We start from the raw sequence: 188,141 nt of genomic DNA on the forward strand, positions 1-188,141 counted from the left end.
CAAAAGATCGAAACCCGCATGGATAGTGGCCTGCCCAGCAGGAATCGAACCTGCGACCCTCAGCTTAGAAGGCTGATGCTCTATCCAACTGAGCTATGGGCAGTGTGCAAGGAGAACGAACTGCAACTGAACAAAACGATAACATGATCGTTGGCAGCTTGCATTCCGTCTGTGATGAAGCTTGCGGATATTACATCTAATAACGCGGGCTTTCAACGCCTCTCAGGCTAGTCGCGAGAATCTAAGTACCTGCTCATAAAAAACTGTGAGATGGATGTGGTCCATGTCGGATGCGATGCAAGGCGCCTGACCCGACGCAGTGCGAGCACTGCCAGGGGCGGGCAACGCAGTAGCGCGCCGACTTGGGCCACAAACAATCACAGTTTTTTATGAGCAGGTACTTAGTCCTTCAGCAGTAATTTGTTCTCAGCCATCAGTTTCTCAAGGTGAGAAACCGCTACCGGCCTGCTCAAGTAATATCCCTGCATCTGATCGCATCGCTGCTTGCGCAGGAAGTCGAGTTGTTCCAGGGTTTCGACACCTTCCGCGATCACCTTCATCTTCAGGCTGTGCGCCAGCGCAATCACGGCCTTTGCAATTGCCGCATCATCAGAATCGGTTGTGATATCTCTGACAAAAGACTTGTCGATCTTGAGCGAATCGATCGGGAAGCGCTTCAGGTAACTCAAACTGGAATAACCCGTTCCGAAGTCATCGATCGACAGGTGCACGCCCATCTTGCTCAGCTTGAGCAAGACGTCCGCGGCGGCTTCCGGGTTTTCCATGATGACGCTTTCGGTGATTTCGAGCTCCAGCCATTCGGGGCTGCAACCGGTTTCCTCGAGAACGCGCGACACGGTCTTGACAATATCCTGCTGCTTGAACTGTCGCGCCGACAGGTTGACCGCGACCTTGACGTGCGCCAGCGCACTGTTTTCACGCCAGGCACGCCCCTGCGCACAGGCAGTGCGCAGCACCCACTCGCCCATCGGCACGATCAGCCCCGTATCTTCCGCGACCGGAATGAAATCACCCGGAAAAACCATGGGCTGGCCGGGCGGCTCCCAACGCAGCAAAGCTTCGACGCCAATGATCCGGCCGCTGGAGAGATCCATCTGCGGCTGGTAATGCAGGACGAACTCGTCGCGTTCCAGTGCGCGGCGCAATCCGCTCTCCAGCTTGAGCCGATCCAGCGCCCTGGAATTCATCTCATGCGCATAGAACTGGAAATTATTGCGGCCGGCATCCTTCGCGCGGTACATCGCGGTGTCGGCATTTTTCAGCAAGGTCTGGGCGTCATGACCATCCCGGGGAAATACGCTGACGCCGATACTTCCAGTGGGGTAGAACTCATGGTCTTGCATGGCCATCGGCCGTGACATCGCTTCAAGGATCTGCTGCGCCATGATCGCCGCAGCGTTTTCGTGCGCAATGTCGGGTCGGATCACGACGAACTCGTCGCCGCCAAGCCGCGCAATGGTATCGCCGGCGCGCACGGTGAAGGACAGTCGGCGCGCGATCTCGATAATGATCTTGTCGCCCACGTCATGGCCCAGGCTGTCGTTGATATTCTTGAAGCGATCGAGATCGATCATCATGACCGCGACCTGGCCACCGGAGCGATTGGCGAAAGCCAGTGCCTGCGTCAGACGGTCCAGCAACAGCGAGCGGTTCGGCAAACTGGTCAGTGCGTCGTAGTTGGCAAGATGCAGCAACTCTTCTTCAATCTGCTTGCGCCGCGAAATATCCTCGACCACCGTGCTGAAATACTTCGGCTTGCCCTCCTCATCGCGCACCGTCGAACTCGTGAGATTGACCCAGATGTAATACCCGTTCTTGTGACGATAGCGCTTCTCCCAGGTCTTCTCGTCCACTTCGCCGGCAATCATGCGGCGTGCGACCGACCAGTCGGCGATCAGGTCCTCCGGATGGGTAATATCCTGGAAACGCATTTCCAGCAGCTCTTTTCTCGAATACCCGACGATTTCGCAGAGCTTCTTGTTGACCATCAGCCAGCGTCCGTCCGGCGCGACATGAGCAAGACCAACCGCGGCCTGATTGAACGCCACGCGGAAGCGCTCTTCGCTCTCGCGCAATACCGCCTCGGCCTGCAGGCGCGCGGTAATGTCGCGCACCACGGCAACCAGCAGTTGCCGGCCTTCCGACTGCACTGCCCGCAGATATACTTCGACCGGAAATCGCTTCCCGTCCTTGCGCTGGTGAACCGTGTGCAGGATCCCCGTCTTGCTGTCGCTGCCGATGACTTCATCGAAGCGATGATTGATTCGTTCCAGCTCGCCGTCGTCCGGCTTGAGATCCTGCGGCCCGAGGTGCAGCAGTTCCTGATGCGTGTATCCGAGCGTGGACAGCGCCGTCTCATTGGCGTCGATAAAGCGCATCCGTTCGCGATCGATCAGGTAGACCGCATCGATCGAGCTGTCCAGTGCCATCCGGAAGCGACGCAATTCCTCCTGCGAGCGAACGCGGTCGGTAATGTCCTGCGCCATCACCAGCAATGCGTCTTCCTGTGCAAGCAATGCACCGGACACATTGAATTCGAAGTGGCGTACCACCGGACCGTCGGCAACGGTGACCATCAGGTCATGCTGATCCACGCCGCTGGCCAGCACCTGCCTCAAGCCGTCGAACAAGGCGGCATTGCTGATCAAGGTGGTCAGCGGCATACCGTCGACATTCGCCTCGGCATCAAGGCCAAACATCCTGCACATCGCGCGATTGATGGTGCGAATATTCAAATCCGCATCAATCGTCATCAGACCCGAAGGCATGGAGGCAATGACTTGCTCGGTATAGTTCTTGACGCGCAAGATCTCTTTGCGGTCGGCCTGGAAATAGGTATCCAGGGTCAGCACCACGTCCATGCAGACAATCTTCAGCAATGCTTTATACGCGGCAAAGAACTGCTGCGGCTCGTCGCGCATCGATTCGGCCAGGATCGGGATCACCTCAGTAACGTACTTTCGGTAAGCGCCGACATACCATTTGGGTTCCAAACCGATGCGTTGATGCACGACGCCGACGCGCAGGCGATCCTTGATATAGCGTGCATCGTAATCGCCCTCCGTCAGGCGATTGAAATAAACAACCTGGGCGCACTTCAGGCGCTCGCGGACGCCGGCATCACCCAGCAAGGGCTGAAGCTCGGGAAATTTGGACAGATAACTGTGGAAGGAATTGACCAGTGCCGGCTGATGCGGCGCCAGCACATCATGAACTTTTCGCAATAACGCGATATCTGCGTCGGTCAGTTCGAGGACGGCCTTGCGCTGATCGATTCCGCTCGGATCCAGGCCGATCTCCCCGGCGATGATCTCAACGAGTTCATCCAGGTTCTTCATGCAATGGCTCCGCCGGAATACGGGAATACAGCTGTTGTATTACATGCAGACGCCAAGTGCCCCTCGCTCGCGACATGATAGGAAGCCTGATTATCTCAGCGACATCAAGTCTACGCAAACTGTAAATCGGGGATGTAGCATTATTGCTGGCCGTCGCAGGCATGCCCGCTCTCAGTACGAGGCGGACATGCATGTTCGCACCAGGCTAGCGCTTCATGATCGCTAGCCCGCTCACGGCATTGAGAGGTGTGAAGGTCGATCCGCTCGTTGTGCTGGTCGTCGATCCGGTTGCCATGCCGTACATGACCGCCGCTCCCTGCGCGCCGCCGAAGAACACACCATCGATATGACCTATCGTTTGCGCACCGCACGACGGCCCGCTGCAGCTTGCCGTATGCGTGATGCCGTTCACGCCGTTGAGCATGGTGCTGGAACCGAATCCATCCTTTCCGCTCAGCGGGATATTGCTGGCGCTCATGCTCCAGTTGCTGGTATTGGTCGCCGAGTTGAAGCTGACATTGACTCCGGCGTTGACCTTGGCGTTGGTGAAGTCAGCACTCAGAGTCGCCGAATTCAAGGTGCCGATGTTTCCCTTGAAGTCGGTCGGGCTGGTGTTGCCGGCCAAGGTATATGTCGCAGTCCCGGTCAGCGGCAGGCTCGTAAACGTGCCCATGTCGGTCAGCACCGGGGACGCAATCCAGTGAACGCTGCGGCCGGAGTTGTCGATCGTGCCCAGCTTGATCGCACCGTCACGGCTGTAGATATCGATGCTTCCGCCTTCCCAGCGGCCCCAGGACACGGTGGTCGTGCCGATGGTGGCCGAACCGACATCACGGTTCACAGCTGAGCCGATCTTGATCGTGGCGGGAGTATCTACCGAGGATGTAGAAGTGCCTGCTGCCATGGGCGTGAAGCCGCTTGCGGTGCCGAGGAATTCATTCAGGCCGTCTGTCCCGAAAACAACCCGCGCTGCCGGCGCTTCGCCGGCGTCAATGCTGCTGCGGTAGAAGCTTGTATCGGTGGAGGAAAAGGATCCTTCCCAATCCTTCCAGCCATTCGTCACGCCGACCGCCCGGAACGGCGTGTTGACGTCCTGCGTCGGGCCGGTAAAGCCGGCAACACCCTGGATAAGATTGTTGTTAAACGTCGTGATGGTCTGGCCGGTAGTGCTGTCCACCTGTGTCGTCGGCACCGCTTCCTGTATCGCGTACTGCAAGGCAGCGGCGTTCAGTCCCGTTCCCAATAGTGAGCCATCCATCGAGCCGTAGGCAAAACCGGTAGTGGCCGTCCCCGTCGAACTCATTGCGGCGCCATTCTTGGTTACGCTGATGCTGGAGGTGCATGTGCCGGAGCAAGTACTGTATCCGTAAAAGTGCGGACCATACATCTGCATATCACCGCTCTGCATGCCCCAGTTATTGCCGCCGATCGAGAAATTGAGGCTGGCATTGGCGATTTGGGTTGTAAAGTTCACACCCAGGCTCGCATTGGTCAGCGTTCCGACATTGCCCGCCTGATCGGTCGGCCGGGTGCCTCCCGCCAGCGCATAGCTCGCCGTGCCGGTCAGCACTAGTGACAACTGCTTCGGTGTCGCGATGTCGCCAGCAATCCAGTGCAAACTGCCACCGCCAAGCGTCGATGTGTTCGTATTGGTGGTGCCAATGACAAACGCGCCTGACGTCGTGTCGTAGGCTCCAAGCCCCCAGTTGCCGCTGGCATCCATGCCAATATACTGGCTCGTCTGCGTCACTTGGCCGCCCTGCCAGCGTCCCCAGTAGAGGCCACTCGCGGCATTCGAGCCGAGATCGGTCATGGTACTGCCGCTTTGGGACAAGCTCGACCGATAGCCAAAATAATCCGTGCCGTCGTCTGTCACCTTGATGACGTTGCCTGCCGAGTCACGCTGAACGGACGAACTGGGACCGCCGAAGTAAAAGACGCCCGGATAGTAAAAGGTCTGCGTCTGATCCGTAGAACCGCTGGTTGTCACCTGGGCCGGAAAGGTTGCGATCAGCTGCGTATACGGCGTCGAAGGCGTTGGGGTTGGGGTCGGTGTCGGTGTCGGGGTGGGCACCGTGTCGCCCGTCAAAGTCAGTTGTTCGCCACTCGTTGTCGTGATGGTCTGACTCGAGAGATTCAGCGTGTTGCCACTGGTGTCGGTTGCCGTCAGGTTGGTAGTCGGGGTCGTACTCGTAACAGTCGTCGTCGTCGTTGCCGTCGCCACTACAGGCGTTGCAGTGGAATCGGTTTTCGCAGCGCCGGTGCTCTCGCTGCTGCTGGCGGTTGCCGCCTCCTGCTGAGTGGAACCTTGCGCCTCTTGCTTTGCCTCTTGCTTCTGCTCTTTCTCCTGCTTTTGTTCCTGCTTTGGCGCCGGTGTTGCCCGATAAAAATCAGGCACCTTCGGCAGCAACACGGGCGCCTGCGTCGGCGATGCCGCAAAGCCAACCTGATTTGCCGCCACTAAGGTCGTGCCTGCCTGGTTTGTCAGCGAGGTCGCGCCGACGTTGACCTTGTCGTACGTGCCCGGGGGCGCTCCCACGCCCATGCCTGCGGATGTCGGCAATACCACCACCGGCTCGTGATCGGTGCCTCGAATGCCGATGACGGCCGTCGGCGTTTCTATCTTGTATCGGTCCTTGTTCACGCGGCCAATCAGGCCAGTAACTGCGCGCAGCCCGCCCTTGACAAGGGAAAAGGATGCTTTTTCCTTGCCGTCGCCTTCATCGCTGAAAACATAATCATTGACCTTCAGCTCGGTCGCGGGACGCACGGCAACCATTGCCCCATCAATCATCTTCAGCTGTGCCGAACCGCCTGCGCCACTGATGACAGTGTCGCCTTCGTTCACTTCTTCGCCTTTGCGCAGCGGGCGCTCCTTGCCCTTGGCGTCGACAATACGCACGTCGCCGGCGACAAATTGCGCGCGACCGGCAACACCGGCTTCCGCCAGAGCCGGATAAACCGCGATCAGCGCAACACAAAGTACTTTCAATCGAATCGAATCAAATCGGGTGGTCTTCATGGTGCTTCCCGTCGGTTAATGCAAGTCGTAGCGAACCGTCACCAGCGTCTCGGTGCGGCGGTATTCGCTCAGTGCGATGTTTGAGCGATTCTCGGTGTACATAACCTGGGGCCGTACCGTCCAGTCCGGCGCTGGCCGCCAGTTCCAGCCAAGCGTGACGTCGGCAACATGGTCGCTGCCATAGGCCACATTGGTCGAACGCGCGAATGCGGAACGGTCGCCGCGATAAAGCAGCCCGATGCTCGCAAACAGGTCGGAGGTATCGTTCAACGACAGCTGGCCATAGAGACGGCCATTAAAAAAACGCTTGTCGTAATTGGCGCCGTTCGCCAAGGAATTCTGCGCATTGTCCTGCCCGCCGAGGACGCTCGCATACAACAAGGGCTTGCGCCTTCCCTCGCATTGATGAAGCCAGCCGACGCCGAGGCCCAGGGTATTGACGTCGTTGACCGCAATATCCGGAAAGCGCTGTCGCGTCGCCAAACCAAACAGACTGGCCTGATCGGACGAGCCGTAGGTACGGCGCCACTCCACATTCAGACCAATCGAATTGCGATCGGCGCTCGGCACGTCGGTACGCTGGTGGTAATCCTGCAGAGTCAGCCCCGCTCGGTACAAATTCACGCCTTGCGCGTAACTGATACCTGCGCGCAGGTCGATCTGGTCGCTTGCATAGTTATGCGCCCTCAGCACTTCGCGATGTCGCACGTCGGCACCGGCAGACAGCGATATCGCTTCAGTCGCCTGGTGCGTCACCTCCACCCCGGCGCCCGCGCCAAGAATGCCGGAACTGCGCTTCACCGCATTACCCGTGGGAAGAAAGCCCGGCAAACTGTAAGTTGCCAGCACCGCATTGGTGAAGTCGCCGACCACCGAAGTGATGTTGTTGTCATAGCCGCCGAATCCCTCGACGTATCCGTTCACCACGGTACGCTTCGCCTGCTCGCGCTCCTCGATGGCGCGGTAGTACTTGTCGATGATCAGACGCGCGCTCGGCGGCGGATTCACCCCCGCGACGGCATCGAGTTCCTGCCGTGCGCGCGGATAGTCACCCAGCGCAAAGTAGGCACGCGCCATGTCAAGCCGAACGCCGGCGGCATTCGGGTCCACGGCCAGCACGCGTTCGAAAGCGAGGGTCGCCTTGTCCGGCTTGCCCGCATCGAGCGCGGCAACGCCGATCAGCGTGTCGAACTCCACGTCGCCTGCGCGCGCGAACTCCTGTTTTTCGAGCAGCGCATACGCGTCGGTGGGTTTGCCGTCGCGCAGCATCGCGCGTGCCTTATCCATCTCCGCATCGGCTGCCCACACGCTGCCACCGGCAAGCATGGACGCAACCAATGCCGACATGATCCTTGTCTTCATCCGGCAATTCATTTAGGGGGCTCTCCTGTCGACAAATCTTGTTGCGCTCGCTCGGGGCTTGGCCAAGAGATCCTCTGCGGGAAAACAAGACTTTCTTCTCGTTAAAATTTCCTTAAAGTAAGTTGGAAATTTACCGCTGTCAAGAAGCGAAGAGTACTTTTGATCGAATGAAACCCCGCAGGGATTTGATCCCTTGGGGAAAAAAGGACAGCCCAAAAATACAGCGTTCGGGAGTTGATATGCGCGGGGAGCCGCTCGGTTGCAATGGAACTATCTTGGGAGCACGGGCTATGCCGGATTTGCGTAGTGAAAGCCAGCCCTCCACCATCAAGGGAGAACAGCCACGACGGCCTTGCTTGGAGAAGCGGGTTTCGCGGCTACTAGGTCCTTGAAACCCGCATAAAGAGAGAAAATCCTGGTCGGGGCGACACGATTCGAACGTGCGACCACCTGATCCCAAATCAGGTGCGCTACCAGGCTGCGCTACGCCCCGAGAGACACGCATCATACCGGGCTTGGACGATGCGGTCAATTTTATTCCGGCGGCATGCCAGCCGCCTGTACTGGCGCTCTATTTCAAGCGGCAAGCTTGTCGGCAATCCGACGTGCCATCGCATTTGCGGTATCCGCACTTCTCGCTTCGACCATCACGCGGATCAAGGGCTCTGTGCCCGATGCACGAATCAGGACGCGACCGTTATCGCCCAACTCCGATTCGACGATTTCCTTCTCGGCCACCGCCGCGCCGTTCTTCTGCCATTCAAAACCAGGCGTCACTTTCACGTTGACCAGGCTTTGCGGGAAAAGAACGAGATCGGCTGTCGCCTGCGCCAAGGTTTGACCGCTACGTTTCAATGCTGAGAGTACCTGCAAGGCGGAGACGATGCCGTCGCCGGTGGTGTGCTTGTCGAGGAATAGCAAGTGCCCCGATCCTTCGCCGCCGATCAGCCAGCCGCGCTCCTGCAGCACCTCGAGCACATAGCGGTCACCAACTTTCGCGCGCGCGAAGCCGACACCCAACTGCTTGCAGGCGACCTCAAGCGCCATGTTGGTCATCAGCGTGCCCACGACGCCTTGCACGGGGCCGGTCGACAGGCGGTCCTTGATCATCACATACAGCAGCTCATCGCCGTTATAGGCGCGCCCGGTTGAATCCACCATCAGCAACCGGTCTGCGTCGCCATCGAGGGCAATGCCGAGATCGGCTTTGTGTTCCAGGACCGCGGCCGAGATTGCCGCCGGCGCGGTCGCCCCAACGCCGTCGTTGATATTCAAGCCGTTTGGCTGGTTTCCGATCGAGATGACTTCCGCGCCGAGTTCATGGAACACATCGGGCGCGATGTGATAGGCCGCGCCGTGTGCGCAGTCCACCACAATCTTCAATCCGCGCAGGTCAAGCTCGTTTGGAAATGTACTCTTGCAAAACTCGATATAGCGGCCTTGCGCATCGAACAGTCGCTTGGCCTTGCCGAGCTTTTCCGACGGAACGCATTCGATTGGGGCTTCAAGCGCCGCTTCAATCGCGGACTCGACGGCATCCGGCAGCTTGTTGCCCGATGCGGAGAAGAACTTGATACCGTTGTCGTCGTACGGATTATGAGATGCCGAAATAACGACACCTGCCGACAGGCGCAGCGCGCGAGTCAGGTAGGCGATCGCCGGCGTCGGCATCGGCCCGGCCAGGGTCACATCGACACCGGCGGCGGCAAAGCCTGCCTCAAGCGCGGCTTCCAGCATGTAGCCGGAAATGCGCGTGTCCTTCCCGATGAGCACAACCGGTTTCCCACTGCTCGATTCTGCCTGCGCCAGCACCTTGCCGGCGGCATAACCCAGCTTCATCACCAGGTCGGGAGTGATCGGCAATGTCCCCACTCGCCCGCGCACGCCATCCGTGCCAAAGTATTTGCGTGTCATGTTTTCTTCCTTAGCTGTTCGTGGCGACTGCCTGCCAGACCTTGAGCGCATCCATCGTTTCCGCGACATCATGGACGCGAACAATCCGCGCGCCGCGCGCAACGGCCGCAATCGCGGCTGCTACACTTCCCGCCATGCGCTGCTCGACCGGCCTGCCGGTAATCGCGCCTATCATGGATTTGCGCGACAGTCCGGCCAAAATGGGAACGCCGACTTCGTCCGCCATCCTTCCGAGATCCCGCAGCAGGGCGAGATTATGTTCCAGCGTCTTGCCGAAACCGAATCCGGGATCAATACACAAGCGGCGGCGATCGATCCCTGTTTGTTCCATGGCCGCGACACGCTCTCGCAGAAACGCAGTAACTTCCTCGGTAACATTGTCATAGTGCGGCGTGACCTGCATCGTCGTCGGATCACGCAGCATGTGCATGATACACAGTGCACAATCACTTTCCTTGACGACACTCAACGCCCCGTCCGCTCGAAAACCATTGATGTCATTGATCATGTCGACACCAGCAGCGATTGCTTCACGCATCACCTCGGGCTTGTAGGTATCCAGCGACAAGGGTTTGCCGCAATCCCGCAATGCATAGAGGACTGGCATGACGCGTCGCAATTCTTCGTCGAGCGGCAAAGGTTCTGCACCTGGCCGACTGGATTCGCCGCCGATATCGATGATATCGACACCGTCCGCAATCATTTGCTCGGCACGCGACAAGGCGAGATCCAGCGAGTGAAATTGGCCTCCGTCGGAAAACGAATCCGGGGTGATGTTGAGAATTCCCATCACGAGCGGACGCGCCTGCTCCTCCATGGGGAAGCTATAGCGTCCGAATTGCAGGTATTGTGTTGTCATTGGGGCGATACAAACATGTGATGCAAACAAAAAGGGCGAGGATCACTCCTCACCCTTGATTTGACCGTTAAGTCGGCTGCTGCTGCTTAGGCCGGCGCAGTTGCGTTGGGAGAAACACCACCGGATGTATTATCCGATGCGGACCGTTTGGTCGGGATCCCTGCCTTCGGCGGACGCGGCTCACGGCCCTCCATGATGTCATTGACTTGGTCTGCGTCGAGTGTTTCCCACTCGAGCAAGGCATTGGCCATGATTTCGACCTTCTCCTTGTTTTCTTCAAGCAGCCTGCGCGACAACGCATATTGTGCATCCAGGATCGAACGAATCTCGGTGTCAACCTTTTGCTGGGTGGCCTCCGATACCGTCTTGGACGTCATGCGCCCGAAGTATGCATCCTGCTCACTGTCCTCGTACACCATGGTGCCCAAGGTTTCGGACATGCCGTAGCGAGTGACCATTGCACGGGCAAGCTTGGTTGCACGTTCGAAGTCGTTCGAGGCGCCGGTCGACATCTGATGCATGAAGATCTCTTCGGCGATGCGTCCGCCGAACAGGATTGCGATCTCTTCCAGCATCTTGTCCTTGTACATGTTCACACGGTCATGTTCCGGCAGTTGCCATGTCAGGCCGAGCGCATAACCGCGCGGCATGATGGTGACCTTGTGCACCGGGTCTGCTTTTGGCAACAGCTTGGCGACGACGGCGTGACCGGATTCATGGAATGCCGTGTTGCGGCGTTCTTCCTCGCGCATGACTGCCGATTTGCGCTCCGGACCCATCACGATCTTGTCCTTGGCGTCTTCGAAATCCTGCATTTCGACCAGGCGCTTGTTTCGGCGCGCGGCGAACAGTGCAGCTTCGTTGACCAGATTGGCCAGATCGGCTCCGGAGAAACCGGGTGTGCCACGTGCCAGAATGTCAGCCTTCACGTCGGGGGCAATCGGCACCTTGCGCATATGCACGTACAGGATCTGTTCGCGACCGCGGATATCCGGCAAGCCGACCATCACCTGGCGGTCGAAACGGCCCGGACGAAGCAGTGCCTTGTCGAGCACGTCAGCGCGGTTGGTTGCTGCAATCACGATCACGCCCGAATTGGCCTCGAAGCCATCCATTTCGACCAGCAATTGGTTCAAGGTCTGTTCGCGCTCGTCGTTACCGCCACCCATGCCGGCGCCACGGTGGCGACCGACGGCATCGATTTCATCGATGAAGATGATGCAAGGCGAGTGTTTCTTCGCGTTCTCGAACATGTCGCGTACGCGGGAGGCGCCAACACCAACAAACATTTCAACGAAGTCGGAACCGGAAATCGTAAAGAACGGCACCTTGGCTTCGCCCGCAATGGCGCGAGCCAGCAAGGTCTTGCCGGTACCCGGAGGGCCGACCATCAGCACGCCACGCGGAATGCGGCCGCCGAGCTTCTGGAATTTGGTTGGGTCACGCAGGAAGTCAACCAGCTCCTGGACTTCTTCTTTCGCCTCGTCGCAGCCGGCAACATCGGCAAAGGTCACGGTATTGCTCGCTTCATCGAGCATGCGAGCCTTGGAACGGCCGAACGAGAACGCCCCGCCCTTGCCGCCTCCTTGCATCTGACGCATGAAAAACACCCAGACGCCGATCAGCAGCAGCATCGGGAACCAGGAAATGAAAACTTGCGACAGGAACGATTGTTCTTCCGGCTGCTTGACGTCGAATTTGACGCCATTGTTGATCAGATCGCCGATCAGGCCGCGATCAAGATAGGTCACCGCTGTCTTGATGCGCTTGCCATCATTGGTCGTCGCGACAATGGTACGGTCTTCAATGACTGCTTCGCGAATCTGCTTGGCCTTGACCTCGTCCAGGAAGTCCGAGTAGGGGATCGGCGTTGCGCCGCCGGCCAGAGTGCGTCCGTCGAACTGCTTGAAGACAGTGAAGAGCACCAAGGCGATGACCACCCAGATGGCGGCCTTCGAAAACATATTGTTCACTAGAACTCCTTAGACGCAGGCGCGCCTATTTACAAAGCTTGTAATTGATTCTACCCGCAATAATCTGTGGTTGCCAGCCCGAATATTGCTTCAAATCGCGGGGAAAATGACCGCAAGTTGCGCCGTAGCGACCGAATCTCGATGGGTTTGCCCAGCATGTGCGGCTCGTTTTGCGGAAATCAAGGGTTATCAAGTAATCAACTTGCAACTAGTGAGGGTTTTTGAGGACTTTACCAAGCAAAAATATTTCCGAGGATTTGTCCCTGCTGGCCTTGGGCTTCTTGGACGTTACGGTCTTGAATTCCTGGCGGAACTTCTCGACAAGTTGGGTATAACCCGGCCCGTTGAAACATTTGACGAGCAGGGTGCCGGAAGGTTTCATATGGGCTTGTGCAAATTCGATCGCCAAGTCGATGATATGCTCAACCCGTGCCGCGTCCGTGACTGCGACGCCCGACAGGTTGGGCGCCATGTCGGACAAGACCAGATCGACCTTGCGGCCGGCGACCACTTCCTCCAGTTGGTCCAGCACTTCCTGTTCGCGGAAATCGCCTTGTATGAAATGCACATCCGCGATCGGCTCCATGGGCAGCATGTCCAGCCCGATGATGGTGCCGTTGATGCCGCCCCCCTCCTTCCCGGCCAGCTTGTTGCGTGCGTACTGCGACCAGCTCCCCGGCGCGCAGCCCAGATCGACGATGATTTGCCCCGGCCTGATCAGTTTTTCGCTCTCGTCGATTTCCTTCAGTTTGTAGACAGCGCGCGCGCGATAGCCCTCCTTCTGTGCCTGCTTCACATAAGGATCGTTGATATGGTCATGCACCCAGTTTTTGTTGAATTTGTTCTTTGCCATTCGCGTAGAATACCGCTTTTAAGGAATATTAATCATGTTGAAACTGACACCCGCCGAGCGCAGCGCGCTCCGCTCCGAGGCGCATGCACTGGACCCCGTCGTCATTATCGGCGATGCCGGCTTGACACCCGCCGTGCTGAAGGAAATCGACTCCAGCCTGAACGCCCATGGACTGATCAAGGTTCGCGTCTTCGGCGACGACCGCGATGCACGCATTGAAATCTATGAAAAAATCTGCGAAGAACTGGGTGCCGCCCCGATTCAGCATATCGGCAAACTGCTGGTGCTCTACCGTCCGAAAAAAGATGCTCCCAAGGAGCGCAGCGAAAAGCGCGGCAAAGGCCTGCGCGAAGTAACGATCGTCAAACCAAGCCCGAGCGGGACCAAGCGCCCGACGGTGACCAAGGTTGTCCTGAAAGGTAATGAGCGCGTCACGGCCGGCGGGAATATCAAGCGCGCCAAAAAGCGTCAAACCAGTTCAAAGAAATCCGCTTTGGGCAGGACTTGAGAAGAAGACCGCGACAACTCGACAGGCATGGCGATCATGGTCGCCACTTCAATCATCGCAGTTTCCAGATAAGTAGCGCGCCAAGCAGGCTCTGGATCAGGTAGAACGCGCTCGACACGCCATGCAAGATGCCGAATTGGCTCTTCGTCGCAGCGTCCATCACACCGCCGGGACCTGCCGCCTCGCGCAACGTCGACATAAACGGCTGCAGTCCGAAGTAGCCGACCAGCGCACAAACGAGCATCGCCAACGCAAGCCAACGAACCTGTTTTCCCGCTTTGGCATTACTTTCCTCTGGAGCGGACTTGACTGATGCGATCAGTGCGAGCGCGCAGACAATCGAGATCCAGGCTTCAATCCGGAACAATTTTCCCGCGATCGTTCCGGCCAGCATTCTGTCAGTCAAGCTTGCAAAGAGCGTCGGCGCGACCACGTAGCCAATGGTCCACAGACTCCCGATCCAGAGCGTAGCAATCAGCAGCCGAATGCGTGCGGCACGCATCGCAACTCAGATGTAGCGGACTTCGAGGACTTCGTATTCGCGGATGCCGGACGGCGCATTCACTTCAACCACGTCGCCCGCATATTTGCCGATCAGCGCACGCGCGATCGGAGATGTGATCGACACCTTCTTTTCTTTCAGGTCGGCTTCATCCTCTCCGACAATCTGGTAGGTCACTTTTTGGCCAGACTCAAGATCTTCGAGATCGACCGTTGAGGCAAAAACGATACGACCTTCGGCATCCAGCACGGTCGGGTCGATGATCTGCGCAGCGCCCAGCTTGCCTTCCAACTCCGCGATACGCCCTTCGATAAATGCCTGGCGCTCCTTGGCGGCGTCGTATTCAGCGTTTTCGGACAGGTCGCCCTGGGCGCGCGCTTCCGCAATGGCGCTGATGACGGACGGACGATCCTTGGTTTTCAGGCGGTGCAATTCAGCCTTCAAAAGCTCTGCGCCGCGCTTGGTAATGGGTACTGTACTCATGATTTTTTTGAGGCGAAATGAAAACCACAGAGGTCACAAATAACTCCGGGAAACCCGGAATCGTCTGTGACCTCTGTGGCTAAGTCTTATCTGTAAAAGCTTAGTGTAAGGTTTTATGCAAGCCTTGTAAATCGTAGACATGCAGCACGTCAAGATGACGCATGCCTTCGACCGCAGCTTCCGCACCGGCAATGGTGGTATAGGTCGTCGCCCGGGCCTGCAGTGCCGACGTCCGGATGGTGCGCGAATCGGTAATGGCAGTCCGTTTTTCCTCGACCGTGTTGATCACCATGACGATCTCGTTGTTCTTGATCATATCGACAACGTGCGGGCGACCTTCCACGACTTTGTTGACGGCCGTCACGGGGATGCCGGCCGCGCTGATTGCCGCTGCCGTGCCCTTGGTTGCCACCAGCGTAAATCCGAGTTCGGCCAGATCCTTCGCGACTTGCACTGCACGCGGCTTGTCGCTGTTCTTCACGCTGAGGAACACCTTGCCGGACTTCGGCAATTTCACGCCGGCGCCCAACTGCGACTTCACGAAGGCTTCACCGAAGGTCTTGCCTACGCCCATCACCTCGCCGGTCGACTTCATTTCCGGTCCGAGAATCGTATCGACGCCCGGGAACTTGTTGAACGGGAATACCGCTTCCTTGACGCTGAAATACTTCGGCACCACCTCATTCCTGATCCCTTGGCTCTCAAGCGACTGGCCAACCATGCAGCGTGCGGCGATCTTCGCCAGTTGCAGGCCGGTCGCCTTCGAAACAAACGGTACGGTGCGCGAAGCGCGCGGATTGACTTCCAGCACGAAGACGATGTCCTGCAGCTTGCCATCGACTTCCTTTTGCTGGATGGCGAACTGCACGTTCATCAGGCCAACCACGTTCAAACCCTTGGCCATCAATGCAGTCTGGCGCTTGAGTTCTTCGATGGTGTCCTTCGACAACGAATACGGCGGCAGCGAGCATGCCGAGTCGCCGGAGTGAACGCCTGCCTGTTCGATATGCTCCATCACGCCGCCGATGAAGGTGCGCTGACCATCCGACAGACAGTCGACGTCGACTTCGATCGCATCGTTCAGGAAGCGATCCAGCAATACCGGCGAATCGTTGGATACCTTGACCGCTTCGCGCATATAGCGTTCGAGATCGCGCTGCTCATGCACGATTTCCATCGCGCGGCCGCCCAGCACGTAGGAGGGACGGACCACCAGCGGATACCCGATTTCCTGCGCAAGACGCAGTGCATCTTCTTCGGTGCGCGCAGTGCGGTTCGGCGGTTGACGCAGGTCGAGATCCTGCAGCAGCTTCTGGAAACGCTCACGGTCTTCGGCGGCATCGATCATGTCCGGCGAAGTGCCAACGATCGGCACGCCGTTGGCTTCGAGGTCGAGCGCCAGCTTGAGCGGCGTCTGGCCACCGTACTGCACGATCACGCCGTAGGGTTTTTCCTTGTCGACGATCTCCAGCACGTCTTCCAGCGTCAGCGGCTCGAAGTACAGACGGTCGGAGGTATCGTAGTCGGTCGAAACCGTTTCCGGGTTGCAGTTGACCATGATGGTTTCGTAGCCGTCTTCACGCATTGCCAATGCAGCATGCACGCAGCAATAATCGAATTCAATGCCCTGTCCGATGCGGTTCGGACCACCGCCCAACACCATGATCTTCTTCTTGTTCGTCGGCTGCGCTTCGCACTCTTCCTCATAGGTCGAATACATGTACGCGGTCTTCGTCGCGAATTCCGCGGCACAGGTATCGACACGCTTGTAGACAGGACGAATGCCCAGTTCCCGGCGCTTGTCGCGCACGGCCTTGTCGGTGGTCTTCAACAGCTTCGCGAGTCGACGGTCGGCAAAGCCTTTTTGCTTGAGCTTGAACAACGTAGCCTTGTCGAGTGCGCCGAGCTTCTGCGTTTCCAGCCATAGTTCGATGTCGACGATTTCCTTGATCTGCACCAGGAACCACGGGTCGATATGCGTCAGCTGATGCACTTCTTCCAGCGAGAATCCTTGGGCAAAAGCATCGCCGACGTACCAGATGCGCTCCGGGCCTGGCTCGCCGAGTTCTTCCTCAATTGTCTCGCGGTCGGTGGTCTTTTCGTTCATGCCGTCAACGCCAACCTCGAGGCCGCGCAAGGCTTTCTGGAACGATTCCTGGAAGGTGCGGCCGATGGCCATCACCTCGCCCACCGATTTCATCTGCGTGGTCAGGTGGCTGTCGGCAGCCGGGAATTTTTCGAAGGCGAAACGCGGCACCTTGGTCACTACGTAGTCGATGGTCGGCTCGAAGGACGCCGGGGTCGCACCGCCGGTGATCTCATTGCGCAATTCGTCGAGCGTAAAGCCGACCGCCAGCTTGGCCGCGACCTTGGCGATCGGGAAGCCGGTTGCCTTGGACGCCAGCGCGGATGAACGCGATACACGCGGATTCATTTCGATGACAATCATGCGGCCGTCTTTCGGATTGACCGAGAACTGCACGTTGGAGCCGCCGGTATCCACGCCGATCTCGCGCAACACCGCGAGCGAGGCGTTACGCATGATCTGGTATTCCTTGTCGGTCAGCGTCTGCGCCGGCGCCACCGTGATCGAGTCACCGGTGTGCACGCCCATCGGATCGAGGTTTTCGATCGAGCAGACGATGATGCAGTTGTCCTTCTTGTCGCGCACCACTTCCATCTCAAACTCTTTCCAGCCGATCAGCGATTCTTCGATCAGCAGTTCGGAGGTCGGCGAGGCTTCCAGGCCGCGCTTGCAGATGGTTTCGAATTCTTCCGGGTTGTAGGCAATGCCGCCACCGGTGCCGCCCATGGTGAAGGACGGGCGGATGATGACCGGGAAGCCGATGTCGCGCTGCACGGACCATGCTTCATCCATGGTATGGGCGATGCCGGAACGCGCGGAGCCGAGGCCGATCTTGGTCATCGCGTCCTTGAACTTCAGGCGGTCCTCCGCCTTGTCGATCGCTTCCGGCGTCGCGCCGATGAGTTCGCAGCCGTACTTGGTCAGCACCCCGTTGCGGTGCAGGTCGAGCGCGCAGTTGAGTGCTGTCTGGCCGCCCATGGTCGGCAGGATCGCGTCGGGACGCTCCTTGTCGATGATGCGTTCGACGACTTGCCAGGTGATCGGTTCGATGTAAGTGACGTCGGCCATCTCCGGATCGGTCATGATGGTCGCCGGATTGCTGTTGACGAGGATGACGCGATAGCCTTCCTCGCGCAGCGCCTTGCAGGCCTGCGCGCCGGAGTAGTCGAATTCGCACGCCTGGCCGATGATGATCGGGCCGGCGCCAATAATCAGGATGCTTTTAATGTCTGTGCGCTTAGGCATTTTTGTGTTTCTCCATCATCGCCACGAAGCGATCAAACAGGGGGGCGATGTCATGCGGGCCGGGCGATGCTTCCGGGTGGCCCTGGAAGCAGAACGCCGGTTTGTCGGTGCGCGCGAAGCCTTGCAGCGAACCGTCGAACAGCGACACATGGGTGATGCGGCAGTTGGACGGCAATGTATCCACATCGACGGCAAAACCATGGTTCTGCGAGGTGATCATCACCTGCTTGGTGTCGAGGTCTTGCACCGGATGGTTTGCACCATGATGGCCGAATTTCATCTTCAATGTTTTTGCGCCGGATGCGAGCGCCATGATCTGGTGACCGAGGCAGATGCCGAAGGTCGGGATGCCGCGTTCGATCAGTTCGCGGGTTGCCGCGATTGCATAGTCACATGGTTCCGGGTCACCGGGTCCGTTCGACAGGAAGATGCCGTCAGGGTTCAGAGCGAGCGCTTCCGCGGCGGACGCCTGTGCGGGCAGCACCGTGACCTTGCAACCACGCTCGGCCAGCATGCGCAGGATGTTGTACTTGACGCCATAGTCATAGGCAACGACATGGAATTTCGGCTTGGTCTGCTTGCCGTAGCCTTCGCCGAGCTTCCATTCCGATTCCGTCCACACGTAGGACTTGGCGGTGGAAACCACCTTGGCCAGATCCATGCCGGCCAGGCCGGGGAAGGATTTTGCCAGCGCCAGTGCCTCTTCGACGTTGGCCGCCTCGCCCGCCATGATCGCGCCGTTTTGCGCGCCCTTCTCGCGCAAGATGCGCGTGAGCTTGCGGGTGTCGATGCCGGCGATGCCGACCACATTTTCCGCCTTCAGATAGTCGGACAGGGTTTGCTTCGAGCGGAAGTTCGATGCCAGCAGCGGCAGATCCTTGATGATCAGGCCGGCAGCATGGATTTTGCTCGCCTCGACGTCTTCTTCATTCACGCCGACGTTGCCGATATGCGGATAGGTCAGGGTGACAATTTGGCGGCTGTAACTGGGGTCGGTCAGGATTTCCTGGTAGCCTGTAATGGCCGTGTTGAACACGACTTCACCGATCGTATGACCGGAAGCACCAATTGAAAAACCCTGGAAAATCGACCCGTCTGCAAGCGCTAGGATGGCCGGAACTGATTGGCCAGAAAAAAATGGCAGCAAGGGTAACTCCTGAGATTGTTACCGCCGCTGCGCCGCGCCAGAACGACCGCCAACCGAACGGCTTGCGCTGGGTGTCGAGGGTCTTTTTGGGACGAGATGGAAGGGGTATGCGCTACGGCGGACTGAATTAGTTAAACCCCGAAATTATAGCCGAGAACACCCTATCCTGCAAACTTGTAAGTTTGCGGTAAGGCAGTCAGCGCCCGGCGCAGAAGTCTCGAAATCATGCCGCCGCGGCGTTTTGTCAGAGCGCCAGCGCCGCGATGCCCGTCTTGGCAATTTGCACGTCTTCAGAGGATTTGACGCCCGAAACCCCCACAGCGCCGATGCATTGACCGTTCGCCATGATCGGAACGCCGCCTTCCAGCATGCCTTCGACGGCCGGCACCGTGACGAACGACACGCGGCCGTTGTTGATCATGTCTTCGTACACCTTGGTTTCCCGGCGCCCCAAGGCTGCGGTCCTGGCCTTGGCGGGCGCGATGTGCGAGGAAAGCGGCGCAGCGCCGTCCAGGCGTTGCAGCCAGAGCAGATGGCCTCCATCATCCACGATCGAAATCGTGACTGCCCAGTTGTTTGCGTTTGCTTCGGTTTCGGCGGCTGCGGCGATCTTCTTGACGTCGTCGAGCGTGAGGACTTGTTTGGATTGCATTGTGCCTCCATGGTGGATATCCAGAGATTGTACGTCCGCAGCACCACGCGCGCCGTCCGCATAAGTACGTAGGCGCATCAACGCTTGTTTTGCTTCAAGAGCAGATCAACCAAAGGTTGCAGTTCGGCCGACAGCTTGCCGATATGTGGCAACACCTCATCTTGCCGCCCCTCCTTGATCCATTGCAACAGGGTTGCCAGATCGGGGCTGCCGGATTTTTCACTCGCACCAAGCGGGTCCACGGCGCCCTCGCGCGCGTCCGACACGGGAATGTCGCCGCGCAAAAACGCCATTTCCTCTTCCTTGCCCACGATGCCTGTAATCGCACGGGTCAGGCCGAACATCGCGCGCCGACGTGCCAGCCCTTGAATTGCCTGCAAGCTGACGGTGGCGGGCTCCGGGCAATCATCGCTGAGTGACGCGAGGCCGCAACTTGCGATAAATGCCATTCGGTCACTTTTGACCAATTGTGCGCCGGCAATTGCCCGGCATATACGTTGCGCAAAACAGCGGGCGGAATCGAAATTGATGCTGCCCGTCGCAAGAATGAATTCTGCTTCGCCGCTCCGCGCAACATGGTCGCTTTGCCGCACCGTCCGGCGCAGCAGATCACCGATCGCCCTCACCACGTTTTGTGGCGGTGCAGCCGCGACATCGTCCACGCCGATATGCTTCAAACCGATGCAGACATGGAGGACGACAAAGTTTTTCCTGGATTTGACAGAGTTCGCCAGCAGCGTTTCGACGCCGGCGCGCGCGACGTCGGCAGACGGCAGACTTTCCGGAGAAATGTCTTCTGCGTTCTCGACCAGCGCTTCGAGGCTGCGCTCGAACTCATGTTGCGTTGTCACCAGCTTGGACAAAATATCGAGCCGGGACAGGAGCTGCGCGGTGCCGATTCCCTTGGTAATCAAATCGGTGGCACCTGCGGCTTTGGCGCGGTCACGCTCTTCGTGCTCGTCGCTGCCGGATACGACCACGACCGGGATGTCGCGTATACGGCTGATGCGGGAGCTGCGGATGCGGTGCAACAACCCGTAGCCATCCAGCTTCGGCATCGTCAGGTCGGTGATGACCACGCGTATGCTCGGATCCAGCAGCAAGGTTTCCCATGCCTCTTCGCCGTCGAGCGCCTCGCGAAAATCGAACATGCCTTCGATATGCTTGATCAGCGTTGCGCGCACGATGCGCGAATCGTCAGCGATCAGGACGCGCGGCTTGGCAGGCAGTTCAATCGAGGTTTGTGTGGTCATGCGAGACAGTTAAGTATGCTTTCCTGCAAGCATAACCCTGCATCATGGATTTTGACAGCACCACCCATTTCCCTTACATTGTCCGTGTCTTTACCACGCAACTTATCCGAATGGCAACTTTTCTGTCAGGGCAGCGATCCCACATCCGAGTGCGCATTTGCGCGCTGGGGATCAGCTTGTGCCTGGCCGGATTAGCGTATGCGGATGATCAGAACCCAGCGACAGAGCAGACAACAACATTGACCAGATTGCAGGAGTTCACCTCGCGTGCCAAGGCGAACGCATCGGAACTCGTGGTCCGCGCGATGGGATTGATCGGCATCCGCTACAAGTATGGCGGCACCGCACCGGAAAGCGGCCTGGATTGCAGCGGTCTGGTGCGTTATCTGTTCAAGGACGTATGGGGAACCGACTTGCCGCGCACTTCCGAAGAAATGAGCCGGGTCGGCGAGAAAGTCGACACGCAGAATCTGCAACCCGGCGATCTCGTCTTCTACAACACCCTGCGGCACGCTTTTTCACACGTCGGGATTTACCTCGGCAACAACAAGTTCATCCACTCGCCCTCGCCCGGCGGCGAAGTCCGCATTGAAAGCATGGACCTGAGCTACTGGAAAAAACGCTTCAACGGCGCGCGCCGCATCAACGAGCCGGAATAGACCTCCGGAACGGATAGCGTATCCGGTCTATTGTTCGCGTTTTGCATTCAGGCGGCGCTTTATTTCCGGCAGCAATGCGGCTGTTGCCTGCTCGCCCGCCAGAATCGCGGTGTTTCTAGCCGGAAAATCACTTCCCTTCATCGTACCCAGCCGGGGCTGAATCACAATGTCGGCATCCTTCAACTCGTAATGATTGATGCTTTGTCCCATGATCGCGAAGGTTTGCAATAACACGTCGAGGTTACTGGACGAAGGTTGCGCATCCGGCTGGGATGAAATATTCACCGCAATGACGAAGTCCGCGCCCATTTCGCGCGCAAACCGTACCGGAACCGGGGAGACGAGTCCGCCGTCAACATACGAGTGCTCACCGATCTTCACCGGCTGGAATACGCTTGGAACTGCGGACGATGCACGAACAGCCAGGCCGGTATTGCCGCGCTGGAACAGGATCGGTTGGCCGTTATGCAAATCGGTAGCGACGGCGCCGAACGGGATTTTGAGCTTTTCGAGCGGAACGTTGTTCACCGTGCGGTTGACATAGTTTTGGAGGGCCTCGCCCTTGAGTACGCCGGTCGCTTTGCTGAAAAACGGAACCGACCAGTCCGAGATGGTTGCCTCATCCATCTCCAATGCCAGCTTATGCAGCGCGAAGCCGTTGTTACCGGCGGCATACAAGGCGCCGACCAGGCTTCCGGCACTGGTGCCCACCACCAAGTCCGGCACGATCCCTTGCGCTTCCAGTGCCTTGATCACCCCGATGTGCGCAAATCCGCGCGCCGCTCCACCACCAAGCGCGAGCCCGATCTTGACCTGCCGAGCGGCTTTGGGCTGACTGGCTGCTTGCTCTACCGGCTGAGAAGCCGGAGGAGGAGTCACGGTCGAGCAGCCGACAAACAACAACAAAGTGGAAAAAAGGACAGCCAGGGATGAACGTTTCATGGATAAGCGTGGGCGCGCGGCGGCGCGTGAGAAAACATTGAGCGATGGAGATGACGGACAAAGCCCGCCACAAAAACCGGCATTGCCTGAAGACATCGCATTTTAACGGATGTTTTCGCGGTGCATCCCGGGTGCGGAGGATAAAGTGGCGAAAGGCTGGCGAGTTCGCATGAAAGGTCAGCGCGTCAACAAGGTCGGTCCGAAGCCTTGGAACGGACCCAATGGGCTTCTTTCTTCTTCCCGCTGATGGACGCTTGGCTTACCGTTCCAAAGCTTGTACACCACGGTATCGCCCTTGATGACAAACACCGCATTGAACCGCCAGCCGGATATATCTATCTGACGCTTGAAATTGAAGAAATCGAGCCAGAAGTTCCCGTAACGCTTCCGGTCCAGAGAAACTTGGTCAACTTCATAGGCGAAGCAGTTGTCCTTCACCGAAACACATTCCCGCAATCCCGGCTCGAGCGCACTGAGGTCGTAGGAAAAAAGCGGAAACAATCGCCGGAGCAGATCGGTGTGGCTGAGGTAAGCAACATTCGGCGTCAGATCCGGATCAATCGCGAGCATCTTGAGCTCGGCTACACTGGTCTTGCCGGGAATAATCTTGTCGAATGCTGCCTGGGCATCGGCGTAAGTTCGCCACGGTATCTGCGTTTCCTGTTTTGCGGTGGGAAGCAGGCTTGAACAGCCAGCCACAAACGCGGCAAATACAATACTGGCCATGAGACTTCTCAGGACAGTACTGCAAGACACTGCAGAATTTTGGGTCATGGCGGAGAAACGTTGAGGCGGTCAGGCCCGAAAGCGAATTACCATACCCCTAGTTTATCCCAAGAAATCCGTTCTGCCAGGTCATTCGGCATAAACCGACTTGCTCGGAAATTTCACGGTGAAAGTGCTCCCTTTGTCCGGCTCGGAATCAATCGACAGGGTGGCATCGTGGCGCAGCAGCACATGTTTGACGATGGCCAGGCCGAGCCCGGTGCCCTGGGTTTCGCGCGACCGGCTCTTGTCAACGCGATAAAAGCGTTCGGTCAGCCGCGAAATGTGCTCGGGACGGATGCCGATACCGGTGTCCTTCACCACGAACTCCGGCCCATCTTCTTTCATTCGCCACGCGAGCGCGATGCTGCCCTGCTCAGGGGTGTAGCGCACTGCATTGGATGCGAGATTGCCGAACGCACTGCGCAACTCGTCGGTGCTGCCCTTGATGTCCGGGCCATCGACTTCCAGCGAGACGTGATGCCTGCCGGCGGACAGCGCCATCGCTTCGCGCTGAATCTGTTCCATCAAGGTCCGGATATCGACGCGCTCGGGGCGCAATGGATACTCGACTGATTCAAGCCGGGTCAGGGTCAGCATGTCCTCGACGAGATTCTGCATGCGCTGTCCCTGTTCGATCATCAGCTTCAAATGCGACATGCGAGTCTGAAGCTCGAGATTCGGCTGATTGAATGCGATCTCCAGAAAACCGTTGATGACGGTGAGCGGCGTGCGCAACTCATGCGACGCATTGGCGATGAAGTCACGGCGCATCATTTCGACCCGTTCCGCCTCGGTTGCATCATGCGTGACGAGGATTTGGCGCCGGCTTTCGAAGGGAATGATCTGCACGATCAGCTTGCGCTCGCGCAGGCTCAGGGTCAGCGGCTGCTCGTAACGCCCGAGAACGATATAGTCGATGAAGGCCGGTGTGCGTACCAGGTTGGTCACGCGCATCCCCTTGTCGCGTTCCAGATCAAGTCCGAGATGCCTTTCCGCCGCGGGATTGCACCATTCCAGAAACAAGACGTCGTCCATGATCGCGACACCGTCGGGCAACAGGCTCATCGCCTGCCGGAAGCGGGCCAGCCACTCCGTCAATTCCGCCTGGTTTTTCTCGTCGTCGCGACGCAGCTTGTACAAGCGTGAAAAGATATCGGTCCAGGCGCCCCAGCCATCCGGCAGCTTGGCACTGCTCGGATTATCCAGCCAGTCCGAGAGCTGGAAGAGGTAATGCAATTGCGTGGCCAGCATGACCAGCATCGCGCCCACGATTGCCGCAAGCGCGACGATCGGGCCAAAGAAATACCAGACAATTCCGGCACCGACCAAAAGGAGCAACAGGCGCAAGGCCACCGGGATCCAGAATACCAGGCGTCGATTCATGAAAAGGCGTGTTTATTTTTCGGACAGCATATAGCCTACACTACGCACTGTCTTGATGAGCGATTCCGCATCCTTGAGCGCCTTGCGCAGCCGCAGCACATGCACGTCGACCGTGCGTTCTTCGATCACCACGTGATCGCCCCATACCTTGTCCAGAAGCTGGCTGCGCGAAAACACACGGTCCGGATGCGCGAGGAAAAATTTCAACAGCTTGAACTCGGCATGTCCGATATCGATCCTTTCCCCATGCAGCTGAACAGTGCAACTGACCGGATCAAGGGTGACCGCGCCGGCCGTCATCAGGCTCTGCGCATGCTCCGGACTCTTGCGCCGTAACAGCGCCTTGATGCGCGAAGTCAGCTCGCGCGGCGAGAACGGTTTCGTAATGTAATCGTCCGCGCCCTGGTCCAGACCCGCGATCTTGTCCTCTTCCATGCTCTTCGCGGTGAGCATGATCACCGGCAGTTGTTGCTGCTGGCGGTCGGCGCGAATGCGCGACAACAATCTCAATCCGCTCTGGTCCGGCAGCATCCAGTCGAGCAGCACCAGATGCGGCGTGCGGCGCTGCATGAACTCCCAGGCTTCCGCTGCGGTGTGCGCCGCGAACGTGTTCCAGCCGGCCTCTCTGAGCGTAAACGTCACCAGCTCAATGATGGCTGGTTCGTCCTCGACAATCAGTATTGTGGTTTTATCGACGGCCATGTTCAGATAGAGTCGTCCTTCTTGACGTGTGCGAAATCGGTATGTCGAATGTCCTTGCCTTCGACCACGTATACCACATATTCCGCGATGTTTTTCGCGTGGTCGCCGATCCGTTCGATGGCCTTGGCCACCCACAAGGTATCGAGCGCCGCCGAGATCGTGCGCGGGTCTTCCATCATGAAGGTGATCATGGTGCGAATGATGGAACGGAATTCATGATCGATCGCCTGATCCTGTCCGATGATGCGGGCCGCCTGCTTGTCATCCAGACGGGCGAAGGTATCGAGTGCGCCATGCAGCAGATCCGCCGTGTTGAGCGCCATCACGCGAATTGCTTCGTAATGATTGAGCACGCCCACCGTGCCTCGCTCATGCAGGTTCTTCGCGCTGCGCGCGATCTTGGTCGCCTCGTCGCCGATGCGTTCCAGATCGGTAATCACCTTGAGCGTGGCCATGACGGTACGCAGATCGTTTGCTGCCGGCTGGCGCTTGACGATCAGGTGACTGCAGGTGTCGTCCAGCGTGACTTCGAGCCGGTTGACGTTTTCGTCGGCCTTGATCACCTGCTCCGCCTGCTCAAGATTGCCTGTTCGGAAGCTGGCGATGGCATCGCTGAACTGGTTTTCCACCAGTCCGCCCATGAGCAGCACTTTCGACCGGATCGCTTCGAGGTCCTGGTCGTACTGTTTTGAAGAATGGTCACCTGGCATCAGGTTCTCCTTAATGATTCGATATTCGTTTGCTACGGGTCAGCCGAAGCGGCCCGTGATGTAATCCTGCGTCGCCTTCTTCGCCGGGTTCATGAAAACCTGATCGGTCTCGCCGAATTCCACCAGCTCGCCCAGATACATATACGCGGTATAGTCGGAACAACGCGCCGCTTGCTGCATGTTGTGCGTGACGATGGCGATCGTGTAGTCGTTCTTCAGTTCATGGATCAGCTCTTCGATCTTGACCGTCGAAATCGGATCGAGCGCCGATGTCGGCTCGTCCAGCAAAAGCACGTCGGGCTTGACGGCGATTCCGCGGGCAATGCAGAGGCGCTGCTGCTGGCCGCCGGAGAGGCTGAGACCGCTCTTGTTCAGCTTGTCCTTCACCTCTTCCCAAATGGCCGCCTTGCGCAGCGCTGCTTCGACGCGCTCATCCATCTCGCCCTTGGAGAGGTTCTCGTAAAGACGCACACCGAAGGCGATATTTTCATAGACGGACATGGGAAACGGAGTCGGCTTCTGGAATACCATGCCGATCTTGGCGCGCAGCATGTTGACATCTTGTTCCGTGTCGAGGATGTTGCGACCGTCGTACATGATCTTGCCTTCCGCGCGCTGTCCCGGATACAGGTCGAACATGCGATTGAACGTCCGCAGCAGCGTCGATTTGCCGCAACCGGACGGTCCGATGAAGGCCGTGACTTTCCGGTCGTAGATGTGCATGTTGATGTTCTTCAGTCCCTGGAAACCACCATAGAAAAAATTCAGGTTGGAGATTTCAAGGGTGATGTTTTCGGCCGCCGTCAGGGTTGGAGTCATCATCATGTCACTTCGGTACTTTCTGGCTGAACAAGGTGCGCGACAGGATATTCAAGCCCAGCACGCTGAAGGTAATCAATAATGCGCCGCCCCATGCAAGGGCGCGCCAGTTGTCGTAAGGGCTCATCGCGAACTGGTAGATCACGACAGGCAGGTTGGCCATGGGCGCGTTCATGTTGGCACTGTAGAACTGATTGTTCAGTGCGGTGAACAGCAGCGGCGCCGTTTCGCCCGAGATGCGCGCGACCGCGAGCAGGACGCCGGTCACCACGCCGGCCTTGACCGCGCGCAGGCGAACCATCATCGCCACTTTCCAGCGCGGCGCTCCGAGCGAAAATGCCGCTTCTCGCAAACTGCTCGGCACCAGCTTGAGCATGTTGTCGGTGGTGCGAACGATGACCGGGATCGCAATCAGCGAAATCGCGAACGTGCCCGCCCAGCCCGAGAAATGCTTTACGTTCGCGACGTAGATCGCATACACGAACAGACCGATCACGATCGACGGTGCCGACAGCATGATGTCGGTGACGAAGCGCGTGACTTGCGCCAGCCAGCTTTCCTCACCGTATTCCGCGAGATAGATGCCGGCCAGGATGCCGATTGGCGTGCTGACAGCAGTCGCCGCACCAACCATCAGCAGGCTGCCAACGATGGCATTCATCAGTCCGCCTCCCTCGCCGCCCGGCGCCGGGGTCGTCTCGGTGAGCATGCCGATGCTCAGCGCATCGAAGCCCTTGAGCAGCAGCGTCACGAGGATCCACATCAGGAAGAACAGGCCGACCGCCATGGCCGCCACGGAGAGCGCGATGCCGATGCGGTGCGCCCACAGGCGCCTGCGGTAAACAGGATTCATGACTTGGTTCCCTCTTTGCGGGACATGCCCATCAGCATCAATTTCGCTGCGGACAAGACGATGAAGGTAATGACAAACAGGATCAGGCCGAGTGCGAACAAGGACGAGACATGCAGCTTCGATTCGGCTTCGGCAAATTCATTGGCGAGTGTCGAGGCGATGCTGTTGCCCGGCGCGAACAGCGACCAGGACAGCGCGTTCGCATTACCGATCACGAAGGTCACAGCCATCGTTTCGCCCAACGCGCGGCCGAGGCCGAGCATCACGCCGCCGACCACGCCGTTCCTGGTGTAGGGCAGCACGATCTTGCGCACGACTTCCCACTTGGTGCAGCCGAGGCCGTAGGCCGATTCCTTGAGAACGGCGGGCACGACTTCGAATACGTCGCGCATCACGGAAGCGATGAACGGAATGATCATCACCGCCAGGATCAGGCCGGCGGTGAGTATGCCGATACCCATCATCGGTCCTTTGAACAATTGGCCGATGACCGGCAACTGGCCGAGCGTGTTGTTCAGCGCCGGCTGCACGTAGTCGCCGAACAAAGGCGCGAAAACGAACAAGCCCCACATGCCGTAAATAATGCTGGGCACGCCGGCGAGCAATTCCACTGCTGTTCCCAGAGGACGCCGCAATGACGACGGGCAGATTTCAGTGAGAAACAGGGCGATGCCGAAACTGATGGGAAAAGCAATCAACAGCGCGACCAGAGATGTCGCAAGCGTGCCAACAATGGCGATCAGCGCACCGTACTGGTCATTGACCGGATCCCATTCGACCTTCGTGATGAAGCCCGGGCCGAACTCCTTGAATGCCGGCCAGGCACCGATCATCAAGGAGATGATGATCCCGACCAGCACCAGCAAGACGCTCACTGCAAACAGCAGCGTCATTTTATGGAACAAGAAGTCCTGAAGCCGCTGCCTGCGCATGGTCGATACCATGGCTTTGGCAGCGGCCTCGTGTTCGCCGCTCTTCCTGTCGGGTTTTGCGCCGGGCGTTGCTATCGATGAAAAATGTGCGTGCATATACTCGGACGCCCTTTCGGGCATTTGCATCCGCGTGCGCTTGCCATCCTGGGATGGTAATCGCACGCGGATGCGCGATAGATGTCGATGCTTACCAGACAGCCTTGCCGGAGCCGTCCTTCAACTGGGCTTTCCATGCGTCCTCGACCAGCTTGACGACTGCAGCGGGCATTGCCACGTAGTCGAGATCGGCCGCCATCGAACCACCATTCTTGTAGGCCCAGTCAAAAAACTTCAGCACTTCCTTGCCCTTGGCCGCATCGGTCTGGGCCTTGTGCATCAGGATGAAGGATGCCCCGGTGATCGGCCAGCTGCTCTTGCCAGGCTGGTCGGTCAGGATCACGGCAAAACCAGGCGTCTTGACCCAATCGGCATTGGCGGCAGCGGCCTTGAACGTGTCATCGTCCGGCTGAACGAACTGGCCATCATGATTCTTCAATTGCGTGTAGCCCATCTTGTTCTTTTTTGCGTATGCATACTCAACATAGCCGATCGAATTCTTGATGCGCTGCACGTTGGCGGCGACGCCTTCATTGCCCTTGCCGCCCACGCCCACCGGCCACTTGACCGCGGTGCTTGAGCCTACCTTCGCCTTGAAGTCGGGGTTGGCTTTGGACAGGTAGTCGGTGAACAGGAAGGAGGTGCCGGAACCGTCGGCGCGGTGCACCACGGTGATGTCCTGTGCCGGCAACTTCACGCCTGCGTTGAGCGAGGCAATTTCCGGGGCATTCCATTTGGTGATCTTGCCCAGATAGATGTCAGCCAGTACCTGGCCGGTCAGTTTCAGCTGGCCAGGAGCGACTCCTTCGAGATTCACGACCGGCACCACGCCGCCCATGATCGCCGGGAATTGCATCAGACCTTCGGTTTGCAGTTCTTCCGCCTTGAGCGGCATGTCGGAAGCGCCGAAATCAACAGTCTTGGCCTTGATTTGCTTGATGCCGCCGCCCGAACCGATGGACTGGTAGTTCAGACCATTGCCGCTGACCTTCTTGTATTCCTCCGCCCATTTTGCGTAGATGGGATATGGAAACGTGGCGCCGGCGCCAGTGATATCGGCAGCAATGGCGGTAGAAAACGAGATTGCCAGACCGGCAGCCGCAGCTGCCGATGTGAAGAATTTGTTCAGTCGCATATCTGCTCCATGAATTGTTGTCAAAGGAAGACGTCGCGAACTTTATCTCCGAAATATGACGGCTTTATGACACATGGCGAACAGCATGTCATAAATGCCGCGATGCTCGAAATTCATGTCATATTATTGACATAATGGAAATAGTCTAGGCGATGACTTGGCTAAAGTACAAGGGAAATCGCGTGAAGTATCAAGCCGACCAAGCCACCGACCAGCGTACCGTTGATACGGATGTATTGGAGGTCTTTGCCGACATGCAGCTCGAGCTTGCGTGACATGGTGTCGGCGTCCCATTTCCTGATCACACGCGCCACGAGATCGGCGATCATTTCACGGCGACCGACGATTGTTTCCGTTGCGAAGATCCGGATCCACTGATTCAGCTTCTTCTGTACTTTGGCATCGAGCAGGAGTTCATTCCCGAATGCATGAAATCCGCGGTCGAGCTTGGCAATCAGTTGCGAGTCGGGTGACGCGATATCGGCCTCGACACGCGACTTGATGTCATGCCACACCTCGACTATGTAATTGCGCACGAGAGGATGTCCGAGCACTTCGCTCAGCATTGCATCCAGCTTCGCCTCATATTCCGGCGAGGTTCGCAACTGTTCGATGAACTCATCGGTCAGCCGCTGAAAGCGCAGGCGCCACTCGCTGTCCTCGTCGCGCATTTCATCCAGCGTGCTTTGCAGCGCCTCGATCAGGCGGTGATAAAACTTGTCGTCGATCACCTTGGGCAGCCAGCGTGGACTGTTTTCGTGAATTTTCCAGCGGATGTAATCCTTGTTCTGTTCAAGTGCGCGCGCGGCCATGCCGATCAATCGGTCAAACACGACCTGATGATGCTGACCCGCGACCAATACGGACAATACTTCGGCGACCACCGGCGCGAATTTGGTGTTTTCCAGTGCGGCGCTGAGGCGGTTCTGCATGAACTGGCGCACATCGTCATCTTCGATCACCTTCAGCAGCGAGGGAATGCCGCGGGCGATCTGGCGCGAAACGGCACGGCTGTTTTCCGGTTGTGCCAGCCAGGAGGCGGCAGCGCCCGCGAAGTCAATCCTGCGCAATTCTTCGCGGATGATTTCCTGTGTGATGAAATTGTGTTCAAGAAAATCGGACAGGCTGTCGCCAATGCGATCCTTGTTGCGAGGAATAATTGCGGTATGCGGAATGGGCAGGCCGAGCGGCGAGCGGAACAGTGCCGTGACGGCGAACCAGTCCGCCAGGCCGCCGACCATGGCGGCCTCGGCAAAAGCGGAAACTAACGAAAGGTATGGGTATCTGGGTTGCAACAACCTGGCAACGACAAACAGACCCGCCATCGCCACGAGCAAGCCGGTGGCCAATCCACGGGTTTTCTTTAGTTGAGCAGCCTGCTCTTTTTCGTGCATTGATTGGCTGTTTCCGTTGAAGATCTGATATCCAATTCAGAGCATAGTGCACTGAAATTAGTTCACGTATGACAACAGGCATTTGTGGCAGCGTTGCAATTTCATCTTGCCGTCATATTCAAAAGGCAATATTGCTGCGCCTCAACCCTGTTCCTGTTTTGTCAACCTATGCGCATGCCAACTTTACGCCTTTCACGCCTCCTCGGCGCTATCTTGCTGTACCTGCTGTCCTCGATCGCAATCGCTGAACACAACACCATCGTCATCGGTCAGGCCATCGACCTGTCAGGCCCCAATGCCAGTATCGGACGCGATTATGTCGCCGGCATAAAAACCTGTTTTGACATGGTGAACTCGAGCGGCGGAATCAATGGCAAGCGAATTCAGTACATCGTTCGCGACGACGGCGGACAAGCCGGCCTGTCCGCCACCGCTGTAGCGGATCTGATCGAACGCGATCAAGCCGATTACCTGCTCGGGGGCGTGGGAGATGCGACAACACGTGCAGTGCTGGAGCTTCCCGCCTTCAAGCGCAGCGGGCTGGTGCTGTATGCGCCCCTGACGACAGCCGACTTTGCAGACACCCCCCGCATCCTGTTCTGGCGTCCCGGTTATCAGCAGGAGATCCGACATATTTTTTCGCACTTCAGCAAGCTGGGGATCAGCAATGTCGGTATCGTGTATCAGGATACTGCAGTGAATCACGAGGCCTATCGCAGTCTGCACGCCGAGATCGCGGAGCGCCGCATGAAGCTGGGCGGCGTGGCACATATCGGGGCACACGGCGAGCCAATGACGCAGGAAGTCGCGCAGCTCGCCGCCTCGAAGCCGGGTTTCATACTCGTTATCGCCGATACGATCAGCACGGCGCTGTTTCTCAAGGAGTACCGCACGCATGATGCGCGCAGCTTTGTCGCCGGGACGTCCCTGATCAATCTCGATACACTGCGGGAACTGGCGGGAAGCGCGGCGGTGGAATGGACGGTGTTCTCGCAGGTTGTGCCCAATCCGGGTGCCGGCACGTCCCTGATTCAGGTCGAGCACATGCGGATGATGAAGAAATACCGCGATGAAGCTGTGTCATCGATGACGCTCGAAGGCTTCGCCGCTGCGAAAGTACTGATCAAGGCAATTCAGCAATCGAAGCGCAACGACCGGCACGCGCTGCAGGAATTCGTCGCACGCAAGGGCGATATTGATCTGGGCGGCCTTTCCGCAGTCGTGAGGAACAATGGCAATCGCCTGTCGAATTATCTGGACATTGCATTGTTCAACAGAAACGGGTTGGCATTCTGAACGCGTTCATCGAGCGCGCTTCATTCGTCGGCTGTCGGGCAGCGCACAAGCACATTCTCGCAGCCGGGCTAAACAATTTCATGGGTTTTCCTTTCGGGATTCACCGACCGAGACATGATTTGCGGCGAACTTAACATCTCGCCAAGACTCAAATCTGCTCGGCGAGCGATGGAAGTCAAGCACAGCACCCGGCCATGAATCGGCCTCCGGAATGGGAGACGACTCGCCATTCCACGCCTGTCAGTTGACACCATTCGTATTCGCCCCTCTTCTTCAGAACGCAAGGATTTCCCATGAAACGACGAACAACACGCCGGACCTCCGCCAACCCGTTTGTTGTCTGGACCCAGCTCGCGCTGAAAACCAGCGAGATGATGGTAGCTTCGGCACAAGTCATTCATCATCGCACCGGCCGCATTGCCAGGGCAGGCGTCATTCCCAATGAGCGAGACCAGCGCGAATTCACATTGATGGGACAGGAGAAGGTCGAAGCCCTTGCCGAATCGGCACAGGCGATGGCGGCACGGATGATCGTCATCTATACGCAAATCGGTACACTGGCATTCAAGCAGCTCCTGAATGGTGCGAGCGGTTTCATGACCTACATCGCAAGCCCTGCCACCATCCTGTCAGCGAAAAGCCAGGCCGATCTGCTTGGCAGCACGCTCGGCGGTTCTGCCGCATTGGCGTCACAGTTATCCAGCTCGCTGGCACGCCTCGCCCATCATGGACTCAAGCCAATCCATACGCGGGCCACGGGCAATGCCAAGCGCCTGCTGAGAAGCTGAACGGCGTCGAAAATATTTTGATTGGAATTGCGCTGGCGATACGGCGTGCGATCCGCCGCTCGCGATGGAAAAGCGAGCGCCAAAACTAGCGATACTTGGCAGCGATCGCGCTCAGCCTTCCTTTCGCCTTCACCTGGTCGAGCGCGGCCTGGAGCATGGCGACCAGCCGGTCGTCCGTCTCCTTGTTGAGGGCAAAATAGTAATGGAGCGACTCGTTGAGGGTATACACCTCCTCATAATCGCTGGTCGGGTAACCCAGTTCCTTCAGATTCCAGAGAATGACCTGGTCGCCATAGGCCCACATGTCGATTCGATCCGCCTGCAGCATCTTGGCCAGGCTCACGCCGGAATTGGCCTGGTATGTCTTGTCCTTGGCCACACCCAGCTTGTCGAGCAGCTTTTCACCGATGTCCTCCCGCACCACGCCGATCCGGTAGTTCGAGGCTTTCAGATCGTCAATCGAGGAGATCCTGATGCCCTTCCTCTTCTTGGCAACCAGCACGATGCGCGAAGGCATGATAGGGCCGACCCACTTGAACAGTTTCTCGCGCGCCTCGGTTCGCGTGGTTGAAAACAGCACTGTGTTTTTTTCCTTCAGCGCCGTTTCATAGCCGCGCGCCCATGGCCACACCCTGATGTCGGCACGCGTCTTCTTCGCTCCCGCCTGCGCGAGCATTTCAGCCAGCACGTCAACTGCAATGCCTTGGCGCTTGCCGTCGCGTTCGAAATTGAACGGTGGGTAATCTTCCGTAATGTAGGTGAGATCGTCGAGAGTCTGCGCGGAAGCCGGCACGACAGCCGCAGCAAGCATGACGACAGCGACCAGGCTTTGCATGCATGCCATTACCGAGAAGAGAAGTCGTCGGCAGGACGAAAAATCGCGATAGTCCATGCTGTTCTGCGCCTCCCAAATTCCAGTTATCGGCAACCATTCTACTATCGGGCTCGGGGCAGCTACGTCTGCGAAGCAGTCGCCATCATTTCAAGGCCCGCCACCTCCAGCCTCTTGCGGTCGTGGAGCATCTGCAGGAAACAGTTCGGCTCAACCGGCGGACTGAAATAATAACCCTGCATCTGGTCGCAGCCGAATCCCGCCAATTGCGTGAGTTGGCCCGCCTCTTCCACGCCTTCCGCCACGATGTTCAGCCCAAGGCTGTGCGCCATCGCAACGATGGCACTTGCGAGGTGAGAGTCGTCCGCATTGCTGGTAATGTCGGCGACGAAGGAGCGGTCGAGCTTGAGCCGGTCCACCGGAAAGCGCTTCAGGTAAGACAGGTTTGAGTAACCGGTGCCAAAGTCGTCGATCGCGATACTGATTCCCATGGCTTTCAGTCTGCGCAGCAATGCTACTGTCCTCTCGGGATTGCGCATCGATGTCGTCTCTGTGATCTCGAGTTCCAGATATTGCGGCGCAAGATCCACGTCCTCCAGCGCCATGGCGACTTCGGTTTCGAATTGCGGACGAACGAGCTGCTGAACCGACAGGTTGACCGAAACCTGCAGATTGTCAAAACCCGCATTGTGCCAGGCTTTGACCTGCTGACACGCACTGCGCATCACCCATTCGCCGATGCCGACGATCAGGCCGGTTTCCTCTGCAAGCGGGATGAAGCGCGCCGGTGGCACCAATCCCAGTTCCGGATGCTGCCAGCGCACCAGCGCTTCAGCGCCGATGATGCGGCCGCTGCGAATGTCCAGCAATGGCTGGTAATGCAAGAGAAATTCCTTGCGCTCCAGTGCGCGACGCAGGTGCGACTCCATCACCAGATGCTCGTTGACGCGGCTATGCATCTCTTCCCTGTAGCGCGCAACCTCATTGCGGCCTTTTTCCTTGGCGTGGTACATCGCCGTGTCCGCATACTTGAGCAGTGCGAAGGGATCGGACGCGTCCTGCGGATACACGCTGATGCCGACACTGCAGGTAACCGCGACCTCCTGATCGCCGAGCAATACCGGCTCGCAAACCTTGTCCATGATCCGCCGCACCAATGGTGCCACCGCCTGATCATCGACGCCTTCGAGCATCAGCACGAATTCGTCGCCGCCCAGCCGTGCCAGCGTGTCGCGCTTGCGCGCACACTCCGCCATGCGGGCGGTGATGGTCTTCAGCAGAACGTCGCCGGCATCATGCCCGAGTGTATCGTTCACATATTTGAAGCGGTCCAGATCGAAGAACAGCACATAAATCGCTTGCTTGTCGCGCTCCGCCGCCGCGATCGCCTGCTCCAGCCGGTCCATCAGCAGCAAGCGGTTCGGCAATCCCGTGAGGGCGTCGTGCAAAGCCTGCCTGCGCAACTCCTCTTCATAGTTTTTATGATGTGTGATGTCGTGGATCACGGTTTGAATCGCGCGCGCACCGCCAAACTGAAAGCTTGCACGTCGGATCTCCACGTCGATCACGGTACCGTCGAAGCGCATCATCTTGCCCTCGAACGAGCGCTGCTCGTGGTGGGGATCGATCAGTAGCTGCATCTGCTCCTGCATGCGCTCGCGCCACCCGAGCGGCACCAGCTGCAGGAAGGGCATCGCCTTGACCTGCTCCGCGTTCGGCGCGCCAAGCAAGGCGAGCGTTCCCTGATTGACGAAAATGATTCTATCGTCGCGCTCGATCATGATCGCATCGGGAGACATGTCGACCACTTGCCGATAGCGCTCCTCGTTTTCACGAGCGGCCTGCTCCGCGCGCTGACGCTCCGCCATCTCCTCGTTCAAGCGCTGGATTGCCTCTTCTTTCTCTGCGACCTTCTGGGCCAGCTCCTCGGTGCGGCGTACCACCAGCTTTTCCAGCCCCTCGCGATAACTCGCCAGTTCATCGATATCGCGCCGGATCGAACCGGTCATGTCATTGAACGCGGCGACTACCACATCGAACTCGTCGGTGCACTGCCGCTTCCTGCGCCGCAGCTTCAATGGCTCACCGAGATTGGACAGGTCGAGCTGACGCGCATACGCGGCAATGGCCGACAAATGTCGACTTACCAGCCGCCGGAATATGAACAAGGTGAAGATGACGACGATGGCCGTCTTGGTGCTTTGCGTGACAAGAATGAGCAAGACCTTGTCCTGCAGATCGCTGTAGATGCCGTCCAGGCCGGCGATCACTTCCAGCGTACCGAGTGGAATCTTGTCCGTTCCATCCTTGGCGTCGGAAAATGCGATGGGTATCTTGCGCGTGATTGTCTGATGGGTGTTCCTCGCAGCGCGGCCTGCGTGCATCAGAAATTTCCCGTTGGGGTCGCGCAGTTCAACCGCCAGGATATCCGGCAGCCTGGCAATGCCTTCCATCTGCTTGCGTGTCTGCGTCTCATCCATCGTCCACATTGCTGCGCCGATGCTGTCGATGTACGCCCGCTCGATTTCATTCAAGCGCAATTCAATGCCGGAAACGCCCTGTCGAAAATCCAGCAGCAACTGCATGCCCGTTGCAACGAAAGCCAGGCATGTACTGCACAGCAGGATCGCGGTCAGTACCCTCCGTCCGAGTGGATTGGCTTGCAACGACTCGTGTAACAACTTTCTCATGTCGTTTCGACCCACTAGTCAGAATAAATCGCTTGATGGCATCGTCGGAGTTTTTGTCGCTAGCCAAAGGTGGAAGCGGTAGATTTCGTTTCCGCTAGGAAAGGATAGCACTTTCGCCACTGTGGCGACGAATGCATGGAGACAAATTATTTTTAGAAGAAAGTTAGCAGAATGACACCCCAATTACCTATGGAGTGCTGCCGGGGGAGATCTGTGCAACAGAAAAAAATAAAGCCGCACGAGGCGGCTTCAGATTCCAGAATTACTGGCGGAAAGGGTCGGATTCGAACCGACGGTACGGTATAACCGTACACTGGATTTCGAGTCCAGCGCATTCGACCACTCTGCCACCTTTCCGTTCTTGGTCGTTCTGCGGCGGGTCAACGCCGCAAAGCATGTGAGTATAGCAGACTCTGTTCGCAGACGGAATAGGTCATCGTTGCCATTCCGCGAAGCAAAGGCATCGCTCAGACGGCGCGAGCGAGCCGCTTTGCACCGCCCATATAGGGTTGCAGCACTGCCGGAATGTCGACGCTGCCATCTGCCTGCTGATAATTTTCCAGGATCGCGACCAGGGTGCGGCCGACTGCAAGGCCGGAGCCGTTGAGCGTGTGCACCAGTTCCGGCTTGCCTTGGGCATTGCGGAAGCGCGCCTGCATGCGGCGAGCTTGGAAGCTTTCACAGTTGGATACCGAAGAAATCTCGCGATAGGTGTTTTGCGCCGGCAACCACACTTCCAGGTCATAGGTCTTGGCGGCACCGAAACCCATGTCGCCGGTGCACAGCGTGATGACGCGATACGGCAGTCCGAGCTTTTTCAGGATGTTTTCGGCATGGCCGACCATCTCTTCCAGCGCCTCATAGGATTTCTCGGGATGCACGATCTGCACCATCTCGACCTTGTCGAACTGGTGCTGGCGAATCATGCCACGCGTATCGCGTCCGTAACTGCCCGCTTCCGAACGGAAGCACGGCGTGTGTGCCGTGAGCTTCATCGGCAATGCATCACCGGCGAGGATTTCATCGCGCACCATGTTTGTGAGTGGCACTTCCGAAGTCGGAATCAGGTACAAGGCCTCACCCTCGCCTTCCTGTCCGCCCTTCTTTGCCGCGAACAGGTCAGCTTCAAATTTCGGCAACTGGCCTGTCCCGCGCAGCGAGTCTGCATTCACCATATACGGCGTATAGCATTCGGTGTAACCATGCTCGCCGGTATGCGTGTCCAGCATGAACTGGGCAAGCGCGCGATGCAGGCGAGCGATGCCTCCCTTCATGACGGCAAAACGCGAACCCGTCAGCTTGGCAGCGACATCGAAATCCAGTCCGAGCCCGGCGCCGACATCGACATGATCCTTGACCTCGAAATCGAATGCGCGCGGTGTGCCGACCTTGCGCACCTCGACGTTGGCTGTTTCATCCTGGCCTACCGGCACCGATTCGTGCGGCAGATTGGGCACGGCCAGCATGAATTCACTCATCTTCGCCTGCACTGCGTCGAGCCGCTCGGCAGATGCCTTCAACTCATCGCCGATGCCCGCAACTTCCGCCATCACGGCAGATGTGTCCTCGCCCTTGCCTTTGAGCATGCCGATCTGCTTGGACAGGGTATTGCGCTTGCCTTGCAGTTCTTCAGTACGCGTCTGGATCTGCTTGCGTTCTGCCTCAAGCGCGTTGAAGGTGGCGACATCCAGTTGAAATTTGCGCGCGGCCAGGCGGGTGGCGACACTGTCGATGTCTTTGCGGAGAAGTTGAATATCGATCATGGAAATTGCGGGGATGTTGAATGCGAAACCGCCATTGTACCAAGCAGAAGCGCTTTCCCATCCATGGATGAGCGGGCCGAAGCTTGACGATAGCCAAGTTTGTTGACTTGAGCCGTCCGGGTTTTACCGGGTAAAACGCTACTTCTTCTCGCTCTTCCTTGCCTCGCGGTCCAGCGACCGCAGGTGCGCGAGTTTGTCACCGATCTTTCCCTCCAGGCCGCGCGGCGTCGGCTGATACCAGCCCGGTTCCCGCACGCCCTCGGGCAGATAGGTTTCCCCCGCCGCATAGGCGTCCGGCTCATCATGCGCATAGCGATACAGCTTTCCATAGCCAAGCTCCTTCATCAGCTTGGTAGGTGCATTGCGCAAATGCTCCGGCACCGGGCGCGACTTGTCCTTGGCCACGAAGGCGCGTGCGGCATTGTAGGCGTTGTAGACGGCGTTCGACTTGGCCGCGCAGGCAAGAAACACGATCGCCTCCGCCAGTGCCAGCTCTCCTTCTGGCGATCCGAGTCGTTCGTAGACCTCGGCCGCATCGAGCGCCAGCCGCAGCGCCCGGGGATCGGCCAGGCCGATGTCTTCGGTCGCCATGCGAATGATGCGACGCGCGAGGTAGCGCGGGTCGGCACCGCCGTCGAGCATGCGCACGAACCAGTACAAAGCGGCATCCGGATTGGAACCGCGTACCGATTTGTGGAGAGCGGAGATCTGGTCGTAAAACGCGTCGCCACCCTTGTCGAACCGGCGCAGATTTTCCGCAAGCGCCGTCGCCAGCAAGGCTTCATCGACTTCATGCTTGCCGCTCGCAGCTGCGGCGCGCGCGACGATCTCGAGGTTGTTCAGCAGCTTGCGTCCGTCGCCATCGGCGCTCGCAATCAGTGTCGCCTTGGCTTCCGGCGTGAAATCCAGTCCGTCCAGCTCCTGGATGCAAGCACGGTCCACCAGTTCGTCCAGATCCTCATCCGACAGCGATTTCAGCACGTACACGGCCGCCCGCGACAACAAGGCGCTGTTCACTTCGAACGACGGATTCTCCGTAGTTGCTCCGATGAAGGTGAACAGCCCGCTTTCGACATGCGGAAGAAATGCGTCCTGCTGGCTCTTGTTGAATCGATGCACTTCGTCGACGAACAAAATCGTACGGCGGCCCGAGTTGGCGCGGATGATCTGCGCGTGCTCGACCGCTTCACGAATATCCTTGACGCCGGAAAGCACCGCCGACAAGGCGATGAATTCTGCATTGAAGCTGTCGGCCATCAGTCGCGCCAGCGTCGTCTTGCCGACGCCCGGCGGCCCCCACAGGATCATCGAATGCGGCTCGCCGGACTCGAAGGCAACGCGCAACGGCTTGCCCGGACCGAGCAGATGCTGCTGGCCGATGACGTCGTCCAGCGACTGCGGGCGTAGCCTTTCGGCTAAAGGAATCGAAGTCATGAGTAGCGCGGATCAGGCCCGCGAATTATTTGCCAGAGCGGGTCTCTGCCCGCCTCGCGTCATTGCCGAAAAACATCGGCGCCCTTGGGCACCACGAATTTGAACTGTTCCGCACCCAACGGTGGATTCTTTTCGAACTTCTGGAAGGACAGCAGCGACACCTGGCCGAAGGAATCGCGCAACTCCATTGCCTGCGGCAGGCCGTCCTTCAAGCCGATGCCGATGCGTTCAAAGGTGGTGTCCTTGGTCTTGGGGGTTGCTTCCAGCCATTCGAGCCCGTCCTTGGCGCCGCCTTCCTTAAGCGTGAAATTCTTTTCCAGATCGTTACTGCCGAACAGGATCGCCGCCGGTGACGAGCCTAGCGCGTCACCAAGCGGCTTGACCGTCACCTGATTCAGATCCTTGTCGTAAATGTAGAGTTTGTCGCCATCGGCCTGCAACAGCTGCTCATACGGTTTCTGGTATTTCCAGATGAACTTGCCGGGGCGCGCGAACACAAAGCTGCCGGACGCCTGGTTGGACATTTTGGTCGCGCCATCCACCACCTTCACCTGGCGCTGCGTGAACTCGCCCTTGGCTGATTTCGTGCTGCTGACAAAGGTCTTGAACTGGTCGAGTGCCGAGGCACTGGCAAGTGCCGGGATCGCCAGCACGAGTGCGGCGAGCAGGTTTGCTGTACGTTGGAAACGAAATATGGATCGCGATCTTTCTTGTATCAAGGTTTTTTCCTATTCAGTGGTATTGCCTGCGGGCACGAGGATTTCGCGGTTGCCATTGGATTGCATGGTCGAAACCAGGCCGCTTTGCTCCATTTGCTCCAGCAAGCGTGCCGCGCGATTGTAGCCGATGCGCAAGTGCCGCTGCACCAGCGAGATCGATGCGCGGCGGTTTTTCAGTACCACGGCCACCGCCTGATCGTACAGTGCATCGGATTCACCGCTGCCGCCGGCGCCTTCGCCACCGAACGCAGCATCTCCCCCTTCTTCCGCGACACCACCTTCTAGGATTCCCTCAATGTAATTCGGTTCCCCCTGTGCCTTCAGGTGTTGCACCACGCGATGCACCTCCTCATCGGACACAAAGGCGCCGTGCACCCGGTTCGGCAAACCGCTGCCCGGCGGCATATAGAGCATGTCGCCCATGCCGAGCAAGGCCTCCGCGCCCATCTGGTCGAGGATGGTACGCGAGTCGATCTTGCTGCTGACCTGGAAAGCAATCCGCGTCGGAATATTTGCCTTGATCAGGCCGGTGATCACATCGACGGATGGCCGCTGCGTCGCCAGGATCAGGTGAATGCCCGCCGCGCGCGCCTTCTGCGCGATACGCGCAATCAGTTCTTCCACCTTCTTGCCGACGACCATCATGAGGTCGGCCAATTCGTCAATGATGATGACGATGGTCGGCAGTTTTTCCAGCGGCTCGGGCGCGTCCGGTGTCAGGCTGAACGGGTTCGGAATCTTCTCTTCGTTCTTCTCCGCGTCGGCGATCTTGTGGTTGTAGCCGGCGAGGTTCCGCACACCCAGTTTGGACATCAGCTTGTAGCGGCGCTCCATTTCCGCCACCGCCCAGTTCAGCGCATGTCCGGCCTGACGCATGTCGGTCACCACCGGCGCCAGCAAATGCGGAATGCCTTCGTAGACCGACATTTCCAGCATTTTCGGATCGATCAAAATCATGCGCACATTGTTCGGGTCGGACTTGTACAGCAGCGACAGGATAGTCGCATTGATCCCGACCGATTTGCCGGATCCGGTGGTGCCCGCGATCAGCAAGTGCGGCATCTTTGCAAGGTCCGCCACCACCGGATTGCCGGCAATATCCTTGCCGAGCGCGACGGTCAGGCTGGAATTACTGTCGTGATAGACCTTCGAGCCAAGGATCTCGGTGAGGCGCACGATCTGCCGCTTCGGATTCGGCAACTCCAGACCCATGTAATTCTTGCCGGGGATGGTTTCGACCACGCGAATCGAAGTCAGCGACAGCGAACGTGCCAGGTCGCGCGCGAGATTGACAATCTGGCTGCCCTTCACGCCGGTGGCCGGCTCGATTTCATAACGGGTAATCACCGGCCCCGGATAGGCGGCGACCACCTTGGCCTCGACGCCGAAATCGGACAACTTCTTCTCGATCAGGCGACTGGTGAATTCCAGCGTTTCGACACTGACCGTCTCCTGCGCCGGAGGCGGCTCATCCAGCAAGGACAAGGGCGGCAGATTCGTGTCCGGCAGGTCGGCAAACAGCGAAACCTGTTTTTCCTTTTCCACGCGTTCGGACTTCGGCACCGCAATAACCTGCGGCTCGATGCGAATCGGACTGGCTTCGACAATCTTCGCGCGCTCCTGCACCACCGTTACCTCCCGCTTGACGGCAGCCACCTGCCCGACCTTGCGGTCCTCGCGCGCCGCGTATAGGTTGCGAATGCCCTGGACGCCGTTTTCAATCGTGCCGCCAATGCGTTCGGCCACCGCCAGCCAGGACACATGAAAGAACAGGCTGAAGCCGACACCAAACAGCAGCAACAGAAACAGCGTTGCACCGGTGAAGCCAAGCGCACTCTGCGCCGCGCGACCGATCAACTCACCCAGCACGCCGCCCGGCGCGCGCGGCAATTGCGCCTTGAGGGAATACATGCGCAGATACTCGATCGCCACGCTCCCGATCAGCATCAGCACAAAGCCGGTCGAACGGATCCATACCTCGTGATGATGCTCGGGCTCCGGCTCCTTTTGCAGGAGGAAGCGCTGCGAAAGACGCCGATAGCCGACCCACACCGAGCGCAGCATGAACACGCAGCACCACCAGGCCGAAAAACCGAAAATGAACAGCATCAGGTCCGCCACCCAGGCGCCAATGCGTCCGCCCCAATTATTCAGATGCGGCACGACGCTGGCGTGGGACCAGCCGGGATCGGCCTTGGAATATGTCAGAAAGATAATGATCAGATAGACGGTCGCCACCGTCAGCGCGAACCAGCGCGCCTCGGACAGCAGCCGCACGAGCCGGTTAGGCAGCGGCTGCGCTTCCGGCGGATTGGTGTTGCGGGTATATGCTTGATTTGTTCGGGTCATAACTGGTTGAAAACTCGGTGAAGCACCCCAGCGCGGAGCTCATCGGGCGAGAATTTGGCGCACCGTGCGGCCTTGCGTGGCTTGTTCGTCTATAATCTTAACCAGTTTTTCAGGCGCAATACCGAATATCTCGGGATGCGGTTGAAATTTTGCCTTTTGGCGACATATGCAAGCCGTCGAGAGCGGATTTTGTCAGTTTTGCGCTTCCTCGCCGACCAATTCCATCAATCCCCCAACATACTGCTATGGCAACCACCAAACACGCCAACGTACTGATTATCGGTTCCGGCCCGGCCGGTTATAGCGCGGCCGTCTATGCTGCGCGCGCCAACCTGAAACCTGTCCTGATTACCGGCGTCGAGCAAGGCGGCCAACTGATGACGACGACCGATGTCGAAAACTGGCCCGGCGATCCGATGGGCGTGCAAGGACCGGAGTTGATGCAGCGCCTGCTGCAGCATGCCGAGCGCTTCAATACCGAGATCGTGTTCGACTATGTCCACACCGTCCGCCTGAATGAAAAACCGATGCGCCTGATCGGCGACAACGGCGAATACACTTGCAACGCACTGATCATCGCCACCGGCGCCTCGGCGCAATACCTCGGCCTGCCGTCCGAGGAAGCCTTCATGGGCAAAGGCGTTTCGGCCTGCGCGACCTGCGACGGCTTTTTCTACAAGGGCCAGGACGTCGCCGTCATCGGCGGCGGCAATACCGCTGTCGAAGAAGCGCTGTACCTCGCGAACATCGCCAACAAGGTGACGGTGGTCCATCGCCGCAACAAGTTCCGCGCCGAGCCGATCCTGATCGATCGCCTGATGGCCAAGGTCGCGGAAGGCAAGATCGAGCTCAAACTCGACCATACCCTCGACGAAGTCACCGGCGACGACAGCGGCGTCACCGGCATCAACATCAAGTCGACGGTCGACGGCGCGATCAGCAAGGTGACCGTGCATGGCGTCTTCATCGCGATCGGTCACAAGCCGAACACCGGCATTTTCGAAGGCCAGATCGAGATGCACAATGGTTACATCAAGACCAGGGGAGGCTCCGACGGCATGGCAACCGCCACCAACATCCCCGGCGTATTCGCTGCCGGCGACGTGCAGGACCACGTGTACCGTCAGGCTGTCACCAGCGCGGGCACTGGCTGCATGGCGGCGCTCGACGCACAGAAGTACCTGGAAAGCCTCGAAGGCTGATCCGGCGATTGACAACAGCAGTACCCGTTCGCGCCTGCGGCCCGAGCCCGGCGCGGACGGTTTTGGAATGATCCATCATGTCTGGCACCATCAAGGACTTCGCCTCGCTGAAGGCGCTGCGCGCGAAGATCAAGGCGCAGGAAGAAACACGCAAGGCAGCAGAGGCGGAACGAGTACGCCGTGAAAAGGAAAGCAGACACGACAGCGAACTGTTCCGCCGCTCCATCGGCGAAGTGGCACCACTGCCGCCGTCGAACAAGGCCGAATCCAGCATTCCCCGCCCCCTGCCCATACCGCTCAAGCATCTGGCCGACGAGCAAGCCGCTCTCGAGGAATCGCTGTCCGACGAATTCAACGTCGACACGCTGCTCGATACCGACCATGAACTGAGTTACGCACGGACCGGCATCAGCTCCGATATTCTGCGCAAGCTCCGCCGCGGCCATTGGGTGATTCAGGGGCAGCTCGACCTGCACGGAATGCGACGGGAAGAGGCGCGCGAAGCTCTCGCCGAATTCCTCCGCAATGCCGTCAAGCGCGGCCAGCGATGCGTACGCATCATTCATGGCAAGGGCCTGGGTTCGATCAACAAGGAGCCTGTGCTCAAGAGCAAAGTTCGCAGCTGGCTGGTGCAAAAGGAAGAAGTGATTGCGTTTTGCCAGGCGCGTGCTGCCGATGGTGGGTCCGGTGCTCTTGTTGTCTTGCTGAAGGCATAATCGAGCAAGAAGTCCATGCGTCCCTGCTGAGCGCGGAACGCTCAACTTGCATTCCCCTCCCATGCAAGTATCATGCAGGACAAATCACCTCCCATCCGCCCGCATGTCCCTGATCAAAATCATCGAAGTCCTCGCCATTCTGATCAGCGCGTTCTCGGGGTTCATCGAAGCGCGCAGCAAGAAAATGGATGTGGTCGGCGTGTTCACGGTGGCGTTTATTACCGCGTTTGGCGGCGGTACGCTACGCGATATCCTGCTCGACAAGCGGCCGCTGTTCTGGGTAACCCATCAGGAATATGCAATCCTGATTTTCCTGCTGGCCCTGGTTGCCGCACCGATAATCCGTACACTGCGCAAGATTGTGTCGGAGCGGCTCATCGTGGTCGCCGATGCACTCGGACTGGGGCTGTTTTCGATTGCCGGCGTTTCGGAGGCCCTGATCGCAGGAATGCCGCTCTTCATCGCGTCGATGATGGGCGTGATCACCGGCATATTCGGCGGCATACTGCGCGACGTGATCTGCAATGAAATCCCGATGGTGCTGCGCGACGGCAGACCTTACGCGATCTGTTCCTTTGCGGGATGCTGGATGTATCTGCTGATGCAAAAAGCCGGCGTGCCGCCGGATTTTGCCTTGTGGTCAAGCGCGCTGGCGATCTGCGGCTTGCGTCTTGCGACCTGGGTGAAAGGTGTCAGGCTGGATTGATCAATGGGAGACAGGCCCGGCAGAGACATCGGCTGCCGACTCCAACACGGGCCGTGATCTGGTTCAGACTGCGTCTGCGCCAGTCTCGCCGGTGCGAATCCGGATCACCTGCTCCACATTCCGCACGAAGATCTTGCCGTCGCCGATCTTGCCGGTCCGTGCGGCCTTGATAATCGCATCCACCGCCTGATCAACCACCTTGTCGTCGATGACCGCTTCGATTTTGACTTTCGGCAGAAAATCAACCACGTATTCGGCACCGCGATACAGCTCGGTATGCCCTTTCTGGCGGCCGAAACCCTTCACCTCCGTCACCGTCAAGCCGGTAACGCCGATTTCGCCAAGCGCTTCACGCACTTCGTCCAGCTTGAAAGGTTTAATGATTGCAGTAACCAGCTTCATAACAACTCCTTAGATTGAATGTCACTCACGAAATCTTGATGTAATCGGGTAGCGCCAGTCGCGGCCGAATGCACGGTGCGTGATGCGGATGCCGATCGGCGCCTGGCGGCGCTTGTACTCGTTGATCTTGATCAAACGCGTGACACGCTCGACGTCCTCGCTACGATACCCCGCCGCGATGATCTCGGCAATGCTGCGGTTCTCTTCCATGTACATCTGCATGATCGCATCCAGAACCTCGTAGGGCGGCAGCGAATCCTGGTCGGTCTGGTTCGGCCGCAGTTCCGCCGAAGGCGCGCGGGTCAGGATGCGTTCCGGGATCACCTCGGAAACGGAATTGCGGTACTCGCACAAACGGTACACCAGGGTCTTGGCAATGTCCTTGATCACCGCGAAGCCGCCCGCCATGTCGCCGTAGAGCGTGCAGTAGCCGACTGCCATCTCGCTCTTGTTCCCGGTTGTGAGAACGATGGAACCGTACTTGTTCGACAGCGCCATCAATATGGTGCCGCGGATGCGCGCCTGGATGTTCTCTTCCGTGGTGTCTTCCGGCAGCCCCTTGAACTCTTGCGCCAACGTGCTGCGGAATGCATTGAAGCAGTCGACGATCGGGATTTCATCGTAGCGCACGCCGATGCGCTTGACCATCTCGCGTGAATCGAGCCAGGAAATCTCCGCAGTGTATGGCGAAGGCATCATCACTGCGCGCACCTTGTCGGCACCCAGTGCGTCCACCGCCACCGCCAGCGTCAATGCGGAGTCGACGCCGCCGGATAGCCCGATGAGCACGCTGGGAAAACCGTTCTTGCCGATATAGTCGCGCACGCCGAGCACCAGCGCCTTGTACACCTGCTCCTCGATCGATTGTTCCGGCGCAATCGGCCCGGAAACCGGACGCGCCCCGTCGAACTCGATGATTTGAAGATCTTCTTCGCAGTGCTTCAACTGCGCGCAGACGGCACCCGTTGCATCCAGTGCGAAGGAATTGCCGTCGAAGATCAGCTCGTCTTGCCCGCCGACCAGGTTGGCGTACACCATCGGCAAACCGAGCGAGGACACGTTCTTGCGCATCACGTCATAGCGCAGATATTGCTTCTTCATGTGGTACGGCGAGCCGTTCGGCACCAGGAGCACCTGCGCGCCCTCTTCCTTTGCCCGTATCGGCGTGTGGCTGGCCCAGGTATCCTCGCAAATGTTGATGCCGAATCGAACCCCCTTCACGTCGAATACCAGCGGTTCATCCGAGGACGAAAAGTAGCGTTTCTCGTCGAACACCGTATCGTTCGGCAGATCATGTTTCCGGTAGGCGCCAAGCACTTTTCCGTTCAGGATGACCGATGCGGCATTGAAGCGTCGTCCGTGGTGCAAGATGGGTTGGCCGACAATGACATGCACATCCTTGAGGTCGGCCAGCTCGGCCATCAATGCCTCAAACTGTTCCGCCGTTTTTGCGTAGAATGACTGACGCAGCAACAAGTCTTCCGGCGGATAGCCGGATAGCGACATTTCCGGCGTCAGGACGATGTCTGCGCCCAGCACTGCTGCGCGGCGGGCAAAATCCGCGATTTTTGTGCGGTTTCCGGCGAGATCGCCAACCGTACTGTTGATTTGAGCAATGGCAACTTTGACTGTCATGGTGAAAATTACAACGACCGAATCCGCTAAATGCATTAACAATCGTGAATTATCGCACGCGAATCGTCTCTTCTCTTTCCGATATCGGTCAAGCGGCCTGGGATGAACTCGTCGCCGCGCAGGCGAACACCAATCCTTTCCTTTCCTTCGCGTTTCTCGATGCCTTGCATGAGGCGGGTTGCGCGTCGCCGGAAACCGGCTGGCAGCCGCAATATCTGACGCTATGGCATGGCGGCCGGCTGGAAGCTGCGCTTCCCCTTTACGTGAAATCCCATTCGTATGGCGAATATGTATTCGACTGGGCCTGGGCCGACGCTTATCGCCGCAACGGCCTGGAGTATTACCCGAAGCTGTTGTCTGCGATTCCGTTCACTCCCGTGACAGGAAGCCGGCTGCTGGCGCGCAATCCGGACGCAGAGGGCGCGCTGATCGATGCATTGTGCGAACTGCAGGCGCAAAACGGCCTGTCATCGACGCACATATTGTTCCCCCCCGAACGGCAGGCGCGTGCACTGCAGGAAGCGGGTTTCATGCTGCGCACTGGCGTGCAGTTTCACTGGATCAATCAGGGGTACCGGGATTTCGATGACTTCCTGGCCACACTCGACCGAAAGAAGCGCAAGAACATCCGCGCCGAGCGGCGCAAGGTGCAGGAAGCCGGCATCAGCTTTCGCCATCTGCGCGGCGCGCAGGTCAGCAAGGCGGACTGGCATTTCTTCAAGCGTTGTTACGACCGAACCTATGCGGCCCACTACTCGACGCCCTATCTGAACCTCGACTTCTTTCTTCGCATCGGCGCCAGCATGCCGCAGAATATCCTGCTGATCATGGCCGAACGCGAGAACAAGCCGATTGCCTGCTCACTCGTCATCCATGATCAGAACAGCTTGTATGGACGCTACTGGGGAGCGGTCGAAGAAGTGCCATGTCTGCATTTTGAAACGGCCTATTACCAGCCGCTGGAGTTCTGCATCACAAAGAAGATTCAGTGCTTCGAAGGTGGCGCGCAAGGTGAACACAAGATGGCGCGCGGGTTTCTGCCGCAAAAAACCTGGTCCGCGCACTGGCTTGCCCACCCTGCCTTTGCGGAGGCCATTGAACATTTCCTGGAACATGAAAGCGGCGGTATCGATGCCTACATTGACGAACTGGAAGAACGCAATCCGTTCAAATCCGGCGCCGATACCTCCGGTTAATAACCTATAAAAACCGAATGTTTCGCGCAGATGCCTGAATTGCCGAGTTTTCCGGCGCACCTGATATAACGCCTTGCCAAAATCAAAACTTCCCGGCATGCTCTCGGCATCATGTCAGTTCCCGCCATTGCACCGGTCACTCCCGCCATCAGCCGACTTGGGCGTTTTTACGTCACGCGAGAACTTGGCCGCGGGACGGTGGGCTGCGTTTACCTCGGCCACGACCCGGTCATCGGTCGCGAAGTCGCGATCAAGACGTTCAATCCACGCCTGACGCCATCCGAGAGAAACAAGTACGAACAACAGTTCATCAACGAGGCGCGCGCCGCCGGCCGCCTTGCGCATCCTCACATCGTCACGATCTATGACGCCTCGGTCGAAAACGGAGCGACCTACATCGCGATGGAATATCTGCAGGGACGCGGTTTGAATCGGGTGCTGGATAGCGGACATCGCTTCAAGCCGGATGAAGTCGCATCGATCGTCTGGAGGCTGGCCGACGCGCTCAACCATGCTCATCAGCACCAGGTCATTCACCGCGACATCAAACCGGCGAATATTTTCATGACCGAAGGCGACCTGCCGAAGCTGATCGATTTCGGGATTGCGCGCTCGCCCAATCGTCTCGCAGACAAATTCGCGCATGCGGATGATCCCGTCACGCTATTTCACGGCAACAACGTGGTTGGCACGCCGAACTATATGTCGCCCGAGCAGGCATCCGGAAAACCGATCGACGAGCGCACGGACATCTATTCGCTCGGAGCGGTCATGTATGAAATGCTGGTCGGCCGCCCTCCTTTTCATGCCGAAAACGCGGACAAGTTGCTGCAACAAGTCATCACCAAGGCGCCGCCCGCGCCTGTCGAACTGGATCAGCGCATACCGGTCGTGTTGTCCCAGATCGTGATGAAGGCAATGAGCAAGCGCCCGGAAAAACGCTACCAGAGTGCCGAGCAGATGGCGCTCGAAATCAAGCGTTATTTGCTGAAGGAGCAGCGTGCGCGGCGCCGCATGCGACTTGCGCTGCCACCGGAAGCGCAGAGCAAACGCGAAGGATTCCTTGCAAGTCACAGCATGATGGCCTGGCTCGGGTACTTTTCGCTGACCGCCGCAACGGTACTAACGGGCTTTGTGTTGCTGCGCTAACGCGAATTGAGCGCAGTCAGAATCTGCCCCTTGAGCGTCTTGATCAGCGCCGTTTCATCCGTCGGCACGCCTTCCGGCGCTGCCTGCGTCCGGTCGGCATAAAACAATCCGAGCTGCTTCTTCTGCACCACAAGCGGCAGAACGATGAAGCTGCGCGCGTCCGAGAACAGAGTGCGATACCAGGCAGGAAGCAGGTCGCGGATCTTTTGCGCAGTGGCGTCGGAGATCATGAGATCGGCATCGTTTTCCATTGAGAGGTGAAACAAGTCACGCGCCGTCGCTACTGGAAAAACAAAACCCGCCTGACGGTCGACATTGTTCTCGCCTATCGATATCCGCGCCTTGAATTGATGGCTCTGCATGTCCTTCAGGACGACAGTAGCGAAGCGGAATCCCATGCTGTTATACAGCGTTTCAAGCACCAGCAGCATCAGGTCATTGACCTTGCAGCGTCCGGACGCCATCATCTGCGTTACGTCTTGCACGCCGGCCAGCAAGAGATCGCGCGCGTTCATCGGTTTGCCGCTGGCATGACGCTCGGTAACCTGAAGCGGCAGAGCCTCCTCGGCCGTTTGCATCATCAGATCGTCAAGCAGGTCGGGCGCGGCGCTCTGTCCTTGCTTCGCCGCAGAGCCTGATCCCATGCTCTCGGCTGCGGCGGCATTTTCGGAGCCGGCCTCTGTCGCGGGATGGTCGAAATGCTCGTCCGTGTGCAGCGCCAGCTCGATATTGGCTGCAAGTGTTCGCGCTTCCTGTGCCACACTGGTAAACAGCAGGTTGAGCTTCGTCTGGTCGAGGCCGAGCGCGGTGCCGAAGCGAGCCAGAACCGCCTTCACCGCGGCATCCTGTCCGGCACTGTTGACGCCCGGAATCAATCGAGCAGCGGCGGAACTGAAGGCGGCCACCTGCTGAACCCATTCCTGTCTTGACCTGGCTGTTTTCAGCACACCACCTGGCAAGGGCGCAAGCGATTGCACGATGGTGTCAGGCATTCTCCATTCGCGCAGAACCGCGTCCCCCAGCATGTCGAAACTGCAGCTCAGCACCTGCATCGATGCCTGGGATGGCGAGTGACTGCCGCTTTCCACCAGCTTGTTGATTCGGGCATACAGGTCGTGATCGTGCGCAGCGACCAGCAAGCGGCCAATGTTCTTGAAAAGTGCGGCGATCGCCGCCTCCTCGCCGTCCTTGAAGTGCCCGCGGCGCGCCATCTCGCGGCCAATGATGCTGGCGCACAGCGCGTGAGCAAGCTCATTGCGTACACTTTTCGCATGCTTGCCCGACATGCGGTCGACCAGCAGCATCGCCAAAGCCGTGGTTTTTACCGCATCGAATCCGAGCATGAAAATCGCCTTCGATACCGTCGTGACCGGCGTACCGGATGCGGTTCGGTAGTTCACGGTGTTGGCGATGCGCAGTATCTTCTGGGTCAGCGCCACGTCGGATAGAATGAAGTGCGCGAGATCGCGAATCGCCTCGTCGTCCGATGAGGTCATCTGCACGACGCGGGAAACCGAACTGCCAAGGGCGGGCAAGTCCGCTTCACTGCTGATTTTCTGCAGCAGGCGGTCGCGCGCCGAAGTGGCGGATTCGTCGCCGGCAACCGAGAATCCGCTATCGGCCCTGGACGGCCCGGTGTTTTCAAAGACCACTTCTAAAGACTCCCGCGTGTACGCAAGCTGACGAAACCAATGATGACCCATCCAACGCGAATTGTCGATGCGTCGACAATTCCGCAACAACAGTTTTATATCGGCCGATGCCCGGTTTAATTGAGCCTCGCGATCGATGTTCGTTCAATCGACGACATCGCCGCCCAAGCCCTGCTTAAGGCACAAAAAAAGCGCACTGAAAAGTGCGCTTTCTTCTGTCGCAGGGCAGCTTATTTGCTGTGCTCCCTGTTGTAGGCCGCGACGCCGTTGACGATTTCTTTCTTCGCTTCGTCCGGGCCGTACCATCCCTCGATCTTCACCCATTTGCCCTTTTCGAGGTCCTTGTAGTGTTCGAAGAAGTGCTGGATCTGCTGCAGGCGAAGTTCGTTCATGTCCTCCGGTTTTTGCCAATGCGTGTAGATCGGCAGGACCTTGTCCACCGGAACTGCCAGCAATTTTGCGTCGCCGCCGGCTTCATCCTTCATCTTCAGTACGCCGATCGGGCGGCACCGCACGACAACGCCCGGGATCAGCGGGAACGGGGTAACCACCAGCACATCCACCGGGTCACCATCATCCGAGATGGTTTGCGGGATGTAGCCATAGTTGCACGGATAATGCATCGCGGTGCCCATGAAACGGTCCACGAAGATCGCGCCGGTTTCCTTGTCCACTTCGTACTTGATCGGATCGGCGTTCATCGGAATTTCGATGATGACATTGAAATCGTCCGGCAGATTCCGGCCGGCGGGCACATTACTCAAACTCATGTTGCTCTCTCAAAATGAAAAAATTCTGGAATTCCGGAATTATAACGGCTTTCATTCCCGCCTTGTGCGTCGCAGCAGACGGTTCGCCGCGCGATGCAACCCTCACCGACTATGTCAGGAGCACGTCAGCAAGAAGTGTTAGATGACAGGAATGCGTCACAGAACGGTGGCCAATGCGCACTGCCGGTAATGCGCAGCTGCCTGGTCGGGCTGGTTCAATGCCTCGTGGAGTTGCGCCAGCTTCAAATGCGCCTGACGAACGGTCTCCGGCTCGGTCGTGTCGGATAGTGCGTGTTCCAGGTGGCGCTGCGCCTTCCCCCATAGTTTCTGGCGCAAGCAAAGCGTACCCAGCGTCAACGCCAGCTCGGGATCATTCGGTCGGGTCTGAGCCCACTCTTCGCAAAGTTCAATCTGCGCGAGCAAGGCCGAAGAACCCTCGGTCGCCGCGGAGTTGCCGTAGGCACGCACCAAACGCTCGTCCCAGCCGGCCGCCAGTGCCTTTTCGACGATGCTGCGTGCTTCGTCCTGCAATCCCCGCGCATTGAATGCTTTTGCCGCGCGAATGGCGACGTAGGGCTGTACCCGGTCCTCGCCGGGAATGTCGGCCCACACATTACGAAGCGATTCCGCGTCATGCGCATTGTTCGACAGCAAGGCTTCATAGGCCAATTCCCGGAGGCGGCGCGACAATGCCGGGTGCAAGGCATTGCGCTTGTCCAGCAGACGCACCAGGCGCAATACTTCCGGCCAGTTCTTCGCACGCTGGTTGGCCTTCAAGGCCAGCCGCAATGCATGAATGTGCCGGGTGCCGCTGGAATTGAGTTCCTTGATTGCCTCCAATGCGGGTTCGGACTCATAGCCATCGATCGACAGCTCCATCGCCGTCATGAGGCGCGCCGTCTTCAGTGACGAATCATCCTGCGCCTTGGCAAGCCACACGTCACGACGATCGGGTTGCCCGATGCGATGTGCCGCACGCGCCGCGATCAATGCCGACAATCCGGCGTTGTCCGCGCATTCGGCGGCACGTGCGGCAGCTTTCTCCGCGTGTCCGAAGCGGCCTTCGAACAAGGCCTTGAGCGCGTCACGCAATGCGCGATTGCCTTCGCGCTCCCGCTTTTCCCTGCGATACGCGGCCACGCGTTGCGGCATTTGCTGTGTGCTGCGGATCGCATTGAAAATCGCAAACAGCACGACAAACAGCACCGCCATCAACACAATGAAAAAATTGAGCGACAGGTCGATGCGGTATGGCGGATAAAAGAACACCACATTGCCCAGGTTGAAGCGGGCACCGACGGCCAGGCCGATAGCGGCGGCGAACAGGATAACGAGCGAAAGGAAGATGCGCATTGTCCCGGACCTTTACGGCTTCGCCTTGTAATTCCGCACCGCGTTCAAGCTGTCTGCCAAGGTCGGCATTTCGATCGAAATGTTGCTAGCCTGGACTTGACGCAACAGGGCCTGCGTCGTTTGCGTCTGCTTGGCGCGCGTGTCGAAATAGCGGCTGATCGCATCTTGTGCCGACACCAGATCGCTGCGGAATGCCGCTTCATTGCGCGTCAGGAGAGCGACCCGCGCATTCAGCAGGCGCAGCTTCAAGTTCTCTCGTGCGTAGTAGGATTGTGTCGGCGAAAGCAGCAGCGCATCGGGAATATCGACATTGCGCACGCGGATCAGTTGGCGAACCTCGGTCCACATCTCGTTGGTCCAGCTGTCCCACTTGTCACCCAGGTCCGCGATCCAGTCGGATGCGCTGCTCCTCGCCTTGTCGGTTGTCGGCTTGGCCTCCGCCTTTTTAGGTGCTCGACGGGAAGCCTTCGGCTGAGTCGGTGCAAGCACGGGCTTTTCATCGGACAGCAAGGGCATGTTGTCGATCTGCCCGATGACACTGTCCAGGCGCAAGGCAATTCCTGTCAGATCAACGGTCGGCAACGCCTTGAGCCGCTCCAGGTCTTTCGCGATCGCGCGGCGGATCATGATGAACTGGGGCTTGTCCGAACGCGACAGGCGGCTGTCTGCGTTTTGCAGGGCGATGATTGCTCCCTGCACGTTGCCGGCCAGTTGCAATTGCTGGCTGGCGGTGGACAGCACCTGTTCGATTTCGGCCAGCGCCCAATCGTCGCGATTCTTCGACAATTCCTGGTAAAGCTGCTCCAGCGCCAATTGCTGACTTTGCGCTTCCGTCTGTTTACTTTCCAGCACGTTGACCTTGGCCTGCAGCTCCCGCATGCCGTCTTGAACCGTCTTCACCAGCACTTTGGTTTCGGTCGTGAGCGATTCGCCGCTTTTCAGGCGCTGCGCCACTTCGTCGCGCAAGCTGCTGATTTCGTGTTGCGCAGACCACCACTGCGCAATCAACAGCAACGCAAGAATGCTCAATCCGCCATACACCGGCTTGAGCGTTTTCTGCAGGCGTGGCGCATTATCATTTTGCAAAGGCGCGCGGGATGTCGTCGACTCCGCCTGTTGCGATGGCGGAGTCGACTGGAAGGATTGACCGGGGTCGGAAGAAGGAGGCAATTCGTTCATGCTCGAAATTGTAACGCGGCTAACAGCTGTTCGTCGCCTGATCCGGTCTGCGTCAGCTTGACGAATCCGAGCATTCGCGCATTTTCCGCGATGCGCGCATGGGGCACGATGAGTCTTTGCTGTTGCAATTTAACCACGCCCTGGTCACCAGCCAGCCCTCGCACCATGTCCGCGAGGATGCGCAGGGCCTCGGAGCTGGTGATGATCCAGTCTCCTTCGCAATCCAGCAAGCGCAGCAATTGTTCGCGTGCCGGCTGGTCGAGAACCGGCGCAGCGCGCCGGTAAGCGGCAATTTGCTCGACCTGCACGCCTTGGTCGCGCAAGGCGTCGGCGAGCAGCTCGCGACCTGTCTCACCGCGCACGATCAACACGCGCTTGCCGCGCAATGCTTCAAGGTCCAGCACTTCAAGCAGGGTCTGCGAATCGGTTCGATGCGGATCGATCGGACTGATGATGTTGGCATTCGTCGACGTCAAACCGTGGTTTGCCAGCGCAAGCTTGCTGCCCTCGCCCATCACGGCGATGGCAACCTCTTTCGGCCACTCTTTGAGAATACTGAACGCGGCGTCGATGGCGTTCGGACTGACGAAGGCGACCATTGCGTAGCTCGCCAGGTCATCAAGTACCGCCTTCAATTTCGACTGATCGGGCAAGGGCTGTATGTCCAGCAAGGGAAACACGACTGCCTCTCGTCCCTGCTCCACAATGCGCCGGGCAAGCTGCCTGGCCTGCGCTAGCGGACGCGTGACGACAACGGGATGGGAAGATTGGTCTGTCATTGGCTGTAGAAGCTGGGGCGTCATGCCTTGTCAGGCGCAAGAGATCGACTTCCGCCCCGTGTATGCAGGATGCGATCGACTTTCATCAACCGCATCCGCTGTCGGTATCAGGCTGCGTCCATTGCCCGACATGCTGCCAGGATGTCGTCCGCGCCTTGCGATTGCAAGGCCAATGCAATCTGCTGGCCGAGCAATTCAGGCGCATTCGCCGGACCGGATGCGTCAGCGGTCGCGATGCGCTTGCCGTCCGGCGTCGCGACCATCGCGCGCAGGTGCATCGTCGCCTGGCCGTCGACGGTTCCGAATGCGGCAAGCGGAATCTGGCAGCTGCCGCCGAATGTGCGCGACACGGTGCGTTCCGCGCTCACTGCCTGGGCAGTCGACTCGTGGTTGAGCGGAGCAAGCAGTTGCAGCAAGTCGTCGCGGCCATCCAGGATTTCGATCGCCATCGCGCCCTGCCCCGGTGCAGGCAGGCTCTGTTCAGGTTCGATCAATGAGCGGATGCGTTGAGCCAGTCCGAGGCGCTTCAGGCCCGCCGCCGCGAGAATGATCGCTGCATATTCACCGCGATCCAGCTTGCCGAGGCGCGTATCGAGGTTGCCACGCAGCGGGCGGATCACCAGTTTCGGAAAACGCGCGGCGATCAATGCTTGACGCCGCAGACTGCTGGTGCCGACCACGGCGCCATCGGGCAAGTCATCAAGCGATGCATATTCATTGGAGACGAAGGCATCGCGCGGATCTTCACGTTCCAGGACGGCGGCCAGCGCAAACCCCTCCGGCAACTCCATCGGCACATCCTTGAGCGAATGCACGGCGAGGTCCGCACGGCGCTCCGCCATCGCGACTTCCAGCTCCTTGACGAACAAACCTTTGCCGCCGACCTTGGACAGTGCGCGGTCGAGGATCTGGTCGCCTTGCGTGGTCATGCCGAGAATTTCGATGCTGCACTGCGGATATAATGCCGACAACCTGGCGCGGACATGCTCCGCTTGCCACATGGCCAGACGACTTTCGCGAGACGCAATCACTAACTTGGAGGGAGGGGAAACTTTCACGGAGGGCTCTTTCGAATTTCAATGATGCTGACCGCATCGATTTTATCATGCACATACGTGCCTCCCGGTGGCCGCGAGCCACTTTCTAGTGTAAAGCTGATTGCAATCAATCAACATGTCAAGACAACAGAACCTCCCGGCGCCGGTCAACAAGGCCGCGAACGATAAAGACGCCCCACTGAAAGAAGATATCCGCCTGCTGGGCCGACTGCTCGGCAATGTCCTGCGCGAACAGGAAGGCGAAACCGTTTTCCACGTCGTCGAGACCATCCGCCAGACGGCGGTGCGTTTTCGCCGTGAGTCCGACGCCCAGTCCGGCGCAGAGCTCAACAAGATGCTGAAGAAACTCACCCGTGATCAGACAATCACCGTGGTGCGCGCATTTTCGTATTTCTCCCACCTCGCCAACATCGCCGAAGACCAGCATCACAATCGCCGCCGCCGTGCCCATCTCCTCGCGGGATCGGCGCCGCAGCAAGGCAGCATCGCATATGCCTTGTCGAAGCTGGACGACGCCGGCGTATCGGGCGCGACCGTGCGCCGCTTCTTCAAGGAAGCGTTGATCTCGCCGGTCCTGACAGCGCATCCGACCGAAGTGCAGCGCAAAAGCACGCTCGACGCGGAGCGCGAAATCGCCCGCCTGCTGGCCGAACGCGATCCCCCGCTCACGCCCAAGGAACTGGCGCACAATACACAATTGCTGCACGCCTGCGTCGCAACGCTGTGGCAGACCCGCATGCTGCGCTACACCAAGCTGACCGTGGCCGATGAAATCGAGAATGCGCTGTCCTATTACCGCATCACCTTCCTGCGCGAACTGCCGGGACTCTACGACGACATCGAAAACGAGATCGCCGCGCAGTTTCCGCAACGGCATGCCGAGGAAAAAGACTTTCCTCCCTTCGTGCAAATGGGGAGCTGGATCGGCGGCGACCGCGACGGCAATCCCAATGTAAATGCCGGCACGATGCAACACGCGCTGATGAGCCAATCGACAGCGATTTTCGATTTCTACCTGGAGGAAGTACACGCATTGGGCGCGGAATTGTCGATTTCCACCCTGCTGGTCAGCGTCAGCCCCGAGTTGCAGGCACTGGCCGACAGTTCGCCCGACCAGTCCGAGCATCGGATGGACGAGCCATACCGCCGCGCGCTGATCGGACTGTATGCACGTCTGGCCGCAACGGCCCGCAAGCTCGGCGCGGCTCACGTCCTGCGGCAGGAGGTCGGCTCGGCCGCTCCCTACGAAACCGCCGCCGAATTCACGCGCGACCTGCAGGTGCTGGCCGATTCGCTCAAGGCACATCACGGCGCAGCTCTCATCAAGCCGCGCCTGGCAACGGTTAAGCGCGCCTCGGAAATCTTCGGCTTCCACCTCGCCACGCTCGACATGCGTCAGAGTTCCGACGTGCACGAACGGGTTCTTGGCGAATTGTTCTCCCGTGCCAAGGCGCATCCGAACTACAGTGGATTATCCGAAGACGAAAAGGTCGAATTGTTGCTCGATGAGCTGGGCAAGCCTCGCCTGTTGTATTCGCCTTATCTCGACTATTCCGCCGAGACCGGCTCGGAGCTGGCGATCCTGCGCGCTGCGCGCGAAATCCGCCAGCGCTACGGCGATCGGGCGATCCGCAACTACATCATCTCGCACACGGAAACGGTTTCCGACCTGCTGGAAGTCTTGCTGTTGCAGAAGGAAACCGGTCTGCTGCACGTCGAATGGGACCACGCGTCGGGGCAAGTGCACGATGCGCGCATGGAATTGATGGTCATCCCCTTGTTCGAGACCATCCCCGACTTGCGCTGCGCGGCCGGCATCATGGAAGCCTTCATGTCGCTGCCGCAGGTCCGTCACCTGCTTGCGAAACAGGGCGATCTGCAGGAAGTGATGCTCGGCTATTCCGACTCCAACAAGGATGGCGGCTTCCTCACGTCGAACTGGGAACTGTACAAGGCGGAAACGCAGCTCGTGGAATTGTTCGACGGCGCGAACGTCAAGCTGCGCCTGTTCCATGGGCGCGGTGGCACGGTAGGCCGCGGCGGCGGCCCCAGCTACGAGGCGATCCTCGCGCAACCGGCCGGCACCGTCAACGGGCAGATCCGCTTGACCGAGCAGGGCGAGATCATCGCGTCGAAATTCTCCAATCCGGAGATCGGCCGACGCAACCTGGAACTGCTGGTAGCCGCGACACTGGAGGCCAGCCTGATGCCGCATGCGCCGCAAGGACGCCGGGCAAAGAAACTGGCCGGGTTCGAGAGCGTGATGGAAGAGTTGTCCGCTCGTGCCTATCGCGCCTACCGCGATCTTGTGTATGAAACGCCGGGTTTCACTGATTACTTCTTCTCGGCGACGCCAATTGCGGAAATCGCCGAGCTCAACATCGGATCGCGGCCGGCCTCGCGCAAGTCGACGCGCCGCATCGAGGACCTGCGAGCGATTCCCTGGGGTTTCTCGTGGGGTCAATGCCGACTCCTTCTACCCGGCTGGTACGGCTTTGGCAGCGCGGTGTCGTCCTGGCTGCATGAAGATGCGGACGTGAAGGAGCAAAAGAAACGGCTCGCGGTGCTGCGCGCGATGTTCAAGGAATGGCCGTTCTTCGCCACCTTGTTGTCGAACATGGACATGGTGTTGTCCAAGACCGACCTCGCGGTCGCGTCTCGCTATGCCGAGCTGGTTGCCGACAAGCGATTGCGCAACAGCATCTTCAAGCGCATCGTGGAAGAGCACGAGCGCACGACGACATGCCTGACGACCATCACCGGCGCCAAGGAACGGCTGGCCAGCAATCCGCTGCTGGCACGCTCGATCAAGAACCGGTTTGCCTATCTCGACCCGCTCAATCACTTGCAGGTAGAGCTGATCAAGAGGCATCGCGCTGCGACTGCCGAGGGACGCAAGCTGGATGAGCGTGTGCGGCGCGGCATCCATCTGTCGATCAACGGCATTGCCGCAGGCTTGCGCAACACCGGCTGATCTTCGCGTTCGGAGAACAAGGAGAAAGTTCTCTCGCGCCGGCCAGATAGGAAAGCGTGCCCCGATGATTCGGGGCACTTTTTTTGCAAAAGCTTACCGAACCAGCGCCTTCACCACTGGCCATTGCCGTCGCGAAATCGGCAGCCGCTCATCGACATCGCGCAGAATCACCTGCCATGATTCATGCACCTTGTCCTGCTCGCTGTCGCTATCGATAGCCTGCACGCCCCGTTCGACGCCGACGATCGCGTTGCGGGCGACCAGCGCGTTACGGTGTACGCGCACAAAGATGTTTTTGAATTCTTCTTCTATCGAGGTGAGCGATTCTTCGATCAGATAATCCTGCGCTCTGGTGCGCAAGGTCACGTATTTCAATTCCGCCTTGAGGTAGAGGACGTCATTGACCGGCACCAGGAGCAGGCGTCCGCGCTCCTGCACTGAAAAGTGCTGGCGTGCCGATTGCAGGGCCTTCCCGGCGCCTGTAATCGCCTCGGCCTGCGTTGAGGATTGCGCGCGCATTGCACCGGCGCGCCGGATGGCGTCCGCCAGACGCGAAGCGCGTACCGGCTTCAAGAGATAGTCCAGCGCGTGCACCTCGAATGCTTTCACGGCGAATTCATCGAAGGCGGTCACGAAGATCACGGCCGGCGATGCCGCTGCATTCCTGATGAGGTGCGATGCCAGTTCGATTCCGGTCATGCCGGGCATTTGCACGTCGAGCAGAACGATATCCGGCCGGACGTCGGCGATACCATCCAGCGCCGCTTGCGCACTGCTTGCCTCGCCAGAAAGTTCGTGCGGACACTCTTCCGCAATATCCGACAGCAAGGTCTTGAGCCGCGAACGCGCCGGAGCCTCGTCATCCACAATGAAGAGGCGCGGTTTCATGCGGCTCCCTTTACATAAGGAAAGCGCAAGCGCACCTCGAAGAAACCACGCACGATTGTCGTCGTCAGTTGCGCCTCGACGTCGTACAACAATGCCAGTCGTTCGCGAATATTTTCCAGCGCCATGTGATTGCCCACTCCCGCGGGTGCCTGTTCATGAAATGCATTCACAACAACAATTTCGATGCGATCAATGGAACGGCTGACCTGAATCCTGACCGGAGAGGCTTCCATCGCCGGCTCCACCCCGTAGTGCACTGCGTTTTCAAGCAAGGGCTGCAGCAACAGGACGGGAATTTGCGCCTTGCGCAGCACTTCCTCACCGATGTTGTCGGTTTCCCATGTCACTTGCAAGCGCTCGCCCAAGCGGATTTTTTCGATCGACAAGTATTGCTTGCACAGGCGAATTTCGTTCTCCAGCGTAGTCATGTTGCGCGGGTCGCTCATCAATACCCGAAACAAATCCGCCAGGTCTTCCAGTGTCGTTTCCGCGCGACGCGGTTCGGAGCGGATCAGCGACAACACCGCGTTCAGGCTGTTGAACAGGAAATGCGGCCGAATGCGTGCCTGCAGCGCCTGCAAGCGTGCCTCCACCAGTGCCGGTGAATGCGCCCGCGTGCGCAGCTCGAAATAATGCTGGAACAGGCCGCCAAGGAGTGCGGCGGCGATGGCGCCCTTCAGGATGGTCAAGTTGGCAAAACCGCTCATCAACCAGTCCACCATCGAGAACATGTACACAACGGTTGCCGTAACCGCGGCCGGCACTACCCAACAGGCGGCGCGCTGAGTCCAGCGCCACAGCGCTTCCGTCGCGCCGGAACGGGGAACCATGCGACGCAAACCACATAGAGCGAACAAGGACCAAAGGCATGCCAATTCGACCATCATTGACGCTTCGACAAACTCCAGCATGCCCCGCTCCCAGTTGCTGGCCTGGATGAGTATGCCTGCGAGCACTGCGGCATTGACGCCAAGCAGCGTGCGGAACACCACGCCAATGTTGCAGCAGTCCGGAATGAGAATCTCGGTCGGACGGTCGGCCTTGGCGGAAGCGATAGATAACGGCATAGGCAAGGCTTGTTTTATAATCACATATTCACCGGAACCCGATTATGACAGCACAACTCTCCAAAAAAAGCGAGGCCTGGTCGGCCCGTTTTTCCGAACCCGTCTCCGACCTTGTCAAACGTTACACCGCATCGGTGTTCTTCGACAAGCGCATGGCCGACGCCGATATCCAGGGCTCCCTTGCCCATGCCGAAATGCTGGCGCACCAGGGCATCATCAGCGCGCAGGACCATGCGGACATCCAGCGCGGCATGGCGCAAATCCAGTCCGAAATCGCGTCGGGAAAATTCGAATGGCTGCTTGACCTGGAAGACGTTCATCTGAATATCGAAAAGCGTCTGACCGAGCTGGTCGGCGACGCCGGCAAGCGACTGCACACCGGGCGTTCGCGCAACGATCAGGTGGCGACCGACATTCGCCTGTACATGCGTTCGGCGATCGACGATATCGGCAGCCTCCTGCGCGACCTGCGTCTGTCGTTGCTGGATCTCGCCGAACAGCATGCCGGCACCATCCTTCCCGGCTTCACGCACATGCAAGTGGCGCAGCCAATCACCTTCGGCCACCATATGCTGGCCTATGTTGAAATGTTCAGCCGCGATGCCGAGCGCATGATCGATTGCCGCAAGCGCGTCAACCGGCTGCCGCTGGGTGCAGCCGCCCTGGCCGGAACGACCTTCCCGATCGACCGCGAACGTGTCGCAAAAACACTCGGCTTCGACGAAGTGTGCCGCAATTCGCTGGATGCAGTGTCTGATCGCGATTTCGCCATTGAATTCTGCGCCGCGGCCGCATTGGTCATGACACACGTGTCGCGCATGTCGGAAGAGCTGGTGATCTGGATGAGTCCGCGCGTCGGCTTCATCGACATCGCCGACCGTTTCTGCACCGGCTCATCGATCATGCCGCAAAAGAAGAACCCGGATGTCCCCGAGCTTGCACGCGGCAAGACCGGCCGTGTGAACGGCCACCTGATCGGTCTGCTGACGCTGATGAAGGGCCAACCGCTCGCCTACAACAAGGACAACCAGGAAGACAAGGAACCCTTGTTCGATACGGTCGACACCGTGACCGATACGCTTCGCATTTTCGCCGACATGGCGCGCGGCATTACCGTCAAGCCGGAGGCCATGCGTGCGGCAGCACTGCAGGGCTACGCGACGGCAACCGACCTGGCCGATTATCTGGTCAAGAAGGGCTTGCCGTTCCGCGATGCCCATGAAGCAGTGGCGCGTGCCGTGCGTACCTGCGAACAGCGCGGTTGCGATCTCACCGACCTGTCGCTGGACGAGATGCGCGCGTTCTCGCAACTGATTGAAGCCGATGTCTTCGACGTGCTCACGCTGGAAGGATCGGTCGCCGCTCGCAATCACATCGGCGGCACCGCGCCGGATCAGGTCCGTGCAGCGATTGCACGCTGGCGTGCGCAACTGGGCTGATATAAGGTTGAAGACGTGCCGCCGGCGATCGCGTATTGCGTCGGCGGCACGGTTGAAGTGAGTTTTTAACGCGTCGCCAGCAAGATTCAAAAGAAGCGCGTACACTGCTCGGCATGCATCAATCCGCATCGGATCAATGACACGATGGATGATGCAGGCAACTCCTCTCGCTCCCTCGCGACTGTCACAGTCGCCCTCTTCAAAAAACGAATGCAGTACGTGTTAGTACGTAAGCATTGACACCTAAACATCGCTGTTTAGATGAAAAAAACACGCACCTATTGCGTCGCAACATGAAAAGAATATGCCCCCTCTCGGGGAAGTGTTCGCTTGCAAGTTGAAATGTCATATACTCCCCCCGAACCATGAACAGCCCCACTTCGCGGGGGAAGCGGCCGCAAATAAAAATCAAGCGCGCCGGACCACTGATTTTTTTCATAATTGGAGACACAACCATGTCTTTCTTACTCTCGTTATCGAGGCTCATTGACACAATCAATGAGAAAATCGGACTCGGCGTCAGCTGGGCTCTCCTTCTCTCCGTTCTGATCTGCACGGGCAACGCAATCATCCGGTATTCACTCAATACCAGTTCGAATGCATGGCTTGAAATTCAGTGGTATCTGTTTGCAGCGATTTTCCTTCTCGCGACCTCGTATACGCTGCGCCGCAACGAACACGTCCGCATCGACGTGATCGCCGGCCATCTCTCCAAGCGCACGCAAGTATGGATCGACCTGCTCGGCTTTCTGGTTTTCCTGTTGCCGATGTCGATCATCATTCTCTACTACGCTGTTCCGTATGCATTGCTCTCCATCGAAAACCAGGAAGTCTCCAGCAACGCCGGCGGCCTGATCGTCTGGCCCGCCAAGCTCCTGATCCCGGTCGGCTTCCTCCAGTTGACCATGCAAGGTATCTCCGAGCTCATCAAGCGCATCGGCTACCTGCAGGGCAAGGTAGATGCCAGCGCATTTGAAAAGCACGCCGCAACGCCGGAAGAAGAAATCGAGGCGATCAAGGCAGCAAACAAACTTAACTGATCGGCGGAGAGAAAATAATGGAGCAGTTTCTGATTGCGAATATGGCGCCGGTGATGTTTGCCGCGCTTGTGGTGTTCCTGCTATCCGGTTTTCCGGTAGCGTTTTCCCTGGCCGCGAACGGTTTGTTCTTCGGCTTCATGGGAATCGAGTTCGGCTTGCTAAAGCCCGAGCTGCTGCAGGCCTTGCCGAATCGTATTTTCGGCATCATGGCCAACGATACGCTGCTGGCAATTCCGTTCTTTACCTTCATGGGTCTGATTCTCGAACGTTCGGGCATGGCGGAAGACTTGCTTGATACGATCGGCCAGTTGTTCGGACCTATCCGTGGCGGCGTGGCCTACGCGGTGGTCTTTGTCGGCGCATTGCTGGCGGCAACTACGGGCGTGGTCGCGGCCTCGGTGATCTCGATGGGTCTGATTTCCCTGCCGGTCATGCTGCGCTATGGCTACGACAAGAAGCTGGCTTCGGGCGTTATTGCCGCATCCGGCACGCTGGCGCAGATCATTCCGCCGTCGCTGGTGCTGATCGTGATGGCCGACCAGTTGGGCCGCTCCGTCGGCGACATGTACAAGGCGGCCTTCGTACCCGGTCTGTTGCTGACGGCAATGTATGCCGGCTACGTTCTCGCCGTGTCGATCTTCAAGCCGCACGCTGTGCCGGCGCTTCCGCCGGAAGCGCGCAATCTGCGCGAACCCAACGGTCGCAGCGGCGTGGTTTCGCTGTTGGCCTTGATTATCCTGGCGGTCGCCGGATCCTACGCCTTCGGCTCGTACTACGGCGCAGGCCATCCGAATGCACCGAGCGATGAAGTCGGCATCTTTGCCGCCTCCGTGGGTATTGCCGGCGCATTCATTCTGGCGCTGCTCAATCGCAAGCTCAAGCTGGGCCTGCTGTCGCGCATGGCAGAACAAGTCGTGTTCGTCCTGATTCCTCCGCTGGCGCTGATCTTCCTGGTGCTCGGTACGATTTTTGTCGGTATCGCAACCCCGACCGAAGGCGGCGGCATGGGCGCATTCGGCGCGCTGGTACTGGCAATGATGAATCGTCGCCTGTCCTGGTCCTTGATGAAACAGGCAATGGATTCGACGACCCGCCTGTCCTGCTTCGTGGTGTTCATCCTGATCGGCTCCAGCGTATTCAGCCTGGTGTTCCGCGCAGTGAATGGCGATCTGTGGGTCGAGCATCTGCTGACATCGCTGCCCGGCGGCACGACCGGCTTCCTCATCGTGGTCAACCTGCTGTTCTTCGGACTGGCCTTCTTCCTGGACTTCTTTGAACTCGCGTTCATCCTGGTTCCGCTGGTCGGACCTGTGGCCGACAAGCTGGGCATCGATCTGATCTGGTTCGGTGTGTTGCTTGGCGTGAACATGCAGACTTCGTTCATGCACCCGCCGTTCGGTTTCGCACTGTTCTATCTGCGTTCGGTGGCGCCGAAAGAGGTCAAGACTTCCGACATTTATTGGGGTGCGATCCCGTTCGTGCTGATCCAGGTCATCATGGTTGCACTGATCATCATGTTCCCGCAGGTAGTATCGATCGGCAAGAAGACCGACATGAAGGAACAGATCGAACTGAAGATCGATATCCCGACCGGCGGACAAAGCAGCGATGCGCCGCAGTTGAATTTCTCGACGGACAGCGACACGAAGGCAGACGAGGCACCGCAGTTGAACTTCTCGTCGGACGCAGACAAGAAGTAATCCGCTCTTCCCGCTCGAAGCCCCGCACGGATATCCCTGCGGGGTTTTTTTATGGCTTGTCGGTCCGAAGGCTCTTGTCCGGTGCTGCCTTCCGAATGGGGCAATAAAAAACCCGCAGGGCTTGCGCGCTGCGGGTTGATGCTTACGTCGAGAGTTCTGCCTCAGCCGCCCGACCTTACACGGTTGATCATGTAATTTTGCATGCTCGCTTCGGCCACCGAGAACCATTGCGTCTGATCTTGGCGGAAGCGCTTCCAAGGCTCATAGATCTTCTTGAACTTCGCATTCTTGGAAGCTTCTTCTTCCATCACATCATGCGCGGCCTTGTAGCAGGCATCCATGACGTCCTTGGAGAAAGTTTGAAGTTTGACGCCGTTCTTCAGCAGGCGCGCCAGCGCGGCCGGATTGCGTGCGTCGTATTCCGCCTGCATCACGACATGTGCCTCGAAAGTCGCTGCCTCAAGCGCTGCCTGATAATCCTTCGGCAGTTTTTCCCATTCCTTGATGCCGACATAGAAGGACAGTTGCGGACCGGCTTCCCACCAGCCCGGTGAATAATAGTATGGCGCAACCTTGAAGAAGCCGAGCTTTTCATCATCGTATGGTCCGACCCATTCGGCCGCGTCGATCGTTCCCTTTTCCAGGGCCGGATAAATGTCGCCGCCGGCGATTTGTTGCGGGACCAGACCAAGACGCTGCATGACTTTACCGGCGAAGCCGCCGATGCGCATTTTGAGGCCGTTCAGGTCTTGCACGGTCTTGACCTCCTTGCGGAACCAGCCGCCCATCTGCGTACCGGTGTTGCCGCCCAAGAAGTTCACAATACCGTAATCCTTGAAGTAGGAACGCAACAGTTCGCGGCCGCCACCCTGATCGAACCAGGCGGTCTGCTGGCGCGAGTTCAGGCCGAACGGAACGGCGCAATCGAATGCGAAGGTCGGGTCCTTGCCAAAATAGTAATACGACGCTGTATGCCCCATTTCCACCGTTCCTGCCTGCACCGCATCCATCACCTGCAGCGCCGGCACGATTTCGCCGCCGGCAAAAACACGAATATTGAATTTTCCATTGGTCATTGCCGAGACGCGACGGCTGAAGGTCTCCGCAGCGCCAAAGATCGTGTCGAGGGATTTCGGGAAGCTCGACGCCAATCGCCAATTAATGGTGGGTTGGGATTGTGCGAGTGCCGGTGCCGCAATGGCAGTAGCCGATGCGCCGACTGCAGCCTTCTTGAGAAAGGAACGACGTTGCATGTATATGTCTCCTGGATATAGGTTTGAAAAGTCTTTAAGACTTCGCGCAAACACGCCTTATTGTTGTGTAACAAGGCGGCCTACGCTCGGCAAATTGTATTTCTTGAATACATTTACTGCAACGTGAAAATTTGCTGGCTGAAAAACTGTTTTTGAAGAAGACATTTGCCCGTTTTGGCAGATCTCGAGCGACGCGATCGGTATCCGGAATACAGGCGAAAAAAATCCGCAATGCTTGCGCACTGCGGATCAAGGGACACTACTGAGTTTGCTTGAAACTGCTGCTACCTGATTACTTGTGAGTGATCATGAAGTTCTGCATGGTTGCTTCAGCGACCGAGAACCATTGATTCTGGTCTTGGCGGAAGCGCTTCCACGGTTCGTAGATCTTCTTGAACTTCGCATTCTTGCTTGCTTCTTCTTCGTTCACTTCATTCGCGGCCTTGAAGCACGCTTCCATGATTTCCTTAGAGAAGCTGTGCAGTTTCACGCCGTTGCGCAGCAAGCGTGCGAGCGCTGCCGGATTCTTCGCATCGTATTCGGCCTGCATATAAACATGCGCTTCATAGGACGCTGCCTCGATGGCGGCCTGGTATTCCTTCGGCAGCTTCTCCCATTCCTTGATGCCGACATAGAAGGAGAACTGCGTGCTCGGCTCCCACCAGCCCGGCGCGTAGTAGTGCGGCGCGACCTTGTACAGGCCGAGACGTTCGTCGTCATAAGGACCGATCCACTCTGCTGCATCGATGGTGCCTTTTTCCAGCGACGGGTAAATATCGCCGGCGGCGATCTGCTGCGGCACCAGGCCAAGCTTCTGCATCACGCGGCCGCCGTAGCCCCCGATACGCATCTTGAGGCCCTTGATGTCGTTCAGGCTCTTGATCTCCTTGCGGAACCATCCGCCCATCTGCGCGCCGCTGTTGCCGCCGATGAAGTTCATGATACCGTAATCCTTGTAGAAGTCGCGCAGCAATTGTTTGCCGCCGCCTTGCTCGTACCATGCGGTCTGTTGGCGCGAATTCATTCCGAACGGAACCGCGCAATCGAATGCGAAGGTCGGATCCTTGCCGAAGAAGTAGTACGGCGCGGTGTGGCCCATTTCAATGGTGCCGGCTTGCACCGCATCCATCACCTGGAGTGCCGGAACAATCTCGCCGCCCGCGAAGACCCGAATATTGAATTTGCCGCCAGTCAGTTGCGACACGCGCTTGCTGAAAACTTCAGCAGCGCCGAAAACCGTGTCCAGCGTTTTCGGGAAGCTCGACGCCAGGCGCCAGTTGATTGTTGGCTGGGTCTGAGCCAGTGCAGGCGCTGCCATCGCGCCGACCGACGCGCCAACCGCTGCCTTCTTCAGAAACGAACGACGTTCCATTTTGTCTCCTCCGGAGTAAACAACATCAAAAAATTGTTGCGGGGCCCTTGCGCAATGGATTTTGCACAAGGTGTGTTGCGAGCCAAATTGTATGAGTCAGGCAATGCCCATGCAACGCAAATAACTGCCGCTATACAGCAGAAACCGAGTGATAAAAGCCCACAGGTGAAAATTATTGATGTCTCCTGCAAGCCTTGCGAAGGCAACATGCCGGTTTCAGGCGAGGCACCATGCTTTTACTGATCAAGCCTGGTGTTCGGTGGACGCCTTTTGCTGAAAAGAATTCAAGCGTTCAGCTGCAACAAATGGTGTCCCGCCCGGTCGTCAAAATGCCTTTGCGTCAGCGAAGCACGCAGCGCGTCGGCGCTTCGTGCCTCTCCGAAATACTTCCTGTCTTACTTGTGACTGCTCATGAAGTTCTGCATCGGCGCTTCGGCGACGGAGAACCATTGGTTCTGGTCGCGCTGGAACCGCTTGTAGGGCTCATAGATCTTCTTGAACTTGGCGTTCTTCGAAGCTTCTTCCTCCATGGTTGTCACTGCGGCCTTGTAGGAAGCTTCCATGATCTCTTTCGAGAAGAAGCGGAGCTTGGCGCCGTTCTTGATCAGACGCGCCAGTGCCGCCGGATTCTTCGCATCATATTCGGCCTGCATGTAGACATGCGCCTCATAGGATGCTGCTTCGATCGCGTACTGATAATCCTTCGGCAGCTTTTCCCACTCCTTGATGCCTACGTACAAGGCAAGCTGCGCGCCCGCTTCCCACCAGCCCGGCGCGTAGTAGTACGGAGCGACCTTGTAAAAGCCAAGCTTCTCGTCGTCGTAGGGCGTCGTCCATTCGACTGCGTCGAGCGAACCCTTTTCCAGTGCGGGATAAATATCGGCGCCTGCCAGTTGCTGGGGAACGAGTCCGAGCGGCTGCAGCACCTTGCCGGCAAATGCGCTGATGCGCATCTTCAGGCCCTTGATGTCGTTAACCGTCTTGATCTCCTTGCGGAACCAGCCGCCCATTTGCGCGCCGGTATTCCCGCCCAGGAAATTCATGATCCCGTAGTCCTTGTAGAACTCGCGCAGCAATTGCTTGCCGCCGCCCTGCTCGTACCACGCCGTCTGCTGACGCGAGCTCATGCCGAAGGGAACTGCGCAGTCGAACGCAAAGGTCGGATCCTTGCCGAAGTAGTAGTACGGCGCGGTGTGGCCCATTTCAACAGTGCCGTTCTGGACGGCGTCCACCACTTGCAGCGGGGGCACGATCTCGCCGCCGGCAAAGACGCGGATATTCAACTTGCCGCCGGTCAGCTGCGATACGCGTTTGCTGAATACTTCGGCCGAGCCGAACAGCGTGTCGAGAGACTTGGGAAAGCTCGACGCCAGGCGCCAGTTGATCGTAGGTTGCGATTGCGCCAGTGCGGGTGCGGCAATTGCTCCAACCGATGCGCCTACAGCCGCTTTTTTTAGAAAGGAACGACGTTCCATTTTTTCTCCTGTTGAAATAAAGCACCGAAAACTTCTGCACAAACCAGCGCGCTGCTGATTCAACACGCTGCAACATGCAGCATTAACTCAACTTGGTCTCCTGATCCGACACCTTGGCAGGTCAACGGTCGCCGGAACTTGGACAACACCGCGGCCCATGCCGTTTCCCATTGCGATCCCGGTTCCTTCCGGCACCAAAAAAGAAAAGCCCGCAGCACTTGCGCGCTGCGGGCAATTTCAATCACTTTGGCAAACTGCGATCCACCGCCCCATCAACTGCATGGCATTGTGAATCGATGCTACGTCTCTTGCGTCATTGAGACGTTCAACAGGATATCGGGATTGCTTCATCGATGGCGCGGCCGAAACAGCGATCGCTCTGCCGGTCGCCCGATTATTGATGAACACACGACATCCCACTCTGTCTCCTCTTGTATCAAGCATGGTTTTGTTTAATCGCAGCCCGAATACAACAAGCTTTTAATATTGCACAATTCTAGAAGCGTGTCGTTGCTTAGAGCAATCTTAATCACAAATCCCGGTATGAGCGCTTAGGTAATAATACGTAGGAACAATGCCGACGCCATCAGAGAGCACTTCGCTCCCCCGCCATCAGAAGTCGTCCGGCTTCGAAGTTCGCCTAACTCTATCGGCAACAGCGTTTGCGCACACGCCGTAGTCCCTACCCGGGCAGCGTCTGTGCCGAGATCCATTTTTCCGAACGCAAGTCCATATCAGAAATCAAATGTAGCAAAGACACTTTCTCTTGTTGCATGCGGGTGTCCACAATTGAGTGCCGTGACCAGTGCAAGCACAATGCCGTTCCATTGTCTGCGGACTGCCCCTCGCCTGACGCTCCGCACCCACGCTCACAGCGCACGCCGTCTCAATGGCCTCGCCCCTTTCCCATGCGAGGAGCGAGGCGCATCTCTTGGAGAAGTTACATGCGAAACAAGCCGATCTACAAATCACTCTACGCGCAGGTCTTGACCGCGATCATCATCGGTGTACTGCTCGGATACTTTTATCCCTCGCTCGGCGCCGAGATGAAGCCTCTTGGGGATGGCTTCATCAAACTGATCAAGATGATCATCGCCCCGATCATCTTCTGTACCGTCGTGATCGGCATCGCCGGCATGGAGGATATGAAAAAGGTCGGCAAGACCGGCGGACTCGCCCTGCTCTACTTCGAAGTCGTCAGCTCCGTCGCGCTGATCGTCGGCATGCTGATCGTCAATGTAGTGCAGCCGGGGGCCGGCATGCATGTCGACCCGCATTCACTCGACACCAAAGGCATCGCTGCCTACACCGCCCCTGGCAAGATGCAATCGACCACGGAATTCCTGCTCGCCATCATTCCAAACAGCATGGTGGATGCATTCGCGAAAGGTGACATCCTCCAGGTGCTGTTGATCTCCGTCCTGTTCGGTTTTGCCCTTCACAAGTTCGGCGGACGCGGCACGCTGGTGTTCGATTTCGTCGAAAAGATTTCCCATGTGCTGTTCGGCATCGTCGGCATCATCATGAAGGTCGCACCGCTCGGCGCCTTTGGCGCAATGGCATTCACCATCGGGAAGTATGGCGTCGGCAGCCTTCTCTCTCTGGGCAAGCTGATGGCGACCTTCTACTTGACCTGCCTGGTCTTCATCTTCATCGTGCTCGGCACCATTGCACTGATCCACGGATTCAGCATCTGGAAATTCATCAAGTACATCAAGGAAGAATTGTTCATAGTACTTGGCACATCCTCTTCCGAATCGGTTTTGCCGCGCATGATGGCGAAGATGGAAAACCTGGGCGTGAAGAAATCCGTGGTCGGCCTCGTGATTCCGACCGGATATTCGTTCAACCTGGATGGCACCTCGATTTACCTGACGATGGCTGCCGTCTTCATTGCGCAGGCAACCGATACGCCAATGACGCTGCTTCAGCAGATCACTTTGCTGGCAATACTGCTGCTCACCTCGAAGGGTGCCGCCGGCGTGACGGGCAGCGGATTCATCGTTCTTGCAGCCACCCTGTCCGCGGTAGGCGGAGTACCGGTGGCGGGCCTCGCACTGATTCTCGGCATCGACCGCTTCATGTCGGAAGCACGCGCATTGACCAACCTGATCGGCAATGGTGTGGCGACACTGGTCGTCGGCAAGTGGACCGGCGACCTGGACTCGGCAAAGATGCTGCTGCACTTGAACAGTGAAAATGTGGAAGAAGCCGAGTCGCCGGAAGAAGTTCTCGACCAGCTTGAAGTCCCCTCGCTGCCCGGCAACAAGACCGCCTGAACCACGGCATCGCTGTGCCGGCATCCGGCGGTCTCACGCAAGGGGCCTTGGATCGGAAACCGAGTCGGAGCTTAAACGATCAATTGCCGGCAACCGTCATGTTCTCGATCAGAATCGAGCCCGTCTCCTTGGTGCCTCGTGTCAGGGTATCAGCGCCAATGGCAGCAATCTGCAGGAACATCTCCTTCAGGTTGCCGGCGATCGTGATTTCCTCGACCGGGTACTGGATCACGCCTTTTTCCACCCAATAACCTGATGCGCCGCGGGAGTAATCACCAGTCACATAGTTGACGCCCTGCCCCATCAACTCTGTCACCAGCAGGCCGGTATCGAGCTTCTTCAGCATTTCCTTGAAGCTGTCGGCCGGCCGGGTAAGGCTGGAAACCAGCGAAAGATTATGCGACCCGCCGGCATTGCCCGTGGTCTTCATTCCGAGCTTGCGCGCGGAATAGGTGGACAGGAAATAACCTTGCACCACGCCGTCCTTCACCACATCGCGCCGTGCAGTCTTGACGCCCTCTTCATCGAATGGCGACGAGCCGACCGCGCCGATGACGTGCGGATCTTCCACGATCTGGATGTGCGGCGAGAAAACCTGCTTGCCGAGCGAATCGAGAAGAAAGCTCGACTTCCGGTACAAGGCACCGCCGGAGATCGCCTGCACGAACGAGCCGAGCAATCCCGCCGCCAGCGGCGCTTCGAACAGGACCGCGCATTTGCGCGTGTCGAGCTTGCGGCCATTCAGTCGTGCCAGTGCGCGTTCAGCCGCATATCGACCGATGTCCTCCGGTTTCGACAGCTTTTTCGGATCGCGCGTCGACGAGTACCAGTCGTCGCGCTGCATATTGCCGCCCTTGCCCGCGATCGGTGCGACCGAAATCGTGTGCCGCGAATACGGATATCCACCCATGAAGCCGCGCGTGTTGGCAGCAACGAAATGCGATTGCTGCGCGTACACGCTGGCGCCTTCGCTATTCGTGATGCGCTTGTCGACGGCAAAGGCCGCTGCTTCGCAACGCTGTGCAATCTCGACGGCCTCTTCCGTGGAAATCAGCCACGGATAGCAAAGCTGCAAATCGCGCGGATTCATTTCGAGCATCTCTGCGTCCGGCAGGCCGGCACAATCGTCTTCCGCCGTGAAGCGGGCGATGTTATATGCAGCCTCGACCGTGTCCTGCAGGGATCGTTGCGAAAAGTCGGAGGTGCTGGCATCACCGCGCCGGATATGGCGATCCTGCCCCATATAGACGGTGACGCCGATACCCTTGTCCTTGTTCTGCTCAATGGTCTCGATCTTGCCTTTGCGCACAGTCACAGCCAGACCATTGCCTTCGCTGATTTCGACAGCGGCGTGGGTTGCGCCTTTTTCCTTCGCGAAACGCAGCACATCCTGTGCAAGTTGCCTCAACTGGTCCTGGCTATGGGTAAATACGGGGTTGCTCATGAGCTTGTTTTTTTGGGAAGTCGATTAAAACAGTTATCATAACAGTCGTTTACAGAATGGCTTTGATTCATCATGGTTAATCCCAACAGAGGTGCGGTCGGCTTCAAGTCGAGCGAGTTTGAACAGCAGTACGATCGTCCGTCGAAATCCCAGCTCAAGCGCGAAATGACCGCGCTGCAGGAGCTGGGCGAAGAACTGGTGTCGCAACCAAAGGATCGCGTCATGCGCGTGCCGATGCCGGAAGACGTGCGCGATGCCATCCTTGAATGTCAAAAGATCAAGGACCACGAAGGACGCCGCCGCCAGATGCAGTATGTCGGCAAGAAGATGCGCTTGCTCGAGGAAGACGAAGTCGCAGCCATCCAGAGAGTCCTCGATAGCTGGAAAGGCGCGTCCAAGGCAGAAACGGCGGCAATGCATGCACTCGAACGCCGGCGCGAAAAACTGCTGGCCGACGACAAGGCACTGACCGAACTGAAAGAACAGTACCCGGAAGTCGACGTGCAGCAACTGCGCGCCCTGATCCGCAACGCGCGCAAGGAGCAGGCCGAGAACAAGCCGCCCAAGGCCTACCGCGAAATCTTCCAGATCCTGAAGCAACTGAAATCGTCACCATCCACGCCAGCGGCAGAACAACATGACGAAGCAGAAGAAGACTAATCCGGACGAACTCCTCGTCGGTCTCGTCTCGATCTCGGACCGCGCCTCCAGCGGCACCTATGAGGATCAGGGCATACCCGCCTTGCGCGACTGGCTCACTGCCGCGGTTACGAGCGACTGGAAGATGGAGGCGCGCCTGATTCCTGACGATTGCGCGCTGATCGAAAAGACCTTGATCGAACTGGTGGACGATATCGGCTGCGACCTGGTCCTCACCACGGGCGGCACCGGCCCGGCACGCCGCGACGTCACGCCCGAGGCGACGCTTGCGGTCGGTACCAGGGAAATGCCTGGCTTTGGCGAACAGATGCGCCAGATCAGCCTGAAATTCGTACCGACAGCCATCCTGTCGCGGCAGGTCGCCGTGATCCGCGAAACGCCGGATCACGCGGCACTCATCATGAACCTGCCGGGTCAGCCGAAATCGATCAAGGAAACGCTGGAAGGATTGAAGGATGCCGATGGCAAGCAGGTGGTGTCCGGCATTTTCGCCGCCGTGCCCTACTGCATCGACCTCATCGGCGGACCGTATATCGAAACGAACGAAGCAGTTTGCAAGGCGTTCCGCCCGAAGTCAGCCATACGCCCGAAGCAAGACGCGCATCGCCAAGACTAACCATGACGCACAAGCCGCTCGACACCATCGAACTCGAAACCGCACCCGACCCGCGCGTTTCCATCATCTGGCTGCATGGTCTGGGCGCCGATGGCAATGATTTTGTACCGATCGTGCATGAACTCGACCTGACAGGCTGTCCGCCGATCCGGTTCGTGTTTCCGCACGCGCCGGTCATGCCGGTAACCATCAACAATGGCTACATGATGCGTGCCTGGTACGACATCCTGGGCATGGATCTGGTGCAGCGCGAGGACGAAGCCGGTTTGCGCAAATCGCAGACGATGGTGGAGCATCTGATCGCACAGGAAAAGTCGCGCGGCATCCCGGCCAGCCGCATCATCCTGGCCGGTTTTTCACAGGGAAGTGCGATGACCTTGCAGACAGGTTTGCGGCATCCGGAGAAGCTCGCCGGCCTGCTGTGCCTGTCCGGCTATCTGCCGCTCCATGCCACCCTGCCCGCCGAGCGGCATGGCGCCAATCACGAGACCCCGATCTTCATGGCGCATGGCCGTCACGACCCCATTGTTCCGATCGACCGTGCAGAGAAGTCGCGCGACATATTGCTTGCGCTGGGCTACAAGCTGGAATGGCACGAGTATCCGATCGAGCATTCGGTGTGCGGCGAAGAGATCGACGACATCAGCGCATGGCTCAAGCGCGTGCTGGTCTGAGCTGCGGTGCAATGCCGGCAGCGGTGGATACCGCTGCGCATGAAAGAAAAACCGTCAGCCGATTTACTTGAACACGACCGTCTTGTGCCCGTTCAACAGGATACGGTGCTCGACAAACCACTTCACCGCACGCGCCAGCACCACACACTCCACGTCACGGCCGATTGCTGTGAGCGTGTCCGGCTCCATCGCATGATCCACGCGCTCGACGTCTTGCTCGATGATCGGCCCTTCGTCCAGATCGCCGGTCACGAAGTGCGCCGTCGCACCAATCAGCTTCACGCCGCGATCATGCGCCTGATAATAGGGCTTCGCGCCCTTGAAACTCGGCAGGAAGGAGTGATGGATGTTGATTGCCTTGCCCCTCAATGCTTCGCACATTTCGGGAGACAGTATTTGCATGTAGCGCGCCAGCACCACCAGGTCGATATCGTTGGCCTTTACGATTTCAAGGATGCGTTCTTCCTGCGCGCGCTTGGCTTCCGGTGACGCCCCGGCCGCCAGCGGCAAATGGTGGAACGGAATGTTGTAACTCGCCGAGAGCTGATAAAAATCGGTATGGTTCGACACAATCGCGGGAATCTCGACCGGGAGCAAGCCACTCTTGTAACGGAACAGCAAGTCGTTCAGGCAGTGGCCGATCTTCGACACCATTAACATCATGCGCGGCTTCTTGCGTGCGTCGTTCAGCTGCGCATTCATCCCGAGTTCGCGCGCGACCGCAGCGAAATCCGCCCGCAGTTGCACGTCGCCCACCGCCGGGTCTTCGGCGGCGAAATGCACCCGCATGAAGAACAAGCGCGACTGCGCGTCGCCGAACTGGGCGGAATCGATGATGTTGCAGCCGTGCTCGGCAAGAAAGCCCGACACCCGATGGACGATGCCGCGGTGGTCGGGGCAGGACAAGGTAAGAATGTATTCCGGATACGTCATAATGGATTATGAAGAGTGCGAGGAGCTATTGTCGCACGCCTCATCGCAGTAAAACAAAAACCCGGATACGCAATGCGTGATCCGGGTTAGCTGAAACGCCACAGAGGCGCTTCCTGATTGCCGCCAGCGGCCGCTGGCGGTGGGTAGTTATGTGTGCGAGGTTGGCAGCGCGGTTACTCCAAGCAGTGGCAATTCGCAGCTTTCTTGCTATTTCATTCCCGAGGCGTGCGTTGGACGCTTAGCCTACTTTGGCGACGGACAGGCTGCTCTTGGCGCTGCTCGCCGTACCGACCTGAATGTCGCCCGACAGTTGACCGCCTTCTTCGATGACGACCTTGCCATAACGGACCTTGCCCGAGACCTTGCCGGTCGAATAGATCACCAGCTTCTGGCGCACGGTCAGTTCACCGTCGAATTCACCGTGGATTTCGGCGATGTCGATTTCGGCGGAGCCCTTGAACGCGCCGCGCTCGGCGATCTGGATCACGCGGGAATCGATCGTGGCTTCGACACGACCTTCGACAACCAAGGTGTCGCAATCGGTGATTTCAACGCCCTTGAGCTTGATATTCGGTCCGACGATCAGCTTGCTGCCGCCCTCATTCGTGCTGGACGTGGTGTCTGCATTGTTCGAGGTGCCGCCAACGGGCGGGACGGATTTGTTGAAACCCGACGTACCGGTCGGAACAATGCCGCTGGAGGTATGGAGGGGGGAATTTGGCGTGTTGGTTTCGCGCTTGCCAAAAAGCGTTTCGGAACGAAGCATGTGATCTCCTGAAAATGATGTGCGTAGTTAGAACGTGACTTTTGCGATGTCATGGAAACGCGTCGAGCATTCCCATCGCATCGAAAACGAGGCAACACTTAACTTGCGTTTGCGCTGCAGGAAGCAATCTCCCCACCTCTTGAGCCGCGGCAATGTCGCGGCTCCCCACTTGGTCCGCATGCCAGATGGAAAGTTCCGGCTTTGTTTTGATCTGTTACACTTTTTCAGAAAAAGCACGACCGTTCAATTTCATGTATAGTTAGCCGACCTAACCTCAGATGGAGACAAGAAATGACGATGACGAACCAACAGGTCCGACTGGCTGCTCGCCCGGTCGGCATGCCGAAGCAAAGTGACTGGAAATTCGCCTCTGAGCCGGTGCGCGAAATCGCGGACGGCGAAATAATCGTGAAGACGCTTTACCTCTCGCTGGACCCGGCGATGCGCGGATGGATGAATGAAGGCAAATCGTATATCCGTCCCGTGGGCATCGACGAAGTGATGCGCGCCGGCGGCATCGGCAAGGTGGTCGCCTCCAAGTCGCCGAAATTCGCAGTCGGCGACTATGTTTCCGGCGCTATCGGCGTTCAGCAGTTCTGGGCGGGCCCGTCCGATGACAAGACCGCGGCGTTTTACAAGGTGGATCCGAAAGCCGCCCCCCTGCCGAAATATCTGAATGCGCTCGGCATGCCGGGCATGACCGCCTATTTCGGACTGCTCGACGTGGGTCAGCCGAAGGCGGGTGAGACCGTCGTAGTTTCCGGCGCAGCCGGAGCAGTCGGCCAGACGGTTGGCCAGGTCGCGAAGCAAAAAGGCTGCCGCGTGGTCGGCATCGCCGGTGGCAAGGACAAATGCGATTTCGTAGTCAATGAACTAGGCTTCGATGCTTGCATCGACTACAAGAACGAATCGGTGCGCGACGGTTTGAAGAAGCATTGCCCGAAAGGCGTCGACGTCTATTTCGACAATGTCGGCGGCGAGATCCTCGATGATGTGCTCACCCGCATCAACATGAAGGCACGCATCATCATTTGCGGAGCAATCTCGCAGTACAACAACACGGCCCCGGTCAAGGGCCCGGCCAACTACCTGTCGCTGCTGGTGAACCGTGCGCGCATGGAAGGTATCGTGGTTTTCGACTACGCCGATCGCTATCACCTTGCTGCAGCGGAAATGGCGAAGTGGATGAAGGAAGGCAGCTTCAAGACGCGCGAAGACATCGTCGAAGGCGGAATCGAAAAGTTTCCGGAAGCGCTGCTGATGCTGTTCGAAGGGAAGAACTTCGGCAAACTGGTACTGCAGGTCGCCAAGGACGAATAAGCACCCGTCTGAATTTACATCCTCGGCAAGCCCCTTTCCATTCCGGGAAGGGGCTTTTGTTTTTCAGTTCATGCGGCGGCACTGACGCAGTTCGCATTGCGCCAGAAAACTTGCTCCAGTGTCGCATTGAAGCCGATACACTTCCACCGGACCTTTGGCGGTAATCAGCGCCGCACCTGCGCGGCCGGTACAGCCATAGCTTTTCGCCAGGCGTTCGACGGTTGCAGATGACACGCCCGAGCGGAATGCGACTTTCTGCACCACCGCATTGCCCTCGGCATCCTGGATACTGATCTGGTCTTCCGGCAGGTCGGGGTTACGCGCGACCTTCGTGCGCGGCACGGGCTGCGTCTCAGGCTCAAAGTAAGTCGCTGTCCCGCCGAGGCTTTTCGGCACAATCGAGCACGCGGTTGTCAGGACCGATACGGTCAGCGCGGCAATCAATGGCAGTCGCTTCATTTCCCCTTCCTTCTCTCGTCGACGAATGCGGATGAATTCTCCGCGGCAACCCGGCAAACAGCCGCCAGTGTATACCGACGAGGTACGAATGCATAGATGTGGGCGCAGCGCCGGAATCAGACCCGATCGATCATGGCTCCTGGCACATAAAAAAAGCGCTGCCGGACATACTGACAGCGCTCTTGTGCGGCGGGTCAAAAAAAACGCTGCCCGACGTGGCAGCGTTTTTATGAGCTCAGCCGATTTAGTTGCGAACTACTCGCTTGTACTCGTTGGTGCGTGTATCAATTTCGATCACGTCGCCCTGGCTGACAAACAAGGGAACTTGAACCGTGTGGCGATGTGCCTCGATGGCATTTTCAATCCTGGCTTCTTTCAGCACGTTGCCGGAAGTATTGCCCTTGACGGCCGGCTCGGAGTACACCACCTCGCGTGCGATCGTGATCGGCAATTCGACGGAAATCGCCTTGCCGTCATAAAACACCGCTTCGCATTCCATGCCGTCTTTCAGGTAATGCAGCGCATCACCCAGGTTTTCTTCCTCGATTTCGTACTGGTTGTATTCTTCGTCCATGAATACATACAGCGGGTCGGCGAAATACGAGAAGGTCACCGGCTTTTTGTCGAGAACAACGACGTCAAACTTGTCGTCACCGCGGAACACGTTTTCCAGAGGCGCGTTCGTCAGAAGATTTTTCATCTTCCATTTGTAGGTGAAGCCCGTGCGGCTCGAACCGTTGACGTCGGAACGCAGAACGATAAAAGGCTTGCCGTCAACCATAATGATGTTGCCAACACGAATTTCTTTTGCAGGTTTCATAGGGAATATACGTAAAAAATAAGTTGCATGAAAATCATCAGTCGCCTCTTGGCAGACGGCGCCGGAAGCTCACGCTTGATCGAAATCAAGCGCTATAGATTAACCGCGCATTATACCTCGTTTTCCGCAGTTTCTGACCGGATTGATGCGGCAAATTTCAGCAAATTGGATGTCAAATCGCCATTTGCGAGCATTTTCTGTCGCCATTCGGCCGACCGCGACGCCATTCTTGGCATATCGGCCTGAAATTTTGTCCAGAGCCCGCGCCAACCGGCCTGATCGTTTTCATTCTCCACAATTGCACCGTTCCAGCGTAGCGAGAATGAATTCAGACTTTCAATGTCGGCTGAATAACGCTGCAAGAATGCACGCAATTTCTTGTGATGCAAATTTTCATCTTGCGGATAGATATGCCAGACGAAAGGCTTGCCCGCCCATTGCGCTCGAACGAAGGAATCCTCGCCGCGCACGAAATTGAGGTCACATGTCCACAACAGCTTGTCGTAATCCGGTTGCGGAACAAAAGGCAAGACGCGCACCGTAAGCGCGCCGCGCGTTTGCGCGGCTCCCGATCTCGCCTCCGCGCCAAGAAATGCTTGAACCGCTTCGACCGCAACCCCTTCGGGCACCAGACAAGTGATTGCCGTATCACTGAACTGCCAGGCATCGAACAGAGCTGAAACCGGCGCATGCGGATAACAGAACAAGGACAGCTTCAAGGAAGACATTTCTCCCGGCGTCACTCCAAACTGCGCGAGAAAAGCTGTCATGACCGCTTGATCTGATTGAAACCGCTCACGCTGCTCTTCCAGTGAAGACTCATGAAGCAAGCCGCCCGTTTTGCCGGTGAAACCGGGAAAGAAAAAATATTTCGTCAACGGCATGCGCGGATGTGGCGAAGGCAAGGCATGACAACCCTCGACCCATTCCTCGGCGCTCAGGCCTTCCAGATTCAGCCATACCGGACGCGGGTGGCACTCCGCCATGGCGGCGATGTATCCCGGCGGGATGTCGCAACCGAAAAACTCAATGACGATATCGGCGATATCAGCAGTCGAAAATACGCCCTCCTGATTGCTCCAGTGGCGCACCGTCACGCCGCCAAGCTGCTGGATGCCAGCATCGATCACAGCATCCGGACAGATCCGCTGCAAGGTCTGCAAATCGTCGATCCACAAGGTGACGGCGATTCCATGCTCGTGATGCAGTTGCCTTGCCAGGCGCCAGCAGATACCGGCGTCGCCAAAGTTGTCAACGACCTTGCAGAATATGGCCAGGGACCTTGCCTGGTTATTGTTGAGGAACATTTGGGATGATTTGATTCGATCGCTGCACAGCCGCATTCTTGCATGAACTGGCGCGCAGGTCGCCGGCGAAATGATGCCGAAGCATGCTCATTACGGAAAAGTATGCCGAAAAAGAAAAACGCCACGCGAGTGCGTGGCGTTTTAATTTGGCGTCCCCACGGGGATTCGAACCCCGGTTATCGCCGTGAAAGGGCGGTGTCCTAGGCCTCTAGACGATGGGGACAGTAACCTGTCGATACTACAGCCTATTCTTCTTATCGCACAACTTGTCGCTGGTGGAGGTAAGCGGGATCGAACCGCTGACCTCTTGCATGCCATGCAAGCGCTCTCCCAGCTGAGCTATACCCCCGTGTGCGAAGAAACGAGAGTATAGCAAAGTTTTTTCTCAGGTGTAAATCCTCTTTCGAAAAAAATTAAGCAACAGCGTTTTCGAGGCGCGCCAGGACCGTGCCCCGGCCGAACAATTCCAATACCGCATCGATCGATGGCGTCTGCAACTGGCCAGTGATGAGCAGGCGCAATGGCATCGCCAGCTGCGGCATCTTCAGCTTGTGCGCGGCAATCACTTCCTTGATCGTGGCGGAAATGGCGGCCTTGTTCCATTCAATGGTTTTACATTGCTGAACGAATTGCGCAAGCGCCGGCTTGACGGCATCGCTTACATGCTGCGCAACCAGTTCCGGATCCGGTTTGGGCTGGCGGTAAAACAGCATGGCCGCGTCCGCCAGTTCATTAATGGTGTTGGCACGGTCCTTCATCAGCGCGATGACCGGCTGTACGGCAGGCGCGCCCTCGAACACCGCGCCGTCGTCCTTCAGATGAGGCAAGACCAAGGCTTCCAATCGGGCGTTGTCGGCCAGCTTGATGTAATGGTTGTTCAACCAGGCAAGCTTTTCTGGATTGAATTGCGCCGGCGATTTCGAGAGGTGGTTCACATCGAACCACTGGCAGAACTGTTCCATGGAAAAGATTTCATCATCGCCGTGACTCCAACCTAGCCGCGCGAGGTAATTCAGCATTGCTTCCGGAAGATAGCCTTGTGCCGGATATTCCATCACACTGACCGCGCCGTGGCGCTTCGACAGTTTTTCGCCGTCCGCGCCAAGAATCATCGGGACATGGCCGTATTCCGGCAGCGGCGCGCCGAGCGCGCGCAGGATGTTGATCTGGCGCGGGGTGTTGTTGACATGGTCGTCGCCACGGATGACGTGCGTCATCTTCATGTCCCAGTCGTCGATGGCGACGCAGAAGTTGTAAGTCGGCGTTCCGTCCGGGCGAGCGATCACGAGATCGTCCAGCTCCTTGTTGGAAATGGTGATCGTGCCTTTCACCATGTCGTTCCAGCTCACGTCGCCGTCGAGCGGGTTCTTGAAGCGCACCACGGGCTTGCGGCCTTCAGGGATCGGGGGCAGAGTCTTGCCCGGCTCCGGGCGCCATGTGCCATCGTAGCGCGGCTTGTCGCCAGCGGCGCGTTGACGCTCGCGCATTGCCTCGACTTCTTCAGGCGTGCAATAGCAGTGATATGCCGTGCCGGCTTCGATCATCTGCGCTACCACCTCACGATAGCGATCCATGCGCTGCATCTGGTAGAACGGGCCTTCGTCATGATGCAGGCCGAGCCATTCCATGCCGTCGAGGATGGCCTGCACGGCTTCCGGCGTGGATCGTTCGAGATCGGTGTCTTCGATACGCAGAATGAAGGTTCCGCCGAAATGGCGAGCATAGGCCCAGGAAAAAAGCGCGGTGCGGGCGCCGCCGAGATGAAGGTAGCCGGTAGGACTGGGAGCAAAGCGGGTACGGACTGTCATGGCAATTGAAATAAAAACGGCCTTGGATCGCCAAAGCCGTGTGAATGAAGATGCGCTATTTTACCCTTTCGGCAACAGGGATGAAATGTGCGCTAGTCGTTCTTGATGACAATATTCGGGAACCTGCTCGTCATGTCCTTGGCCTTTTCGGCGACCTTGACCGCGACCTTGCGCGCGATGTCCTTGTAGATTTTTGCCACAGGGCCATCCGGGTCGGCGATGACGGTCGGCTTGCCGGAGTCAGTCTGTTCGCGGATCGACATGGTGAGCGGCAATGCGCCGAGGAATTCCACGCCGTATTCCTTGCACATCTTCTCGCCGCCGCCGGAACCGAAAATCGGTTCTTCGTGGCCGCAATTGGAGCAGATGTGGGTGCTCATGTTTTCGACAATGCCGAGGATGGGAATGTCGACTTTCTCGAACATCTTCAAGCCCTTGCGCGCATCCAGCAATGCGATGTCCTGCGGCGTCGTGACGATCACCGCGCCGGTGACCGGGACTTTCTGAGACAGCGTCAGCTGGATGTCGCCAGTCCCCGGAGGCATGTCGACGATCAGATAATCCAGTTCGCGCCAGTTAGTTTGTTCCAGCAGTTGCTGCAAGGCCTGCGTCACCATCGGGCCACGCCAGACCATGGGCTGGTCGGGATCGATCATGAAACCGATGCTCGACACCTGCAGTCCGTAGTTTTCCAGCGGCTCCATGGTCTTGCCGTCCAGCGATTCCGGCTGGCCGGAGATGCCCATCATCATCGGTTGCGACGGACCGTAGATATCGGCATCCAGAATGCCGACCTGCGCGCCTTCCGCAGCCAGGGCCAGCGCCAGGTTGACCGCGGTGGTCGACTTGCCCACGCCGCCCTTGCCGGAGGCGACGGCAATGATGTTCTTGACGTTCGACATCAGTTTGATGCCGCGCTGGACCGAATGGGCGATGATTTTCGAATAGACATTCACTCCGACGTTGCCGGCGCTGGGAATCGCGCGTACCGCATTAATTGCAGCGCTGCGGATGGCATCAATCTGACTCTTGGCGGGATAGCCGAGCTCGACGTCAAGGCTGACATCGGCGCCACTGACTTGAATATTTCTCGCAGATTTGCTGGAAACGAGGTCTTTGCCTGTATTCGGGTCGACAACCTGGGACAAGGCCGCCTTGACGGCTTCAACGTTGATAGTCATTGCTTCTCCTGAATTTTGATGCACTAAGTCTAAACCAAACGCGGTCCGTTCAGCCGATTAACCCTATGAAATGCTCGCCAAACCGCCTGGCAGCGGCCTATTGCCCCTATCTTTGACGCCGCATACCTGCGACATGCGCCCCGCCACTGATAAAATGAGAGTTTTATTTCAATAAGCATTGCCAAATGAGCACCACACCGCATCGCAAGCTGTTCGTCACCACCGCCCTTCCCTATGCCAATGGCGCGTTTCACATCGGCCATATCATGGAATATATCCAGGCCGACATCTGGGTACGGTTTCAGCGGATGCAGGGGCATGAGGTGTTTTTCGTCGGTGCCGACGATGCGCATGGCGCGCCGATCATGATCGCAGCCGAAAAGGCCGGCATCACGCCGCAGGAATTCGTCGCGCGTATCGCGGCAGGTCGCCAGCAGTATCTTGATGGTTTCCATATCGGCTTCGACAACTGGCATTCGACCGATGCTCCCGAAAACCATCAGCTGTCGCAGGACATCTATCGCCGCCTGCGCGACCATGCCAAGCTGATCACCACCAAGACCATCGAGCAGTTCTTCGACCCGGTCAAGAACATGTTTCTGCCGGACCGCTATATCAAGGGCGAGTGCCCGAAGTGCGGCGCGAAGGACCAATACGGCGATTCCTGCGAGGTCTGCAGCGCGGTGTATGCGCCGACCGACCTGAAAAATCCGTATTCGACGCTGTCGGGCGCAACGCCGGTGATGCGGTCGTCGGAACACTATTTCTTCCAGTTGTCGAATCCGAAATGCGTGGAATTCCTGCGTGAATGGACACAGGAGCCGAACCGCCTGCAGCCGGAAGTTATCAACAAGGCGAAGGAATGGCTGGAAGGCGACGAAGGGCTGGGCGACTGGGACATCAGCCGCGACGCACCCTACTTCGGCATTGAAATTCCGGACGCGCCGGGCAAGTATTTCTATGTCTGGCTGGATGCGCCGGTCGGTTATCTGGCATCGCTGAAGAATTATTTCGACAAGACCGGGCGCGACTATCAGGCATTCATGGACGATCAGTCCACCGAGCAATATCACTTCATCGGCAAGGACATCATCTATTTCCACACACTGTTCTGGCCGGCCATGCTGAAGTTCTCCGGTCTGAAAGTGCCGAACAATGTGTTCGTGCACGGCTTCATCACCGTCAGCGGCGAGAAGATGTCCAAGTCGCGCGGCACCGGCATTTCGCCGCTGCGCTACCTCGACATCGGCATGAACCCGGAATGGCTGCGCTACTACATCGCCGCCAAGCTGAATGCGAAGGTGGAAGACGTGGATTTCAATCCGGATGACTTCGTCTCGCGCGTCAATTCCGACCTGATCGGCAAGTACGTCAATATCGCCAGCCGCGCCGCAGGCTTCATCACCAAGCGCTTCGGCGGCAAGCTGAGCGATCCGGTGACGGGCGGCGAGGCAATGAGCTGGCGCTTGCGCTTCGGCGAGCATGAAGACTCCATCAGGGATGCTTTCGAGGCACGCGAGTTCGGCAAGGCGATCCGGCAGATCATGGCGCTGGCCGACGAGGTCAATCAGTACGTCGACACCAAGAAACCCTGGGAACTGGCCAAGAATCCGGCGAACAACCAGGAGTTGCAGGATGTGTGCAGCAACCTGCTGCGTTCCTTCTATTGCCTGACGATCTATCTCGCTCCGATCCTGCCTGCGCTGGCGCGCAAGGTGTCGACGCTGTTCGGCATCGAACGGGACCTGACCTGGGCGGATTTGCAGACCAGCCCGAGGTCGATCGGCACATTCGAGCATTTGATGCAGCGGGTGGATCCAAAGATGCTGGATGCCTTGTTTGAGGCACCGGAACAAAGTCAGGCGGCCGCTCCTGCGGGCGAGGCCGAGAACGCAGGCGCGATCGAGGAGATCGCACCGGAAATCAAGATCGACGATTTTGCCAAGATCGACCTGCGTATTGCGAAAATCGTCAATTGCGAACACGTCGAAGGTTCCGACAAACTGCTGCGCCTGACGCTCGATGTAGGCGAAGGCCGCCACCGCAACGTCTTCTCCGGCATCAAGTCCTCCTACAAGCCGGAAGACCTGATCGGCAAACTGACGGTAATGGTGGCCAATCTGGCGCCGCGCAAGATGAAGTTCGGCATCTCCGAAGGCATGGTGCTCGCCGCATCCTCCGCTGACGAAAAAGCGAATCCGGGCATCTATGTATTGAATCCCTGGCCGGGAGCCGAGCCGGGAATGCGCGTTCGTTAAGCATGTCGAACACGGACTCTCCCAGTAGCAAGGCGTCGCCATGCGCGACGCCCTGGAAGCTTCTCATTCGTGAGGCCGGCCTCGACGACGCGCAACTGATCGCCGATCTGACGCGCGCCGCATGGGCTGGCAAGGTGGCCGTCACCTCGAGCGGCCACCGCGAGACTGCAGCACGCGTGCTGCAGCACTTGCAGCACGGCGGCGGTTTCATTCTCATGAAGGATGAGGACGCGATCGGATCGGTGCGCTGGTTGCCGCTCGAGAGCGAACCTCAAGTGTGGGAAATCATGCGCATGGGCGTGTTGCCCGCCTATCGTGGCGAACATCTCTCGCAGCACCTGCTTGAAGCCGTCATCCACCGCGCGCTGGGCGCCGATGTCACCGAACTGCGACTCGGCGTGCGCGCCGATCAGCCACGGCTGCTCGATCTTTACGCCGCACTCGGCTTCGACCTGGCTCCCGAGCTGGAATACACGCACGCCAATCCGGCCGAGCCGGCTCCGACGGTGATGCGCCGCCTGCTGCGCAACTGATCCGATCCTGCGCATTCTCGCTGGCGGGCATTTTCCGGACAGATCTGTTCATGCCACTGAAAACCTGAGCAAGGTCATGGGATTTCTTTGCCCGTCAGAATTCCATGTCAAAACTATACCCTTGTCATAACCCTGACCTTATAATGGATCCAGAGCGAAAAAAATTCGCGGATCGAGACAAGGAACATCGGTGACAGACCTGGGCCAGCTTGATTACATACTATTCGTGATTGCAGGGTGGTTTTTGATAGGCACCTGCGGATTGTTTGTCATCAAGCACACCACGTTCGTCGCACGCGTACTCTTCCCCCTGGGCGCTCTGCTCGGCATCTTTCTCGGTGCCACAGGCCTGGCCGGCATCTGGATCGAGACACCCCAAACCATGATCCTGCCGCTGGGGCTGCCCGACTTGCCCTTCCACCTGCGCCTCGACAGTCTTTCCTCCTATTTCCTGTTCGTCTTCGGCATTGTCAGCACGGGCGTATCCGTGTTCTCGGCCGGTTATTTCCGCAAGGGCGAGGGAACGCCGCCCGGCCTGCTCTGCCTCGAGTACCACGTCTGCCTGGCGAGCATGGCCCTGTTGCTGGTGGCAGACGACGCCTATGTGTTCATGGTGGCCTGGGAAACCATGACCTTGTCGGCCACGCTGCTGGTCATGGCCAACCACCGCATACCTGAAGTTCGCCGCGCCGGCTTTCTGTACATCCTGATCTCCCATGTCGGCGCACTGGCGCTGTTGTTGTGCTTCGGCCTGCTACAGGCCAATACAGGCGACTACACCTTCGCCAACATGCGACAGCAGCACCTGAGCATGTTCTGGGCATCAATCGCGTTTTTCCTGGCGCTGTTCGGATTCGGCGCCAAGGCGGGCATCCTGCCCCTGCACGTGTGGCTGCCGGAAGCGCATCCCGCCGCGCCGTCCCCGATATCGGCGCTGATGAGCGCATTCGTGCTGAAGACCGGCGTCTACGGCGTGCTGCGGGTGACCTTCGACCTGCTGAATGAACAGGTCTGGTGGTGGGGAGGCACGACGATGGCGATCGGGCTGGCAACCGCCTTGTTCGGGGTCGTGCTGTGCACCGTCCAGACCGACATGAAACGGCTGCTGGCGTATTCGTCGATTGAGAATATCGGCCTGATTTTTGTCGGCATCGGCCTGACAATCCTGTTTCGCGCGTACGGCATGTCCGGCCTGGCGGCGCTGTCGCTGACGGCCAGCCTGTATCACATCGCCACCCATGGTGCTTTCAAAAGCCTGCTCTTCCTCGGCACCGGCACCGTGCTGCATGCGACCGGCGAACGCAACCTGGGCCGTCTTGGCGGACTCCTGCGCTTCATGCCGTGGACCGGCTGGGCGGCCCTGATCGGCGCGCTGGCTGCCGCCGGATTGCCGCCTCTTGGCGGCTTCGTCTCTGAATGGCTGTTGCTGCAAAGTTTCCTGTTCACGCCCGGCTTGCCGAATTCTTTCCTCAACATGCTCATCCCCATCGTGGCGGCAGTGATTGCACTGGTTGGAGCCCTGGCGGGATATGTGATGGTCAAGTTCTTTGGCGTCATCTTCCTCGGCCAGCCGCGTGAGCCGAAGCTGAACGAGGCCCATGATGCCGATACATGGGAACGTCTTGGTTTCGGATGGCTGGTCGCGGCCTGCATTTTCCTCGGCCTGTTCCCGGTGCAACTGGTGCAGGCCCTGGATCGCGTCACCCACTTTCTCGTCGGCGACGGCATCGCAGAGGCTGTCACGCAAAACGGCTGGCTGATGCTCGCGCCGGTTGCGCCGGATCGTGCCAGCTATGCGCCCGCGGTATTCGTCATGATGCTGCTGGCGTGCTGCATGCTCGCCTTTATGCTGGTGCGTCGCCTGTACCACGGACGCTTCCGCCGGTCGCCGCCGTGGGCATGCGGATTCCCGATCATGACCGCTCGCATGCAGGACACGGCGGAAGGCTTCGGTCAGCCGATTCGTGAAATTTTCTCGCCGTTCTTCCGGATGACGCGCGAACTGCCGACTGCATTCGACAAGGCGCCGCGTTATCGGGTTACTGTCGAAGATCCGTTCTGGCAAATGATCTATCGCCCGATCGCACGGCTCACCGAACGCGTCGCGCGCCTGGTCGGGCTGCTGCAGCAGGGGCGGATCGCGGTCTACCTGCTCTACAGCTTTTTGACGCTGCTGCTGATGTTGCTGCTGGTGACGCGATGATCAATTTCTCCGGTCTGCTTCTTCAATTCCTCGAAATCGTGCTGGCGCTGGCCGCCGCACCGCTGCTGACAGGCTGGGTCAACCAGTGCCGCGCCTGGTTGCAGAACAAGTCTGCGCCTCCCCTTTTCCAACCCTATCGCATGCTGCACAAGCTGTTCTACAAGGAATCGGTGCTGGCCGACCATGCCACGCCTTTGTTTCGGATGGTTCCGTATATCGTGTTCGGCTGCATGACGCTGGCCTGCGGCATCATTCCCACCTTGTCGACCGATCTGCCGCTCTCGCCGGCGGCCGATGCGATCGCGCTGGTCGGCCTGCTGGCACTGGCGCGGGTGTTCATTTCGCTGGCGGCAATGGATATCGGAACGGCCTTCGGCACCCTGGGCGCCCGACGCGAGATGCTGGTGGGTTTTCTGGCCGAACCGGCATTGCTGATGGTGTTGTTTTCCGCTTCGCTGATCACGCAATCGACCTTGCTGCCGACCATCGTGGACAAGCTGGTGCACCGCGAGCTGGCGATCTATCCCAGCCTCGCTTTCGCCGGCGTGGCCTTTACGATGGTGTCGCTGGCCGAGAATGCCCGTGTGCCGGTCGACAATCCCGCGACGCATCTTGAGCTGACCATGATCCACGAGGCGCTGATCCTCGAATATTCCGGACGCCATTTGGCACTGGTGGAATGGGCCGCAAGCCTCAAGCTGTTTGCCTACTCCTGCATCGGTATCGCGCTGTTCTTCCCCTGGGGTATCGCTACGGTCGAGACGCCTGTCGAGCTCGTCATGGCACTTCCCATCCTGGCCGGCAAGCTGGCGATCGGCGGCGCCTTGCTCGCGCTGATTGAAATGAGCAGCGCCAAGATGCGTATTTTCCGTGTTCCGGAATTTCTGACCTCCGCGTTTCTGCTGGCGGTGATCGGCATGCTCATCCACTTCCTGCTGGGGGCATAGGATGACCAATTACCCTGCGCAATTCCTGAACCTGTTCGCGGCCACGCTGCTGTTGCTGACCTTTGCCATGCTCAGCCAGCGCAGGATTCTGTCCTTGATTCATCTGTTTACGCTGCATGGAGCGACGCTGGTGGCGGCCACGCTGGTCGTCGCATTTGTGACGCACGAAACCCATCTTTATTTTTCCGCCGCCCTGACCTTCGCGCTGAAAGTCGTCCTGATCCCGTGGATATTGCACAAGCTGATCCGGCGTCTGAACGTCAAATGGGATGTGGAGCCGCTCATCAATGTCCCGACCACGATGCTGATCGGCATCGTCCTGGTGATCATTGCCTTCAACCTGGCGCTGCCGATCGCGCAGCTTTCCTATTCGATCGCACGCGGCACACTCGGGATCGCACTGGCCTGCATTCTGCTCTCCTTCATGATGATGATCACGCGCTCCAAGGCGGTGCCGCAGGTGATCGGATTCCTGGCGATGGAGAACGGACTGTTTTTCGCCGCGACCGCCGCGACCTATGGAATGCCGATGATCGTTGAACTCGGTATCGCGCTCGACATCCTGGTCGGCATCCTGATCCTCGGGGTGTTCATGTTCCAGATTCGCGAACGGTTCGACAATCTGGATATACACAACCTGGAAAGCCTGAAAGAAGACTGACATGGACGCCTTGGTTCTGGTTCTGCTGACACCGCTGCTCGGCGGCCTGATACTGGGCCTGATCGGCGATCGCGACAGCGCGGCGGAACTCAACGTCGGTTTCAGCCTCGTCACCTTCATCGCTGCCGCCATGCTGACCGCACAGATCATCGCCGGCGGCCCGACGTTCGGCTTCGGCAAGCTGCTGTTTATCGATCCGCTGAATGTTTTCCTCGTCACGCTGACGGCCTTCGTCGGCCTGACGACGTCACTTTTCTCGCGGCCGTACATGCGCGTGGAGCGTGACCACGGCAAGATGACGCCGCGCCGCATGCGCCTGTATCACAGCATGTACCAGCTGTTCATGTTCACCATGTTCCTTGCACTGATGACCAACAACATGGGCATGCTGTGGGTGGCGATGGAAGGCGCGACGCTGGCGACCGTACTGCTGGTCAGCGTGTATCGCACCGCAACCAGCCTGGAAGCCGCCTGGAAATATTTCATCCTGTGCGGCGTCGGCATTGCGCTGGCGCTATTCGGAACCATTCTGCTTTACCTTGCCGCATATCGTGAACTGGGCAGCGGCAGCGATGCCCTGCTGTGGACCAACCTGAACGCCGTCAAAACCCGTCTCGAGCCGACGGTCATGTCGCTCGCGTTTGTTTTCCTGCTGGTCGGCTACGGCACCAAGATGGGCCTGGTCCCCTTGCATAACTGGCTGCCCGATGCGCATGCGGAGGGGCCGACTCCCATCTCGGCGGTGCTGTCCGGACTGCTGCTCAATGTGGCCTTGTACGCGGTGCTGCGTTTCAAGGTGCTGGCCGACGGGGCGCTGCTCAACGGCCTGCCGGGCAAGCTTCTGGTCGGTTTCGGCTTGCTGTCCGTGCTGGTAGCGACGTATTCCCTGTCGCGGCAGAAGGATGTGAAGCGGATGTTTTCGTATTCCTCCATCGAGCATATCGGGCTGATGACTTTTGCGTTCGGCATCGGCGGACCGATTGCGACTTACGCCGGACTGCTGCACATGACCGTGCACTCGCTGGTGAAGTCGGCAATCTTTTTCGCGGTCGGCCATGCGGCGCAGAAGGCCGGTACGCAGGTCATGGACGACATCCGCGGCCTGGTGAAGGTCAGCCCCACCGTGGGCTGGGGCATGCTGCTGGGATCGCTGGCGATTCTCGGCATGCCGCCCTTCGGCGTGTTCTCCAGCGAATTCCTGATCGTGACGACCGCCATGCGTGAATTGCCATGGACAACGCCGGTGCTGCTGCTCGCGCTCGGCGTCGCGTTCGCGTCGATCCTGAGCCGTGTGCTGTCGATGGTGTTTGGTGAAACCACCGCCAAGCCGCTGGCCCATCCCCCGGCGCTGCTGCCGGTCTTCATCCACCTGGGATTGGGACTGATGCTCGGTTTGTATATTCCCGCTTATCTGAACATGTGGTTCAGGCAAGCAGTCAAGATGATCGTAGGGTGAACGATGAACACCGATACGTTTACCAAGAGATACGCGCTCCCGTTCAAATCGCTGGCGGGCAGCGTGCCGATGTGCGTGGCGGATGTCACGCCGCAGGACTGGTCACGCGTGGCGCAGATGATCAATACCGAAGGCGGCCGGCTGATTTCCGTTTGGGGAACGGATCGACGTCCGCTCGCGGACCGCTATGTCATGTCGGCTGTCTATTGCGCCGACGAAGGCCTGCTGTGGCTGCGTCTGGCGGTGAACGAGCGGGAAGGCTACCCGGACCTGTCCGTGATATTCCCCTCGGCGGCAAGGATGCAAAGGACGGTGTTCGATCTTCTCGGCATCCCGGCAAATGGCGCGGAAGACACTCGCCCCTGGATCAATCACGGCAGATGGCCCGCATCGTACTTCCCGCTGCGGCATGAGTTCTCGGGGCGGGAACAGTTCGACAGTGGATTGGAAGAATATCCGTTCATGCAGGTGGAAGGCGACGGCGTCCATGAGATCGCGGTCGGCCCGATCCACGCCGGCACCATCGAGCCCGGACATTTTCGATTTTCCGTCGTGGGCGAAAAGGTGCTGCGACTGGAGCAGCGCCTCGGTTATACGCACAAGGGGACGGACAAGCTTTTCGTTGGACGCGAGCTCGCCGACGGCGCCCGCATTGCGGGGCGAGTATCGGGCGATTCGACCGTCGCGTTCGCGTGGGCCTACTGCATGGCCGCCGAGGGAGCCAGCAAGTGCGTAGTGCCGCCGCGCGCGCTGTGGCTGCGCGCATTGCTGCTGGAGCGCGAGCGCATTGCCAGTCACCTGGGCGATCTGGGCGCACTCGGCAATGACGCCGGCCTGGCATTCGGCCTGGCGCAGTTTTCGCGACTGAAAGAAGATTGGGTGCGGCTCAACCTTCAGCTGTTCGGCCATCGCTTCATGATGGATCGGATCATTCCGGGCGGCGTCTCGGTCGACCTGGATGCGGTGGGCATCGGCCTGCTGATGACGCAGTGCGATCACATCGAGGACGAAGTGCGCACGCTGCACGGTATCTACGACGAACATGCGGGCCTGCAGGACCGATTTATTTCGGCTGGCCGCGTGTTGCCGAAGCTGGCGTCGGAACTCGGCTTGTGCGGAATGGCGGGCCGCGCCAGCGGGCAGGCATGGGACGCGCGCGCGGATCAGGCGATGGCACCTTATTCGCAGCTCGATGTGCGCATGGCCACGCATCGCAACGGCGACGTCGCGGCGCGCGTGCTCGTGCGCTTCGATGAAATCGCCGAGTCGCTGCGCCTGCTGCGGGAAATCTTACGGCGCTTGCCGTCCGGCTCGATCGCTGTGCCCTTGCCGGCATCCGGGGGCGAAAGCCTGGGCACGGGCTGGGTGGAAGGCTGGCGCGGCGCAGTCCTGGTCGGCCTGGAAACCGATGCGCAAGGCAAGATCCTGCGCTGTCATTGCCATGATCCATCATGGCAGAACTGGCCGGTCCTGCAACATGCGATCATGGGCAATATCGTTCCTGATTTCCCCTTGATCAACAAATCCTTCAATCTCAGCTATTCGGGACACGATCTCTGATGTGGTTCCTCCTCAAGCAAATCGCCCATGCGGGACTGCCGGCGGAAAAGGCGCCCGAGCCGAATGAAGCCTGGCGCACGGAGCGCGAACAGATTCAATCGAATATCCTGTCCATTCTCGGACGGGCACTCTGCATCCGCCAGGTTGATGCGGGTTCCTGCAATGCTTGCGAGCTGGAGATACAGGCCTTGAGCAATCCCTATTACAACCTTGAAGGGCTGGGGATCAAATTCGTCGCCAGTCCGCGCCATGCCGATATGCTGCTGGTGACGGGGCCGGTGACCAAGAACATGGAAGCCGCGCTCAAGGATGCCTATGACGCGACGCCCCACCCGAAACTGGTGGTAGGAATCGGCGAATGCGCAGGCAACGGCGGAATCTTCGGCGAGAGTTATGCCAGTTGCGGACGCGTGTCGAACGTGATTCCGGTCGACGTCGTCGTGCCGGGCTGTCCGCCGCCGCCGATCGATATCCTTCGAGGGATTCTGTCAGCAGTAACGGCGAAGGCAGGCGAATCCGGGACCTAGCCTTAATGGAGCCCGGCAGCGCGTACGCTGCCTTCGTAGCGCGCAAATGCATCGGCCAGCATATCCACCATAGCGCGCTCGCTCCAGGGCTGGTGCAGGAATTTGTAAATGCCGCCGCGATTGATCGCATCGGCGCTGACCGTCGCATCGAACTCCCCGCCGAGAAGAATGCGCACGGTGTTCGGATACATCTGTTTGACGCGGCTCAAAAACTCAACGCCGCCGATGCCGGACATGCCCTGATCGCACAGGACGATGCCCACTTCCTCGGCTGCCAACAGGTCGAACGCCTCGCGCGCATCCGACGCCTCCAGCAGACGATAGCGCGCAAACTGCGACGCAGCGGACAAGGCACGACGGCTGTTCTCGTTTCGGGACAGCAGCAACATGGCGGGGGCGTGACGGGACCTGCTGATTTTTTCGATCTCCAGCACGCGCTTTTCCAATAGCACGGCCAGGCACAGGTCGGCGGGAAGCGCCGGACTGAAGTAATCGCCTTGCATTTCATCGCAGCCGTGCGCCGCAAGCAACGCGAGCTGACTGCCGTTTTCCATGCCCTCTGCCGCCACTTTCAATCGCAGGCTGTGCGCCATCGCAATGACAGCGTCGGCAATGGCAAGATCGTCCGGATGGCTTTGAATCTCGCTGATGAAGCTCGGATCCAGCTTGATCCTGTCGACTGGGAAGCGCTTGAGGTAACCGAGATTGGAAAATCCTGTGCCGAAATCATCGATCGACAGTCCGATGCCAAGCACCTTGAGTTCCTGCAAAACTCGCATCGCCACAGCCGGATCCTGCATCAGCAAGGACTCCTTGAAGTCGAACTCGAGATGGCAGGCCGCGACGTCCATATCGCGCAGTGTCGAAGCAATCGATTGCGCAAAACCGGGGTTCAGGAACTGCGACGGCGAAATATTGATGGCAATCGGCACCTGCAACAGCGCCTGTTGCTGCCACTGCTTGTGCTGGGCGCAGGCAGTGCGAATCACCCAATCGCCGATCTGGCCGATCAGGCCCGCTTCTTCGGCGAGCGGAATGAAGTGCAGGGGCGGCAGCAGTCCGAGCTCGGGATGCTGCCAGCGAATCAATGCCTCCAGGCCGATGACCTGGCCGCCACGCAAATCGATGCGCGGCTGGTAATGCAGCACAAACTCCTCGCGTTCAATGGCAAGGCGCAGACTCCTCTCCAGTGCCATGCGCTCATTCATGCGCTGATTCAGCTCGCCCGTAAAGAACTGGGAGTTGTTGCGCCCAAGCTCTTTTGCACGATACATCGCGATGTCCGCATTCTTGAGAAGCGTTTCGACATCGCCGCCATCTTGCGGATAAAAGGCGAATCCGATGCTGCAGCTCGGCACGATGGAATAACCCTCGTACACGATCGGTTCGGCCATGCAATCCAGTATGCGCTGCATGGCATGGGCGGCGACGTTCTCGCAGATCTGGTCGTAAAACACGATGACAAATTCGTCGCCGCCGATGCGGGCGATGGTGTCGGACTCGCGCACGCACGATTGAAGCCGGCATGCCGCTTCGACCAGCAAATGATCGCCTGCTTCGTGGCCGAGCCGGTCATTCACGGTCTTGAACTTGTCGAGGTCGATATAAGCAACCCCGAGCTGACCGCCGTAACGGTCGGCGAAGCTGATCGCCTGCTGCAGGCGGTCGGTGAGCAGATTCCGGTTCGGCAGCCCGGTCAGGGTGTCATGTCCTGCCTGGAACCCAAGCTGGTCGCGGGCGTATTTCATCTGCAGGTGCGCATGGATGCGCGCCTGGATCTCCGCCGACCTGAATGGCTTGGTGACATAGTCGATGCCGCCGCAATTGAACGCGGCGACCTTGCTGTCGGTATCGTCGGAAACGCTGACGAAAATGACGGGGATGCCGTTGAACTGCTTGGACTGTTTGAGATGGCGGCACACCTCGAATCCATTCATCTCGGGCATGTGAATGTCGAGCAGAATCAGGTCCGGTTGCGCGCGCTCGATCTGCTCCAGTGCGGTGACGCCGCTGGCGGCGGAACGGACGCGATAACCATGGCCGCTCAGAATGGCGGCCAGAAGCTCCCGGTCCGTCGGCGTGTCGTCGACTACCAGGACATCGGCCAGATCCTTGTCAGCAGCCAAATGCATCGTGCGCCTCTTTCTCCCTGAGTTCGCTCTGCGTCCGGCGAAATCGCACTCGGGGATAAACGTCACTTCCAGGGTGATTGTCCTGTCCGTGTACCGGAACGGAATATTGCTTGATAGAAATAATACCAACATCAAGATCAGTTCGCTACAACAAATTGAGGCATTGATTGCAAAACGGACAAGCTCGACAGCTGCCCGACGCAGAACAGCAATTGCATTGGCGGAATAGTGTCAAAGACAGGGTAAAATAGCGGGTGCATTTTCACCGGGCCCACAACCATCATGGCATTCAGCAAACACAACAAGCTCTACGTATCCGACTACACCCGATTCCTCTCCGAGATGAAGCAGAAGGATCCTTCGCTTGACGAAAAACAGCGCAACGGCCGCCTGATTCACTGGGACAAGGCGCCGATCGATCTCGACGCCCGCCGCCGTGCGGAAGAATCCCGCATCAAGCAGCAAGCCTACGTCTATCAGACCAAGCACTGATGACGACACAGCAGGACGCACTGCTAGCGCACTTGCCGGCTGATGCGCCCGAACTGGCGCTTGCGAATCAACCGGACTCGACTCCCAACGTGATCGACGGCGTGGCATTCGCGAAACTGTACGGCGAGCCGCTGTTCAAGCTCCCGTCGGACCTCTACATCCCACCGGATGCGCTGGAAGTCTTTCTCGAAGCATTTCAGGGTCCGCTCGATCTGCTGCTGTACCTGATCCGCAAGCAGAACTTCAACATCCTCGACATTCCGATGGCGCAGGTCACCCTGCAATACCTCGAATATGTCGAGCAGATCCGCGAACGCAATCTCGAACTGGCGGCCGAGTACCTGCTGATGGCCGCCATGCTCATCGAGATCAAGTCGCGCATGCTGCTGCCGGTGAAGAAGAGCGACAGCGGCGCGGAAGCGGAAGATCCGCGCGCCGAACTGGTGCGCCGCCTGCTGGAGTACGAGCAAATGAAGCTGGCCGCGCAGCAGATCGACACGCTGCCGCAGCTAGGCCGCGACTATGTTCGTGCGCAGATCTTCATTGAGCAGAGCATGGTCACGCGCTGGCCGGAAGTCAGCATGTCTGAATTGCAGGCCGTCTGGAGCGACATCCTCAAACGCGCCAAGCTGACCGCGCACCACACCATCAGCCGCGAAGAACTGTCCGTGCGCGAGCACATGACCGGCATCCTGCGCCGCTTGCAATCGGCAAAGTTTGTCGAATTCGCCGACCTGTTCGACCCCTCGCGCGGCGTGCCGGTGTTGGTCGTCAACTTCATCGCGCTGCTCGAACTGGCGAAAGAAACTCTGATCGAAATCACGCAGGCCGAAGCTTTTGCGCCGATCTATGTCCGATTGGCTTATTCTCCGACCTGAACTTCACCATCCCCGGCCGCATCAGGCTCATTACCGTAGCAAGGCTGTTCCATGAAAATCATTTCCTCTATTGACGAATTGCGCGACCAGTTGCGCGGACAATTGCGCACCGCCTTCGTGCCCACCATGGGCAACCTGCACGAGGGCCATCTTTCGCTGATGCGTCTGGCGCGCAGGCATGGCGATCCGGTGGTGGCTTCGATCTTCGTGAACCGCCTGCAATTCGGCCCGAACGAAGATTTCGACAAATATCCGCGCACCTTCCAGGCCGACGTGGAAAAGCTGGAAAAGGAAGGTGTGTATGTGCTGTTCGCGCCGACCGAACGGGATATGTATCCGGAGCCGCAGGAGTACCGCGTGCGTCCGCCGGACGACCTGGGCAATATCCTGGAAGGCGAGTTTCGTCCCGGCTTCTTCACCGGCGTGACGACTGTCGTGCTGAAGCTGTTCTCCTGCGTGCAACCGCGCGTTGCCGTTTTCGGCAAGAAGGATTACCAGCAGTTGATGATCGTGCGGAACATGTCGAAGCAATTCGCGCTGCCGACCGAAATCATCGCAGCGGAAACCTACCGTGCGGACGACGGACTGGCGCTCTCCTCGCGCAACAGCTATCTCTCGCCGGAAGAGCGCGCGGAAGCCCCGGCGTTGTACAAGCTTCTCAATGAAGTCGCCGATGAGGTCCGCTCCGGACATCTCGACATGTTCGAACTGGAGCGCCAGGCGATGGCCAGGCTCGCGAAGCGCGGCTGGAAACCGGACTACATTTCGATTCGCAAGCGTGCCGATCTGCAACCGCCCTCCGCCGGCGATCTGGCGCAAGGCGAGCCGCTGGTGGTACTTGCCGCGGCCAAGCTCGGCATCACGCGTCTGATCGACAATCTCGAAATCTGAGCACCCGCTCCGCTCGCAATAGCCTGTAACCAATGCGGCGCAAACACCTAACACGGCTTATCGCCTGCAGCATGCTCGCGCTGCTTCCCCTGGGATCAGCGCGGGCTGCGATTTCGGTCGTCGACGACACCAAACGAACCGTCACCCTTCCCGCGCCCGCGCACCGCATCGTCAGTCTCGCGCCGCATGTGACCGAACTGCTTTTCGCGGCGGGCGCCGGTCGCTATGTCGTCGGCGTTTCCGAATTCAGCGATTACCCGGCGGAAGCGAGGCGGATTCCTTCAGTCGGCAGCGGCTTGTCGCTCGACATGGAACGCATCATTCAGCTCAAACCCGATCTGATCGTCGGCTGGAACAACGGCAACGCAGCGCCGCAATTGGCAAGGCTTGAGCAGCTTGGCATTCCGGTATTCAAGAGCGAACCCTACGACTTCGCTGCGATTGCGCGTTCCATGGAAAGCCTGGCGCACCTGGCGGGGACCGACGCAGCCGGCGAAGCGGCGGCGAACGCTTTCCGCACGCGCCTCAAGCATCTGCGCGATACCTACCAGCAGCGACGCAGCATCACCGTCTTCTACCAGATCTGGCGATCGCCGCTGATGACGCTGAACGGCATGCACATGGTGTCTTCCGCCATTCGTCAGTGCGGCGGCATCAATATCTTCGCCAGCCTGCCGCAACTCGCGCCCACAGTCAGCGTGGAGGCCGTGCTCAAGGCCGATCCTGAAGCGATCGTTGCCAGCAGCGGCGAGCAGGACGATGTGTTTTCGCCCTGGCGCCGCTTTCCAAAACTGAAGGCGGTTGCGCGCGGCAACCTCATCCTGGTCGATGGCACACTGATGAATCGTTCCGGACCGCGCATCCTGGATGGCATGGAAATGTTGTGCAAGGAACTCGACGCGGCACGCTCGAGAAGACCCTGAGCGATTGCTGCAAGGCGAGTTCCGCTTTGTCGTTCAACAGATCGTCAAAGCGGCATCAACATCAGGTCTGTATCGCCTGGGTCGATGCCCTGCTGCGACAACAGCGTCGTCACCTGTGCGCGATGATGCGTCTGATGGTTAAAGAGATGGGTCACCAGCAGCCATGCCGGTCGGGTGCGAGTCGATTTGGTCAGGCCGCTGTACCAGCTGAAATCGCTTGCCAGCCATTCAGCGTCGAGCGTCGCAGCCCAGGCCAGGATATCCTCGTCCATCGCTGATCGCGCAGCCTTGAGCGCATGCCAATCCTCGTACAGGTCAGTGCCAATCGAAGCCTTCGGATACGCCTTCGCCAGCGGCGTCTCATGCGTAAAACGGCCCAGCCACATGTAGTCCCCCCAGATGATGTGATTCAAGGTCGAATGGATCGACTTGAAGAACGCGCCTCGATCCAACTTGCGCTCTTCATCCGTCAGGCGCTCGCACGCCTGGTAAAGCTTTTCATTCATCCAGTGGTTGTAAGCTGCCATGGTCTGCGCGTATCCGGGTGCGATCATATCCAATCCATGCTGAAAATGATGAAATCAACAAGGGCATGATAACGAACTGCGCGCCGGAATGTGTTGACGCAAGGGCAAGCCCATATATAATCGTCCGATTTCGCGGGGCAGGCTGCACGCCTTGCAATGGTTTGTTCGATTCCGGGCACTGATCGCGTGGCCGGTTGTTTCGCATCGTAGATTCAGTGGAATTTTATGGGCTTCTCGAACGAAAAACCTGTTTTCCGTCAGCGTCGCATGCCGCAATGGAAAAGAACCGCTCTGATGACGGGCGGCTGCGTGCTGGGCACGCTTGTTGCGCTGTCCTTTTACCCACCAACCCTGGAAGCCGCGCGCAGCCTTCTCCCCCAGCCGATTTCCAACGCAATCGCTTCCCAGAACGGCAAATATCTGTCGCCCGCCGAAGCACGAAAACAGCATCTCTCGGAAGCCGGGACTGCGGTGCACGGCATGTACATCAAGGATCCCTACGGCTGCGTCTACATGTTTCAGTACGTCTCGGCGAGCTTATCACTCATTCCGGTCGTGTCCGAACACGGCAAGCAGGTCTGCGAATAAATTACTGCTGCACCCACTTCACGACTTCCTGCCACTGCTCGAGATCCTTATCCACCCGCGACGGTGCGACATCCCATACCGTGGCGCCGTGGGCGGCGAGCTGGACGTAGTTCTGCGTGTCGCGCAGATAGCCAAGCACAGGCAAACCAAGATTACTGACGTAATGCGCGAGCTGGTCCGCGGCGCGGGTGCGAACGTTGATGCGCATGCCAAGCACACCGACGCCGGCGTGACCATGCCTGCCGGCGAGGCGCTGCAGGAATTCCTGGGTTGCCAGAATATCGAACATCGATGCCTGGAGCGGCACAAGGACCTTGTCGGCAATGCGCAATACCTCTTCAAGTCGCGCACCGGAGAGTCCGGCCGGCGTATCGAGCACGATATGCGTGGTGCCCTTGGGCGGCCTGGCAACATGGCCATTGACGATGTCCCATGAGGCGATCGGCGGAAGGCTGCCGGGGCGCAGCGCCAGCCATGCGCGAGAAGATTGCTGGACATCCGAATCGCCGAGCATGACTTTGTGGCCCTGCTTGGCGAAATATCCGGCGAGATTGGTGGCGATGGTGCTTTTGCCGACGCCTCCCTTTGGATTCGCAATGACAATGACTGGCATGTTCCCCCCGATGAGTTGACATGTTTGCAATACTTTTGTCGTTTCGTGCCACTGACGCAACGTTTCCAAAGAGCATAACACGGCATCTTTTCAGCAAGGAAACTGTGGACGCGCTTTTCTGCTCCCCGGCAAGTTATCGTGCCTTAAAATACCGCGATGCAAAACAATTCGACGACTCTCCCCGCCGTCACGGACGACGGCGCCCCAGCCTCGCTGCAAGCCTATTTCAAGCCTGACATCTCTCCGGACGATATTGAGCAGGTCTTCCGCCTGAAGCGGGCGCAACCGCTGCTGCAGGCATTTACCGCCCTGTTCCATGGCGGATTCGATGGCGTGCTGGTGCGATTGCTGGTGCTCAAGGAACTGGCGGCCGACACGCAGTCGTCTGCGCTGTCGCGCGCCGACATCAACACCCGGCTCGCCTATCTCGATCCGGACAGCCTGGAAACCGTGCTGGCACGCCTGCGCTCGCATCAGTTGCTCGCCTGGGATGCCGCACAGGGCGTCTATCGCATGACGCCGACCGCGCGCAATGTGCTGGCGGCCATCGACGGCCTGCTCGGCCTGATTCAAGGCGACGACGAGGCGGAGATGGGCTTCCTGCTGTCACAGGTCGCCGGATCGCAGGCGGTCGGCGGCGTGAATGTCGAGCAGTTGCAACACCTGCTCGGACGCCTGGTCGACCTGACCGAGGAGTTCCGCGACGCGATTGCCTCCGGTTCGGAATTCCGGCTGCGCGCGGCGCAGGAAAAATGGCATACCGCCTGCGACTGGGTGGAGAAAGGATCGCAGATCATCCATGCGATCACGACCGATCCCCAGGCCGATGCGGCCACGCATCGCGCGGCGCAAGCCATCGGCCGCGCACAGAGCGCCCTCCTGAACATGCAGGGCATGTTTTCGCGCGCCCTCAACCAGATCGAGCGCCAGCGCGTCCATCTCGGGCAATCCGGCCTCTCGACCACCGATATCAAGACCTGGCTGATGCAGCAGGACGACCTGGCGGCCCTGGCGGACGGCGCCGTGTCGACGCCGGTCACGCCACTGTTCATCACTCCTTCGGAAATGATCGATGTCGCCGAAGCCGAACTGTTCGCCGATCGGGTCGCGACCGCGGCTTCCGCACTGCCCGCGGGTGAGGACGCGCCCGTCACGCGCAGCCAGGAAGCGAGCATGCCGGTCGAGCTGGACGCGTGGCTGAATCGCCTCTCGTCATTTGCGTCGCCATCGCCGGCCGCCACGCCGGTGCAGGACACGCTGCTGCCGGCCAGCTTCGCGATCGCCTCCTACCGGGCTTCGCTGCTGCCGCTGCTGGGCGATGAAAGCGAATCGGCGCTGCAAGGCGGCACTGCGCACATGGCTCGCCTGCCGCTGGTCTTCACGCCACAAGACGGCATGATCGCGCTGAAGGACCCGCATGTGGTCGCCATCTCGAACGCATCCCTCTCACACAAACCAGAATCTCGAACGGATATACAGCATGAACCACGAAGCGCAAATCCTGATCGCACAGTTGCTCACGCATCAGACGCTACCGCGCGACAACAAGCTGGTGAAGCGAGCGCTGTCGGATGAATTGTTCCGCGCCGAGCTCGATAATCGTCTTTCGGCCTGCGGACTGAAGCTGCTCGACAACGTCTACGCCGACCACGTCACGCTCGCGCTGACGCGCGAAGTCGAACCGAAGATCTTCGGTGCGCGCGACACATGGCAGAACAATAATGCCGGCCTGGCACGCGACGGCGTGGCGCTGCTGGTGGTGCTGTGGGCGCTCATCATTCTGCCCAAACGCGAGCGGCAGGAGTCGCACCGCAACGCCGCCGAGGATCAGAACGACATGTTCGGCAAGGACAAGCCCATGCCGCGCGCGGAAGAGGCGTCGACCGGTATTTCCCTCAAGGCGCTGCTGGCGGACTTCGGCGACAAGCTCGGCAAGAAGACGCGCATCGGCATGAACCTCGGCCAGCTTGCAAGGCTCGGCTTCATCGAAATGAAAGGCGACATGATCCTGGAAGGACCGCTGCTGGATCTGATGATGGATACCGACACGCTCAAGGAGCGCATCGTCAACGGAGCTCTGGCCGACATTTTCAAGCGCGCGCCGCAGGAAGTCACGGAATAGGAATCGCATGTTTCATATCAAATCGCTTGAACTGGTGCACTGGGATTACTGGCAGCGCATCAAGAACATCCCGCTGGACGCAAAGATCATCACCATCGCCGGGCAGAACGGCTCCGGCAAGACGACCCTGCTCGATGCCTTGCGCACGCTGTTCGGCCTCGACTGCTCGATGGGTCGCTCATACAAGCACTACGCGCGCCACTCCGGCGAGCAGACCGCCTGGCTGCGCGCCGTGGTCGACAATCGCCCCAGCGGACGCCAGCTTTCCAACCGGCCGTTCCGCGCTTCGGGCTTTTTCAGCGAGGATGAAGTCACGCTGTTCTGCCAGATCCAGAAGAACGGAGGAGACTGGCGGCGTCAGTACCTGATGCGCGGTGGCGTGGTCGAGATCGAGGCGGTGCAGGAGGCCAGCGACTGGCTCGGTCTGGACGCGTATCGCAAGCGGCTGGCCAATGCCGGCTTGTCGCAGGCGATGGCGAAGGTGCTGGCGCTGGAACAAGGCGAGACCGACAAGCTGTGCGAATACGCGCCGCGACAGTTGCTCGACCTTGTGTTCCAGGTATTCGGCGACAAGGAAGTGCTGGACGCTTACGACGAAGCGAAGCGCCACCAGCGCGACACCGAGACCGAGTTGCAGCGCTTCGAAGCGGATCTCGCCGCCTCGCAGACCAACCTCGAACGCTTGCGCCTGCGGGTGGCGAACTACCATCAGTGGGAAGGGCTGAACAAGGAGCGGCGCGACCTGCAGGAAGAAATCCTGCCGACGCTGCAATATCACGAAACACGGGAAAAAGCGGCAACCGTCAGCCAGGCACTGCGCGATGCAAAAAGATCGGTGGTCACGCAGGATGCGCAGTTGTCCGAAAAGCGCGTCCTTGTTGCCGAGCGCGCAAAAGCCCTGAGCGCAGCGCACGATCACGAGACGGCGCTGGAGCAGGAAAAGACCACACTGGAAAGGCGGCTGGGCGAGATCAACACCAGACTCAAGCCGCTGGAAAACCTGCTGGAACAAAAAATGCGTCTGCAGAAACTGGCCTCCGATGCCGGCGCCGATATCGCCGATGTCGCCGCGCAAGCGGAGCAGAAGGAAGCCGAGTACATAGGTCTGCGCCAGGCGCGCGCGGACCTCGCCAGCCGGCTTGCCGCCGATCGTGCCGCCATTGCGGCGCTTGAGGGCAAGGCGGCGTTGCCGGAACCGGACAATGTGCGTTCCATGCGACGCGCGCTGAACGATGCCGGCATTGCGCATGAGATGCTGACCGACATCATCGAGGTGACCGACCCGCGCTGGCAAGGCGCTGTCGAGGGCGTGCTGCGCGGCTCTACTTTCGTCGTCTTGCTGAAGAACGCGAAAGATGCGGCAGCGGCCTATCGTCTCGGCGAGAAGGAGCGCTATGGACACTTCATCGTCCCCGAACGCGTCGCCGCGCCGGTAGCGAAGGATCAAAGCCTGTTGTCGGTGCTGCGCTTTTCCGCACCCGCGCCGGCATGGCTGATCGATCAGCTGGCCCGCATCACCCGCGTCGATTCGGTCGATGAAGGGGCCAAGCTGCCGGGATCACCGGAGTGGATCACGCCGGACGCATATCACCGTGAACGGCGAGGCGGCCGCTCGCTGTTCGTTGAACCATCGCGCTACCGTTTCGGCCAGGCCGGGCGTGCGCAACGCCTGGCGGCATTGCAACAAGCCTTGCCAAAACTGGAAGCGGAAGAAGACACGTTGACCTTGAAGATCAACAAGCTTGCCGGTGAAATCAGCGCACTCAAGGCGCGCCTTGCCGGCGTCGATGCCGCCAAGGAATTGATCGCACGACAAATGGAATTCGAGGAAGCGGAACGCGGCGCCACGCCGCTCAAGGCCACGCGCACCGAGGTCGGCACCCGTCTCGGCGAGCTGTATCCGCTCCTGAAGACCGCGACGGAAGCGCGCGTGCTTGCCGACCGCGAATGGAACGGGACAAAGAACGCACTGACCGAGGGCGAAGCGCACTTGCGGCAGGCAAACAAGCGCAATGAAGAAGAGCGCAGCGCGCACGCCCGTACGCTTGCCGGTATTCGCCAGACATGGCGTCACCTGCCGTTCAACTGGCGCCGCCCTGCCCGCCGCCACGCACTGGTCGAGGAACATCAGAATGCGCACCAGGTCGAACTGCGACTCAAGCATCTGACAAGCGATCTCGAACGCGAGGACTGGGAAACCGATGTGACCGTGGTCGATCAACATGCGCGCCTGTCGGCACTGCTGCAGGGGCGGCAAGCGGAAACCGAGGAGCGCCGCTACCAGAACAACCGGGCGATTGAAGCGACCACCAATGCACGCGGGGCCTACATCGAGCGGCTGCGCTACACCATCAAGACTTACAGCCGCAACATCAAGGAACTGGGCGAACTGGCAGGGATTGAAGTCCACACCGACCCCGTTCGACTGGAAAACGACGACATTCAACTGTCTCAAGCGGGCTTGCATGTCCGCTTCAAGTTCGACGGCAAGGGGCCAATCGGCATGAACGACGGCGAAGCCTCGGGCGGTCAGCAGGTGATGAAATCCCTGATCCTGCTGATCGGCCTGCTGAAGTCCGACGAAGGCTCCGGCGGTTTCGTGTTCATCGACGAACCATTCGCGCATCTGGACATACGCAACATTCAACTGGTCGGCGAATTCCTCAAGAACACCGACGCGCAGTACCTGATGACGACGCCGCTGACGCACAACACCGACGTCTACGATCCGTCGGAACTCACGCTGATCACCAGCAAGAAGAAGAAGGAAACCCACTGGGCGCAACCGATCTTCGTGCTGCAGCGGCGCCCCGCGCCGTCGGCGAAAGCGGCCTGACCGCCAAGCGGTCCTGCGAGCCATGCGTGACAGCAGTTGCGCATGGCGGTGAGCTCGGCTGAACTATTTGAGCTTGGACTTGCCATCCGCCAGCTTTTCAAGCGCAGCAAGTATCGGTGCCGCAGCATCAGCGATGCGGTCGATGCTTTGCTCGCGCAGCAGTCCGGGATCGACCGGCGTGAGCTCGGAGAGTCCTGCCCAGCGCAGCAGTGCCGCCATCGTCTGAGGCAAATCGAACAGACCGTGCAAGTAGGTTCCCATAATGCGGTCATCCGCGGAACGCGCCCCCTCCGCACGCTCGCCGAGATAAAACGCCGGCCTGGCACTTGCGCTGCCGTGCGAGACACCCACGTGGATTTCATATCCGACGACCGGCGCGTCGGCGAATGCGCATCGGCCGTTGATGTGGGCCAGCGTCTTGTCCGCGGTCAGTACCGTGTCGACATCCAGCAATCCCAATGCCTCGGATTCGCCGGGCGCGCCTTCGACACCGTGCGGATCCGATACGGTGTGCCCCAGCATTTGATAGCCGCCGCAGATCCCAAGCACCTTGCCGCCATAGCGCAAATGCCTTAGCAATGCTTCGCGCCAGCCGTTTGCAATCAGCCACTCGAGATCGGCCCTTGTATTCTTGCTGCCGGGCAGGATGACCAAATCCGCCGGCGGAATCCCTTGCGCGGGGCCGACAAAATGAAGATCTACATCGGGCTGCGCGCGCAGGGCGTCGAAGTCGGTGTGGTTGCTGATGCGAGGCAGAACCGGGACCACGATCCTGAAGCGGCCTTTTTCATGCTGCATGGGCTGAATCGCATCTTCCGCATCCAGGAACAAGCCGTGCAGATAAGGCAGCACCGCGAGCACCGGTTTTCCGGTCTGCGCTTCCAGCCATTCCAGCCCGGGTTGCAGCAAGCTGATATCGCCGCGAAAACGATTGATCACGAAACCTATGATGCGCTTGCGCTCGCTCTCCGACAGGCACGCGAGCGTGCCGACGATGTGCGCGAAGACGCCGCCGCGATCGATGTCCGCGACCAGGATCACCGGGCAATCGACCTCTTCTGCGAAACCCATGTTGGCGATGTCGCGCTCGCGCAGGTTGATTTCCGCCGGGCTGCCCGCGCCTTCGACAATGATGGCCTCATAGGACTCGGACAAGCGACGGTAGGATTGCAACACAGCCTGCATCGCAACGGTCTTGTATTGATGGTAATCGCGTGCATTCATGTCGGCGCGGACCTTGCCATGCACGATGATCTGCGCCTCGGTGTCACTTGAGGGTTTCAGCAGCACAGGATTCATGTCGCTATGCGGAGCCAGGCCGGCGGCTTGCGCCTGCAGGGCCTGTGCACGCCCGATCTCGCCGCCGTCTTCGGTCACCGCGCTGTTGAGCGCCATGTTCTGCGGCTTGAAGGGCACGACTTTCACGCCTTCGCGCGCCAGAAGTCGGCACAAGGCGGCGACCACCGTGCTCTTGCCGGCGTCCGAGGTGGTGCCCTGCACCATCAGCGTCTGAAAGGGAATGCTCATTTTCGCCTGGTCATCGGCGTGCTTCCGCGGGAATGTAGAGCGTTCGATTGCCGTGTCGTACCGTCTCGATCGGGTAACCCAGGCAGTCGCTCAGGATCTGCGCCTGCATCACCTCCTCCACCGGACCAGCCATCCAGCGTCCGTCGCCCATCAGCAACAAGGCGTGGCTGGAAATACTGTGGGCGAGATTGAGGTCATGACTCACCATGACCACCGCCTTTTCCTGTTTGCGGCACAACCGGGCCAGCAGTTCCATCACGCTGACCTGGTGCGCAAGATCAAGCGCGCTGGCCGGCTCATCCAGCAGCAGCCAAGGGGTGTCCTGAGCCAGCGCCGCCGCGATCGCGACACGCTGGCGCTCGCCGCCGGAAAGCGTGCGTACATCACGCTCCGCCAAATGGGCAACGTCGAGTGCAAGCAAGGCCACGCGCGCCTTCTGGATATCCGCAGCCGCATCCCAGTACTGGTCGCCCTGGTAAGGATGACGTGCCGCCAGCACTGTTTCGATGGCGCGATATCCAAATGCGTCCTTGCGTCCCTGCGGCAGGTAGGCGCGTTGCCGCGCGAGCTCCGGCGCGTGCCAATCGTGCAGCATGCGTTCGCCAACGCGAATGGCACCACCGTCGGGGTCGCGCAGGCCGGCGAGCGTTCGCAGCAAGGTACTTTTTCCCGCGCCATTGCGCCCGATCACGCACCAGCACTGGCCCGCTTCGACGCGCCAGTTCAACTCCCGGACCAGGAGCCGGTCGCCAATGCGCAGGGTCAGGTCGAGCGTGCGCATCGTCTATTTCCTGTGAATATGATGTAACTGCAACAGAAAGATGGGCACGCCGATCAGGGCCGTGATCACGCCCACCGGCAGTTGTTGGGGTGCCAGCACACTGCGTGCCAGCGTATCGGCAAGGACCAGGAAACTTCCGCCCGCCAGCGTGGCTGCGGGGAACAGCAGTCGATGGTCGGGTCCCCACGCAAAGCGGCAGGCGTGCGGCACGATCAGACCGATGAATCCGATGCTGCCGGCGCTGCTGACCGCACTCGCAGTCAAGAGCGCGGAACACAGGAACAAACCCTGCCGCAGGCGTCCGACGCGTATGCCCAGCGTGGCCGCTGCCTCCGCATGCAAGGCAAGCACGTTGACCGCGCGTGCAACGCGAATTGCGAACACAAGCGCGCCCAGCCATATCGTCCAGGGCAACCAGCGTATCTGCGTCGACGAAAGGTCACCGATCAGCCAGAACACCATGCCGCGCAAGCGATTGTCGGGCGCCAGCGACAGCATCAGCGCGACCAGCGCTCCGCAGCCCGATGCGACGATCACGCCGGTAAGCAGCAGCATCGGTGCGCCGCCGTCGGCTCCGGTGTTGCCTCGCAGGTCGCGATAGGCGAGCAGCAACAGCAGAAACGCGACCGCGACTGCGCCGGCAAACGCCGCGATATCGATCAACCAGGCTGCTGTGAAAAAAAGCATTGCGAACAATGCGCCGACCGCTGCGCCTCCCGACACGCCGAGCACATAGGGATCGGCGAGCGGATTGCGCAACAAGGCCTGCATCATGACACCTGCCAGCGCGAGAGTGGCGCCGGTGACGAAGGCCGAGAGCGCGCGTCCAAGGCGCAATTCCAGCAATGTCCCGGCCAGGCTCGCCGGCTCGCCACGCAGCATGTCGCCCAGTGCCGAGAACAGCTCGGGAACCGACAGCGAGACGGAGCCGACGACGCAGGAGAACAAGATACTGGCGCAGGCAAGCACCAGCATCACCGCGAGAACGGTGAACGCACGGCGGCGTTCGTTGAACAAAGGCAGACTGATGACAGTGCTATGCATGGTTCATCCGGACTCGCATGATGACGCCCGGTCTCTAAAAGTCGAGACGGGCAGAGACCTTCAGTTGACGGCCGGTATCGGAATAGATTCCGGTTCCGCACGCCCCGAAGGCATTCGAGAAATAGCTTCGATCCGTCAAGTTGTTGCCGGCAATTGCCAACTCCCATGCGCCGACACGTCTCGCATAACGTGCATCCACGGTCGTATACGATGGAATGCGGATGGCGCAGCTATTGGAAAAGTCACCGCCGTAGCGCTGCGAGTCGGCCCATTGCACACCTACGCTTGCGCTCTGGCTGCTGCCCGGCAGCCAGTTCAGGCGAAGCGTCGCGGTGTTGCTTGGCACCAGTACCATTTCCTTGCCATTGTTCGGACCATCGGTGAACTTGGCGGAAACATGCTGCAGCACGGCCGACAGGGTATATGCCGGCATCAAGCGCACATTCGCTTCCACCTCGACGCCTTGACGACGCGTGGGGTCCAGGTTCACGTTGGAGAACTGAAGCGGATTGAAGAAGATTTCATTTTTCAGCTGATGACGAAATACCCTTGCAGTCAGCTTTCGCGCGGCATTCCCGGCAGTCAGGCCGACTTCCAGGTCGCGTGAAGTCTGCGGCTCCAATGCTTGATTGGGAACGGGAGTGAATCCGTTTTCATCGGCATTGGCGACACGATAGCTGCGCCCGGCCTTGGCGAACACATCGAGCTCGCGCGAAAACGCATACTTTCCTTGCAACTCCCACGCGTTCAAAGAATGCGAGGTGTTATACGCTGTCGTTCCAAAAGCGAGCGGATCGGCGAAATCCTTGTCGAACGTTTCATGACGCGCGCCGACGGCGATACGTGCGTTGCCTGCCTGGATTTCGTCGCGCGCGTAGATCGCGCGCGAGGTTTGCGTCGCATCGGCAGTGGAGCTTGGGAAACCGCCGAAGCTGCTATTTACCTTTCGCTCCCATTGCGCGAAATCGATACCGCCGACCAGCTCATTCTTCATGCCGTTCATCTCTGCCCGGTGACGAATGCGCGGCGAAAACTGGGTCATGCGGCTGTCCGCGCGATAGTCGAAGGAGCCGAATGCCGAGACGTAAACGGCTTTGACCGTCTTCTCGCGATGCGCCAGCTCTGCCGCGAGGTCGATTGCGCCCAGGCGGCGCTCGGCCAGAAGCGTAAACCGATCCGTGTCGGACGAACCGAAATCGTTCGGCGTCGTTGCCTGACGCGGATTCGCCTCGAACTGCGCCAGCGTCAGCGAGCCAGGCAGGCGCGCATCCTGACGCGCGAGGTCGATACGCATTCCTACTCTTCCCTCGCTGGATGCCCACTGCGCACCGCCGCTGAAGTTCTTTTGCCGGACCGCATTGTTGTCGCGATAGTTGTCCGCTTGCTGCGCACTCACATTCGCGTCGAGCGAAAAACCGTCCGCGCCTTTCGCCACCGATCCGCGCAATTCCCTGTGACCGTAGGAACCGACTTCCCCGACGAGCGTCCCGCGCAATCCTGGTGCCGCGCTGCGTTTGGTAATGATCTGGATCGTGCCGCCGGTCGCGCCTTCGCCATACAGCACACTGCTGCCGCCGCGCACGATTTCAACACGTTCGACGGTTTCAATCGGAACACTCGACAAGAGCGCCGTGCTTAATTCGCTTTCCGACAGACGGACGCCGTCGACCATCACGACGAGATTCTGATCGCTGTTGGCACCAAACCCGCGCAAATCAATGGCAAAGTCCTGCGAGCCGTTGAAGCTCTGGCGGCCGTGGACGCCACCCAGCTTGCGGATTGCTTCATTGACGTTATTGATGCCTGCTTCGCGGATCTCTTCCGCCGTGATGACGGAAGCACCGATCGGGCTTTGTCCCGGGTCGGTGGCGAAACGGGAAGCACTCACCACAACGGGTGCCAGTGCTTTTTCTTGAGTGGATTGAGCAAATGCGGGGGCCGCAGATACGGCGCAAAGCGCAGACGCTAAGGCCAGCGGCTTCCAGGCCGCATCGCCATTGCGCGAGATAGAACGAATCATGATGTTGTTTTCGGAAAAATGCACTCGTCCTGCCTCCCCGCAGGACGGATTCAACAGAAGGCGTGACGAGCGCACCGAAAACGAATCAGCGGAGCCAGGCTCCGATCCGTGTCCGCGAAGGTCCCCGTCCGCACACTTCCACCTGTTCTGGCCGGTATCCGGGCTGGCAAAGTGAAACGGCCGACCTTCCCATGCGGACTGCACAGTGGTATCGAAAGACCGTCTGACATCTTGAATGCTGACTGCATTCGCAATGACGTTTGCTTACCGTTGCGGGGGCAGCACACGTTAGCTGGATGACGCCTCGTGTTTCCCGTTTAACTGCCTGCATGAACATGCGGGCGGGCACCAAAACCCTGCTATTGTAAGCCTTGCAGTATCCAGCGACAACAAAGCGAGGCCGCATGCGCAACATGTTAGCGGTCCGACAACTCGTCCGGCTTGCGTTTGCCGAACACGCCTTTCTGTCGCACACTCGCATCTTTACCCGCAGCAGCAACTCATGAAAATTCAAACCGAATACTTTAACCAGCAATACAACGCCCGCGCGATGATTCCTGACCATCCCTATGTCTTCACGCGCTGGCTGAAGGATTCCGCGCAGGTGCGGCGCACGCAGGCGGCACTGTTTGATCTTGCCTATGGCGAAGCCAGCGGAGAGCGGCTCGATTTCTTCCCGACCTATCGGGGCGATGCACCGCTCCTGGTGTTCATTCATGGCGGCTGGTGGCGTTCGCTCGACAAGTCGGATTTTTCATTCGTTGCGCCGGCCTACACGCATGCCGGTGTCAACGTCGCGCTGACCAATTACACGCTCGCGCCGCAAGCCTCGATCGCGGAGATCGTGCTGCAGCAAGTACGCGCACTTGCATGGCTTTACCGTCACGCGGAAGCCTATGATTTCGATCCTCAACGCATAGTCGTTGCCGGCCATTCCGCCGGTGCGCATCTGGCGGCGATGATGATGGCCGCCGTCTGGCCGGTGTTTGGCGAGGACCTGCCGCCGGACCTGGTCAAAGCCGCGATCCTGATGTCCGGCATCTATGACCTGGAACCGGTACGGCATGCGGATTTCGTGAACGTCGATTTGAAGCTGGGCGAGCGGGAAGTTGATTTTTTGTCACCAGCCAGAATGCCGCAGGCAAGCGCCGCGCCATTCCTCACCGCAGTCGGTGCGCTGGAATCCGAAGAATTCAGACGGCAGACCGGATTGCTTGAACAATCCTGGCAAGCCGGTCACCGAATGCAGGTTCCGCTGCCGGAAGCCAATCACCTGACAATCTGCGATGCGTTCGCGCAGCCTGACCACCCGCTTTGTGAAGCGAGCATCGAACTGATTTCCTCACTCAAATAGCAGAAGCGCTTTACACAACAGATTCGGCAGCAAGGCTTTGCCGGGAAAACAGGCAGGCATTATGATGTCTCTGTTGCGAATAAGAAAGACGTGACTGATAATCGTACAAAACCTGTGCTTCTGGCATGCAAGCGCAAGCAGTAACCTGGGCCGGATCACTTGTAAGAAGAATGCCGACAACGAAGATAGGGAAGCACCGACATGACCGACGCAGCAGATGACCTCGAAGCATTGTTTGATGAAGTGGCGGCCCAGCGCGCCGCTGACACAGTCGAACCTTCTGAGCCCGTTGCAGAAGCAGTTGTCGAGAGTGAGCCGACATCCTGCGCATCGGAGATGATGAATGATACGTCGGCTGCGGCATCCGGCGATCTGTCCGAAAAGCCGATGTACGAACGCCTTGGCGGCATCGTCCGCATGCTGCACGACTCTCTGCGCCAGCTCGGCTACGACCGCTCGCTCTCCGATGTGGCCAGCCAGATCACCGACGCACAGGGCCGTCTCGAGCACATCGCCGCCTTGACCGAACAAGCCGCCAACAAGGTCTTGAACGCCGTCGACACCAGCCTCCCGGAGCAGGAAACGCTGACGAAAAAGGCGAAGGACATGGAAAATCGCTGGGCCATGCTGTTCGATGGCAAGCTCAGCATAGAAGAATTCAAGGCGCTGGCTGGCGACTCGAAGCAGTTCGCCGCCACCGTCATGGAAGCAAGCGAATCCGAAAAGGCGCGCCTGCTTGAGATCATGATGGCACAGGACTTCCAGGACATCACCGGCCAGTTGATCAAGAAGATCGTCACCATCACCAGCACCGCCGAGCACGAGCTCGCGCAACTGCTGAGGGACAACGCGCCAGCCGAAGTCAAGGCCGCGATGGCCGCCGAGCACAAGCCCGCGGACAAGCCTGTGGATCTGATGCAAGGCCCGTCCGCTCCGAGTGCGGCGATGGCGCAGGATGACGTCGACAGCTTGCTTGCGGATCTGGGGTTCTAATGGACGATATGCTCAAGGAATTCGTTGTCGAGGCACTGGACCTCGCGACGAACGTGGAAGAGCACCTGCTCTCGCTGGAGCGGCATCCGAACGACAGCGACACGCTCAATGCGCTGTTCCGCTCGTTCCATACCATCAAGGGCGGCGCCGGCTTCATGAATCTGCCGGCCATCGTGTCCGCCTGCCATCTGACGGAAAACCTGTTCGACGCCCTGCGCACGGGCAAGGTACCGGTCACGCCGACCGCGATCGAAGCGGGCCTGCAGGCAAGCGGCTTCGTCGGCGACCAGTTGCGTCAATTGGCAAACGGGGCGGCGCCCGAAGCCCTGCCCGCCATGCCGGCAGCGCTGGAAGACATCGTGGCGCAAGCCATCGAGGGTAATGCCGCCGAACCGGCGCCCGTGGCGAAACCGGAAGCGGTTGCCGCCAACGAAGATGGAGCGGAAACGGCGAACTCCGTGATGTCCGACGACGGCCTCGATTGGGAAGCCTTGTACCGGGCGGTGGTTCCCGCCGGCACGCTTCCCGACGCACCGGCTGCGCCGGTTGCGCTCGCCGCTGTGCCGGCGTCGGCGGTCAAGGCCATCGAAGAAGGCGCACGACCGATCACCGCGCAGGTCAAGGAAGATTCCATTCGTATCGACGCCGTCAAGCTCGACGCCCTGCTCGAAGTCGCGGGCGAGTCCGTGCAAGCGGCGAACCAGGCCGCGGTCCTGCTGGAAAAACTCTTGCAGTTCAAGTTCGACGGACAGGCTGCAGTATTGATGTCGACCTTGCAGGAAACCCTGAATCGCGCCTCGCGCTATTCGACGGAGTTGCAGCGTGCGACCCTGTCGACGCGCATGCAGCCGGTGGGCCGCCTGTTCCAGAAATTTCCACGCCTGGTACGCGAACTTGCAAGAGACCTCGGCAAGAATGTGGAACTGGTGATCGAAGGCGCGGAAACCGAAGTCGACCGCGTGGTGGTCGACAGTCTGTACGATCCGCTGGTGCACATGCTGCGCAATGCGCTGGATCACGGCATCGAAACCGCCGAGGAACGCGCCGCAACCCCTAAATCGCCCAAGGCGACCATTCTGCTGAAGGCTTGGCAGGAAGGCAGCAGCGTCATGATTGAAGTGTCCGACGACGGCAAGGGCATGGATCCGAACCGGTTGCGCGACAAGGCAATCGCGAAAGGACTGATCAGCGACAATGCGGCGCAAACGCCGGAAGAAGCGTTCCAGCTGGTCTTCCTGCCGGGCTTTTCGACCAAGGAAGTGGCATCCAGCGTTTCCGGTCGCGGCGTCGGCATGGACGTGGTGAAAACCGCGGTCGAAAAACATCGCGGCGCCATCCGCATCGATTCCGCATTGGGTGAAGGCACGCGCTTCACCATCCGCCTGCCGATCGAACTGTCGATCGTGCCGACCATGCTGGTGCGTACGGCCGGCGCGGCTCTGGCGATGCCGATGGCGGTGGTGCAACGCGTAGTGGAACTGCCGGAATCCTTCTCCGAAGTCGGCGGCGCACCGGTATTGCGCGACCAGGGACGTCCGCTCGCCGTGCGCTCACTGGCCGAAATTCTCGGCTACGAAGCATGCAGGGAAAAAGTCGGCATCGTCATCGCTGCGCCACAGCCTTACATCCTGGCAGTGGAAGCGGTGGATGGCACGGCCGACCTCGTCATCAAGCCGCTTACCGCGATTGCGGTGCCCGGCGTGAATGGCACCGCGCGCTCCGCGGAAGGCGAACTGGTGCTGGTGATCAGCCTCGCGTTCCTGCTCGACGGTTGCAAGACGACTGCCGCACGTCTGGCCGCTTGACCCTTCGAAACGACCCGGACGGCCTTGCTGTCCGGGTCTTTGTTACTTCCGCCCGCCCGCAGCCGCAGTAAATACCCCCAAGCCGATGAAGGTGCCCGCCGTGATATAGCGGCCATAGGAGCGCGCCCGTCTGGCCCGGCCGAACACCGGAGCAACCACGCTGGCCGCCAGCACGTAGGAGCAATCCGTCACTGTCGCAATCATCACGAATACCGCGCCGAGCAAAATGCTTTGCTGCATGGCCGAGCCCGTCGCATCCATGAATTGCGGCAGGAACGCGGCGAAGAAGATGGTGGTTTTCGGATTGAGCAGCGCGACGACGAAACCATCGCGAAAGATGCGGTTGAGCCGCGCAATACCGGCATCCGACGGTGCAGCGTCCGACGCGGGCGTGCGCCACGCCTTGATGCCAAGATAAACGAGGTAGGCTGCGCCGGCATATTTGACCACCGAAAACGCCAGCGACGAAATCGCAAACAAGGCAGCCAATCCAATCGACGCGCCGACGGCATTACCCAGGTTGCCGAGCGCCACACCGGCGACCGATGCGAGGCCGGCCCGTTTGCCTTGCGCCAGCGTTCGGGTCACGACATAAATCACGGCCGGGCCGGGCGTCAGCGCGAGCACGAGGCTGGCGAGAAAAAAGGCAAACAGTAATGGTCCTGCCGGAAAATAGCCGTTCATTTTATCCTCCTGAATCTTCATGCTCCCGAATCGGTATCGGAATCATTGCTTCGACGCGCGCTCCGCCTTCAGTTTTGTCCATGAGGCGAGTTTTTCGTGGATGCCTTGCTGTTCGCTGAACATTTGCGCATCGGATGCGAGTTGCGCGCACAACTCCAACCGGATGCCATTCGGATCGAAGAAGTAAATCGATTTGAAGACGCGGTGATCGGTGATGCCAAGCACCTCGACACCGTTCGCCTCAAGACGTGCCTTCATTGCTTCCAGCTGCTCTATTGTAGCGACGCGCAACGCGATATGGTTGACCCATGCCGGCGTATTCGGAGAGGGTTCGCAGGCGGCGTTGTCTCCGAGATCGAAGAACGCGAGACAGGATCCATCCGTCATGCGAAAGAAAATATGTACATAGGGGCAGAATTCGCCAGTGGACGGCACCACGTCCTTCTGGATGTAGTGAAACAGCGGCAACCCGAGAATGTCCTCGTAAAAGTGGCGCGTTTCTTCCGCGTCGCGGCAGCGATAGGCGAAATGGTGCAAGCCGTTGATCGGCACAGCGGCGGGAATGGCCGCGGCCTGGCCGACAGGTGTGGCTGCGAGTGTGCTCATGGCATCCTCCGTGATTCAATGGCGCGCTTTTGGCGCTCCGCCTTGCGCAATCTTCTGCTCGATTGCGCCGAAAATCGATTTACCCTTGGCATCCAGCATTTCGATGCGGATCGTGTCACCGAATTGCATGAATGGTGTTTTGGCTTCGCCGTCGGCAATCATTTCCAGGCAACGTTTTTCCGCGATGCAGGTGTAGCCCTTGCGCGCATCCTTGTTGGACACCGTGCCGGAGCCGATGATGGAGCCGGCGCGCGCATTGCGCGTCATCGCCAGGTGCGCGATCAGTTGCGGGAAGCTGAATACCATATCCACCCCGGCATTCGGCTGACCGACTAGGGCGCCGTTCCACGTGGCCCGCAAGGGCAGATGCACCTTGCCGTCCTGCCATGCATCGCCAAGCTCGTCCGGCGTGACCGCAACCGGCGAAAAACTCGAGGCGGGTTTCGACTGGAAAAAGCCGAAGCCCTTTGCCAATTCGGCTGGAATGAGATTGCGCAATGAGACGTCGTTGACCAGCATCAGCAACCTGATATGGGATGCCGCCTGCGCCGCATTGGTTCCCATCGGTACATCGTCGGTAATGACGGCGACTTCGCCCTCGAAATCGATGCCCCACTCTTCCGAGGCCAGCAGGATATCGTCGGTCGGCCCGAGAAAGTCATCGGATCCGCCCTGGAACATCAAGGGTTCATGCCAGAACGAGGCCGGCATTTCCGCGTTGCGCGCCTTGCGCACGAGTTCGACATGATTGACGTAAGCCGAACCGTCCGCCCACTGGAAAGCGCGCGGCAGCGGCGCCATGCAACGCGTCGGATCAAAGTCGAAGTGACGATGCGTCCTGCCTTCGTTCAAGCGCTCGTAAAGCTGTTCCAGTTGCGGCGCGATGAAATGCCAGTCATCCAGCGCGCGCTGCAAGGTGAGCGCAATGCCGTCGGCAATATGGGCGGTTTTCAGGTCGCGCGACACGACTGCCAGCTGGCCGTCGCGCGTGCCGTCTTTCAGAGTAGCGAGTTTCATCCGGGCCTCCAGTCGAAAGGTCTGGTTTGACTTGCCGGCAGAATCATTCCCGGATGGCGAGCCACCGCCTGCTGACGAACTACAGCAGGCTGCCGACGTTCAGCAAGGTCAGTACGCCAAGGACCGCAAATATCACCGCCGCAATCGCGTGCACCAGTTTCAGCGATATCATTTTTGTGATTTTGTCCCCCAGCAGCACTGCCGGCACATTCGCGATCATCATGCCGAGCGTGGTGCCGGCGACTACCGCAAACAGGGATGAATACTTGGCCGCGAGCGCAATCGTCGCCACCTGCGTCTTGTCTCCCATTTCAGCCAGGAAAAACGCCAGCACCGTCGCGCCGAACACGCCGAAGCGCGAGTGCTTGGCCTCGACTTCATCCAGTTCGTCGGGAATCAGGGTCCATACCGCCATGGCAATGAACGACACGCCAAGAATCCAGCGCAGCACATCCTGGCCGACCAATTCGGTAATCCAGCTGCCGACGGCACCCGCGCCGGCATGATTCAAGGCGGTGGCGACGAGAATGCCGAGGATGATGGGAACGGGACGGCGGAATTTGGCGGCAAGCAAAAGCGACAACAATTGCGTCTTGTCGCCCATTTCAGCGAGCGCGACGATGCCAGTGGAGACGAGAAAAGCTTCCATGAAGAATAGTGAGAATGTTCTTGGTATTGCCGCGCGTCACAGCTCGTAGCTGTCCTTCGCGCCGCTCATGAGTTGTTCGATCAGCCTGCGGTTGAGCGTCGGGTTGAGCAATTCGATGAAACTATATACATAACTGCGCAAGTACGCTCCCTGCTTGAGTGCCACGCGCGACGCATTGGACCCGAACAGGTGGCCCACCGAGATAGCCTCCAGTCCCTTGTCGCGCTCGGGGTCGAATGCCATTCCCGCGATGATGCCCACGCCCATGCCGAGTTCGACATAGGTCTTGATCACGTCCGCGTCGATCGCTTCCAGCAGAATGTCCGGTTTCAGCTCGCGAATGGCAAACGCGTGGTCGATCTTGGCCCTGCCGGTGAACGCTGCGTCGTAAGTGATGAGTGGGTAGGTCGCAATCTCCTCCAGCGTAATCGTTTTGGATTTCAGCAAGGGATGGTCATGCGGCACCACCACCACGTGCTCCCATTGATAGCAAGGCACGCTGATCAATCCATCCATGTTGGCGATGGCCTCCGTTGCGATGGCCAGGTCGGCCTGATCCTTCAAGACCATTTCGGCCACCTGCTTCGGATTTCCTTGCAATAAAGACAAGCGCACCTTCGGAAATTTCTGTGTAAACGCCTGCACCACTTTGGGGAGCGCATAACGCGCCTGCGTGTGGGTGGTCGCAATGGTGAAGCTTCCACTGTCTTGCGCCGCGAATTCCTTGCCGATCTGCTTCAGGCCGTCGATTTCCTGCATGATCAGCTCGACCGAACGCAACACGGCCCGCCCGGGCTCGGTCAGGCCGCGGATACGCTTGCCGTGGCGCGTAAAAATGTCCACGCCCAGTTCTTCCTCCAGCTCGATGATGGCCTTGGAAACGCCGGGTTGCGAGGTATATAGCGCTTTTGCAGCCTCGGTCAGATTGAAGTTCTGGCGGACGGCTTCCCGCACAAAACGAAGTTGATGAAGGTTCATCTTTTCCCCTTGGCTTTTTGCCAATGCATTTTTTCTTCTTGTTTATGCCTGATAGGCATATAAGCAAATAAATACTAAGTAGTTTGGAATAAGGGTCAAGTTTATTACGATTCCCACTCGTTTGCGTGAGGTGACATGACTCTTTCTTATGTGCTTTCAGGTTTTGGCGTCGGGCTGCTGGTCGGCTTGACGGGCGTGGGCGGCGGATCCCTGATGACACCGCTGTTGACGCTTCTTTTCGGCGTCTCGCCCACCGTGGCGGTCGGCACCGATCTGGCCTTTGCCTCGGCAACCAAAACCGCAGGCACCCTTGCCCACCGTCTCGGCGGCACCGTGCACTGGAGCATCGTTCGCCGCCTCTGCCTCGGCGCCTTGCCGGCAGCCTTGCTCGCTACCGTAGCCTTGAAATATTTCGGTGCGCTGGACAAGGAAATCGGCCAGATCATTCGCTATTCGATTGCCGGCTCGGTGCTGCTCACCGTCGTGTCCCTGCTGTTTCGCGGCCGCATGCTGACCTGGATCCTGGCCCACCCCGAACGGCAATTGCAGGGCACCAGGCTGACCGCGGCCACCATCATTGCCGGTGCCATTCTCGGTACCTTGGTGACCATTTCCTCGATCGGCGCCGGCGCAGTCGGTGCCACGATCCTCGTATTGTTGTATCCTCGCCTGTCCCCGGCGGAGATCGCCGGAACCGATATCGCTTATGCGGTCCCCCTGACTGCCATCGCCGCCTTCGGCCACTGGTATCTTGGCTCGATCGACTGGCAATTGCTCGCCACCCTCTTGCTGGGTTCCGTGCCCGGCATCACCCTCGGTTCACTCGCCGCGAAAGCCGTGCCGGAAAAAGTGTTGCGTGGCCTGTTGGCGACAACCCTGACGGGCGTCGCCGCGAAACTGGTTTTTTAAGATTGGATAAGAGAGATGTATCGTTACGACCAATATGACCATCTGATCGTCAAGGAACGCGTCGCGCAGTTTCGCGACCAGGTCCGTCGACGCCTGGCCGACGAACTGACCGAAGAAGAATTCCTTCCCCTGCGCTTGCAGAACGGACTGTACATGCAGCGCCACGCCTACATGTACCGCATCGCCATTCCGTATGGCCTGCTGTCGTCCACGCAAGTGCGCAAGCTAGCCTATATCGCGCGCAAATACGACCGCGGCTACGGCCACTTCACGACGCGCCAGAACATCCAGTTCAACTGGATCAGCCTGGAAGATGTGCCGGACATTTTCGAGCACCTGGCTTCGGTCGAAATGCACTCGATCCAAACCTCGGGCAACGACGTCCGCAACACGACCACCGATCAATATGCCGGCGTCGCAGCCGACGAGCTGGTCGATCCGCGTCCGTATGCCGAAATCGTCCGCCAGTGGAGCACCTTCCATCCGGAATTCGCCTACCTGCCGCGCAAATTCAAGATCGCCTTCAACGCTGCCAAGGAAGACCGCGCCGCGCTCGCCATGCATGATATCGGCATCGAAATCGTCAAGAATGCCGAAGGCGAAATCGGTTTCCGCGTGCTGGTCGGCGGCGGCCTGGGCCGTACCCCGATCCTCGGCAGCTTCATTCGCGAATTCCTGCCCTGGCCGCATCTGCTGACGTATATCGAAGCCATTCTGCGTGTGTACAACCAGTACGGCCGCCGTGACAACAAGTTCAAGGCACGTATCAAGATCCTGCTGAAAGCGACCGGCGTCGAGGAATTCGCGCGCATGGTTGAAGAAGAATGGGCCGACCTGAAAGACGGCCCCGGCACGCTGACCACCGAGGAATTCGACCGCATCGCGGCCTACTTCACGCCGCCGGCATATGAGACGCTGGCCAACGAAGACGCCACACTCAAGCAGCAGCGCGCGCAAAGCAAGGGCTTCGACAACTGGATGAAGCGCAACGTCAAGCCGCACAAGGTCCCGGGCTATGCGATCGTCGTGCTGTCATTGAAGAAACCGGGCGTGCCGCCGGGCGACGCCACTGCAGAGCAAATGGATTTCGTTGCCGATCTGGCCGACCGCTACAGCTTCGGCGAAGTGCGCGTCACGCATGAGCAGAACCTGGTGCTGGCCGACGTCAAGCAATCCGAGCTGTTCACGCTGTGGGGTGAAGCCAAGGCGCATCATCTGGCCACGCCGAATATCGGCTTGCTGACCGACGTAATCTGCTGCCCCGGCGGCGATTTCTGCTCGCTGGCCAATGCCAAGTCGATCCCGATCGCCGCAGCCATTACCGAGCGTTTCGAGGACATCGACTTTCAGCACGACATAGGCGAGATCGATCTCAACATGTCGGGATGCATCAACGCCTGCGGTCATCACCATATCGGCAATATCGGCATTCTCGGCGTCGACAAGGATGGCTCCGAGTGGTATCAGATCTCGATTGGTGGCGCGCAGGGCAACGACAGCTCGGTCGGCAAGATCATCGGCCCGTCCTTCTCCGCGCAACAAGTGCCGGGCGTGGTCGATCGGCTGCTGCAGGTCTATGTCAAGAATCGCATCCAGGGCGAGCGTTTCATCGAAACGGTGCGCCGCATCGGTATCGAGCCGTTCAAGGAATATGTATATGCCACGCCGATCGCGGGCGGAGCACTGGTAGGGGAAGACGAATATGCGTGAAATCATCAAGGACAAAGCCGTCGTCAATGATGACTGGACTCTGATGCACCTGGCCGAGGGCGAGACGCCGGAAACGGTTGCCGTCCCCACCGGCAAGCTCATCGTGCCGTTGGCGGTCTGGGAAGCGCAACGCAGCAAGCTGCGGGAACGCGCCGAGATCGGGGTCTGGATCGCCAGCCACGAGCGGCCGGAAGTGTTGAAGGAAGACGTTAAAAAGCTGTCCGTGATCGCCGTCGATTTCCCGAAATTCTCCGACGGTCGCGGCTTTTCGATTGCCTACAATCTGCGCCACCGTCTCGGCTACACGGGCGAACTGCGTGCGATTGGCGACGTGCTGCGCGACCAGATGTTCTACATGCAGCGCGTCGGCTTCAACGCATTTGCGACGCGCCCGGATCGCAGCATTCATGAGGCGCTGAAAGGCTTGTTCGATTTTTCGGAAGCCTACCAGGCGGCCTGGGACCGGAAATTGCCGCTGTTCCGCCGCGTCGAGCGCGGACAAAAAGCGACCCAAGGTTGAAGCCATGAGCACCAAGGATTTCAACAATCTCATTGCAGCAACACAGGCGACACTGACGAGGATCGCGAACGACTTTGCGCCTGCCGTGTTTGCCTCCAGCCTCGCGGCCGAAGACATGGTGTTGACCGACATGATCCTGCGCGCCAGGCTGTCCATCGGGATATTCACCCTGGAAACCGGCCGCCTGCACAAGGAAACCCTCGGCATGCTGGACCGCATCAGGGAAACCTATGACTCCGAGGTGAAGCTCTTCAAGCCGGAGCAGGCCGCGGTCGACGCCTACGTGCAGCAGCACGGCTTGAACGCGTTCTACGACAGCGTCGAACTGCGCAAGGAATGCTGCCGCATCCGCAAGGTGGAACCGCTGAATCGAGCCCTCGCCGGCAATAAGGCATGGGTCACCGGCCAGCGCCGCGCGCAGTCGACGACACGCGCCGATCTCGCCGTGCAGGAAAACGACGAAGCGCATGGCATGACCAAGTTCAATCCGCTGGTCGACTGGTCCGAAGACGATGTGTGGAACTACATCCGCTGCAACAAGGTGCCGTACAACCCCTTGCACGACAAGGGCTACCCGTCCATCGGCTGCGAACCCTGCACCCGCGCCATCCAGCCGGGCGAAGATATTCGCGCAGGACGCTGGTGGTGGGAGAATCCCGAGTCAAAGGAATGCGGCCTGCACGTCGTCGATGGCAAGCTTGTCCGAATCAAATCTGTAGCACAGTAAAACTATGAATACTGCAGTCGAAAAACTCTTTTTGGATGCTGCCAGCAACCGTCACCTGGACTGGCTCGAATCGGAAGCAATCCACATCATGCGCGAGGTTGCGGCCGAGTGCACCAACCCGGCATTGCTGTTCTCCGGCGGCAAGGACTCGGTGGTCCTGCTGCGCATCGCGGAGAAGGCATTCCGCCCCGGCAAATTCCCGTTCCCGCTGGTGCATATCGATACCGGCCACAACTTCCCGGAAGTCATCGAATTCCGTGACCGTCGCGCCAAGGAACTGGGCGAACGCCTGATCGTGCGCTCGGTCGAGGATTCGATCAAGCGCGGAACCGTCCGCTTGCGCAATCCGCAAACCGATTCACGCAATGCCGCGCAAGCCGTGACGCTGCTCGAAACCATCGCCGAATTCAAGTTCGATGCCTGCATCGGCGGCGCCCGTCGCGATGAAGAAAAGGCCCGCGCCAAGGAACGCATCTTCTCCTTCCGCGACGAGTTCGGCCAATGGAATCCGAAGGCGCAGCGCCCGGAATTGTGGGACTTGTATAACACGCGCGTCCATCCCGGCGAGAACATGCGTGTTTTCCCGATCTCGAACTGGACAGAGCTCGACGTCTGGCAATATATCGCCCGCGAAAACCTGGCGCTGCCATCGATCTACTTCGCCCATGAGCGCCAGGTGATTCCGCGCAACGGCTTGCTGGTGCCGCTCACCGACTTGACGCCGCCACGCGAAGGCGAAACGATCGAGACCCGCGTCGTGCGCTTCCGCACCGTGGGCGATATTTCCTGCACCTGCCCGGTGGCGTCCGATGCGAACACGGTCGATGCCATCATCGCCGAAACGGCAGTGACCCAGATTACCGAGCGCGGCGCAACGCGCATGGATGACCAGACATCCGAAGCCTCGATGGAAAAACGCAAGAAAGAAGGGTATTTCTGATGGGTGCACAATTGAATGCGGCAGTAGTTGCAGAACCAGTGGCATTGACCAGCGCAGGCATGGAACGCGGGCTGCTGCGCTTCATCACGGCCGGCTCGGTCGATGATGGCAAGAGTACGTTGATCGGCCGTCTGCTGTTCGACAGCAAGGGCATTTTCGCCGACCAGCTCGATGCGATCTCGCGCGCCAAGCACAAGCGCACCGTAGGCGACACGGTTGATCTGTCGCTGCTGACCGATGGACTGGAAGCCGAACGCGAACAGGGCATCACCATCGACGTCGCCTATCGCTACTTTGCGACACCCAAGCGCAAGTTCATCATCGCCGACACCCCCGGCCATGAGCAATACACGCGCAACATGGTGACCGGTGCATCGACCGCCGACGCAGTCATCATTCTGGTTGACGTGTCGAAGGTCAAGCTGGGCGACGACGGCAGCGTCGAACTGCTGACGCAAACCAAGCGCCATTCGACTATCGCGCATCTGTTGCGCATCGAGCATGTGATCGTCGCGGTCAACAAGATGGACCTGGTCAATTACGACCAATCCGTATATGACCGTATCGTCGCGGCCTACCGCAAGTTTGCGCAGCAACTCGGCCTGCAGGACGTACATGCCATTCCCTTGTCGGCACTGGCCGGCGATAACGTCGTCGAAGCCGGCGACAAGATGCCGTGGTATCAGGGTCCGACCCTGATCAAGCTGCTCGAATCGCTTTCCGTCTATGACGAATCGCATGACGAACCCTTCCGCTTCCCGGTCCAACTTGTGGCGCGCCACAACGGCCATGAAGCGAATGATTTCCGTGGTTACATGGGCCGCATCGAAGCCGGCAAGGTCCGCAAGGGTGACAAGCTGGTGGTGCAACCGAGCGGTCAGGCCGCAACCGTAAAGGACATCCTGACGCTGGAAGGATCGATTGATTCGGCCGCGGTCGGCCAGTCCGTCACACTGCTGCTGGAAGAGTATCTCGACATTTCGCGCGGCGACATGCTGGTCGCGGAAGACAGGCCGGCCACACAGTTGCGCACAGTGACTGCCGACGTCTGCTGGCTGTCGGAAGAACCGCTCGACATGCGCCGCAAGTACTGGCTCAAGCACACCACCAAGCAAGTGGCTGCGCGCGTGGCGAAGATCGACACCCTGCTCGACATCAACACCCAGGAGCGCCGCCCTGCCGAAGGACTGAAGCTCAACGACATCGCGACCGTGTCGATCAATGTGCAGCAACCGCTGGCGGCCGATGCCTATGACGCGATTCGCTCGACCGGCGCGTTCATCCTGATCGATGAGGTGACGCACCAGACGGTTGCCGCCGGCATGATCCGGATCGATTGAGTCCAGGATTTCATGTCGTCCTCATCCGCCGCGCAGAAGAAAACCGGCAAGGTTTATCTGATCGGCGCAGGTCCCGGCGCCGCTGACCTGATCACGGTCCGCGGCGCCCGCATTCTTGCCCAGGCCGAGGTCGTGCTCTACGACGCATTGGTGACGGAAGAGATGCTCTCGCTTTGTCCGCAGGCGGAGAAGATTTCCGTCGGCAAGCGTTCCGGACAACGTTCGACCGCCCAAACTGTCATCAATCAGCAATTGGTCGATTGCGCCAGGCGATACAGGTTGGTAGTGCGCCTGAAGGGCGGCGATCCGATGATGTTCGGCCGCGCCGACGAAGAACTGCGCGCATTGGAAGCCGAGGATATCAAGGTCGAGATCATTCCGGGCATTACGGCCGCCCTTGCCGCAGCCGCCTCCACCAAACAGCCACTGACCAAGCGAGGCATCGCCCGCAGCGTCGCATTCTTTACTTCAAGCACTGCGCCCGGTCATCCCGAACAATCCACCCTGCCTGATTGCGACACGCTGATCCAGTACATGGGCGGAAAGGAAGCTGTCGCGACCGCGCGCAAGTTGCTTGCGCAAGGAAAATCGCCTGCACTTCCTGTCCTTGTCGTGGAAAATTGCAGCCGAGATAATGAGTGCGTCCTGCGCTTGACACTTGGTGAACTGGAACAAGGACTGGCCGCCTGCCACGGCCCGGTTTTGGTCATGATCGGCGAAGCGCTGGCTTCGCGCAGCTAAGTTGCGAGCGTAGTGACGCAGTAACGAGCGATCGCGTTCAAGACGTCTGCATCCTCGCCCACTGCAGCAGCGGATTTGAGCTGCAGGCCGGGGAACTCTTTCTTCAGTTGCTCGATCATCACGGGCAAATCGCGCAATACATGCCCGCCCTGCCCGAAAAACACCGGCACGACGGTCATGTTTGTGCAGCCATCCTGCATGAGTTGCCTGACGAGTTCAGGTAATTTCGGCGTCATCAATTCCAGAAACGCCAGCACAACCCTTACCTCGGGTGACTGCGCCTGCGTAATCTGCTGCAGCCGCTGGAAGGGTTCTGCCCATCGCGGATCACGTGCGCCATGGGCGAACAGGATAAGTGCGCGTTGTTCCATAAGCGAGTCTCCTAGTGCTTTTGAACCCACAGCAATGCGCCGATCGCCACCAGCAGGAAGGTCGCGCTGGGCAACACGGCGGTGGCAAATGCCGGCCAGGTATTGAGCAGGCCGAGATGCGAGAACAGGCTATTCAGCAACTGGAAGCTGACGCCAATCATGATGCCGATGAAAATCTTCAAGCTCACGCCACCGGCGCGGAAATGCAGATAGGCAAAGGGCAACGCCAGCGCCATCATCACCAGCACCGCGAGCGGATAAATCAGCTTCTTCCAGAATGCGATTTCATAGCGATCGGTGTTCTGGTTGTTTTCCGCAAGATGCTTGGTATAGGTTGCCAGCCCATAAGCCGACATCCGATCCGGATCGGCAAAGAGCACCGACAGAATATCGGGCGTGATCTCGGATACCAGATCCTTGGAAGCAGCGTTCGTGGTCGCAACCCTTGCCGAGAGGTCCGGAATATTCGTGGAAAAGGTCGTTTCCGTCACATCCGCCAGCCGCCATACGTTATCGCCCTTGTAATCGGCGTGCTTTGCCGAAACCACGGCCGTCAAATGGAAATCGCGGTCGAACTCGTAAAGCTTCACGCCTTGCAATTGGCCATCTGCGCTGACTGTTTTCACGTTCAGGAAACGCGATCCGATCGGATTGCCATGCAGTCCGTTTTCCCGGATCAGATCCTTGGTCCAGAGGCCGGAGCGGAATTGCTGCGAAAGATTGGAGCCTTGCGCCTGCAGCTTCCAGCGTTCGGCCATTTCGCTGCTCGCTGGCGCGATGAATTCGCCAAAGAGAAAAGTGACCAGGACGAACACAATACCGACCTTCGCCAGCATCCAGCCGGCCATGACGGTCGAAAGGCCGGAGGCGCGCATGATGGTGAATTCGGAGCGCGCCCCGAGCTGGGCGAGTGCATAAATAGTGCCGATCAGGGCCGCGATCGGCATCAAATCGTACACGTACCCGGGCAAGCCCATGGCGACGTACAAGAATGCATGCTGCAGCTGGTAATTGCCGCGTCCGATCTGCGGCAATTCGTTGATCAGGTCGAAGAATGCAAACAGCGCAAGAAATGCAATCAGCGCAAACAGCACCGCCCCGACGATCTCCGCTGCTACGTAACGGTCCAGCACCTTCATTTTGCGCCCGCCTTTCTGAACAGGTAAGCGCGCTTGACCGTACCCCAGAGCGTTGCCGGGTGATAAGTACTGTTAATCAGGAGACGCCAGGAGAACAGTCCGAGCACGAGCAGCACGGCAACAAGATGCATCGGCCACCACGCTACCGATAGATGCATGCGCTGCTGCTGCACGGCGTATTGCAGCACGCTAACCATATTGCTGTAGACAACATACAGCAACAGGGCGATCAGCAGATTGGCCGAACGACCGCCGCGCGGGTTCACGAAGCTCAACGGGATGGCCAGCAGCATCAGCAGCAAACCCATGATGGGCAGCGAGACGCGCCACAACAGTTCGCCGCGATTGAAGTGGTTTTGCAAACCTGCCAGCAGCTCGGTGGTCGAGAGCGCTCGTGCCGATGTGTCGCCAACCAGCGCAGCCGACTGGCGCGACACCAGCACGCCATAGCGCTCGAATTCCATGACGCGGAAGTCCGGCTGGTTCGGCAGACCGTCATAACGGCGCCCCTGATTCATGACCAGAAATTTGTCGCCGCGCTCGTCGAGGGCAATGGTGCCCTCCTTTGCGACCACCACGCTCGCACGTCCATCCTTTACCGTATTGACGAACACGTTCCTGACCTTGGTCGCATCGCCGCTGACCGCCTCCACGAAAAAAATGCGGTCGGCCGACGACGATTCCTGGAATTTGCCGGGCGCAACCTTGGAGATATCGTTCTGCTTTTCAAAACGCTCCTTCAGTTCCGCGCTCTTTCTGTTGGCCCATGGCGTGACCACAAAGCTCAACGCGGTAATCAGGACGATGATCGGCGCGCCGAAGGACAAGACCGGCGCAATCCAGCGCGTCAGGCTCATCCCGGAGGAGAACCAGACCACCATTTCCGAATCCTGGTAGCTGCGCGTGACGACCGCCAGCACCGAGATGAAGCCGGTCAGGATCAGAATGATCGACAGATACTTGAGTGCCGCGAACCCGATCAGTGCGACCACGTCCTGCGAGCTGATCTTTCCGCCGGCGGCCTGGCCGAGGATCTTGATCAGCATGACAGTAATCGTGATGGTAAATAGCGTGGTAAAGACGGCGCCAGCAGTGCTGACCAATTCGCGTCGAAGTGCGCGCTGAAAGATCATTGAATTGAAGACTATAATTGCGTCTGGAGAAGGAGAGACCCATGGACTTTAGCATAAAACCGATCGACCCCAAAACCGGCCTCGCCGGCGTCAAGACTGGCTGTATTGCTGTTGGCGTATTTGAAGACAAGAAACTTTCGCAAGCCGCGAAAGAACTGGACCGCAAGGGCGACATCAGCGCGGCGCTGAAGTCCGGCGACATCACCGGCAAGGCCGGAACCACCCTGCTGCTGCGCGCCACGGCCGGTGTGGCCGCAGAACGCATTCTGCTGGTCGGTCTCGGCAAGGATGAGCCGATCACCGAGAAGAATTTTGTATCTGCGGTGCAGGCGACGGCACGGGTCTTTGCATCTCTTGGCGCAACCGACGGCGCCATCGCGCTGCCGCTTGAAGACGTCAAGGCGCGCGACGCTGCCTGGTCCGCCCGCGCGGCGGTGCTTGCCATGCGCGACGCCTCCTATCGTTTCGATTCCACCAAGAGCAAGAAAGAACCCGCTCAGGGCGGTGTCAGAAAAGTGACATTCCTTGCCTCCGGCGCAGCGGCAGCGGTAGCGAAGGCCTCTGCTGCGCAAGGCACTGCCATCGCCAATGGCATGGATCTGACCAGGGACCTGGGCAACCTGCCCAGCAATATCTGCACGCCGACCTATCTTGCCAATACCGCGAAGAAGCTAGCGAAGGATTTTGGTTTCGGCATTGAAGTTTTGGAACGCAAGCAGATCGAAGCACTCAAAATGGGCAGCTTCCTCTCCGTGACCAAGGGCAGCGAGGAACCACCGAAGTTCATCGTGTTGAAACACATGGGCGGCAAAAGCAAGGATGCGCCAACCGTATTGGTAGGCAAAGGCATCACCTTCGACACTGGCGGTATCTCGCTCAAGCCGGGCGCCAACATGGACGAAATGAAATACGACATGTGCGGCGCCGCATCGGTGCTCGGCACCTTCCGCGCGATCGGCGAAATGGGCCTGAAGCTGAATGTGATCGGCGTGATTCCTACTTGCGAAAACATGCCGTCGGGCCGTGCGTCCAAACCGGGCGACATCGTGACGTCCATGTCCGGCCAGACCATCGAAATCCTGAACACGGATGCCGAAGGCCGCCTGATCCTGTGCGACGCGCTGACCTATGTGGAACGTTTCAAGCCGGCAGCGGTGGTCGACATCGCAACGCTGACCGGCGCCTGCGTGACCGCCCTCGGCCACCACAACACCGGCTTGTTCACGCGGCATGACGATGCGCATGATGAACTGGCGGACGAATTGCTCGCGGCCGGCAAGGCCACCGGCGACACCGCGTGGCGCCTGCCGATCGAGGATTCCTATCAGGAGCAGCTGAAATCCAACTTTGCGGACATGGCCAACATCGGCGGACCGCCGGGTGGCAGCATCACGGCCGCCTGTTTCCTGGAGCGTTACACGAAAAAGTACACATGGGCGCACCTCGACATCGCCGGCACGGCCTGGAAGAGCGGCGCGGCGAAAGGCGCGACCGGTCGCCCGGTCCCGCTGCTGACGACCTTCCTTCTGAACCGCGCGAACGGCAAGAAAGCGGCATGAAGCTGGCAACCTGGAACGTCAATTCCCTGAAGGTCCGCTTGCCGCAGGTCGTGCAGTGGCTGGCGGACAATCCGGTCGATGTGCTGTGCCTGCAAGAGACCAAGCTGACCGACGACAAGTTTCCGTTGGCGGACATCGAGAAGATTGGTTATCAAGCTGTTTTCGCCGGCCAGAAAACCTACAACGGTGTCGCGATCCTGTCGAAGCATGCGATGAGCGAGGTGGTGAAGAACAATCCGCGTTTCGAGGATGAGCAGCAGCGCATCATCAGCGCCACCATCGAAGGCATGCGCGTGGTGTGCGCCTACATCCCGAACGGTCAGGCGGTCGGCTCGGACAAGTATCAGTACAAGCTGGGCTGGCTGAACGCCTTGCACGACTGGCTGGCGGACGAGTGCAAGAACCATGAAAACCTCGCGCTGCTGGGTGATTACAACATCGCACCGGAAGACCGCGACGTGCACGATCCTGTTGCATGGCAAGGCCAGGTACTGGTATCCGAACAGGAGCGCGCCGAATTCCGCCGCTTGCTGGATCTCGGCTTCAAGGATGCGTTCCGTCTGTTCGATCAGCCGGAAAAAGCCTTCAGCTGGTGGGATTACCGGATGATGGCATTCCGCCGCAACATGGGCCTGCGTATCGATCACATCCTTCTCTCGCCCCCGCTCGCCGGGCGCTGCAGCGCATGCGTCATCGACAAGCTGCCGCGCAAATGGGAACAGCCTTCCGATCACACACCGGTGGTGGCGACGATCGACTAGCTGCTTGGTCCACCGAAAGCGCGTTGGACACGGAAAGATATCCGGCAAAAGACATTTCCGTGCTTTCCGTGTCTTCCGTGGACACCCCCTACTTGAACAACCATAATTTCAACTGTGACAGGAGCTGCTCCGAGTCGATCGGCTTGGAGGCATAATCCGAAGCGCCGGCGGCGATACATTTTTCCCTGTCGCCTTTCATTGCCTTGGCGGTTAGCGCAATGATAGGCAGGTCCTGATATTTCGCATCCTTGCGAATCTCACCGATGGTTTCATAACCATCCATTTCCGGCATCATGATGTCCATCAGGACAAGGTTGATATCCTCCGTCTCATGCAGGTGCGCCAGCGCCTCCTTGCCGTTCTCGGCGGTCACGACCGTCATGCCGTGGTTTTCCAGCATTCCGGTCAGCGCGAACAGGTTGCGCACATCATCGTCGACAAGCAATACTTTCTTGCCTTCCAGCAGATGGCTGGTCGGCGCGACTTGTTCCAGCATCGTCCGCTTGCGCTCCGACAGCGAACCTTTGATCCGCTTCAGGAATTGCTCGGTTTCCACCACCAAACGGTCGAGCGAGCGCGCGCCTTCAGCGACCACAGCCGCACCCATCCGCTTGAGCTGGTCCTCCGTCGTGCGATCCAGCGGACGTCCGGTATAGATCACGACCGGTATCTGGGCGAGTTCGCGCTCGGCGCGGATCTCGTGCAGAAACGCCTGTCCATCCATGTCCGGCAAGTCGAGGTCGAGCACGATGCCCTGGTAGGAGCGGCTGCGCAAGGCTGCGCGCGCATCGCTTGCGCTAGACACCGCGTCCAATTCGACATCCGCGCCTTTGAGTTCGGCCAGGATGGCTTCCCGCTTTATCGGATCGTTCTCGATGACCAGCAAGGCGCGGATCGGGCGATGCGCTTCCTTCATGATCTGGCTGAACACTTGCCCCAGGGTGGCGACATCGACGGGCTTGGCGAGATAGCTTGCGATGCCGAACCGATCCGCGGAGGCCGGGCGATCCCGCACCGAAATGATATGGACCGGAATGTCGCGCGTCTCCGGTGCGGCCTTGAGCTGCTCCACGATGTCCCAGCCCTCCAGGTCGGGCAGGTTCAGGTCGAGGGTTATGGCATCGGGCCGGTGCTTGCGCGCCAGCGCCAACCCTTCCTCGCCGCTTGGCGTGACCAGTGTCTTGAATCCGCGCTCATGCGCCATTTCCTGCAATGCGCGCGCGAACACGGGATCGTCCTCGACAATCAGCAGGACATTATCCTGCGGCGATAGCCCGACGCGGTCATCGGTGAAGCCTGGTTGCGGCGCCGGCGAAGCAGACGGGGGCCGTGATGCAAGGCGCGGCGGCGACTGACGGACGCGCACTGCCGGTTCATTTCCCGGGTCCGGCCTCGGCCCCACGGCTCCCGGCCATTGTTGCGGCAGATAGAAGATGAAGGTGCTGCCCTCACCTTCCTTGCTCTCCACCCGCAGCTCGCCGCCGAGGAGATAGGCAATTTCACGGCTGATCGCCAGCCCGAGGCCGGTGCCGCCATAACGGCGCGAGGTGCTGGCGTCGGCCTGCTGGAATGCCTCGAATATGAGCCTCTGCTTGGCTTCGGGAATGCCGATGCCCGTGTCGGTGACCGCAAATGCAATCACCTGCGGCGCATGATTCAGCACCTTATGCTCGGGGGTCCAGCCGGAGCGCGCGATATAGGCGGTGAGCGAGACGCTGCCTCTCGACGTGAATTTGATGGCGTTCGACAGCAGGTTCTTGAGCACCTGCTTCAGCCGCTGGCCGTCGGTATGCAGCGTCGGCGGCAGATGCTGATCGAATTCGATATTGAATGCCAGCCCCTTCACTTCCGCCAGATGACGGAAGGTGCGATCGACATGATCGGCAATTTCGGTGACCGGCACATCTTCGATATTGAGCGTGGCGCTGCCGGATTCGATCTTCGACAGGTCGAGGATATCGTTGATCAGGTGCAGCAGCTCGCTGCCTGCGCCGTGGATCACCTTGACCATCTCCAGTTGTTTCGGCGACAGGTTGTTGTCCGTGTTCTGGCGCAATTGCTCCGCCAGCAGCAGCAGGCTGTTGAGCGGCGTGCGCAGTTCATGCGACATGTTGGCGAGGAACTCGGATTTGTATTTGGAGGTGAGCGCGAGTTGTTCCGCTTTTTCCTGGAGATTGCCGCGCGCAACTTCGATCTCGCGGTTCTTGCGCTCGACCTCCGCATTCTGGTCGGAAAGCTGGCGCGCCTTCTGCTCTAGTTCCGCATTGGTGTTTTGCAGCTCGTCCTGCTGCGCCTTCAATTCGCTTGCCAGCGATTGCGACTGCTGCAACAGGGCCTCGGTGCGGGACGCGGTTTCAATCGAGTTGAAGACGATGCCAAGGCCTTCCGCGAGCTGATCGAGAAAATTCAGGTGAATCGCCTGGAAACGCTCGAATGCAGCCAACTCGATGACAGCCTTGACCTGTCCTTCGAACAGGATCGGCAGCACCACGATATTGCGCGGACTCGACTGCCCCAGCCCGGACACGATCTGGATGTAATCGTCCGGCAGGTTGGTGATGAGAATACGCTGCTTCTCGAACGCGGCCTGACCAACCACGCCCTCGCCCATGTCCCATTCCTTCGACAGGTTCTTGCGCTCCTGGTAGCCGTAGCTGGCCATGAGCTTGAGGCGCAAGGTGTTGTATGGGCCGGATTGCATGACGTAAAGCACGGCGTGCTGCGAAGCGACCAGCGGCGCAAGTTCCGACAGCAGGGTGCGCGACATGGTGATGATGTCGCGCTGCCCTTGCAGCATGCGCGTCAGGCGCGCAAGGTTGGTCTTGAGCCAGTCCTGTTCGGTATTGCGCTGCGTGGTTTCCCGCAGGTTGCGGATCATCTGGTTGATGTTGTCCTTGAGGTCGGCCACTTCACCGCGTGCGATGACCTGGATCGAACGCGTCAGGTCGCCCTTGGTCACGGCGGTGGCCACCTCGCCGATGGCACGCACCTGCGTGGTCAGGTTCGCCGCCAGTTCGTTCACGTTGTCCACCAGGTCTTTCCAGCTGCCGGCCGCGCCGGGCACCACTGCCTGACCGCCCAGCCGCCCTTCCACGCCCACTTCGCGCGCCACCCGCGTGACCTGGTCGCTGAAGGTGGCGAGCGTGTCGACCATGTTGTTGATGGTTTCGGCCAGCGACGCCACTTCACCCTTGGCGGGCACCATCATCTTCTGTTTCAGGTTGCCCAATGCGACGGCGGTCACCACCTTGGCGATGCCGCGCACCTGATCGGTTAGGTTGTCGGCCATCAGGTTCACGCTGTCGGTGAGGTCTTTCCAGATGCCGGATATGCCCTTCACGTTGGCCTGTCCGCCGAGCTTGCCTTCCGTGCCCACTTCGCGCGCCACCCGCGTCACTTCGCTGCCGAAGGCGTTGAGCTGGTCCACCATGATGTTGATGGTGTTCTTGAGCTCAAGGATTTCTCCCTTCACGTCGACCGTGATCTTGCGTGACAGGTCGCCGTTGGCGACAGCGGTCGTCACCGTCGCGATGTTGCGCACCTGCGCGGTCAGGTTGGTGGCCATCAGGTTCACGTTGTCGGTCAGGTCTTTCCAAACACCGGCGACGGCAGGCACATAGGCCTGGCCGCCAAGCCGACCTTCGGTGCCGACCTCGCGTGCCACGCGCGTCACCTCACCCGCGAAGCCATTGAGCTGATCAACCATAGTGTTGATGGTTTCCTTCAACTGCAGCACTTCGCCGCGCACGTCGACCGTAATCTTCTTGGAGAGATCACCGTTGGCCACCGCTGTCGTGACGGTGGCAATACTGCGCACCTGGTCGGTCAGATTGCTGGCCATCAGATTCACGTTATCGGTGAGGCCCCGCCACACGCCGGACACGCCTTTGACTTGTGCCTGGCCGCCGAGCCGGCCTTCGATACCGACTTCGCGCGCCACGCGCGTCACCTCGCCGGCAAAACTGTTGAGCTGGTCCACCATGATGTTGATGGTGTCTTTCAGCCGCAGGATTTCGCCTTTGACATCTACCGTGATTTTCTGTGACAGGTCGCCGTTCGCCACTGCGGTGGTCACCGTCGCGATGTTGCGAACCTGGGCAGTGAGGTTGCTTGCCATGAGGTTGACGCTGTCGGTCAGATCTTTCCAGGTACCGGCGATGCCCGATACCTGGGCCTGTCCGCCGAGCTTGCCTTCGGTCCCGACCTCGCGCGCCACCCGCGTCACCTCGCCGGCGAAGCTATTGAGCTGGTCCACCATGGTGTTGATGACATCCTTGATCTGCAGGATCTCGCCCTTGACGTCGACCGTGATCTTTTGCCCGAGGTCGCCATTGGCGATAGCCGTCGCCACCTTCGACACGTCACGCAACTGCACAGTCAGGTTGCCCGCCATTGCATTCACGTTGTCGGTCAGGTCCTTCCACACGCCGGCGACCCCAGGCACCTCTGCCTGTCCGCCGAGCTTGCCTTCGGTCCCGACCTCGCGCGCCACCCGCGTCACCTCGCCGGCAAAACTGTTGAGCTGGTCCACCATGATGTTGATGGTGTCCTTGAGCTGCAGGATCTCGCCTTTCACATCCACCGTGATCTTGCGCGACAAGTCGCCCTTTGCGACTGCGGTAGTGACTTCCGCGATGTTGCGCACCTGTCCGGTGAGGTTACTCGCCATCAGGTTCACGTTATCCGTAAGATCTTTCCAGGCGCCTGCCACGTCCGGCACCTGGGCCTGCCCTCCGAGCTTGCCTTCGGTGCCGACTTCGCGCGCCACGCGCGTCACCTCGCCGGCAAAACTGTTGAGCTGGTCCACCATGATGTTCATGGTGTCCTTGAGCTGCAGGATCTCGCCTTTCACATCCACCGTGATCTTGCGCGAAAGGTCACCCTTTGCGACTGCTGTCGTCACTTCCGCGATGTTGCGCACCTGGGCGGTGAGATTGCTCGCCATCAGGTTCACGTTCTCGGTGAGGTCCTTCCATACGCCGGACGCACCTTGCACTTCGGCCTGGCCGCCCAGCTTGCCTTCGGTACCAACCTCGCGCGCCACCCGTGTCACCTCGCCCGCAAAACTGTTGAGCTGGTCCACCGTGCTGTTGATCACATCCTTGATCTGCAGGATCTCTCCCTTGACGTCGACCGTGATCTTTTGCCCCAGATCGCCGCTGGCAATCGCGGTCGCGACTTTCGATACGTCACGCAACTGCACCGTCAGATTGCCCGCCATCGCATTGACGTTGTCGGTCAGGTCCTTCCACACGCCATCGACACCCGGCACCTCTGCCTGTCCGCCGAGCTTGCCTTCGGTCCCGACCTCGCGCGCCACCCGCGTCACCTCGCCGGCAAAACTGTTGAGCTGGTCCACCATGATGTTGATGGTGTCCTTGAGCTGCAGGATCTCGCCTTTCACATCCACCGTGATCTTGCGCGACAAGTCGCCCTTTGCGACTGCGGTAGTGACTTCCGCGATGTTGCGCACCTGTCCGGTGAGGTTACTCGCCATCAGGTTCACGTTATCCGTAAGATCTTTCCAGGCGCCTGCCACGTCCGGCACCTGGGCCTGCCCTCCGAGCTTGCCTTCGGTGCCGACTTCGCGCGCCACGCGCGTCACCTCGCCGGCAAAACTGTTGAGCTGGTCCACCATGATGTTCATGGTGTCCTTGAGCTGCAGGATCTCGCCTTTCACATCCACCGTGATCTTGCGCGAAAGGTCACCCTTTGCGACTGCTGTCGTCACTTCCGCGATGTTGCGCACCTGAGCGGTGAGATTGCTCGCCATCAGGTTCACGTTCTCGGTGAGGTCCTTCCATACGCCGGACGCACCTTGCACCTCGGCCTGGCCGCCCAGCTTGCCTTCGGTACCAACCTCGCGCGCCACCCGTGTCACCTCGCCGGCAAAGCTGTTGAGCTGGCCGACCATCTTATTGATGGCGTCCTTGATCTGCAGAATCTCGCCCTTGACGTCGACCGTAATCATCTGTCCCAGATCGCCACTGGCAATCGCGGTCGCCACTTTCGATACGTCGCGCAATTGCACCGTCAGGTTGCCCGCCATGGCATTGACGTTGTCGGTCAGATCCTTCCACACGCCGGACGCGCCCTCGACTTTCGCCTGGCCGCCGAGCTTGCCCTCGGTCCCGACCTCGCGCGCCACGCGCGTGACCTCGCTGGAGAAGCTGTTGAGCTGGTCGAGCATGGTGTTGATGGTCTTGGCATTCTTGAGGAACTCGCCCTTCAGTGGCCGCCCTTCGACTTCCAGCTCCATGTTTTCAGTGAGGACACCGCGTGCGACGGCGCCGATCACTCGCCCGGCGTCGCGCACCGGTTGCACCAGGCTGTCGATCAGGCTGTTGACGGCGTTGACTTTCACGCCCCACGAGCCCTTGTAATTGTCGAACACGATGCGCTGGCCCAGCTTGCCTTCGGTGCCGACCGTGAGGGAGACCTGCTCCATGCTTTTGGCCACACGTTCGTTGGCAGAAACAATGTCGTTGAAGGCGTCGGCAATCTTGCCGTCGATTCCGTCCCAATCCGATGGCAGGCGCGCGCTGAAGTCGCCGTCCCGCACCGCAATCAAAATATTCAACAGGACGGAACGATCGAGCATGTGCGGCCCGATCTCGGTCCTGCCGAGCATCGCCTGGTCCGACGCGCGCCTGGCATGCATGCGTCTGTCATGCATTCCGGTTTCTTGCGCCATGTTCGCCTCCTTTTCTTGCCTGGTCCACCACGTCGAAACGTCCGCGTTTCAGCAACTGCAATGCCTCATCCGTCGGTACCGGCCTGCTGAAGAAATTGCCCTGCAATTCGTCGCAGTCATGTTCAATCAAAAATGTCATTTGCTCGGCGGTCTCCACGCCTTCGGCGATCACGGTCAGGCTCAGGCTGTGCGCAAGCGTAATGATGGCGAGTACGATGGCCGCATCTTCGGGATCGGTCGCAATGTCCCGCACAAAGGCAGCGTCGATCTTGAGTTTGTCCAGCGGAAAACGCTTCAGATAGGCGAGCGAGGAATAGCCGGTACCGAAGTCATCGATGGAAATCGGCACGCCGAGATCGCGAATCTGATGCAAGGCCTGGATCGCCTTGGCGGGATCGGTCATCACCGCCGACTCTGTCAGCTCGGCTTCCAGCATGGCGGGTGGAATTCCGGTCTCCCGCAATGCTGCTTCGATGCTGCGCGCCACGCTGTCCTGGCGGAACTGGCGTGCCGATACGTTGACGGCGATCGGACAGCCCTCGGTGCCTTCCGCGCGCCAGCGCTGCACTTGCGATGCTGCCTCGTGCAAAGCCCATTTGCCGATCGATTCGATGCGACCGGTTTCCTCCGCAATCGGTATGAACTGCGCGGGCGGCACCCAGTTTCCGTCTGCCTGCGGCCAGCGTATCAACGCTTCGAAGCCGCAGATCTCGCCGCTGGCAGCGCTGATCTTGGGCTGATAATGCAGAATGAATTCTTCTTCCTGAATCGCACGCTGCAAGGCGCCACCCACGGACAGGCGGCGGGCCGCGGCTTCATTCATGTGCGGGGTGAAGAAGGAGAACCTGCCGCGCCCTTCCTGCTTGGCATGGTACATCGCGGTGTCCGCGTTGCGCAGAAGTTCGTCCATGTTCTGGCCGTCGTACGGGAAGATCGCGATTCCGATGCTCGGCGAGACCCGCAATTCCCGATCCGCGATCTGGCACGGCTCCGCCACGGTCGTGACGATCTTTTCCGCCACCAGTGCCGCATCCTGCACATCGTGCAAGCCGGCAAGCAGCACCACGAATTCATCGCCGCTCAGACGTGCGACGGTATCTTCTTCACGCACGCAATGACCAAGGCGCTCGGCCACTTCCTGCAACAACCGGTCACCGGCGGCATGGCCAAGCGTATCGTTGATGTCCTTGAAGCGGTCGAGGTCGATGAAGAGAACCGCCACCGGTGCATGCTGGCGTCCCGAATGCGCGGTCGCCTGCTTCATGCGGTCTTCGAGCAACAAGCGGTTGGGCAAGCCAGTGAGCGCGTCATGGAAAGACTGATGCAGGATATAGGCCTCCATCTCCTTGCGCTCGGTGATGTCGCGCGACACCATCACTACTTGCTCGACTTCGCCGGCCGGATTGCGAATCACGCTGGCTTCGGATTCCAGAAAGCGCACGCCGCGATCCGGCACCGGCACCCGATATTGCAGTCGCGTGTTCTGTCCGCCTTCGGTCAGGGAAAAAAAGGCGGAGCGGACACGTTCGCGGTCGTCCTCATGGACGATGGCGAAATATGTTTCTTCGGAACGAATCGCCGACCCGAATGCGGCCGAATACGACGGGCTCTCATAAACCCAGCCCCCGCGCGCATCCAGCAGTGCCACATAATCGCCGGCGTGTTGGACGATCAGGCGTTCGGTTTCGCTGCGTTGCGCGGCATCCTCCGCCTGGCGGCGCGCAGCGATTTCCAGGCGCAAGGCTTCGTTCAGGCGCGTCACATGGTCGAGCTCGCGCTTGAGGGCCTGATTGAGGTATTCCAGCTCAACGTCCTTCCTCTCGCGTCGTCGGTTTCTTTTCGCGAGATCGATGAAGACCTGGACCTTGGATTTCAGCACTTCCGGTGCGACCGGCATGAACAGATAATCGACAGCACCAAGTTCATAGCCCGTCGCGCGGTCAAGATCGGTGGCGCGATGCGAGGTCAGAAAAATGATCGGGGTATATTTGGAGCGCGGCCTCTGCCGGATCAGGCGGGCAGTCTCGAAGCCATCGAGGCCGGTCATCTTGACATCGAGAATGATCACCGCGAAATCCTGTTTGAGCAGCAGCATCAATGCTTCTTCTCCGGACGACGCCGTCTCGATGCTTGCCTCCAGATCAGTGAGAATGGTATTCAAGGCAAACAGCGAACCAGGGTCATCGTTTACGAGCAAGACTCTGATCTCGTCAGCTTCGTTCATAGGTGAACCTTGTCGGGAAATTCAATCGATCTCCGGGCAGTCCATGCGGACCGCATCGTTAAAAGTAAAAAGTATGCATTCGATAAACGCGTCCTTGCCTCCAGGCATGGGGTTGGCGCAGTGTGGCGGGTATGGATGCTTTGCGTTGATGGCAATTGCGTGCGGCACATTGGCTCTATGTTTTGGAATGACATGCTCTACAGTTGTGCCTGTGCAAAATCCGATGCATGGGATGCGCATTCGACCGACATCGCATCGCCTCCTTTGCGAGACGACTTGGGTATCCAGGCAGGCATGCATGCGACGCCCATGGGCGAGACACGGCCCGCAATGCGACAAGCGCAGCACGGCACCCGGGACATTCACTTTTTATAGGCGTCAACAACTTCGACGGACAAAGGCAAGGGATGTTCCCCATCCTCATGCATTCGGAAGAGAATGGTGCATGCAGAGACTATTTGCTGCGGAACGCCGGCATGAATATGAAAACGCGGCGCCGGTGCGGCGAAAAGTCTTGCCGGGCTACACGAATCAATGGGCAAGATTATGTTGCGGCACTCCGCTTGTTTTGCTCATCAGCACTTTCCCTGAGAAGCGCACACAGTCTGCATCGGAAGGCGGGGTCGCGGGCGATGTCAGCATGCCGGACAATGCCGCGCGTGGATGGCTAAGCATCGCGGACTTCGGCATTGGCCCGCACAGAAATTTTCAAATACCGAAGGATCGTCGATACAAGGAGGGAAATCGGGAATGGTGCCGAACGGCTGGATGCCGTCCGGCTTACACGGGTTGTCTGCAGTTTAGGCTTCGCTGACCGCAGCCTTGACCTGTTGCAGCGAGCTTGGGTCCTCGATCGTCGTCAAATCGCCGGGATCGCGGCCTTCGCAGATGGCTTGAATCGAGCGACGCAAGAGCTTGCCCGAGCGCGTCTTCGGCAGCAGCGTCACGAAGTGCACGCGTGCCGGACGCGCCACCGCGCCGAGCTGTTTGTCTACCACGCCCATCACTTCCGCCTCCAGTGCCTTGCGCCCTTCCGGTGTTGAGGCCGGCTCCGCATTCTTCAGGATCGCGAAGGCAACCGCGACTTGTCCCTTGAGCTTGTCTTCAACGCCGACCACGGCGACTTCGGACACGTTCGGATGGCTGGAAATGCTCTCCTCGATCTCGCGTGTGCCAAGGCGATGTCCCGCGACGTTGATCACATCATCGGTGCGGCCCAGAATGAAGTAATAACCGTCTGCATCGCGAATGCCCCAGTCGAAGGTCGAATACACCTGTTCCTTGAAATTCGCCCAGTAGGTGTTGACGAAGCGCTCGTCGTCGCCATACACCGTCTGCATGCAACCCGGAGGCAGCGGGCCGTCAATCACCACCACGCCCTTCTCATTCGTGCCGCACAGCGCGCCGGTCGTTTCATTGAGCAGCTTGACCTTGTAGCCGAACATCGGGACGCCCGGGCTGCCGAGACGCGTCGGCTTGTCCTCCACGCCCTTGGCAACCGACAGGATCGGCCAGCCGGTTTCGGTTTGCCAGTAGTTGTCGATGATGGGCACGCCCAGCTCGGAAGAAATCCAGTCGGACGTCGTTTCATCCAGTGGCTCGCCTGCGAGGTACAGCGCCTTGAGCGAGGACAGGTCGTATTTCTTCATGAATTCCGGCGGCTGCTTCTTGAGCACGCGCACTGCGGTCGGTGCGGAGAACATGCGCGTGACCTTGTACTTCTCGACGATGCTCCACCAGATTCCTGCATCGGGACGGATCGGCAAGCCTTCGTACATGACGGTCGCCATTCCCGCGATCAACGGGCCATAGACGATGTAGGAGTGCCCCACCACCCAGCCGATATCGGAGGTCGAGAAATAGGTCTCGCCCGGATTGCCGCAGAAGATGTACTTCATCGATGCCGCCAGCGCGACCGCATAGCCGCCGACATCGCGCTGCACGCCCTTCGGCTTGCCTGTGGTGCCGGAGGTATAGAGGATGTATGAGGGCTCGTTCGATTCCAGCCAGGCGACCGGCACTTGCGCCTGCATGTTCTGCTCGCGCAGCGTCGCGTAATCGACATCGCGGCCGGGCACATTGGTCATCGGCACGAGGCCGCGGTTCACGAGCAGCACATGCGCCGGCTTGTGATCCGCGAGCTTGATCGCCTCATCGAGCAGCGGCTTGTAGGCCACCGCCTTACCGCCGCGCGAACCTGCATCGGCAGAGACGATCAGCTTCGGCTTCGCATCATCGATGCGGGTCGCCAGGCTGTTCGACGCGAAGCCGCCAAACACGACTGAATGGATGGCGCCGATGCGTGCGCAGGCCAGCATCGCAAACGTCGCTTCGGCAATCATCGGCATGTAGATCAGCACGCGGTCGCCCTTGCCTACGCCGAGCGATTGCATCATCGCCGCCGTGCGCATCACTTCCGATTGCAGTTCCTTGAACGAATAGACTTTCTCGCTGTTCGTTTCGGTCGAAATCGCAATCAGCGCAGGCTTGTCGCCCTGCGTCGCGACCCAGCGGTCGACTGCGTTGTGACAGAGATTGGTCTTTCCGCCGACGAACCATTTCGTGAATGGCGGGCGGGAGTAATCGAGCACTTGCGTGTAGGGCTCGTTCCAGTCAATCAGCTTCGCCTCGTTGTCCCAGAATGCCTGCGGGTTGTCGATTGATTGCTTGTAGAAATCCGCGAAGTTCATATCTCCTCCAAATCAGTGTGTCCATGCCGCACCATCCGGCACAGGGATTGTTTCTAGTATGCGTACTACGACTTACTGAGCACTTACGCTCAGTGAAAAACGCGAAAAAAAAGCGCAGGAACGAGAGTGCCGATGCGCTTGTTTTTCCCTATGTGACCTTGGATCAGATCACGTAAAGATCGACATACTCGTGCACCGCCATCGCTTCCAGTTTCGTCTGGTCGAGCGACACATCGAGAATGGCTTTCTGCTGCTTCGCCGGAAAGCGACGCGCCAGATTGGTTTTGAACTTGGCTTCGAGAAGAGGAATGCCTTCCTTGCGACGACGAGCGTGGCCGATCGGGTATTCAACGACCACTTCGTCGAGCTTCGCTCCGTCCTTGAATTCGACGGTCAGCGCATTGGCAATCGAGCGCTTCTGCGGGTCGTGGTAGTCCTGGGTGAAAGCCGGATCTTCGACGCACACGATCTTGTCGCGCAATGCATCGATGCGCTTGTCGGCGGCAACTTCATCTTCATAGTCCCCGGCAGTCAGCCGCCCGAAAATCAAGGGCACCGCAACCATGTACTGAATGCAGTGATCGCGGTCCGCCGGATTGTTCAGCGGCCCCTTCTTGTCGATGATGCGAATGCAGGCTTCATGCGTGCGGATCGTGATCTTGCTGATGTCGTCGACCGATTTGCCTGTTGCGGCCAACTGCGCGTGCAAGCTCATCGCTGCTTCCGCAGCGGTCTGGGCATGAAACTCCGCCGGGAAGGAAATCTTGAACAGCACGTTTTCCATCACGTAGCTCTCGTACTTGCGCTGGAACTTGAACGGCTGCCCCTTGAACAGCACGTCGTAGAAGCCCCAGGTCTTCGCGGTCAGCACGGAGGGATAACCCATTTCACCGGTTCTCGCCATGAGTGCGAGGCGCACGGCGCGCGAGGTCGCATCGCCCGCAGCCCACGACTTGCGCGAACCCGCGTTCGGCGCATGGCGATAGGTGCGCAGCGATTGTCCATCGACCCATGCCAGGGAAACCGCATTGAGCATCTCTTCGCGGGTCAGGCCGAGCATATGTGCGACGACAGCAGTGGACGCCACCTTCACCAGCACGACATGATCGATGCCGACCTTGTTGAAGGAATTTTCCAGCGCGATGCAACCCTGGATTTCATGGGCCTTGATCATGCCGGTCAGCACGTCCTTCATGGTCAGCGGCTTCTTGCCGGCGGCCACGGCATTGCGCGACAACCAGTCGGCAGTCGCGAGGATGCCGCCGAGGTTGTCCGAGGGATGCCCCCACTCTGCCGCCAACCAGGTGTCGTTGAAGTCCAGCCAGCGAATCATTGCACCGATGTTGAACGCGGCTTGCACCGGATCAAGCTGGAACTGCGTGCCCGGTACCTTCGCGCCGCTCGGAACCATCGTACCCGACACGATGGGACCGAGCAGCTTGGTGCATGCCGGATACGCAAGTGCTTCAAGGCCGCAGCCCAGCGTGTCGATCAGGCAATTGCGCGCTGTTTCATACGCGAGCGTCGACTTGATCTCGAATTTCTCGACGTAGTCGACGATATCGACCAGGACCTTGTCCCAGTCGGGACGCTTTGCTGATTTCATGTCGAGTGGCTTGGCTGGTTTCATATCGAATGAGACAGGCTGTCTGGCGGCCTTGTTCCTCAGAAGGAATCGCCGGGAACGCGCACCCATCCTTCCATCAGCACCCTGGCGCTGCGACTCATGATGGCCTTGGTCACGCTCCATTCGCCGTCGATCTGGGTCGCTTCCGCGCCAACCCGCAAGGTGCCCGAAGGATGGCCGAAGCGCACCGCGGTGCGAGCGCCACCGCCGGCGGCCAGGTTCACCAGCGTGCCCGGGATCGCCGCAGCGGTGCCGATGGCAACGGCGGCCGTGCCCATCATCGCATGATGCAGCTTGCCCATGGACAGCGCGCGCACCAGCAGATCGATATCGCCTGCCTTGACCTGCTTGCCGCTGGACGAAATGTAGTCGGCCGGTTTGGCGACGAAAGCCACCTTCGGCGTGTGCTGGCGCTTTGCCGCCTCATCGACGTTCTTGATGAGCCCCATGCGCACTGCGCCATAGGCACGAATGGTCTCGAACATTGCGAGTGCCTTCGTGTCGCTGTTGATGGCGTCCTGCAACTCGGTGCCCTTGTAGCCGATGGCTTCGGCGTTCACGAAGATGGTCGGAATGCCGGCATTGATCATGGTGACCTTGAGCGTGCCGATGCCTGGCACGTCGAGATCGTCGACCAGATTACCGGTCGGGAACATCGAGCCGCCCGCGCCCTCTTCCTCGGCAGCCGGGTCCATGAATTCCAGTTGCACTTCCGCAGCAGGGAAGGTCACGCCGTCGAGTTCGAAGTCGCCGGTTTCCTGCACCGCGCCGTTCGTCATCGGCACATGCGCAATGATGGTCTTGCCGATGTTGGCCTGCCAGATCCGGATGGTTGCGACGCCATCCTTCGGCACGCGGCCGGCATCGACAAGGCCGTTGCTGATCGCGAAGGGACCGACGGCGGCGGACAGGTTGCCGCAATTGCCGCTCCAGTCGACGAATGCGGTATCGATGGACACCTGGCCGAACAGATAATCGACGTCGTGGTCGGGCTTGCTGCTCTTCGAAACGATGACTGTCTTGCTGGTGCTGGAGGTCGCGCCGCCCATCCCGTCAATCTGCTTGCCGTAGGGGTCGGGGCTGCCGATGACACGCATCAGCAATGCATCGCGCGCTGCGCCCGGTTTCCGTGCGACCTCGGGCAGATCCTGCAGGCGGAAGAACACGCCTTTGCTGGTGCCGCCGCGGATGTAGGTGGCGGGAATCTTGATTTGAGATACGTGGGCCATGAATGTTTTCCTGAATAGAAGACACCCCTCCCCTTGCAGGGGGAGGGAATTTCACTCTTCGTAGCGACCGCTCAATACGCTTAAGCCGCTTTCCCCGACGACTCGAGGAAGTCCTGCGCGAAGCGCTGCAACACGCCGCCCGCTTCATAGATCGATACTTCCTCCGCCGTGTCGAGACGGCAGGTCATCGGCACTTCCACGCGCTCACCGTTCTTGCGGGTGATCACGAGGGTGAGGTCGGTGCGCGGCTTGCGCTCACCAATCACGTCGAAGGTTTCGGTGCCATCGATGTTCAGGGTCTTGCGATTGACGCCAGGCTTGAACTCCAGCGGCAGCACACCCATGCCGATCAGGTTGGTGCGGTGAATGCGCTCGAAACCTTCGGCCGCGATCGCTTCCACGCCTGCCAGGCGCACGCCCTTGGCCGCCCAGTCACGCGACGAGCCCTGGCCGTAGTCGGCACCGGCGATGATGATCAGCGGCTGCTTGCGCAGCATGTAGGTCTCGATCGCTTCCCACATGCGCGTGACCTTGCCTTCCGGCTCGATGCGCGCCAGCGAACCCTTCTTCACCTTGCCGTCGACCACCGCCATCTCGTTGACGAGTTGCGGATTGGCGAAGGTCGCGCGTTGCGCGGTGAGATGGTCGCCGCGATGCGTTGCGTAGGAATTGAAGTCCTCCTCCGGCAAGCCCATTTTCGCCAGGTATTCACCGGCCGCGCTGTCGAGCAGAATCGCGTTCGACGGCGACAGATGGTCGGTGGTGATGTTGTCTGGCAGCACCGCCAACGGACGCATGCCCTTGAGCGTGCGCTCGCCGGCCAACGCGCCTTCCCAGTACGGCGGACGGCGGATGTAGGTGCTCATCGGCCGCCAGTTATACAGCGGGCTGACTTTCGACACGCCCTCGGAGCGCTGATCGAACATCGGAACGTAGACCTTGCGGAACTGCTCCGGCTTCACGCTCGCTTTGACGATGGCGTCGATTTCTTCATCGGTCGGCCAGATATCCTTCAGCGTGATCGGTTTGCCGTTCTTGTCGTTGCCGAAAGAATCACGCTCGATGTCGAAGCGGACTGTGCCGGCAATCGCGTACGCGACCACCAGCGGCGGCGATGCGAGGAAAGCCTGCTTCGCATACGGATGGATGCGGCCGTCGAAGTTGCGGTTGCCGGAAAGGACGGCCGTCGCATACAGGTCGCGGTCGATGATTTCCTGCTGAATCTTCGGATCCAGCGCACCCGACATGCCGTTGCAGGTGGTACAGGCAAACGCGACGATGCCGAAGCCCAGCTTTTCCAGTTCTTCCTTCAGGCCGGCGTCTTCCAGGTACAGCTCCACAGCCTTCGAGCCGGGCGCCAGCGAGGTTTTCACCCACGGCTTGCGGGTGAGGCCGAGGCGGTTGGCATTGCGTGCCAACAAGGCAGCGGCGATCACGTTGCGCGGGTTGCTGGTGTTGGTGCAGCTGGTGATGGCAGCGATGATGACGGCGCCATCCGGCATCTGGCCGGGCACTTCTTCCCACTTGCCCGCGATGCCCTTGGCGGCGAGGTCGGCAGTCGCCACGCGCGCATGCGGATTGGACGGACCGGCCATGTTGCGCACCACGGCGGACAGGTCAAACTTGAGCACGCGCTCGTATTCCGCGTTCTTCAGCGTGTCGGACCACAGTCCCGCTTCCTTGGCATAAGTCTCGACCAGCTTCACCTGTTCGTCCGTGCGGCCGGTGAGCTTCAGATAGTCGATGGTTTGCTGGTCAATGGAGAACAGCGCTGCGGTGGCGCCGTATTCCGGCGCCATGTTGGAAATGGTCGCACGATCGCCCAGCGTCAGCGACGAAGCGCCTTCGCCATAGAACTCGAGGTATCCGCCGACCACCTTCGACTTGCGCAGGAATTCGGTGAGCGCCAGCACGATGTCGGTGGCGGTGATGCCCGGTTGACGTCTTCCGGAAAGCTCGACGCCGACGATTTCCGGCAGGCGCATCCAGGAAGCGCGGCCCAGCATCACGTTCTCTGCCTCGAGACCACCGACGCCGACGGCGATCACGCCCAACGCGTCGACGTGCGGCGTGTGGCTGTCGGTGCCGACGCAGGTGTCAGGATAGGCAAGGCCATCGACCGCATGGATGACCGGCGACATCTTCTCCAGGTTGATCTGGTGCATGATGCCGTTGCCCGCCGGGATCACATCCACGTTCTTGAATGCGTTCTTGGTCCAGTCGATGAAGTGGAAGCGGTCCTCGTTGCGACGGTCTTCGATCGCGCGGTTCTTGGTGAACGCGTCCGGATCGAAGCCACCGCACTCGACGGCCAGCGAGTGATCGACGATCAGTTGCACCGGCACGACCGGATTGACCTGGGCCGGATCGCCGCCCTGGTCGGCGATCGCATCGCGCAGGCCGGCCAGATCCACCAGCGCGGTCTGACCGAGAATGTCGTGACAAACCACACGTGTCGGGAACCAGGGGAAGTCCAGTTCGCGCTTGCGCTCGATGAGCTGCTTGAGCGAATCGGTCAACGTGGCCGGGTCGCAACGACGCACGAGGTTTTCGGCCAGCACACGCGAGGTGTACGGCAGCTTGTCGTAGGCGCCCGGCTGGATCGCGTCGACCGCGGCGCGTGCGTCAAAGTAATCCAGTTTGGTGCCCGGTAGAGGTTTGCGGTTTGCGGTGTTCATGGATCAGAGAAGAAAAGAGATGATCAGCGGGAGGCGGAGCCTGACGCGCATGCACGACAGGCTCCCGGTGTTGCTTCTTTACTTGCGCTTGTTGATCGGCACAAACTTCAGATCTTCCGGGCCGACGTAATTCGCACTCGGGCGGATGATCTTGTTGTCGATGCGCTGCTCAATGATATGCGCAGCCCAGCCGGAAGTGCGCGAAATCACGAACAGCGGCGTGAACATCGCCGTCGGCACGCCCATCATGTGATAGGACACGGCGGAGAACCAGTCGAGGTTCGGGAACATCTTCTTGACGTCCCACATCACGCTTTCGAGACGCTCGGCGATGTCGAACATCTTCATCGATCCCGCATCCTTCGACAAGTTGCGCGCGACTTCCTTGATTACCTTGTTGCGAGGATCGGACACGGTGTACACCGGATGGCCGAAACCGATCACGACTTCCTTGTTCTCGACGCGCTTGCGGATGTCGGCTTCCGCTTCGTCCGGGTTGTCATAACGCTTCTGGATTTCGAACGCGACTTCATTCGCGCCGCCATGCTTCGGGCCGCGCAGCGCGCCGATCGCACCGGTGATCGCCGAGAACATGTCGGAGCCCGTGCCTGCGATGACGCGGCCGGTGAAGGTGGAGGCATTGAACTCGTGCTCGGCGTACAGGATCAGCGAGGTATGCATCGCCTTGACCCACAGATCCGACGGTTCCTTGCCATGCAGCAGATGCAGGAAGTGGCCGCCGATGGAATCGTCGTCGGTTTCGACTTCGATGCGCGTGCCATTGTGGCTGTAGTGGTACCAGTACAGCAGCATCGAACCAAGCGATGCCATCAGGCGGTCGGCGATGTCGCGCGCGCCCGGCGTGTTGTGGTCGTCTTTCTCCGGCAGCACGCAGCCCAGCGCGGAAACGCCGGAACGCATCACGTCCATCGGATGCGACGAAGCAGGCAGCCATTCCAGCACGGCCTTGACGTTGGCCGGCAGACCGCGCAGGGACTTCAGCTTGGCCTTGTAGGCCTTGAGTTCAGCCGCGGTCGGCAGTTTGCCGTGCACGAGCAGGTGCGCGATTTCTTCGAATTCGCACGCATCGGCGACGTCGAGAATGTCGTATCCGCGGTAATGCAGGTCGTTACCCGTCCTGCCGACCGTGCACAGTGCGGTATTGCCTGCCGTGACGCCGGACAGCGCCACGGATTTCTTCGGTTTCGGTCCGGTTGTAGTTTGTTGTTCGCTCATATAGCCTCCAGGTGGTCACTTAGCCTTTTGTTGCGCAAACAGCGCGTCAAGTTTTTGTTCGAAGTCGTGATAGTTGATTCGGTCATACAACTCCATGCGGGTCTGCATGGTATCGACCACATTCTTTTGCGTGCCGTCACGGCGGATGGCGGTGTAGACGGTTTCCGCGGCCTTGTTCATCGCGCGGAAGGCCGACAGCGGGTACAGCACGAGGCCGACGTTGACGCTCTTCAACTCGTCAACCGTGTAGAGCGGCGTTGCGCCGAATTCGGTGATGTTGGCCAGGACCGGCACCTTCACGGCATCCGCGAACGTCTTGTACATGTCCAGTTGCGTGATCGCTTCCGGGAAGATCATGTCGGCGCCGGCTTCGACGCAAGCCTGTGCGCGATCGAGTGCAGCGTCCAGCCCTTCGACGGCGAGCGCGTCGGTGCGGGCCATGATGACAAAGTTTTCATCGGTGCGCGCATCGACCGCCGCCTTGATGCGGTCGACCATTTCCTGCTTGCTCACGATTTCCTTGTTGGGACGATGGCCGCAACGCTTGGCGCCGACCTGGTCCTCGATGTGGATCGCGGCAGCGCCGAACTTGATCATCGACTTGACGGTGCGCGCGACATTGAACGCGGAAGAACCGAATCCGGTATCGACGTCGACCAGCAGCGGCACGTCGCAGACGTCAGTAATGCGCCGCACATCGGTCAGCACATCGTCCAGACTGGAAATGCCGAGGTCCGGCAAGCCGAGCGAACCGGCGGCCACGCCGCCACCGGACAGGTAAATCGCGCGATAGCCTGCGCGCTTGGCCAGCAATGCGTGGTTGGCGTTGATAGCACCCACGACTTGCAACGGGGATTCTTCTTTTACTGCCTTGCGAAAGGCGGCGCCTGCGGAATAAAGAGTCATTTCTTCACCTTGTGGGAACTGTTTCAGCCAGAGAAGCTGCAGGCTTAATTGCAATCGGCGTGCCATCGAGTAACACCTCCCTCGGTCCATGACTCCCGGTTGGCAAAAACGCGTGTTTTCAAGGGCTTATCGTCGCATTTATCCTGGATCAATTTCCCCGTCACGTTTCATTCTGTGTTACATTTGAAACGTTGAAACGTTCATGAAACATGCGCATCCCATCCCGCCCCCTTCCCGACCTGCCCGATAAGCCGATTATCTGGACGGTATCGATTTCACGCCTGTCCGACCTGTTTCGCGACATCACGCCGGAATTCGACGACCGCGCGACGATCGAGCCGATTCGTTACGGCTTTGAAGAGGCCGTGCAGCACATACGCGAGCGATTGGAAACGGAGCGCTGCGATGCCGTAATCGCCGCCGGCTCCAACGCCGCCTACCTGAAGAGCCGTCTGTCACTGCCCGTCGTCATCGCCAAGGCGAGCGGCTTCGATGTCATGCAGGCTTTGGCGCGCGCGCGCAAGATCACTCCCGAGATCGGCCTGGTCACCTATCAGGAAACGATGTCTGAACTGGCCGATTTTCAGGCCACCTTCGGCCTGAAAATCGCACAGCGCACCTACACCACGGAAGAGGACGCGCGGGCACAGATCGACGAACTCAAGGCAAGCGGCATCAAGGCTATCGTCGGCGCCGGCCTGGTGACCGATCTCGCACAGGAGGCCGGTCTTGCCGGCATCTTTGTCTATTCGGCCACATCGATCCGCCAGGCCTTCGAAGATGCGCTGGAAATCGCACGCTTCACCCAACTGGAATCCGGGCGCGGCCGCAATCAGCAGGTATCCGAAACCCTGCGCGCCAAGCACGGCTTGAACGACTTGCGCGGCGACTCCCCTGCGATGCAAACCGTGCGTCACTCGATCGAGCTGTTCGCGAAATCGCCCGCCACGGTCCTGATCCAGGGAGAAACCGGCACCGGAAAGGAACTCGCAGCACAAGCCATCCACCGAGAAAGCCAACGCGCACGCCAGCCTTTCGTCGCCATCAACTGCGGCGCGGTGGCGGAATCGCTGCTCGAATCCGAATTGTTCGGGTATGAAGAAGGCGCGTTCACCGGCTCGCGCCGCGGCGGCCATGCGGGCCTGTTCGAAGCCGCGAATCGAGGCACCCTGTTTCTCGACGAAATCGGCGAGATGCCCGTGCAGTTGCAGACACGCCTGCTGCGCGTGCTGGAAGAACGTGAAGTGGTGCGCGTCGGCGGCACCCGCCCCGTTCCTGTGAATGTACGCATCATCAGCGCCACGCACTGCGACCTCGACCAGCGCGTGAAGGATGGCCGTTTCCGCGCCGACCTGTTCTATCGCCTCGGCGTGTTGCGCCTGAGTTTGCCGCCCTTGCGGGAACGCAGCGAAGACCTGGTCGCCCTGGCCGAATGGGGATTGAAGAACGCACTGGCCTCGCTCGGCGCGCGCCCGCACGCCAATCTGCATGCGGAGATCACGGCCTGCGCACCGCTCTTTTCCCGCTATGCCTGGCCGGGCAATGTGCGCGAGTTGCGCAACCTGATGGAACGGCTCGCACTGTTCCTTGCCGCAGAGCCGCTGCAAGCGCTCACGCCGGGCTTTGTGATGACCGTTGCACCGGAGTTGGGCGCCATCACGGAGCCGCCGCCAAAACCCGTAGCAGCCGTGGCCGCCGAGTCCATCGAACAGGTCCTCGCCCGCTTCAACGGCAACCGCGAAGCGGCCGCGAAATTTCTCGGCATCAGCCGCACGACCTTGTGGCGCAAGCTAAGCAAGGGCAATTAGCACGATGCATGGCGCCGGACCGACAAGCGAATTTGCCCTATCATTGGCGTTTTGAGGTCTCCACGATGCAGAATCCTTCCCGCCCCGATACACCCTGCGTTGCCGTCTGCACGACCACCTTCGACGACGTCTGCCGAGGCTGCGGACGCACGGTCGCCGAAGTCGCGAACTGGGTGTTCATGTCCGAAGAAGAAAAGGCGCTGGTGTGGGCCAGGATCACCGCCGAAGGCTATCCGCGCCGGCAATCCTGACCGCGTCAATCGTCTTTCGCGCCGTCGATCCCGAGTTCGTGGATCTTGCGCGTGATCGTATTACGCCCAATGCCAAGCCGGATGGCTGCATCGTTCTTGCGCCCATGCGTATGCTTGAGCGCAGTCTTGATCAAGGCTGATTCGAACTGCCGGCCCAGCGCATCCATCACTTCCGGCTGACCGGAGGCCAGCATTTGCGCCGCCTCGTTCTCCAGAAGCGCGATCCAGCTTGCCTTGTCGCCCAGTCCATTGCCGCTGCTGCTCGACGGGAAGGATGATGCAAACGATGCGGCAGTTGCGGTCGCTGTTTGCATGCTGGACATTTCCGGCTGCGGTACAAAGACCTGCGGCTGCGCCATGGGGGCTGCTGGCATTGCGAGTGACGGCGTGGACATCACGCTCGTCACCGCCGGCGGCGCATACTCCTGTCCATGCGTTAACTCCGGCGGCAAGTCCTTCACTTCCACCGTCTGGCCCGGCGCCATCACGGTAATCCAGTTGCAGAGGTTTTCCAGTTGCCGCACATTGCCCGGCAAATCCAGACTGGACAGGAATTGCATCGCCGCATCCGACATGCGTTTGGCCTCGACGCCCAATTGCTTTGCGCTTTGCGCCAGAAAGTGGCGTGTCAGCAGCGGGATGTCTTCACGTCGTTCGCGCAAGCTGGGAAGGCGCAGGCGAATCACATTCAGGCGATGATACAAGTCTTCCCGGAACAAGCCTTCCTTCACGCGTAGTTCCAGATTCTGATGCGTGGCCGCGATCACGCGCACATTCGCCTTCAGCGGCTGATGACCGCCGACGCGATAGAAATGTCCGTCCGACAGCACACGGAGCAGACGCGTCTGCAAGTCGAAAGGCATGTCGCCGATTTCGTCGAGGAACAGGGTGCCGTTTTCGGCCTGTTCGAAGCGGCCGCGTCGCGTGGCCTGCGCACCGGTGAACGCGCCGCGCTCGTGGCCGAACAGTTCGGATTCCAGGAGGTCCTTCGGAATCGCTGCGGTATTCAATGCAATGTACGGCTGGCTGGCGCGCGGACTGTGCTTGTGCAGCGCGCGCGCGACCAGTTCCTTGCCGGTACCGGATTCACCTGTGATGAGCACCGTGACATTCGATTGCGACAAGCGGCCGATGGCACGAAACACGTCCTGCATCGCCGGCGCCTGACCGAGAATTTCCGGCGTATCGGTGGAGGCTTGCTCAACGCTAGACTCGCGCAAGCTCTCTTCCAGTGCACGTCGAATCAGTTCGACCGCCTTGTCGATATCAAAGGGCTTGGCGAGATATTCGAATGCACCACCTTGGAATGCGGCAACCGCGGAATCGAGGTCGGAAAACGCGGTGATCACGATGACAGGCAAGCCGGGATGCCTGGCCTTGGCCGCCTGCAGCAATTCGAGACCCGACTCGCCGGGCATGCGGATGTCCGACACGAGCACCTGGGGAACGCTGGTCTGGAGAGCATCCATCGCCTCGCGTGCGTTGGAAAAACTTCTGGTGGCGAGGTTTTCGCGGGCGAGCGCTTTTTCGAGCACCCAGCGAATCGATTCATCGTCGTCAACAATCCAGATTGGCTTCATATAGTTTTCGGCGTCTCTCTATTCCCGGGCGTGCAGGGCGTACATTAAGGCAGCGGTATCAAGATCCTGAAATCGGTGCATCCCGGACGACTTTCGCATTCGATCACTCCCATGTGCTGTTGCACGAAAGTTTGCGCCAGCGTCAACCCAAGTCCACTACCGCCATCGGTCCCGGATACCAGGGGATAAAAAATGCGGTCCTGGATCTCGGGCGGAATACCCGGACCATTGTCGATGATATGCAAGTCTAATGCCAGCCTGTAACGCACCTTCGCCAGGGTAACCTGCCGCGCCACCCGCGTCTGCAAGGTCAGCACGGCGTCGCCATTCTTGATGCGTTCGGAGAGCGCTTGCGCCGCGTTGTGCGCGATATTCAGCACGGCCTGGATCAGTTGCTCCTTATCGCCGCGAAACTCGGGAACCGACAAATCGTAATCGCGCTTGATCGTCAACCCATGCGGGAACTCCGCCACGATCAGGCTGCGCACCCGCTCGCACACCTCATGGATGTTCACGTCGCCGACGATATGCGGCCGCCGGTGCGGCGCCAGCAAGCGATCGACCAGGGTTTGCAGCCGGTCCGCTTCCTTGATGATCACCTGCGTGTATTCGCGCAGCTCTTTCGCATCCCTCTCCGGCAGCTCGAATTCGAGCAATTGCGCGGCGCCGCGGATGCCTCCCAAAGGGTTCTTGATTTCATGCGCGAGGTTGCGGATCAGCTCCTTGTTGGCCTGGCTCTGGTCCAGGAGGCGCTCTTCGCGGTCGAGCTTGAGCTGCTGCACGTTCTCGCGCAATTCGATGAGCACCGGCGTATCCGGACTGTCGAGCGCGGTGACGATCACATGCACCTGCAGCGGTTCGCGCCCAGCGCGCTCGAGCGTCAAATCGAGGCGCTTGTCGGCGAACCGATGCTGAACCGCTTCGTGGAAAACTTCGGTCAGATGCTCGCCGTTCAGGAACAATGCGTCCAGTCTCTGGTTCGCCAAGGCCCTGATCGACGTTTCGAATAAGTGTTCCGCCGCCGCATTCGCATAGGTGATGCGCCCGTCGGTGTCGAGAATGACCACCGCCGACGAGAGAAGATCCAGGCCGCCGAACAGGTTCGCAGATGTTTTCACCAGTGTTCCAAAAAATAAAGGCCGAAAAATAAAGGCCGCGTCGCGCGGCCCCGTTCATGCAAGTGTCATACCTGCCGTCTTTCCTGACTTATTTCAGGTTATTGATCTCACGCTTCAAGGCTTCGATATTTTTTTCCGTACGCTCGATATCTTCCTTCATCGCCGCGACACGTTCCTGATACTTCGCATAATTACGCTCATCGCCGTGCCGCTCGGGCTCGCCGTTATTGAACTCTTTCTTCAGGTTTGCCAGCTTCTGCTCCTCACCCTTCATTTCGTCCAGCAGGATCTGCTTGCGGTCACTGTCACGCGCCTTTTGCGTCCCGCTGTCGACCTTCGGAAAATCAGACGGTGAACTCGCCGGTTTTGAAGTTGCCTGCACCGCCGGCTTTTTCGGTGGTGCGGGAATCATTGTAATGCCCGGCAAATCGACTTTCTTGCAGCCTTTGGTCGCACCGGTATTCTTGTACTCCTTCTTTCCGTGCTCATCGACACACAAATACACATCGCTCTGCGCGTGAACATAACCTGCTGCAGCTGCCAGCAAAAGCAGCCCGGTTAACTGTCTCTTCATAATCTTTCTTTATAGAAACTCTCGAGGCGCTTACTAGTTTAGGATAAGAATCAAGGCTTTACAAACGGCACAGGTCAGATTGCTTTAACTTGCAACACTACCATCACCTCAGGATGTGAGGGTGAAATTGCATAAAAAAAGCGGGGAAAACCGAAGTCTTCCCCGCTCTCGAACCAATTCCGCCTTGCGGCGGATGGCTGATTACAGCGAGTAGTACATGTCGAACTCGATCGGATGGGTCGTCATGCGGAAGCGCTGCACTTCGGCCATCTTCAGTTCGATGTACGCGTCGATCATGGTGTCGCTGAACACGCCGCCACGGGTCAGGAACTCGCGATCCTTGTCCAGGTACTCGAGCGCTTGATCCAGAGAGGAGCAAACGGTCGGGATCAGCGCGTCTTCTTCCGGCGGCAGGTGGTACAGGTCTTTCGACGCTGCTTCGCCCGGGTGGATCTTGTTCTGCACGCCGTCCAGACCTGCCATCAGCAAGGCCGAGAAGCACAGGTACGGGTTGGACAGCGGATCCGGGAAGCGCGCTTCAACGCGGCGGCCCTTCGGATTCGCAACGTGCGGAATACGGATCGATGCGGAACGGTTGCGAGCCGAGTAAGCCAGTTTCACAGGTGCTTCGAAGCCGGGAACCAGACGCTTGTAGGAGTTGGTGCCCGGGTTAGTGATGGCGTTCAGCGCGCGAGCGTGCTTGATGATGCCGCCGATGTAGTACAGCGCGAACTCGGACAGGCCGGCATAGCCGTCGCCGGCGAACAGGTTCTGGCCATCCTTCCAGACGGATTGGTGCACGTGCATGCCCGAACCGTTGTCGCCGACCAGCGGCTTCGGCATGAAGGTCGCGGTCTTGCCATAGGTGTGCGCAACGTTCCAGATCACGTACTTCATGTTCTGGGTCCAGTCTGCGCGCTCGACCAGCGTGGAGAACTTGGTGCCGATTTCGTTCTGGCCGGCGCCCGCCACTTCATGGTGGTGCACTTCGACCGGAATGCCCATCGCTTCGAGGATCAGGCACATTTCCGAACGCATGTCCTGGAAGCTGTCGACCGGCGGAACCGGGAAATAGCCGCCCTTGATGGTCGGACGATGGCCGGTGTTGCCGCCTTCGAGTTCCTTGCCCGTGGACCAGGAGGCCTCTTCCGAGCCGATCTTCACGAAGCAGCCGGACATGTCGATCTTCCAGCGCACGTTGTCGAAGATGAAGAATTCAGGTTCCGGACCGAAGTAGGCGGTGTCGCCCAGGCCGGAGGACTTCAGATAGGCTTCAGCGCGCTTGGCGATGGAGCGCGGGTCGCGGTCATAGCCTTTTCCATCGGACGGTTCGATCACGTCGCACTGCATGAACAGCGTGGTCTCTTCCATGAACGGATCGATGTTCGCCGTATTCGGATCCGGCATCAGGAGCATGTCGGACGCTTCAATACCCTTCCAGCCGGCGATCGAGGAGCCGTCGAAAGCATGACCGGACTCGAACTTGTCCATGCCAAATTGCGAAACCGGAACGGTAACGTGCTGCTCTTTGCCTCGGGTGTCAGCAAAACGAAAATCAACGAACTTGACTTCGTTGTCTTTCGCCATCTTCAGGACGTCTGCGGCCGTCATTGCCATGCGAATCTCCTAATGTGAGAAAGTGGTACGGAATGTAATGAAATTGGTTTGAGCGACTGTCTTGGCCGTATCACGGTGAAACGCAAAACATGCCGAAGTGCGACCAGAACTCAACCGGCAATGATAGCAGATTCCATGCCACCAATTTGAGAAATAGCAAATGCCCCGCAGTCCGTGAATGCACGGGAATTCGTGGAAATAATGCGCATTTGAAACGCATTTACGGCCAGAAGATAGCCCGCGGAAAATCACCAAGTTGGTGCAAACATTCAGACGCGCACCTTAATAGTGCATTTTGTTCATTCTACATCTGCTTTTGCACCGTTTTTGCGCACACCCAATTCGACAACTGTCAACGATGCGACGCCGCGATAAAATAGCAAAAGCCCAATTTCGGAAGACAAATGATCATGGATATCCTTGCGACGGCACGCCAGCGCGGCCAGGAAAAACAGCTGCCTTATGCCGGTGCAGTTACGCCGGCAGAGGCTAATACCTTGCTTCAGCAGAACCGCGCAGCGAAGCTGATTGACGTTCGTACCGACGCCGAGCGCGACTGGGTGGGCCGCGTGACAGTTCCGGATTCGCAGCATGCCGCTGTCCAGTGGAGTGTCTACCCCGGCGGCACGCCGAATCCTGATTTCCTCGAGCAGCTCGGGCAAGCCGCCTCGAAGGACGATATCCTGCTATTCCTGTGCCGATCCGGCGTCCGCTCCCGCCACGCCGCGAAACTGGCAACGGAACACGGTTATCAGAACTGTTTCGACATTCTGGAGGGCTTCGAAGGCGACAAGGACGCCGAGGGCCACCGCAAGACGGTGGGCGGCTGGTGCAAGGCAGGTTTGCCCTGGGTCGGCGCGTAAGATCGCCCCCCTCTGTCCGGATTATTCCGGCTTGATCAATCCCGCTATGCGCCGCCGCACGAAGTTGATGTGGCTGCGCAGCCCGTACAATTCATCGGCGAACGACAAGGGAATCGATATGCGGTTCACCCGCTCCTCGATATCGTTCAAACGCTCCAGCTGCGTCCGATACACATCGGCTTGCCGTTCCTGAGGAACATCCTCGATCGCCTGCTCCACAGCGCGCAGCTGGCCGTACCAGCGATACACGCGCGAGCGTACCTTCCAGACATACAGAGGCGGGATGATCCGCGACAGCGGCAGAATCAGCGCACCCAACGCAACCACGACCACCCACATCCGTTCCAGCAGATTGGCAACCCAGAACGGAAGATAACGCTGCAGCAGCGGCGCGCCATTCTTGTAAAACTTTTGGGCGGCCGGCGAAACCGCAATCTCGGTATAGCTCGCCGTCGGGAACTCGTCCTTCCTGTGAAACCATCCCGCATCACCGTGGATATCCGATGCCGCCTGTACGAACAAATCGATCAGCGCCGGATGCAGGTCATCGCGTGCGACGAGTGTGGCAGTCGGCGCAATCAGGTGATAGTCCTTGGCCGGGATATCCCTTCCAAGGTCCACGATTCCGCGCGGCAGAACCACATGCGACAAGAACGGAAAGCGCCGTGTATACGCCTCGGCCTGAACGAAATCGAACAGCTTGATGCCGGGTGTCTGCAGCAGCATCTGGATCAGGGGCGCGTCAGGCGCGGAACTGAATACCAGGCCATCAATGCGCCCCGCCAGCAGCTCCACCGTCGCCGGCGTGTTTTCCAGCGCGCTCAGCCGCAGATCGGTCGGCTCCACGCCGTTGACCGACAGGATTTCCTTGAACAGCTTCGGCACGCCGGTGCCCTCAGGCCCGACATTGATTTTCAGCCCCTTGAGCTGCGTGAGCTGGCTGACATGCTTCGCATCACGCAGGAATAGCCACACGGGCTCGGTGAAGAGGCTTCCCAGCGAAACCAGGCCTTTACGTTCGGCCTCCTCCTGTTGTGTTGATCCGCTCTGGACAAACGCGATGTCGACGCCGGACGAATCATCCTTCAAACGCTGCAGGTTTTCCTGCGAACCGAGTGATGGTTTCAGATCGACGCGAATTCCCGCCTTCGCGAGTGCTGCGACATACTTCTTTCCGAATGCCTCATAGGCGCTGTTCTCCTGGCCCGTCGACAGTGTCACATGGTCCGGCGGGGACGGATCGACCCACCAATACGCGAGAAAGCAGGTCAGCACGATTGCAATCGCCGCCGGGCCAGCCGCGACCAGAAAATCGCGCAGCGAGAATTTGCTGAACTTGAGAATCTTTGGCATGTATGTCCCGATAGAAATCATGGGACACACCATGCCAAGAAATGCCCGGCAGCGCAAGGGCCGGATCGCTCTCGACCATCCTTAATGGCGGAGCAAGGAAAGCGATGATCCGGCGCTCCGGAAGAGGTGCCGGCTCATCCAACTGCCTGTCGCTCAACGGGAATTGCTCATTGCCGCGGACTGAGTAGCGGCGCGCGCGGGAAGCGCACGACGCCTGCCGCACGCCACCGCGTCCTCGGAAAGAAAGTGTGCGGCGATCGAAAACCAGTCCTCAATGGAGAACAAACGACGCGCCAGCGGCAGCAACTCTTTCTCCTCCCGGTCGAGGCGCGTGACGATCTTGTCGCAATACGACTCCATCGCATGGATGACTTCATTCACCTTGATGCTGCCGAGGTCATATGCCCCCGCCAGTTGATCGCCGGCGGAGCGCAGGAAGCAGGCTGCCTTTGCACTCAATGCATCAAGCTCGCCGATCAACGCATCGGCTTCGTCGGAGACGGTGCGGATCGCAGGAATCAGATACAGCTCGATCTTGCGATTGCGACAGAACTTGTCAAACTGCATCAGCTTGTTGAATGCGGTTTCCAGAAAGGCAAAATCGAAACTCTGCAAGCCGCGCCATGCTGATTGGAAACAATGTCGCAATCGACTCAACATGCGTCGGGCCTTATCCTGTTCAGCGGCGATAGCGACGAGCGAATAGGTGGCAGTTAGCATGGGCACTCCTTGATCTTGTAACTGCTGAACAAACGATTCAGATTTGTCGGAATCCGATCGCTGCACTACGGCTGCACTACGAAAACCGGGGAAGAGGTGGGTTGAAAACGCGTTGCCAGAGTATAGGCCGAACCGTTTTTGCTCCATTGAGATTTCTCAAACAGCACTTGAAAGTGCGGCGATTGACAAACCTATTGCCCCTAACATGCACCTATCTGCGGCGAAAGCGCAACGGATTTGAACAGTCGTCCAGACGGACGGACGCGAGTGCTGGAAGGGAGAAGAGAAGATCTTGCCGGGAATCAGTTGCCGTCACACGAAGACAGCCTGATTCCCGGAGGCGGAAAAGATATGAAATGCGAACGACTCAGGTGCCGCTACGCAAGCTTGACCGCATGCTCGCGTGTCGCATGGAAAGTCAGTTGCGGCCAGCGCTCCTGCGTCAGCTTGAGATTGACACCCGAGGTCGCGAGATAAGCCATGTTGCCGGCGGCATCAAAAGCAATATTGCTCCCAGCCGAAGACTTCTCGAAGTCGGCCAGCGCTTTCTTGTCTTCGCTGGTTATCCAGCGCGCGCTGCTGATACTGGTGCCTTCAAATACCGCATCCACCCCATATTCATTCAACAGGCGGCTTGCCACGACTTCGAACTGCAGCACGCCCACTGCACCGAGAATCAAGTCGCCACCATGGACCGGCTTGAAAACCTGCACGGCGCCCTCTTCGCCCAACTGCTGCAGCCCCTTGTGCAATTGCTTGATCTTCAAGGGATTGCGAATGCGCACCGAACGGAAAAAGTCCGGCGCGAAATACGGAATGCCGGTGAACTGCAACATTTCTCCTTCGGAAAAGCTGTCGCCGATCTGCATGTTGCCATGGTTGGGCAAACCGATGATGTCGCCGGCGTAGGCCTCCTCGACCTGCTCGCGGCTGGACGCCATGAAGGTGACAACGCTGGATACCTTGATCTCGCGATTCAGTCGCAAGTGCTTGATCTTCATGCCACGCTCGAAACGTCCGGAGCAGACGCGCAGGAAGGCAATGCGGTCGCGATGGGCCGGATCCATGTTGGCCTGAATCTTGAACACGAAACCGGAGAATGGCGCCTCGGTCGGTTCTACGGAACGCACGGTCGCATCTCGCGGACGAGGCGCCGGCGCCCAGTCAAGCAAGGCATTGAGAATTTCGCGAACGCCGAAATTGTTGATCGCCGAGCCAAAGAAGACCGGCGTCTGCGTTCCCGCCAGGAATGCATCGAGATCGAACGGATGCGAGGCGCCATGCACCAGCTCAACCTCGTTCTTCAACTGTTCGATTTCCAGAGGGAACATCTCGACAAGACGTGGATTGTCGATGCCCTTGATGACCTCGAATTCCTGGTCAGCGCGCTCTTCGCCCGCCTTGAACAGCAGGATTTCATCGCGCAGCAGGTGATACACGCCACGGAAATTCTTGCCCATGCCGATCGGCCAGGTGACCGGCGCGCACTGGATCTTCAGCACCGATTCGACCTCATCGAGCAACTCGAGCGGATCGCGGGTTTCGCGGTCCATCTTGTTCATGAAGGTCAGGATCGGCGTGGCGCGCATGCGGCACACGTTCAGCAGCTTGATGGTCTGTTCTTCCACGCCCTTTGCCGCGTCGATCACCATCAAGGCCGAGTCGACCGCGGTCAACACGCGATAGGTGTCTTCGGAAAAATCCTGGTGGCCCGGCGTGTCGAGCAGGTTGACCACGTGATCGCGATATTCGAACTGCATCACGGAGCTGGCGACCGAAATGCCGCGCTGCTTTTCGATCTCCATCCAGTCCGATGTCGCGTGGCGGCCGCTCTTGCGCGCCTTGACGGTGCCGGCGAGCTGAATCGCGCCTGAGAACAACAGCAGTTTTTCAGTCAGCGTGGTTTTACCCGCGTCCGGGTGAGAGATGATGCCAAAGGTGCGACGGCGCGCCACCTCGCGGGCAATCAGCTCGGTCGGGACTTTGCGGGATTCGGGGGCGGCGTCGAGCGTATCGGTCGACGGTAAATCTGGTGCGGAGGCCATGTTGCGCCTTTAAAAGGGGTCAAGTTTACTGACTGCCGGAGGGGATGTCTAATTCCTTCCAGCCGTCTTTGGAGAGTTCAGAGCTTGATGAAATGCTCACGGTAATAGCGCAGCTCTTCGATGGATTCAACGATGTCGGCCAGTGCTGTGTGCTTCTGATGTTTCTTGAAACCTGTCGCGATGCTCGGCTTCCAACGCTTGCACAGCTCCTTCAGCGTCGAAACATCAAGATTGCGGTAATGGAAGAACGCCTCCAGCTTCGGCATCCCGCGCGCCATGAAGCGACGATCCTGGCAAATGGAATTTCCGCACATCGGCGATTTGCCACTGGGCACAAAATGCTTCAGAAAATCGATCAATGCCTTTTCCGCATCGGCTTCGCTGATGGTCGAAGCCTTCACGCGGTCGATCAAGCCCGAACGGCCGTGCGTACCCTTGTTCCATGCATCCATGCGGTCCAGCACTGCATCCGGTTGGTGAATCGCAAAAACGGGGCCTTCGGCCAGGACATTCAATTCCGAGTCGGTGACCACGACCGCGACTTCGATGATGCGATCGTTATCCGGATCCAAGCCTGTCATTTCCATATCGACCCAGACAAGATTGAATTCGTTCGGACGGGCTGGCACGTTGATTGGAGTTTGTGATTCGGTAGCTTGTGACATAATTGTTTTCCTCAAAGAGCCCGCCATTTTCTCACAGGCATAGCATGTCTTCACTCGCGTTTTCAGTATTGTTTGTCACTTTTCTCGTTGTTACCCTGGCGGTTCGCTTCTGGCTCAGCTCGCGGCACATTCGTCATGTGCTTGCCCACCGCAACGCCGTTCCAGCGGAATTCGCGGAAAAGATTCCATTGTATGCCCATCAAAAGGCCGCCGATTATACCGTCGCGAAGACCAAGCTCGGATTGCTGACGATGCTCGTCAACGCAGCCGTGCTGATCGGATTCACCTTGCTCGGCGGATTGCAGGCGCTGTCGGTCAGCTTGTTCAAATTGCTCGGCTCCAGCATGGTGTATCAGCTCGCGTTGCTTGCCTCGTTTGCATTCATTACGGCGGTCATCGACCTTCCCTTCGACTACTACAAGCAGTTTGTCCTGGAAGCGAAGTTCGGCTTCAACAAGATGAGCTTGCGCCTGTTCATCACCGATCTGATGAAAAATACCCTGGTCGGCATCGTGATCGGCTTGCCCCTGACCTGGGTCATCCTTAGCCTGATGGAAAAATCTGGCACGCTGTGGTGGTTTTATGCATGGATCGTATGGAGCGGATTCCAGTTGCTGATGCTGGTGCTCTACCCGACAGTCATCGCGCCACTGTTCAACAAATTCACGCCGCTGCAGGATGAAAACCTGCGCGCCAGGATCGAAAGCCTGATGCAACGCGTCGGCTTCGCTTCCAAGGGATTGTTCGTGATGGACGGATCCAAGCGCAGCGCGCATGGCAATGCCTATTTCTCCGGCTTTGGGGCAGCAAAGCGCATCGTGTTTTTCGACACCCTGCTGGCTCGCCTCGGTCCGCAGGAAATCGAAGCCGTACTTGCACATGAACTGGGCCATTTCAAGCTCAAGCACGTCATCAAGCGTATTGCAGTGATGTTCCTGCTGTCGCTCGGCTTCCTTGCCTTGCTTGGCTATCTGAAAACGCAAACCTGGTTCTTCACCGGCCTGGGCGTCGATCCGCTCCTGATCGGCACCAACGACGCGATGGCGCTGATCCTGTTCATGCTGGTGCTCCCGGTATTCACTTTCCTGTTCTCGCCGCTGATCTCGATCACGTCGCGCAAACACGAGTTCGAGGCCGATGCATTCGCCGCGAGATATACCAATGCACAGGAGCTGGTGTCGGCGCTGGTGAAGTTGTATGAAGATAACGCATCAACCTTGACGCCGGATCCGCTGCATTCCGCATTCTATGATTCGCATCCACCGGCCGCGGTGCGCATTCAGCAGTTGCTTGCCCACCGATGATGCCGACTACAAAAAGGACAACTATGGTCACTACCGCAGAGCTGCTCAAGAAAACCTGCCGGCATCTGGACGCTGGATTAAACGATGCCGAGATCAAGGAATACCTTGTTGCCGTCGACGGCTGGTCGCTGCAGGACGGCAAAATCATCAAGACGTTCAGCTTCAAGAATTACTACGAGACACTGGCTTTCGTAAACGCGATTGCCTATGTCATTCATGCCGAAGACCACCATCCCGAACTGGTCGTGACCTACAACCGCTGCACCGTGAAGTTCGACACGCACTCGGTCAATGGCGGTCGCGGCGGCATTTCGGAAAACGACTTCATATGCGCTGCCAAGGTGGACGCGATTTTTCAGCAAGCCGCGCATTAAGCGATGAGCGAGAAAATCGGCATCATCGGCACCGTTATTGCGGCCCATGGGCGGCATTATCTTGTACAAGTCGGCGAAAGCAGACTGCAATGCGTTACTCGCGGCAAGAAGAGCGATGTTGCGGTCGGCGATATCGTCAAACTGAAGCAGACTTCGCCCGACCAGGCGGTAATCGAATCGATCAATGAGCGCAAGACACTGCTCTATCGTTCGGATCAATTCAAATCGAAACTGCTCGCAGCCAACGTCACGCAACTCTTCATCGTAGTCGCCACCGAACCGGGGTTTTCGGATGACCTGGTATCGCGCGCATTGATTGCCGCCGAAGCGGCGGGTATCAAGACACATATCATCCTGAACAAGATCGACATCACCGAATCCTTGCCCAAGACACGCGAGCGGCTGTCGCTTTATTCCAGGCTGGACTATCCGGTCCATGAAGTGTCTGCACGCAGCATGCCTGAGGAAACCTGCGAAATCCTCAAACCCATGCTCAGCGGCCATTCCACCATCCTGATCGGCCAGTCAGGCATGGGCAAGTCCTCGCTGATCAACCTTTTGGTGCCGGATGCCGAGCTCGCCACACGGGAAATCTCGGCCGCTCTCGATTCCGGCAAGCACACGACGACCTTTACCCGCCTGTTTGCCCTTGACGCCGAGAGCGCCATCATCGACTCGCCCGGTTTTCAGGAATTCGGCTTGTACCACTTGAGCGAAGGCATGCTGGAACGCGCATTCAGGGAGTTTCGCCCGCACCTGGGAAATTGCAAGTTCTACAACTGCCACCACCTGAACGAACCGGGATGCGCCGTGCTTGCCGCAGTCAGCTCCGGTGAAATCTCGCCCATGCGGCACGCCCTCTACCAGCAGCTCGTGCACGAATCCTCGCAGAAACTCTATTGATGCTGGCCAGAAGCTATGAGAACAGCTTGGCGATAGTTATCTTTTTCAGAAAAAATCCCTTATAATTGAACAAGTTACAAACGTTCGGCGGCAGGCGCCAACTTGCCGCCGTTTTCATTTATGGCGATCAAACACTTCCTGCAGTTTTCTGACTTTACACTTGATGAGTTCGAGTACTTGATCGAACGCAGTCGAATCATCAAGCGAAAGTTCAAGAATTACGAAACCTATCATCCGCTGCTCGACCGCACGCTGGTGATGGTGTTCGAAAAGAATTCCACGCGCACCCGCCTGTCCTTCGAAGCGGGCATGCATCAGCTCGGCGGTGCCGCGATCTACCTCAATACCCGCGACAGCCAGCTCGGTCGCGGCGAGCCGGTGGAAGATGCGGCGCAGGTCATGTCCCGTATGTGCGACATCATCATGATCCGCACCTTCGGGCAAGAGATCATCGAGCGTTTCGCGAAGCATTCGCGCGTCCCTGTCATCAACGGCCTGACCAATGAACATCATCCCTGCCAGGTGCTGGCCGATGTGTTCACTTACATCGAACATCGCGGCTCGATCGCGGGCAAGACGGTGGCATGGATCGGCGACGCCAACAACATGCTCTATTCCTGGCTGCAGGCGGCGCAGGTGTTCGGCTTCCACGTCAACGTATCGACGCCGAAGCGCTACGAGATCGATCCGTCTCTCGTTGCAGCGGATAACAAGAACTACACGACTTTCGTCAATCCGGCCGACGCCTGTGACGGCGCAGACCTCGTCACGACGGACGTGTGGACCAGCATGGGCTATGAGGAGGAAAATGCCGCTCGTCTGAAGGCATTCCACGGCTGGATCGTGGATAGCGAAAAGATGAAGCGTGCACATCCGGATGCGCTGTTCATGCACTGCCTGCCGGCGCATCGCGGTGAGGAAGTCTCCGCCGAGGTCATCGACGGCCCGCAGTCGGTCGTGTGGGACGAGGCCGAAAACCGTCTGCACGTCCAGAAGGCGCTGCTTGAATACCTGGTCTTGGGCAAGCTCGATTAATCAGTCAGGTATCGCCCGGTTCCTCGGCGTCTTACCCACATTCACAATTTCAGCAAGCGAAGCAGAAATCATGTCAACCATACTCCAGTCCGTTCCCGTCAACCAAAAAGTGGGCATCGCCTTTTCCGGCGGCCTTGACACCAGTGCAGCACTGCACTGGATGCGCCAGAAAGGCGCGATCCCGTACGCATACACCGCGAACCTGGGCCAGCCCGACGAACCCGACTACGACGCGATCCCGAAAAAAGCCAAGCTGTACGGCGCCGAACAGGCACGCCTGATCGATTGCCGCGAACAACTGGTTGCAGAAGGCATCGCCGCACTGCAAAGCGGTGCCTTCCACATTTCCACCGCAGGCGTCACCTACTTCAACACGACGCCGCTGGGCCGCGCAGTCACCGGCACGATGCTGGTTGCCGCGATGCAGGAAGACCAGGTCGACATCTGGGGCGATGGCAGCACGTTCAAGGGCAACGACATCGAACGCTTCTATCGCTACGGCTTGCTGGTGAATCCGGCCTTGCGTATCTACAAGCCCTGGCTCGATGACCGCTTCATCCAGGAACTCGGCGGCCGCAAGGAAATGTCAGAGTTTCTGATCAAGTCCGGCTTCGACTACAAGATGTCGGTCGAGAAGGCCTATTCGACGGACTCGAACATGCTGGGCGCGACGCATGAAGCGAAAGATCTTGAACACCTGAACAGCGGAATGAAGATTGTCGAGCCGATCATGGGCGTAGCATTCTGGCGCGATGACGTCGAGGTCAAGCGCGAGGAAGTCAGCGTCCGTTTCGAGGAAGGACGTCCGGTCGCATTGAACGGTATCGTCTATTCGAACCCGGTCGATCTGCTGATGGAAGCGAACCGCATCGGCGGCCGCCACGGGCTCGGCATGAGCGACCAGATCGAAAACCGCATCATCGAAGCGAAGAGCCGCGGCATCTACGAAGCTCCGGGACTGGCGCTATTGTTCATCGCCTATGAACGTCTGGTTACCGGCATTCACAACGAAGACACGATCGAGCAATACCGCGACAACGGCCGCAAGCTCGGACGCCTGCTGTACCAGGGCCGCTGGTTCGATCCGCAAGCAATCATGCTGCGCGAAGCGTCACAGCGCTGGGTCGCGCGCGCAATCACCGGCGAAGTCACGCTGGAACTGCGCCGCGGCAACGACTACTCGATCCTGAATACCGAATCGGCCAACCTGACCTACAAGCCGGAACGGCTGACGATGGAAAAAGGCGAAGGCGCATTCACGCCGCAAGACCGTATCGGACAACTGACGATGCGTAACCTGGACATTACCGACACGCGCGAAAAACTTGGCATCTACGGCAAAGCCGGCTTGCTGACCGCAAATCCGTCGGTTGCGCTGCCGCGCCTGGGCAAGAGCAGCGACGAATAATCAAGAACATCAACATCGAGCACGACACCATGACTACACAATTCGACAATGTTTCCGTCGTCAAGAAAGCCAATATCTACTTCGACGGCAAGTGCGTTTCGCACACTGTCCAGTTCGCGGACGGCACGAAGAAAACCATTGGCGTGATTTTCCCGTCTTCGCTGACCTTCAATACCGGCGCGCCGGAAATCATGGAACTCAATGCGGGCAAATGCCGCATTCGTCTCAAGGGTGAAGATGCATGGAAAACCTATGAAGGCGGACAGCGCTTCGAGGTGCCCGGCAATTCGAGCTTTGACATCGAAACGCTGGAGACGCTGGATTACGTCTGCCATTTCGTCGCAGCTTGATTTTCAGCACAAAGACTCGAAACAAGGTAGCGTGCGCACAGCCACGCTACCGCTCGTTCAGACGAAAACCGGCTCCGGCTCCAGCATGACGCCGAACTTGGACATCACGTCCATCTGAATCGCTTTTGCCAGCTCCGCAATCTCCTGGCCTGACGCCCCGCCACGATTCACCAGCACCAGCGCCTGCTTCTCATATACACCCGCAGCACCAAGACTTTTACCTTTCCATCCGCTCTGGTCGATCAGCCAGCCGGCGGCCAGCTTGTATTTGCCATCGGGCTGCGAATAACTGACCAGTTGCGGGCAGGTCGCCAATAACGCATCGCGTTGTGAGGCAGATACCACGGGGTTCTTGAAGAAACTGCCTGCATTGCCGATTTTTGCCGGGTCGGGCAATTTGCGTGTGCGAATGGCGATGACTGCGTCGCTGACATCTGTCGGCGTCGGTGCACTAATCCCTCGCGCCGAAAGCTCGTTCGCGACATCGGCATAGTGGGTGTTGAGGTGCCATTTTTTCGGCAGCGCGAAAGTCACATCGAGAACGACGGAACGATCACGCAATGCATGCTTGAACACGCTGTCACGGTACGCGAATTGGCAGGCGGACTGATCAAGCACAAAGGTTTCGCCCGTCTCGAAGTCGAACGCCGTCAACGCAAAAAAACGATCCTTTAGTTCGACGCCGTAGGCACCAATATTCTGTATCGGCGCCGCGCCGACGCTGCCGGGGATAAGCGACAGGTTCTCCAGTCCACCCATGCCCTGCTGCAGCGTCCACTGCACGAACTGGTGCCAGTTCTCGCCTGCCGCGGCCTTGACGTGAATGGACTCAGCATCCTCGCCAACAATTTCCACACCGCAGGTGCACATATGCAGCACCAGGCCGGCAAAATCCCGAGTCAGCAGCAAGTTGCTTCCACCGCCAAGCACCAGCCTGGGCAAACGCGCGAGAAAGTCGTCGTTCTTCACCTGGGTCAACATACTGACCGAGGTCACGCGCAGATAAGCCTTGGCCTTTGCCGCAATACCGAAGGTATTCAGGTGTTGCAGGGGAAATTCGTATTGGATAGGAAGGACTGGAGTCATAGCGCGGCATTATATAGGGCGGGGCGGCAAGGAGAGCGGAACGGCGAGCGGAACGGCGAGGCCTAGCCACCCGATTTTTTGTCGGCTAGAATGCCCCGTTGATCGATCCACAACACGGCCCCCGCCAGAAGAATGACAATCGGGCCTATTTTCACAGCGAAAAGAGAGTACAGCCATGCCATCTTTTGATGTCGTATCCGAAGCCAATCTCGTCGAAGTCAAGAACGCGATTGATCAGTCGAACAAGGAAATTTCGACCCGCTTCGACTTCAAGGGCAGCGATGCCCGCGTTGAGCAGAAAGAGCGCGAACTCACAGCCTACGCGGACAGCGAATTCCAATTGAACCAGGTGCGCGACGTGCTTACCGGCAAAATGGTGAAGCGCAATGTCGACGTGCGTTTCCTTGATCTCGGCAAGATCGAGAAGATCGGCGGCGACAAGGTCAAGCAAGTCATCAAGATCAGGAACGGTATCGAGTCGGATGCCGCGAAGAAAATCGTTCGCATCATCAAGGATAGCAAGATGAAGGTGCAGGCGAGCATTCAGGGCGACGCAGTACGTGTGACGGGTGCAAAGCGCGACGACCTGCAATCGGCGATCGCCCTGCTGCGCAAGGAAGTCACGGACCTGCCGCTGGAATTCAATAATTTCCGCGATTGAGTCTGCATTGTTGCCGTTGTCGGCGCTTCAATCCGAAAGTTGTCTTCCGGAAGCAGAGAATGCTATTCTGTTCACGCATCTTTGCCATGCAACATTCCGGCATGTTTGACTGACTTTTCGACACCATGCGCCCGACACTTCTTGCTGCCAGCCTTCTCCTCTTCGCCGGAGCTTCTCAAGCGGCCGACATCAGCGTAGTCGGCCTGTTTCCCAACAAGGCCGTTCTGGTCGTCGACGATGCTCCTCCCAAGACCTATTCGGTGGGTGCGACGATTACGGAAGGCATCAGGCTCGTTTCCGCGGATAACACGTCGGCAACAATAGAAACCAATGGCAAGCGCCAAGTCATCGCACTGGGCGAACATGTGAGCCGTAATGCAGGAAGCGGGCGCGCAAGTGTGGCCTTGCAGGCCGACAGTCAGGGGCACTATGTCGTGCAGGGTCAGATTAACGGCGGCACCGCACGCATGTTGCTTGATACCGGCGCGACCATGATCGCCCTCCCCGCATCCGATGCCACGCGGCTCGGGGTCGATTATAAAAAGGGCCGGGTAGCCTACATGAATACGGCCAATGGCGTCGTCACGGCCTATCACGTCAAACTCAATACCGTCAAAGTCGGCGATATCGAAATCAATCAGGTCGACGCTGTTGTCCAGGAGCAGGGATTGCCGTTCATACTGCTCGGCATGTCCTTCCTCAATCGCACCGAAATGCGTCGCGAAGGCCAGCAAATGGTGTTGACCAAGCGGTTCTGATCGTCGACTGCAGGCGAATCGTCAATCTGTCACGGGAAAGCCGGAATATGGGGCTCCATGCCGCCGAACCTCGCCTCGGGATGACGTTTCTCCACCAGATTCTCGATTTCCGTTACGCGCTGATTCGGAACGTCGATCATCAGTAGCACCTGCCCTCGCTCCATTCCTGCCTGGAAGGCCTTCAGGCGCGAGTTCGGGATTGCCGCGGCCACCATGCCGGAAGCCCACGCGCCGAACAGTGCACCCACGATGCCGGCCACCAGAACGGCGATCATTTGCAGGCGTACTCCCTCGGGCGGGAACAAGACCAGCAGCGCACCACCAATCAGGCCGATTGCTCCGCCGACCAGCATGCCCGACTCCGCGCCGTGCACCAGGTCGGTTTTCTGCAGGAAGTTTGCTTCCGGCATGTCCGGCAGAGGCGTACCATCCTTCGCGCAGAAGTGCATATAGCGCTCCTCGATGCGGGCAAGCAGCAATTCGTCCAGCAAGGCGCGTGCGCTGGGCACATCGGGCAGCATGAAATAAATTCTGCGGCGCATGATCACCTCCTTTTGACGCAGAGAATAGCTTTGTTATAGCAAACCCGCTTCAATCTACAAAGGGCAATCTCGCCACTACGTTCAACATGCGCCAGCGCAGTGCAGAAACGAACGGGCACTGCATTTGCCATGCCCGCAAGGCGGCTTACTCCGATTCCTGCAAGCGGCGTTGCTTGACCGCTTCCGCCAATCCTTCCAGGATCTTGACACTCGATTCCCAATCGACGCAGCCGTCAGTGATCGACTGGCCATAGGTCAGTGGCTTTCCAGGAACTAGATCCTGACGTCCGCCGACCAGGTGCGATTCAACCATGACGCCGACAATGCGCGTATCGCCCGCTGCGATTTGCCTTCCGATATCGGCGCAGACGGGAACCTGGTTTTCCGGCTTCTTCGAGCTGTTTGCATGCGAGGCGTCGATCATGAGACGCGAGGCAAGTCCGTTGGCGGCAATATCCTTGCACGCGGCATCGACACTCGCCGCGTCGTAGTTCGGCGCCTTGCCGCCGCGCAGAATGATATGGCAATCCTCGTTGCCGTTGGTCGACACGATCGCTGAATGCCCACCCTTGGTGACCGACAGGAAATGGTGCGGCTGCGATGCCGCCTTGATGGCATCAACCGCAATCTTGACGTTGCCATCCGTACCGTTCTTGAAACCGACCGGACAGGACAGGCCGGATGCGAGTTCGCGATGCACCTGCGACTCCGTCGTACGCGCACCGATCGCGCCCCAGCTGATGAGGTCGGCGACATACTGCGGACTGATCACATCGAGGAATTCGGTACCTGCCGGCAGGCCGAGTTCATTAATGTTCAACAACAGCTCACGAGCCATGCGCAGGCCCTCGTTGATGCGGAAGCTGTTGTCCATGTACGGGTCATTGATCAAGCCCTTCCAGCCGACGGTCGTGCGCGGTTTTTCGAAATACACGCGCATCACGATTTCCAGGTCGCCGATGAAACGATCGCGCTGCTCGACGAGGCGGCGCGCATACTCCATGGCGGCCTTTGGATCGTGAATCGAGCAGGGACCGATGACGACCATCAGGCGGTCGTCCTGGCCGTGCAGGATACGGTGCAAGGCGGTACGGGCGCTTGCGACGGTCGTCGACGCCTTTTCCGAGCAGGAGAATTCGCGGATGAGGTGCGAGGGTGGCGCGAGTTCTTTCATTTCCCGTATGCGTAGATCATCTGTGCGCGGCATGTTTTCTCTCCAGGTCAAAAGGTTTAAAACGCAAACTGTAAAAAGAAAAAACCGCCATCGCTGGCGGTTTTTTCAAGAAATTCGGTTCAGGCTCTTTATTCGTGCGCTTACCGCTTTTCCACCGCCGTTGGGCTGGAATAGCTAAAGTGAAAATAAAAGTAAAAGCGCGCGAAAGTCATGTTTTTCAGGTTTTTTGCAGCAAATTTAAATGAATAGTGCAATAAATAAAGGGTTTTGGCAAGGGATTGGGAATAAATTTGTCTTGAAAGCCGTCATTCCGCCTCCTTCGCCAAAGAAACGCCGATCGGGGACGTAAATGACGGCACTCGGTCCTACGCCGTTCCGCCTACGGTCACCCCGTCAATCCGCAAAGTCGGCTGACCTACGCCCACCGGCACGCTCTGCCCTTCCTTGCCACACACGCCGACGCCGCTGTCGAGACGCATGTCGCGGCCAATCATCGACACGCGATTGAGGACATCCGGACCGTTGCCGATCAGGGTTGCGCCCTTGACCGGATAGGTCACCTTGCCATCCTCGATCATGTACGCTTCGCTGGCGGAAAAAACGAACTTGCCATTTGTGATATCGACTTGGCCGCCACCGAAATTCACGGCGTACAGACCATTCTTCACAGAGGCGATGATTTCGTCCGGATCCTTGTCGCCAGCCAGCATGTAGGTATTGGTCATGCGCGGCATCGGCAGATGCGCATACGATTCGCGACGTGCATTGCCGGTTACCGGCATCTTCATCAGGCGCGCATTCATGGTGTCCTGAATATAGCCCTTGAGGATGCCGTCTTCGATCAGGGTCGTGCACTGGGTGGGATTGCCCTCGTCGTCAATGTTGAGCGAACCGCGGCGGTTGGCAATGGTGCCATCGTCGACCACGGTGACCCCCTTGGCGGCGACACGCTCGCCAATGCGGCCGGAGAAGGTGCTCGATCCCTTGCGATTGAAATCGCCTTCCAGGCCGTGGCCGATGGCTTCATGCAGCAGCACGCCTGGCCATCCCGGCCCGAGCACCACTGTCATCGTCCCTGCCGGAGCGGGGCGTGCGTCGAGATTGACGATGGCCGATTCGACGGCCTCGGTGGCATAGCGTTCCAGCAATTCATCGCTGAAATATGCGTAGTCGTAACGCCCGCCGCCGCCGCTCGATCCGACTTCGCGCCGCCCGTTCTGCTCGGCAATCACTGTGATCGAAACGCGCACCAAGGGGCGGATATCGGCGGCGAGCACGCCATCGCTGCGCACCACCAGCACGACGTCATATTCGCCAGCCAGCCCGGCCATCACTTGCACCACGCGAGGATCCTTGGCGCGCGCGATGCGCTCGATCTTCTCCAGCAGCTTGACCTTTTCCGTAGCGTCAAGCGAAGCGAGAGGGTCATTCGGCAGGTACAGGGAACGGCCGCCGGCAGTCTGGATCGACGAGGCAACCTTGATCTTTCCTGCTCCTTGACGTGCAATGGTGCGCGTAGCCTCGGCAGCCTGCAGCAGTGCGTTTTCGGAAATTTCGTCGGAATATGAAAATGCCGTCTTGTCGCCGGAAATTGCCCGCACGCCGACGCCCTGATCGATCGAGAAGCTGCCGGTCTTGACGATACCTTCTTCCAGGCTCCAGCCTTCATTCTTGGTGAACTGAAAATACAAATCGGCGTAATCCACGCGATGCGTGAAAATCGCATTCATCGCCTTGATCAATTTCGCTTCATCCAGGCCGAACGGCGCAAGCAGGATGTCACGAGCAGCGGCCAGGGTCTGGAGGTTGGGTTCGAATAGATTCATGGTGTTCAACGCGCCGATGCCGGCGCGAATTCAGATTGGTAAAGTGAATAGATTGTAGAGCATCTGCTCGCGCTCTGGTTCTCGGCGCGATCCGGCATGCGAATGCAGATACCTTGCACGAAACGTTTTCCCTCTTTGAAACGCGCTACAGCTTGCGGTGTTTCAATGCGGGCAGGCTCTCGCGCACACGCTGCAAATGCGCCGGATCGACATCGCCGATCACGATTCCCTCTCCTTCCGGCAGTACCGATTTCACTTCGCCCCAGGGATCAATCAGCATGCTGTGCCCCCAGGTGCGGCGCCCATTTGGATGATGGCCTCCTTGGGCGGCTGCCAGCACGTAGCACTGGTTCTCGATGGCACGAGCGCGCAGCAGGATTTCCCAGTGCGCCTTGCCGGTGGTATAGGTGAACGCCGCCGGCATGACGATCAGCGCGCAATCGTCCATCGCGCGATAAAGTTCGGGAAACCGCAGGTCGTAGCACACCGACAGGCCGACTCGGCCGAATGGCGCTTCGAAGCTTGCGACCTTGGTGCCGTGCACGATGGTGCGCGCTTCGTCGTAGGATTCATTGTCTTTGGTGAAACTGAACAAGTGGATCTTGTCGTAGCGCACCACGTGCTCGCCCTGCGGGTTGTACACCATCATGGTGTTCAACACCTTGTCGGCCTCCGGGGCGACCATGGGCAGGGTGCCGCCGATCAGCCAGATTCGGTGTTCGCGTGCAATCTCGGTCATGAATTTCTGAATCGGACCCGCATCAAGTTGTTCCGCATGTGCGAGCTTGTCCGATTCGTTCATGCCCATGATGGGCCAGTATTCCGGCAGCAACACCAGTTGCGCCCCCTGCCGCGCAGCGTCGCCGATCAGACGGCGGGCAGCCGAAAAATTTTCTTCCACGACCGGCGTGGAGACCATCTGCACAGCAGCGACTTTTATGGCATCAGTAGGCATCTTGTCTCAATTGTCCTATCCGGAATTGCTGACTGCTTCATGCGCCGGGCCAGGCGTCTTTCGCAACAATTTGGTGACCACCGGGTCTTTCCATGGGCCGGTCACTTGATACTCGAAAGTAAAGGCTTTCATCAGCGGATCCCGCAGGAACAACTGTGCGAGGAAACTGCCCACGCCGATCACCGGATTGACGGCGAGCCCATACACCACCGACGCAGTTCCGACATTGATCTCCGGGATCACCACGACATGCAGATTCTGTACCTCTTTGTCGACATCCGCACTGCCATCAATCAGCACGGTCGCCGAGGAGCCGCGCATCTTGAAGTTATCGGTCTTTGCCACGCCATCCGCAATGTTCGCCGAAGCGGTCACACCGTCGAATGCAAAGCCTTCCGAAAACACATCCCTGAAGTCGAGTGCGAGACGGCGCGGCAGAGATTGCAGGCTCAGTACCCCAAGCAGTTTTGCGGCGCCCGGCTCGACTTTCAGGAACTGGCCGGACGCCAGGTCAAGACGCAGCTGTCCGTTCAGGCTCGGGATATCAAGGGAGAACGGCAAGCCTTTCCAGCTGATATCTCCTTCCATCTTGCCCTTGCCGCCGCGCAGCACGTTGTTGAAACCAAAACGATCGAGCAGCCTGCCGGCATCGGCGATGTTGAGCGTGTAATTCAGGTTCGACAAGTTCTCGCCGTCCTTGTTCGTCCATTTCCCGGTGGCTTTCAATTCTGCATCGGGATTTGTGATCGACAGCTTGCCGATGCGCCATTCGCGGCCGGTAAAACCGCGCCGGTTTTGCGCCAGGAGTTCCAGATGGCCGAACTTCTTGCCGAACAATTCAAAATTCTCGGCAACCACATCGACCGCCGGCATCTGGGTCGTCGTGCTCTTTCCTTCGAATAACTCGGTCACGTCGGAGGCCGCCGACTTGGGAATGATCAACGACGCCAGGCGCGCCGTGACGCGGCCGAGACCTTGCCCTGAGCGCGATTCCGCCCAGGTGACATAGCCCGACACCTGATCGGAATCAATGTTGGCCTGCCATGTACCTTTCTGATGCGAGGCACCGACCACCACATTGTTGAGGGTGCGACCCTCAATGACCAGCTCGGTCGCGCGCGCCGCCAATACTTCCGGATCGATGTATTGCGCAATCGAAAGCGAATCCGATTGCTTGCGTGTATCGCCGGGTTTGCTCGCCGAAACGACAGACGATACCGCGCGACGCCATGCGTCGATGTCCAGGGACTTCAGGCTGACGTTGGCGACGAGTCCTGCGTCAGGCTGGGGCGCTGGCACATTGACGCCGATGCCACCGCGTACAACGCGCCATTCCGCATCCTTTTCCGGCCCTTTCTGGCGTTCATAACGCGCGGAGATCGCGGATCCCAGCGACAGCTTCATTTCATCACGCGTCAGCGAGGCATCGTTCGATGGCAAGCCGGCAAGTTCGAAACGCAGTGGCAAGCTTTCATTGGCGGCTTTGCGCAATGGCACCGGAAAATCCAGAGCGATGCCGTTCAGGCTGGATTCCACCACGATTTCCGGGTGCTTGTTCTTCACGCGGATCGTTGTGGCGTATCGTGTGCTGCCTGCGATTCGCTCGGAGGAGCGCTGCGTGACCGGTGTGGAGTACATCTTGCGAACGCCTTCGGCGGTCAAGCTGCCGTCAGCTTTTACCAGAATCGACCCGTCGCGCTGAGTTCCGCCCGATATGGCCACCGGCCCGCCAAGGAAGTTCGATTTGATGCCCGCGATGGAGAAGCCTTTTTCGTGGAACTCGAGTTTTCCATTCGCTGCCAGCAATGGCGGCATCACGCTTTTCAAGGTGACATTGTTGCCGGCGAATTGCAGTGTTCCATTGACCTTTGCGTCAGGCAAATGGCTCAGGGGAAGTTGCAGCTTCAGTGCCAGTTTTGCATTGCCGGTGCCCTTGGTTTCTTCCGTGAAGTGATCGATCCAGCCGGCGACAGGACTTTCGTTGGTGAAGCGGAGGAACTCCTGCAGCGGCCCGGCGGCGTCACCATCGACATTGAGGAGCATGTCGTGATGCGACAAGTCGGGAATGACGGCCTTCACGCGCGACAGTGCGGTGCCGGATGTCCTCGCGCTGTCCGCCGTGATTTCCATTCGCGCGCGGTCGAATGCGATCGTGCCGTTGATCTGGTCGATCAATGGCCAGAGCGGCGTCTTGCCATCGTCGGCAAATTTACCCGGCGCATAGTTCAGCTTACCGTCTTCGATGCGCCCCATCACGCTGAACTCGCCTCTGGGCTTGTCACCATGACCACTGACATGAAAAGGGAATTGCGTCAGGTCGCCTTTCAGCTTGAGCCGAACATCCTTCACCGCTCCGCCGACGAGTGCGCCCGTCAGCCACGTGCGCAAGGTTTCCGGCGTCTGAATCGGCAAGTAGCGGCCGATATTCTGCAGCTCCAGCCGGTTCAGTTTTCCACTGATATCGGTACTGCCCTGTGTTGTTCCGGGTTTACGGGTCAGCGGCATCAAGTGCCGCCCCGAGAATGAGCCGGCCAGACCATCCTGCACGAAATCCATTTTCTGCAGATCGACCAGCAGCTGATTATTTTCCTGAAACACCCAGTTGGCCTGTACATTGAGGCGTTCGAAAGGCATTGCCGGGTCGGAGAAGTATCCCGGCAGTTGCAGGGTCAGATTGCTCGAAGCCAGGCTGAGCAAGCCGCCGCGGTCATTGGCCTCGACCCGTCCGGTCAGGTTGTCAACACCGGGAATGGCAGGCACGGCGGCTTGTGCCGGGACGCCTGCCGCCTTGGCCCGTGCGGCGCGCGCGGGCTGCGGCTTGAGCGACAAGCCCGTGAATTCGCCCTTGATGTTGTATGCCGATACTTCGGGATAAGAGCCATGCCATTGCGCGGAAAAATCCCGAAGCATGCCGCGAGGAGCGAAATCGGCCAGCATCTGGCGCTGCTCCGCCGGCAGAGGCAACCGTTCCGCAAAATTGGCGATGGTCTGCAGGTCGAGCAGTTTGGCGTTGATCTCGGTTCTGGCCAGATGTCCCTTCTGGGCCGGAGCGAAGCTCTCCTTGATCGTCGTCTTCGGCAAGTACAAGCCGTCATCCGTCTTCAGAGTGAAATTGGTGAGCGAAATGGAATGGCCGTTCTGGCCGAAAGCCGGTTTTCCGTCCCCGGCATTTGGATGGAAATCCTCTCGCATCGACACTCGCCCGCTGATCTCGACCAGATTCATGAGGTCGAGATCCTTGCGCAAGCGCGCCGACACGTTCGCCAAGCTCAGGTCGGCAGTGAAATCGGCAACCCGCGACCGATCGAAATTCAGCCATGCCCGTACCGAGCCTTTGCCGGTCTGCACCTCGATCGGATAGTCGGCATAGGCCTTCCAGACCGTCAGATCGGTATCGCGCAGGTCGGCGTAGAGCTCACCCTTCCACTTCGTGGCGTCGGATGCGTTGCCGCCGAAGTGCGGATGGACGAAGGATGCGCGCACATCGAGCGGTGCAGCGAATGCAGAAGGCGGAACTGCCTTCAGAGCGAATCGATGATGGTTCCACTCATTGCGCAGAACGAAGTTGACGTCGTCCAGCACCAGTTCCGGGGCTGCGCGCTTGTAGTCGTTCCAGCGCAAGCGCCCGTCGCGAATCACGATCTCGCTCTGCGACAGCACCCAGTCGGCGCCCTGGCCATTGCCGCCTTTGCCGGTGTCGATAAAGATGCCTGCGACGTAGAGCTTGCCATCCGCGTCGCGCAATACATCCATGTCCGGACGATCGATGATCAGGCGGTGCAAGCGGAGTTCGCCGGCAACCAGCGTCCACCACGACAAGGTGGCGGACACATTGGGCAAGGTCAGCGACGGATTGCCGAACTTGTCATGAATGACTACCTTGTCAAGTGACAGGCGCGGACGCAATCCGGACCATGACGCGTCGATGTTTTCGATCGATACCTTGTTGCCGATGGCACGCGAAGCGAGGCGTTCGACGTCGGGTTTGTAGCTGTCGATATTCGGCAGCACGACGTAGCGCAGACCGAGGACCAGCACGCAGAAGAGGAAGTAGGCAAGGACTGCAATCTTGAACAGCGCACCCAGCGCATGATGGGTCAGGGCATTGGCGATTAAATAACATTCTTTCAGCGCATACCACCATCGTGACAACCGGGCTGCGGTCTTGCGCGGAATGTTTTGGTCAATGGACATCAATAGGAAAACAAGCGGCGTAAAATAGGATCAAATTGACATGCGAATCGTTCGCATGGATATCATAGGGCTGGTCATAGGACTGCTACGGTCTTGCCGATCAAACGACCAGATATTCAAGTGCAAAGCATACGGCTTTCAATCTCATCCCCAATATTGTGACCCAATCTTATTTGACCAGCGCCGTCGCATCCCGGTTCTACGCACGATGGCTGAATGCGGATCCCGCCCGGGCGGGCATGGTTACGGATCTTGCTCAATTATCTATTACCCCTGCGATTTTTGCTCATCTTTTACAAAAAGAAACAGCAGCCGGCATGCCCTTGCAGCGTGCGATGCGGCGCGTGCGCAATCTGGTGGTCGCCACATTGATCGAGCGTGACCTGAATGGACGCGCCGATCTGGCCGAAGTTCTTGCGACCATCAGCAGCTTCGCCGAATTCGCGGTGCAAACGCATGTGGCTGCGCTGACAGCCGAAATGATCGAGGCGCATGGCACGCCGATCGGCATCGAATCGGGCGAGCCGCAGGAACTGATCGTCCTCGGCATGGGCAAGCTGGGTGGCGCTGAACTGAACGTCTCCTCCGATATTGATCTGATTTTCGTGTATCCCGAGAACGGTGAAACCAGGACGACCTCGCCCGAGCAGCGTCCTTTGTCCAATCATGAATTCTTCACGCGCCTCGGCAAGAAGCTGATCGGCGCGATATCGGAAATCACCGAGGATGGATTCAGCTTCCGTGTCGATATGGCATTGCGCCCGAACGGAGCGTCCGGTCCTCTGGCAGCCAGCTTCGGCATGGTGGAAGACTATCTGATCGTGCAAGGCCGCGAATGGGAACGTTATGCATGGGTCAAGGCGCGCGCATTGACCGGGCGCGCGTCCGACATCGCGGCGCTCGATAGCATCGTCAAGCCCTTCGTGTATCGGCGCTACCTCGATTTTGGCGCGATTGAAGCGCTGCGCGACATGCACGCCCAGATTCGCGCCGAAGTGAAGCGCCAGGAAGCACGTCATCCCGGCCGCACCAACAACGTCAAACTGGGGCGTGGGGGCATCCGCGAAGTGGAATTCCTGGCGCAGGTGTTCCAGCTGATCCGCGGTGGCCGCGACGCCTCGCTGCGCGACCGCTCCACCCGCGTGACGCTGGCAACCCTGGCCGCCAAGGGGCTGCTCACGCAAGCCGAAGTCGATCAGTTGCTGCAAGCGTATACCTTCCTGCGCAACCTGGAACATCGCCTGCAGTACCTGGACGATGCGCAGACCCACACCTTGCCCGCCAATCCGGAAGACCGCTTGACCGTTGCGAAGATGATGGGTTTTACCGATGTCGAGTCCCTGCTGGAAGAACTCGATGCGCACCGTGCGGTCGTGGCGGCGCAATTCGATGCGATCTTCAGCGACAAGCGCAGCGGACAAGCTGCCGAGGCGGAGTCGCCGGCCGCTGCCCATATCGTGCTGTCCGACGCCGATAACCGTGAAGCGATCGAAGCGCGACTGGCGGCACTTCACTTCGAGGACGCACCGGTGGCAACCCAACGCCTCCTGCTCACTTGCCAGTCGCCAAAGCTGCAATCGCTGCCGGAGGCCAGCCGCAACAAGTTGATGGCCTTGATCAATGCGGCGCTGCCGCTCATCGCCAGCAATACCAAGGCACACAACGCGACGCTCGGCCGGCTGCTCGATTTCTTCGAGGCGATCGCTCGCCGCGCCGCCTACCTGGCGCTGCTCACCGAATACCCGCACACGCTGGAACGCGTGATCCGCATGATGAGCGCGAGCGACTGGGCGGCAAAATACCTCACGCGCCACCCGATCCTGCTGGATGAGTTGCTCGAGGACCGCACCTTGAAGGCCGCGCCGGACTGGCCGGCATTCGGGCAGGAAGTCCGACGCCAGCTTGATGCCAGCCAGGGCGATACCGAACATCAGATGAACGTCTTGCGCGACTTGCACCACGCGCAGCTGTTCCGTTTGCTGGCGCAGGATCTGGAAGGCGATCTCACTGTCGAACGGTTGGCCGACCATCTGTCGGCGCTGGCCGATATCCTGGTCGACGCGACGGTCAGGGCGGTGTGGCAGACGATACACAATCGCCATCGGGAAGATCCGAAGTTTGCCGTCATCGCTTACGGCAAACTGGGCGGCAAGGAACTCGGCTATGCATCGGACCTGGATGTCATCTTCCTGTTCGACGACGACGATCAGGAGGCGCCAGCCCTGTACGCAAAGCTGGCGCAACGATTCATCACCTGGATGACCACCCACACACCGGCCGGCATTCTGTTCGACATCGATATCGCCCTGCGTCCGGACGGCGCCAGCGGCCTGCTCGTGTCGCGCCTGACTGCGTTCGAGAAGTATCAGACCGAATCGGCGTGGGTATGGGAGCACCAGGCATTGACGCGCGCACGGTTTTGCGCCGGCGACGCGGCAATCGGCGCGCGCTTCGAAGCCATCCGTGAATCGGTATTGCGTCAGCCACGGGACGAAGAAAAGCTCAGGCAGGAAGTGCTGACCATGCGCAGGAAAATGCATGAGGCGCATCCCAACCGCACTGCCCTGTTCGACATCAAGCATGATGCCGGCGGCATGATCGACATCGAGTTCATCGTGCAGTTCATGGTGCTGCGCCATGCCGCGCAGTATCCGCAATTGACGGCCGACATCGGCAACATTGCCTTGCTGAAGCTGTGCGGCGAACTCGGGCTGATCGACAAGGCAATGGCGCAGGAAGTGGCGAACGCCTATCGCAGCTTCCGCAAGTTGCAGCATCAGATACGGCTGCAGGGCAATGACCGCGCGCGCGTGGAAACCGAACGCGTTGCACCCGAAGCGGCGCAGGTACGGCGCCTATGGAATTCCGCGTTGGGCAGCGACGCGACGGAGTGATCTTTCCGGCGCATATTGCCGGAAAGCATGCGGGTAGCGCTCTTTGCAATCTCCCTATAAATTACTACTTTGATAGTAAGTAAGCTTCGGCGCTGCTTCGTGCGAAAACAAGACAGCAGGTTGCCATGGAGATTGCATGATCAAATTAAACGTCAAGAGCCAGCGTCTCGCCGCACTGTTCCTGCTCGGAAACGCGCTCTTCAATTTCCCTCTGCTGACTCTGTTCAACCAGCCGTCAACAGTGGCCGGAATTCCCTTGCTGTATCTCTACGTGTTCGCGGCCTGGGGATTGCTGATTGCGTTGCTCGCCTTTGTTGTCGAAAAGAAGTAAAGCAATGCATAACCGTACGTTTCCTCGAACAGGCGTTAAATGCTGCCAGGATGGCTGATTGCGCTTGCTGCGTTTTCCTACCTTGGGGTGTTGTTCGCGATTGCCTATTACGGCGATAGAGCCGCCGCCCAGGGACGCAGCATCATTGCCAATCCCTACGTGTACTCACTGTCGCTGGCGGTGTACGCAACGGCCTGGACATTCTATGGCAGCGTCGGGCGCGCCGCCGGCAGCGGGATCGGCTTCTTGCCGGTATACCTCGGCCCGACGGTGATGGCCACGTTGTGGTGGATCGTATTACGCAAGATCATCCGCATCGCGAAGGACAACCACATCACTTCGCTGGCGGACTTTGTTTCCTCCCGCTACGGGAAAAGCGCGCTGCTCGCGGGACTGGTCGCCACCATTGCCGTGGTGGGCGTTACCCCCTACATGTCGTTGCAACTGAAGGCCATATCAATCAGCTTCAGCATGTTGATGCACTACCCCGACGTCGTCAGGGCGGAAGGCGAATATGTGCCCGTGCTGATGGATACTGCCTTCTATGTGGCCCTGATCCTGGGCGCCTTCACCATCCTGTTCGGTGCACGCCACCTGGACGCGGCCGAACGTCATGAAGGCATGGTGGCCGCCATCGCATTCGAGTCGCTTGTCAAGCTACTAGCATTCCTGGCCGTCGGCGCGTTCGTTACCTATGGCATGTATGACGGCTTCGGCGATGTATTCTCGAAAGCATCGCAGCTGCCCGAGGCGCGCGCCGTCTTCGTCATTGGCGGCGCATCGGAGGATGTGTATCACAGCTGGGCGTCCTTGTTCTCGGTGGCCTTCGTGTCGATGCTGGCGATCATTTTCCTTCCTCGCCAGTTTCAGGTCGCCGTGGTCGAAAACGTCGACGAGTCGCATTTGAACAAGGCAATCTGGCTGTTCCCGCTCTATTTGCTCTTGTTTAATATCTTTGTACTGCCCATCACTTTCGGCGGCCTGCTCCATTTCCAGGACGCGACGGCCAACCCCGACACCTTCGTGCTGACGCTACCTCTGTCCCAGCATCAACACGCGCTCGCCTTGCTTGTATTCATCGGTGGCTTTTCTTCAGCAACAGGGATGGTCATCGTCGAGAGTATTGCCCTGTCGACGATGGTCTGCAATGACATCGTCATGCCAACGCTGCTGCGCATCAAGCGTCTGAAGCTGTTCGAACGCCAGGATCTGTCGCGACTGGTACTCCGCATACGGCGCGTCACCATCATGCTCGGCATGCTGCTCGCCTATGGGTATTACCGCTGGGCAAGCGAGGCATACGCACTGGTATCGATCGGTTTGATTTCCTTCGCGGCCGTCGCGCAGTTCGCTCCTGCAGTGCTGGGTGGAATTTACTGGAAAGGCGCCACGCGCGCCGGCGCGCTTGGCGGCCTGGGCGCCGGGTTCGCAGTGTGGATTTATACGCTGATGCTGCCGGCCTTGGCGCGTTCTGGCTGGTTGCCAATGACCTTGCTGGACCACGGGCCGTTCGGTATCGCATTCCTGCGGCCATTACAGTTATTCGGGCTGGAGGGGCTGGATGAGATCACGCACGCGATGATATGGAGCATGTTCGCCAACATCGGCACTTTTATCGGCGTTTCCGTGATGACCGGCCAGACGGCGCTTGAGCAGACACAGGCAGCGCTGTTCGTCGATGTATTCAAGCATGAACGCAGCACACCCGAACGAATTTTGCGGACCAAGGGATCGCTTCCGGAGCTGCATGCCTTGCTGTCGCGCTTTCTCGGTCCGACGCGCGCAATGGCTGCCTTCAGCAATTATGCAAAGCAGCAAGGCATGGATTGGCCGCGAGAAGCGGACGCGGACCTTGTCAGCATGTCGGAGGCGCAACTGGCTGGCGTGATCGGAGCCGCTTCTGCACGTGCAATGATTGCCTCGGTCATCGAAGAAGAGCCCTTGTACGACAGTCTGACCGGCTTGCCCAATCGTGCATTGCTGCTCGATCGCTTGAGCGAGGCAATGAAGCAGGCGCGCCTGCGCAACGACTTCAGCTTTGCGCTGATGCTGCTGAGCCTCGACCGATTCCGCATCATTTCCAACAGCCTCGGCCGCACCGTGGGAGACCAGTTGCTGATCAACGTAGGTTTGCGGCTCAGCGCTTGCCTGCGCGTTGGCGAAACCGTCGCGCATCTTGGCGGCGACGAGTTTGCGCTTCTGCTGAATGATGTCAAGGACGCGAAAGAGGCAATGCGTTTTGCCGATCAATTGCAGAGCAGCCTGGCGAACGCCTACCAGTTGGAAGACCACGAGGTGTACACGACGGCAAGCATTGGCGTCGTGCTGAGCAAGCCATCCTATTCGGATCCGGCCGATATCCTGCGCGATGCGGCGACTGCCAACCATCGTGCCGTGGGGCGCGGAGGTGCGTGTTGCGAGGTGTTTGCGTCGGACATGCGTACGCGCGTGGTCGCCCTGCTCGACATGGAAACCCGGTTGCGACAGGCGGTGACCAAGGGTCAGGAATTCGTCGTGCACTACCAGCCGATCGTGGCGCTCGATAGCGGCCGACTCGCCGGGTTCGAGGCGTTGGTGCGCATGCGCCGGCCGGACGGAACGCTTGTATTGCCGAACGAATTCATTCCATTGACGGAAGAGACCGGCCTGATCATTCACATCGGACGCTGGGTACTGGCCGAGGCATGCCGGCAGATGCGCGCATGGCAAATCAAGTTTCCGGATTTGCCGCCCATGCAGATGAGCGTCAATCTTTCCGGCCGTCAGTTTGCCCAGGCGAACCTGATGGAGCAAATCGAAGAGGTGCTGGAGGAAACCGCGCTGGATACGCAAAGCCTCAAGCTGGAGGTGACGGAAACCGTGATCATGGAACATGCCGAAGAAGCCGCTGCGGCATTGGTGAAACTGCGCGGCAAGGGCATCAAGTTGCTGATGGATGATTTCGGCACCGGCTACTCGTCACTCTCTTACCTGCATCGCTTCCCGGTCAATACACTCAAGATCGATGCCTCTTTCGTCCGCCGACTGGATACCGGCAGCCGTGACATCGACGTCATCCAGGCCATTGTCACGCTCGCACATACGCTGGGCATGGATTTGATCGCGGAAGGCGTGGAAACTGCGGCCCAATTGGCGAAGCTGCGCGAGCTGAAAGTCGAATACGGTCAGGGATACTACTTCTCAGGCCCGGTCGACAGCGCCAAGGCGGAAGCGCTTATCGTCGCCTGGCCGCAATGGTGAAAAGCTATTCTGAATTCGTCGCCAATTATTGCAACGAAACACCGACTCGATCGCTCCGCGGCAAGTAATATTTGCCCGTATCCAGGGAAAACGCAACGTGCTTCACCCGGCCGGTAATCAGCTCGCGCTTGACGAAACCGATATAGCGCGAGTCCTTGCTGGCATCACGATTATCGCCGAGCATCAGGTACTGTCCCTCCGGCACGGTGACCGGGCCGAAGGATCGTGCAGCCACGCGTTCCGGCATGACGATGATCGCGTGTTCATTGCCGGGAAGCCGTTCGTTCAGGACCAGTTGGCGGCCGGAGTAATCCGGGCTGAGTTGCGTGGCGACGTCGCCATTTGCGGCTGCATAAGAAGCTTTTTCACCATTGATGATCAGTTGCTCGCCGCGCATTTCGACGATGTCGCCCGGCAGGCCGACGATGCGCTTGACCAGGCGCTCGCCGCTTTCGGGCGAACTGAACGTGACGATGTCGCCCCGCTTCGGGTCCGCGATATGTTTGACGATCATATCGGTGAAGGGAATCTTGAGATCGTAAGCAAGACGATCCGCAATTATGCGGTCGCCGATCATCAAGGTTGGATACATGGAGCCGGAAGGAACGCCGTACCAGTCGGCGACCGCGCTGCGCACCACGATCATTCCAAACAGAAAAAACAAAAACCCCTTGTTTTCCGTCAGCAATTTTTTGATGCGTTTCATGCATGCTCCTTCAAGCGTCGACGATGAAAGTGGCAAATATAACAAAACGCCCCAACATGTGGGGCGTTTTGCTTGCGACGGAGAGATCTGCTTATTTGGCGGACATCAAGGCCACGGTGGTGTCGAGCATGCGGTTGGAGAAGCCCCACTCGTTGTCGTACCACGAGGACACTTTCACCAAACGGCCGGACACCTTGGTCAGGGTCGAATCGAAGTTGCTCGATGCCGGGTTGTGGTTGAAGTCGACCGACACCAGCGGTTCCGTGTTGTAGGTCAGAATGCCCTTCAGCGCGCCGTTGGCGGCATCCTTCAT

Annotated in this window: 147 protein-coding genes, 5 tRNA genes, 2 pseudogenes and 1 riboswitch; of the genes and pseudogenes, 60 read left to right on the forward strand and 94 right to left on the reverse strand. The window is 59.0% G+C overall.

Features of this window, described 5'->3' with window-relative positions; all coding sequences use genetic code 11:
- Positions 1 to 26: 26 nt before the first annotated feature.
- The 9 genes from E6W33_RS20990 to E6W33_RS21030 all read right to left on the reverse strand — a co-directional run bounded on the left by E6W33_RS20990 (position 27) and on the right by E6W33_RS21030 (position 13,342).
- Positions 27 to 103 (reverse strand) — tRNA-Arg (locus E6W33_RS20990).
- Positions 104 to 401: 298 nt separating this feature from the next.
- The gene (locus E6W33_RS20995; RefSeq protein WP_136419292.1) at positions 402 to 3,359 is read right to left on the reverse strand and encodes an EAL domain-containing protein; all 2,958 of its coding nucleotides are present in this window, start codon (positions 3,357 to 3,359) and stop codon (positions 402 to 404) included.
- A 205-nt stretch (positions 3,360 to 3,564) separates the two neighbouring features.
- Positions 3,565 to 6,381 carry a FecR domain-containing protein gene (locus tag E6W33_RS21000; protein WP_136419293.1) on the reverse strand — a complete coding sequence of 939 codons (2,817 nt, stop codon included), beginning with the start codon at positions 6,379 to 6,381 and terminating at the stop codon, positions 3,565 to 3,567.
- A gap of 15 nt (positions 6,382 to 6,396) precedes the next feature.
- Positions 6,397 to 7,743 carry a tetratricopeptide repeat protein gene (locus E6W33_RS21005; RefSeq protein ID WP_168798712.1) on the reverse strand — a complete coding sequence of 449 codons (1,347 nt, stop codon included), beginning with the start codon at positions 7,741 to 7,743 and terminating at the stop codon, positions 6,397 to 6,399.
- Between the two features lie 416 nt (positions 7,744 to 8,159).
- Positions 8,160 to 8,236: transfer RNA gene (locus tag E6W33_RS21010), tRNA-Pro, on the reverse strand.
- Positions 8,237 to 8,319: 83 nt separating this feature from the next.
- Positions 8,320 to 9,657, reverse strand: a complete 1,338-nt coding sequence (gene glmM / locus E6W33_RS21015) for a phosphoglucosamine mutase (protein ID WP_136419295.1) — start codon at positions 9,655 to 9,657, stop codon at positions 8,320 to 8,322.
- 10 nt (positions 9,658 to 9,667) lie between these two features.
- Complete coding sequence (folP, locus tag E6W33_RS21020) at positions 9,668 to 10,516, reverse strand: dihydropteroate synthase (protein ID WP_136419296.1); 849 nt, start codon at positions 10,514 to 10,516, stop codon at positions 9,668 to 9,670.
- Positions 10,517 to 10,602: 86 nt separating this feature from the next.
- Positions 10,603 to 12,489, reverse strand: a complete 1,887-nt coding sequence (gene ftsH, locus E6W33_RS21025) for an ATP-dependent zinc metalloprotease FtsH (protein ID WP_136419297.1) — start codon at positions 12,487 to 12,489, stop codon at positions 10,603 to 10,605.
- A gap of 208 nt (positions 12,490 to 12,697) precedes the next feature.
- Complete coding sequence (locus tag E6W33_RS21030; RefSeq protein WP_136419298.1) at positions 12,698 to 13,342, reverse strand: RlmE family RNA methyltransferase; 645 nt, start codon at positions 13,340 to 13,342, stop codon at positions 12,698 to 12,700.
- Between the two features lie 34 nt (positions 13,343 to 13,376).
- Here E6W33_RS21030 and yhbY point away from each other — a divergent pair, with 34 nt between their 5' ends.
- A complete protein-coding gene (gene yhbY / locus E6W33_RS21035; protein ID WP_136419299.1) occupies positions 13,377 to 13,850 on the forward strand; it encodes a ribosome assembly RNA-binding protein YhbY in 474 nt (157 codons plus the stop codon).
- 52 nt (positions 13,851 to 13,902) lie between these two features.
- Here the strand turns inward: yhbY and E6W33_RS21040 are convergent, their stop codons facing one another.
- From E6W33_RS21040 to E6W33_RS21065, 6 genes are all read right to left on the reverse strand, one after another.
- A complete protein-coding gene (locus tag E6W33_RS21040; protein ID WP_136419300.1) occupies positions 13,903 to 14,352 on the reverse strand; it encodes a DUF4149 domain-containing protein in 450 nt (149 codons plus the stop codon).
- A gap of 6 nt (positions 14,353 to 14,358) precedes the next feature.
- Positions 14,359 to 14,835, reverse strand: coding sequence for a transcription elongation factor GreA (greA, locus tag E6W33_RS21045; protein WP_136419301.1), 477 nt, complete (start codon positions 14,833 to 14,835; stop codon positions 14,359 to 14,361).
- Positions 14,836 to 14,935: 100 nt separating this feature from the next.
- The gene (gene carB / locus E6W33_RS21050) at positions 14,936 to 18,166 is read right to left on the reverse strand and encodes a carbamoyl-phosphate synthase large subunit (RefSeq protein ID WP_136419302.1); all 3,231 of its coding nucleotides are present in this window, start codon (positions 18,164 to 18,166) and stop codon (positions 14,936 to 14,938) included.
- Positions 18,159 to 19,313 (reverse strand): glutamine-hydrolyzing carbamoyl-phosphate synthase small subunit, encoded by a 1,155-nt coding sequence (carA, locus tag E6W33_RS21055; protein ID WP_136419303.1) that lies wholly within the window; start codon positions 19,311 to 19,313, stop codon positions 18,159 to 18,161. Before carA ends, carB begins: the two co-directional genes overlap by 8 nt.
- Before the next feature lie 244 nt (positions 19,314 to 19,557).
- Entirely contained in the window at positions 19,558 to 19,965 is a 408-nt protein-coding gene (locus tag E6W33_RS21060) for a heme-binding protein (RefSeq protein WP_136419304.1), read from the reverse strand.
- A gap of 77 nt (positions 19,966 to 20,042) precedes the next feature.
- A complete protein-coding gene (locus E6W33_RS21065) occupies positions 20,043 to 21,218 on the reverse strand; it encodes a response regulator (RefSeq protein ID WP_136419305.1) in 1,176 nt (391 codons plus the stop codon).
- Between the two features lie 110 nt (positions 21,219 to 21,328).
- On the opposite strand from E6W33_RS21065, the gene E6W33_RS21070 reads away from it, so the two are divergent.
- On the forward strand, positions 21,329 to 21,877 hold the full coding sequence (locus tag E6W33_RS21070; protein WP_136419306.1) for a C40 family peptidase: 549 nt from the start codon (positions 21,329 to 21,331) through the stop codon (positions 21,875 to 21,877).
- A 27-nt stretch (positions 21,878 to 21,904) separates the two neighbouring features.
- Here E6W33_RS21070 and E6W33_RS21075 read toward each other — a convergent pair whose 3' ends face one another.
- The 10 genes from E6W33_RS21075 to E6W33_RS21120 all read right to left on the reverse strand — a co-directional run bounded on the left by E6W33_RS21075 (position 21,905) and on the right by E6W33_RS21120 (position 31,611).
- Entirely contained in the window at positions 21,905 to 22,819 is a 915-nt protein-coding gene (locus E6W33_RS21075; RefSeq protein ID WP_136419307.1) for a patatin-like phospholipase family protein, read from the reverse strand.
- A 177-nt stretch (positions 22,820 to 22,996) separates the two neighbouring features.
- Entirely contained in the window at positions 22,997 to 23,545 is a 549-nt protein-coding gene (locus E6W33_RS21080; protein WP_136419308.1) for a hypothetical protein, read from the reverse strand.
- A gap of 129 nt (positions 23,546 to 23,674) precedes the next feature.
- Positions 23,675 to 24,970 (reverse strand): phosphate regulon sensor histidine kinase PhoR, encoded by a 1,296-nt coding sequence (gene phoR, locus E6W33_RS21085; RefSeq protein WP_136419309.1) that lies wholly within the window; start codon positions 24,968 to 24,970, stop codon positions 23,675 to 23,677.
- Positions 24,971 to 24,982: 12 nt separating this feature from the next.
- Positions 24,983 to 25,672: a response regulator gene (locus E6W33_RS21090; RefSeq protein WP_136419310.1), complete on the reverse strand. Its 690-nt coding sequence runs from the start codon at positions 25,670 to 25,672 to the stop codon at positions 24,983 to 24,985.
- Positions 25,673 to 25,674: 2 nt separating this feature from the next.
- Positions 25,675 to 26,382 (reverse strand): phosphate signaling complex protein PhoU, encoded by a 708-nt coding sequence (gene phoU / locus E6W33_RS21095; protein WP_136419311.1) that lies wholly within the window; start codon positions 26,380 to 26,382, stop codon positions 25,675 to 25,677.
- Between the two features lie 39 nt (positions 26,383 to 26,421).
- Complete coding sequence (pstB, locus tag E6W33_RS21100) at positions 26,422 to 27,204, reverse strand: phosphate ABC transporter ATP-binding protein PstB (protein WP_136419469.1); 783 nt, start codon at positions 27,202 to 27,204, stop codon at positions 26,422 to 26,424.
- Between the two features lie 4 nt (positions 27,205 to 27,208).
- Positions 27,209 to 28,054 (reverse strand): phosphate ABC transporter permease PstA, encoded by an 846-nt coding sequence (gene pstA, locus E6W33_RS21105; protein WP_136419312.1) that lies wholly within the window; start codon positions 28,052 to 28,054, stop codon positions 27,209 to 27,211.
- Positions 28,051 to 28,998: a phosphate ABC transporter permease subunit PstC gene (gene pstC / locus E6W33_RS21110; protein ID WP_247869734.1), complete on the reverse strand. Its 948-nt coding sequence runs from the start codon at positions 28,996 to 28,998 to the stop codon at positions 28,051 to 28,053. Before pstC ends, pstA begins: the two co-directional genes overlap by 4 nt.
- A gap of 175 nt (positions 28,999 to 29,173) precedes the next feature.
- Positions 29,174 to 30,217 carry a phosphate ABC transporter substrate-binding protein PstS gene (gene pstS / locus E6W33_RS21115; RefSeq protein WP_136419314.1) on the reverse strand — a complete coding sequence of 348 codons (1,044 nt, stop codon included), beginning with the start codon at positions 30,215 to 30,217 and terminating at the stop codon, positions 29,174 to 29,176.
- Positions 30,218 to 30,378: 161 nt separating this feature from the next.
- A complete protein-coding gene (locus tag E6W33_RS21120) occupies positions 30,379 to 31,611 on the reverse strand; it encodes a DUF445 family protein (RefSeq protein ID WP_136419315.1) in 1,233 nt (410 codons plus the stop codon).
- 174 nt (positions 31,612 to 31,785) lie between these two features.
- Here E6W33_RS21120 and E6W33_RS21125 point away from each other — a divergent pair, with 174 nt between their 5' ends.
- A complete protein-coding gene (locus E6W33_RS21125; RefSeq protein WP_136419316.1) occupies positions 31,786 to 32,907 on the forward strand; it encodes an ABC transporter substrate-binding protein in 1,122 nt (373 codons plus the stop codon).
- A 293-nt stretch (positions 32,908 to 33,200) separates the two neighbouring features.
- A complete protein-coding gene (locus E6W33_RS21130) occupies positions 33,201 to 33,695 on the forward strand; it encodes a polyhydroxyalkanoate granule-associated phasin (protein WP_136419317.1) in 495 nt (164 codons plus the stop codon).
- An 85-nt stretch (positions 33,696 to 33,780) separates the two neighbouring features.
- Here E6W33_RS21130 and E6W33_RS21135 read toward each other — a convergent pair whose 3' ends face one another.
- The 7 genes from E6W33_RS21135 to E6W33_RS21165 form a co-directional block, all read right to left on the reverse strand.
- Positions 33,781 to 34,587: a transporter substrate-binding domain-containing protein gene (locus E6W33_RS21135; protein ID WP_136419318.1), complete on the reverse strand. Its 807-nt coding sequence runs from the start codon at positions 34,585 to 34,587 to the stop codon at positions 33,781 to 33,783.
- 62 nt (positions 34,588 to 34,649) lie between these two features.
- Positions 34,650 to 37,217 carry an EAL domain-containing protein gene (locus E6W33_RS21140; protein WP_136419319.1) on the reverse strand — a complete coding sequence of 856 codons (2,568 nt, stop codon included), beginning with the start codon at positions 37,215 to 37,217 and terminating at the stop codon, positions 34,650 to 34,652.
- A gap of 266 nt (positions 37,218 to 37,483) precedes the next feature.
- Positions 37,484 to 37,574, reverse strand: a tRNA-Ser gene (locus E6W33_RS21145).
- Between the two features lie 110 nt (positions 37,575 to 37,684).
- Positions 37,685 to 38,980 carry a serine--tRNA ligase gene (gene serS, locus E6W33_RS21150; protein ID WP_136419320.1) on the reverse strand — a complete coding sequence of 432 codons (1,296 nt, stop codon included), beginning with the start codon at positions 38,978 to 38,980 and terminating at the stop codon, positions 37,685 to 37,687.
- A 138-nt stretch (positions 38,981 to 39,118) separates the two neighbouring features.
- Positions 39,119 to 40,414: a replication-associated recombination protein A gene (locus E6W33_RS21155; protein ID WP_136419321.1), complete on the reverse strand. Its 1,296-nt coding sequence runs from the start codon at positions 40,412 to 40,414 to the stop codon at positions 39,119 to 39,121.
- A gap of 59 nt (positions 40,415 to 40,473) precedes the next feature.
- Complete coding sequence (lolA, locus tag E6W33_RS21160) at positions 40,474 to 41,130, reverse strand: outer membrane lipoprotein chaperone LolA (protein WP_348983171.1); 657 nt, start codon at positions 41,128 to 41,130, stop codon at positions 40,474 to 40,476.
- A gap of 12 nt (positions 41,131 to 41,142) precedes the next feature.
- Positions 41,143 to 43,482, reverse strand: coding sequence for a DNA translocase FtsK (locus E6W33_RS21165; protein WP_136419323.1), 2,340 nt, complete (start codon positions 43,480 to 43,482; stop codon positions 41,143 to 41,145).
- Between the two features lie 245 nt (positions 43,483 to 43,727).
- Between E6W33_RS21165 and trxB the strand changes: the two genes are divergently transcribed.
- The 3 genes from trxB (at position 43,728) to E6W33_RS21180 (ending at position 46,106) form a co-directional block, all read left to right on the forward strand.
- Positions 43,728 to 44,684: a thioredoxin-disulfide reductase gene (gene trxB, locus E6W33_RS21170; RefSeq protein ID WP_136419324.1), complete on the forward strand. Its 957-nt coding sequence runs from the start codon at positions 43,728 to 43,730 to the stop codon at positions 44,682 to 44,684.
- A gap of 77 nt (positions 44,685 to 44,761) precedes the next feature.
- Entirely contained in the window at positions 44,762 to 45,400 is a 639-nt protein-coding gene (locus tag E6W33_RS21175; protein WP_136419325.1) for a Smr/MutS family protein, read from the forward strand.
- A gap of 103 nt (positions 45,401 to 45,503) precedes the next feature.
- Positions 45,504 to 46,106: a trimeric intracellular cation channel family protein gene (locus tag E6W33_RS21180; RefSeq protein WP_136419326.1), complete on the forward strand. Its 603-nt coding sequence runs from the start codon at positions 45,504 to 45,506 to the stop codon at positions 46,104 to 46,106.
- Positions 46,107 to 46,169: 63 nt separating this feature from the next.
- Here E6W33_RS21180 and E6W33_RS21185 read toward each other — a convergent pair whose 3' ends face one another.
- A complete protein-coding gene (locus tag E6W33_RS21185) occupies positions 46,170 to 46,508 on the reverse strand; it encodes a P-II family nitrogen regulator (protein ID WP_136419327.1) in 339 nt (112 codons plus the stop codon).
- A gap of 21 nt (positions 46,509 to 46,529) precedes the next feature.
- On the reverse strand, positions 46,530 to 48,143 hold the full coding sequence (locus E6W33_RS21190) for an NAD+ synthase (RefSeq protein ID WP_136419328.1): 1,614 nt from the start codon (positions 48,141 to 48,143) through the stop codon (positions 46,530 to 46,532).
- A gap of 44 nt (positions 48,144 to 48,187) precedes the next feature.
- Here E6W33_RS21190 and E6W33_RS21195 point away from each other — a divergent pair, with 44 nt between their 5' ends.
- Together E6W33_RS21195 and E6W33_RS21200 are read left to right on the forward strand one after the other, a co-directional pair.
- A complete protein-coding gene (locus E6W33_RS21195) occupies positions 48,188 to 49,339 on the forward strand; it encodes a GNAT family N-acetyltransferase (RefSeq protein WP_136419329.1) in 1,152 nt (383 codons plus the stop codon).
- A 111-nt stretch (positions 49,340 to 49,450) separates the two neighbouring features.
- Positions 49,451 to 50,488 (forward strand): serine/threonine-protein kinase, encoded by a 1,038-nt coding sequence (locus E6W33_RS21200; RefSeq protein WP_136419330.1) that lies wholly within the window; start codon positions 49,451 to 49,453, stop codon positions 50,486 to 50,488.
- On the opposite strand, the gene E6W33_RS21205 is transcribed toward E6W33_RS21200, so the two are convergent.
- From E6W33_RS21205 to hemC, 6 genes are all read right to left on the reverse strand, one after another.
- Complete coding sequence (locus E6W33_RS21205; protein ID WP_247869726.1) at positions 50,485 to 52,140, reverse strand: HDOD domain-containing protein; 1,656 nt, start codon at positions 52,138 to 52,140, stop codon at positions 50,485 to 50,487. The genes E6W33_RS21200 and E6W33_RS21205 overlap by 4 nt on opposite strands.
- A gap of 230 nt (positions 52,141 to 52,370) precedes the next feature.
- Complete coding sequence (gene ppa / locus E6W33_RS21210; protein ID WP_136419332.1) at positions 52,371 to 52,910, reverse strand: inorganic diphosphatase; 540 nt, start codon at positions 52,908 to 52,910, stop codon at positions 52,371 to 52,373.
- 156 nt (positions 52,911 to 53,066) lie between these two features.
- Positions 53,067 to 54,263, reverse strand: coding sequence for a heme biosynthesis protein HemY (locus tag E6W33_RS21215; protein ID WP_136419333.1), 1,197 nt, complete (start codon positions 54,261 to 54,263; stop codon positions 53,067 to 53,069).
- 12 nt (positions 54,264 to 54,275) lie between these two features.
- Positions 54,276 to 55,442, reverse strand: coding sequence for a uroporphyrinogen-III C-methyltransferase (locus tag E6W33_RS21220; RefSeq protein WP_136419334.1), 1,167 nt, complete (start codon positions 55,440 to 55,442; stop codon positions 54,276 to 54,278).
- Positions 55,439 to 56,221 carry a uroporphyrinogen-III synthase gene (locus E6W33_RS21225; protein WP_136419335.1) on the reverse strand — a complete coding sequence of 261 codons (783 nt, stop codon included), beginning with the start codon at positions 56,219 to 56,221 and terminating at the stop codon, positions 55,439 to 55,441. The genes E6W33_RS21220 and E6W33_RS21225 overlap by 4 nt, the downstream gene beginning before the upstream one ends.
- 107 nt (positions 56,222 to 56,328) lie before the next feature.
- Entirely contained in the window at positions 56,329 to 57,279 is a 951-nt protein-coding gene (gene hemC, locus E6W33_RS21230; protein ID WP_136419336.1) for a hydroxymethylbilane synthase, read from the reverse strand.
- 115 nt (positions 57,280 to 57,394) lie between these two features.
- Between hemC and ppc the strand changes: the two genes are divergently transcribed.
- The gene (ppc, locus tag E6W33_RS21235) at positions 57,395 to 60,253 is read left to right on the forward strand and encodes a phosphoenolpyruvate carboxylase (protein WP_136419337.1); all 2,859 of its coding nucleotides are present in this window, start codon (positions 57,395 to 57,397) and stop codon (positions 60,251 to 60,253) included.
- A gap of 93 nt (positions 60,254 to 60,346) precedes the next feature.
- Here ppc and E6W33_RS21240 read toward each other — a convergent pair whose 3' ends face one another.
- Both E6W33_RS21240 and E6W33_RS21245 read right to left on the reverse strand, forming a co-directional pair.
- Positions 60,347 to 61,141 (reverse strand): LytTR family DNA-binding domain-containing protein, encoded by a 795-nt coding sequence (locus tag E6W33_RS21240; protein WP_136419338.1) that lies wholly within the window; start codon positions 61,139 to 61,141, stop codon positions 60,347 to 60,349.
- Positions 61,138 to 62,208, reverse strand: coding sequence for a histidine kinase (locus E6W33_RS21245; protein WP_136419339.1), 1,071 nt, complete (start codon positions 62,206 to 62,208; stop codon positions 61,138 to 61,140). The genes E6W33_RS21240 and E6W33_RS21245 overlap by 4 nt, the downstream gene beginning before the upstream one ends.
- Positions 62,209 to 62,252: 44 nt before the next feature.
- Here E6W33_RS21245 and argH point away from each other — a divergent pair, with 44 nt between their 5' ends.
- The 3 genes from argH to E6W33_RS21260 all read left to right on the forward strand — a co-directional run bounded on the left by argH (position 62,253) and on the right by E6W33_RS21260 (position 66,387).
- Positions 62,253 to 63,647 carry an argininosuccinate lyase gene (gene argH, locus E6W33_RS21250; RefSeq protein ID WP_136419340.1) on the forward strand — a complete coding sequence of 465 codons (1,395 nt, stop codon included), beginning with the start codon at positions 62,253 to 62,255 and terminating at the stop codon, positions 63,645 to 63,647.
- 455 nt (positions 63,648 to 64,102) lie between these two features.
- A complete protein-coding gene (locus tag E6W33_RS21255) occupies positions 64,103 to 64,687 on the forward strand; it encodes a TRAP transporter small permease subunit (RefSeq protein ID WP_136419341.1) in 585 nt (194 codons plus the stop codon).
- A 17-nt stretch (positions 64,688 to 64,704) separates the two neighbouring features.
- On the forward strand, positions 64,705 to 66,387 hold the full coding sequence (locus E6W33_RS21260; protein WP_136419342.1) for a TRAP transporter large permease subunit: 1,683 nt from the start codon (positions 64,705 to 64,707) through the stop codon (positions 66,385 to 66,387).
- 161 nt (positions 66,388 to 66,548) lie between these two features.
- Here the strand turns inward: E6W33_RS21260 and E6W33_RS21265 are convergent, their stop codons facing one another.
- The 3 genes from E6W33_RS21265 to E6W33_RS21275 all read right to left on the reverse strand — a co-directional run bounded on the left by E6W33_RS21265 (position 66,549) and on the right by E6W33_RS21275 (position 70,487).
- Positions 66,549 to 67,640 carry a TRAP transporter substrate-binding protein gene (locus E6W33_RS21265; protein WP_136419343.1) on the reverse strand — a complete coding sequence of 364 codons (1,092 nt, stop codon included), beginning with the start codon at positions 67,638 to 67,640 and terminating at the stop codon, positions 66,549 to 66,551.
- A gap of 292 nt (positions 67,641 to 67,932) precedes the next feature.
- Entirely contained in the window at positions 67,933 to 69,012 is a 1,080-nt protein-coding gene (locus E6W33_RS21270) for a TRAP transporter substrate-binding protein (RefSeq protein WP_136419345.1), read from the reverse strand.
- A gap of 395 nt (positions 69,013 to 69,407) precedes the next feature.
- Complete coding sequence (locus tag E6W33_RS21275; RefSeq protein ID WP_136419347.1) at positions 69,408 to 70,487, reverse strand: TRAP transporter substrate-binding protein; 1,080 nt, start codon at positions 70,485 to 70,487, stop codon at positions 69,408 to 69,410.
- A gap of 944 nt (positions 70,488 to 71,431) precedes the next feature.
- On the opposite strand from E6W33_RS21275, the gene E6W33_RS21280 reads away from it, so the two are divergent.
- Positions 71,432 to 72,766, forward strand: a complete 1,335-nt coding sequence (locus E6W33_RS21280; protein ID WP_136419349.1) for a dicarboxylate/amino acid:cation symporter — start codon at positions 71,432 to 71,434, stop codon at positions 72,764 to 72,766.
- Positions 72,767 to 72,845: 79 nt separating this feature from the next.
- Here the strand turns inward: E6W33_RS21280 and pmbA are convergent, their stop codons facing one another.
- A complete protein-coding gene (pmbA, locus tag E6W33_RS21285) occupies positions 72,846 to 74,210 on the reverse strand; it encodes a metalloprotease PmbA (protein ID WP_136419350.1) in 1,365 nt (454 codons plus the stop codon).
- 72 nt (positions 74,211 to 74,282) lie between these two features.
- On the opposite strand from pmbA, the gene yjgA reads away from it, so the two are divergent.
- The 3 genes from yjgA to E6W33_RS21300 are packed head-to-tail and all read left to right on the forward strand — an operon-like array spanning position 74,283 to position 76,160.
- Complete coding sequence (gene yjgA / locus E6W33_RS21290; protein WP_136419352.1) at positions 74,283 to 74,870, forward strand: ribosome biogenesis factor YjgA; 588 nt, start codon at positions 74,283 to 74,285, stop codon at positions 74,868 to 74,870.
- Positions 74,848 to 75,486, forward strand: a complete 639-nt coding sequence (gene mog / locus E6W33_RS21295; RefSeq protein WP_136419354.1) for a molybdopterin adenylyltransferase — start codon at positions 74,848 to 74,850, stop codon at positions 75,484 to 75,486. Before yjgA ends, mog begins: the two co-directional genes overlap by 23 nt.
- Positions 75,487 to 75,488: 2 nt before the next feature.
- Positions 75,489 to 76,160: an alpha/beta hydrolase gene (locus E6W33_RS21300; protein WP_136419356.1), complete on the forward strand. Its 672-nt coding sequence runs from the start codon at positions 75,489 to 75,491 to the stop codon at positions 76,158 to 76,160.
- Between the two features lie 63 nt (positions 76,161 to 76,223).
- Here the strand turns inward: E6W33_RS21300 and purU are convergent, their stop codons facing one another.
- A complete protein-coding gene (purU, locus tag E6W33_RS21305; RefSeq protein ID WP_136419358.1) occupies positions 76,224 to 77,093 on the reverse strand; it encodes a formyltetrahydrofolate deformylase in 870 nt (289 codons plus the stop codon).
- A gap of 238 nt (positions 77,094 to 77,331) precedes the next feature.
- The gene (locus E6W33_RS21310; RefSeq protein WP_136419359.1) at positions 77,332 to 77,859 is read right to left on the reverse strand and encodes a polymer-forming cytoskeletal protein; all 528 of its coding nucleotides are present in this window, start codon (positions 77,857 to 77,859) and stop codon (positions 77,332 to 77,334) included.
- Between the two features lie 291 nt (positions 77,860 to 78,150).
- On the opposite strand from E6W33_RS21310, the gene E6W33_RS21315 reads away from it, so the two are divergent.
- Positions 78,151 to 79,179 carry an NADP-dependent oxidoreductase gene (locus tag E6W33_RS21315; protein ID WP_136419361.1) on the forward strand — a complete coding sequence of 343 codons (1,029 nt, stop codon included), beginning with the start codon at positions 78,151 to 78,153 and terminating at the stop codon, positions 79,177 to 79,179.
- A gap of 63 nt (positions 79,180 to 79,242) precedes the next feature.
- On the opposite strand, the gene E6W33_RS21320 is transcribed toward E6W33_RS21315, so the two are convergent.
- The 7 genes from E6W33_RS21320 to apbC form a co-directional block, all read right to left on the reverse strand.
- Positions 79,243 to 79,638: a hypothetical protein gene (locus E6W33_RS21320; protein ID WP_136419362.1), complete on the reverse strand. Its 396-nt coding sequence runs from the start codon at positions 79,636 to 79,638 to the stop codon at positions 79,243 to 79,245.
- Between the two features lie 244 nt (positions 79,639 to 79,882).
- Positions 79,883 to 80,458, reverse strand: coding sequence for an elongation factor P (locus E6W33_RS21325; protein ID WP_136419364.1), 576 nt, complete (start codon positions 80,456 to 80,458; stop codon positions 79,883 to 79,885).
- Between the two features lie 110 nt (positions 80,459 to 80,568).
- On the reverse strand, positions 80,569 to 81,765 hold the full coding sequence (earP, locus tag E6W33_RS21330; RefSeq protein WP_136419365.1) for an elongation factor P maturation arginine rhamnosyltransferase EarP: 1,197 nt from the start codon (positions 81,763 to 81,765) through the stop codon (positions 80,569 to 80,571).
- Between the two features lie 147 nt (positions 81,766 to 81,912).
- Positions 81,913 to 81,988: transfer RNA gene (locus E6W33_RS21335), tRNA-Glu, on the reverse strand.
- A gap of 50 nt (positions 81,989 to 82,038) precedes the next feature.
- Positions 82,039 to 82,114, reverse strand: a tRNA-Ala gene (locus E6W33_RS21340).
- A gap of 64 nt (positions 82,115 to 82,178) precedes the next feature.
- Complete coding sequence (gene gltX, locus E6W33_RS21345; protein WP_136419367.1) at positions 82,179 to 83,573, reverse strand: glutamate--tRNA ligase; 1,395 nt, start codon at positions 83,571 to 83,573, stop codon at positions 82,179 to 82,181.
- A 92-nt stretch (positions 83,574 to 83,665) separates the two neighbouring features.
- Positions 83,666 to 84,754 (reverse strand): iron-sulfur cluster carrier protein ApbC, encoded by a 1,089-nt coding sequence (gene apbC, locus E6W33_RS21350; RefSeq protein WP_136419369.1) that lies wholly within the window; start codon positions 84,752 to 84,754, stop codon positions 83,666 to 83,668.
- A gap of 176 nt (positions 84,755 to 84,930) precedes the next feature.
- Here apbC and metG point away from each other — a divergent pair.
- The 8 genes and pseudogenes from metG to E6W33_RS21390 all read left to right on the forward strand — a co-directional run.
- Positions 84,931 to 87,012, forward strand: a pseudogene (gene metG, locus E6W33_RS21355) (methionine--tRNA ligase); the annotation flags it as partial.
- 2 nt (positions 87,013 to 87,014) lie between these two features.
- A complete protein-coding gene (locus E6W33_RS21360; protein WP_136419373.1) occupies positions 87,015 to 87,545 on the forward strand; it encodes a GNAT family N-acetyltransferase in 531 nt (176 codons plus the stop codon).
- 190 nt (positions 87,546 to 87,735) lie between these two features.
- A complete protein-coding gene (gene hyfB, locus E6W33_RS21365) occupies positions 87,736 to 89,748 on the forward strand; it encodes a hydrogenase 4 subunit B (protein ID WP_247869727.1) in 2,013 nt (670 codons plus the stop codon).
- Positions 89,745 to 90,695, forward strand: coding sequence for an NADH-quinone oxidoreductase subunit H (locus E6W33_RS21370; protein WP_136419375.1), 951 nt, complete (start codon positions 89,745 to 89,747; stop codon positions 90,693 to 90,695). Before hyfB ends, E6W33_RS21370 begins: the two co-directional genes overlap by 4 nt.
- Before the next feature lies 1 nt (position 90,696).
- A complete protein-coding gene (locus tag E6W33_RS21375; RefSeq protein ID WP_136419377.1) occupies positions 90,697 to 91,356 on the forward strand; it encodes a formate hydrogenlyase in 660 nt (219 codons plus the stop codon).
- Between the two features lies 1 nt (position 91,357).
- Entirely contained in the window at positions 91,358 to 92,812 is a 1,455-nt protein-coding gene (locus tag E6W33_RS21380) for a hydrogenase 4 subunit F (RefSeq protein WP_136419378.1), read from the forward strand.
- A 69-nt stretch (positions 92,813 to 92,881) separates the two neighbouring features.
- Positions 92,882 to 94,372: an NADH-quinone oxidoreductase subunit C gene (locus tag E6W33_RS21385; RefSeq protein WP_247869736.1), complete on the forward strand. Its 1,491-nt coding sequence runs from the start codon at positions 92,882 to 92,884 to the stop codon at positions 94,370 to 94,372.
- Entirely contained in the window at positions 94,372 to 94,899 is a 528-nt protein-coding gene (locus tag E6W33_RS21390) for a formate hydrogenlyase (protein WP_136419382.1), read from the forward strand. The genes E6W33_RS21385 and E6W33_RS21390 overlap by 1 nt, the downstream gene beginning before the upstream one ends.
- Before the next feature lie 2 nt (positions 94,900 to 94,901).
- Here E6W33_RS21390 and E6W33_RS21395 read toward each other — a convergent pair whose 3' ends face one another.
- Positions 94,902 to 97,031 carry an EAL domain-containing protein gene (locus tag E6W33_RS21395; protein WP_168798713.1) on the reverse strand — a complete coding sequence of 710 codons (2,130 nt, stop codon included), beginning with the start codon at positions 97,029 to 97,031 and terminating at the stop codon, positions 94,902 to 94,904.
- Between the two features lie 282 nt (positions 97,032 to 97,313).
- Here E6W33_RS21395 and E6W33_RS21400 point away from each other — a divergent pair, with 282 nt between their 5' ends.
- The 4 genes from E6W33_RS21400 (at position 97,314) to E6W33_RS21415 (ending at position 100,215) form a co-directional block, all read left to right on the forward strand.
- Positions 97,314 to 97,523 carry a DUF3460 family protein gene (locus E6W33_RS21400; protein ID WP_136419384.1) on the forward strand — a complete coding sequence of 70 codons (210 nt, stop codon included), beginning with the start codon at positions 97,314 to 97,316 and terminating at the stop codon, positions 97,521 to 97,523.
- The gene (locus E6W33_RS21405) at positions 97,523 to 98,401 is read left to right on the forward strand and encodes a ScpA family protein (protein ID WP_136419386.1); all 879 of its coding nucleotides are present in this window, start codon (positions 97,523 to 97,525) and stop codon (positions 98,399 to 98,401) included. Before E6W33_RS21400 ends, E6W33_RS21405 begins: the two co-directional genes overlap by 1 nt.
- Before the next feature lie 51 nt (positions 98,402 to 98,452).
- Positions 98,453 to 99,292: a pantoate--beta-alanine ligase gene (gene panC, locus E6W33_RS21410; RefSeq protein WP_136419387.1), complete on the forward strand. Its 840-nt coding sequence runs from the start codon at positions 98,453 to 98,455 to the stop codon at positions 99,290 to 99,292.
- 71 nt (positions 99,293 to 99,363) lie between these two features.
- Positions 99,364 to 100,215 (forward strand): cobalamin-binding protein, encoded by an 852-nt coding sequence (locus tag E6W33_RS21415; protein ID WP_247869728.1) that lies wholly within the window; start codon positions 99,364 to 99,366, stop codon positions 100,213 to 100,215.
- A gap of 44 nt (positions 100,216 to 100,259) precedes the next feature.
- Here the strand turns inward: E6W33_RS21415 and E6W33_RS21420 are convergent, their stop codons facing one another.
- On the reverse strand, positions 100,260 to 100,769 hold the full coding sequence (locus E6W33_RS21420; RefSeq protein ID WP_136419391.1) for a DinB family protein: 510 nt from the start codon (positions 100,767 to 100,769) through the stop codon (positions 100,260 to 100,262).
- Positions 100,770 to 100,967: 198 nt separating this feature from the next.
- Here E6W33_RS21420 and E6W33_RS21425 point away from each other — a divergent pair, with 198 nt between their 5' ends.
- Positions 100,968 to 101,330 carry a hypothetical protein gene (locus E6W33_RS21425; RefSeq protein ID WP_136419393.1) on the forward strand — a complete coding sequence of 121 codons (363 nt, stop codon included), beginning with the start codon at positions 100,968 to 100,970 and terminating at the stop codon, positions 101,328 to 101,330.
- A 1-nt stretch (position 101,331) separates the two neighbouring features.
- Here the strand turns inward: E6W33_RS21425 and E6W33_RS21430 are convergent, their stop codons facing one another.
- Complete coding sequence (locus E6W33_RS21430) at positions 101,332 to 101,943, reverse strand: ParA family protein (protein WP_136419394.1); 612 nt, start codon at positions 101,941 to 101,943, stop codon at positions 101,332 to 101,334.
- Between the two features lie 156 nt (positions 101,944 to 102,099).
- Between E6W33_RS21430 and E6W33_RS21435 the strand changes: the two genes are divergently transcribed.
- The 3 genes from E6W33_RS21435 to E6W33_RS21445 are packed head-to-tail and all read left to right on the forward strand — an operon-like array spanning position 102,100 to position 106,901.
- The gene (locus E6W33_RS21435) at positions 102,100 to 103,518 is read left to right on the forward strand and encodes a hypothetical protein (protein ID WP_247869729.1); all 1,419 of its coding nucleotides are present in this window, start codon (positions 102,100 to 102,102) and stop codon (positions 103,516 to 103,518) included.
- Positions 103,424 to 104,065 carry a hypothetical protein gene (locus E6W33_RS21440; protein WP_247869730.1) on the forward strand — a complete coding sequence of 214 codons (642 nt, stop codon included), beginning with the start codon at positions 103,424 to 103,426 and terminating at the stop codon, positions 104,063 to 104,065. Before E6W33_RS21435 ends, E6W33_RS21440 begins: the two co-directional genes overlap by 95 nt.
- Positions 104,066 to 104,072: 7 nt before the next feature.
- A complete protein-coding gene (locus tag E6W33_RS21445) occupies positions 104,073 to 106,901 on the forward strand; it encodes an ATP-binding protein (protein ID WP_136419396.1) in 2,829 nt (942 codons plus the stop codon).
- A gap of 63 nt (positions 106,902 to 106,964) precedes the next feature.
- On the opposite strand, the gene E6W33_RS21450 is transcribed toward E6W33_RS21445, so the two are convergent.
- The 4 genes from E6W33_RS21450 to E6W33_RS21465 are packed head-to-tail and all read right to left on the reverse strand — an operon-like array spanning position 106,965 to position 112,273.
- Entirely contained in the window at positions 106,965 to 108,428 is a 1,464-nt protein-coding gene (locus tag E6W33_RS21450; protein ID WP_136419397.1) for a cobyric acid synthase, read from the reverse strand.
- A gap of 10 nt (positions 108,429 to 108,438) precedes the next feature.
- A complete protein-coding gene (locus E6W33_RS21455) occupies positions 108,439 to 109,209 on the reverse strand; it encodes an ABC transporter ATP-binding protein (protein ID WP_136419399.1) in 771 nt (256 codons plus the stop codon).
- A 3-nt stretch (positions 109,210 to 109,212) separates the two neighbouring features.
- A complete protein-coding gene (locus E6W33_RS21460) occupies positions 109,213 to 110,253 on the reverse strand; it encodes an iron ABC transporter permease (protein WP_136419400.1) in 1,041 nt (346 codons plus the stop codon).
- Between the two features lie 34 nt (positions 110,254 to 110,287).
- On the reverse strand, positions 110,288 to 112,273 hold the full coding sequence (locus tag E6W33_RS21465; RefSeq protein ID WP_136419402.1) for a TonB-dependent receptor: 1,986 nt from the start codon (positions 112,271 to 112,273) through the stop codon (positions 110,288 to 110,290).
- A gap of 131 nt (positions 112,274 to 112,404) precedes the next feature.
- Positions 112,405 to 112,641, reverse strand: a riboswitch (cobalamin riboswitch).
- Positions 112,642 to 112,775: 134 nt separating this feature from the next.
- On the opposite strand from E6W33_RS21465, the gene E6W33_RS21470 reads away from it, so the two are divergent.
- The 3 genes from E6W33_RS21470 (at position 112,776) to E6W33_RS21480 (ending at position 116,425) form a co-directional block, all read left to right on the forward strand.
- The gene (locus E6W33_RS21470; protein WP_136419403.1) at positions 112,776 to 113,627 is read left to right on the forward strand and encodes an alpha/beta hydrolase; all 852 of its coding nucleotides are present in this window, start codon (positions 112,776 to 112,778) and stop codon (positions 113,625 to 113,627) included.
- A gap of 201 nt (positions 113,628 to 113,828) precedes the next feature.
- Positions 113,829 to 114,620 (forward strand): protein phosphatase CheZ, encoded by a 792-nt coding sequence (locus E6W33_RS21475; RefSeq protein ID WP_136419405.1) that lies wholly within the window; start codon positions 113,829 to 113,831, stop codon positions 114,618 to 114,620.
- Complete coding sequence (locus tag E6W33_RS21480; RefSeq protein WP_136419407.1) at positions 114,620 to 116,425, forward strand: chemotaxis protein CheA; 1,806 nt, start codon at positions 114,620 to 114,622, stop codon at positions 116,423 to 116,425. Before E6W33_RS21475 ends, E6W33_RS21480 begins: the two co-directional genes overlap by 1 nt.
- Before the next feature lie 42 nt (positions 116,426 to 116,467).
- Here E6W33_RS21480 and E6W33_RS21485 read toward each other — a convergent pair whose 3' ends face one another.
- From E6W33_RS21485 to E6W33_RS21505, 5 genes are all read right to left on the reverse strand, one after another.
- A complete protein-coding gene (locus tag E6W33_RS21485; RefSeq protein ID WP_136419409.1) occupies positions 116,468 to 117,109 on the reverse strand; it encodes a LysE family translocator in 642 nt (213 codons plus the stop codon).
- A 42-nt stretch (positions 117,110 to 117,151) separates the two neighbouring features.
- Positions 117,152 to 117,715, reverse strand: coding sequence for a VOC family protein (locus E6W33_RS21490; protein WP_136419411.1), 564 nt, complete (start codon positions 117,713 to 117,715; stop codon positions 117,152 to 117,154).
- A 15-nt stretch (positions 117,716 to 117,730) separates the two neighbouring features.
- Entirely contained in the window at positions 117,731 to 118,732 is a 1,002-nt protein-coding gene (locus E6W33_RS21495) for a fumarylacetoacetate hydrolase family protein (protein WP_136419413.1), read from the reverse strand.
- Between the two features lie 79 nt (positions 118,733 to 118,811).
- Positions 118,812 to 119,381, reverse strand: a complete 570-nt coding sequence (locus E6W33_RS21500; RefSeq protein ID WP_136419414.1) for a TMEM165/GDT1 family protein — start codon at positions 119,379 to 119,381, stop codon at positions 118,812 to 118,814.
- A 36-nt stretch (positions 119,382 to 119,417) separates the two neighbouring features.
- Complete coding sequence (locus E6W33_RS21505) at positions 119,418 to 120,359, reverse strand: CysB family HTH-type transcriptional regulator (protein WP_136419416.1); 942 nt, start codon at positions 120,357 to 120,359, stop codon at positions 119,418 to 119,420.
- A gap of 135 nt (positions 120,360 to 120,494) precedes the next feature.
- On the opposite strand from E6W33_RS21505, the gene E6W33_RS21510 reads away from it, so the two are divergent.
- The 7 genes from E6W33_RS21510 to cobA are packed head-to-tail and all read left to right on the forward strand — an operon-like array spanning position 120,495 to position 127,246.
- Positions 120,495 to 121,268: a sulfite exporter TauE/SafE family protein gene (locus E6W33_RS21510; RefSeq protein ID WP_136419418.1), complete on the forward strand. Its 774-nt coding sequence runs from the start codon at positions 120,495 to 120,497 to the stop codon at positions 121,266 to 121,268.
- Between the two features lie 15 nt (positions 121,269 to 121,283).
- Positions 121,284 to 122,978: a nitrite/sulfite reductase gene (locus tag E6W33_RS21515; RefSeq protein WP_136419419.1), complete on the forward strand. Its 1,695-nt coding sequence runs from the start codon at positions 121,284 to 121,286 to the stop codon at positions 122,976 to 122,978.
- On the forward strand, positions 122,971 to 123,498 hold the full coding sequence (locus tag E6W33_RS21520; protein WP_136419421.1) for a DUF934 domain-containing protein: 528 nt from the start codon (positions 122,971 to 122,973) through the stop codon (positions 123,496 to 123,498). The genes E6W33_RS21515 and E6W33_RS21520 overlap by 8 nt, the downstream gene beginning before the upstream one ends.
- A 4-nt stretch (positions 123,499 to 123,502) precedes the next feature.
- Positions 123,503 to 124,225, forward strand: a complete 723-nt coding sequence (locus E6W33_RS21525; protein WP_136419423.1) for a phosphoadenylyl-sulfate reductase — start codon at positions 123,503 to 123,505, stop codon at positions 124,223 to 124,225.
- Positions 124,226 to 124,229: 4 nt separating this feature from the next.
- Complete coding sequence (gene cysD, locus E6W33_RS21530) at positions 124,230 to 125,165, forward strand: sulfate adenylyltransferase subunit CysD (protein ID WP_136419425.1); 936 nt, start codon at positions 124,230 to 124,232, stop codon at positions 125,163 to 125,165.
- 59 nt (positions 125,166 to 125,224) lie between these two features.
- Entirely contained in the window at positions 125,225 to 126,505 is a 1,281-nt protein-coding gene (locus E6W33_RS21535) for a GTP-binding protein (protein ID WP_136419471.1), read from the forward strand.
- A gap of 12 nt (positions 126,506 to 126,517) precedes the next feature.
- Positions 126,518 to 127,246 carry a uroporphyrinogen-III C-methyltransferase gene (cobA, locus tag E6W33_RS21540; protein ID WP_136419427.1) on the forward strand — a complete coding sequence of 243 codons (729 nt, stop codon included), beginning with the start codon at positions 126,518 to 126,520 and terminating at the stop codon, positions 127,244 to 127,246.
- Here the strand turns inward: cobA and E6W33_RS21545 are convergent.
- From E6W33_RS21545 to lptF, 3 genes are read right to left on the reverse strand one after another with little or no spacing between them, the layout of a single operon-like run.
- Positions 127,243 to 127,617, reverse strand: a complete 375-nt coding sequence (locus E6W33_RS21545) for a CbiX/SirB N-terminal domain-containing protein (RefSeq protein ID WP_136419429.1) — start codon at positions 127,615 to 127,617, stop codon at positions 127,243 to 127,245. The genes cobA and E6W33_RS21545 overlap by 4 nt on opposite strands.
- Positions 127,618 to 127,628: 11 nt before the next feature.
- Positions 127,629 to 128,756 carry an LPS export ABC transporter permease LptG gene (lptG, locus tag E6W33_RS21550; protein WP_136419430.1) on the reverse strand — a complete coding sequence of 376 codons (1,128 nt, stop codon included), beginning with the start codon at positions 128,754 to 128,756 and terminating at the stop codon, positions 127,629 to 127,631.
- Positions 128,753 to 129,889 carry an LPS export ABC transporter permease LptF gene (lptF, locus tag E6W33_RS21555; protein ID WP_136419431.1) on the reverse strand — a complete coding sequence of 379 codons (1,137 nt, stop codon included), beginning with the start codon at positions 129,887 to 129,889 and terminating at the stop codon, positions 128,753 to 128,755. The genes lptG and lptF overlap by 4 nt, the downstream gene beginning before the upstream one ends.
- Before the next feature lie 41 nt (positions 129,890 to 129,930).
- On the opposite strand from lptF, the gene E6W33_RS21560 reads away from it, so the two are divergent.
- Entirely contained in the window at positions 129,931 to 131,448 is a 1,518-nt protein-coding gene (locus E6W33_RS21560) for a leucyl aminopeptidase (RefSeq protein ID WP_136419432.1), read from the forward strand.
- Positions 131,445 to 132,209 (forward strand): exodeoxyribonuclease III, encoded by a 765-nt coding sequence (gene xth, locus E6W33_RS21565; RefSeq protein WP_136419433.1) that lies wholly within the window; start codon positions 131,445 to 131,447, stop codon positions 132,207 to 132,209. Before E6W33_RS21560 ends, xth begins: the two co-directional genes overlap by 4 nt.
- Positions 132,210 to 132,297: 88 nt before the next feature.
- Here the strand turns inward: xth and E6W33_RS21570 are convergent, their stop codons facing one another.
- The 8 genes from E6W33_RS21570 to prpB all read right to left on the reverse strand — a co-directional run bounded on the left by E6W33_RS21570 (position 132,298) and on the right by prpB (position 151,493).
- A complete protein-coding gene (locus tag E6W33_RS21570; protein ID WP_247869731.1) occupies positions 132,298 to 138,903 on the reverse strand; it encodes a HAMP domain-containing protein in 6,606 nt (2,201 codons plus the stop codon).
- Positions 138,878 to 141,100, reverse strand: a complete 2,223-nt coding sequence (locus E6W33_RS21575; RefSeq protein WP_247869732.1) for an EAL domain-containing protein — start codon at positions 141,098 to 141,100, stop codon at positions 138,878 to 138,880. Before E6W33_RS21575 ends, E6W33_RS21570 begins: the two co-directional genes overlap by 26 nt.
- A gap of 827 nt (positions 141,101 to 141,927) precedes the next feature.
- On the reverse strand, positions 141,928 to 143,817 hold the full coding sequence (locus E6W33_RS21580; RefSeq protein WP_136419435.1) for a propionate--CoA ligase: 1,890 nt from the start codon (positions 143,815 to 143,817) through the stop codon (positions 141,928 to 141,930).
- A 163-nt stretch (positions 143,818 to 143,980) separates the two neighbouring features.
- Positions 143,981 to 145,423, reverse strand: coding sequence for a bifunctional 2-methylcitrate dehydratase/aconitate hydratase (locus E6W33_RS21585; RefSeq protein ID WP_136419436.1), 1,443 nt, complete (start codon positions 145,421 to 145,423; stop codon positions 143,981 to 143,983).
- Between the two features lie 59 nt (positions 145,424 to 145,482).
- Complete coding sequence (gene prpF / locus E6W33_RS21590; protein ID WP_136419437.1) at positions 145,483 to 146,673, reverse strand: 2-methylaconitate cis-trans isomerase PrpF; 1,191 nt, start codon at positions 146,671 to 146,673, stop codon at positions 145,483 to 145,485.
- 80 nt (positions 146,674 to 146,753) lie between these two features.
- Positions 146,754 to 149,351, reverse strand: a complete 2,598-nt coding sequence (gene acnD / locus E6W33_RS21595; RefSeq protein WP_136419438.1) for a Fe/S-dependent 2-methylisocitrate dehydratase AcnD — start codon at positions 149,349 to 149,351, stop codon at positions 146,754 to 146,756.
- 78 nt (positions 149,352 to 149,429) lie between these two features.
- Positions 149,430 to 150,587, reverse strand: a complete 1,158-nt coding sequence (gene prpC / locus E6W33_RS21600; protein ID WP_136419439.1) for a 2-methylcitrate synthase — start codon at positions 150,585 to 150,587, stop codon at positions 149,430 to 149,432.
- A gap of 15 nt (positions 150,588 to 150,602) precedes the next feature.
- On the reverse strand, positions 150,603 to 151,493 hold the full coding sequence (gene prpB / locus E6W33_RS21605) for a methylisocitrate lyase (protein WP_136419440.1): 891 nt from the start codon (positions 151,491 to 151,493) through the stop codon (positions 150,603 to 150,605).
- A 209-nt stretch (positions 151,494 to 151,702) separates the two neighbouring features.
- On the opposite strand from prpB, the gene prpR reads away from it, so the two are divergent.
- Positions 151,703 to 153,301, forward strand: coding sequence for a propionate catabolism operon regulatory protein PrpR (gene prpR, locus E6W33_RS21610; RefSeq protein ID WP_136419441.1), 1,599 nt, complete (start codon positions 151,703 to 151,705; stop codon positions 153,299 to 153,301).
- A 65-nt stretch (positions 153,302 to 153,366) separates the two neighbouring features.
- A complete protein-coding gene (locus E6W33_RS21615; protein ID WP_136419442.1) occupies positions 153,367 to 153,552 on the forward strand; it encodes a DUF1289 domain-containing protein in 186 nt (61 codons plus the stop codon).
- A 5-nt stretch (positions 153,553 to 153,557) separates the two neighbouring features.
- Here the strand turns inward: E6W33_RS21615 and ntrC are convergent, their stop codons facing one another.
- The 4 genes from ntrC to glnA form a co-directional block, all read right to left on the reverse strand.
- On the reverse strand, positions 153,558 to 155,132 hold the full coding sequence (gene ntrC, locus E6W33_RS21620; RefSeq protein ID WP_136419443.1) for a nitrogen regulation protein NR(I): 1,575 nt from the start codon (positions 155,130 to 155,132) through the stop codon (positions 153,558 to 153,560).
- 44 nt (positions 155,133 to 155,176) lie between these two features.
- Complete coding sequence (gene glnL, locus E6W33_RS21625) at positions 155,177 to 156,250, reverse strand: nitrogen regulation protein NR(II) (protein WP_136419444.1); 1,074 nt, start codon at positions 156,248 to 156,250, stop codon at positions 155,177 to 155,179.
- Between the two features lie 88 nt (positions 156,251 to 156,338).
- Positions 156,339 to 156,824 (reverse strand): DUF4124 domain-containing protein, encoded by a 486-nt coding sequence (locus E6W33_RS21630; protein ID WP_136419445.1) that lies wholly within the window; start codon positions 156,822 to 156,824, stop codon positions 156,339 to 156,341.
- Positions 156,825 to 157,025: 201 nt separating this feature from the next.
- Entirely contained in the window at positions 157,026 to 158,441 is a 1,416-nt protein-coding gene (gene glnA / locus E6W33_RS21635) for a type I glutamate--ammonia ligase (RefSeq protein ID WP_136419446.1), read from the reverse strand.
- A gap of 404 nt (positions 158,442 to 158,845) precedes the next feature.
- Here glnA and E6W33_RS21640 point away from each other — a divergent pair, with 404 nt between their 5' ends.
- A complete protein-coding gene (locus tag E6W33_RS21640) occupies positions 158,846 to 159,304 on the forward strand; it encodes a rhodanese-like domain-containing protein (RefSeq protein WP_136419447.1) in 459 nt (152 codons plus the stop codon).
- Between the two features lie 21 nt (positions 159,305 to 159,325).
- On the opposite strand, the gene E6W33_RS21645 is transcribed toward E6W33_RS21640, so the two are convergent.
- The 4 genes from E6W33_RS21645 to orn all read right to left on the reverse strand — a co-directional run bounded on the left by E6W33_RS21645 (position 159,326) and on the right by orn (position 164,087).
- Positions 159,326 to 160,657 carry a TAXI family TRAP transporter solute-binding subunit gene (locus E6W33_RS21645; RefSeq protein ID WP_136419448.1) on the reverse strand — a complete coding sequence of 444 codons (1,332 nt, stop codon included), beginning with the start codon at positions 160,655 to 160,657 and terminating at the stop codon, positions 159,326 to 159,328.
- Positions 160,658 to 160,810: 153 nt separating this feature from the next.
- Entirely contained in the window at positions 160,811 to 161,524 is a 714-nt protein-coding gene (locus tag E6W33_RS21650; RefSeq protein ID WP_136419449.1) for a hypothetical protein, read from the reverse strand.
- 230 nt (positions 161,525 to 161,754) lie between these two features.
- Positions 161,755 to 163,422, reverse strand: a complete 1,668-nt coding sequence (locus E6W33_RS21655) for a peptide chain release factor 3 (protein WP_136419450.1) — start codon at positions 163,420 to 163,422, stop codon at positions 161,755 to 161,757.
- A 77-nt stretch (positions 163,423 to 163,499) separates the two neighbouring features.
- Positions 163,500 to 164,087 carry an oligoribonuclease gene (gene orn, locus E6W33_RS21660; RefSeq protein ID WP_136419451.1) on the reverse strand — a complete coding sequence of 196 codons (588 nt, stop codon included), beginning with the start codon at positions 164,085 to 164,087 and terminating at the stop codon, positions 163,500 to 163,502.
- Positions 164,088 to 164,131: 44 nt separating this feature from the next.
- Between orn and E6W33_RS21665 the strand changes: the two genes are divergently transcribed.
- The 6 genes from E6W33_RS21665 (at position 164,132) to E6W33_RS21690 (ending at position 169,461) form a co-directional block, all read left to right on the forward strand.
- Positions 164,132 to 165,391 carry a M48 family metallopeptidase gene (locus tag E6W33_RS21665; RefSeq protein ID WP_136419452.1) on the forward strand — a complete coding sequence of 420 codons (1,260 nt, stop codon included), beginning with the start codon at positions 164,132 to 164,134 and terminating at the stop codon, positions 165,389 to 165,391.
- Positions 165,392 to 165,414: 23 nt separating this feature from the next.
- Positions 165,415 to 165,765 (forward strand): 4a-hydroxytetrahydrobiopterin dehydratase, encoded by a 351-nt coding sequence (locus tag E6W33_RS21670; protein WP_136419453.1) that lies wholly within the window; start codon positions 165,415 to 165,417, stop codon positions 165,763 to 165,765.
- Positions 165,766 to 165,768: 3 nt separating this feature from the next.
- Complete coding sequence (gene rsgA / locus E6W33_RS21675) at positions 165,769 to 166,668, forward strand: ribosome small subunit-dependent GTPase A (RefSeq protein ID WP_136419454.1); 900 nt, start codon at positions 165,769 to 165,771, stop codon at positions 166,666 to 166,668.
- Positions 166,669 to 166,788: 120 nt separating this feature from the next.
- Entirely contained in the window at positions 166,789 to 167,703 is a 915-nt protein-coding gene (gene argF, locus E6W33_RS21680) for an ornithine carbamoyltransferase (RefSeq protein ID WP_136419455.1), read from the forward strand.
- 70 nt (positions 167,704 to 167,773) lie between these two features.
- Positions 167,774 to 169,111, forward strand: a complete 1,338-nt coding sequence (gene argG, locus E6W33_RS21685; RefSeq protein ID WP_136419456.1) for an argininosuccinate synthase — start codon at positions 167,774 to 167,776, stop codon at positions 169,109 to 169,111.
- A gap of 29 nt (positions 169,112 to 169,140) precedes the next feature.
- A complete protein-coding gene (locus tag E6W33_RS21690; protein WP_136419457.1) occupies positions 169,141 to 169,461 on the forward strand; it encodes a pyrimidine/purine nucleoside phosphorylase in 321 nt (106 codons plus the stop codon).
- A gap of 57 nt (positions 169,462 to 169,518) precedes the next feature.
- On the opposite strand, the gene murB is transcribed toward E6W33_RS21690, so the two are convergent.
- Entirely contained in the window at positions 169,519 to 170,547 is a 1,029-nt protein-coding gene (gene murB / locus E6W33_RS21695; RefSeq protein WP_136419458.1) for a UDP-N-acetylmuramate dehydrogenase, read from the reverse strand.
- 175 nt (positions 170,548 to 170,722) lie between these two features.
- Between murB and E6W33_RS21700 the strand changes: the two genes are divergently transcribed.
- Both E6W33_RS21700 and E6W33_RS21705 read left to right on the forward strand, forming a co-directional pair.
- A complete protein-coding gene (locus E6W33_RS21700) occupies positions 170,723 to 171,208 on the forward strand; it encodes a YajQ family cyclic di-GMP-binding protein (protein WP_136419459.1) in 486 nt (161 codons plus the stop codon).
- A gap of 125 nt (positions 171,209 to 171,333) precedes the next feature.
- Positions 171,334 to 171,966, forward strand: coding sequence for a retropepsin-like aspartic protease (locus tag E6W33_RS21705; protein WP_136419460.1), 633 nt, complete (start codon positions 171,334 to 171,336; stop codon positions 171,964 to 171,966).
- Between the two features lie 29 nt (positions 171,967 to 171,995).
- Here the strand turns inward: E6W33_RS21705 and E6W33_RS21710 are convergent, their stop codons facing one another.
- From E6W33_RS21710 to E6W33_RS21730, 5 genes are all read right to left on the reverse strand, one after another.
- Positions 171,996 to 172,508 carry a DUF1269 domain-containing protein gene (locus tag E6W33_RS21710; RefSeq protein WP_168798714.1) on the reverse strand — a complete coding sequence of 171 codons (513 nt, stop codon included), beginning with the start codon at positions 172,506 to 172,508 and terminating at the stop codon, positions 171,996 to 171,998.
- Positions 172,509 to 172,653: 145 nt separating this feature from the next.
- Entirely contained in the window at positions 172,654 to 173,715 is a 1,062-nt protein-coding gene (gene aroG, locus E6W33_RS21715) for a 3-deoxy-7-phosphoheptulonate synthase AroG (protein ID WP_136419461.1), read from the reverse strand.
- Positions 173,716 to 174,047: 332 nt separating this feature from the next.
- Positions 174,048 to 175,508 carry a metalloprotease TldD gene (tldD, locus tag E6W33_RS21720; protein WP_136419462.1) on the reverse strand — a complete coding sequence of 487 codons (1,461 nt, stop codon included), beginning with the start codon at positions 175,506 to 175,508 and terminating at the stop codon, positions 174,048 to 174,050.
- A gap of 145 nt (positions 175,509 to 175,653) precedes the next feature.
- Entirely contained in the window at positions 175,654 to 176,463 is an 810-nt protein-coding gene (locus tag E6W33_RS21725) for a carbon-nitrogen hydrolase family protein (protein ID WP_136419463.1), read from the reverse strand.
- Positions 176,464 to 176,478: 15 nt separating this feature from the next.
- A complete protein-coding gene (locus tag E6W33_RS21730; RefSeq protein WP_136419464.1) occupies positions 176,479 to 180,657 on the reverse strand; it encodes a YhdP family protein in 4,179 nt (1,392 codons plus the stop codon).
- 155 nt (positions 180,658 to 180,812) lie between these two features.
- On the opposite strand from E6W33_RS21730, the gene glnE reads away from it, so the two are divergent.
- The 3 genes from glnE (at position 180,813) to E6W33_RS21745 (ending at position 187,122) form a co-directional block, all read left to right on the forward strand.
- The gene (glnE, locus tag E6W33_RS21735) at positions 180,813 to 183,551 is read left to right on the forward strand and encodes a bifunctional [glutamate--ammonia ligase]-adenylyl-L-tyrosine phosphorylase/[glutamate--ammonia-ligase] adenylyltransferase (protein WP_282183710.1); all 2,739 of its coding nucleotides are present in this window, start codon (positions 180,813 to 180,815) and stop codon (positions 183,549 to 183,551) included.
- 136 nt (positions 183,552 to 183,687) lie between these two features.
- Entirely contained in the window at positions 183,688 to 183,882 is a 195-nt protein-coding gene (locus E6W33_RS21740; protein ID WP_136419466.1) for a hypothetical protein, read from the forward strand.
- Positions 183,883 to 183,921: 39 nt separating this feature from the next.
- Entirely contained in the window at positions 183,922 to 187,122 is a 3,201-nt protein-coding gene (locus E6W33_RS21745; protein ID WP_136419467.1) for an EAL domain-containing protein, read from the forward strand.
- Positions 187,123 to 187,147: 25 nt separating this feature from the next.
- On the opposite strand, the gene lepB is transcribed toward E6W33_RS21745, so the two are convergent.
- A complete protein-coding gene (gene lepB, locus E6W33_RS21750; protein WP_136419468.1) occupies positions 187,148 to 187,828 on the reverse strand; it encodes a signal peptidase I in 681 nt (226 codons plus the stop codon).
- Positions 187,829 to 187,919: 91 nt separating this feature from the next.
- A pseudogene (locus tag E6W33_RS21755) lies at positions 187,920 to 188,141 on the reverse strand (erythrose-4-phosphate dehydrogenase); the annotation flags it as partial.

This window comes from Herbaspirillum sp. ST 5-3 (assembly GCF_004804275.1).
GTDB lineage: Bacteria > Pseudomonadota > Gammaproteobacteria > Burkholderiales > Burkholderiaceae_D > Noviherbaspirillum.

What these genes read in the sequence shown, in the direction of transcription:
- argF (WP_136419455.1), top strand. Translation starts at nt 166,789, where the DNA reads ATGGCGATCAAACACTTCCTGCAGTTTTCTGACTTTACACTTGATGAG.
- murB (WP_136419458.1), bottom strand. Translation starts at nt 170,547, where the DNA reads ATGACTCCAGTCCTTCCTATCCAATACGAATTTCCCCTGCAACACCTG.
- pstB (WP_136419469.1), bottom strand. Translation starts at nt 27,204, where the DNA reads ATGATGACTCCAACCCTGACGGCGGCCGAAAACATCACCCTTGAAATC.
- E6W33_RS21455 (WP_136419399.1), bottom strand. Translation starts at nt 109,209, where the DNA reads ATGCGCACGCTCGACCTGACCCTGCGCATTGGCGACCGGCTCCTGGTC.
- E6W33_RS21525 (WP_136419423.1), top strand. Translation starts at nt 123,503, where the DNA reads ATGAGCACCAAGGATTTCAACAATCTCATTGCAGCAACACAGGCGACA.
- E6W33_RS21140 (WP_136419319.1), bottom strand. Translation starts at nt 37,217, where the DNA reads ATGAGAAAGTTGTTACACGAGTCGTTGCAAGCCAATCCACTCGGACGG.
- E6W33_RS21370 (WP_136419375.1), top strand. Translation starts at nt 89,745, where the DNA reads ATGATCAATTTCTCCGGTCTGCTTCTTCAATTCCTCGAAATCGTGCTG.
- E6W33_RS21240 (WP_136419338.1), bottom strand. Translation starts at nt 61,141, where the DNA reads ATGAAACCGCGCCTCTTCATTGTGGATGACGAGGCTCCGGCGCGTTCG.
- E6W33_RS21475 (WP_136419405.1), top strand. Translation starts at nt 113,829, where the DNA reads ATGACCGACGCAGCAGATGACCTCGAAGCATTGTTTGATGAAGTGGCG.
- E6W33_RS21215 (WP_136419333.1), bottom strand. Translation starts at nt 54,263, where the DNA reads ATGCGCATCTTCCTTTCGCTCGTTATCCTGTTCGCCGCCGCTATCGGC.
- E6W33_RS21220 (WP_136419334.1), bottom strand. Translation starts at nt 55,442, where the DNA reads ATGAACGAATTGCCTCCTTCTTCCGACCCCGGTCAATCCTTCCAGTCG.
- orn (WP_136419451.1), bottom strand. Translation starts at nt 164,087, where the DNA reads ATGTCACAAGCTACCGAATCACAAACTCCAATCAACGTGCCAGCCCGT.
- E6W33_RS21190 (WP_136419328.1), bottom strand. Translation starts at nt 48,143, where the DNA reads ATGACAGTCAAAGTTGCCATTGCTCAAATCAACAGTACGGTTGGCGAT.
- E6W33_RS21580 (WP_136419435.1), bottom strand. Translation starts at nt 143,817, where the DNA reads ATGAACTTCGCGGATTTCTACAAGCAATCAATCGACAACCCGCAGGCA.
- E6W33_RS21130 (WP_136419317.1), top strand. Translation starts at nt 33,201, where the DNA reads ATGAAACGACGAACAACACGCCGGACCTCCGCCAACCCGTTTGTTGTC.
- E6W33_RS21310 (WP_136419359.1), bottom strand. Translation starts at nt 77,859, where the DNA reads ATGCTTCGTTCCGAAACGCTTTTTGGCAAGCGCGAAACCAACACGCCA.
- E6W33_RS21180 (WP_136419326.1), top strand. Translation starts at nt 45,504, where the DNA reads ATGTCCCTGATCAAAATCATCGAAGTCCTCGCCATTCTGATCAGCGCG.
- E6W33_RS21070 (WP_136419306.1), top strand. Translation starts at nt 21,329, where the DNA reads ATGGCAACTTTTCTGTCAGGGCAGCGATCCCACATCCGAGTGCGCATT.
- E6W33_RS21700 (WP_136419459.1), top strand. Translation starts at nt 170,723, where the DNA reads ATGCCATCTTTTGATGTCGTATCCGAAGCCAATCTCGTCGAAGTCAAG.
- E6W33_RS21515 (WP_136419419.1), top strand. Translation starts at nt 121,284, where the DNA reads ATGTATCGTTACGACCAATATGACCATCTGATCGTCAAGGAACGCGTC.
- prpF (WP_136419437.1), bottom strand. Translation starts at nt 146,673, where the DNA reads ATGGCCCACGTATCTCAAATCAAGATTCCCGCCACCTACATCCGCGGC.
- E6W33_RS21315 (WP_136419361.1), top strand. Translation starts at nt 78,151, where the DNA reads ATGACGATGACGAACCAACAGGTCCGACTGGCTGCTCGCCCGGTCGGC.
- E6W33_RS21075 (WP_136419307.1), bottom strand. Translation starts at nt 22,819, where the DNA reads ATGAAACGTTCATCCCTGGCTGTCCTTTTTTCCACTTTGTTGTTGTTT.
- phoR (WP_136419309.1), bottom strand. Translation starts at nt 24,970, where the DNA reads ATGAATCGACGCCTGGTATTCTGGATCCCGGTGGCCTTGCGCCTGTTG.
- aroG (WP_136419461.1), bottom strand. Translation starts at nt 173,715, where the DNA reads ATGCCGCGCACAGATGATCTACGCATACGGGAAATGAAAGAACTCGCG.
- E6W33_RS21640 (WP_136419447.1), top strand. Translation starts at nt 158,846, where the DNA reads ATGATCATGGATATCCTTGCGACGGCACGCCAGCGCGGCCAGGAAAAA.
- E6W33_RS21395 (WP_168798713.1), bottom strand. Translation starts at nt 97,031, where the DNA reads ATGCATTTGGCTGCTGACAAGGATCTGGCCGATGTCCTGGTAGTCGAC.
- E6W33_RS21400 (WP_136419384.1), top strand. Translation starts at nt 97,314, where the DNA reads ATGGCATTCAGCAAACACAACAAGCTCTACGTATCCGACTACACCCGA.
- E6W33_RS21645 (WP_136419448.1), bottom strand. Translation starts at nt 160,657, where the DNA reads ATGCCAAAGATTCTCAAGTTCAGCAAATTCTCGCTGCGCGATTTTCTG.
- E6W33_RS21545 (WP_136419429.1), bottom strand. Translation starts at nt 127,617, where the DNA reads ATGGAACAACGCGCACTTATCCTGTTCGCCCATGGCGCACGTGATCCG.
- E6W33_RS21320 (WP_136419362.1), bottom strand. Translation starts at nt 79,638, where the DNA reads ATGAAGCGACTGCCATTGATTGCCGCGCTGACCGTATCGGTCCTGACA.
- E6W33_RS21560 (WP_136419432.1), top strand. Translation starts at nt 129,931, where the DNA reads ATGGACTTTAGCATAAAACCGATCGACCCCAAAACCGGCCTCGCCGGC.
- E6W33_RS21445 (WP_136419396.1), top strand. Translation starts at nt 104,073, where the DNA reads ATGTTTCATATCAAATCGCTTGAACTGGTGCACTGGGATTACTGGCAG.
- purU (WP_136419358.1), bottom strand. Translation starts at nt 77,093, where the DNA reads ATGACGTATCCGGAATACATTCTTACCTTGTCCTGCCCCGACCACCGC.
- E6W33_RS21460 (WP_136419400.1), bottom strand. Translation starts at nt 110,253, where the DNA reads ATGCATAGCACTGTCATCAGTCTGCCTTTGTTCAACGAACGCCGCCGT.
- E6W33_RS21260 (WP_136419342.1), top strand. Translation starts at nt 64,705, where the DNA reads ATGGAGCAGTTTCTGATTGCGAATATGGCGCCGGTGATGTTTGCCGCG.
- cysD (WP_136419425.1), top strand. Translation starts at nt 124,230, where the DNA reads ATGAATACTGCAGTCGAAAAACTCTTTTTGGATGCTGCCAGCAACCGT.
- E6W33_RS21705 (WP_136419460.1), top strand. Translation starts at nt 171,334, where the DNA reads ATGCGCCCGACACTTCTTGCTGCCAGCCTTCTCCTCTTCGCCGGAGCT.
- prpR (WP_136419441.1), top strand. Translation starts at nt 151,703, where the DNA reads ATGCGCATCCCATCCCGCCCCCTTCCCGACCTGCCCGATAAGCCGATT.
- E6W33_RS21710 (WP_168798714.1), bottom strand. Translation starts at nt 172,508, where the DNA reads ATGCGCCGCAGAATTTATTTCATGCTGCCCGATGTGCCCAGCGCACGC.
- E6W33_RS21485 (WP_136419409.1), bottom strand. Translation starts at nt 117,109, where the DNA reads ATGAACGGCTATTTTCCGGCAGGACCATTACTGTTTGCCTTTTTTCTC.
- trxB (WP_136419324.1), top strand. Translation starts at nt 43,728, where the DNA reads ATGGCAACCACCAAACACGCCAACGTACTGATTATCGGTTCCGGCCCG.
- E6W33_RS21730 (WP_136419464.1), bottom strand. Translation starts at nt 180,657, where the DNA reads ATGTCCATTGACCAAAACATTCCGCGCAAGACCGCAGCCCGGTTGTCA.
- E6W33_RS21225 (WP_136419335.1), bottom strand. Translation starts at nt 56,221, where the DNA reads ATGACAGACCAATCTTCCCATCCCGTTGTCGTCACGCGTCCGCTAGCG.
- E6W33_RS21450 (WP_136419397.1), bottom strand. Translation starts at nt 108,428, where the DNA reads ATGAGCATTCCCTTTCAGACGCTGATGGTGCAGGGCACCACCTCGGAC.
- E6W33_RS21125 (WP_136419316.1), top strand. Translation starts at nt 31,786, where the DNA reads ATGCCAACTTTACGCCTTTCACGCCTCCTCGGCGCTATCTTGCTGTAC.
- acnD (WP_136419438.1), bottom strand. Translation starts at nt 149,351, where the DNA reads ATGAACACCGCAAACCGCAAACCTCTACCGGGCACCAAACTGGATTAC.
- ntrC (WP_136419443.1), bottom strand. Translation starts at nt 155,132, where the DNA reads ATGAAGCCAATCTGGATTGTTGACGACGATGAATCGATTCGCTGGGTG.
- apbC (WP_136419369.1), bottom strand. Translation starts at nt 84,754, where the DNA reads ATGACTATCAACGTTGAAGCCGTCAAGGCGGCCTTGTCCCAGGTTGTC.
- E6W33_RS21615 (WP_136419442.1), top strand. Translation starts at nt 153,367, where the DNA reads ATGCAGAATCCTTCCCGCCCCGATACACCCTGCGTTGCCGTCTGCACG.
- E6W33_RS20995 (WP_136419292.1), bottom strand. Translation starts at nt 3,359, where the DNA reads ATGAAGAACCTGGATGAACTCGTTGAGATCATCGCCGGGGAGATCGGC.
- E6W33_RS21380 (WP_136419378.1), top strand. Translation starts at nt 91,358, where the DNA reads ATGGACGCCTTGGTTCTGGTTCTGCTGACACCGCTGCTCGGCGGCCTG.
- E6W33_RS21630 (WP_136419445.1), bottom strand. Translation starts at nt 156,824, where the DNA reads ATGAAGAGACAGTTAACCGGGCTGCTTTTGCTGGCAGCTGCAGCAGGT.
- folP (WP_136419296.1), bottom strand. Translation starts at nt 10,516, where the DNA reads ATGACAACACAATACCTGCAATTCGGACGCTATAGCTTCCCCATGGAG.
- cobA (WP_136419427.1), top strand. Translation starts at nt 126,518, where the DNA reads ATGTCGTCCTCATCCGCCGCGCAGAAGAAAACCGGCAAGGTTTATCTG.
- E6W33_RS21255 (WP_136419341.1), top strand. Translation starts at nt 64,103, where the DNA reads ATGTCTTTCTTACTCTCGTTATCGAGGCTCATTGACACAATCAATGAG.
- prpB (WP_136419440.1), bottom strand. Translation starts at nt 151,493, where the DNA reads ATGACTCTTTATTCCGCAGGCGCCGCCTTTCGCAAGGCAGTAAAAGAA.
- E6W33_RS21570 (WP_247869731.1), bottom strand. Translation starts at nt 138,903, where the DNA reads ATGGCGCAAGAAACCGGAATGCATGACAGACGCATGCATGCCAGGCGC.
- E6W33_RS21690 (WP_136419457.1), top strand. Translation starts at nt 169,141, where the DNA reads ATGACTACACAATTCGACAATGTTTCCGTCGTCAAGAAAGCCAATATC.
- E6W33_RS21510 (WP_136419418.1), top strand. Translation starts at nt 120,495, where the DNA reads ATGACTCTTTCTTATGTGCTTTCAGGTTTTGGCGTCGGGCTGCTGGTC.
- E6W33_RS21435 (WP_247869729.1), top strand. Translation starts at nt 102,100, where the DNA reads ATGCAAAACAATTCGACGACTCTCCCCGCCGTCACGGACGACGGCGCC.
- E6W33_RS21135 (WP_136419318.1), bottom strand. Translation starts at nt 34,587, where the DNA reads ATGGACTATCGCGATTTTTCGTCCTGCCGACGACTTCTCTTCTCGGTA.
- E6W33_RS21505 (WP_136419416.1), bottom strand. Translation starts at nt 120,359, where the DNA reads ATGAACCTTCATCAACTTCGTTTTGTGCGGGAAGCCGTCCGCCAGAAC.
- E6W33_RS21740 (WP_136419466.1), top strand. Translation starts at nt 183,688, where the DNA reads ATGATCAAATTAAACGTCAAGAGCCAGCGTCTCGCCGCACTGTTCCTG.
- E6W33_RS21030 (WP_136419298.1), bottom strand. Translation starts at nt 13,342, where the DNA reads ATGGCAAAGAACAAATTCAACAAAAACTGGGTGCATGACCATATCAAC.
- lptG (WP_136419430.1), bottom strand. Translation starts at nt 128,756, where the DNA reads ATGAAGGTGCTGGACCGTTACGTAGCAGCGGAGATCGTCGGGGCGGTG.
- E6W33_RS21375 (WP_136419377.1), top strand. Translation starts at nt 90,697, where the DNA reads ATGACCAATTACCCTGCGCAATTCCTGAACCTGTTCGCGGCCACGCTG.
- xth (WP_136419433.1), top strand. Translation starts at nt 131,445, where the DNA reads ATGAAGCTGGCAACCTGGAACGTCAATTCCCTGAAGGTCCGCTTGCCG.
- E6W33_RS21390 (WP_136419382.1), top strand. Translation starts at nt 94,372, where the DNA reads ATGTGGTTCCTCCTCAAGCAAATCGCCCATGCGGGACTGCCGGCGGAA.
- E6W33_RS21500 (WP_136419414.1), bottom strand. Translation starts at nt 119,381, where the DNA reads ATGGAAGCTTTTCTCGTCTCCACTGGCATCGTCGCGCTCGCTGAAATG.
- E6W33_RS21585 (WP_136419436.1), bottom strand. Translation starts at nt 145,423, where the DNA reads ATGAAATCAGCAAAGCGTCCCGACTGGGACAAGGTCCTGGTCGATATC.
- prpC (WP_136419439.1), bottom strand. Translation starts at nt 150,587, where the DNA reads ATGAGCGAACAACAAACTACAACCGGACCGAAACCGAAGAAATCCGTG.
- glnA (WP_136419446.1), bottom strand. Translation starts at nt 158,441, where the DNA reads ATGGCAATGACGGCCGCAGACGTCCTGAAGATGGCGAAAGACAACGAA.
- earP (WP_136419365.1), bottom strand. Translation starts at nt 81,765, where the DNA reads ATGTTCCTCAACAATAACCAGGCAAGGTCCCTGGCCATATTCTGCAAG.
- E6W33_RS21465 (WP_136419402.1), bottom strand. Translation starts at nt 112,273, where the DNA reads ATGATTCGTTCTATCTCGCGCAATGGCGATGCGGCCTGGAAGCCGCTG.
- E6W33_RS21360 (WP_136419373.1), top strand. Translation starts at nt 87,015, where the DNA reads ATGTCGAACACGGACTCTCCCAGTAGCAAGGCGTCGCCATGCGCGACG.
- E6W33_RS21120 (WP_136419315.1), bottom strand. Translation starts at nt 31,611, where the DNA reads ATGCACGAAAAAGAGCAGGCTGCTCAACTAAAGAAAACCCGTGGATTG.
- E6W33_RS21185 (WP_136419327.1), bottom strand. Translation starts at nt 46,508, where the DNA reads ATGAAGCTGGTTACTGCAATCATTAAACCTTTCAAGCTGGACGAAGTG.
- lepB (WP_136419468.1), bottom strand. Translation starts at nt 187,828, where the DNA reads ATGAAACGCATCAAAAAATTGCTGACGGAAAACAAGGGGTTTTTGTTT.
- E6W33_RS21090 (WP_136419310.1), bottom strand. Translation starts at nt 25,672, where the DNA reads ATGGCCGTCGATAAAACCACAATACTGATTGTCGAGGACGAACCAGCC.
- E6W33_RS21000 (WP_136419293.1), bottom strand. Translation starts at nt 6,381, where the DNA reads ATGAAGACCACCCGATTTGATTCGATTCGATTGAAAGTACTTTGTGTT.
- pstC (WP_247869734.1), bottom strand. Translation starts at nt 28,998, where the DNA reads ATGGTATCGACCATGCGCAGGCAGCGGCTTCAGGACTTCTTGTTCCAT.
- E6W33_RS21650 (WP_136419449.1), bottom strand. Translation starts at nt 161,524, where the DNA reads ATGGAGCAAAAACGGTTCGGCCTATACTCTGGCAACGCGTTTTCAACC.
- argH (WP_136419340.1), top strand. Translation starts at nt 62,253, where the DNA reads ATGACAGCACAACTCTCCAAAAAAAGCGAGGCCTGGTCGGCCCGTTTT.
- lptF (WP_136419431.1), bottom strand. Translation starts at nt 129,889, where the DNA reads ATGATCTTTCAGCGCGCACTTCGACGCGAATTGGTCAGCACTGCTGGC.
- E6W33_RS21200 (WP_136419330.1), top strand. Translation starts at nt 49,451, where the DNA reads ATGTCAGTTCCCGCCATTGCACCGGTCACTCCCGCCATCAGCCGACTT.
- E6W33_RS21440 (WP_247869730.1), top strand. Translation starts at nt 103,424, where the DNA reads ATGAACCACGAAGCGCAAATCCTGATCGCACAGTTGCTCACGCATCAG.
- E6W33_RS21385 (WP_247869736.1), top strand. Translation starts at nt 92,882, where the DNA reads ATGTGCGTGGCGGATGTCACGCCGCAGGACTGGTCACGCGTGGCGCAG.
- glmM (WP_136419295.1), bottom strand. Translation starts at nt 9,657, where the DNA reads ATGACACGCAAATACTTTGGCACGGATGGCGTGCGCGGGCGAGTGGGG.
- E6W33_RS21405 (WP_136419386.1), top strand. Translation starts at nt 97,523, where the DNA reads ATGACGACACAGCAGGACGCACTGCTAGCGCACTTGCCGGCTGATGCG.
- pstA (WP_136419312.1), bottom strand. Translation starts at nt 28,054, where the DNA reads ATGAATCCTGTTTACCGCAGGCGCCTGTGGGCGCACCGCATCGGCATC.
- E6W33_RS21745 (WP_136419467.1), top strand. Translation starts at nt 183,922, where the DNA reads ATGCTGCCAGGATGGCTGATTGCGCTTGCTGCGTTTTCCTACCTTGGG.
- pmbA (WP_136419350.1), bottom strand. Translation starts at nt 74,210, where the DNA reads ATGAGCAACCCCGTATTTACCCATAGCCAGGACCAGTTGAGGCAACTT.
- E6W33_RS21430 (WP_136419394.1), bottom strand. Translation starts at nt 101,943, where the DNA reads ATGCCAGTCATTGTCATTGCGAATCCAAAGGGAGGCGTCGGCAAAAGC.
- ppc (WP_136419337.1), top strand. Translation starts at nt 57,395, where the DNA reads ATGTCAAGACAACAGAACCTCCCGGCGCCGGTCAACAAGGCCGCGAAC.
- E6W33_RS21275 (WP_136419347.1), bottom strand. Translation starts at nt 70,487, where the DNA reads ATGGAACGTCGTTCCTTTCTAAAAAAAGCGGCTGTAGGCGCATCGGTT.
- rsgA (WP_136419454.1), top strand. Translation starts at nt 165,769, where the DNA reads ATGAGCGAGAAAATCGGCATCATCGGCACCGTTATTGCGGCCCATGGG.
- E6W33_RS21670 (WP_136419453.1), top strand. Translation starts at nt 165,415, where the DNA reads ATGGTCACTACCGCAGAGCTGCTCAAGAAAACCTGCCGGCATCTGGAC.
- panC (WP_136419387.1), top strand. Translation starts at nt 98,453, where the DNA reads ATGAAAATCATTTCCTCTATTGACGAATTGCGCGACCAGTTGCGCGGA.
- E6W33_RS21325 (WP_136419364.1), bottom strand. Translation starts at nt 80,458, where the DNA reads ATGAAACCTGCAAAAGAAATTCGTGTTGGCAACATCATTATGGTTGAC.
- E6W33_RS21535 (WP_136419471.1), top strand. Translation starts at nt 125,225, where the DNA reads ATGGAACGCGGGCTGCTGCGCTTCATCACGGCCGGCTCGGTCGATGAT.
- E6W33_RS21245 (WP_136419339.1), bottom strand. Translation starts at nt 62,208, where the DNA reads ATGCCGTTATCTATCGCTTCCGCCAAGGCCGACCGTCCGACCGAGATT.
- E6W33_RS21665 (WP_136419452.1), top strand. Translation starts at nt 164,132, where the DNA reads ATGTCTTCACTCGCGTTTTCAGTATTGTTTGTCACTTTTCTCGTTGTT.
- E6W33_RS21490 (WP_136419411.1), bottom strand. Translation starts at nt 117,715, where the DNA reads ATGAGCACACTCGCAGCCACACCTGTCGGCCAGGCCGCGGCCATTCCC.
- serS (WP_136419320.1), bottom strand. Translation starts at nt 38,980, where the DNA reads ATGATCGATATTCAACTTCTCCGCAAAGACATCGACAGTGTCGCCACC.
- E6W33_RS21270 (WP_136419345.1), bottom strand. Translation starts at nt 69,012, where the DNA reads ATGGAACGTCGTTCGTTTCTGAAGAAGGCAGCGGTTGGCGCGTCGGTC.
- E6W33_RS21495 (WP_136419413.1), bottom strand. Translation starts at nt 118,732, where the DNA reads ATGAAACTCGCTACTCTGAAAGACGGCACGCGCGACGGCCAGCTGGCA.
- E6W33_RS21470 (WP_136419403.1), top strand. Translation starts at nt 112,776, where the DNA reads ATGAAAATTCAAACCGAATACTTTAACCAGCAATACAACGCCCGCGCG.
- E6W33_RS21065 (WP_136419305.1), bottom strand. Translation starts at nt 21,218, where the DNA reads ATGACCACACAAACCTCGATTGAACTGCCTGCCAAGCCGCGCGTCCTG.
- E6W33_RS21425 (WP_136419393.1), top strand. Translation starts at nt 100,968, where the DNA reads ATGGGCTTCTCGAACGAAAAACCTGTTTTCCGTCAGCGTCGCATGCCG.
- carB (WP_136419302.1), bottom strand. Translation starts at nt 18,166, where the DNA reads ATGCCTAAGCGCACAGACATTAAAAGCATCCTGATTATTGGCGCCGGC.
- E6W33_RS21165 (WP_136419323.1), bottom strand. Translation starts at nt 43,482, where the DNA reads ATGACCCGAACAAATCAAGCATATACCCGCAACACCAATCCGCCGGAA.
- E6W33_RS21520 (WP_136419421.1), top strand. Translation starts at nt 122,971, where the DNA reads ATGCGTGAAATCATCAAGGACAAAGCCGTCGTCAATGATGACTGGACT.
- greA (WP_136419301.1), bottom strand. Translation starts at nt 14,835, where the DNA reads ATGAGTACAGTACCCATTACCAAGCGCGGCGCAGAGCTTTTGAAGGCT.
- E6W33_RS21280 (WP_136419349.1), top strand. Translation starts at nt 71,432, where the DNA reads ATGCGAAACAAGCCGATCTACAAATCACTCTACGCGCAGGTCTTGACC.
- E6W33_RS21040 (WP_136419300.1), bottom strand. Translation starts at nt 14,352, where the DNA reads ATGCGTGCCGCACGCATTCGGCTGCTGATTGCTACGCTCTGGATCGGG.
- E6W33_RS21420 (WP_136419391.1), bottom strand. Translation starts at nt 100,769, where the DNA reads ATGATCGCACCCGGATACGCGCAGACCATGGCAGCTTACAACCACTGG.
- E6W33_RS21080 (WP_136419308.1), bottom strand. Translation starts at nt 23,545, where the DNA reads ATGGCCAGTATTGTATTTGCCGCGTTTGTGGCTGGCTGTTCAAGCCTG.
- tldD (WP_136419462.1), bottom strand. Translation starts at nt 175,508, where the DNA reads ATGAATCTATTCGAACCCAACCTCCAGACCCTGGCCGCTGCTCGTGAC.
- yjgA (WP_136419352.1), top strand. Translation starts at nt 74,283, where the DNA reads ATGGTTAATCCCAACAGAGGTGCGGTCGGCTTCAAGTCGAGCGAGTTT.
- argG (WP_136419456.1), top strand. Translation starts at nt 167,774, where the DNA reads ATGTCAACCATACTCCAGTCCGTTCCCGTCAACCAAAAAGTGGGCATC.
- E6W33_RS21300 (WP_136419356.1), top strand. Translation starts at nt 75,489, where the DNA reads ATGACGCACAAGCCGCTCGACACCATCGAACTCGAAACCGCACCCGAC.
- E6W33_RS21655 (WP_136419450.1), bottom strand. Translation starts at nt 163,422, where the DNA reads ATGGCCTCCGCACCAGATTTACCGTCGACCGATACGCTCGACGCCGCC.
- E6W33_RS21060 (WP_136419304.1), bottom strand. Translation starts at nt 19,965, where the DNA reads ATGCAATCCAAACAAGTCCTCACGCTCGACGACGTCAAGAAGATCGCC.
- yhbY (WP_136419299.1), top strand. Translation starts at nt 13,377, where the DNA reads ATGTTGAAACTGACACCCGCCGAGCGCAGCGCGCTCCGCTCCGAGGCG.
- E6W33_RS21725 (WP_136419463.1), bottom strand. Translation starts at nt 176,463, where the DNA reads ATGCCTACTGATGCCATAAAAGTCGCTGCTGTGCAGATGGTCTCCACG.
- E6W33_RS21480 (WP_136419407.1), top strand. Translation starts at nt 114,620, where the DNA reads ATGGACGATATGCTCAAGGAATTCGTTGTCGAGGCACTGGACCTCGCG.
- pstS (WP_136419314.1), bottom strand. Translation starts at nt 30,217, where the DNA reads ATGCGACTGAACAAATTCTTCACATCGGCAGCTGCGGCTGCCGGTCTG.
- ppa (WP_136419332.1), bottom strand. Translation starts at nt 52,910, where the DNA reads ATGAGTTTGAGTAATGTGCCCGCCGGCCGGAATCTGCCGGACGATTTC.
- phoU (WP_136419311.1), bottom strand. Translation starts at nt 26,382, where the DNA reads ATGCCAGGTGACCATTCTTCAAAACAGTACGACCAGGACCTCGAAGCG.
- E6W33_RS21415 (WP_247869728.1), top strand. Translation starts at nt 99,364, where the DNA reads ATGCTCGCGCTGCTTCCCCTGGGATCAGCGCGGGCTGCGATTTCGGTC.
- gltX (WP_136419367.1), bottom strand. Translation starts at nt 83,573, where the DNA reads ATGACAGTCCGTACCCGCTTTGCTCCCAGTCCTACCGGCTACCTTCAT.
- E6W33_RS21005 (WP_168798712.1), bottom strand. Translation starts at nt 7,743, where the DNA reads ATGAAGACAAGGATCATGTCGGCATTGGTTGCGTCCATGCTTGCCGGT.
- E6W33_RS21155 (WP_136419321.1), bottom strand. Translation starts at nt 40,414, where the DNA reads ATGACTTCGATTCCTTTAGCCGAAAGGCTACGCCCGCAGTCGCTGGAC.
- E6W33_RS21265 (WP_136419343.1), bottom strand. Translation starts at nt 67,640, where the DNA reads ATGCAACGTCGTTCCTTTCTCAAGAAGGCTGCAGTCGGCGCATCGGCT.
- E6W33_RS21175 (WP_136419325.1), top strand. Translation starts at nt 44,762, where the DNA reads ATGTCTGGCACCATCAAGGACTTCGCCTCGCTGAAGGCGCTGCGCGCG.
- mog (WP_136419354.1), top strand. Translation starts at nt 74,848, where the DNA reads ATGACGAAGCAGAAGAAGACTAATCCGGACGAACTCCTCGTCGGTCTC.